This window comes from Micromonospora sp. NPDC049282, assembly GCF_043197045.1.
Classification (GTDB): domain Bacteria; phylum Actinomycetota; class Actinomycetes; order Mycobacteriales; family Micromonosporaceae; genus Micromonospora.
In genome coordinates this window covers 1-230,686 of the sequence record NZ_JBICSL010000007.1, presented here as the reverse complement: position 1 = coordinate 230,686, position 230,686 = coordinate 1, and the positions used below count along the sequence as shown (strand labels likewise).

Annotated in this window: 71 protein-coding genes, 2 pseudogenes and 1 riboswitch (1 of these 74 cut by a window edge); of the genes and pseudogenes, 37 read left to right on the top strand and 36 right to left on the bottom strand. The window is 74.1% G+C overall.

What is annotated here, in order from left to right; genetic code table 11:
• The 4 genes from ACGFI2_RS14480 to ACGFI2_RS14465 form a co-directional block, all read left to right on the top strand.
• Positions 1-320, top strand: the 3' portion of a protein-coding gene (locus tag ACGFI2_RS14480) for a hypothetical protein (RefSeq protein WP_393516060.1). The gene continues 136 nt to the left of window position 1, outside the view; the window shows 320 of its 456 coding nt (coding positions 137-456); the start codon falls outside the window, past its left edge; it ends in the stop codon at positions 318-320.
• A gap of 21 nt (positions 321-341) precedes the next feature.
• The gene (locus tag ACGFI2_RS14475; protein WP_393516057.1) at positions 342-587 is read left to right on the top strand and encodes a hypothetical protein; all 246 of its coding nucleotides are present in this window, start codon (positions 342-344) and stop codon (positions 585-587) included.
• Positions 588-606: 19 nt separating this feature from the next.
• Positions 607-1,176 (top strand): hypothetical protein, encoded by a 570-nt coding sequence (locus tag ACGFI2_RS14470; RefSeq protein ID WP_393516054.1) that lies wholly within the window; start codon positions 607-609, stop codon positions 1,174-1,176.
• 78 nt (positions 1,177-1,254) lie between these two features.
• The gene (locus tag ACGFI2_RS14465) at positions 1,255-1,698 is read left to right on the top strand and encodes an OsmC family protein (protein WP_393516051.1); all 444 of its coding nucleotides are present in this window, start codon (positions 1,255-1,257) and stop codon (positions 1,696-1,698) included.
• A 319-nt stretch (positions 1,699-2,017) separates the two neighbouring features.
• Here the strand turns inward: ACGFI2_RS14465 and ACGFI2_RS14460 are convergent, their stop codons facing one another.
• From ACGFI2_RS14460 to ACGFI2_RS14445, 4 genes are all read right to left on the bottom strand, one after another.
• Positions 2,018-2,887 carry a hypothetical protein gene (locus tag ACGFI2_RS14460; protein ID WP_393516048.1) on the bottom strand — a complete coding sequence of 290 codons (870 nt, stop codon included), beginning with the start codon at positions 2,885-2,887 and terminating at the stop codon, positions 2,018-2,020.
• Positions 2,888-3,018: 131 nt separating this feature from the next.
• Complete coding sequence (locus tag ACGFI2_RS14455; RefSeq protein ID WP_393516045.1) at positions 3,019-4,965, bottom strand: GTP-binding protein; 1,947 nt, start codon at positions 4,963-4,965, stop codon at positions 3,019-3,021.
• Between the two features lie 210 nt (positions 4,966-5,175).
• Positions 5,176-6,306, bottom strand: a complete 1,131-nt coding sequence (locus ACGFI2_RS14450; protein WP_393516042.1) for an arabinogalactan endo-beta-1,4-galactanase — start codon at positions 6,304-6,306, stop codon at positions 5,176-5,178.
• 23 nt (positions 6,307-6,329) lie between these two features.
• Positions 6,330-7,520: a cellulose binding domain-containing protein gene (locus tag ACGFI2_RS14445; protein ID WP_393516039.1), complete on the bottom strand. Its 1,191-nt coding sequence runs from the start codon at positions 7,518-7,520 to the stop codon at positions 6,330-6,332.
• 150 nt (positions 7,521-7,670) lie between these two features.
• Between ACGFI2_RS14445 and ACGFI2_RS14440 the strand changes: the two genes are divergently transcribed.
• The 3 genes from ACGFI2_RS14440 to ACGFI2_RS14430 all read left to right on the top strand — a co-directional run bounded on the left by ACGFI2_RS14440 (position 7,671) and on the right by ACGFI2_RS14430 (position 9,700).
• On the top strand, positions 7,671-7,895 hold the full coding sequence (locus ACGFI2_RS14440; RefSeq protein ID WP_393516036.1) for a hypothetical protein: 225 nt from the start codon (positions 7,671-7,673) through the stop codon (positions 7,893-7,895).
• Positions 7,892-8,500 carry a DedA family protein gene (locus ACGFI2_RS14435; protein ID WP_393516033.1) on the top strand — a complete coding sequence of 203 codons (609 nt, stop codon included), beginning with the start codon at positions 7,892-7,894 and terminating at the stop codon, positions 8,498-8,500. The genes ACGFI2_RS14440 and ACGFI2_RS14435 overlap by 4 nt, the downstream gene beginning before the upstream one ends.
• A 486-nt stretch (positions 8,501-8,986) precedes the next feature.
• Complete coding sequence (locus ACGFI2_RS14430) at positions 8,987-9,700, top strand: 4'-phosphopantetheinyl transferase (protein ID WP_393516030.1); 714 nt, start codon at positions 8,987-8,989, stop codon at positions 9,698-9,700.
• A 61-nt stretch (positions 9,701-9,761) separates the two neighbouring features.
• Here the strand turns inward: ACGFI2_RS14430 and ACGFI2_RS14425 are convergent, their stop codons facing one another.
• From ACGFI2_RS14425 to ACGFI2_RS14415, 3 genes are all read right to left on the bottom strand, one after another.
• Positions 9,762-12,545 (bottom strand): AAA family ATPase, encoded by a 2,784-nt coding sequence (locus ACGFI2_RS14425; protein ID WP_393516027.1) that lies wholly within the window; start codon positions 12,543-12,545, stop codon positions 9,762-9,764.
• 219 nt (positions 12,546-12,764) lie between these two features.
• Entirely contained in the window at positions 12,765-14,489 is a 1,725-nt protein-coding gene (locus ACGFI2_RS14420) for a 2-isopropylmalate synthase (protein WP_393516024.1), read from the bottom strand.
• Between the two features lie 29 nt (positions 14,490-14,518).
• A complete protein-coding gene (locus ACGFI2_RS14415; protein WP_393516021.1) occupies positions 14,519-14,857 on the bottom strand; it encodes a hydroxyisourate hydrolase in 339 nt (112 codons plus the stop codon).
• Positions 14,858-15,080: 223 nt separating this feature from the next.
• Here ACGFI2_RS14415 and ACGFI2_RS14410 point away from each other — a divergent pair, with 223 nt between their 5' ends.
• Positions 15,081-15,254: a hypothetical protein gene (locus ACGFI2_RS14410; RefSeq protein ID WP_393516018.1), complete on the top strand. Its 174-nt coding sequence runs from the start codon at positions 15,081-15,083 to the stop codon at positions 15,252-15,254.
• A 99-nt stretch (positions 15,255-15,353) separates the two neighbouring features.
• On the opposite strand, the gene ACGFI2_RS14405 is transcribed toward ACGFI2_RS14410, so the two are convergent.
• The 5 genes from ACGFI2_RS14405 to ACGFI2_RS14385 all read right to left on the bottom strand — a co-directional run bounded on the left by ACGFI2_RS14405 (position 15,354) and on the right by ACGFI2_RS14385 (position 24,163).
• The gene (locus ACGFI2_RS14405; protein WP_393516015.1) at positions 15,354-18,467 is read right to left on the bottom strand and encodes a BTAD domain-containing putative transcriptional regulator; all 3,114 of its coding nucleotides are present in this window, start codon (positions 18,465-18,467) and stop codon (positions 15,354-15,356) included.
• 387 nt (positions 18,468-18,854) lie between these two features.
• The gene (locus tag ACGFI2_RS14400) at positions 18,855-20,624 is read right to left on the bottom strand and encodes a biotin carboxylase N-terminal domain-containing protein (RefSeq protein ID WP_393516012.1); all 1,770 of its coding nucleotides are present in this window, start codon (positions 20,622-20,624) and stop codon (positions 18,855-18,857) included.
• A gap of 26 nt (positions 20,625-20,650) precedes the next feature.
• Complete coding sequence (locus ACGFI2_RS14395) at positions 20,651-21,622, bottom strand: beta-ketoacyl-ACP synthase III (RefSeq protein WP_393516009.1); 972 nt, start codon at positions 21,620-21,622, stop codon at positions 20,651-20,653.
• The gene (locus ACGFI2_RS14390) at positions 21,619-23,358 is read right to left on the bottom strand and encodes a fatty acyl-AMP ligase (RefSeq protein WP_393516006.1); all 1,740 of its coding nucleotides are present in this window, start codon (positions 23,356-23,358) and stop codon (positions 21,619-21,621) included. Before ACGFI2_RS14390 ends, ACGFI2_RS14395 begins: the two co-directional genes overlap by 4 nt.
• 34 nt (positions 23,359-23,392) lie before the next feature.
• On the bottom strand, positions 23,393-24,163 hold the full coding sequence (locus ACGFI2_RS14385) for a thioesterase II family protein (protein ID WP_393516003.1): 771 nt from the start codon (positions 24,161-24,163) through the stop codon (positions 23,393-23,395).
• Positions 24,164-24,378: 215 nt separating this feature from the next.
• On the opposite strand from ACGFI2_RS14385, the gene ACGFI2_RS14380 reads away from it, so the two are divergent.
• Positions 24,379-25,332, top strand: coding sequence for an ATP-binding cassette domain-containing protein (locus ACGFI2_RS14380; protein WP_393516000.1), 954 nt, complete (start codon positions 24,379-24,381; stop codon positions 25,330-25,332).
• A 16-nt stretch (positions 25,333-25,348) separates the two neighbouring features.
• The gene (locus ACGFI2_RS14375) at positions 25,349-26,104 is read left to right on the top strand and encodes an ABC transporter permease (RefSeq protein ID WP_393515997.1); all 756 of its coding nucleotides are present in this window, start codon (positions 25,349-25,351) and stop codon (positions 26,102-26,104) included.
• Between the two features lie 62 nt (positions 26,105-26,166).
• On the opposite strand, the gene ACGFI2_RS14370 is transcribed toward ACGFI2_RS14375, so the two are convergent.
• From ACGFI2_RS14370 to ACGFI2_RS14355, 4 genes and pseudogenes are all read right to left on the bottom strand, one after another.
• Complete coding sequence (locus ACGFI2_RS14370; protein WP_393515994.1) at positions 26,167-27,753, bottom strand: acyl-CoA carboxylase subunit beta; 1,587 nt, start codon at positions 27,751-27,753, stop codon at positions 26,167-26,169.
• A gap of 13 nt (positions 27,754-27,766) precedes the next feature.
• A complete protein-coding gene (locus ACGFI2_RS14365; protein WP_393516223.1) occupies positions 27,767-38,326 on the bottom strand; it encodes an SDR family NAD(P)-dependent oxidoreductase in 10,560 nt (3,519 codons plus the stop codon).
• Positions 38,327-38,381: 55 nt separating this feature from the next.
• Positions 38,382-43,127 (bottom strand): annotated as a pseudogene (locus tag ACGFI2_RS14360) (type I polyketide synthase); the annotation flags it as partial.
• An 18-nt stretch (positions 43,128-43,145) separates the two neighbouring features.
• Positions 43,146-59,273: a type I polyketide synthase gene (locus ACGFI2_RS14355; RefSeq protein ID WP_393515991.1), complete on the bottom strand. Its 16,128-nt coding sequence runs from the start codon at positions 59,271-59,273 to the stop codon at positions 43,146-43,148.
• A gap of 217 nt (positions 59,274-59,490) precedes the next feature.
• On the opposite strand from ACGFI2_RS14355, the gene ACGFI2_RS14350 reads away from it, so the two are divergent.
• Positions 59,491-60,711, top strand: coding sequence for a cytochrome P450 (locus ACGFI2_RS14350; protein WP_393515988.1), 1,221 nt, complete (start codon positions 59,491-59,493; stop codon positions 60,709-60,711).
• A 51-nt stretch (positions 60,712-60,762) separates the two neighbouring features.
• Here ACGFI2_RS14350 and ACGFI2_RS14345 read toward each other — a convergent pair whose 3' ends face one another.
• The 10 genes from ACGFI2_RS14345 to ACGFI2_RS14300 all read right to left on the bottom strand — a co-directional run bounded on the left by ACGFI2_RS14345 (position 60,763) and on the right by ACGFI2_RS14300 (position 183,542).
• The gene (locus ACGFI2_RS14345) at positions 60,763-70,614 is read right to left on the bottom strand and encodes a type I polyketide synthase (protein WP_393515985.1); all 9,852 of its coding nucleotides are present in this window, start codon (positions 70,612-70,614) and stop codon (positions 60,763-60,765) included.
• A 25-nt stretch (positions 70,615-70,639) separates the two neighbouring features.
• Positions 70,640-79,108: a type I polyketide synthase gene (locus ACGFI2_RS14340; RefSeq protein ID WP_393515982.1), complete on the bottom strand. Its 8,469-nt coding sequence runs from the start codon at positions 79,106-79,108 to the stop codon at positions 70,640-70,642.
• A 17-nt stretch (positions 79,109-79,125) separates the two neighbouring features.
• On the bottom strand, positions 79,126-112,818 hold the full coding sequence (locus ACGFI2_RS14335; RefSeq protein ID WP_393515979.1) for a type I polyketide synthase: 33,693 nt from the start codon (positions 112,816-112,818) through the stop codon (positions 79,126-79,128).
• 192 nt (positions 112,819-113,010) lie between these two features.
• Complete coding sequence (locus ACGFI2_RS14330) at positions 113,011-136,407, bottom strand: type I polyketide synthase (RefSeq protein ID WP_393515975.1); 23,397 nt, start codon at positions 136,405-136,407, stop codon at positions 113,011-113,013.
• A gap of 34 nt (positions 136,408-136,441) precedes the next feature.
• Positions 136,442-161,713 carry a type I polyketide synthase gene (locus ACGFI2_RS14325; protein ID WP_393515972.1) on the bottom strand — a complete coding sequence of 8,424 codons (25,272 nt, stop codon included), beginning with the start codon at positions 161,711-161,713 and terminating at the stop codon, positions 136,442-136,444.
• Positions 161,714-161,752: 39 nt separating this feature from the next.
• The gene (locus tag ACGFI2_RS14320) at positions 161,753-178,429 is read right to left on the bottom strand and encodes a type I polyketide synthase (RefSeq protein WP_393515969.1); all 16,677 of its coding nucleotides are present in this window, start codon (positions 178,427-178,429) and stop codon (positions 161,753-161,755) included.
• Positions 178,430-178,613: 184 nt separating this feature from the next.
• The gene (locus ACGFI2_RS14315; RefSeq protein ID WP_393515966.1) at positions 178,614-180,482 is read right to left on the bottom strand and encodes a hypothetical protein; all 1,869 of its coding nucleotides are present in this window, start codon (positions 180,480-180,482) and stop codon (positions 178,614-178,616) included.
• Positions 180,467-181,276, bottom strand: coding sequence for an ABC transporter ATP-binding protein (locus ACGFI2_RS14310; protein WP_393515964.1), 810 nt, complete (start codon positions 181,274-181,276; stop codon positions 180,467-180,469). Before ACGFI2_RS14310 ends, ACGFI2_RS14315 begins: the two co-directional genes overlap by 16 nt.
• A gap of 91 nt (positions 181,277-181,367) precedes the next feature.
• Positions 181,368-182,612, bottom strand: coding sequence for a cytochrome P450 (locus tag ACGFI2_RS14305; protein WP_393515961.1), 1,245 nt, complete (start codon positions 182,610-182,612; stop codon positions 181,368-181,370).
• Positions 182,613-182,768: 156 nt separating this feature from the next.
• Positions 182,769-183,542: a hypothetical protein gene (locus ACGFI2_RS14300; protein WP_393515959.1), complete on the bottom strand. Its 774-nt coding sequence runs from the start codon at positions 183,540-183,542 to the stop codon at positions 182,769-182,771.
• 210 nt (positions 183,543-183,752) lie between these two features.
• Here ACGFI2_RS14300 and ACGFI2_RS14295 point away from each other — a divergent pair, with 210 nt between their 5' ends.
• Both ACGFI2_RS14295 and ACGFI2_RS14290 read left to right on the top strand, forming a co-directional pair.
• Entirely contained in the window at positions 183,753-184,178 is a 426-nt protein-coding gene (locus ACGFI2_RS14295) for a hypothetical protein (protein ID WP_393515956.1), read from the top strand.
• 171 nt (positions 184,179-184,349) lie between these two features.
• Complete coding sequence (locus tag ACGFI2_RS14290) at positions 184,350-186,731, top strand: HelD family protein (RefSeq protein WP_393515953.1); 2,382 nt, start codon at positions 184,350-184,352, stop codon at positions 186,729-186,731.
• Positions 186,732-186,844: 113 nt separating this feature from the next.
• On the opposite strand, the gene ACGFI2_RS14285 is transcribed toward ACGFI2_RS14290, so the two are convergent.
• From ACGFI2_RS14285 to ACGFI2_RS14275, 3 genes are all read right to left on the bottom strand, one after another.
• Complete coding sequence (locus ACGFI2_RS14285) at positions 186,845-187,585, bottom strand: alpha/beta hydrolase (protein WP_393515950.1); 741 nt, start codon at positions 187,583-187,585, stop codon at positions 186,845-186,847.
• A 232-nt stretch (positions 187,586-187,817) separates the two neighbouring features.
• Positions 187,818-188,666: a DUF4240 domain-containing protein gene (locus ACGFI2_RS14280; RefSeq protein WP_393515947.1), complete on the bottom strand. Its 849-nt coding sequence runs from the start codon at positions 188,664-188,666 to the stop codon at positions 187,818-187,820.
• Positions 188,667-189,132: 466 nt separating this feature from the next.
• Complete coding sequence (locus tag ACGFI2_RS14275) at positions 189,133-189,678, bottom strand: DinB family protein (protein ID WP_393515944.1); 546 nt, start codon at positions 189,676-189,678, stop codon at positions 189,133-189,135.
• A 199-nt stretch (positions 189,679-189,877) separates the two neighbouring features.
• Between ACGFI2_RS14275 and ACGFI2_RS14270 the strand changes: the two genes are divergently transcribed.
• Positions 189,878-190,270 (top strand): hypothetical protein, encoded by a 393-nt coding sequence (locus tag ACGFI2_RS14270; RefSeq protein ID WP_393515941.1) that lies wholly within the window; start codon positions 189,878-189,880, stop codon positions 190,268-190,270.
• A gap of 1 nt (position 190,271) precedes the next feature.
• Positions 190,272-192,704, top strand: a complete 2,433-nt coding sequence (locus ACGFI2_RS14265; protein WP_393515938.1) for a DUF4132 domain-containing protein — start codon at positions 190,272-190,274, stop codon at positions 192,702-192,704.
• A gap of 113 nt (positions 192,705-192,817) precedes the next feature.
• On the opposite strand, the gene ACGFI2_RS14260 is transcribed toward ACGFI2_RS14265, so the two are convergent.
• The 3 genes from ACGFI2_RS14260 to ACGFI2_RS14250 form a co-directional block, all read right to left on the bottom strand.
• The gene (locus ACGFI2_RS14260) at positions 192,818-194,623 is read right to left on the bottom strand and encodes a hypothetical protein (protein ID WP_393515934.1); all 1,806 of its coding nucleotides are present in this window, start codon (positions 194,621-194,623) and stop codon (positions 192,818-192,820) included.
• A 343-nt stretch (positions 194,624-194,966) separates the two neighbouring features.
• Positions 194,967-196,145, bottom strand: a complete 1,179-nt coding sequence (locus ACGFI2_RS14255) for a carbohydrate-binding protein (RefSeq protein WP_393515931.1) — start codon at positions 196,143-196,145, stop codon at positions 194,967-194,969.
• Positions 196,146-196,164: 19 nt separating this feature from the next.
• On the bottom strand, positions 196,165-197,421 hold the full coding sequence (locus ACGFI2_RS14250; protein ID WP_393515928.1) for a chitinase: 1,257 nt from the start codon (positions 197,419-197,421) through the stop codon (positions 196,165-196,167).
• A 177-nt stretch (positions 197,422-197,598) separates the two neighbouring features.
• On the opposite strand from ACGFI2_RS14250, the gene ACGFI2_RS14245 reads away from it, so the two are divergent.
• The 10 genes from ACGFI2_RS14245 to ACGFI2_RS14200 all read left to right on the top strand — a co-directional run bounded on the left by ACGFI2_RS14245 (position 197,599) and on the right by ACGFI2_RS14200 (position 209,332).
• The gene (locus ACGFI2_RS14245; protein ID WP_393515925.1) at positions 197,599-197,952 is read left to right on the top strand and encodes a hypothetical protein; all 354 of its coding nucleotides are present in this window, start codon (positions 197,599-197,601) and stop codon (positions 197,950-197,952) included.
• Positions 197,925-198,488, top strand: a complete 564-nt coding sequence (locus ACGFI2_RS14240) for a TetR/AcrR family transcriptional regulator (protein WP_393515922.1) — start codon at positions 197,925-197,927, stop codon at positions 198,486-198,488. The genes ACGFI2_RS14245 and ACGFI2_RS14240 overlap by 28 nt, the downstream gene beginning before the upstream one ends.
• A 156-nt stretch (positions 198,489-198,644) precedes the next feature.
• The gene (locus ACGFI2_RS14235; protein ID WP_393515919.1) at positions 198,645-200,246 is read left to right on the top strand and encodes an AMP-binding protein; all 1,602 of its coding nucleotides are present in this window, start codon (positions 198,645-198,647) and stop codon (positions 200,244-200,246) included.
• A 158-nt stretch (positions 200,247-200,404) separates the two neighbouring features.
• A complete protein-coding gene (locus tag ACGFI2_RS14230; RefSeq protein ID WP_393515916.1) occupies positions 200,405-201,241 on the top strand; it encodes a TauD/TfdA family dioxygenase in 837 nt (278 codons plus the stop codon).
• The gene (locus ACGFI2_RS14225) at positions 201,238-201,756 is read left to right on the top strand and encodes a GNAT family N-acetyltransferase (RefSeq protein WP_393515913.1); all 519 of its coding nucleotides are present in this window, start codon (positions 201,238-201,240) and stop codon (positions 201,754-201,756) included. Before ACGFI2_RS14230 ends, ACGFI2_RS14225 begins: the two co-directional genes overlap by 4 nt.
• Positions 201,753-203,105: a cytochrome P450 gene (locus tag ACGFI2_RS14220; RefSeq protein WP_393515910.1), complete on the top strand. Its 1,353-nt coding sequence runs from the start codon at positions 201,753-201,755 to the stop codon at positions 203,103-203,105. Before ACGFI2_RS14225 ends, ACGFI2_RS14220 begins: the two co-directional genes overlap by 4 nt.
• Positions 203,106-203,226: 121 nt before the next feature.
• Complete coding sequence (locus ACGFI2_RS14215; protein ID WP_393515907.1) at positions 203,227-204,903, top strand: AMP-binding protein; 1,677 nt, start codon at positions 203,227-203,229, stop codon at positions 204,901-204,903.
• A 19-nt stretch (positions 204,904-204,922) separates the two neighbouring features.
• Positions 204,923-206,125 carry an acyl-CoA dehydrogenase family protein gene (locus ACGFI2_RS14210; protein WP_393515904.1) on the top strand — a complete coding sequence of 401 codons (1,203 nt, stop codon included), beginning with the start codon at positions 204,923-204,925 and terminating at the stop codon, positions 206,123-206,125.
• A 49-nt stretch (positions 206,126-206,174) separates the two neighbouring features.
• Complete coding sequence (locus ACGFI2_RS14205; RefSeq protein WP_393516220.1) at positions 206,175-206,495, top strand: phosphopantetheine-binding protein; 321 nt, start codon at positions 206,175-206,177, stop codon at positions 206,493-206,495.
• Between the two features lie 605 nt (positions 206,496-207,100).
• Positions 207,101-209,332 (top strand): ATP-binding protein, encoded by a 2,232-nt coding sequence (locus ACGFI2_RS14200; protein ID WP_393515901.1) that lies wholly within the window; start codon positions 207,101-207,103, stop codon positions 209,330-209,332.
• Positions 209,333-209,345: 13 nt separating this feature from the next.
• Here ACGFI2_RS14200 and ACGFI2_RS14195 read toward each other — a convergent pair whose 3' ends face one another.
• Positions 209,346-211,037: a SagB family peptide dehydrogenase gene (locus ACGFI2_RS14195; RefSeq protein WP_393515898.1), complete on the bottom strand. Its 1,692-nt coding sequence runs from the start codon at positions 211,035-211,037 to the stop codon at positions 209,346-209,348.
• Between the two features lie 281 nt (positions 211,038-211,318).
• Here ACGFI2_RS14195 and ACGFI2_RS14190 point away from each other — a divergent pair, with 281 nt between their 5' ends.
• The 10 genes from ACGFI2_RS14190 (at position 211,319) to ACGFI2_RS14145 (ending at position 223,955) form a co-directional block, all read left to right on the top strand.
• Positions 211,319-212,692 carry a glycosyltransferase family 2 protein gene (locus ACGFI2_RS14190; RefSeq protein WP_393515895.1) on the top strand — a complete coding sequence of 458 codons (1,374 nt, stop codon included), beginning with the start codon at positions 211,319-211,321 and terminating at the stop codon, positions 212,690-212,692.
• An 88-nt stretch (positions 212,693-212,780) separates the two neighbouring features.
• Positions 212,781-214,175 (top strand): aspartate aminotransferase family protein, encoded by a 1,395-nt coding sequence (locus ACGFI2_RS14185; RefSeq protein ID WP_393515892.1) that lies wholly within the window; start codon positions 212,781-212,783, stop codon positions 214,173-214,175.
• 70 nt (positions 214,176-214,245) lie between these two features.
• Positions 214,246-216,183 (top strand): TOMM precursor leader peptide-binding protein, encoded by a 1,938-nt coding sequence (locus tag ACGFI2_RS14180; RefSeq protein WP_393515889.1) that lies wholly within the window; start codon positions 214,246-214,248, stop codon positions 216,181-216,183.
• Positions 216,177-218,117: a TOMM precursor leader peptide-binding protein gene (locus tag ACGFI2_RS14175; protein WP_393515886.1), complete on the top strand. Its 1,941-nt coding sequence runs from the start codon at positions 216,177-216,179 to the stop codon at positions 218,115-218,117. The genes ACGFI2_RS14180 and ACGFI2_RS14175 overlap by 7 nt, the downstream gene beginning before the upstream one ends.
• A gap of 49 nt (positions 218,118-218,166) precedes the next feature.
• Positions 218,167-218,895 carry an SDR family NAD(P)-dependent oxidoreductase gene (locus ACGFI2_RS14170; protein WP_393515883.1) on the top strand — a complete coding sequence of 243 codons (729 nt, stop codon included), beginning with the start codon at positions 218,167-218,169 and terminating at the stop codon, positions 218,893-218,895.
• Positions 218,885-220,519: a hypothetical protein gene (locus ACGFI2_RS14165; protein WP_393515880.1), complete on the top strand. Its 1,635-nt coding sequence runs from the start codon at positions 218,885-218,887 to the stop codon at positions 220,517-220,519. Before ACGFI2_RS14170 ends, ACGFI2_RS14165 begins: the two co-directional genes overlap by 11 nt.
• A complete protein-coding gene (locus ACGFI2_RS14160; protein WP_393515877.1) occupies positions 220,516-221,289 on the top strand; it encodes a PIG-L family deacetylase in 774 nt (257 codons plus the stop codon). Before ACGFI2_RS14165 ends, ACGFI2_RS14160 begins: the two co-directional genes overlap by 4 nt.
• On the top strand, positions 221,286-222,620 hold the full coding sequence (locus tag ACGFI2_RS14155; RefSeq protein ID WP_393515874.1) for a glycosyltransferase: 1,335 nt from the start codon (positions 221,286-221,288) through the stop codon (positions 222,618-222,620). The genes ACGFI2_RS14160 and ACGFI2_RS14155 overlap by 4 nt, the downstream gene beginning before the upstream one ends.
• Complete coding sequence (locus ACGFI2_RS14150; RefSeq protein WP_393515872.1) at positions 222,620-223,546, top strand: TauD/TfdA family dioxygenase; 927 nt, start codon at positions 222,620-222,622, stop codon at positions 223,544-223,546. The genes ACGFI2_RS14155 and ACGFI2_RS14150 overlap by 1 nt, the downstream gene beginning before the upstream one ends.
• 178 nt (positions 223,547-223,724) lie before the next feature.
• Complete coding sequence (locus tag ACGFI2_RS14145; RefSeq protein ID WP_393515870.1) at positions 223,725-223,955, top strand: hypothetical protein; 231 nt, start codon at positions 223,725-223,727, stop codon at positions 223,953-223,955.
• Positions 223,956-224,223: 268 nt separating this feature from the next.
• Here the strand turns inward: ACGFI2_RS14145 and ACGFI2_RS14140 are convergent.
• Positions 224,224-224,555 (bottom strand): annotated as a pseudogene (locus ACGFI2_RS14140) (acyl-CoA dehydrogenase); the annotation flags it as partial.
• A gap of 125 nt (positions 224,556-224,680) precedes the next feature.
• Between ACGFI2_RS14140 and ACGFI2_RS14135 the strand changes: the two are divergent.
• Both ACGFI2_RS14135 and ACGFI2_RS14130 read left to right on the top strand, forming a co-directional pair.
• Complete coding sequence (locus ACGFI2_RS14135) at positions 224,681-225,091, top strand: peptidase inhibitor family I36 protein (RefSeq protein ID WP_393515868.1); 411 nt, start codon at positions 224,681-224,683, stop codon at positions 225,089-225,091.
• 656 nt (positions 225,092-225,747) lie between these two features.
• A riboswitch (SAM riboswitch) is annotated at positions 225,748-225,863 on the top strand.
• A 12-nt stretch (positions 225,864-225,875) separates the two neighbouring features.
• A complete protein-coding gene (locus ACGFI2_RS14130; protein WP_393515866.1) occupies positions 225,876-226,508 on the top strand; it encodes a GNAT family N-acetyltransferase in 633 nt (210 codons plus the stop codon).
• 393 nt (positions 226,509-226,901) lie between these two features.
• Here ACGFI2_RS14130 and ACGFI2_RS14125 read toward each other — a convergent pair whose 3' ends face one another.
• Entirely contained in the window at positions 226,902-227,948 is a 1,047-nt protein-coding gene (locus tag ACGFI2_RS14125) for a LacI family DNA-binding transcriptional regulator (RefSeq protein ID WP_393515864.1), read from the bottom strand.
• 117 nt (positions 227,949-228,065) lie between these two features.
• Positions 228,066-230,549, bottom strand: coding sequence for an alpha/beta hydrolase-fold protein (locus ACGFI2_RS14120; protein WP_393515861.1), 2,484 nt, complete (start codon positions 230,547-230,549; stop codon positions 228,066-228,068).
• Positions 230,550-230,686 lie beyond the last annotated feature (137 nt).

Below are 230,686 nucleotides of genomic sequence, written 5' to 3'. Positions count from 1 at the left end.
CCTGGCCGGTCAGCGCGAACGTCATGGTCATCGCCCGGGCGAACGTCAACGTCACCGCGGTCACCAGGCAGCTACGCCAGGGCCGGGTTCGCGACGGACAGTCGGCCCGGTGCCGGGCCGGCAAGGGATGCGGCTACCCGGTGAAGGGCTCCAAGGCCGGCGCGGACAAGATGCGGGCGGAGGCCGACCGGCTCGCGAACAAGCGCAACCCGCGGCAGTGCCGGATGGGCACCGTCGCCGTCGCGAAGGTCGCGCAGAAGAGCGGTGGCGGCACCAGGACGATCGTCGCGACCGAAGCTCAGTCCAAGCCCAACGAGTGAACCGATGCCGACCTGCGGGGCATGGAGTTCGCGTCGTACCCGGGCCACGCCGAGGCGTCGATCATCCAGTGGCTGAAGCACAACGCCAACTGGTACATAGTCGAGGGCGCGGCACAGCGTAACGTCTGCCAGCCCGATGAGGCTCCCAACTGCGACGTATCGTGCATGGAACAGCTGGAGAACGTCGAGGGACTCACGCTCGGACCGAAGGAGTTCCGGCGCGGCAGCCGGTACAAGTCACAGATCCGAACGTTCTGGACCGCATGAGCACAGCAAGGACCGTGGAGTGACCGAGTACAGCGAGCTGACCCAGCGCCTGGCGGCGCTTCCACGATCGGCGAGGGCGGTCCACGGGGCCTGCTGCGCCCTCCGCTACGTGCCGGTGCTGACCACGATCGCTCCGCACCTGGAGACGGCCGCCACCGAGTCCATCGACCTGCTCGTGGACCATCTCGGTTCGGTCGACGAGGATCGGCTCGCCACGGCCTCCGATCGCGTCGAGGCACTCGTGCCCGATGTCGGCGACGCCCAGGATCCGCTCTACTGGGTGGCCGACGCCCTGTCCCTGGTGAGTTACGCCCTCCAGTGCGCGCGTTCCGACGCCTCACCCGAGCCGGTCAACTGGGCGTGCGCGGGCGCACTCAACATCGCCTCCGAAATTGACGTCTACGTGCGGAAGGAGGGCGTGCCCGCTCGACTGAAGCAGCTCGACATCGCGGCGCAGGAGTCCAGCATCCGCCAGTTGCAACGCGACGTCGCCCCGTCGACGGTCGCCCACCTGAGATCGGAAGCGGCGGTCGTGGCCGCGGAGGTGGAGCGACTGCTGCCGGTTTTCCTACCCGCCCTGCGCCGGTGATCATCCCGGGTGCGGCCCTGCCCCGTCCCGATCCGTACCGGGCCGCCGCGCCCGGCGCGCCTGGGTAGGTTCACTGTCATGAGTGACGACACCTTCCGCTCGGTGGAGATCGAGCGCACCGGCCTGGCGAGCTACACCGTCCGCAACGCCCGCGGCGGTTCGATCTCCATGGGCTCGGGCCAGGGCGACAGCTTCACGCCTGTGGAACTGCTGCTGGCCGCCATCGGCGGGTGCACCGCCGTCGACGTCGACCACATCACCAGCCGCCGCGCCGAGCCGAGCAGCTTCTCCGTCGAGGTCAGCGGCGACAAGATCCGGGACGAGTCCGGCGGCAACCGGATGCGGAACCTCCGGGTGGAGTTCACCGTGACCTTCCCGGACGGACCGGACGGCGACCGGGCGCGCGAGGCGCTGCCCCGTTCGCTGCGGCAGTCGCACGACCGGCTCTGCACCGTCTCCCGTACGGTCCAGCTCGGCACCCCGGTCACGATCGTCGACGTCACCGGCCATCCTGCGGACTGAAGTCGGCGTGAAGCGGTACCAGGACGTCGGCGACCCGCTCGACGGCGCCGACGTCGTGCTCATCGGGCTGTTCTCGGCCAAGGACAGGCAGTACGAGGTTCGACTCGACGAGCTCGCCGCCCTGGCCGAGGGCCGCGGCAGCCAGGTGGTGGGTCGGTACGTCCAGCGCCGGGGCGCCTCCGACCGGCGGCGCGGGCGTCCTGGTGGGGCGGCCCGGATGTCCGAGCCCTTCTCCCGCCGGACGCTGCTGACGCACGTTGCGGCTTCCGCCGGTCGAGGCGATCGGCGGTCGCGAGTGAAGCGGGCCCGCCCGTCCTCCTCAGCGCCGGGCGCCGTCCGGTCGGCCTCGGCCGCTACCGGAGGACTGGTGACCGGGGCGCGTGGCCCGTACCGCCGGGGCGTTGCCCGACCCGGGGCGAAACTCACGCGCGATGCCGGCGACCATCTCGTCGGAATCGCGACCGAGCGCCTGCCGGATGTGCGGTGGAACCATTTCCGACCTCGCCATCGCCGTCCGGACCTGCACCGACCGGTCGTCGAGCAGGCGCCGCAGATCCGCCTCGTCCAGCTCGGCCGCGAGCACCAGCGCGACCCGGACGTCCACCACCGGGTCCCGGGCAAGTTCGCTGCGCTGAGCGGGAGTGGTCCGCGGGTTACGGGCGAGCCCCTTGCGTACGCGTGCGGTGCGATCGGCCATCAGGGCCGTGATCACCTCGGGGTCGTGGGTGTGGGTGGCGAGCCGTTCCCGTACCTCCGGCGAGACGTCGTCGACCAGCCGCGCGGCCAGCTCGGGCTCCAGCTCGCGCGTCTCCGCGAGGAGACCGCGCAGCTCCTTGTCGGGGGCCTCCGCCATCACCCGGCGAACCGACTCGTCGCAGGCCGGGTTGCCGGCGACCGCCCAGCGGACCCACCGGTCGGCGTCCCGGACGAGTCGCAGGAGGTTGCCGACCGAGGTCGAGGGGTTTCTCGCCACGGCTTCCCGGACGTCACGGTCGTGGTCCCGGGTCAGCGGTCGCAGCGCCTGCGCCGGCGCGTCGGTGCGGGTCGCGACCGCCTTGCGGACCAGGGCCGACGGATCGGACGCCAGATCGATGAGGGTCATCTGCGGCGTGGTGGGATCCTGCGCGAGGGCGAGCCGCGCATCGGCGCCGTCACTTGTCGCGTCGCCGACGTGCTTCTGCTTTCCCATGGGCGCCATCATGTCACGCCCCGGTCCGGGCGCCCGCGAGCCCCTGACCAGCACGTTTTTCCTGGTGGGGCAGGGCGGGGGCGACGTCCCCCCCGGAGGTCGGCCAGCGCGGCGCGTCGCGGCCGACCCGGCTAGCGCGGCACGGCACGGAACCACGCCTCGCGATCGCCCGGATCGGGCCCGCGCCGGGGCAACGTCGGCGGCTCCTCCCCCGTGACCGGCGCGTAGTGGTCGAAGGTGGTGGTCAGGACGGCCTCGCCGCCGGTGAGGTCGGGAAGCGCGGCGACGACCTGCGGGATCCGCGCCGACGGCAGGGTGCCGCTCACCTCGAGGTACCCGCCGGCCAGGGCGGTGTCGTGGACGATCGCTCCCCGCCGGCCGAGCAACGCCATCACCGCCTCCACCGCGTGCTGCGGAAGGTTGACGTCGAACCGCTCGATCGGTTGGCACACCCGGGTGCCGGCCGCGCGCAGTGCCGCGGCCACCACGACCGGGGCGAGATTGCGGAAGTCCGCCGCGACGGTCGAGATGGACTTGTCGAACTTCTGGTGCGGCCTGCTCTGTCGCGGCCAGTACTCCGAAGCCGTCATGGTGACCGTGCAGTCGGTCACCGGCCAGCCGTGCCGGCCCTGCCGGAACGCGGCCCGCACGCCCTCCTCGGTGGCGGCGACGAAGGCCGGCGGAAGCCGACCGGGCTCGACACCGGGACGGAACTCGATGCCGTGCCCGACCGGCGCGGCCTCGATGCGCAACCCCAACCCCGCCAGGTACGGGTTGCCGCGCTCGCGCACCCGCTCCTCGGCGGAGCCGGCGCCGAGGACCCGCTCGACGCAGGCCGTCAACGTGCCGGAGAACCGCACCCGGACGCCGTACCGGTCCGCCATGAGGGCGGCCAGCACCTCCTTCTGCACCTCGCCGTGCAGGCGGATCACCGCCTCCGCCCCGTGCTCGTCGAGCCGCAGGTCCACCAGCGGGTCCTCGTCGGCCAGTTCGGCCAGACCGGCGAACATCGCCAGGCGCTGGTCCGGGTCGACCGGCTCGACGACCGCCTGCCTGGTCGGCGGCGGGAACCGGTACGCGTGCCGCCGGGGCGGGTCCCCGATGTGCTGGCCGATCCGGGCCGACACGCCGCGCACCGCGGCGATCTGCCCGGCGGACACCGAGGGGCGCACCAGGACGCCCTCGGGCTCGATGACGGCGATCTGGGTCACCGTCTGGGGGCGGGCTCCGGCGAGCCGCACCCGATCCCGTACGCGCAGCCGCCCGGACCACAACCGCAGCCAGGCCCGCCGGCCCTGTCCGTCGCGGTCGACGGCGAAGACGGTGCCGACCGGCGGGCCGTCCCGCTCCTCGCCGCGCGGCAGCAGGTCGGCAAGGAGGCGACACAGTTGCCGTACCCCGGCGCCGGTGATCGCCGAGCCGCACGCCACCGGGCTGATCTCGCCGTGACGCACCGCGTTCCGGATGGCGCGCCGGACGTCGCGCACGCGCACCGGCTCGTCCGTCAGCCACCGCGCCGCCACCGTGTCGTCGATCTCCGCCACGGCCTCCACCACCGGTTCGGCGTCGAGGCCGACGGTCCGCACCCGGGCGTCGTACGCGCCCTGACCGACGACCGTGGTGAGCACGACCGGACGCGTCCCGAGCCGCCGGCGTACCTGGGCCGTCACCCGGTCGACGTCGGCGCCGCGGCGGTCCACCTTGTTGAGGAAGAACACCGTCGGTACGCCGATGCGGCGCAGCGCCCGCCAGATGGCGACGGTCTGCGGCTGGACCCCCTCCACGCTCGACACCACGAGCACGGCGGCGTCCAGCACGGCCAGCGACCGCTCGACCTCGGCGATGAAGTCGGGGTGGCCCGGGGTGTCCAGCAGGTTGACCCGCAGATCACCGATCGTGATCGACGTGACGGCGGCCCGGATGGTGATGCCGCGCCGACGCTCCAACTCCATCGAGTCGGTCCGCGTCGTGCCGGCGTCGACGCTGCCCAACCGGGCGACGGCGCCGGCCTCGTAGAGCAGGCGCTCGGTCAGGCTGGTCTTTCCGGCGTCAACATGGGCGACGATTCCGAGGTTCAACAACGCCAAGGCAGAACTCCACGGTAGGACGGTTCAGGGTCCGGGGCGTGGAATCTGCTCGCATCGTCACTCCTCGTCGTGGTCGTCGCGGCGGTCAGCCGTGCCCAGGCTCACACGCCCGGGGCGGCCGCCGCCACCGATTTCGGTCCCGGACGGCGCGCCGCCAGGGCAGTTCGGGCTGGTCCGCGGCCAGCGGCTGACCGGCGACGGTCAGGGTGTCCAGCGCACCCCCGGGTTCACCCGCCCGGACCAGTCGAAGACCGCCATGTTGTCCCACTGGTTCCCGGTGCCGTTGATGTCGGCCGGGTCCCAACCGTTGCCGTTGACGGCGTACCAGGTCGGTTCCCAGTAGAAGACACCGACGGCGCCCGCGTTGCGGGCGGTGTTCTGCACCCAGTCGAACTCCTGGGCCTGCCCGGACCAGGTCGCGCTGATGCCGTCGCAGGTCGCGTCGCCGATGGCGTTCGGCTCGCTGTCCGCGTTGTTCCGGGTGAAGGGGTACGCGGTCTCCGCGATCACCACCGGCTTGCCGTAGCGACCACGCAGGTCGACGATGTTGTTGTAGAGGTTCGCCAGGCTGCCGTGCCACATGCAGTAGTAGGACAGCGCGGTGATGTCCCACTGCACGCCCTGGGCGCGGATGCCGTCGTAGAACCAGCGGGCGTTGGCGTTGCTGTCGGCGTCCGCGGTGTGGATCATCACCTGGATGCCGCTGCCGCACGCCTTGGTCGCGTTGTAGCCCTGCTTCAGCAGGCCGGCCAGCGGGGCGAAGTCGTTGTTGACGACCTTGCCCTCGTTCCACAGCATCCCGACGTTGATCTCGTTGCCGATCTGCACACTGTCGGGTGGCGTGCCCTGCCCCCGGAGGCTGGTGCAGACGTCGTAGGTGAAGGCGTACACGTCGGTCCGCAGTTGGCTCAGGCTGTGGCCGGCCCAGGCGGCCGGCTTGTACTGCTTGCCCGGGTCGGCCCAGGTGTCGGAGTAGTGGAAGTCGACGAGCACCCTCAGGCCCTTCGCCTTGGCCGCCCGCGCCTGGGCCAACAACCTGCTCTTGTTGTTGTAGCCGCTGATCGGGTTGTTCCAGACGCGCAGTCGGACGTAGTTGACGCCGACGGACTTCAGGATGTCCAGCGGGTCACGGGCGACGCCGCCGGCGTCGTAGTACCTCGCGCCCACGTCCAGGCTGCGCTGCAACGAGGAGACGTCGGCGCCCCGCATGCTGAGCGTGTTCGCGGCGGAGACGGGCGCGGGCGTGCCACCGAGCGTGGCGCAGACGGCGAGGACGCCGGCCGTGACGGCCCCGATCAGGACTCTGGGGCGGCGGCGCGGTTGTGTGCTCACGGGACTCCTTCGTTCGGAAGCGCTCAGCCCACGACGCAGGGAGCGCCGTTGAGCGAGAAGGCGGTCGGCGGCACGTCGCTGGCGCTCCACCGCCCCTGGATACCGAAGGTCGTGGAGCCGTTCGGCGCGAGCACGCGGTTCCAGTCGACGTTTCGGGCGGTGACGGCGGCGCCGGTCTGGCCGACCGTGGCGTTCCACGCCGAGACGACCTGCTGGTCACCGGGGAAGCTGAAGGTGACGATCCAGCCGTCGATCGGCGCCGCCCCGGTGTTCTGGATCGTCATCGTGGCCACGAAACCGCCCCACCACTCGGACTGGTTCCGGTAGGTCACCCGGCAGGTCGAGGGCGGCGGGGGCGTCGGCGTGGACGTCGTCGGCAGGGCGACCGTGTTTGTCGCGATCGACACGTTGCCCACCGCGTCCCGGGCCCGGACGTAGTACAGGTTCTGCAGCGGCGTCGACGGGGGCAGCGACGCCGTGTACGTCGTGCCCGGCACGGTGGCGATCAGCGTGGAGGAGAACCAGCCGTCGAACCGGTAGACGTTGTACCCGAGCACGCCGACGTTGTCCGTCGACGGCGACCAGGACAGCGTGCCGGTCGAGGCGGTCACCTCGCCGACGGTCAGGTTCTGCGGGGCGCTCGGCGGGGTGGTGTCCGGGCCGGTGTCCGTCACCGGGGTGACCACCGTCAGGGCCTCCGACGAGGTCGAGCGGTGTCCGAGACTGTCCCGGGCGGCCACCCGGAACGAGTACTGCCGGCCCGGCCCGAGGTAGTTGGTGATCGTGGTGGTGGTGACGGCCCCGACGCTGGCGCTGTAGATGACGTCGTCGAACGCCTGGTAGTACGTGATGTCGTAGCCGACGACGGAGCAACAGCCGGGCCTGGCCGCCGTCCAGGTGAGGGTGACCGATCCGGTCCGGACCTCGCCGGCCGCCAGGTTCGTGGGCGCGCTCGGCGGGAAGGGCGAGGTGTTCGGCGTGCTGGGCGGCGTGGTCGGCGTCGGCGGCGCGGTTCCGGTCGGCTCCGCGGCGGCCACCGCGACCCCGCCGGGAGCGGGTGCGACCGCGGGGTACCCGGCGGGCGCCGCGACGCCCGCGCCGGCGGCCGGCGCGGCGATCAGAGCGGTCGCGAGCACCGCCGTCGACAGCGCGACGGCGGCCGGCGGACCGGGTCGCCGGCGGCGGAACAGCGAGGACGGGGAGACGCCTGTCATACCTTGACGATGCCGCCATGATATCGATGATCGCCAACGTATCTCACGCCTCGGTCGGGCGGGCCTCGGCGAGCAGGGCCCGGTCGCCGGCGGGCGGGCGGGCACGGAAATGCCGACGGCCCGCGGGGCGCGTCGGGCATGCTGCTCGTTGTGACGGGAAGTCAGCTGACCGTGCCGCTGGGGCACGGGCCCCGCCCCCACGCCACGCCGTCGGGCATCCGGACGCCGGCCGGCTTCGCCGTGGGCGCCGCGGTGACGCCGCCGGGCCACCTGATCGCCCGCCGGCCCCTCACCGCCGCCCCGGCCTGCCTGGACCACACGCCGCTGCGGCCCCGCCGGGCGAGGGCCGACGAGGTAAGCACGGCGGGCCGGTGAGCCCGTTCCACGTCCTCACCGATCTGGTCGGCCGCTACGGCTACCCGGGCGTCGCCCTGCTCGTCGGGGTGGAGGGCTTCGGCCTACCCACCCCCGGGCAGACCGCGATCGTCCTCGCCGCCGGATACGCCGCCCACGGCCGGCTCAGCGTCGCCGGCGTGGCGGCCACCGCGTTCCTGGCCGCGGTCACCGGCGACAGCATCGGCTACCTGATCGGCCGCTACGGAGGCCGTCGGCTCGTCCTGCGCCACGGCCGCCGACTGCGTCTCGACCCGGACCGGTTCGCCCGCCTGGAAGCCGTGATGAACCGCCACGGCCCGAAGCTCGTCGCCGCCGCCCGCTTCGTCGACGGCCTCCGGCAGCTCAACGGCGTCGTCGCCGGCACCACCGGCATGCCCTGGCGACGCTTCGTGGCCTACAACGCCCTCGGCGCCGCCGCCTGGGTGGGGCTGTGGACCACCGCCGGATACCTGGCCGGCGACCACCTGCGCGCCCTCGTCGTGGAGGTGCACCGGTTCCAGTGGTACCTGATCGCCGCCGCGATCGCCCTCGCGCTGACCTACACCGGATGGCGGCTGGCCCGCCGTTCGGACCGGGTCCCCTGATTCGGCCCGCCCCGCACCTGCCGTGCTAGGACGACAGGGACCTCCACCGCGGGTTCGACGACCGCGACAACGCCGCGCCGGCGGTCACGCGTCCGCACACTACCCGGGCGTCGACCAGGACCTGCTCCACCGGTGCCGCGCCGTGGACCGGGCCCTGTTCTCGGCCTGGCGCTGGCGCGAGGCCGACCGGATGCCCGACCGGGGTCACTGGCGAACCGAGGGACTCCGCCTCGTCCGAGCCTCGCTGGGCCGCGTCGAGCCCTGACCGGGGCCACCGCCGACGCGATTTCGGCCCCTAGCCGGCGGCACCACGCCCTTAGCCCGGCACGAGCGGCCCGTGAATGGCCCGCGCCGCGTGCCTCGGTGCCACCAGCGTCGATACTGTCGAGGCGTGACACCTGTCAGCAGGCCCCCGCAGCCGGCGCACCTCCGTGCCGGCCGGAGGGCCGCTGACCCCGGAACCGGTTCTCCGGCACGGAGGAAACCATGATCGAGTCCATTCTCCCGGCCGCGGTGACGGCCGTCGACACGTTCGTGGACCCCCCGGACGCCACCCTCTTCCGGGACGAGGAGGCCGCCGTCCGGATGGCGGTCGACAAGCGCCGCCGCGAGTTCACCACCGCCAGGTGGTGCGCCCGGCAGGCGATGAGCCGGCTGGGCCGGCCGCCCGCACCGATTCTGCCCGGCGCCCGGGGCGAGCCGCAGTGGCCGGAGGGCCTGGTCGGCAGCATCACGCACTGCGCCGGCTATCGCGCCGCCGTGGTCGCCGAGCGCGAGAGGGTCACCACGGTCGGCATCGACGCCGAGCCGGACGAGCCGCTCGCCAACGGCATCCTGGCCGCGGTCTCGCTGCCGGAGGAACGCGACCGCATCGCCGTCCTCCAGCGCGACCACCCCGCCGTGTCCTGGGATCGGATGCTGTTCAGCGCCAAGGAGTCGGTCTACAAGGCCTGGTTCCCCCTGACCGGGCGGTGGCTCGACTTCGAGGACGCCAAGGTGGTGCTCGACCCGCTCTCCGGCACGTTCACCGCCGGCCTCCTGGTGACCGCGCCGTGGGTGCAGGGCCGGAAACTGACCGGCTTCTCGGGCCGCTGGCTGGTGCGCAACGGCCTCATCGTCACCGCCATCACCGTGCTGGCTCCCGCTGTCCCGCGGATCCACCCCGCCGGCCGTCGGGTCGCCGCCCGCCGGTCCAACTGAGTCGCGCTCGGCGCACGACGACGGCCGTGCCCCGAGGGGCACGGCCGTCGTCGTGCGCGGTTCAGCCCGCGGTGGAGAAGTCGAGGTTGAGGTTGGCCGGGAGGTCGGTGCGGCGGGTCACGTTCAGCTTGCGATAGGTGCGGGTCAGGTGCTGCTCGACCGTGCTGATGGTGATGTAGAGCTTCATGGAGATCTCGCGGTTGGTGTACCCCTCCGCCGCAAGCGCCGCGACCCGGTGCTCGGCGTCGCTGAGCATGGCGGCGCCGGCGGCCGGGGTGAGCGGTTGGGCGACCGCCTCGGACTCGTCCCAACCCCCTCCCCGGGTGAGGATCTTGAGCAGCGGCTGGGCCTGTGCCTTCTCGGCCAGCGCGCGGGCCCGGCGGGCGATCATGCCGGCGCGGCGGGACTCGCCGAGCACGTGGTACGCCTCGGTGAGGTCGGCCAGGGCGCGGGCCAGCTCGTACTCGTCACCGCCGCCGCTCTGCAGATCGACGGCCTGGCGCAGGAACATCGGGCGGTGCCGCAGCTCACTGGTCGCGGCGAGCAGCCGCATCGCCATCCCGTGCACCCGGGGCGCGTCCTTGCCGCACCGGGCGAGTTGCTCGTCGACGAGCTTGCGGGCCGGACCGGGGCGGCCCATCCGCAGCAGCGCCTCGGCGGCGTCGGTACGCCACGGGATCAGGCCCGGGACGTCGAGCTTCCACCGGGCGGCCAGCTCACCGCACTGCTCGAAGTCGCGCAGCGCGAACGGTAGCTGGCCGATCGCCAGGCTGTAGCGGCCCCGGGCGTGCAGGTAGTGCATGCCGTACCGGGTCTGGAACATCTCCTCGGCGACCGGCTGGTCGAGCTGCTCGCGGACCAGGTCGTAGTCGCCCATCGCGGTGGCGGCGATGATCAGCGCCGCGAGCGGACCGCCGACCGCGACCCCCCAACTGCTCGGCGGCATGCTCTCCAGCGCCAGCCGGGCGTGCCGGACCGCGGCGGGCAGCTCGCCCAGGCGCAGCGAGATCTCGGCCCGGATCGCGGCCAGCCGGGCGAGCCGGCTGGGCGCCTGCCGGGCGCCGGCCTCCTCGACGAAGGTGTCGCACCAGGGCGCGGCCCGGTCCGCGTGACCGCTGTAGGTGAGCGCGAACAGCGCGCTCTCCACGGTGTCCAGGCTCATCTCGTCGAGCCGGGAGTTGTGCAGGATGCGCTCGACGCCGGCCGCGAGCGGCTCGGACGGTCCGCGGGTGAGTACGGTGGCCAGCGCGCTGGCGGCCTCCAGGCGATGCCCGGCGGCGACGGTCGGGATCGGGGTGGGGGCGAGTGGCGCCTGCGGGCGCAGCATCGGGAAGAACGACGGGTAGGTGGACCGCAGCAGTGGCCGGGCAATCGCCAACTCCGTCAGGGTTTCCTGGTCGTGCTCGTCGGCCGACGCGGTGAGCTGCTCGAAGACCGACCGGGCGTCGGCGAACTGGCCGTTCCAGAGCAGGGCCTTGGTGAGCACCAGCGCGTCGCCGCTGCGCAGGAAGCCGTTCTGCATCGCCGCGGTGAGCTCGGGCAGGTAGCCGGTGGACATGCTCGGGTTGATCCGCCAGCCGGCCCGCATCATGGTCGTCATGATCTTGGCACGGTGCCGGTCGTCCGCGCACGTCTGCCAGGCGAGCCGCAGGTAGTCGACCGCCGCGTCCACCCGTCCCGCGCGCAGGGCCTGCCGGGCCGCGTCCTCGAGGACCGGCACCACCCAGGGGTCGTCGGCCTGACCGGCGCGCAGCAGGTGCTCGGCGACCACCTGGCTGACGGCGCCCTCGTGATAGGCGATCTCCGCCGCACGCCGGTGCAGCGCCACCCGCTCGCCGTCGTCGATCTGGGCCAGCACCGCCTCGCGGGCCACCGGGTGCCGGTAGTCGCCCCGGTGCAGCAGGCCGGCCGCGGTCAGCGCGCGTACCACCTGGGCGACCTGGGCCGGCTCCAGACCGGTCAGCTTGTCCAGCGAGCCGGCGTCCGGCAGGATCGCCAGCGCCTGGGCCACCCGCTGCATGCGCTCCTCGGTGCGGCGCAGGCAGGAGAGCACGGCCTCGGCGTACTGGCCGCCCGGCACCGGCTCGTTGCTCGGCGCGACGCCGTCGGCGACCGCCTGCCGGTGGTCCTCGACCAGGCCGCCGACCAGCAGCGGATTGCCGCCGCTGAGCTGGTGCCAGCGGGCGGCGAGCCGCGCGGCGTCGTCCTCGCCGAGCCCCTCGGTCGCCATCTCCCGGACGCCGTCCGCGGAGAGGGTGACAAGCGCGATGTGGGCGCCGTGCGGCGGCCGGGCGAGGCCGTCCACGTCGAGGACCGGTGCGCCCGACCGCCGGTGCCCGGAGTGGCTGAACAGCGCCAGCATCGGCGCGAACCGCACCCGGCGGGCCAGGTACGACAGGCAGACCAGCGAGGCGTGGTCGGCCCGGTCCAGGTCGTCCACCACCACCACGAGCGGATAGCGCCGGGACAGCTCGAGCAGCACCGTGCAGAGCGAGTGGACGATCTGCGGGTCGAGGCGGTGGGTGCCGCCGTCACCGTGGGTGAGGGTCTGCGCACCCTCGTAGAGGAGGTTCATCGCCCGCCGCCGCTCGTCGTCGACAAGCGGGGCGTCCAGCAGCAGCTGGCTCATCACGCCGAGCGGCAGGTCCTGCTCGGACCGCGACCCGGTGGCGGTGATGGCCAGTCCGTTGAGGTCCACGACGCGGTCGGCGAACGTGTTCAGAAGCTCCGTCCTGCCGGTGGCCACCGGGCCCGTGACCACGGCGACCCGGCCTTTCCCGGCGACGGAGGCGGCCAACAGGCCGTCCAGTGTCTCGATCGCCTCGGTACGCTCCACCAAACTCATCTTCTTCACTTCCTTAGGTGCGAGGGGCGCCTTGTGCGGCGCGCTCCAGCGGCATCTCAGGAACCCCCGTACGGCGTCCAACCGGCCGCGCTGCGTGGTGGTGACGCTACGGTCGACCATTGTCGTTCCGTTATTCCCCGGCTATCGGTAGGGGCAGGCCGGACACGGCGACCGGGTCGCCGTCCGCGCGGACGGCGACCCGGAGGAAGATGTCGGCGCTCAGACCGCGCGGGCGAGGCGGGGCTGCCCGAGCGACAGGGGCTCCGGCGCGGGCGGGGCCGCCATCCGGTTCAACCGGGCGGCCGCGGACCGGACGGCGGCCGAGACGGCGGCCTCCAGGTCGGCGTCGACGCCCACACCCCACAGCACCCGGTCGGCGGCGCGCAGCTCGGCGTAGACGGCGAGCCCTCCGCCGCCGGTGAGCGCCGTACCGGTGCGGTGCACGGCGTGCACGTCGATGCCCCACGGCACCAGGCGATCGCGTACCTGCTCGACCTGGTCCGCCCGGGCCGCGCCCACCTCGAAGGCCGCGCCGTCGACGTGCAGATAGGCGGGTACCGCCGCGGGCAGTGGCAACGGCAGGGCGACCAGCGGACGCGAGATGTACTCGGCGCGGAACAGCGCGGCGATCCGTTCCGGACCGACCTCGCCGCCCTCCGCGTCGGCGTGCGCCTGCACCAGCGCGGCGAACTCGACCTGGAGGTCGCGGGGCAGGTTGAGGCCGAGCATCGAGCTGACCACGTAGGCGACGCCGCCCTTGCCCGACTGGCTGTTGATCCGCACCACGGTCTCGTAGGTGCGGCCGACGTCCGCCGGGTCGACCGGCAGGTACGGGATCTCCCAGCGCGTTTCGGCGACCGGCGCACCCGCCGCCGCGGCGACCCGCTTCTGCTCGTCGAAGCCCTTCTTGATGGCGTCCTGGTGCGATCCCGAGAAAGCGGTGTAGACGAGATCACCACCGTACGGGTGACGCGGGTGCACCGGCAGTTCGGTGCAGTGCTCCACGGTGCGCCGCACCCGGTTGATGTCGGAGAAGTCGATGCCCGGATCGACGCCCTGACTGAACATGTTGAGTCCGAGGGTGACCAGGTCGACGTTGCCGGCCCGCTCGCCGTTGCCGAACAGGCAGCCCTCGACCCGCTCGGCGCCGGCCAGCATCGCCATCTCGGCGGTGGCGACGCCGGTGCCCCGGTCGTTGTGCGGATGCACCGACAGGCAGAGGTGCTCGCGGCGGCTCAGCCGGCGGCCCATCCACTCGATCTGGTCGGCGAAGACGTTGGGCATGGCCCGCTCGACGGTGGTCGGGAAGTTCAGGATGATGGGCCGCCCCGCCTCGGGCTGCCAGACGTCCATCACCGCCTCGCACACCTCCAGCGAGAAGTCCAGCTCGGTGTCGTTGAACAGCTCCTGCGAGTACTGGAAGCCGAGGTCACAACCGGCCAGGGTGCGGTCGGCGTACTTCATGAACAGCCGGGCGCCCTGCACCGCGAGTTCCTTGCACTCGGCCCGGTCCATGCCGAACACCACCCGCCGGAACAGCGGGGAGGTGGCGTTGTAGAGGTGCACGGTGGCTCGGCGGGCGCCGGCGAGGCTCTCCACCGTCCGGCGGATCAGGTCGTCCCGGGCCTGCACGAGCACCGAGATGGTGACGTCGTCCGGCACCAGGTCCCGCTCGATGAGCGTCCGCAGGAAGTCGTGGTCGTCCTGGCTCGCCACCGGGAAGCCGACCTCGATCTCCCGGTAGCCCATCTCGGTGAGCAGCCGGAACATGATGAGCTTGCGCTCGGGGTTCATCGGGTTGACAAGTGACTGGTTGCCGTCACGCAGGTCGGTGGAGAGCCACCTCGGCGCCGAGGTGATGCTCCGGCCGGGCCACGCGCGCTCCGCCAGCGGGACCACGGCCGGTGACCGGTACCGCCGTACCGCACGTCGAAAGGGGTTCACCACGTTCCTCCTTTCTCCGGAGCACCGGTTCAGACCCGGGTGCCGAAGAACATCGAATAGGAATAGGGCGCGAGCAGGACCTGGATCTGGCAGGTGTCGGTCTCGTCCTGCACCCGGAACACGACGGCGACCTCCGGATAGGCGGCGCTGATCCCCAGGCTGGCGAAGTACGAGTCGCTGTCGAAGACGATGCGGTACGCGCCCCGCTCGAGTTCGTCGTCCAGCCAGTCCAGGATCTGGCCGTCGCTGTCGGTCTCCGCCTGCGAGACGACCCGCCAATTCTCCCCGCTCGGCCTTTCCAGCCGGGCACGGACACCGGCCGCCGAGCGTCCGTAGACGACATCCAACGCTTGCGCAGAGACACTCATTGACTACTCACCTAATGTTCGAACCCGCGACGCGGGCGCCTGTGGCGTCATCATCGCCACCGCCGTTATCGACCCGCATTCGAGACGCTATCGGCCGCCGCCGGAGCGGTCCGAGCGCCTCTTAAACACATCGATAATGAGTCGATGGCGCGGCTCCATAGCGTGGTTCTCATCGAAGCCGCGACCGGCGCAAGTCGGAAGCAAGCCTGAGGAGACAGGATCCATGCGATTCTTCAACATCCGCACCATCGCCCGCATCTTCGTCGCCGCCGTCGCCGGTGCCGGCTTCGCCCTCGGAGCCGTCAACCCGGCCAGCGCGGACGACACGGCGCCCAACCCGCCGGCCCCGCAGGTCCCCGTTGTCGTCGTGACGAACGGGAACTGGCCCTGGGGCTGAACCGTCAAAAGATCGATCTTCGCGCCGTCGCCGCTCCCCCGGTGACGGCGTTGCTGTTTCTTGAACCGCCGCACGCCGCCGGGGCGGAGCGCAGCCGGCCTACGAGGCCTTCGAGTTGATGATCACCTGATCCGAGCCGGACGCCGCGGAGTACGCCTCGGTGAGCATCGCCAGCACCCGCGACTCGAAGACCGGCGCCTTGATGCTGCGGAACAGGCCGAGCGCCCGGTGCAGATGCACCACCGCCTGCGGCGGTTTGTCGCAGGCCAGCGCCAGCTCACCGAGGCTGAACGCGATCCGCGCCTCGACCAGCCGTTCACCGTTGCTGCTGGCCAACGACTGGGCGCTGGCCAGCGCGGTGCCCGCCTCGGTGAAGTCGCCGCCACGCAGGTGCGCCAGACCGAGACCGTGCAGGGCGTACGCCTCACCGATCGGATCGCCGAGGTCGTGCACCGCGGCCAGCGCCTCCCCGAACGCCGCCACCGCCTCGGCCGGCTCCCCGGCCTGCAGGTGCGCGTCACCGAGGCGGTGCAGCACCTGCGCCTCGATGCGCCGGCTGCCGGCCTGGCGGCTGAGCTCCAGCGCCTGCGGCAGCATGCCCTTGGCGCTGTCGGCGTCACCCCGCTCCAGCTCGACCTGCGCCAGGCTGTGCAGCACGTACGCCGCGGCGGCCAGGTCACCGCCGTTGCGCAGCACCGCAAGCGCCCACTCGTAACGCCGGGCCGCCTCGGCGAGATTGCCGTCCATCCGTTCCAGGTAGGCGATGTTGCGGCTGACCAGTGCCGCCCCCTGGGCGTCGTGCACGCTCTGGAACAGCTCGGCAGCCTCGTCGAGGCTCTGCCGCGCGTCGGCGAACCGCTTCTCGACGATGGCCAGGGAGCCGATCGAGTAGAGGATCACCGCCTGCCCGCGGCGGTCGTCGGCCTGCCGGACGGCGTTGAGCGCCACCTGGTGGGTCTCCCGCCAGTCGTTGAGATAGACCCGCGACTCGAAGAGCGTGACGGCGGTAACGGCCAGGTCCCAGCACAGCTCGACGGCGCTGATCTTGGCGGCCTGGCGCACCGCGGCCACCAGCGACTGGCGCTCGCGCTCGAACCAGTTCAACGGCTCCCGGACCAGCCGGGCGGCGGTGCGCGGCGGGAGTTCCCAGCGCGTCGCCCTGCCGTGGACCTGCAGGTTGTCGTTGCCGTGCAGCTGCCGGTGCGCCACCTCGGCCAGGAACAGCAACGCGCCCAGGACCCGTTCCAGCGCCGCGTTGCGGTCGGCCACCGCCTCCTCCGCGGCCAGGCGCTCCCGGGCGAAGACTCTTATCAGGTCGTGGAAGCGGTATTGGCTGTGCAGGCCCGACTCGGTGCCGGTGATCTCCACGAGCTGGGCGTCGGCGAGGTCGTCGAGGAGGTCCTGCGCGTCCTCGAGTGACCGGTCGAGCAGCGCGGCGCCCATCCAGCCGGAGAAGGCCGGGCAGTCCAGGACGGCGAGCAGCCGGAACAGTCGACGGGCGTCCTCGCTGATGTTGTCGTACGTCATCGAGATGCTGGCCCGGATGCCCATCGCGCCGTGTTTGAGCTCGTCGAGGCGGCGCGACTCGTTCTCCAGGCGGCCGGCGAGCTGCTCCAGCGTCCAGTGCGGACGCGCCGACAGCCGGGCACCGGCGATCCGCAGGGCGAGTGGAAGCTGCCCGCACAGCTCGGCCAGGTCGGCGGCGGCCTCGGCCTCGGCGTGCACCCGGCTGTCGCCGGCGATCCGGGACAGCAGCTCGATGGAGTGCCGGGGGCCGAAGACGTCGATGTCCACGTGGGTGGCGCCGGGCAGCCCGCCGAGCCGGCTGCGACTGGTGATGATGACGGCGGTCCGCGGGTTGCCGGGCAGCAACGGCAGGACCTGGCTCTCGCTGCCGACGTTGTCGAGCACGACCAGGACCCGACGGTCGGAGAGCAGGCCACGGTACATCTCGGCGCGCTCCTCCACCCCGTCCGGGATGACGCCGCCGGGCACGCCGAGGGTCCGCAGGAACCGTTCCAGGATCTGCATCGGGCTGACCAGGCGCGACGCCCGGCCGTGCAGGTCGGCGAAGAGCTGCCCGTCCGGGTACTGCGACGCGAGCCGGTGCGAGACGTGGACGCCGAGGGTGGTCTTCCCGATGCCCGGCTTTCCGGCGATGACGATGACCGGCACCGCCAGGTGTCGCGGGTTCTCCACCGACAGGGCCAGCTGCGCCTCGATGTCGTTGATCTGCTGCGCCCGGCCGGTGAAGTCGGCGATGTCGGTGGGCAGCATGCAGGGTGTCGCCGTGGTCAGGGCGGGCGCCGACGGAGGGTCGTCCTCGGCGGCGAGGATCGGGAGGACGGGAGCGCCGGTGGCCGGCGGCGTCGGACCGGCGGCCTGGATCGGCACGACGACCGGCGGGTCGCTGTCGGCGATCGGCTCCGCGACGACGACCGCCGGCCCGTCCACGACGGGGTGGAGGACCAGGCCGGCCTCCGAGGTGTGGATCGACCGCTCCACCCGCTGCAGCCACTCGCTCGGCTCCAGGCCCAGCTCGTCGATCAGGGTCTGGCGGGCCAGCCGGTAGGAGTCGAGCGCCTCCGCCTGCCGGCCGGACCGGTAGAGCGCCAGCATGAGCTGGCCCCGCAGCCGCTCGCGCAGCGGATGGGCCAGCACCAGCCCGGTGAGTTCGGCGACCACGTCCCGGTGCCGGCCCAGATCCAGTTCCAGCTCGATGCAGTCCTCGACGACGGTCAGCCGACGCTCGGCGAACCGGTCGGCGGCCGAGCGCAGCACCTGGCTGTCGATGCCTTCCAGGGCCACGCCACGCCACAGCCGGAGCGCCTCGCGGTAGCGGGTGATGGCGTCGTCGCGGCGGCCCGCACCGGCCGCCGCCCGGGCCTCGGCGAGCAACCGCTCGTAGTCGTAGAGGTCGATGCGACTGTCGGTCGGGTCGAGCACGTAGCCCTGGTTGCGGGTGATGATGGCGTCGGCCCGGCCGGAGGACGCGAGCAGACGGCGCAACGCGGAGACGCAGATCTGCACCTGGACCCGGGCGCTGCTGGGCAGCTGCTCGCCGTAGATGGCGGTCATCAGCCGACCGACCGGGACCACGCGTCCCGCCTCCAGCACCAGGCTGGCCAGAACGATCTGCTGGCGGTGGCCGCCGAGGTCGAGGGGACGGCCGTCGACCAGGACCTCGAGCGGACCGAGCACGCGGTAGTCCACGCGCGCCCCCTACGCCCCGACGAGTGCGGGGCAGGCCACGGCCCAGGTGCCCGTTACCTTTCGTTCACCCCGCGATCGTGCGCCGGTAGAGTCGTAGAACAATAAACAACTCTGCCAATTCGTCCACATTGTTCTGGCCCCCAGGTGTCTCCACCGAGACTACGAAAGCATTCCCGCTGGTGCCAGCCGGCCTGACGATCGCCACCCTTCGGGTTGCGACAAATGGCCGTTCTCCCGATAGTCGCACCGATCGATGTGTTCGCTGCGTCGATTCAGCCCGACTCTTTCGTCCATTCCCTCCACTTTGATGCGGCGGAAGGAATTTTGCCGACGGGCACCCCGATACGCGGATCCGCGCACCTTCGTGGATTTGCCGGGCATCGCGGGTCAGCGGAGCAGGCAGACCGCCGTGCCGGCCGGGAGCGTCTGGCCGACCGTAACCGTCAGACCGGTCACCACACCCGGTTTGTGGGCGTGCAACGGCTGCTCCATCTTCATCGCCTCGATCACCGCGATCAGGTCGCCCGCGGCCACCGCGTCACCGTCCGTGACCGCCAGCTTCACCACGGTGCCCTGCATCGGGCTGGTCAGCGCGTCACCGTCGGCCGCGGCCGGCTGGGCCCGGCCGCCGCCGGCCCGCCGGCGCGGCCGGGCCACCGGCGCCGCCGTCCCGGCCGGCGCCGGCGCCGCGACGAGGCCGGCCAACCCGGCGGGCAGCGTGACCTCGTGCCGCCGGCCGTCGACCTCGATCACCAGGGTCGGGCGATCGGGCGCGGGCGCCGCCGTCGCGCCGCCGCCGCCGAACGGGGGTACGTCGTTGTGCCACTCCGTCTCGATCCAGCGGGTGTGCACGCGGAACGGCCCGTCGGTGAACGCGGGATCGCGGACCACCGCGCGGTGGAACGGCAGCACGGTCGCCAACCCGTCCACGACCATCTCGTCCAGCACCCGCCGGGAGCGTTCCAGCGCCTCGGCCCGGGTCTCGCCGGTGACGATCACCTTGGCCAGCAGCGAGTCGAAGTTCCCGCCGACGACGCTGCCCGCCCCGATGCCGGCGTCCACCCGTACGCCCGGCCCGTCCGGCCACGTCACCGCCGAGACCACACCGGGCGCCGGCAGGAAGCCGCGGCCCGGGTCCTCGCCGTTGATCCGGAACTCGATCGCGTGCCCGCGCGCCGGCGGGTCGGCGGCGAATCGCAACCTCTCGCCGTCGGCGATCCGGAACTGCTCGCGGACCAGGTCGATGCCGCTGGTCTCCTCGCTGACCGGATGCTCCACCTGGAGCCGGGTGTTCACCTCCAGGAACGAGATCGTGCCGTCGGCGCCGACCAGGTATTCCACCGTGCCGGCGCCGTGGTAGCCGGCGGCCCGGCAGATCGCCTTGGCCGAGGAGTGGATCCGGTCGCGCTGGGCCGTGGTCAGGAACGGCGCCGGCGCCTCCTCGACCAGTTTCTGGTGCCGCCGCTGCAGCGAGCAGTCGCGGGTGCCGACGACGACGACGCCGCCGTGCTGGTCGGCCAGGACCTGCGCCTCCACATGGCGCGGACGGTCGAGATAGCGCTCGGCGAAGCACTCGCCCCGGCCGAACGCCGCGACCGCCTCCCGGGTCGCCGACTCGAACAGCTCCGGGATCTCGGCCACGGTCCGGGCGACCTTCAGCCCCCGGCCACCGCCGCCGAAGGCGGCCTTGATGGCGACCGGCAGGCCGAAGCGTTCGGCGAACGCCACGATCTCGGCCGCGTCCCCCGCCGGCCCGGGGGTGCCCGGGACCAGTGGGGCGCCGACCCGCTCCGCGACGTTCCGCGCCGACACCTTGTCGCCGAGGACCCGGATCGCCGACGGTGACGGCCCGATCCAGGTCAGGCCGGCATCGATGACCGCCTGGGCGAAGTCGGCGTTCTCCGACAGGAAGCCGTACCCGGGGTGCACCGCGTCGGCGCCGGCGGTCGCCGCGACGGCGAGCAGCTTGTCGATGCGCAGGTAGGACTCGGCCGCGGTGTCGCCGTCGAGCGCGTACGCCTCGTCGGCCAGCTTGACGTGCCGGGCCTCCCGGTCGCTGTCGGCATAGACGGCGACGCTGCGCAGGCCCGCGTCGCGGCAGGCGCGGACGACCCGGACCGCTATCTCGCCGCGATTGGCGATGAGGACCTTCTGCACGTGGTCAGCTCCTTTCACCCCGGCCCTCAGGGCAGCCGGGCCACCAGCGAGGCATGGGTCAGGCCGGCGCCGAACCCGGACAGGAGCGCCAGGCCGCCGGACGGCACCCGGCCGGCGCTGATCAGCGCCTCCATGGCGAGCGGGATCGACGCGGCGGAGGTGTTGCCGGAGTGCTCCACGTCGCGCGAGACCACCACGCTCGCGGGCAGGCCCAGCGAGCCGGCGATCCGGTCGATGATCCGTACGTTGGCCTGGTGCGGCACGAACGCCGCGAGGTCGTCGACGGTCAGGCCGGCGGCCCGCACCGCCTCGCCGGCGACCGGCGCCACCTCGGAGATCGCCCAGCGGAAGACCTCCTGCCCGGCCATCCGCATCACCGGCCAGAAGCCCGGGGCGTCGCGCGTCTCGGCCCACGAGCCCTCGTGCCCGATGACGCCGCTGCGGGCCCCGTCCGCGCCCCAGACCACCTGGTGGATGCCGCGGCTGCCGGCCGACTCGACCACCACCGCGCCGGCGCCGTCGGCGAACAGGAAGGCGGTCGACCGGTCCTTGGGATCGATGATGTCGGTCATCCGCTCGGACCCGATGACCAGCACCCGGCCGGCCGAGCCGCTGCGGACGAGTCCGTCGGCCACGGCCAGCGCCGAGCAGAACCCGGCGCAGGCCGCGCCGAGGTCGAAGGCGGCGGCCCGGCGCGCGCCGAGCAGGTCCGCCACCTGCGGGCCGGCAGCAGGCGACTGGTACAGGTAGGACATCGTCGCCACGATGACGACGTCGATGCTCTCCGCGGTGACTCCGGCATGGCTCAGCGCGCCGTCGGCGGCCTCCGTCGCCATGCTGACCACGGAGTCGTCCGGACCGGCGAACCGGCGGCTGACGATGCCGGAGCGCTGCCGGATCCACTCGTCGGTCGAGTCGATCGGGCCGCAGATCTCGTCGTTGTGCACGACCCGGGCCGGGCGGTACGCGCCCACGCCGCGGATCCGGCTACCGGTCACGAGCCGGACCCGATCCGGGCCAGGGTGCCGTCGAGATAGGCGGCCCGACAGGCCCGCCGCTGCACCTTGCCGCTCGTCGTCCGGGGCAGCGTGCCGCGCCGGATGAGCACCACCTCGGCGACCGGGATGCCGTGCCGCGCCTCCACGGTCGTCCGTACGGCCTCGGTGAGCTGCTCGGCCGGGGTGTCCCGCAGGATCCGGCCGTTCACCTCCACCACCACCACGAGGTCCTCGGTGGCGCCGCCGTCGACCGCGAAGGCGGCCGAGCACGACGGTTGCAGCCCGGGGGCGCAGGTCTCGGTGGTCTGCTCGAGGTCCTGCGGATAGTAGTTGCGACCGAACCGGATGATGACGTCCTTCAGCCGCCCGGCGACGAAGAGCTCACCGTCGGAGACGAAGCCGAGGTCGCCCGTACGCAGGTAGCGCAGTGCCGGATCGCCGTCGGCGACCGTCGCCCCGAACGTCTCCGCGGTCTCGGCCGGGCGCTGCCAGTAGCCCTGCGCCACGCAGGGACCGGACAGCCAGATCTCGCCGATGGTCTCGTCCGCACAGCGGGTACGGCTGCCCGGGTCGACGACCGTCACCTCGGTCAGCCCGTCGGCCGGTCCGCAGCTGACCACCGCGGTCGCGTCCGGGTCGCCCGGGGCGACGCCCACGACCTTCCGGTCGGCCAGCGCCGCGGCGGAGAGCCACCGCGCCCGGGGCTGGTCGGTCGACCGGCTGCCGGAGACCTTCAACGTGTTCTCGGCCAGGCCGTATCCGGGGCTGATCGACCGCCGCTCCAGCCCGTACGGCGCGAACGCCGCGGCGAACCGCTCAACGGTGTCCCACCGCACCGGCTCCGACCCGCTGATCGTCGCCCGCAGGCAGGACAGGTCGAGGTCGGGCCGGGCGTCGGCGGCCGCCCGCGCGCACAGCTCGTAGGCCAGGTTCGGCGCGGCGGTGTGCGTGCCGCCCAGCTCCGCGATCGCCTCCAGCCAGCCCAACGGGCGGCGGACGAAGTCGTCCGGCGCCATCAGGTACGCCGGCGCCCCGGACCACAGCGGCATCACGATGCCGAACAGCAGTCCCATGTCGTGGAAGAGCGGGAGCCACGAGACCACCCGGCCACCGTCGCTGACCGGCCAGCGACGGGCCAGGTCCTCGGCGTTCGCGCAGAAGTTGCGGTGGCTGACCACGACGCCCTTGGGCATCCCGGTCGAGCCGGACGTGTACTGCAACATCGCGACGTCGTCCGGCACGATGATCCGCGGCGAGTAGGCCGCCGCGACCTCGTCCGCGACCGTGTCGGTGCACAGCCAGGACAGGCCGGACAGCTCCGGCGCGTCGCCGAACTGCGCGAGGAGCTGTTCCCGGACGGCCACCGTGGTGAGGATCGTGGTCGCCCCCGCGTCGTCCGCGACCGCCCGCACCCGCAGCAGGCCGCTGCGCCGGTTGGGCACCTTCACCGGAGCGGCGCGCACCCGGGCCAGTTGGGCGCCCAACAGCGCCCTGGGGAACTCGAGACCGGACGGGTAGAGCATCACCGCCGTACGTCCGCCCAGGTCGCGCTCGCACATGGCGGCCGCCCGGGCCCGGGCGGCGATCTCCAGATCGCCGTACGTGAGTTCGTCGTCCCGCGGGCGGCCGGTGGGCCGGACCATCGAGTACGCCACCGTGTCCGGCGTCTCCGCCGCCCGCCGGGCCAGCATCGTGGTCAGGTCGGGTGACGTGGTCGTCGTGATCGTGTCGGTCATGCTGATCCCTCTTCCGCTCCGCGGTGGTGCCGGGTCAGGCGGTGCGCGAACCGGCCCGCACGCAGGCGAGCTGCGTCCGGATGATGGTGAGCACCGCGGCCTGGTGCCGGTTGAGGAAGAAGTGGCCGCCGGAATAGGTGTGCAGGTCGAACGGCCCGGTGGTGTGGTCCTGCCAGGACCGCACCTCGTCGACCGTGGCCTTGGGGTCGCTCTCGCCGGTGAACGCGGTGATCGGCGCCGACAGCGGCGGGCCGTCCGCGTACCGGTAGGTCTCCGCGGCCGTGTAGTCGGCGCGGATGGCGGGCAGGATCATCCGCAGCACCTCGTCGTCGCCGAGCAGCCCGCCCTCGGTGCCGCTGAGCCGGCGCACGTCCGCGATGAGGCCCCGGTCGTCGAGCTGGTGCACCCGTTCGTCCCGGACCCGCGACGGCGCCCGCCGGCCGGAGGCGAACACCCACGCCGGGGTCACCCCGTCCTCCTGCTCCAACAGGCGTGCCACCTCGAAGGCGAGGCTCGCGCCCATGCTGTGCCCGAACAGCGCCAGCGGCCGGTCGGTCCGCGGGCGCAGCACCGCGCGCACCCGTCGGGCCAGTTCGGGCAGGTCCCGCACCAGCGGCTCGTGCCGGCGGTCCTGCCGGCCGGGGTACTGGATCGCCAGCACCTCGACCTCGGGCGCCAGGGCCCGCGACACCGGGAAGTAGTAGCTCGCCGAGCCGCCGGCGTGCGGCAGGCAGACGAGCTGGACACTGCCGGGCGTGGCCGGGTGATATTCCCGGATCCACAGGCCCGCGTCGTCGTCGGTCATGCTTGTCGCCCCTCACGTCGGCAGAGCTCCGGAGGCGGAACCCCCGATGTGAGATGAGGATCCTCACGGGCCGACGGCGGACGCAAGAGATCCGGAAGTGCCTCCCCGCAGTCTCGGGTCAGTAGGGGGCGGCCTACGGGTTACCGTGCCGCACGCACGCCCCGAGCATGGACAGGTGTGGCGCATCCGTGCCTTGCCACCGCTTGGGAGTAGACATGATCGAGGTCAACGATCTGCGCAAGTCGTATCGGATCCGCTTCGGGCGGAAGACCATCGACGTCGACGCCGTGCGTGGCGTCACCTTCGACGTCCAGAAAGGACAGGTGCTCGGCCTGCTCGGCTCGAACGGCGCGGGCAAGACCACGACCATCCGGATGCTCACCACCCTCATCCGGCCGGACAGCGGCAGCGCCGTCATCGCCGACGCCAACCTGGCCACCGAGGCGGCCGAGGTGCGACGTCGCATCGGGTACGTGTCGCAGGGCGGGTGCACCGCGGACAACTCGACCGCCCGCGAGGAGCTCATCCTGCAGGCCCGCATGTTCGGCATCGGCAAGGCCGAGGCCCGGGAGCGGGCCGCGCGGGCGCTGGACACCTTCAAGCTCAGCGAGTACGCCGACCGGCGGTGCAAGACCTACTCGGGCGGCCAACGGCGCCGGGTGGACATCGCCATGGGTCTCATCAACGAACCGAAGGTGCTGTTCCTGGACGAGCCGACCGCGGGCCTCGACCCGGCCGGCCGGGCCGACATCCGCGACGAGATCGAGCGCCTGCGCGCCGACGGCATGACCGTGCTCGTCACCACCCACTACCTCGAGGAGGCCGACGCGCTGTGCGACCGGGTGGCGATCGTCGAGAAGGGGCAGGTCGTCGCGGAGGGCACCCCGAACGAGCTGAAGCGCCAGGTCGCCGGCGACGTCGTCACGCTCGGGCTGAACGGCAGCACGCCGGACGCCGAGAAGATCATGACCGGGGCGGCCTACGTGACCCGGCTCGAATCCACCGACGAGGGCCTGCGGCTGTTCGTCGAGTCCGGCAACCGGGTGCTGCCGAAGATCCTGCACGACCTCGACGACGCCGGCATCGTGCCCGACACGATCGAGGTGCACCGGCCCTCGCTCGACGACGTGTTCCTGGCCAAAGCCGGCCGCTCGCTCACCGCAGCCTGAAAGGGGGCCTGCCGCCATGAACGTCGCCCGCGGCACCTGGCTGGTGTTCCACCGCCAGATCAGCCAGATCATCCGCAGCCCGATCTGGATCTTCCTCAGCATCCTGGATCCGCTGGTCTACCTGTTCCTGTTCGCACCGCTGCTCCAGCGGGCCCTGAACGCGCCGACGTCCGGCGCGGCGTACACCACGTTCGTGCCCGGCCTGCTGGTGCTGCTGGCCATCTTCGGCGGCATGTTCGCCGGCTTCAACATGCTCGTCGAGCTGCGCGCCGGCATGATCGAGCGGGCCCGGGTGACGCCGATGAGCACGGTGGCGCTGCTGCTCGGGCGCTCCCTGAAGGACGTCGCGAACCTCCTGTTCCAGGGCGCCATCGTGACGCTGACCGCGATGCTGTTCGGCCTGTCGGTGCGCCTGCCGGAGCTGCTGCTCGGGTTCCTGCTGGTCGGCATGATCGCGCTCGGCATGTCGGCGCTGTCCAACGGAGCGGCCCTGAAGCTGAAGACCGAGGGCATCCTGAGCCCGCTGATCAACACGGTGGGGCACCCGCTGCTGATGCTGTCCGGCATCCTGCTGCCGCTGGCGCTGGCGCCGGTGTGGCTGCAGAACGTGGCCAACCTCAACGTGTTCTCGTGGGTCGTCCGGGGGATGCGCGAGCTGTTCGCCGGGCACCCGGAGGCGCCGGTGGTCTGGCAGAGCTTCGCCGTGCTGACGGTCCTGACGGTGCTGTCGGTCTACTGGGCGTCCCGTCAGTTCGCCCGCAGCATCCGGTAGTTCACCGAACGGAGAGCGGCCGCCACGCCCGTCGGCGTGGCGGCCTCCGCACGTGCCGGTGATCAGAGCGGGATGTTGCCGTGCCGCTTCGCCGGCAGCTCGGCCCGCTTGTGCCGCAGCGCGCGCAGGGCGCGGGCCACCTCCAGGCGGGTCTGCGACGGGCGGATCACCCGGTCGACGTAGCCGCGCTCGGCGGCGATGTACGGCGAGTCGAACAGCTGCCGGTACTCCTCGGTGTACTTGGCCAGCAGGCGCTCGCGGTCGGCGCCCTCGGCCGCGGCCAGCGCCTTGCGGTAGAGCATCAGCACCGCCCCGTCGGCGCCCATCACCGCGATCTTCGCCGTCGGCCAGGCGAGGTTGACGTCGGCGCCCAGGTGCTTGGAGCCCATCACCGCGTAGCCGCCGCCGTACGCCTTGCCCACGACCACGGTCACCAGCGGGACGGTGGCCTCGGAGTACGCGTACAGCAGCTTGGCGCCGTGCCGGATGATGCCCCGGCGCTCCTGCTGGATGCCGGGCAGGTAGCCCGGCACGTCGACCAGGGTGAGGATGGGGATCCGGAACGCGTCACACATCCGCACGAAACGGGCCGCCTTGTCCGACGCGTCCAGGTCGATCGCGCCGGCCAGGTGGCCGGGCTGGTTGGCCACCACGCCGACCGAGCGCCCCTCGACCGAGGCCAGCGCGCAGATGATGTTCGGCGCGAACGACTCCTGGAACGGCAGCAGCGAGTCCTCGTCGACGATCCGCTCGATCAACTCGACCATGTCGTAGGTGCGGTTCGCCGAGTCCGGCATGATGCCGTCGAGGTGGCGGTCGCGCTCGGTGACCTCCGGCGCGCCGGTGTGCGCGAACACCGGCGCCTCCTCGCGGTTGTTGCTGGGCAGATAGCCCAGGAGGTCACGGACCCAGGCGATCGCGGCCGGCTCGTCGTCGGCCACGTGGTGCACGTTGCCGGCGATCTCGCTGTTGGTCTCCGCGCCGCCGAGCTCGTCGCGCGAGGTGCGCTCCCCCAGCACCGCGGCGACCACCTCGGGGCCGGTCACGAACATGTACGAGGTGTCGCGCACCATCACCGTGACGTCGGTCATCGCCGGCGAGTACACCGCGCCGCCGGCGCACGGCCCCATGATGAGCGAGATCTGCGGGATCACGCCCGAGGCGAGCACGTTGCGGCGTCCGATCTCGGCATAGTGGGCCAGCGAGACCACGCCCTCCTGGATCCGGGCGCCACCGGAGTCGTTGATGCCGACGACCGGGCAGCCGATCCTCATGGCCAGGTCCATCAGCTTCATGACCTTGCCGCCGCACGCCTCGCCCATGCTGCCGCCCAGGATCGTGAAGTCCTGGGAGAACGCGCAGACCTGCCGGCCGTCGACGGTGCCGTAGCCGGTGACCACCCCGTCCCCGTCCGGCCGGTCGCCGCCCATGCCGTACTCGGCGCACCGGTGCCGGACGAACTCGTCCAGCTCCACGAACGAGCCGGGGTCGAAGAGCAGGTCGAGCCGCTCCCGCGCGGTGAGCTTGCCCTTCTGGTGCTGCTTCTGCCGGGCCCGGTCCTCGGCCGTCTCCACCACCTGCCGGCGCCGCGCGTCCAGGGCGGCGAGGCGCTCGGCGGTCGTGGGCTCCGTGGCTGTCTGCTCAGGCATCAGGAGAGTCCTCTCAGGACGTTCCGAGTTCGCTGTCGATGAGGGCGAAGATGTCGTCCGCGGTGGCCGACTCCAGGTCGGCGTCGCCGAGCCCGGTCGCCACGCCGGGGCCCTCGTCGCCGAGGTCCCGCACCCGGTCCAGCAGCACCTCCAGGCGCATCCGCAGCCGGGAACGCTCGTTGGAGTCCAGCTCGGCGACCTCGCCCAGCGCCGTCTCCACGTCGTCCAGGCTGCGCCGCAGCACCGCCTCCGGGCTGCCCCGGTCCGGCAGCAGCAGCGCCCGGACCCGGGTGGCCAGGGCCAGCGGGGTCGGATGGTCGAAGATCAGGGTCGCCGGCAGCCGTACGCCCGTCTCGACGGTGAGCCGGTTGCGCAGCTCGACCGCGGTCAGCGAGTCGAACCCGAGGTCCTTGAACGCCCGTTCCGCGCCGACCGCGTCCGTGGTGGGGTGACCCAGCACGGCGGCGGCGTGCGCGATCACCAGGTCCAGCAGGAACGCGTCCTGCTCGGCCGGGGACCGCGGGGCCAGCCGCTCGGCCAGCGGAACCGCCCCGGCGGCGGCCGGGGCGACCCGGCGCACGGCCGGCCGCACCAGCCGGCGCAGCAGCGGGGGCACCTCCTCGCCGAAGCCGGAGCGGTCCAGCGCGGACAGCACCAGATGCGCGCCGGGCAGCGTGGCCGCCGCGTCGAACAACGCCAGACCGGTCTCGGAGTCCAGCGCCGCGCCGGCCCGGGTGGCCCGGCTCAGGTTCGTGCCGTCGAGGTGGGCGGTCATCCCGCTGGGCTGGGCCCACAGCCCCCAGCCGAGCGCGACCGCCGGCAGTCCGAGCCCGCGGCGGTGGGCGGCCAGCGCGTCGAGGAAGCTGTTGGCCGCCGCGTAGTTCGCCTGCCCGGGCGAGCCGAACGTGGCCGCGACCGACGAGTAGAGCACGAACATCGCCAGGTCGTGGTCGGCGGTCAGCTCGTGCAAATGCAGCGCCGCGTCGGCCTTGGGCCGGAAGACGGTGTCGATCCGGTCCGCCGTCATCGCGGCGAACGTCCCGTCGTCCAGCGCGCCGGCGCAGTGCACCACGCCGGTCAGCCGGCGTCCGTCGAGCAGCGCGGCGAGTTCGTCCCGCTCGGCCACGTCGCAGGCGACCACGTCGACCGTGGCGCCCCGGTCCCGCAACCGCGCGGTCAGCTCCGCGGCGCCCGGCGCCTCGGCGCCCTGGCGGCTGGTGAGCAGCAGGTTCCGGACCCCGTACGCGGTCACCAGATGCTCGGCCAGCAGGCCACCGAGCTGCCCGGTGCCGCCGGTCACCAGCACCGTGCCGTCCGGGTCCAGCGGCGCGGGCACGGTGAAGACGTTCTTGCCGACGTGCCGGGCCCGGCTGATGTGCCGGAACGCGGCCGGCGCGTCCCGGACGTCCCAGGCGGTGATCGGCAGCATCCGCAACCGGCCCTGGTCGAACAGGCGCAGCACCTCGCGCAGCAGCTCGCCGATGCGCGGGGCGCCCGCCTCGAACAGGTCGAACGCGTCGTACCGGATGCCGGGGTGGCGGTCGGCCACCTCGAGCGGATCGCGCTTGTCGGTCTTGCCCATGTCCATCAACCGGCCGCCCGGCGTCAGCAGGCGCAGCGACGCGTCGGTGAACTCGCCGGTCAGCGAGTGGAGCACCATGTCCACGCCCCGGCCGCCGGTCACGGTCCGGAACGCGTCGGCGAAGTCGAGCGTGCGCGAGGAGGCCAGGTGGTCGTCGGCCACGCCCAGCTCGCGCACCGTGTCCCACTTGGCCGGGCTCGCGGTGGCGAAGACCTCGACGCCCCACATCCGGGCCAGCTCGACCGCGGCCATCCCGACCCCACCGGCCGCGGCGTGCACCAGTAGGGTCTCCCCCGCCCGCAGGCCACCCCGGTCGCGCAGGCCGTACCAGGCGGTCAGGTAGACCGTGGTGACCGAGGCCGCCTCGGCGAAGCTCCAGCCGGCCGGCATCCGGGCCACCAGCGCGCGTTCGGCCACCACGACCGGCCCGAACGCGCCGCCGATCGCGCCGAAGACCCGGTCGCCGGGCGCCAGGTCGGTGACGTCCGCGCCGACCTCGGTGACCACGCCGGCCGCCTCGGTGCCCATGCCCTGCTGGTCGGTCAGGCCGAGCGAGATGGCGACGTCCCGGAAGTTGACGCCGGCCGCCCGCACCGCGATCCGGACCTGGCCGGCGTCCAGCGGCGCCGAGGCCGCCGGGGACGGGCGCAGTTCCAGACCGTCGAGGGTGCCGGCCGCACCGGCCTCCAGCCGCCACGGCCCGGCGGCCGGGGGCACCAGCGCCGCGGGCAGGGCCCGGCCGAGTCGCGGCACGAGCACGACTCCGGCGCGTACCGCGAGCTGCGGCTCCTCGTCGACCGGCAGCGGGCCGGCCAGCACCGCCCACGACTCCGGCAGCCCGTCCGTGTCCACCAGGACGATCCGGCCGGGGTACTCGTTCTGGGCCGACCGGAGCAGGCCCAGCACGGTCGCGGCGGACAGGTCGGTGACCGGCCCGCCGGCCGGGGTGGCGGCGCGGGTCAGCACCACCAGCCGGGAGTCGTCGTCGCCGGCCAGCCACCGCTGCACGACGTCGAGGGTGCGGCGGGTGAGGTCGGCGGGCGCACCGGGCGGGACCGCGGTGAGCAGGGGGAGGTCGGGCACGGTCAGGTCGCCGACGGCCAGGTAGGCCCGCCCGGCGGTGCTGCCCTCGGCCCGGCTCTCGTCCCACTCGATCCGGAACAGCGAGTCGTCCAGCCGCGGGGCACGGGTCAGGTTGTCACCGGCGACCGGACGGAACACCAGCCGGTCGACGGCGGCGACCGCGGCGCCCGACGGGTCGGCCAGGTGCACGGCGAGGCCGTCCTCGCCGACCGGGCGCAACCTCACCCGCAGCGCCCGCGCGCCGGCCGCGTACACGCTCACGCCGGTCCACGCGAACGGCAACCGCGCGCCCCCGTCACCACCCGCCAGCGCCGCCGCGTGCAGGGCGGCGTCGAAGAGCGCCGGGTGCAGCGCGTACGACTCGGCGTCCACGGCCTCGGGCAGCTCGATCTCGGCCAGCACGTCGTCGCCGTGCCGCCAGGCCGCGCGCAGTCCCCGGAAGTCCGGTCCGTAGTCCAGGCCCGCGTGGGCGGCCAGGTCGTAGGTGTCGTCCACTCCGACCGGCTCGGCCCCGGCGGGCGGCCAGGCCCGCAGGTCGAATCCGGGCTCGGCGGCGTCGTCGGCGAGCAGGCCGTCGGCGTGGCGCACCCACGGGGCGTCGTCCCCGGCGCGGGCGGCGATCCGCACCGTCCGGACGCCGTCGCTCTCCGGAGCGCCGACCCGCGCCTGGAGCAGCACGTCCCCGGCCGCGGGCAGCACCAACGGCGTGGCGATGGTCAGCTCACGCAGCACGCCCGCGCCGGCCAGCCGTCCGGCCTGCCCGGCCAGCTCGACGAACGCGGTGCCGGGGAAGACGATCCGGCCCATCACCCGGTGGTCGCCGAGCCACCGGTGGCTGCTGGCGGAGATCCGGGCGGTGAGCACGAGCCCGTCACCGTCGGCCAGCGTCACCGCCGCGCCGACCAGCGGGTGGTCGCCGGTGGCGAGCCCGGCGGCGGAGACGTCGCCAGCCGTCGCCCGCACCCGCGGCCAGAACCGCTCGTGCTGGAACCGGTAGGTCGGCAGGTCGGCGGCCGGGCCGGCCGGGGTGAGCACGGACCAGTCCACGGTCGCGCCGCGCACCCACAGCTCGGCCACCGCCCGGTGCAGCTGGGTCCAGCCGTCGTGGTCGCGGCGCAGCGTCCCGGTCACCAGGCCACCGGCGGCGTCGACCCGGTCCTGCAGCGCGGCGGCCAGCACGGGGTGAGGGCTCACCTCGACGAACGTGGTGTGCCCGGCCGCGATGAGCCCCTGCACGACCTCGTCGAACCGGACCGGGTTGCGGAGGTTGTCGTACCAGTAGTCGGAGTCGAGCGCGGTGGTGTCGAGCAGGCCACCGGTGACGGTCGAGTAGAACGGGATCCGGCCGGCCGTCGGGCGCACCGTGCCGAACGCGGCGCGCAGGTCGTCGCGGACGGCCTCCACCTGGCGGGAGTGGGAGGCGTAGTCGATCGCCACCCGGCGCGACCATAGGCCGCGCGCGGCACACCGTTCCTCGATGGTGGCCAGGCCGGCCGAGTCGGCCGACAGCACCACCAGGTGCGGGCCGTTCACCGCGCCGAGCACCGCGCCGTCGACGCCGTCCAGCAGCGCCCCGGCCCGGTCGACGCCGGCCCCGACGGCCAGCAGGCCACCCTGACCGGCCAGCCGGAGCAGGATCCGGGCCCGCTCGACCGAGATCCGCGCGCCGTCGGTGAGGCTCAGCGCCCCGGCGGCCACGGCGGCGGCCAGCTCGCCCTGGGAGTGCCCGACCACGCCGGCGACGTCGACGCCGAGCCACTCCCACACCGCGGCCAGCGACACCATCACCGCCCACAGCGCCGGTTGCAGCAGGTCGGACCGCTCCATCCAGGACTCGTCGCGGGCCCGCAACGCGGCGCCCACCGCCCAGTCCAGGTGCTCGGCCAGCGCCGCCTCGCACTCCGCGAACCGGTCGGCGAAGACCGGGCAGGTGTCGAGCAGGTCGGCCGCCATGCCGGCCCACTGGCCGCCCTGGCCGGGGAAGACCAGGATCACGCCGCCCTCGGCGGCGGCCGCCGACCGTACCCCGGTGACCAGGCTGTTGGCGGCGGCGCCGGCCGCGGCGGCGGCGAGGCCGGCGCGGTCCGCGCCCACGACCACCGCCCGGTGCTCCAGCGCCGCGCGCCCGGCCACCAGCGTCCGGGCGACCGCGGCCGGCTCGTCGTCGACGTCGCGCAGGGCGGCGGCCTGGGCGCGCAACGCCCCTTCGGTACGCCCGGAGATCGGCCAGGACGGGGTGGCGGGCGCCGGGGTGACCGCCTCGGCGGCGGCCTCGGGCGCCTCTTCGAGGATCACGTGGGCGTTGGTGCCGCTCATGCCGAAGGACGACACGCCGGCCCGCCGGGCGTGCCCGGCACGGGTCCACGGCACCGGCTCGGTGAGCAGCCGCACCGCCCCGGACGCCCAGTCGACCTGCGGCGTCGGCCGGTCCACGTGCAGCGTACGGGGCAGCCGGTCGTGCCGCATCGCCTGCACCATCTTGATCACGCCGGCGACGCCGGCGGCGGCCTGGGTGTGGCCGATGTTCGACTTGACCGAGCCCAGCCAGAGCGGCTCGTCGCGGTCCTGGCCGTAGGTGGCCAGCAACGCCTGCGCCTCGATCGGATCGCCGAGGCGGGTGCCGGTGCCGTGCCCCTCGACCACGTCCACGTCGGCCGGTCGCAGCCCGGCGGCGGCCAGCGCCGCCCGGATCACGCGTTGCTGCGCCGGCCCGTTCGGCGCGGTCAGCCCGTTGCTGGCGCCGTCGGAGTTGACCGCCGTGCCGCGCACCAGCGCCAGCACCCGGTGTCCGTTGCGCCGCGCGTCGGAGAGCCGTTCGAGCAGCAACACGCCGGCGCCCTCGCCCCACCCGGTGCCGTCGGCGGCGCCCGCGTACGGCTTGCACCGCCCGTCGGCGGCGAGGCCGAGCTGGCGGCGGAACTCGACGAACGCCGTCGGCGTCGACATCAGGGTCACCCCGCCGGCCAGCGCGGTCGCGCACTCGCCGTTGCGCAGCGCCTGGGCGGCCAGGTGCAGCGCCACCAGCGACGAGGAACAGGCGGTGTCCACGGTCAGCGCGGGACCTTCGAGCCCGTACGTGTAGGCCACCCGGCCGGACAGCACCGCGGCCGCGTTGCCGGTGCCCTGGTGCCCGTCGGTCTCCTCGCCGGCGACGGCCAGCAGGCCGAGATAGTCCTGGCCGCTGGTGCCCACGAACACGCCGGTGCGGGTGCCGGCGGTGGAGCGGGGGTCGATCCCCGCCCGTTCGAAGGTCTCCCAGACCACCTCCAGCAACATCCGTTGCTGCGGGTCCATGGCGAGCGCCTCGCGCGGGGAGACGGCGAACAGGTCGGCGTCGAACCCGGTCACGTCGCGCAGGAAGCCTCCCCGGGCGTCCGGGTCGTCGAGCGACGCCGGGTCCCAGCCCCGGTCGGCCGGGAACGGCGTGAGGCCGTCGCCGTCGCCGTCGACCAGCCGCCACAGCGCCTCGGGGCTGTCCGCGTCGCCCGGATAACGGCAGGCCATGCCGACGATGGCGATCGGCTCGTCCGGCTCGGTGCGGGCGGCCGGCTCGGCGGTCGGGGTGGCGGCGGAGTCGCCGGCCAGCAGCTCGCGCAGCCGGCCGGCAAGCGCCACCGGCGTCGGGTGGTCGAAGACGAGCGTGGCCGGCAGCGTCAGGCCGGTCTCGGCGCCGAGCCGGTTGCGCAGCTCGACCGCGGTCAGCGAGTCGAAGCCGAGCTTCTTGAACGGGATCCGCACGTCCACGCCGGCCACGTCGCGGTGCCCGAGGACCAAGGCCACCTGTTCGCGGACCAGGGTGCGCAGCGCCCGCTCCCGGTCGGCGGCGGGCAGCCCGCGCAGGGTGACCGCGAACGCCGGCGGGTCGCCACCGGGGCGCGCGACGGCGGCCGGCCCGGCCGCCTCCGGCAGGAGCGCGAGCAGCGGCTGCGGCCGGGACGCGGTGAACGCGGGGGCGAAGGTCTGCCAGTCGACGTCGGCGACGACCACGCATCCGTCGTCGCCGTCCAGCGCGGCGGCCAGGACGGCCACGGCACGCGCCGGGTCCATCGCCCGCAGCCCTCGGCGGCGCAGGTACTCCTGGGTGCTCGCGTCGCCGGCCATGCCCGCGCCGGCCCACGGACCCCAGGCGAGCGCCAGGCCCGGCCGGCCGGCGGCCCGTCGCTGCTCGACCAGGGCGTCGAGGAACGCGTTGGCGGCCGCGTAGGCGCCCTGCTGCCCGCTGCCCCAGACTCCGGCCACCGAGCTGAAGACGGCGAAGAAGTCGAGGTCGGCGGTGAGTTCGTCCAGGTGCCGGGCGCCGGCCACCTTGGCCCGCAGGGTGGCCGCGAACGCGTCCGGGCCGGTGTCCGCCAGCGCGCCGAACTCCCCCGAGCCGGCCGCGTGCACGACGCCCACCAGATCGGGGATGCCCGCGACCAGCTCCGCGACGGCGGCCCGGTCGCCGACGTCGCAGGCGACGACCGTGACGGTGGTGCCGCGTCCGGCCAGTTCCTCGACCAGTTCGGTCACGCCGGGGGCGTCGGCGCCGCGCCGGCCGGTCAGCACGACGCGTTCGGCGCCACGGCCGGCCAGCATCCGCGCGACGTGCGCGCCCAGCGCACCGGTGCCGCCGGTGACGAGCACGGCGCCGCCCTCGCCGAGGCGGCCGCCGGCCGCCGGTGGGGCGGCGCGGACGAGGCGGCGGGCGGTCACCCCGGTGGACCGGATCGCCACCTGGTCCTCGGCGCCGTCGTCCAGCACGGCGGCCAGGTGGCCCAGGGCCGTCCCGTCGGCGTCGGCGGGCAGGTCGATCAGGCCGCCCCACCGGTCCGGGTGCTCCAGCGCGGCCACCCGGCCGAGCCCCCACACCTGGGCGGCGAACGGATGCTCGGACACGCCCCGGGTGATCGTCCACAACCGGGCGTCGATGCCGGCGTCGCCGAGCGCCTGCAGCACGGTGAGGGTCAGCGCCGCGCCGAGCGCCACCACACCGTCCGGCATCGGCTCGTCGGCCAGCCCGGCCAGCGAGACGACCGTACCGAAGTCACGGCCCGTCGCGGCCAGGCGCGCGGCCAGGGCCGTCCGGTCGAGGTCGACCGCCGCCAGGACCAGGACCGTGACGTCGTCGCCGAGCGCGGCCACCACGTCGTCGGCCGCGACGCCCTCGGGCGCCAGGACCAGCCGGGGACCCGGGCGCGGGCCCGGCGCCGGGGTGACCGGCGTCCACACCACCCGGTAGCGCCAGTCGTCGGCGGCCGGGGCGCGGTGGGTCGGCCAGTAGCGGTCCCGCTGGAACGCGTACGTCGGCAGCTCGGCCGGCAACCCGGTGTCCGGCCCGACGACGGCCGCCCAGTCGACCGGGACGCCGACGGTGAACAGCGCCCCGACCGCCTCCAGCAGCGTCTCCGGCTCGGGCCGCTGGCTCCGCAGGGCGGCCACCCGCACCGGCGGGGCCAGGTCCTCCGGCTGGGCGGTCCCGGCCGCCCCGAGCTGGGCCATGCCGGTGAGCACGCCGTCCGGGCCGAGCTCCAGATAGCGGCGGACGCCGAGCTGGGCCAGCTCCTGCACGCCGTCGTGGAAGCGGACCGTGCGCCGGACGTGCCGTACCCAGGTGTCGGCGTCGTACCCGTCGACCACCGCGCCGGTCAGGTTCGAGACGATCGGGATCCGCGGCGCGGCGTGGGTCAGCCCGGCCGCCACCGCCCGGAACGCGTCAAGCATCGGCTCCATCCGGGCCGAGTGGAACGCGTGCGAGACGCGCAGCCGCCGGGTCTTCACCCCGTCCTGGGCGCAGCTCGCGGCGAACGCGGCGACGGCTTCCTCGTCACCCGAGACGACCACCGATTCCGGGCCGTTCACGGCCGCGACGTCGAGACCGTCCGGCAGCGCCGCGGCGACCTCCGCCTCGCCCAGGCGCACCGACAGCATGCCGCCGCCGGCCGGGAGCGCCTGCATCAGCCGGCCCCGGGCCGCCACCAGCGTGACCGCGTCGTCGAGCGAGAGCACCCCGGCGACGTACGCCGCGGTCAGCTCGCCGATCGAATGGCCGAGCAGCACGTCCGGCACGACGCCCCACGACTCGACCAGCCGGAACAGCGCGGCCTCGACCGTGAACAACCCGGCCTGGGTGTAGCCGGTCCGGTCGAGCAGGTCCGCGTCGTGCCACACCACGTCGCGCAGCGGACGGTCCAGGTGACGGTCGAAGCGCGCGCAGATGTCGTCGAACGCCTCGGCGAAGACCGGGTAGGTGGCGTGCAGCTCCCGGCCCATCCCCACCCGCTGGCCGCCCTGGCCGGTGAACAGGAACGCGAGCTTGCCCGCGCTGACCGTGCCCCGGACCACCCCGGGCGCGGCGTGCCCGTCCCGGACCGCGGCCAGCCCGGCCGCCCCCTGCGGACCGGCCAGCACGACGGCCCGGTGCTCCATGGCGGAGCGGGTGCCGGCCAGCGCCCGGGCGACCGCGTACCGGTCATGGTCCTCGCCGAGATGGACCCGCAGCCGTTCGGCCTGGGCGCGCAGGCCCGCGGCCGTACGCCCGGACACGACCCACGGAACCGGGCCGGCGAACGCCTCGACCGGGTCGCCGGCCGGCGACGCCGGCGCCTGCTCCAGGATCACGTGGGCGTTGGTGCCGCTCACCCCGAACGACGAGACGCCGGCCCGGCGCGGGCGGTCCCGGCACGGCCAGCTCACCGGCTCCTGCAGGACCGCGACGCCGCCGGCGCTCCAGTCGACGTACGGCGTCGGCTCGTCCACGTGCAGCGTGCGCGGCAGCCGGCCGCGCCGGATCGCCATCACCATCTTGATGACGCCCGCGACGCCGGCCGCGGCCTGGGTGTGCCCGATGTTCGACTTCACCGAGCCGATCCACAGCGGATCGCCCGCCGACCGGCCGTGGCCGTAGGTCGCCAGCAGCGCCTCGGCCTCGATCGGGTCGCCGAGCCGGGTGCCCGTGCCGTGCGCCTCGACCGCGTCGACGTCGGCGGGCGTCAGGTCGGCGCCGGCCAGCGCCGCCCGGATCACCCGGCGCTGGGCCGGACCGCTGGGCGCGGTCAGACCGTTGCTGGCGCCGTCGGAGTTGACCGCGCTGCCGCGCAGCACGGCGAGGACACGCCGGCCGAGCCGCTGGGCCTCGGAGAGGCGTTCCAGCACCAGGACGCCGACGCCTTCGGCCCAGCCGGTGCCGTCGGCGGCCGCCGCGAACGGCTTGCACCGCCCGTCCGAGGCCAGGCCGTCCTGCTTGGCGAACTCGCCGAACACCTCCGGCGACACGAGCACCGTGACGCCGGCCGCGAGCGCGGTGGCACAGTCCCCGCGGCGCAGCGCCTGCGCGGCCAGATGACACGCGACGAGCGCCGACGAGCAGGCGGTGTCGACGGTGACGGCCGGTCCCTCCAGCCCGAGGGTGTAGGCGACCCGGCCGGACAGCACGCTTGTGGCGCTGCCGGTGAGCGCGTGCCCCTCCGCGGCCGGCTCGTCGTGCAGCAGGTAGTTGTAGCCGGAGGTGGCCGCGCCCACGAACACGCCGGTCCGGCTGCCCCGCAGGTCGTCGGCGTCGATCCCGGCCCGCTCGATCGCCTCCCACGACGTCTCCAGCAGCAGCCGCTGCTGGGGATCCATGGCCAGCGCCTCGCGGGGTGAGATGTCGAAGAACTCGGCGTCGAAGTCGGCGCCGCCGGTGAGGAAGCCGCCCCGGGCCGCGTACGCCGGCCCGTCCGGGCGCACCGCCCAGCCCCGGTCGTCCGGGAAACCGGTGATCGCGTCGCCGCCGTCGTCGACCAGCCGCCACAGCGCCTCCGGCGAGTCGGCGCCGGGGAGCCGGCAGGCCATCCCGACGATCGCGATCGGTTCGGTGGCGGCCTCGGTCAGCGCCCGGTTCGCCGTGCGCAGTCGCTCGGTCTCCTTCAACGACGACCGCAGCGCGGCCACGTAGTCTTCGGTCGAAGCCATCTTGAACTCCAGCGGGGTCGTCGCGTCGGGTGGTTCAGGAGGCCCGTTCGCCGAGCGCCAGCCGCAGCAGGTCCTCGCCGTCCAGGTCGTCGATCTCGTCGGTGGTCAGCGGGAGCGGGTCGGCGCCCGGTTCCGGCTCGGCCAGGCTCAGCAGCGTGTCGAGCAGGCCGGCGCCGCGCAGCCGCGACAGCGGGATCAGTTGCAGCGCCCGCCGGATGCGGGTGTCGTCGTCGTCCTCGGCCTGGCCCCCGAACAGCAGCGTGCCCAGGTGCTCGGCGAGCGAGCGGACGCTCGGGTGGTCGAACGCGACGGTGGCGGCCAGCCGCTCGCCCACCGCCCGGCCGAGCCGGTCGCGCAGCTCCACCGCGGTCACCGAGTCCATGCCGAGGTCGCGCAGCGCGCGGTCGACCCGCAGGGTGGCCGGCTGGGCATAGCCGAGAACGGCCGCGGCGTGCCGCTGCACCAGTTCCAGGACGGCCGCCGGCCGCTCGGCGGCGGGCAGCGCGGTGAGCCGGTCCCGCTCGCTGTCCCTGCTGTCGGGCTCGGCCACTCCGCCGGTGGCGGCGTCGGCCAGCCCGGTCAGCAACGGTTGCGGCCGCAGCGCGGTGAACGCCGGGGCGAACCGGTCCCAGTCGACGTCGGCCACGACGACGCACCCGTCGTCGCCGCTGACCGCACCGGCCAGCGCCGCCACCGCGAGACCGGGGTCCATCGGGGGCAGGCCACGCCGCTGGAGGTACTCGTCGGCGCCCTCCCCGGCGGCCATGCCGGCGCCGGCCCACGGGCCCCAGCTCACCGAGGTGCCCGGCAGGCCGCGAGTCCGGCGTCGTCGGACGAGGCCGTCGAGGTGGGCGTTGGCCGCGGAGTACGCGCCCTGCCCGCCCGCGCCCCAGACGCCGGCGATCGAGCCGAACACGACGAACGCGTCCAGCGGCGTGTCGCCGAGCACGTCGTCAAGCACCTCGGCGCCGACCACCTTCGCGTGCGTCGCGTCGGCCAGCTCGCCCGGCGTGAGCTCGACGATCGGGCATACGGTGCCGCTGCCGGCCGCGTGCACGACCGCGGACAGCTGGTGCTCGTCCGGCACCGTGCCGAGCAGCGCGGTCACCGCGTCCCGGTCGGTGACGTCGCAGGCGGCGACGGTGACCCGGGCGCCGCGGGCCTCGAGGTCGCGGACCAGGTCCGGCACGCCGGGGGCGTCCGCGCCCCGGCGGCCGGCGAGCAGCAGGTGTGGCGTGCCCCGGTCGGCCAGCCAGCGGGCGACGTGCCCGCCGAGCGCGCCGGTGCCACCGGTCAGCAGCACGGTGCCGGTCGGCGCCCAGCCGGTCCCGGTGCGCGGCCGGGCCGGCGCCCGGACCAGCCGGCGCGCGGTCACCCCGGAGGCGCGGACCGCGACCTGGTCCTCGCGGCCGTCGGCGAGCACGCTCACCAGGTGCCGGGCGGCGAGCACGTCCAGCTCGAACGGAAGGTCGGCGAGGCCGCCCCACCACCGCGGGAACTCCAGGGCGGCGACCCGGCCGAGACCCCAGACCTGGTCGAGGTGGGGATCGGCGCCGGCCACCGCGTCCTGGGTCAGACACCACAGCGGGACGTTCCAGTCCAGGTCGTGCAGGGCCTGGGTGACGCTGAGCAGCCACGCCGCGCCCGCGGTCGCCGGCAGGCAGGCGACGCCGGCCAGCTCCGCCGACCGGTACGGCCGCAGGCCCTCCGCCGCCGCCACCCGGTCGCCGCCGACCATGACCACCCGGGACTCGGCGCCGCCGGCCTTCAACGCGCCGGCCACGTCGCTCACGATCTCGTCGTCGCCGCCCGGCGTCACCACCAGCCAGGTGCCGGTCAGCCGGGCCGGCGTCGGATGGGCCGGCCGCCACTCGACGCGGTAGCGCCAGGAGTCGGTGGCCGCCTGCTCGGCGGCCTGCCCGCGCCAGGCCGACAGCGCCGGGAGCAACTCGGTCACCCGGGTGTCCGGCGCGACGCCGAGCAGGCCGGTGAACCGCGCCACGTCGTCGTCGTCGACCGCCGCCCAGAACGCGCCGGCACCGGTGACCTCGGTCCGCGCCGGCGCGAGGACCGGCCAGTAGCGGTCCCGCGCGAACGGATAGGTGGGCAGGACGACGCTGGCGCCGCCCCACACCCGGTAGACCGCGGCCCAGTCGACGGGCTGACCCGCCACGTGCAGCTCGGCGAGCGCCGCGAGCAGGGTCGTGGTCTCGGAGTGGCCCTGCCGCAGCGCCGGCGCGATCACCGCCGGCGCGTCCGCGCGGTCGGTGAGCGAGTGCCGGGCCAGCGCGGTCAGCACCGGGTGCGGCCCGAGTTCGAGGAACCGCGTGACACCTGTCGCCTCCAGGCACGCCACCCCGTCGGCGAACCGGACGGCGCGGCGGGCGTGCCGGACCCAGTGGTCGGCGTCCAGCCGCTCGGCGACCTGACCGGTCACGTTGGACACGATCGGGATCCGCGGCGGGGCGTACGTCAGGCCCTCCGCCACCGCCCGGAACTCGTCGAGCATCGGATCCATCCGGACCGAGTGGAACGCGTGCGAGACGCGCAGCAGGTTGTTGCGCCGGCCCTGCGCGGTCCAGCGGGCGGCGAGTTCGAACACCGCGTCCTCGTCGCCGGAGACGACCACCTGGGCCCGCCCGTTGACCGCCGCCACGTCCAGGCGGCCGGCGAAGTCGGCCAGCTCGGCGGTGGCCTCGTCCTCGGTGGCGTCGACCGCGAGCATCGCGCCGCCGGGCGGCAACTGCTGCATCAGCCGTCCGCGCGCGGCCACCAGGGTGCAGGCGTCGTCGAGCGACAGCACCCCGGCCACGTGCGCGGCGGCCAGCTCGCCGATCGAGTGGCCGAGCAGCGCGTCCGGGGTGACGCCCCAGCTCTCCACCAGCCGGTACAGCGCCACCTCGAGGGCGAACAGGGCGGCCTGGGTGTGGACGGTCTGCTGCAGGGCGTCGGCGTCGGAGTCGACCACCTCACGCAACGGCCGGTCCAGCACCGCGTCGAAGCGGTCGCAGATCTCGTCGAACGCCGCCGCGAACACCGGGAACCCGGCGCGCAGCTCCGTTCCCATGCCGAGGCGCTGGGCGCCCTGGCCGGTGAAGAGCACGGCCAGCCGGCCCGGGCGGGCGGCTCCGCTGATCACCGCGGGGTCGGCCGTGCCCTGGGCGACGGCGGTCAGGCTCGCGGCCGCCCGGCAGTGGTCCCCGGCCAGCACGACCGCGCGCTCGTCCAGCAGGGTGCGGCCGGTGGCGAGCGAGTAGCCGATGTCGAGCAGCGCCACGTTGGGGTCGGCGGCGAGCCGGGCCCGCAGGCGTTCCGCCTGCTCGCGCAGGGCGGTGGCGGATCCGGCCGACAGCAGCAGCGGCACCGTCGCCGGAGGGCCGGCCGGCTCACGGGTCACCGTGGCGGGCGCCTCGGCGGGGGCCTCCTCGACGATGACGTGGGCGTTGGTGCCGCTGACCCCGAACGAGGAGATCCCGGCCCGCCGGGCGCTGCCGACGCGCGACCAGGGCACCGGCTCGGTCAGCAGGCGCATCTCCCCGGCCGACCAGTCGACGTGCGGCGTCGGCTCGTCCACGTGCAGGGTGCGCGGCAGCAGCCCGTGGCGCAGCGCCATGACCATCTTGATGATCCCGGCCACCCCCGCGGCCGCCTGGGTGTGCCCCAGGTTCGACTTCACCGACCCGAGCCACAGCGGGCGGTCCGGCGGCCGGTTGCGCCCGTACGTGGCCAGCAGCGCCTGCGCCTCGATCGGGTCGCCGAGCGTGGTGCCGGTGCCATGCGCCTCCACCACGTCCACGTCGCCCGGGCCGAGGTCGGCGCCGGCCAACGCCTGTGCGATCACCCGCTGCTGGGACGGGCCGTTGGGGGCGGTCAGCCCGCTCGACGCGCCGTCCTGGTTGACCGCGCTGCCGCGGACCAGGGCCAGCACCCGGTGCCCGTTGCGCCGGGCGTCGCTCAGCCGTTCCAGCACGAGGATCCCCGCGCCCTCCGACCAGGCGGTGCCGTCGGCCGACGCGGCGAACGACTTGCAGCGCGCGTCGGCGGCGAGGCCGCTGTCGACGGTGAACCCGGTCAGCACGGACGGCGTGGCCATCACGGTGACGCCGCCGGCCAGCGCGAGTGTGCACTCCCCCTGGCGCAGCGACTGCGCGGCGAGGTGGACCGCGACGAGCGAGGACGAGCACGCGGTGTCGACCGTGACGGCCGGCCCCTCGAACCCGAAGGTGTAGGAGACGCGGCCGGAGATGGCGCTGCCGGCGTTGCCGGTCGCCAGGTAGCTCTCCGCCTGGTCCCCGGCGGTGCCGACGAGCGCGCCGTAGTCGTGGTACATGGCGCCGACGAAGACGCCCGTACGGGTGCCCCGCAGCAGCGTGTGGTCGATGCCGGCGTGCTCCAGCGCCTCCCAGGCGACCTGGAGCATGAGCCGCTGCTGCGGGTCCATCACCAGCGCCTCGCGCGGCGAGACGCCGAAGAGTTGGGCGTCGAAGTCGCCGGCGCCGCTGAGGAAGCCGCCCTCGCGCGGCCCGCCGGCGGCGGCGGTGAGCGCGTCGACGTCCCAGCCCCGGTCGGACGGCAGGGCGCCGATCGCGTCGCCGTCGGCCGCCACCAGGTGCCACAGGTCCTCGGCGCTGGCGACCTCACCGGGATACCGACAGCCCATCGCCACGATGGCGATCGGCTCCCGGGCCCGGTCCTCGGCGGCCCGCAGCGCCTCCCGCGTGTCCCGAAGGTCGACGGTGGCCCGCTTCAAATATTCCAGGAGCTTGTTCTGGTCTGTCATGGCGCCTCTTTCCGTCGCTCACACCGCGCGGTCGAGGAACTCGAAGAGCTCCTCCGCCGTCGCCGACTCGAGGTTCTGCTCACCGTCCGTGTCCTCGGTCCCGCCGTTCAGGCGGGCGACGAGCGAGCGCAACCTCCGCTTGACACGTGCATGGGCGTCGTCACCGGGCTCGACCGCGTCCAGCACGGCCTCCAGCCGGTCCAGCTCCTCCAAGGCGACCTCGGCGGCCGGCTTGGCGGGTGGCACGAGCGCGAGCCGCAGATGCTGGGCCAGCGCCATCGGGGTCGGGTGGTCGAAGACCAGCGTCGCGGGCAACCGCAGGCCGGTGACGCCGGCGATCCGGTTGCGCAGCTCGATGCCGGTCAGGGAGTCCATGCCGAGGTCGAGGAAGCCCCGTTCGGAGCGCACCTCACCGCCGGACGGATAGCCGAGCACGACCGCGACGTGGGTCCGTACGAAGTCGAGCACGACGCGCTGCCGCTCCTCGTCGGGCAGCTCGACCAGCCGCTCGCGCAGCGGCGGGCCGTCACTCTCGGCCGGGCGGCCGGCCGCGGACCGCACCGGCGTACGCACCAGCGAGCGCAGCAGGTGCAGCAGCGGCCCGGTCGCCGCGCTCAGCGCGCCCTGCGCGAACAGCAGGGGCACCACCACCGGCGCGGGGTGGCGCACCGCCGCGTCGAACAGCGTCATCCCGTACGAGGTCTCCATCGGCCGCAGGCCGGTCCGCTCGACCCGGCGCACGTCGAGTTCGGTCAGCGCGCCGGTCATCCCGGTCGGCTGCGCCCACGGGCCCCACGGCAGCGACTTGGCCACCAGCCCGTCCGCCCGGCGCCGCTGGGCCAGCGCGTCGAGGAACGCGTTGGCGGCCGCGTAGTTGCCCTGCCCGGCCCCGCCGAACGTGCCGGCGGCCGAGGAGAACAGCACGAACGCGGTGAGGTCGAGATCGCGGGTGAGGTCGTGCAGGTTCGTCGCGCCCCGGGCCTTGCCGCGCATCACCAGGTCGACCCGGCCGGGGTCGAGCGCCGCGATCACCCCGTCGTCCAGGACGCCGACCGCGTGCACCACGCCGGTCAGCGGCCGGTCGGCCGGGATCCCGCCCAGGACTTCGGCCAGCCGGTCCCGGTCGGCCGCGTCGCAGGCCACCACCGTCGCCTCGGCGCCGAGGGCGGCGACGTCGGCGACCAGGTCGGCGGCGCCCGGCGCGTCGGCGCCGCTGCGGCTGGTGACCAGGAAGTTGCGTACGCCGTGGACGCCCGCCAGGTGCCGCACCAGCGCGCTGCCCAGCGTGCCGGTGCCGCCGGTGACCAGGACGGTGCCGTCCGGCCCGAAGGCCGGCGCGGTGTCGCCCTCGGCCGGCGCGGCACGCACCAGGCGGGCCGCGCGGACCCGGCCTCCCGCGGCGGCCAGCTGCGGCTCGCCGGAGCACACCGCCGCCGGCAGCAGCTCGAGGTCGGCGTCCGCGCCCAGGTCGAGCAGGACGAAGCGGTTCGGGTGCTCGGACTGGGCCGAACGCAGCAGCCCCCAGGCCGCCGCGGGGGCGAGCGCGGGCTTCGCGCCGTCCGTCGCCGCGACCGCGCCGTGCGAGACCACCAGCAGGCGCGCCGGTTCGAAGCGGTCGTCGCCGATCCACCCCTGGGCCAGCGCGAGGGCCTCATGCACGCAACCCGCCGCCCGGTCGACGACGTCGCCGTCGCCGTCGTCGGTCGCGGACAGCGCGACCACCACCACCGCCGGGTCGTCGGCGCCGTCGAAGTGACCGGCGACGTCGTCGAACGTGGCGCAGGTGGTGACCCGGCCGCCGGCCGCGCGCACCTCGTCGGCCAGCGGGGCGTCGCCGACGACCAGCCAGTGCCCCGGATCGGCCGGGGCGACGGTGAGGTCGCTCCAGTCCAGCTCGTACAGCGTGGTCGGTCGGGCCGGGCCGGACGCGCCGAACGAGGCCGGCAGCGGCCGGGCGGCGAGCGCGTCGACCGCGACCACCGGGGCGCCCGCGGCGTCGGCGATCCGCACCACGATGCCGTTCTGCTCGGAGAGGCCGAGCCGGACCCGGACCGTGTCCGCGCCGGTGGCCCAGAGGCGCACCCCGCTGAAGGAGAACGGCAGCTCGGCGCCCTGCGGCCCGGCGCCACCGGCGGCCGCGTGCAGCGACCGGAGCAGCCCGATGCCGTGCAGCGCGGCGTCCAGCAGCGCCGGGTGCACGCCGTACGCGGCCGCGTCGTCCCCGTCGTCGTCGGGGAGGGCGACCTCGGCAAAGACCTCGCCGTCGCGCTTCCACATGGCCCGCAGGCCCTGGAACGCGGGTCCGTAGCCGTAGCCGCGCTCGGTCAGGTCGTCGTAGAAGCCGGTCGTGTCGACCGCCTGCGCCCCGGCCGGCGGCCACTCTTGCAGGTCGAAGTCGGGCTCGGCCACGGCGGGAGCGAGGATGGCGCTGGCGTGGCGGGTCCACTCCACGCCGTCGCCGGATTCGGTGTCCGGGCGGGCATGGACGGCGACGGTGCGGCGGCCGGCCTCACCGGGCGGGCCGACCACGACCTGGATCCGGACCGCCTGCCGCTCGGTGAGCACCAGCGGCGCCTCCAGGGTCAGCTCGTCCAGCGCTGCGGCGCCGACCCGCAGGCCGGCCTGCAACGCCAGCTCGACGAACGCGGTACCGGGCAGCAGCACCGTCCCGAGCACCGCGTGGTCGCCCAGCCAACGCTGGTCGCCGGCGCTGAGCCGGCCGGTCAGCACCAGCCCGTCGCCGTCGGCCAGCGCCACGGCGGCGCCGAGCAACGGGTGGCCGGCGGCGGTCAGGCCGGCGCCGCTCAGGTCACCGGCCGGCGCCGTACGCGTCGGGGTGAGCCAGTAGCGGCTGCGCTGGAACGGGTACGTCGGCAGCGGCACGACCGGCGCGGCGTGCCCGGCGAGCGCGGCCGGCCAGTCGACCGGGCCGCCCTGGGCGTGCAGCTCGGCGGCCGAGCGCAGCACCCGGGCCAGGTCGCCCTCGTCGCGGCGCAGCGTGCCGACGATCGCGCCACGGCTGCCGGGGTCGGTCTCGTCGAGCGTCGCGCGGACCGCCATGGCGAGCACCGGGTGGGCGCTGACCTCGACGAAGAAGTGGTATCCGTCGGCGGCCAGGCCGCGGACGGCGGAGTCGAAGAGCACCGGCCGGCGCAGGTTGCGGAACCAGTAGCCGGCGTCCATCGTGGCGGTGTCCGTCCAGCCGTCGTCCACCGTGGACCACATCGGGATCCGGCCCGGGCCGGGGCGTACCGGGCCGAGCAGGGTGGTCAGCTCGTCGCGCAGCGCGTCCATCTGCGGGCTGTGCGAGGCGTAGTCGACCGCGATCCGCCGGACCCGTACGCCGTCCGCGGCGCAGGCCTCGACGAACCGGTCCAGGCTGTCGGCGGGGCCGGCCACCACCGTGGTCTCCGGGCCGTTGACGGCCGCGACCGACAGGTCGGGGTGGGCGGCGAGCCGCTCCCCGACCGGGCCGGCGCCCAGCCACACCGAGACCATGCCGCCGGTGCCGGCGACGGTGCCGACGAGCTTGCTCCGGACGGCGACGATCCGGGCGGCGTCGTCGAGGCTGAGGCCACCGGCCACGTGGGCGGCGACGATCTCGCCCTGCGAGTGGCCGACCACGGCGTCCGGCACCACGCCCCAGGACTCCCAGAGCCGGGTGAGCGCCACCATCACCGCGAACAGCACCGGCTGGACCACGTCGACCCGCTCCAGCGAGGCGGCGTCGGGCCGGTCGCGCAGGACGGCCTGCAACGACCAGTCGAGGTGCGGCGCGAGCGCCAGGGCGCACTCGTCGATGGCGTCGGCGAACACCGGCGCGGTGTCCATCAAGGTGGCGGCCATGCCGATCCACTGGCTGCCCTGCCCCGGATAGACGAAGACCGTCTCGCCGGTCGTCACCGTGCCGGTGATCACGTCGGCGGAGGGCCGGGCGGCGATCAGGTCGTCCAGGCGACCCAGCAGGTCGTCCCGGTCGGCGCCGAGCAGCACCGCCCGGTGTTCGAAGGCGGCCCGGGTGGTGGCCAGCGACCAGGCGACCGGGCCGGGCCCGGTGTCGGGAAGGCCGGCGAGGTGCCGGCGCAGCCGGTCGGCCTGCTCCCGCAGAGCCTCCTCGGTGCGGCCGGAGAGCAGCCAGGCCAGCGGGACCTCCGACGCCGGCGCGCCGGGGTCGGTCCCGGCGGGCTCCGGAGCCTGCTCGACGATGGCGTGCGCGTTGGTGCCGGTGCCGCCGAACGACGAGATGCCGGCCCGGCGCGGGCCGCCGGTGGACGGCCACGGCCGTCCCTCGGTCAGCAGCCGGACCGCGCCGCGCTCCCAGTCGACGTGCGGGGTGGGCTCGTCGACGTGCAGGCTCGGCGGCAGCACGCCGTGCCGGACGGCCATCACCGCCTTGATCACGCCGGCCACGCCGGCCGCGGACTGGGTGTGCCCGATGTTGGACTTGACCGAGCCGAGCCAGAGCGGCCGGTCGTCTGGCCGGTTCTGCCCGTACGTCGCGATGATCGCCTGGGCCTCGATCGGGTCGCCCAGCGTGGTGCCGGTGCCGTGCGCCTCGACCAGGTCGACGTCGGCCGGCGCCAGGCCGGCGTTCGCCAGCGTCTGCGCGATCACCCGCTGCTGGGACGGGCCGTTGGGGGCGGTCAGGCCGTTGGAGGCGCCGTCCTGGTTGGTCGCGGTGGCGGCGACCACCGCGAGCACCGGGTGCCCGTTGCGGATCGCGTCGGAGAGGCGCTCCAGCAGGACGACGCCCGCGCCCTCGCCCCAGCCGGTGCCGTCGGCGGCGGCCGCGAACGGCTTGCAGCGGCCGTCCGGGGCCAGGCCGCGCTGGCGGCTGAACTCGGTGAACGAGGTCGGCGTGGGCAGCACGGCGACGCCGCCCGCAAGCGCGAGGTCGCACTCGCCCTGCCGCAGCGCCTGGGCGCCGAGGTGCAGGGCCACCAGCGACGACGAGCAGGCGGTGTCGACGGTGACGGCCGGCCCTTCCAGCCCGAGCCCGTAGGCCACCCGGCCGGAGACGGCGGCGGTGCCGGTGCCGGCGAGGAAGAAGCCTTCGGTGGCGCCGAGACCCAGGTGCGCGCCCATCCCGTAGCCCTGGAACGAGGTGCCGACGAAGACCCCGGTCCGGCTGCGGGCCAGCGTCTGCGGGTTGATCCCGCCCCGCTCGATCGCCTCCCAGGACGTCTCCAGCAGGATCCGCTGCTGCGGGTCCATGGCGAGCGCCTCGCGCGGGCTGATGCTGAAGAACCCGGCGTCGAAGTCACCGGCGTCGTAGATGAACGCGCCCTCGCGGACGTAGGAGGCGCCCGACGCGTCCGGGTCCGGGTCGTAGAGGGCGTCGAGGTCCCAGCCGCGGTCGTCGGGGAACCGGTCGACCGCGTCGACGCCGTTGACCACCAGCTCCCACAGCTCCTCCGGGGTGCGCACGCCACCGGCGTACCGGCAGCTCATCCCCACAATGGCGATCGGCTCGTCGGCGCCGTTGGCGGCCGTCACGACGGTCTCGGCCGGCGCCTCGCCGAGCAGCTCGGCGCGCAGGTGCTCGGCGAGCAGCGTCGGGGTCGGGTAGTCGAAGATCAGCGTGGTGGGCAGTTGCAGGCCGGTGGCGGCGCGCAGCTTGTTGCGGACGTCGACCGCGGTGACCGAGTCGAAGCCCAGTTCCCGGAACGCGCGGTTGGGTGCGATCTCCTCCACCCCGGTGTGCCCGAGCGTGTCGGCGGCCAGGTTGCGCACCAGATCCTGCAGGAAGCGCTTGCGCTCGCCGGCCGGCAGCGCGGTCAGCCGGGCGGCGAACTCGCCCACCTCGCCCTCGGCGCCGGCCGGCCGGTCCGCCTCGCGTCCGACGCGGGCTTCCGGGATCTCGTCGAGCAGCCGTCGCGGGCGCGCGGCGGTGTAGCTGGGCGCGAACCGCTCCCAGTCGATGTCGGCGACGGTGAGGTGCGGCTCCGGCTCACCCATCGCCGCATCGAGCGCGGCCAGGGCGAGCTGCGGCGGCATCGGGCGCAGGCCGCGCCGGGCGAGCTGGGCGACCGCGTCGGCGGTGGCCATGCCGCTGCCCTCCCAGCCGCCCCAGGAGACCGCCAGCGCGGCCTGCCCGCGCTCGTGCCGCTGCCGGCACAGGGCGTCCAGGTAGGCGTTGCCGGCGGCGTACGCGGCCTGGCCGCCCCCGCCCCAGACGCTCGCGCCGGAGGAGAAGACGACGAACGCCTCCAGGTCGTCGCCGGCCAGCTCGTCGAGGTTGCGGGCGCCGGTGGCCTTGCCGCGCACGGTGGCGGCCAGCTCGGCCGGGTCGATGTCGGTGATCGGGGTGGACTGGGCGACCCCGGCGGCGTGGAAGACGGCGGTCAGCGGGGCGGTGTCGTCGACGGTGGCGAGCAGCCCGCTCAGCGCCTCGCGGTCGGCCACGTCGCAGGCGGCGATCCGGACCTGCGCGCCGAGTTCGGTGAGCTCCTCGGCCAGCTCCGCCGCGCCGGGCGCGTCGAGGCCACGGCGGCTGGTCAGGATCAGCCGTCGTGCGCCGGCCACGGCCAGCCGACGGGCGACGTGGGCGCCGATCGTGCCGGTGCCGCCGGTGATCAGCACCGTGCCGCGCAGGCTCGGCGCGGGCCTGCGGTTCGGGTTCGGCGCGGCGCGCACCATCCGCCGGGCGAGGACGCCGGAGGCCCGCACGGCCAGTTGGTCCTCGTCCCCGATCCCGGCCAGCACGGCCGCGATCCGGCCCGCCGCGCGGGCGTCGAGGTCCGGCGGAAGGTCGAGCAGGCCGCCGAACCGGCCGGGCTGTTCCAGGCTGGCCACCAGGCCCAGGCCCCAGCTCTGGGCCTGGGTCGCGCCGGTGGTCCGGTCGGCCGGGGAGACGCTGACGGCGCCCCGGGTGGCGAGCCAGAGCGGGGCGTCCCGGTCGGCGCGGGCGTGCTCCTGGACGAGGGCCAGGTTGCCGACGGTGCCGCGGGTGACGTCCGGCCAGTCCGGGTGCGGGGTCTCGTCCAGCGCCAGCAGGGACACGACGCCCGCGAGGTCCGTCGCGTCGGCGTCGGTGACCACCTCGGCGCCGTGCGCGGTGAGCAGCCGGCCGACCTCCGTCGCCGTCGGCTCACCGTCCGGGGCGACGAGCAGCCACCGGCCGGCGAGCGTGGCCGGTCCGCCGGTCGGCACCGGTCGCCACTCGACGCGGTAGCACCAGCCGTCGACGGTGCGGCGGCGCTGCTCCCGTGACCGCCAGGAGGCCAACATTGGCAGCACCGGGGCGATCCGGTCGGCGTCGTCGGCGCCGAACGCCTCGATCAGCGGGGTCAGGTCGGCGCGTTCGACCGCGTCCCAGAACCCGGCCTCGGCGGCGTCCTGCGCGGTGCCCGTGGAGGCCGGCGCGGGGTTCGGTTCGAGCCAGAACCGCTGGTGCTGGAACGCGTACGTGGGCAGCGGCACCGGCGGCGCGGCGCCGTCGGCCCGCGACGGCAGCGCGGCCCAGTCGAACCGGGCGCCGTGGGCGTACGCCTCGGCCACCGAGGCCCGGAAGCGGTCCAGGCCGCCCTCGTCGCGGCGCAGCGACCCGACCGCGACCGCCTCGACGTTCGCGTCCTCGGCGGCGTCCTGCACGGCGTGCACCAGCACCGGGTGGGTGCTCGCCTCGACGAAGACGGTGTGCCCGTCGCGCAGGAGCTGCCGTACCGCGTCGGCGAAGCGGACCGTCTGCCGGATGTTGCGGTACCAGTACGCCGCGTCGAGCCCGGCGGTGTCCACCGGTCCCCCGGCGACGGTCGAGTAGAACACCGGGCCGTCGCCGGTTCGGGGGGTGATGCCGGCCAGCTCGGCCAGCACGGGTTCGCGCAGCACGTCCATGTGCCAGGAGTGGGCCGCGCCGGGGATGCGGATCTTGCGGACGCGTACGCCCTCGGCGGACAGGTCGGCGAACAGGCGGTCGGCGGTCTCCGGGTCACCGGCCACCGAGACGGTACGGGGGCCGTTGACGGCGACCACGTCCAGGCCGGGGTAGTCGCCGAGCCGGGCCTCGACGTCGGCGGCGGGCAGCGACACCGCGACCATCGCGCCGGCGATCTGAGCGCCCCGCTCGGCCAGCAGGCGGCTGCGCACGGCGATCACCGTGGCGGCGTCGTCCAGGGTCAGGCCACCGGCCAGGTAGGCGGCGGCCACCTCACCCTGGGAGTGACCGACCACGGCGGCCGGCTCGACGCCCTCGGCGCGCCACAGCTCGGCCAGCGAGATCATGGTGGCGAACAACGCGGGCTGGACCACCGCGACGTCGTCGAGCGACCGCTCCGGGTCGGCGCCGCGCAGCACGTCGGTCACCGACCAGCCGAGCCGGGGCCGCAGCGCGGCGTCGCAGGCCTCGACCGAGGCGCGGAAGACCGGCGAGGACGCCAGCAGCCCTTCGGCCATGCCGAGCCACTGCGGGCCCTGGCCGGGGAAGACGAAGGCGACCTTCCCGCCGGCGCCGGCGACGCCGCGGACCAGGCCGGGCGCGCCGCTGTCGGCGGCGAGCGCGTCGAGCAGCCCGGTGAAGCCGTCCCGGTCGTCGGCGAACAGCACCGCGCGGTGCGGCAACCGGCCCCGGGCGGCGCTCAGCGCGTACGCCACGTCGTCCGGTCGCCAGCCGGGCTCGGTGTCGAGGTGGGCGCGCAGCCGCTCGGCCTGGGCACGCAGGGCCTTGGCGGTGCGGGCCGACAGCAGCCACGGGCCGCCGGTCTCGCCGGTCGCCGTGGTCCCGACCGCCGGCGGGGCCTCCTCGATGATCACGTGGGCGTTGGTGCCGCTCATGCCGAACGAGGACACGCCGGCCCGGCGGACCCGGTCGGCGGCGGCCCACGGCATCGGCTCGGTGAGCAGCCGGACGCCGCCGGCGGACCAGTCGACGTGCTCGGACGGGCGGTCGACGTGCAGGGTGGCGGGGAGCAGCCCGTGCCGCAGCGCCATCACCATCTTGATGATCCCGGCCACGCCGGCCGCCGACTGGGTGTGCCCGATGTTCGACTTGATCGAACCCAACCGGAGCGGGGCGTCGTCGGCGCGGTCCCGGCCGTACGTGGCCAGCAGCGCCTGCGCCTCGATCGGGTCGCCGAGCGCGGTGCCGGTGCCGTGCGCCTCGACCGCGTCCACGTCGGCGGCGGCGAGGCCGGCGTGCCGCAGCGCCGCGGCGATGACCCGCTGCTGCGACGGCCCGTTCGGGGCGGTGAGCCCGTTGCTGGCCCCGTCGTGGTTGACCGCCGAACCGGCGACCAGCGCGAGGACCGGGTGCCCGTGGCGGCGGGCGTCGCTGAGCCGCTCGATCAGCACCACGCCGGCGCCCTCGCCCCAGCCGGTGCCGTCGGCGCCGTCGGCGAACGCCTTGCACCGCCCGTCCGGGGCGAGCGCGCCGCCGCGACTGCTGTCCAGGAACATCCCGGGCGTGGTCATCACGGTGGCGCCGCCGGCGATGGCGAGGTCGCACTCGCCGTGCCGCAGCGCCTCGGCCGCCAGGTGCAGCGCCACCAGCGAGGACGAGCAGGCGGTGTCGACCGTGACGGCCGGGCCCTCCAGGCCGAACGTGTAGGAGATCCGGCCGGCGACCACGCTGGTCGCGGTGCCGGTGAGCAGGTGCGGTTCGGAGCCCTCGGGCAACCGCAGGTCGCCGACGCCGTAGCCGGTGGTGGCGGCGCCGACGTAGACGCCGGTACGGCTGCCGCGCAGCGTCTCCGGGTCGATGCCGGCCCGCTCGAACGCCTCCCAGGACGTCTCCAGCAGCAGCCGCTGCTGCGGGTCCATGGTGACCGCCTCGCGCGGGCTGATCGAGAAGAAGCCGGCGTCGAAGTCGGCCACGCCGTCGACGAAGCCACCCTCGAAGGTGTACGAGGTGCCGGGTTCGAAGAGGTGCTCGACGTTCCAGCCGCGGTCGTCCGGGAACGCGTCGACCGCGTCGACGCCGCCGGCGACGATGCGCCACAGCGCGTCCGGGGTGTCCGCCCCACCCGGGAACCGGCACCCCATGCCCACGATGGCGATCGGGTCGTCGGCCGGTCTCCCCCGATCGGCCGTCCCCGGGGCGGCGGGCGCCTCGGCGGCGGATCCGCCCAGTTCGGCGTCGAGGAAGGCGGCGACGGCCGCCGGGGTCGGGTGGTCGAACACGAGCGTGGCGGGTAGCCGCGTCCCGAGCGCCGCACGCAGGCGGTTGCGCAGTTCGATCGAGGTCAGCGAGTCGAAGCCGATCTCCTTGAACGGTCGGTCCGGCTCGACCGCCTGCGGGCCGGGCAGGCCGAGCACCGTGGCGGCGTCCGCGCGTACCTGGTCCAGCAGGGCTCGCAGCCGGTCGGCGCGGTCCAGGAAGGACCGGGCGGCGTCGCGTCCGGTCTCGGCCGTGCGGCGCTGCGGGGCGCGCGCCAGCTCGGTCAGCACGGCGGGCAGGTCGGCGGCGCGGGCGGACAACGCGGCCGGGTCGAACCCGGTCGGTACGAGGACCGGGGTGGCGGCGGCGAGCGCGGCGTCCAGCAGCGCGAGCCCGTCGGCCTCGGTCAGCGGTGGGAAGCCGGAGGCGGCCAGGCGCGCCCGGTCGCCGTCGGTGAGCTGTCCGACCATGCCGCCGCCGGACCACGGGCCCCAGGCGAGCGATTGGGCCGGCAGGCCGGCCGCGCGACGCCGGGCCACGAGCGCGTCGAGGAAGCTGTTGGCGGCCGCGTATCCGGCCTGTCCGGCGCTGCCCACCGTGCCGGCCAGCGCGGAGAAGACGACGAAGGCGGCGAGGTCGAGGCCACGGGTCAGCTCGTCCAGGTGCAGCGCGGCGTCGGCCTTGGGCCGCAGCACGGTGTCCAGCCGCTCCGGGGTCAGCGCGGAGACGACCCCGTCGTCGAGCACGCCGGCGATGTGGAAGACCCCGGTCAGCGGCCGGTCGGCGGGGATGGCGCCGATCAGCGCGGCGAGGGCGGACCGGTCACCGACGTCGCAGGCGACCACCTCGGCGCCCGCCACCGGGCCGTCGGCCGGGTCGGCGCGGTCCGGGCCGCGGCGGCTCGCCAGGATCAGGTGCCGGACGCCGTGCGCGGCGACCAGGTGCCGGGCGACCAGGGTGCCGAGCCGGCCGGTGCCGCCGGTGATCAGGACCGTGCCGGCCGGGTCGAGCGGCCGGGGCACGGTGAGCACCACCTTGCCGACGTGTCGCGCCTGGCTGACGTGCCGGAACGCCTCGGGCGCCCGGCGGACGTCCCAGGCGTGGATCGGCGACAGCTCCAGGCTGCCGTCCTCGAACAGCTCCCGCAGCCGGGCGAGGATCTCCTGGATGCGGGCGGGTCCGGCGTCGATCAGGTCGAACGCGCGGTAGGTGACGCCCGGGTGGGCGGCGGCCACCGCCTCCGGGTCGCGCAGATCGCTCTTGCCCATCTCGACGAACGTGCCGCCGCCCGAGAGCAGTCGCAGCGAGGCGTCCACGAACTCACCGGCCAGGCTGTTCAGCACCACGTCGACGCGGTCGAACGCGGTCGCGAAGCCGAGGTCCCGCGACGACGCGATGTGCGCGTCGTCCAGGCCCAGCCCGCGCAGCACGTCCCACTTGGCCGGGCTCGCGGTGGCGAAGACCTCGGCGCCGAGGTGCCGGGCGAGCTGCACGGCGGCCAGGCCGACGCCGCCGGTCGCGGCGTGGATCAGCACCGACCGGCCGGCGGTGAGCGCACCGAGGTCGTGCAGGCCGTACCGGGCGGTGCCGTAGACGATCGGCACGGACGCCGCCTCGGCGAACGTCCACCGCTCGGGCATCGGCGCGAGCACCCGGTGGTCGGCCACCGCGACCGGGCCGAACGACCCGGGGCAGAGGCCGAACACGCGGTCGCCGGGGCGCAGCGTGGCGACGTCCGGCGCGACCTCGAGGACGACGCCGGCGACCTCGGCGCCGAGGTCGACGCGGCCGGGGTACATGCCGAGCGCGGCCAGCACGTCGCGGAAGTTCAGGCCGGCGGCGCGGACCGAGAGGCGGACCTGGCCGGGCGCCAGCGGCGCGTCCGCGCCGGACGGCACGAGCGCGAGCTGGTCGAGCGTGCCGTTCTCGGGCAGCGCGAGCCGCCAGTGGTCGGTGCCGGCGGGCGGGGCGAGGTCGGCGGCCGGCTCCAGCCGGCGCAGCCGGGCCCGGTACAGGCCGGCGGTCCGGATCGCCAGCTGCGGTTCGCCGGTGGCCAACCCGGCCGCCAGGGCGGGCAGCGGGTCGGGCGCGACGAGCGGACCGCCGGGCAGGTCGACGAGCACGATGCTGCCCGGGTCCTCGACCTGGGCCGACCGGACGAGGCCCCAGACAGCCGCGCCGGCCAGGTCGGTGACCTGGTCGCCCGGCTCGGCCGCGACGGCGCCGCGGGTGACCACGACCAGGCGGCCGGCGTTCTTCCGCGGGCGGTTGAGCAGGTCGAGCGTGCGGACGGTGGCGGCGCGGACGCCCTCGGCGGTCGGCGCGTACCCGAACACCGGGACCAGCAGGACGTCGGCGTCGTCGCCGACCGGTACGCCGGCGCCGATCGGGTCGCCGTCGAGCTGCGCCCAGCGGGGCGCCGGGGCGTCGTCGGCGGCCAGCGGGGACCAGGCCAACCGAAGGAGCGCCGCCGGACCGGCGGCCCGGGTGGCGAACTGCGCCCCGGCGATCGGGCGCAGCAGCACCCGGTCGACCGTGAGCACGGGTGCGCCGGTGTCGTCGTACGCGTCCAGCCGGACCGCGTCCACGCCGTCCGGGACGAGCCGGACCCGCAACGTGGTCGCGCCGGCCGCCCGCAGGGTGACCCCGGTGAAGGAGAACGGGAGGCCGGTGAAGCCGTCCGCGGCGGTCACCCGGGCGGCCAGCGCCTGCAGGCCCGCGTCGAACAACGCCGGGTGCAGGCCGTAGCGGCGGGCGTCGGACTCCTCGCTCGCCGGCAGGCGCAGCTCGGCCAGGATCTCGTCGCCGGCCCGCCAGGCCGACCGGATGCCCCGGAAGACCGGGCCGTACGCCAGACCGGCGGCGTCGAAGCCCTGGTAGATCGCCGCCACGTCGATCCGCTCGGCGTCGGCCGGCGGCCAGGACGGCGCGGGCGGCGCCGGGGTGGCCGCCGCGGCCGGGGCGAGGACGCCTGTCGCGTGCCGGGTCCACGGCTCCTCCGGCCAGCCGTCGGCCGCCGCGTCCGCCACCCGCGAGTGGAAGGTGATGTCCCGGCGGCCCTCCGCGTCCGCCGCGCCCACCAGCACCTGCACCTGCACGGCGGCGTCGGCCGGCACGACCAGCGGCGTCTGGAGGACCAGCTCCTGCACGACGCCGCAGCCGACCTGGTCCCCGGCGCGCACGGCGGCCTCGGCCAGCGCGGCGCCGGGCAGCACGATCCGGCCGAGCACGACGTGGTCGGCGAGCGCCGGATGGGTGGCCACCGAGAGGCGGCCGGTGAACAGCGCCTCGTCGCCGCCGGCCAGCATGACGCCGGCGCCGAGCAGCGGGTGGTCGGTCACGCCGAGGCCGGCGGCCGCGACGTCGCCCCAGCCCGGCGCCGGCTTCGGCCAGAACCGCTGCCGCGCGAACGGATAGGTGGGCAGCGCGACGATCCGGCCGGCCGCGCCGTTCACGGCGGTCCAGTCGACCGGCACCCCGCCGGCGTACGCGGCGGCGAGCGCGGACCACAGCGCCGCGGCCTCGGGACGGTCACGGCGCTGGGTGGCGACGGCGGTGACGTCGGCCAGGTGCTCGGCGGCGAGCGCGGTGAGCGCGCCGTCCGGTCCGATCTCCACGTACGAGGTGGTTTCCCGCCCGTGCAGCCAGTCCAGCCCGTCGGCGAAGCGGACCGTGCCGCGCACGTGCCGGACCCAGTAGCCGGCGTCCATCCGGTCGACCGGCTCACCGGTCAGGTTGGACACCACCGGGACACGCGGCGCGGCGTAGGTGAGGCCCTCGGCCACCGCCCGGAAGTCGTCGAGCATGGCGTCCATGCGCGGCGAGTGGAAGGCGTGCGAGACGCGCAACCGCTTGGTCTGCCAACCCCGCTCGCGCCAGCGGGCGTCGAGCTCGTCGATCGCGTCGGCGTCGCCGGAGACCACCACCGCGGCCGGCCCGTTGACCGCGGCGACGTCCACGCCGTCGACCAGCTCGGCGCGGATCTCCGCCTCCGTGGCGGCCACGGCCAGCATCGCGCCACCGGCCGGGAGCGCCTGCATGAGCCGGCCGCGGGCGGCGACAAGCGTGCAGGCGTCGTCCAGGTCGAGCACGCCGGCCACGTGGGCGGCGGCGATCTCGCCGACCGAGTGGCCGAGCAACCGGTCCGGCACGACGCCCCAGTGCTCCAACTGGCGGGCCAGCGCGACCTCGAAGGCGAAGAGCGCGGCCTGGGTGTGGACGGTCTGGTGGATCTCCTCGGACCCGAGCGCCTCCCGCAGTCCGTCGAAGCGGGCGCAGATCGCGTCGAAGTTCGCCGCGAAGACCGGGAACTCCTCAGCCAGGCCCGAGCCCATCCCGATCCGCTGCGAGCCCTGGCCGGTGAACAGGAAGGCGAGCTTGCCGTCGCGGGTGGAGCCCCGGACGACGCCGTCGCGCTCCGCACCGGACTCGATCGCGGCCAGCCCGGCCAGCAGCTCGTCCCGGTCGGCAGCCCGGACGGCGGCCCGGTGCGGCATCGCGGCCCGGGCGGTGGCCATCGTGCGGGCGACGTCGGCGGGCCGGATCGCCGGGTCGGCGTCCACCGCGGCGCGCAGCTGGGCGGCCTGGCGGCGCAGCGCCTCGCCGGTACGCGCCGAGACGGGCACCGTCACCTGCTCACCGAGGTCCTCGCCCGCTTCCGGGGCGGCCGGCGCCGGGGACTGTTCGAGGATGATGTGCGCGTTGGTGCCGCTCACCCCGAACGACGAGACGCCGGCCCGGCGGGGGCGGCCGGTCTCCGGCCAGTCGCGCTTCTCGGCCAGCAGGCTGACCCGGCCGGCCGCCCAGTCGACGTTCGAGGTGGGCTCGTCGAGGTGCAGGGTGCCGGGCAGCACGCCGTGACGCAACGCCATGACCATCTTGATGAGGCCGGCCACGCCGGCCGCGGCCTGCGGGTGACCGATGTTCGACTTGACCGAGCCCAGCCACAGCGGCTCGCCGGTGCGGTCCTGGCCGTACGTGGCGAGCAGCGCCTGCGCCTCGATCGGGTCGCCGAGGGTGGTGCCGGTGCCGTGGCCCTCGACCGCGTCGACGTCGGCGGGGGCGAGGCCGGCGTTGGTGAGCGCCTCCAGGATCACCCGCTGCTGGGCCGGGCCGTTCGGGGCGGTCAACCCGTTGGACGCGCCGTCGGAGTTGACCGCGCTGCCCCGGACCACCGCCAGGATCGGGTGGCCGAGGCGCTGCGCGTCGGAGAGCCGCTCGACGAGCAGCACGCCGACGCCCTCGGACCAGCCGGTGCCGTCGGCGGCCTCGGCGAACGACTTGCAGCGACCGTCGCCGGCCAGGCCGCGCTGGCGGCTGAACTCGGTGAACACGCCAGGTGTGGCCATCACGGTGACGCCACCGGCGATCGCCAGCGAGCATTCGTTCTGCCGCAGCGACTGGCACGCCAGGTGCAACGCGACGAGCGACGACGAGCACGCGGTGTCCACGGTGAGCGCCGGACCCTCCAGGCCCAGCACGTACGAGATCCGGCCGGACACGACCGCGGTGGCGCCGCCGGTGAGGAGGTAGCCCTCGCTGTCCGAGCCGGCGTTGCCGAACAGCGCGAGGTAGTTCTGGTCGTTGGTGCCGGCGAAGACCCCGGTGCGGCTGCCGCGCAGCGACGTCGGGTCGATGCCAGCCCGCTCGATCGCCTCCCACGTGGACTGGAGCAGGATCCGCTGCTGCGGGTCCATGGCGACCGCCTCGCGCGGCGAGATGCCGAAGAACGCCGGGTCGAAGTCCCCGGCGCCGTCGATGAAACCGCCCTCGCGCACGTAGCTGCTGGCCGGGCGGTCGGGATCGGCGTCGAAGAGCCGGCTCAGGTCCCAGCCCCGGTCGGTCGGGAACGGACCGATGCCGTCCCGCCCCTCGGCCACCAGGTCCCACAGCTCGTCGGGCGAGCCGGCACCACCGGGGTAGCGGCAACTCATCCCGATGATGGCGATGGGTTCCCGGCCGCCGTCCTCGACCTCCCGCAGGCGCTGGCGTGCCCGGTGCAGGTCAGTGGTGACCAGCTTCAGATAGTCGCGAAGCGTGTCGTTGTCAGCCATCAGTGAGGACCTCATTTTGCGACGAAGTGCGCCTGGCGGGGCCATGACCAGGCCGGATCGGCCATGGCTGACGCTAACGGCGGCCTGAGGCGCCGGACACCCCTAGCCGGGCCGTGCGGCACCCTTCAACCAGCGGTGACGTCGGTGAGGTCAGGGGTTGCGCGTCGGGTGCGGCGCTGGCGACAGTGACCGCACATCGGATAGATCGGCGACCACCATGACGACTGCTGGGACGAGGCTCCTCTTCGACCTGCGCGACCCCGCGCTGCAGGACGATCGCTACGGCTACTACCGGCGGGTCCGCGAGCGCGAGCCGGTGCACCGGTCGCCCCTGGGCTACTGGGTGGTCACCGGCTACGACGAGTGCGACGCGGTGCTCCGCTCACCGGGGGTCAGCACCGACTTCACCGACGATCCACAGTGGGCGCGGGTGCGCGGCGGGCCGGACAGCCCGGTCGTCGCCAGCGCGCGCCGGTGGATGCTCACCCGCGGCGGCGGCGACCACCGGCGGCTGCGCCGGATGGTGTCCCGGGCGCTGTCGCCGGCCGCCATGGCCCGGCTCCGCCCGCGGATCCGCGCCCTGGTCAACGAGATGATCGACGAGATGGGCGAGGGCGAGGCGGACCTGATCGCCGGGCTGGCGCTGCCGCTGCCGGTCGTCGTCGTGTGCGAGCTGGTGGGCATCCCGCTCGAGGACGCCGACCGGTGCCGGCAGTGGACCAACACCATCGCCGACGTGGTCGACCCGATGGTCACGCCACGGATGCGCCGGCGGATGAACGAGGCGGTCCCGGAGTTCAGCGCGTACATCGCCGGGAAGCTCGCGGAGCGCCGGGCCGAGCCGCGCGACGACCTGCTGTCGATCCTGCTGGAGCCGGACGCGAAGGGCGACCGGCTCAGCGACGAGGACATCGCGGCCCAGATCCTGGTGCTGTTCAACGCCGGGCACGAGACGTCGGTCAACGTGATCGGCAACGGCATGGTGTCGCTGTTGCAGAACCCGGACCAGTTGCGGCTGCTCCGGGAGCAGCCGGAGCTGATCGAGCGCAGCTTCGACGAGCTGTCCCGGTACAACTCCGCCGTGCAGATCATGGCCCGGCAGGCCATCGCGCCGGTCCAGGTCGGGGACGTCACGATCCCGGCCGGGGCGTCCGTCTTCATCGTGCTCGGCGCGGCCCACCACGACCCGCGGAGGTATCCGGACCCGGAGCGGCTCGACGTCACCCGGACCGGCACGTCCCCGCTGATCTTCGGCTCCGGGCCGCACTACTGCATCGCCGCGACGCTCGGCAGGATGGAGGTGGTGATCGCCTTCGAGGAGCTGCTGCGGCGATACTCCTCGATCGAGCTGGCCACCACCGAGCTGCCCTGGTACTCGCACTTCACGTTTTTGCTCGGCCTGCGCAGCCTGCCGCTGCGCCTCACGTACGCCGACTGACCGGCAGCGCGACGGGGCCCAGGCATCCGCCCGGGCCCCGTCGCCGTGCGCTCAGCGCAGCCCGGCCAGCCACCCGGTGACCGCGGCGGCCGTCTCGCCGGCGTGCTCGGCCATGATCGAGAAGTGGTTGCCGGTCACGTCGACGGCGGTGTGCGGCAGCTCCCAGCCGGCCCGCCAGTCGTCGTCGCGGTCCCACGGGCCCAGCGGCTCGGTGGCCCGCACCACGAGCGTCGGCGTCTCGATCTCGCGGGCCTCGAAGCCGCCGCTCATCACGCCGTAGTGCCCCTGCGCGGTGAGCCGGATGTCGTCCATCGGCACGTACTGGTGCTGCCGCTCGATGACGCCGGTGGACAGCTCGTTCTGCCAGACCTCGTGCATCGGCCGGGACAACGGGTACGTGTCGACGAGCACCAGGCCGGCCGGCACCACGTCCTCCTCCTCCAGGTAGCGGGTCAGCGCGTGCGCCAGGATCCCGCCGCCGGAGTGCCCGACCAGCACGAACGGATCGTCCCCGACCAGCTCGCGCAGGCACCGGGCCTGCCAGGCGAGCATCACGTACGCGTCGGCCGGCAGCAGCTCACCACGACCGAAGCCGGGCACCGGCAGCACCGACACCTCACGGTCGCCACGGAACGCCGCGGCGAACCGGGCGAACTCGTGCGGGCCGCCCGCCGCCGTGGTGCCGGTGTGGCACACCAGCCGCGGCGTACGGTCGCCGCGCACCAGCGTCACCGGGTGCGGACCGTCGGCCATCTGCGCCGGATCGGTGAAGACCGGCCGGAACTGCGAGGCCTCGTACGCCATCTTCATGAAGTCGACGACCCGGTTCGTCCGGATCGCCTCGCGGTAGAGCGAGTTGAGCAGGCCGACCGGGTTCTCGTCGTCCGGCGCGATGCCCAGCAGCGGCGCCGCCGGGTCACCGGTCACCCCGGCCGAGGAGAGCAGCGCCTGCTCCACGTGCGCGGCCAGCAGCACCGCCGACGGGTGGTCGAACGCCGCCGTGGGGCTCAGCGCCAGGCCGGTGGCCGCCTGCAACCGGGTCCGCAGCTCGATCGAGGTGAGCGAGTCGAAGCCCAGTTCGAGGAACTTGTCGTCGGCGCCCACCGCCTCCGCCGACGGGTGGCCGAGGACGCGGGCGGCATGGTCGCGGACCAGGTCGAGCAGGACCGGCCGGCGCTCGTGCGGCGGCGCCGCGAGCAGCGTCTCGCGCAGCTCCCGCGCGCCGGGCGCCGGCGACTGCGGCCGGGCGGCCAGGCCGCGTACCTCGGGCACGCCGTCGAAGAACGGCCGTGGCCCGCTCGCGGTCATCGTCTCGACGAACGGTTGCCAGCGCACGTCGGCGACGACGAGCGTGGTGTCGTCGTGCTCCACCGCCTGGCCGAGCGCGGCCAGCGCCGCGTCCGGCTCCATCGCCGGCAGCCCGAGGCGCTCCAGCCGGTCGCGGATCTCCGGCGCGCCGGAGACACCGTCGGGGTCGTCCCACGGCCCCCAGGCGACGGACGTGGCCGGCAGGCCGTCCGCCCGCCGGTGCTCGGCGAGGGCGTCGAGGTAGGCGCCGGCGGCGGCCGTGGTGGCCTGCCGGCTGCCGCCCCAGACGCCGGCGGCCGAGGAGAACAGCACGAAGGCCGACAGCGGCAGGTCCCGGGTGAGCTCGTGCAGGTGCCGGGCGCCGGTCACCTTGGCGGCCAGCGCGGCCGCGACGGAGTCCGGCGTCAGGGCCGCCAGCGCGGTGTCGTCCCGGACCCCGGCGGCGTGGAAGACCGCGGTGAGCGGCTCGTCGGCGCCGATCCGGTCGAGCAGCCCGGCGAGGGCGGTACGGTCGGCGACGTCGCAGGCCACCACCGTGACCCGGGTGCCCGACTCGGTCAGCTCGGCCAGTTCCGGGATGCTCGTGCCGTCGCGGCCAACCAGCACGACGTGCGGGGCGCCGCGACCGGCCAGCCAGCGGGCCAGGCGCCGGCCGAGCGCGCCGGTGCCACCGGTGACCAGGACGGTGCCCTCCGGCTTCCACGGCGCGGGCGCGGCGGTCAGCGGCGCGCGGACGAGCCGCCGCCCGAACGTGCCGGCCGGCCGCACCGCCACCTGGTCGTCGGCGCCGGACCCGAGGACCCGGACGAGTTCCGCCGCCACCCGGTCGTCGACGACCGCCGGCAGGTCGATCAGGCCGCCCCAGCGCTCCGGATGCTCCAGCGAGAGCACCCGGCCCAGGCCCCAGACGGCGGCCTGGTCGGGGTCCACCGGGGCGTCCGAGCGGCCCTGGGCCACGGCGCCCCGGGTCACCGTCCACAGCGGCGCGTCGATCCGGTTCACCAGGTCGACGGTGGCGTCGAGGGTCGGCGAGAGCGACACCACGCCGGCCGGGGACGCGCCGGGCCGGATCTCGGCCGCGGTGAGCACGGTGGGCACCGCGCCCCGGGTACGCATCGCCGCGCCGATCAGGCCGGCCAGCTCGCGGGCCGCGGGGTCCTCGGGCGCGACGACCAGCCAGTCGCCGGCCAGCGCGCCGGGGGTGGCGTCCGGCAGCGCCGCCCAGGCGACCCGGTACCGCCACGGCGTGGCCTCGACGGTGTCCACGGCCGGCTCGGGCGTCAACCAGTAGCGCTGGTGCTGGAACGCGTACGTCGGCACCGGCACCCGCCGGCCGCCGGAGCCGGCGAGGACCGCCGCCCAGTCCGGGGAGACGCCGGCCACGTGCAGGCGGGCCAGCGCCTCCAGGACGGACCCGGTCTCGTCCCGGCCGTCGCGCAGCGTCGGCACCACGAGCGGCGCCTCGTCCTCGGCCAGCGAGAGCCGGGCCATGCCGGTCAGCACGCCGGCCGGGCCGACCTCGACGAACCGCGTGACGCCGGTCGTGGCGAGGTGGCCGATGCCGTCGGCGAAGCGCACCGGCTCGCGCACCTGGCGCAGCCAGTACCCGGCGGAGAACCCCTCGACCGGCTCGCCGGTGAGGTTGGAGACGACGGGGATCCGCGGCCGCCGGTAGGTCAGGCCGGCGAGCACGCCGGCGAACTCGGCAAGCATCGGCTCCATCCGCGCGGAGTGGAACGCGTGCGAGACGCGCAGCCGGTTGGTGCGGCGGCCGAGCCGGGCGAAGTGCCCGGCGACCGCGTCGACCGCGTCCTCGTCGCCGGAGACGACGACGGCCCGCGGCGCGTTGACCGCGGCGATCTCGACGCCCGGGCGCAGGGCGGCGCGGACCTCGTCCTCGCCGGCCTGGACCGCGAGCATCGCGCCACCGGCGGGCAGTGCGTCCATCAGGCGGCCACGGGCGGCGACGAGCGTGCAGGCGTCGTCGAGCGACAGCACGCCCGCCACGTGCGCGGCGACGATCTCGCCGACCGAGTGGCCGATCACCGCGTGCGGGCGGATCCCCCACGACTCCAGCAGGCGGTGCAGGGCGACCTCGACCGCGAACAGCGCGGCCTGGGCGTAGCCGGTGCGGTCGAGGGCTTCGGCGTCGGAGTCCAGCACGTCCCGCAGCGGGCGGTCCAGCAGGGCGTCGAAGCGGGCGCAGGCGGCGTCGAAGGCGTCCGCGTACGCGGGGAAGCGGTCGTGGAGGTCGCGGCCCATCCCGAGCCGCTGGGCCCCCTGGCCGGTGAACATCATCGCCAGCCGGCCCTCGGCGGCACGGCCGTGCGGCACTCCCCCGGCCTCGGGGTCGCCGGTCGCCAGCGCGTCCAGCCCCGCGATCAGCCCGGCGCGGTCGGCGGCGAGCACGACCGCGCGGTGGTCGAGCGCGGCCCGCCCGGTCGCCAGCGTGACGCCGATGTCGGCGGGCGTGTCCCCGGACTCGGCGACGAAGGCGCGCAGGCGCGCGGCCTGGGCCCGCAGCCCGTCGGCGGTGCGCGCGGCCAGCGGTACGGGCACCGGGCCCGGCGCTCCGGCCGGCTCGGGCACGACCACCGGCGTCGGCGGCGCCTCCTCCACGATGACGTGGGCGTTGGTGCCGCTGATGCCGAACGCCGAGATGCCGGCCCGGCGCGGGCGTCCGTCGGGCGTCCACGGCACCGGCTCGGTGAGCAGCTCGACCGAGCCGGCCGCCCAGTCGACGTGCGGGGTGGGCGCGTCGACGTGCAACGAGCGGGGCAGTTCGTGGTGGCGCAACGCGAGCACCATCTTGATCAGCCCGGCCGCGCCGGCCGCGAACTGGGTGTGCCCGAGGTTCGACTTGACCGAGCCCAGCCGCAGCGGACGGTCCGCGGGGCGGTCCTGCCCGTACGTGGCGATCAGCGCCTGGGCCTCGATCGGGTCGCCGAGCGTGGTGCCGGTGCCGTGCGCCTCGACCGCGTCCACGTCGGACGGAGCGAGCCCGGCGTCGGCCAGGGCCTGCCGGATCACCCGCTGCTGGGACGGGCCGTTCGGCGCGGTGAGCCCGTTGGACGCGCCGTCGGAGTTGACCGCCGTCCCACGCACCACGGCGAGCACCTGGTGGCCGTGCCGTCGGGCGTCGGAGAGCCGTTCCAGCAGCACCAGCCCGGCGCCCTCGGACCAGCCGGTGCCGTCCGCCGCCGCCGCGAACGGCTTGCACCGGCCGTCGGCGGCGAGCCCGCCCTGCTTGCCGAACTCGGCGAACACCGCCGGGGTCGGCATCACGGTCACGCCGCCGACGAGCGCCATCGCGCACTCGCCCCGGCGCAGCGCCTGCGCGGCCAGGTGCAGGGCGACAAGCGCCGAGGAGCACGCCGTGTCGATGGTGACGGCCGGCCCCTCCAGACCGAACGTGTAGGAGATCCGGCCGGACATCACGCTGCCGGCGTTGCCGGTCATGTAGTGGCCCTCGGCGTCCGGCGGCAGCGCGACCCCGACGCCGTAGCCGGTCGAGGCACCGCCGACGAACACGCCGGTGGCGCTGCCCCGCAGCGAGCGCGGGTCGAGCCCGGCCCGCTCGAACGTCTCCCAGGCGGTCTCCAGCAGCTGCCGCTGCTGCGGGTCCATGGCGACCGCCTCGCGCGGCGAGATCCCGAACAGGCCGGGGTCGAACAGCGCGGCGTCGTACAGGAAGCCGCCCTCGGGCGCGAAGCCCGCGTCCCGGATCTCGGGCCAGCCCCGGTCGGTGGGGAACCCGGAGACACCGTCGCCGCCGTCCGCCAGCAGCCGCCACAGCTCCTCGGGCGACCGGACGCCGCCGGGGAACCGGCAGCCCATCCCGATGATCGCCAGCGGCTCGGCGCTGGGCGCGGCGGCCGGGTCCGGCGCGGCGGCCGGGTCCCCGCCGGCCACCAGCTCGCCGAGCAGGTGCCCGGCGAGGTCGTGCGGGGTCGGGTAGTCGAAGACCAGCGTGGCCGGCAACCGCAGCCCGGTGACGTTGGCGAGCAGGTTGCGCAGGTCGAGCGCGGTCAGCGAGTCGAATCCGAGGTCGCGGAACGCCTTCGCCGGTTCGATCGCGTCGCCGGACGGGTGGCCGAGCACCAGCGCGGCGTGCCCGCGGACGAGTTCCAGCAGGACGGCCGGGCGCTCGGCCGCGTCGGCCGCGGCGAGGCGCGCGGCGAGCGACCCGGCCGGGCCCTCGTCGGTGGTGCCCGGTTCGGGGGTGACCGCCCGTACCTCGGGCAGGTCGGCGAGGAGCGGGCTGGGCCGGGTGGCGGTGAACCCGGCGGCGAACCGCGGCCAGTCGATGTCCACCACGGCGAGGTCGGTCTCGTCCTGGTCGACGGCGGCGGCCAGGGCCGACATCGCGGTCGCCGGATCCATCGGCGGGACCCCGGCGGTCCGCAGCCGGCGCTGCACCACCTCGTCGGTGGCCAGGCCGGCGCCGGCCCACGCGCCCCACGCGATGGACGTCGCCACCTGTCCCCGGTCGCGGCGGCGCCGGGCCAGCGCGTCGAGGGCGGCGTTGGCGGCGGCGTAGTTGGCCTGACCGGCCGCGCCGATCGTGCCGGCGATCGAACTGAACATGACGAACATCGAGAGCTGCCGGTCGGCGGTCAGGTCGTCCAGCGCCTCGGCCGCGGCCGCCTTGGCGCGCAGCACGGTGTCGAGCCGGGCCGGGTCGAGCGTGTCGATCACCCCGTCGTCGACGACGGCGGCGGCGTGCACGACCCCGGTCAGCGGGCGGTCGGCGGGGATCGCGGCCAGCACCCCGGCCAGCGCGCCCCGGTCGGCGACGTCGCAGGCCGCGACCGTCACCGCGGCGCCCCGCCCGGTCAGCTCGGCCACCAGGTCGGCCGCGCCGGGCGCGTCCGGTCCGCGCCGGCTGACCAGCAGCACGTGCGGGACGCCGCGATCGGCCAGCCAGCGGGCGATCGTGGCGCCCAGCGCGCCGGTCCCGCCGGTGACGAGCACGGTTCCCGCCGTACCCCAGCGGGCCGGCCCGGCCGGAGCCGGCGCCGCGCGGACGAGACGGCGGGCGAGGACGCCGGAGCCGCGGACGGCGAGTTGGTCCTCGCCGTGGCCGCCGCCCAGCACGCTCGCCAGCCGCCGGCCGTCCCGCTCGGACAGCTCCGCCGGCAGGTCGACCAGGCCGCCCCAGCGGTCCGGCAGCTCCAGCGCGGCGACCCGGCCGAAGCCCCACGACTGCGCCTGCGCGACGCTGCCCTGCCGGTCGGACCGGCCGGTCGAGACGGCGCCGCGGGTCAGGCACCACAGCGGCGCCGGCGTGCCCGCGTCACCCAGCGCCTGCACCAGCGCGACGGTGGCGGCGAGCCCGGCCGGGGTGGCGGCCGACCCGGCCGCCGGCGTCTCCACGGTGGCCAGCAGCGAGACGACGCCGGCCGGATCGGCCTCGGCGAGCGCGTCCAGCAGCAGCTCGGTCAGCTCGGCCCGGTCGGTGGCCGACGCGTCGGCGGCGAGGGCGAGCACCTCGGCGCCGGCCCGGCGCAGCGCGGCGGTCACCTCGGCCGCCCCGGCGGCGTCGCCGGTGTCGTGCACCAGCAGCCAGGTGCCGCCGAGTGCCCCGGCCGGCAGGTCGGCCACCGGCTTCCACGAGGTGCGGTAGCGCCAGGAGTCCACCGTGCACTCGGTGCGGCGGCGGCGGCGCCAGGCGGAGAGGGCCGGCAGCACGTCCCGGAGTCCGTCGGCGGGGTCGAGCCCGAGCGTGCCGGCGACACCGTCGAGGTCGCGGCGCTCGACCGCCTCCCAGAACAGCGTCTCCGCCGGATCGGCCGGGACGCCCGGGTCGGTGTGCGGGGCGGTCTCCCCGGCCGGCGTGTCGATCCAGTAGCGCTGCCGCAGGAACGCGGTGGTCGGCAGCGCGTGGAGCCGGGGTCGGGTGGCGGCGAAGAACGCGGTCCAGTCGACCTCGACCCCGTGGGCGTGGAGCTGGGCCAGCGCGCGTACCGCGGCCTCGGGTTCCGGCCGGTCCGCGCGCAGCGCGGTCGCCAACGCGGGCGCACCGCCGTCCGGGGCGCCGGCGTCCGGGGCCTCGTCGAGGGCGAGCCGGACCAGGCCGGTGAGGGTACCGTCCGGGCCGAGTTCGAGGAAGCGGGTGACGCCCTCGCGGCGCAGCCACTCGACGCCGTCGGCGAAGCGGACCGCCGAACGGGCGTGCCGCGCCCAGTAGTCGCCGGAGCGCATCTCCGGCCCGGCCGGCGCGCCGGTCACGTCCGAGACGATCGGGATGGTGGGCTCGGCGTACGCCAGTCGCGCGCCCACCGCGCCAAGTTCGGCCAGGATCGGGTCCATCCGGGCCGAGTGGAACGCGTACGAGCCGCGCAGCATCGTGGTCTTGCGGCCGGCGGCCCGCCAGTGGGCGGCGAGTTCCTCCACCGCGTCCCGGTCGCCGGAGACCACCACCGAGGACGGGCCGTTGATCGCCGCCAGGTCGGCCCGGCCCGGGTAGCCGGCCAGCGCCTCGCGTGCCTCGTCGGCGCTGGCCCGGACCGCCATCATCACGCCACCGGGCGGCAGCTCGTCCATCAGCCGGCCGCGCGCGGCGACCAGCTCGCAGGCGTCCGCGAGCGTGAGCACGCCGCCGACGTGCGCGGCCACCACCTCGCCGAACGAGTGCCCGAGCAGGTAGTCGGGTCGGACCCCCCAGGACCCGAAGAGCCGGAAGAGCGCCACCTCGACGGCGAACGTGGCCGGCTGGGTCCAGGTGGTGCGGTCGAGCAGCGCGGCGTCGCCGGAGGTGAACACCAGGTCCCGCAGCGGCCGGTCGAGCAGCGGCGCGAAGGCCGCGCACACCTCGTCGAACGCCGCCGCGAAGGCCGGGTACGCCGCGTACAGCGCACGCCCCATGCCGGCGCGCTGGACGCCCTGGCCGGGGAAGAGGAACGCGAGCCGGCCGGAGCCGGCCGTCCCGGTCAGCGCGTACGGTGAGGGCTCGCCCGCCTCGATCGCGGCCAGCCCGGCGGCGGCGGTCCGGGTGTCCGCGGCCACCACCACCGCCCGGTGCTCGTGCCGCCCCCGGGAGGCGACAAGCGACCACGCCACGTCGGCCGGGTCGAGGTCGTCGGCGCCGCCGACGAACTCCCGCAGCCGTCCCGCCTGGGCCCGGAGCCCCTCGGGCGTGCGGCCGGTGACGACCCAGGGCAGCGGCCCGGTCTCCGGTCGCGGGTCCCGCTCGGGCGCGGGCTCGGCCGCCGGGGCCTGCTCGACGATGGTGTGCACGTTGGTGCCGCTGATCCCGAACGAGGAGACCGCCGCCCGCCTCGGCGCGCCGGTCTCCGGCCACGGCCTGGCCTCGGTCAGCAGGCTGACCTCGCCCGCGCTCCAGTCGACGTGCGGCGTCGCGGTGTCGGCGTGCAGGGTGCGGGGCAGCAGGCCGTGCCGCATGGCCAGCACCATCTTGATCACTCCGGCGATGCCGGCGCCCTGCTGGATGTGGCCGATGTTGGACTTCAGCGATCCGAGGTGCAGGGGGCGGCCCGGCGGCCGCTGCCGGCCGTACGTGGCGATCAGGGACCGGGCCTCGATCGGGTCGCCGAGCGGGGTGCCGGTGCCGTGTGCCTCGACGGTGTCGATCTGCTCGGGCGAGAGCCGGGCGTCGGCCAGCGCCGCCCGGATGACGCGTTGCTGGGCGGGCCCGCTCGGCGCGGTCAGGCCGTTGGAGGCGCCGTCGGAGTTGACCGCCGAGCCGCGGATCACCGCGAGCACCTCGTGGCCGTTGCGGCGCGCGTCGTCGAGCCGTTCCAGCAGCAGCACCGCGGCGCCCTCGGCGAAGCCCATGCCGTCGGCGCCGGCGCCGAACGCCTTGCACCGGCCGTCGGCGGCGAGCACCCGCTGGCGGCTGAGCTCCAGCACGCTGATCGGGTTGGGAATGACCGTCACGCCGCCGGCGATCGCCAGCGTGCACTCCTGCCGGCGCAGCGCCTGGGTGGCCAGGTGCAGGCTCACGCTCGACGACGAGCAGGCGGTGTCCACGGTCAGCGACGGGCCCTCGGTGCCGAGGACGTACGCGACGCGGCCGGACACCACCGACAGCGCGCTGCCGGTGACCAGGTAGCCCTCGGACCCGGTGGTCGCGCCGACCGCCCCGGCGCTGTAGCCGAGCGAGCTGGCGCCGAGGAAGACGCCGGTGGGGGTGCCGCGCAGCGCGGTCGGCGCGATGCCGGCCCGCTCGACGGTCTCCCAGCACACCTCCAGGATCATCCGCTGCTGCGGGTCCATCGCGATGGCCTCGCGCGGGCTGATGCCGAAGAAGCCGGGGTCGAACATGGTCGCGTCGGCCACGTAACCGCCGGCGGCGGAGTACGTCGTGCCGGCGTGGTCCGGGTCCGGGTCGTAGTAGTCGGCCAGGTCGAAGCCGCGGTCGGCGGGAATCGGGCCGACCGCGTCGACCTCGCCGGCGACCAGGCGCCACAGGTCGTCGGGCCCGGTGACGCCACCGGGCAGCCGGCAGCCCATCGCGACGATCGCGACCGGTTCCTGGTCGCCCGACTCGGCGGTACGCAGCCGCTGCCGGGTGTCGTGCAACTCGGCGATGACCCGCGCCAGATAGCCGCGCAGTTTCTCCTCGTTGTCCATGTGAACATCGATCCTTCCGGGAAGGTCAGGCGAGGCCGAGGTCCTGGTCCACGAGGGCGAATAGCTCTTCGCTGGAGGCCGAACCGAGCTTGTCGATGAGGTCGGGGTCGAGGGCCGGCGCGGCCGGGGTGGCGCCGCGGGCGTGCCGGTCGAGCAGGGCTTCGAGCCGGAGCACGATGCGGATCCGGTCGATGTCGTCGCCGGGCAGGCCGGCCAGCGCGGTGTCGAGGCGGTCCAGCTCGGCCTCCGACGGCAGCGCGTTCGCCGCCTCCGAAGGGCCGAGTTCGGCGGCGATCCAGGCGGCCAGCACCGCCGGGGTCGGGTGGTCGAACACCAGCGTCGCCGGCAGGGTCAGGCCGGTGGCCTCGCCCAGCCGGTCCCGCAGCTCGACCGAGGTGAGGGAGTCCAGACCGAGTTCACGGAACGCCCGGCCGGGTTCGATGGCGCCGCTGGAGACGTGCCCGAGCACCGCCGCGGCGTGCGACCGGACGAGGTCGAGCAGCGCCCGTTCCCGGTCGGCCGGGGCGAGCGCCGCCAGTTCGCGGCGGGTGGTGTCCTGGTCCGGGTCGACGCCGGGCTCCGGCGCCGCGTCGCGCCGGCCGGCGACGTCCGGGAGGTCGGCGATCAGCGGGCTGGGCCGGGGCACGGTGAACGCCCGCGCGAACCGCGCCCAGTTCACGTCGGCCACGGTGACGGTGGTGTCGTCGTGCTCCAGCGCCTGTTCGAGGGCGGCGACGGCGTCGTCCGGGTCGAGCAACGGCAGGCCGATGCGGCGCATCCCGCTCTCCGCGTCCGGGTGCACCATGCCCCCGCCGCGCCACGGCCCCCAGGCGACCGAGAGCACCCGGGCGCCCGGGGCCCGGCGGCGCCGGGCGAGCGCGTCCAGGTAGGCGTTGGCCGCGGCGTACGCGCCGTGCCGTCCGCCGCCCCAGGTCGCCGCGATCGAGGAGAAGTAGACGACGGTGTCGAGCTGCTCCGGGTCGAGCAGTTCTTCGAGGTGCCGGGCGCCGGCCACCTTGCCGGACGCGATCGCGGCCAGCTCGCCCGGCCCGGTGTCGGCCACGTCGACCAGGGTGTTGACGCCGGCGACGTGGAACACTCCACGGACCGGGTCACCGGCCGCCGCCAGCCCGTCGAGCAGGTCGCGCACCTGGTCGCGGTCGGTGAGGTCGCAGGCCGCGACGGTCACCCGGCTGCCGGTCGCGGCCAGGTCGTCCGCCAGCCCCGGCTCGGCGCGGCCACCGCGGCTCACCAGCACCAGGTGCTCGGCGCCCCGGCCGGCCAGCCAGCGTGCGACCCGCTCGCCGAGCGCGCCGGTGCCGCCGGTGACCAGCACGGTGCCGCGCGGCGCCCACGGCCGGGCGGCCTTCGGCCCGACCGGCGCCCGCTCGATCCGGCGCAGGAACTCACCTGCGGTCCGCAGCGCGATCTGGTCCTCGCCGTCGGCGCCGGCCAGCACGGCGACGAGCCGGTCCGCGGCGCGGCCGTCCGGGGTGGGCGGCAGGTCGATCAGGCCGCCCCAGCGGGCCGGGGTCTCCAGCGCCGCGACCCGGCCGAGACCCCAGATCGCGGCCTGCTCGGGGCGGTCCACCGGCTCGGCGCCGACGGCGACCGCGCCGCGCGTGACGCACCACAGCCGGCCCTGGTCCATGGCGCGCAGCAGGGCGACCGTCGCGGCGAGCCCGGCGGTGACCACGGGGTGGTCCCGGTGCGGGGTCTCGTCCAGGGCGAGGAACGACAGGACACCGGCCGCGCCGTCGAGCTGTTCCGGCTCGGCGGCGTCACCTGTCACCACCGTCGGCTCGGCGCCCGCCGCGGCGAGGGCGGCGACGGAGGCGAGGACGTCCGGGTCGGCGGCGTACCCGGGCGGGACCACGACCACCCACCGTCCGGTCAGCGGCGTGGGCGGCCGGTCGGCGGCGGCCTTCCAGCCGGCGACGTACCGCAGGCTGTCGAGCCGGCTCGACCGCAGGCCGCGGCGGTGCCAGGAGGACAGCGCGGGCAGCAGGTCGCGTACCGCGTCGGCCTGGTCCACGGCCAGCGTGTCGGCCAGCGACTCGGCGTCGGACCGGTCGACCGCGTCCCAGAAGGACGCCTCGAAGCCGGTGGCAGTGCCGGGTGCGGGGGCCGGCGTGGCGGAGGGCAGCGGCCAGAAACGCCGGCGCTGGAACGCGTACGTGGGCAGGTCCGCGGCCGTCCCGGTCGGCGGCAGCACGGTGGACCAGTCCACCGGGACGCCCCGCACGTACGCCTCGGCGAGGCTGGTCAGCAGCCGCTGCGGGCCGCCGTCGTCGCGTCGCAGGGTGCCGACCACGTCGGACCGGCGGCCGGCGTCGGTGAGCAGCTCGGCGAGCGGCACGGCGAGCACCGGGTGCGGGCTGACCTCCAGGAACACGGCGCCGTCCGGCATGGCGAGGACCGCCTGGTCGAAGCGGACCGTCTCGCGCAGGTTGCGGAACCAGTACGCGCCGTCCATGGCCGTGGTGTCCAGGCGCTCGCCGGTGACCGACGAGTAGAGCGGCACCGTCGACGGGCGGCCGGTCACGTCGGCCAGCAGCCGCCGCATCGGCTCCCGCAGCGGCTCGACGTGCGCGGTGTGCGACGCGTAGACGACCGGGACCCGCTTGACCCGTACGCGGGCGGTCTCGCCCGCCGCGAGCAGTTCGGTCAGGGCCTCCTCGTCGCCGCCGACCACGACGGCGGTCGGGCCGTTGACCACGGCGACCGCCAGCCGGTCGCCCCACGGTGCGATCCAGGCGGTGGCCTCGTCCAGTGGCAGCGCGACCGACACCAGGCCACCGCGGCCGGCGATCAGGCGCAGCTCGCGGGAGCGCAACGCGACCACGGTGGCGGCGTCCGCCAGGCTGAGCGCGCCGGCCACGCAGGCCGCCGCGATCTCGCCCTGGCTGTGCCCGACCACCGCGGACGGTCGTACGCCGTGCGAGCGCCACACCTCGGCCAGCGCCACCATCACGGCGAACAGCATCGGCTGGACGACGTCGTCGCGGTCCAGCGCGGGGGCGCCCTCGACGCCGAGCAGCACGTCGTGGGCGGACCAGTCGAGGTGCGGGGTGAGGGCGTGCGCGCAGGCGTCGAAGCGTGCGGCGAAGGCGGGGTGGCGCTGGTAGAGCTCGCGGGCCATGCCGGCCCACTGGGATCCCTGGCCGGGGAAGACGAAGACCGCCTCGGCCGGGCCACGGGCGACGCCGGCCACCACGCCGGGCGCCGGGTCGCCGTTCGCCAGCGCGGCCAGGCCGCCGGTGAGTTCGGCCGGGTCGTGGCCGACGACGACGGCGCGGTGCGCGAACCGGGACCGCCGGGCGAGGGCCGCGGCGACGCCGGCCGCCGGCTGGTCGGTACGGTCCGACAGGTACGCGCGCAGGCGCTGGGCCTGGGCCCGGACCGCCTCGGTGGAGCGCCCGGAGAGGACCCACGGGACCGGCCCGCCGTCGGCCGGCTGCTCGGACGCGATGTCGGGACCCGGCTCGGCCGGCGCGTCGGCGGGGGCCTGTTCGATGATGAGGTGGGCGTTGGTGCCGCTCGCGCCGAAGGACGAGACCGCGGCCCGGCGGGGGCGGCCGGTCTCCGGCCAGGGCCGGGCCTCGGTGACCAGCTCGACCGCCCCGGCGCTCCAGTCGACGTGCGGGGTGGGCGCGTCGACGTGCAGGGTGCGGGGCAGCACGCCGTGCCGCATCGCGAGCAGGATCTTGATGATCCCGGCCATGCCGGCGGCGGCCTGGGTGTGGCCGATGTTGGACTTCACCGAGCCGAGCCAGAGCGGCTGGTCGGCGGGCCGCTCCTGCCCGTACGTGGCGAGCAGCGCCTGCGCCTCGATCGGGTCGCCAAGCGTCGTGGCGGTGCCGTGCGCCTCGACCAGGTCCACCTCCCAGGAGTGCAGGCCGGCGTCGGCCAGGGCCGCCCGGATGACGCGTTGCTGGGCCGGGCCGTTGGGGGCGGTGAAGCCGTTGCTGGCCCCGTCGGAGTTGAGCGCCCCGCCACGGACCAGCCCGAGGACGGGATGGCCGTTACGGCGCGCGTCGCTCAGTCGCTCGACCAGCACCACGCCGGCGCCCTCGCTCCACCCGGTGCCGTCGGCGGCGGCGGCGAACGGCCGGCACCGGCCGTCGGAGGCGAGCCCGCCGAGCCGGCCGAACTCGGAGAACGGTCCCGGGGTGGCCATCACGGTGACGCCGCCGGCCAGCGCCATCGTGCACTCGCCGCGGCGCACCGCGGCCGCCGCGAGCTGGAGCGCGACCAGCGACGAGGAGCACGCGGTGTCGACCGAGAGGGCCGGCCCCTGCAACCCGAACGTGTAGGCCAGGCGGCCGGAGATGACGGCGGCGCTGACGCCGGTGATCAGGTGGCCGCCGGCGCCGGTGTCGGTGTTGGTGAGCACCACGCCGTAGTCCTGGGTGTTGGTGCCGACGAACACGCCGGTGTCGCTGCCGCGCAGGCTGTGCGGGTCGATCCCGGCCCGCTCGACGGTCTCCCAGACGGTCTCCAGCAGGACGCGCTGCTGCGGGTCCATGGCCAGCGCCTCACGGGGGCTGATGTCGAAGAACGCCGCGTCGAAGTCGCCCGCGTCGTAGAGGAAGCCGCCGGCGCGCGGGTAGTCGACCGGGTCGGCGTCGGGGTCCCATCCCCGGTCGGCCGGGAACTCGCCGATGGCGTCGCCGCCGGACTCCAGCAGCCGCCAGAACTCCTCCGGCGACCGGACCCCGCCCGGGTAGCGGCATCCGACGGCGACGATCGCGATCGGGTCGTCGTCCGTGCCCGGCCAGGCCACCGGCGCCACCGGCTCGGGCTCGTCGGCCGGCGCGGCGTCGAGCTGCCCCTCGATGTGCGCCGCGAGCACGGCCGGGGTCGGGTAGTCGAAGATCAGGGTGGCCGGCAGCCGGATCCCGGTGCGGGCCTTCAGCCGGCTGCTCAGCTCGACCGCGGTCACCGAGTCGAAGCCGAGGTCGTCGAAGGCGCGGTCGACCTCGACGGCGTCCGCGCCGGCGTGGCCGAGCACCCCGGCGGCCTCGGTCAGCACGGTCGCCAGGACGAGACGCGCGCGCTCCCCCGGTTCGGCGGCGGCGAGTTCGGCGAGCAGCGTCGGCCGGGCGGAGGCGGCGTCGGGTTCGGCGGTCGCGGCGGCCTCGGGCAGGTCGGCGAGGAGCGCGCTGCGCCGCGCCGACTGGAAGCCGGGCGCGAAGCGCGGCCAGTCCACGTCGGCCACCACCAGGTCGGCGTCGCCCGCGTCGACCGCGGCGGCGAGCGCCTCGATCGCCGGCGCCGGCTCCATCGGCACCAGGCCGCGCCGGATCAGGTACGCGGCGGAGTCGTCCCCGGCGGCCATCCCGCCGCTGGCCCAGGCGCCCCAGGCGATCGCGGTGGCGGCCAGCCCGTCGGACCGGCGGCGCTCGGCGAGCGCGTCGAGGTAGGCGTTGCCGGCGCTGTACGCGCCCTGCCCGCCGCCGCCCCACACCCCGGCGACCGAGGAGATCAGGATGAACCGCTCCAGCGGCTGGTCCGCGGTGAGCGCGTGCAGGTGGGCCGCGCCGGCGACCTTGGCCCGGACGGTGGCGGCGAACCCGGCCGGGTCCACCTCGGCCAGGGCGGCGGAGTCGGCGGCGCCGGCGGCGTGCACGACGGCGGTGAGCGGCCGGTCGCCGGGGATGCCGGCGAGCACCTCGGCCAGCGCCGCCCGGTCCGCGACGTCGCACGCGGCCACGGTGACCGTGGTGGTGTCCGAGGACAGCTCGGCGACGAGGTCCCGGGCGCCGGGCGCGTCGGGGCCGCCGCGGCTGAGCAGGAGGACGTGCGGGGCGCCGCGTCCGGCCAGCCAGCGCGCGACGTGCCCGCCGATCGCACCGGTGCCGCCGGTGACCAGCACCGTCCCGCTCGGGCGCCAGGGGTCGGCGGCGTCGGCGGCGGCCGCGCGCACCAGTCGCCGGCCGAACACCCCGGAGGCCCGCACCGCCACCTGGTCCTCGACCGGGTCCCCGTCGGCGGCCTCGCTCGTGCCGGCCGCGGCCAGCAGCGCGGCGAGGCGGCGGCCGTCGCGGGCGGTCATCGCCGGCGGCAGGTCGACCAGGCCGCCCCAGCGCCGGGGGATCTCCAGCGCGGCGGCCCGGCCCAGCCCCCAGACCTGGGCCTGGTCCGGGTCGCGCAGCGGATCCGACCGGCCGGTGGAGACCGCGCCGCGGGTCACGCACCACAGCGGCGCGTCCACCCCCACCGTCTCCAGTGCCTTGACCAGCGCGAGTGCCGCCGCCGCGCCGGCCGACGGCCCGGCCGGCGCGGCGGGCAGGTCGGTGAGGGCCACCACGCCGGCGATGTCGTCCGCTTCGAGGATCGCGTCGAACAGCTCGTCGGTCAGGGTCTCGACGTCGGTCGCCGCCGGGCAGCGCACGGTCCGGGCCCCCGCCGCGTGCAGGGCCTCGACCACGTCGTCGCCGTCGCCGACGACCAGCCAGGTGCCGCTGAGCCGGCCGGCGGGCGGCTCGGGCAGCGGACGCCAGGTCACTCGGTAGCGCCAGGAGTCGACGACCGCCTCGGTCCGGCGGCGTTCGTGCCAGGAGGCGAGCGCGGGCAGCAGCGCGGTCAGCGACGCCTGCTCGGCCTCGGAGTCGAGGCGCAGCGCCCGGGCCAGGCCGTCGCGGTCGCGGCGGGCCACCGACTCCCAGAAGGCGCCGTCGGTGGTGCCGGACAGCGCCCGGGCCGCCGGGGCGGAGAGCCAGTAGCGCTCCCGCTGGAACGCGTACGTGGGCAGCGGATGGGGCACCCCCGGGCGCTCGCCGGCGAGCACGTCGACCCGCTCCCCGGCGGCCCAGCGCGCGGCCAGCGCGACCGTCTCCGCCGGCGCGCCGTCCACGACGAGGACCGGTCCGTCCTGCTCCCCGGCCGCCAGGGCGGCGAACGCCCGCGCGAAGTCGCCCGGCTCACGGCCGAACACCACGGCGCGGTACTCGAACGCGGTCCGGGTGCCGGCCAGCGCGTACGCCACCGCGGCCGGGTCGGTGACGGCGCCGGCGAGGTCGGCCAGCGCGGCGGCCTGGGCCCGCAGCGCCGGGGCCGACCGGGCCGACACCAGCCACGGGACGACGACCGGGGCCTCGGCGGGCGTCGCGGGCGGAGCGTCGTACGGCGGCGGCTCCTCGACGATGACGTGCGCGTTGGTGCCGCTGATCCCGAACGAGGAGACCCCGGCGCGGCGCACCCGGTCCCCGGCCGGCCAGTCGCGCGCCTCGGTGAGCAGGCGGACGCTGCCGGCGGACCAGTCGACCTCCCGGGTGGGCTCGGCGGCGTGCAGGGTGCGGGGCAGCACCCCGGCCCGCAGGGCCAGCACCATCTTGATCACCCCGGCCACACCGGCGGCGGCCTGGGTGTGGCCCACGTTGGACTTGACGGTGCCCAGCCACAGCGGGTCGGCGCCGGCCGGCCGGCCCTGCCCGTAGGTCGACAGCAGGGCCTGGGCCTCGATCGGGTCGCCGAGGCGGGTGCCGGTGCCGTGCGCCTCGACCGCGTCCACGTCGGCCGCCTCGATCCCGGCGTCGCGCAGCGCGTCCTCGATCACGCGCTGCTGCGACGGGCCGTTGGGGGTGGTGAGCCCGCTGGAGGCGCCGTCCTGATTGACCGCGGTGCCGCGGACCACGGCCAGCACCGGGTGCCCGTGGCGGCGGGCGTCGCTCAACCGTTCCAGCAGCAGCACGCCGGCGCCCTCGGACCAGCCGGTGCCGTCGGCGCCGTCGGCGAAGGACTTGCACCGGCCGTCGCCGGCCAGGCCGCCCTGCCGGGCGAAGTCGAGGAAGGTGTCCGGGTTGACCATCACGGTGACGCCGCCGGCGACCGCCAGGCTGGTCTCCCGCGAGCGCAGCGACCGGGCCGCGAGGTGCAGGGCGACGAGTGACGACGAGCACGCGGTGTCGATCGTCAACGCCGGCCCCTCCAGGCCGAGCGTGAACGCCACCCGCCCGGAGAAGACGCTGCCGGTGTTGCCGGTGCCGAGGAACGTCTCGACCCCGTCCGGGATGTCGAGGATCCGCTTCGCGTAGTCCTGGTACATCAGCCCGGCGAAGACGCCGGTCCGGCTGCCGCGCAACGTGGACGGGTCGATGCCGGCCCGCTCGATCGCCTCCCAGGTGGTCTCCAGCAGCAGCCGCTGCTGGGGATCCATGGCCAGGGCCTCGCGGGGCGAGATGCCGAAGAAGCCGGCGTCGAACCGGGCGGCGTCGGGCAGGAAGCCGCCCACCGGTTCGAGCCCGGCCGGTATCGCCCCGAGGTCCCAGCCACGGTCGGACGGGAAGGCCGACATCGCGTCCACGCCGTCGCGGATCAGCCCCCAGAACCGCTCCGGGGTGTCGGCCTCGCCCGGGTAGCGGCAACTCATCCCGATGATGGCGATCGGCTCGGAGTCCGCCTCCTCGACCGCGCGCAGCCGCTGCCGGACCTGGGCCAGGTCGGCGGTGACGCGCTTGAGGTATTCGCGGAGCTTCTCTTCGTTGGTCATCGCAGTCCTCCGCAGGCTCAGGAAGCGCCGAGCTCGTTGTCGATGAAGGCGAAAATCTCGTCGTCGGTGGCCGCGTCGAGGCCGTCGGTCGCCGGTTCCGCGGCGCCGTCCGCGCCGCCGAACCTGGCCGCCAGGGCCAGCAGCCGGGCCACCGCCCGGCGGCGTACCGACTCGTCCAGCCCGTCGAGGGCGAGACCGCCGGCGACCCGGTCGAGGTCGTCGAGCAGGCCCGGGTCGGCGGGACCGGCCGCCGCCAGCCGCCGGTCGAGTTCCGCGGCCAGCCGTACCGCGCTGGGATGGTCGAAGACCAGCGTGGAGGGCAGCCGCAGCCCGGTCGCGGCGGCCAGCCGGTTGCGCAGCTCCACCGCGGTCAGCGAGTCCAGACCCTGGTCGGTGAGGCCACGCTCCGGCTCGATCGCGACGGCGTCGGGATAGCCGAGGGCGGCGGCGGCCTGACCGCGTACGAGGTCGAGCATCGCCTCCGCCCGCTGGGTCGGGTCGAGGCCGGCGAGACGCCGGGTCAGCTCGCGTCCGTCCGGTGCGGACTCCCCCGCCCGGCGCGGCGCCGCCGGCACCAGCGTGCGCAGCAGCGGTGGCAGTTCCGCTCCCGCCAGGGCGCGCAGGTCCAGCGGGTTCAGCACGGCGTGCGGCAGGCCGGCGGCCAGCGCCTGGTCGAACAGGGCGAGCCCGTCGGCCGTCGCCATGCCGCCGCCGATCCGGGCGACGTCGCGGTCGTCGAGCTGTCCGGTCATCCCGGACGAGACCGCCCACAGGCCCCAGGCCATCGACTGGGCGGGCAGGCCGAGTCCGCGCCGGTGCGACGCGAGGCCGTCGAGGAACCCGTTGGCCGCCGCGTAGTTGGCCTGCCCGGGCGCGCCGAACGTGGCCGCGACGGACGAGAACAGCAGGAACCAGCGCAGGTCGAGATGCGCGGTCAGCTCGTGCAGGTGCCGGGCGGCGTCCGCCTTGGGACGCAGCACCCGTTCGACCCGCTCGGTGCTGAGGCTGCCGAGCACGCCGTCGTCGAGCACGCCGGCGCAGTGGATCACGCCGGTGAGCGGCGTCGCGGCCGGGACCGCGGCGATGATCCGGCGCAGGTCGTCCCGGTCGCGGGCGTCGCCGGCGGCGACCGTCGCCCGGGCGCCGAGCGCTTCGAGCGAGGCCACCAGGTCGCCGGCGCCGGGCGCGTCCGCGCCCTGCCGGCTGACCAGCACGAGATCGCGTACGCCGTGGGTCCGCACCACGTGCTCGGCGACGAGCGCGCCCAGCGCGCCGGTGCCGCCGGTGATCAGGACGGTGCCCGGGAACGGCTCCGGCCCGGTCGGCGCCGGCGCTTCCGCGCGTACCAGCCGGGGCACGCTGACCGTGCCGGCGCGTACCGCGATCTGCGGCTCGTGGCCGGCTGCCGCCGCGACGACGGTGGCCCACGACGCGGGGTCGTCGTCGGTGTCGGCGAGCACGATGCGGCCGGGGTGCTCGCTCTGGGCGCTGCGGATCAGGCCCCAGACCGCCGCGCCGTCCGGGTCGGCCACCGCGCCGCCGGCGGGCACCGCCAGCCGGGTGAGCAGCACCAGTCGGGACGGCCGGGCCGGCTCGTCGGCCAGCCATCGCTGGGTGAGACCGAGGACCTCGGTGACCGACGTCGCCGGGACCACCACGAGGTCCGCCACGGCGGCCGGCTCGTCGACCAGGGGCAGGCCGAGCCGGTCGGCGGTCGCCGGGTCGCCCGCGACGACCGCGGTCGGCGTCGAGCCGTCCGGGCTGGCCGGGGCGGCGATCCAGTCCACGGCGAAGAACGCGTTCGCCGGCCCGGCCGCGTCGGCCGACAGTGCGGCCGGGCGCAGGGCCAGGGCGTCCACGGTCGCGACCGGCTGACCGGCGTCGTCGGCCACCCGCACCGCGACGGTGTCGGTGCCGGCCGGGGAGAGCCGGATCCGGGCCGAGGTGGCGCCGATCGCGTGCAGGGTGACTCCGGACCAGCTGAACGGCAGCCACGGCCGATCGGCGTCGGCGACGAAGGCCCCGAGTCCGATGCCGTGCAGCGCGGCGTCGAGCAGCGGCGGGAAGAGCGCGTAGCGGCCGGCTTCCGGGTCGGTCGTCTCGACCTCGGCGTAGACGTCGGCGCCGAGCCGCCAGGCCCGCCGCAGGCCCTGGAAGACCGGCCCGTAGTCGAGGCCGTTGGCGCCGGCCGCGGCGTACAGCCCGCCGACGTCGACCGGCTCCGCGCCGGCCGGCGGCCAGGCGGTGAGGTCGAACGCCGGTGGCGCGCCCTCGCCGGGGCTGACGACGCCGCTCGCGTGCGTGGTCCAGTCCGTCGTGCCGTCGGCCTTCGCCGCGATCACGATACGACGGTCGCCCGTCTCGTCCGGCTCGGCCGCCCGGACCTGCAGGTCCACCGCGCCGCCGGTCGGCACCACGAGCGGGGCCGCGAGGGTCAGCTCGCGGACCGCGCCACCGCCGGCGTGCACCGCCAGCTCGACGAACGCGGTGCCCGGAACGACGATCCGACCGAGCACGACGTGGTCCGCCAGCCACGGGTGGGTGTCGACCGACAGGCGACCGGTGTAGACGTCGCCGTCGCCGCCGGTCAGCCGGACGGAGGCGGCGAGCATCCGGTGGCCGCCACCGGTCAGACCGGCGGAGGTGACGTCGCCGGCCCCGGCGGACGCCGGCCAGAACCGCTCACGCTGGAACGCGTAGGTCGGCAGCGGCACCGTACGGCCGCCCCGGCCGTCGAGCACCGCGGCCCAGTCGACGGTGGCGCCGGAGACGAAGAGCCGGCCGACGGCGTCCAGGGCGGTCGCGGCCCCGTCGCGGTTGCGCCGCATCCCGGGCGCGTAGAGCAGATCGGGGGCGGTCTGCGGGGCCATCGTGGTGAGGACGCCGTGCGGGCCGACCTCCAGGCACCGCACCACGCCGTGCGCGGCGAGCCAGGCGACGCCGTCGGCGAACCGAACCGCCTCCCGGACGTGCCGCACCCAGTAGCCGGCCGTGTACTCCTCGACCGGCTCGCCGGTCAGGTTGGACACGACCGGGATCCGCGGCGCCCGGTAGGTGAGGTGCTCGATCGCGGCGGCGAACTCGGCCAGCATCGGCTCCATCAGCGACGAGTGGAACGCGTGCGACACGGTCAACCGGGTCGCGCGGGGGAACCGCGGTTCCAGCGCGTCGATCGCGCCGCTGGGGCCGGAGAGGACCACCGCGTTCGGCCCGTTGACCGCGGCGATGTCCACAGCGGTCGGCAGCGCGGCCCGGACCTCGGCCTCCGACGCGCGGACCGCCAGCATCGCCCCGCCGGCCGGGAGCGCCTGCATGAGCCGGCCGCGGGCGGCCACCAGGGTCACCGCGTCGTCCAGGTCGAGCACGCCGGCGACGTGCGCGGCGGCGATCTCGCCGATCGAGTGGCCGAGCAGGTAGTCGGGGCTCACGCCCCACGACTCGAACAGCCGGTAGAGCGCCACCTCGACCGCGAACAGCCCGGCCTGGGTGTGCACGGTCTGGTGGATCGCGTCGGACTCCAGCGCCTCGCGCAGCCCGTCGAAGCGTCCCACGATGGTGTCGAACGCCTCGGCGAAGACCGGGAACCGGGCCGCCAGGCCGGCGCCCATGCCCGGCCACTGCGCGCCCTGCCCGGTGAACAGGACGGCGGTCCGGCCGGTGCCGGCGGCGGCGCCGGCCGCGTCACCGGCGGCGATGCGGGCCAGGGTGTCCGCCGCGACGGCGGGCACCACGGCGCGGTGTTCGAGGACCGCGCGGGCGCTCGCCAGGGTGTGCCCCACGTCGACCGGGCGCAGGTCGGGGTGGGCGAGCAGGTGCTTGTGCAACCGGCCGGCCTGGGCCCGCAACGCTTCCGCCGTACGGGCGGAGAGCACCCACGGCACGACGCTCGGGTCCGGTTCGGCCGGGGCCGGGGCCGGGGTGCGCTGCGGCGCCTCCTCGAGCACGACGTGGGCGTTGGTCCCGCTGATGCCGAAGGACGACACGGCCGCCCGGCGCGGGCGCCCGGGGCCGGCGGTCCAGGACACCGGCTCGGTCAGCAGGCGCAGGGCGTTGCCGGTCCAGTCGATGTGCGGCGAGGGCTGGTCGGCGTGCAGCGTCCGGGGCAGCACCCCGTGCCGCATGGCCAGCACCATCTTGATGATGCCGGCGACGCCCGCGGCGCACTGGGTGTGGCCGATGTTCGACTTGATCGAGCCGAGCCACAGCGGCTGGCCGTCGCGGTCGCCGCCGTACGCGGCCAGCAGCGCCTGCGCCTCGATCGGGTCGCCGAGGACGGTGCCGGTGCCGTGCGCCTCCACCACGTCCACGTCGGCCGGGGTGAGCCGGGCGTCGGCGAGCGCCTGCCCGATGACCCGCTGCTGGGACGGGCCGTTGGGGGCGGTGAGCCCGTTGCTGGCCCCGTCGGAGTTGACCGCGGTGCCGCGGACGACGGCGAGCACCTGGTGGCCGTGGCGCTGGGCGTCGGAGAGTTTCTCGACGAGCAGCACGCCGACGCCCTCGGACCAGCCGGTGCCGTCGGCGTCGGCCGAGAACGGCTTGCACCGCCCGTCGCCGGCCAGGCCGCCCTGGCTGTCGAAGCTCGGGAAGATGCCGGCGCTCGCCATCACCGTGACGCCGCCGGCGATCGCCATCGTGCACTCGCCGCGGCGCAGCGCCTGCGCCGCCAGGTGCAGCGTGACCGAGGACGACGAGCAGGCCGTGTCCACGGTCAGCGCCGGCCCTTCCAGCCCGAACGTGTACGCCACGCGCCCGGAGATGATGCTCGGGGCGGTGCCGGTGAGCAGGTGGCCCTCGCTGCCGGCGGGCATCCCGCCGGTCATGCCGTAGCCGAACGTGGAGGCGCCGATGAAGACGCCGACCGGCTCGCCGCGCAGCGACCCGGGGTCCATGCCCGAGCGTTCGAAGACCTCCCAGCAGGCTTCGAGCAGCACCCGCTGCTGCGGGTCCATGGCGACCGCCTCACGGGGCGAGATGCCGAACAGCCGGGCGTCGAAGTCGGTGGCGGCGTCGAGGAAGCCGCCCTGTCGCGCGTACCCGGCCGGGTCGGCCGGCCAGCCACGGTCGGTCGGGAACGGGCCGATCGCGTCGGCGCCGTCGCTGAGCAGCCGCCAGAGGTCCTCAGGGCTGTTGGCCCCGCCGGGGAACCGGCAGCTCATGCCGACGATGGCGATCGGGTCGTCGTCGGTCGCGACCCGGGCGCGCCGCGCCTGGGCGGGGACCGGGGCGCCGAGCAGTTCGGTGCGCAGGAAGCCGGCGAGCGCGTCCGGGGTGGGGTAGTCGAACACCAGCGTGGCGGGCAGCCGCAGCCCGGTGGCCGCGTTCAGCCGGTTGCGCAGCTCGACCGAGGTGAGCGAGTCGAAGCCGAGGTCCTTGAAGGCCCGGCCCGGCAGCACCGCGTCGCCCGATTCGTGGCCGAGCACGCCGGCGGCGGCCGTGCACACCACGTCGGTCAGCAGCCGGTCCCGGTCGGCGTCGGCGAGCGCCGCCAGCCGTCCGGCCAGGCCGGTGCCGGTGGCGCCGCCGTCGTCGGCCCTGCGGACCGCCGTGGTGACCAGCCTGCGCAGCAGCGGCGGCACCGCACCCGAGGCCCGCACCGCGTCGAGGTCGAGCCGCGCCGGGACCACGTGCGCGTCGGGCAGCCGGCGGGCCGCGTCGAACAGGGCCAGCCCCAGCTCGTCGGACATGCCGCCACCCAGTCGCGCGGCCAGCTCACCGCCCATGCCGGCGGCGTTGGCCCACAACCCCCAGCCCAGCGACTGACCCACCAGACCGAGCCCACGACGGTACGAGACGAAACCGTCCAGGAACGCGTTCGCCGCCGCGTACCCCGCCTGACCCGCCGACCCGAACACCGCCGAGATCGACGAGAACACGGTGAACATGGCCAGGTCCCGGCCCCGCGTCAACTCGTGCAGATGCATCACCGCGTCGACCTTGGGCGCCATCACCCCGGCCACCCGCTCGGCGGTCAGGCCGGTGAACACACCGTCGTCGAGGACCCCCGCGCAGTGCACCACACCGGCGAGATCGTCGATGCCGTCGATCACCGCGGCGAGCGCGGCCCGGTCGGTGACGTCGGCCGCGACGACCCGCACCCGGGCGTCCAACGCGGGTGCCGGCCCGCCGGAGCGGCTGACCAGCACCAGGTCCCGCACCCCGTGGGTCTCGACCAGGTGCGCCGCGAGCAGCGCGCCCAGGCCACCGGTGCCACCGGTGATGAGCACGGTCCCGTCGATCGGGGCGGGCGTCTCGGTCCCGGGGGTGGCGCGCACCAGGCGCGGGACGAGGAACTCGCCGTCGCGTACCGCGACCTCGGGCTCGCCGAGCGAGACCGCCGCGGTGACGTCCGGCGCGGCGGGATCGTCGTGGTCCACGTCGACAAGCACGATCCGGTCGGGGTTCTCGGTCTGGGCCGACCGCAGCAGGCCCCACACCGCGGCGCCCGGCAGGTCGGAGACCGGGCCGCCGGCCGGGACGGCGCCCCGGGTGACGACGGCCAGCGTGCCGGCCGGGTCGTCCGCGGCGAGCCAGGTCTGCACGGCCTGGAGAGCCTGGTCGACGTCCCGGGCCGGCAGCACCACGACACCCTCGACCGGCTCGCCGGACGGGGCGGGCAGCGGCGTCCACTCCACGGTGAACAGCGCGTCCCGTACGGCGGCGGTGGCGCCGGTGGACAGGTGCTCCGCCGAGGCGCCGCGCAGCATCAGCCGCCGCACCGTGGCCACCGGCTCGCCGATGGCGTCGGCGACCCGTACGGTCACCGCGTCCGGGCCGGCCGGGCTCAGCTCGACGCGCAGTCGGGTGGCGCCGGTGGCGTGCAGGGTGACGCCGGACCAGGCGAACGGCAGGCGCGCGGTGCCGTCGGCCGGGAACAGCAGGGCGGAGCCGTGCAGGGCGGCGTCCAGCAGGGCCGGATGCAGGTCGAACCGGGCCGCGTCGGCGTGCGCCTCGGCCGGCACGGCCACCTCGGCGTAGACCGCGTCGGCGGTGCGCCACGCGGACCGCAGGCCCCGGAACACCGGTCCGTAGTCGAGGCCGGCGTCGGTGGCGAGGCGGTCGTAGAAGCCGTCCAGGTCGACCGGTCGCGCGTCGGCCGGCGGCCACTGCGCCAGGGTGAACGTCTCCTCCGGGGCGGTGTCGGTGAGCGTGCCGGAGGCGTGCAGCGTCCACGGGCCGTCGGCGTCGTGCGCCGGGCGGGCGTGGATCCGCAGGTCGCGGACGCCGTACCCGTCCGGTGCGGTGACCCGCACCTGCACCTCGGCGCCGCCGGCCGCCAGGATCAGCGGCGCCTCGACGGTCAGCTCGTCGATCCGGCCGCCGCCGACCTGTCGGGCGGCCCGCAGGGCCAGGTCGACGAAGGCGGTGCCGGGGACGACGACGCGGCCCCACACGGTGTGGTCGGCCAGCCAGGGTTGGGCGGACGCGGCCAGGCGGCCGGTCAGCAGCACCTCGTCGGCGCCGGCCACCGGCACCGCGAGGCCGACCAGCGGGTGGTCGGTGGCGGTCAGGCCGGGCACGGTGACGGCGCCGCCGGGGGCGGCCCCGGGCCAGAAGCGGCGGCCCTGGAAGGCGTACGTGGGCAGTTCCAGTCGAGCCCGCGCGGGCAGGATGGCCGTCCAGTCGACCGGAACGCCGTCGGTCCACAGTCGGGCGGCGGCGTGCAGCAGGCTGTCGGTCTCGTCGCGGTCCCTGCGCAGCGCCGGGACGTAGGTGAGGTCCGGTGCGGCCGTCGCGGAGAGCACGCCCGCCGGGCCGACCTCCAGGCAGCGGGTCACCCCGTTGGTCGCGAGCCAGGTCATGCCGTCGTCGAAGCGCACCGCCTCGCGTACGTGCCGCACCCAGTAGTCGGCGGTGAACTCCTCGACCGGCTCGCCGGTCAGGTTCGACACGATCGGAATCCGCGGCGCCCCGAACGGGATGTGCGCGATCGCCGCCGCGAACCCGGCGAGCATCGGCTCCATCAGCGACGAGTGGAACGCGTGCGACACCGTCAGCCGGGTGGCCTTGGCGAACCGCGGCGCGAGCTCGTCGATCTTCTCTTCCGGCCCGGAGACGACGATCGAGGTCGGTCCGTTGACCGCCGCGACGTCCACCCCGTCGACCAGCCTGTCGCGGACCTCGGCCTCGGACGCCTGCACGGCGAGCATCGCCCCACCGGCCGGCAACGCCTGCATCAACCGACCCCGCGCCGCCACCAGCGTCACCGCGTCGTCGAGCGACATGACACCCGCCACGTGCGCGGCGGCGATCTCCCCGATCGAGTGACCCAGCAGGAAGTCCGGGGTGATCCCCCACGACTCGAGCAGCCGGAACAGGGCTACCTCGACCGCGAACAGGCCGGCCTGCGTGTAGACCGTCCGGTGGACGGCGTCGGAGTCGATCGCGTCGCGCAACGGCACGTCCAGGAGCTGGTCGAAGCGGGCGCAGATCGCGTCGAACGCCTCGGCGAACACCGGGAACCGGGCGTACAGGCCGGCACCCATGCCGACGCGCTGCGCGCCCTGACCGGTGAACAACGCCGCAAGGCCGCCCTCGCCCGCCACACCCGACACCACGGCCGCCCGCGGACCGGCGACGTCGGGCGCCACGGACGCCTGCAGACCGGCGACGAAGTCCTCGCGGGTGGCGCCCAGCAGCACCGCGCGGTGCTCCAGCGCGGCCCGGCCGGTCGCCAGCGACCACGCCACCGCCGCCAGGTCCAGCTCCGGCTCGGCGGCCACGACGTCGCGCAACCGCGCCACCTGACCGGCCAGCGCCTGCGGCGACCGCGCCGAGACCAGCCACGGCTGACGGCCCTGGACCGGCGGGACACCGAGCTGCGGGTCGGTGACCGCGGCCGGCTCCTCGATGATCACGTGCGCGTTGGTGCCGCTGATCCCGAACGAGGACACCGCGCCCCGTCGGGGGTGGCCGTTCGGCTTCCACGGCCGGGCCTCGGTGAGCAGCTCGACCGCGCCGGCGCTCCAGTCGACGTGCGGGGTGCGCTCCTGGGCGTACAGCGTGGGCGGCATCGTGTCGTGCCGCATCGCCATGATCAGCTTGATGATCCCGGCGACGCCGGCGGCGGCCTGGGTGTGGCCGAGGTTGGACTTGATCGAGCCGAGCCACAGCGGCCGCTCCGCGCTCCGGTCCTGCCCGTACGTCGCCAGCAGCGCCTGGGCCTCGATCGGGTCGCCGAGCCTGGTGCCGGTGCCGTGCGCCTCCACCAGGTCGACGTCGCCGGTGGTGAGGCCGGAGTTCGCGAGCGCCTGCCGGATCACCCGCTGCTGCGCGCCGCCGTTCGGCGCGGTGAGCCCGTTGGAGGCGCCGTCGGAGTTCACCGCGCTGCCGCGTACCACCGCGAGGACCCGGTGGCCGTTGCGACGGGCGTCGCTGAGCCGCTCGACCACAAGCATGCCCACGCCCTCGGACCAGCCGGTGCCGTCCGCGCCGGCGCCGAAGGACTTGCACCGGCCGTCGAACGACAGGCCCTGCTGACGGCTGAACTCCACGAACGTGTACGGGGTGGTCATCACGGTCACGCCGCCGACCAGCGCGAGATCGCACTCGCCCTGCCGCAGCGCCTGCCCGGCCAGGTGCAGCGCGACGAGCGACGACGAGCAGGCCGTGTCGACGGTGACGGCGGGGCCTTCGAGGCCGAACGCGTACGACAGTCGCCCGGACATCACGCTGGCGATCGTGCCGGTCGCGACGTAGCCCTCGGACTCGGCGGCGGACGCCGACAGGGTGGTGTAGTCCTGGCCGTTGGTGCCGACGAAGACTCCGGTGGGTGTGCCGCTGAGCGACGTCGGGTCGACGCCCGCCCGCTCCAGCGCCTCCCAGGTCGTCTCCAGCAGCAGCCGCTGCTGCGGGTCCATCGCCAGCGCCTCGCGCGGCGAGATGCCGAACATGTCGGCGTCGAACGTGGAGGCGTCACGCAGGAAGCCGCCCTCCCGCACGTACGAGCTGCCGGCCCGGCTGCCGTCCGGGTCGAACAGCGCGTCCAGGTCCCAGCCCCGGTCGGTCGGGAACGGCCCGACCGCGTCGGCGCCGTCGGCGACCAGCCGCCACAGGTCCTCGGGACCGGTCACCTCGCCGGGGTAGCGGCACGCCATGCTCACGATGACGATCGGGTCGGTGCTGACGGCGGTGGCCGTCACCGCCGGCGCGGCCGCGCCGGCGCCGCTGACGTGGGACTGGAGGAGGTCGGTGACCGCGGTGGCGGTGGGGTGGTCGAAGGCGAGGCTGGCCGGCAGCGCGAGCCCGGTCAGGGTCTGCAGCCGGTCGCGCAGCTCGACCGCGGTGAGCGAGTCGATGCCGAGGTCCTTGAACGCCCGGCCCGCCGGCACCCGGTCCACGTCGGCGTACCCGAGCACCTCGGCCACCGTCCGGCGGACCTGGCCGAGGACCGTACGGGAGCGTTCCGCCGGGCTGAGCGCGGCCAGTTGCCCGGCCCACTGGCTGGTGTCGGGCCCCGACGCGGCCGGGGCCTCGTCGACGGGAAGCAGGTCGTGCAGCAGCGGGCTGGGTCGGGAGGCGGTGAACGCCGGTCCGAAGCGCGCCCAGTCGACGTCGGCGACGGTCACGCAGCCGCTGTCGGCGTCGACCGCCTCGGCCAACGCCCGGATCGCCAGCGCCGGCGGCATCGGCCGCAGCCCACGACGGCGCAGGTAGTCCTCGGCGCCCTCCTCGCTGACGAGCATCCCGGCCTCGGCCCACGGTCCCCAGGCCACCGCCGTGCCCGCCTTGCCCTTCGCGCGACGCGACTGCACCAACGCGTCCAAAAACGCGTTGCCTGCCGAATAGGCCGGCTGGCCGCCGCTGCCCCACACCCCGGAGATCGACGAGAAGACCACGAACAGGTCGAGGTCGCCGGTCAGCGCGTCCAGGTTGACCGCGCCCGCGACCTTGCCCCGGACGATCTCCGCGAACTCGTCGACGGTGGTCTGCGACAGCAGGCCCATGCCGGCGACCCCGGCGGCGTGCACCACGCCGCGCAGGTCCGCAATCCCGGCCAGCAGCTCCGCCGCCAGCGTACGGTCCGCGACGTCACAGGCCACCACGTCCACCCGCGCCGGCGACAGCTCCGCCACCAGCTCGGCGGCGCCCGGCGCGTCCATCCCCCGCCGCGACGTCAACACCAACCGTGACACCCCACGCCCGACCAGCCAACGCGCCACCTGCGCGCCGAGCGCGCCGGTGCCGCCGGTGACCAGGACCGTGCCGTCCCAGGTGCGCGGGGCCGGCGGTCGGGCCGGCGACAGCGCGGGCCGCAGCCGCCGGACGAAGACCCCCGAGGCCCGGACGGCGACCTGGTCCTCGCCGCCGCCGAGGACGCCGGCCAACCGGCCGGCCGCACGCTCGCCGAGGCCGGCCGGGACGTCGACGAGGCCGCCCCACAGCTCCGGCGACTCCAGCGCGGCGACCCGGCCCGCGCCCCACACGAGGGCGGCGGTCACGTCGTGCAGCGGGTCGGAGCGGCCGACCGAGACCGCGCCCTGGGTGACGCACCACAGCCGGGCGGCGACGCCGCTGTCGCCGAGGGCCTGCACCACGGTCAGGAAGCGGTGCGGCACCACCGCGTCGGCGGGCTCGGCCAGCGACAGCAGGGACAGCACGCCGGCCGGGCCGGCCAGTCCCGCGCCCATGGCGGCCAGCTCCTCGGCCAGGACGGCACGGTCCAGGTCCTCGGGCATGACGGGGAGTTCGATGATGTCCAGACCGGCGTCGCTCAGCGCGGACACCAGCGGGTCGGCGACGCCGTCGTGCGGGGTCAGCACGATCCAGGAGCCCGCGGCGGGCCGGGCCGGGTCGGTGACCGGCTGCCAGGTCACGTCGTAGCGCCAGGACGCGACCGCGCCGGTCGCCATCCGGTCTCGCCGCCACTCGGCGAGCGCGGCGCCCAGCGAGGCCGGGACGTCGGTGTGCAGCAGGTCGTGCAGGCTCTGGCCCTCGACGGCCTGCCAGAACGCCGAGTCGACCGGGTCCGCGGTGGTCGTGGCCGGCAGTTCGATCGGGGTCAGCCAGTACCGGTCCCGCTGGAACGCGTACGTGGGCAGGTCGGCGCGGGGCGCGGCCGGCAGGATCGCCGTCCAGTCGACCGGCACGCCGACGGTCCACGCCTGGGCGACCGCGTGCAGGAGGCTCTCGGCCTCGTCGCGGTCCTTGCGCAGCGCGGGCGCGTAGGTGAGTTCCGGCGCGGTCAGGCGCGCCATCGCGGACAGCACACCCGCCGGGCCGACCTCGATCGCCCGGGTCACGCCCTGCGCTCGCAGCCACGCCACGCCGTCGGCGAAGCGGACCGCCTCGCGCACGTGCCGCACCCAGTAGCCGGCGGTGAACTCCCGCACCGGCTCACCGGTCAGGTTCGACACCACCGGAATGCGCGCCGGGGCGTAGTCGATCTCCGCGGCCACGGACGCGAACTCGGCCAGCATCGGCTCCATCAACGACGAGTGGAACGCGTGCGACACCGTCAGCCGGGTCGCCTTGGCGAACCGCGGCGCCAGCTCGTCGATCGCGTGCGCCGGACCGGAGATGACCACCGAGGTCGGGCCGTTGACCGCGGCGATGTCCACGCCGCCGGCCAGCATCGACCGGGCCTCGGCCTCGGACGCCTGCACCGCCAGCATCGCGCCACCGGCCGGCAACGCCTGCATGAGCCGACCGCGCGCCGCCACCAGCGTCACCGCGTCGTCCAACGACATGACACCCGCCACGTGCGCGGCGGCGATCTCACCGATCGAATGCCCCAGCAGGTAGTCCGGGGTGATCCCCCACGACTCGACGAGCCGGAACAGCGCGACCTCGACCGCGAACAGGCCGGCCTGCGTGTAGACCGTCCGGTGGATCGCGTCGGAGTCGACCGCGTCGCGCAACGGCATGTCCAGCACCATGTCGAAGCGGGCGCAGATCGCGTCGAACGCCGCGGCGAACACCGGGAACCGTTCGGCCAGCCGCAGGCCCATGCCGACGCGCTGCGCGCCCTGCCCGGTGAACAGCACCGCGAGGCTTCCCTCGGTGACCACCCCCGACACCGCGGGCGCCCGCAGTCCGGCCAGAAGGCCCTCACGGGTATCGGCCAGCACCGCCGCGCGATGCTCCAGCGCCGCCCGCCCGGTGGCCAGCGAACGCGCCACCGCGGTCGGGTCCAGGTCCGCCACGGTGTCCCGCAGCCGGACGAGCTGCGCGGCCAGCGCCTCCGCCGAGCGGGCGGAGACCAGCCACGGCAGCGGACCATCCATCTCGGGCGCCTCGACCACCGCCGGCTGCTCGACCGAGGGCTGGTCGGGCGCCTGCTCGATGATCACGTGGGCGTTGGTGCCGCTGATCCCGAACGCCGACACCGCGCCCCGCCGGGGGTGGCCGTTGGCCTGCCACGGCTGGGCGGTGGTGAGCAGCTCGACCGCGCCGGCGGTCCAGTCCACGTGCGGGGTCGGCTCGTCGACGTGCAACGTCGCCGGCAGGACGCCGTGGCGCATCGCCATGACCGTCTTGATGATCCCGGCGACACCGGCGGCGGCCTGGGTGTGGCCGATGTTCGATTTGATCGAACCGAGCCACAGCGGCTTTTCGCGGTCCTGGCCGTAGGTGGCCAGCAGCGCCTGCGCCTCGATCGGGTCGCCGAGCTTCGTGCCGGTGCCGTGCGCCTCCACGACGTCCACGTCGCCGGTGGTGAGGCCGGCGTTGGCGAGGGCCTGGCGGATCACCCGCTGCTGCGCCGGACCGTTCGGCGCGGTCAGACCGTTCGACGCGCCGTCCTGGTTGATCGCGGAACCGACGACCACGGCCAGGACCCGATGCCCGAGCCGTTCCGCGTCGCTTCGGCGTTCGACAAGCAGCATCCCGGCGCCTTCGGCCCAGCCGGTGCCGTCCGCGCCACCGGCGAAGGACTTGCACCGGCCGTCGGAGGCCAAGCCGTCCTGGCGGGCGAACTCCGCGAACACCTCCGGACCGGTGATCACGGTGACTCCACCGGCCAGCGCCAGATCACACTCACCACTGCGTAGGGCCTGGGCCGCCAGGTGCAACGCCACCAACGACGACGAACACGCCGTGTCGACGGTCATCGCGGGGCCTTCGAACCCGAACGAGTACGACACCCGACCCGAGATCACACTGTTCGCCGTACCGGTCAACACATGCCCGTCACCGGTCTCGGCGAACAACCCACCCGTGCCGTAACCCGAGTTCGAGGCCCCGACGAACACCCCGACCGGACGGCCGCGCAGCGACCGCGGGTCCACCCCGGAGCGCTCCAGGGTCTCCCACGACACCTCCAACAACATGCGCTGCTGCGGATCCATCGCCACCGCCTCACGCGGCGAGATCCCGAACAGACCCGCGTCGAAACCGGTCGCGCTGTCGACGAAGCCGCCCAGCGCCGCGTAACCGGCGCCGTCCGGCACCACCCAACCCCGATCCGACGGGAACGCCGACATGCCGTCGGTGCCGCCCGCGACCAGCCGCCACAGGTCCTCCGGCGACTGCACACCACCCGGATACCGACAGGCCATCCCGACGATGACAATGTCGTCGCCGTCGACCCGCGCCGGCAGCGCCACCGCCGGCCCGTCGAGCGCGGCCAGGCCCAGCGTTTCGAGCAGGTGGTCGGCGAGGGCCTGGGGGGTCGGGTAGTCGAACACCAGCGACGACCCCAACTGCAAACCGGTCGCCGCGTTGATCCGACTCTTCACCTCCACCGCGGTCACCGAGTCGATACCCAGATCCCGGAACGCGGTCGCGGCCTCCACCTGAGCCGCCCCGGCGTAACCGAGCGCCTTCGCGGTCTGCGCCCGCACCAACGCCAACAACTCCCGACGCCGCTCCGCCTCCGACAGACCCGCCAGACGAACCGCCAACCCGCCATCGGTGACCGCCTCCGCCGGGACGACGGCCAGCTCACCGAGAAACGGCGCCGGACGCTGCGCCGCGAACGTCGACACGAACCTCGACCAGTCCACATCAGCCACCGTCGTGGTCACGTCACCGGCGTCCACCGCCAACGCCAACGCCTGCATCGCCAGGTCCGGGTCCATCGCGGTCAGGCCACGACGCGCCAGGTAATCCGCTGCGTCGGCCTCACCGGCCATCCCGCCCTGCGCCCAGGGACCCCACGCGACCGCCGTGCCCACCTTCCCCGCCGCGCGACGCGACTCCACCAACGCGTCCAACACCGCGTTACCGGCCGCGTACGCGGCCTGACCCCCGCTACCCCACACCCCAGCGATCGACGAGAACACCACGAACAACTCAAGATCCAGACCGGCGGTCGCCTCGTCCAGGTGCAACGCACCGGACACCTTCCCCGACACCACCGCCCCGAACGACTCCACCGACACGTCCAGCAGGCTCTCCATACCGGAGACACCCGCGGCGTGCACCACACCGGTCAAACCCTCGACACCGGCCACCACCGCGCGCACCGCGTCACGATCAGCCACATCACACGCCACCACCGACACCTCGGCGCCCAGACCGGTCAACTCGGCGACGAGATCAACCACACCCGGGGCCCGCTCACCACGACGCGACAACAACACCACCCGCGACGCACCACGCCGCACCACCCAGCGCGCCACCCGCGAACCCAGCGCACCCGTCCCACCCGTGACCAACACGGTGCCCGACAACGACACCGGAGCCACCGATCCCACCGGCGCGGCCGGCCGCAACCTGCGGACGAAAACCCCCGACGGGCGAACGGCAACCTGATCCTCACCACCCTCGGCGAGCACCGCCGCGAACCGGCGACCCTCCCGCTCGCCCAGCACCGCCGGGACATCGACCAGACCACCCCAGGTCTGCGGCAACTCCAACGCCGCGACCCGGCCCACACCCCACACCATCGACGCGGCCACCTCGGTCACCGCCTCGGAACGACCCACCGCGACCGCACCACGCGTCACCGCCCACACCGGCGCGGTGATCCCGGCGGCAGCGACATCCTTGAGCACGGACACCAACGGCCAGCCCTCGCCGCCGACCCACACCACACCCCGCATGCCCTCGACAGCCGTCACGGAAGTGGCCTGCACGACCTCGGCACCGGCCGATTCCAGCGCGGACACCACGTCGTCAGCCGGGGTGTCCGACAGCACCAGCCAGGTGCCCGACAGCGCCGCCGGGGCCGGCTCCGCCATCGGCGCCCAGCCGACCCGGTACCGCCAGCCCTCCACCGCGCTCTGCGAACGACGCCGGCGACGCCACGCGGACAACGCCGGCAGCATGTTCGCCAGCGCTCGCGCGTCCACGCCGTCGAGTTCGCCGGCCAGGCCCTCGTGGTCGCCGCGTTCCACCGCCGACCAGAACGCCCCGTCCTCGACGCCCGCGGTCCCGGTCGTCTCGGCGGGCATCAGCCAGTAGCGGTCACGCTGGAACGCGTACGTCGGCAGGTCGACCCGCGGCGCGGCGGGCAGGATCGCCGCCCAGTCGACCGGTACGCCCGCGGTCCACAGCCGTCCGGCCGCCTCCAGGGCGGTGGTCGCCTCGTCGCGGTCCTTGCGCAGCGCGGCGACGTAGGTGAGTTCCGGAGCCGCCGTCGCCGACAGCACGCCCGCCGGTCCGACCTCCAGGCAGCGGGTCACACCGTGCGCGGCCAGCCAGGTCATGCCGTCGTGGAAGCGCACCGCTTCCCGCACGTGGCGCACCCAGTAGTCGCCGGTGAACTCCTCGACCGGCTCGCCGGTCAGGTTCGACACCACCGGGATCCGCGGCGGCGCATACGTGATGTCCTCGATCGCCGACGCGAACGCCGCCAGCATCGGCTCCATCAGCGACGAGTGGAACGCGTGCGACACGGTGAGCCGGGTGGTCCTCGGGAAGCGCGCCGCGAACTTGCCGACGGCGGCGGCCTTGCCGGAGACGACCACGGAGTTCGGTCCGTTGACCGCGGCCACGTCGATCTTCCGGCGGCCGATCGCCGCGCGCACGTCGGCCTCGGACGCCTGCACCGCGAGCATCGCGCCGCCGTCGGGCAGCGCCTGCATGAGCCGGCCTCGCGCCGCCACAAGCGTGACCGCGTCGTCAAGCGACAGCACCCCGGCGACGTGCGCGGCGGCGATCTCACCGATCGAGTGGCCCAGCAGGTAGTCCGGGGTGACGCCCCAGGACTCGAACAGCCGGTACAACGCCACCTCGACCGCGAACAGGCCGGCCTGGGTGTGCACGGTCCGGTGGATCGCGTCGGACTCCAGGGCCTCCCGCAGTCCGTCGAAGCGGCCGACGATGCCGTCGAACGCCTCGGCGAAGACCGGGAACCGCGCGGCCAGGCCGGCGCCCATCCCGATCCGCTGCGCGCCCTGACCGGTGAACAGGAACGCGGTCCGGCCCGTACCGGTGCCGCCGGGACCGGTTTCGAGGTCCGCCAGCGCCGCCGCGAACGACTCCAGGTCCGATCCGACGACGACCGCACGATGATCGAGTACGGCTCGCGTCGACGCGAGCGCCGAGCCGACATCCGCCGGCCGCGACTCCGGTCGCGCCAGCGCGTACTCCCGCAGCCGCTCGGCCTGGGCCCGCAGCGCCCCGGGGGTCCGGGCGGACAGCACCCATGGCACCGGCCCGGTGACCGGCTCGACCGGAACCGGAGTGGAGACCGGGGTGGGTGCTTCCTCGAGCACCACGTGGGCGTTGGTCCCGCTGATGCCGAAGGACGACACCGCCGCCCGGCGCGGTCGGTGGCCCGCCGGCCAGGAGGCCGGTTCGGTCAGCAGGTGCAGGGCGCCGCTGGTCCAGTCGATGTGCTCGGACGGGGTCCGCGCGTGCAGCGTGCGCGGCACCTCGCCGTGCCGCATCGCCAGCACCATCTTGATGATGCCGGCGACGCCGGCCGCGGCCTGGGTGTGGCCGATGTTGGACTTGATCGAGCCGAGTCGCAGCGGCTGGTCGGCGGGGCGCTCCCGGCCGTACGTGGCGAGCAGCGCCTGCGCCTCGATCGGGTCGCCGAGCGCGGTGCCGGTGCCGTGCGCCTCGACCACGTCGATGTCGGCGGGGGTGAGCCGCGCGTTCGCGAGGGCCTGCGTGATGACCCGCTGCTGGGACGGCCCGTTGGGGGCGGTCAGCCCGTTGGACGCGCCGTCGGAGTTCACCGCGCTGCCACGGACGACGGCCAGCACCTGGTGGCCGAGGCGCTGGGCGTCGGAGAGCTTCTCGACGAGCAGCACGCCGACGCCCTCGGACCAGCCGGTGCCGTCGGCGTCGGCCGAGAACGGCTTGCACCGCCCGTCGCCGGCCAGGCCGCCCTGGCTGTCGAAGCTCGGGAAGATGTCGGCGCCGGCCAGCACGGTGACGCCGCCGGTGAGGGCCATCGTGCACTCCCCCGACCGCAGCGCCTGGGCGGCGAGGTGCAGGGCGACGAGCGACGAGGAGCAGGCCGTGTCGACCGTGACCGCGGGACCCTCGATGCCGAAGGTGTACGCGACCCGTCCGCTGATCACGCTCGGCGCGGTGCCGGTGAGCGCGTGGGCCTCGGCGCCGTCCGGCAGCGGGCCGGCGGTGCCGTAGCCGGACGAGGACGAGCCGATGAAGACGCCGACCGGCTCGCCGCGCAGCGACTCGGGGTCGAACCCGGCCCGTTCGAAGACCTCCCAGCAGGCTTCGAGGAGCACCCGCTGCTGCGGGTCCATGGTCAGCGCCTCGCGCGGCGAGATGCCGAAGAGGCGGGAGTCGAACGCGGTCGCGTCGTCGATGAAGCCGCCCTGGCGTACGTAGTCGGCGGCGTCGGCGGCCCAGCCGCGGTCGGTCGGGAACGGGCCGATCGCGTCGGTGCCGTCGGTGACGAGCCGCCAGAGGTCCTCGGGGCTGTTGGCGCCGCCCGGGTAGCGGCAGGCCATGCCGACGATTGCGATCGCGTCGTCGTCGGTCGCGGTCCGGACGATCCGTGACTGTCGCGCGGCCGGCGCGCCGAGCAGCTCGGCGCGCAGGTAGCCGGCCAGGAGGACCGGGGTGGGGTAGTCGAACACCAGGGTGGCGGGCAGCCGCAGCCCGGTCGCGGCGTTGAGCCGGTTGCGCAGTTCGACCGAGGTGAGCGAGTCGAAGCCGAGGTCCTTGAACGCCCGGCCGGGCACCACCGCGTCGGCGGAGCTGTGGCCGAGCACCCCGGCGGCGGCCGTGCACACCACGTCGGTCAGCAGCCGGTCCTGGTCCGCGTCCGCCAACCCGGTCAGTCGTCGTGCCAGGCCGGGACCCGCCACGCCGCCGTCGTCGGCCTTGCGGACCACGGTGGTGACCAGCCTGCGCAGCAGCGGCGGCACCGCACCCGAGGCCCGCACCGCGTCGAGGTCGAGCCGCGCCGGGACCACGTGCGCGTCGGGCAGCCGGTGGGCCGCGTCGAACAGGGCCAGCCCCAGTTCGTCGGACATGCCGCCGCCCACCCGCGCGGCCACCGCACCGCCCATGCCGGCGGCGTTGGCCCACAGTCCCCAGCCCAGCGACTGACCGGTCCGGCCGAGGCTGCGCCGGTAGGAGATGAAGCCGTCGAGGAACGCGTTGGCGGCGGAGTATCCGGCCTGGCCGGCGGTGCCGAAGACCGCCGAGATCGAGGAGAACACGGTGAACATCGCCAGATCCCGGCCGCGCGTCAACTCGTGCAGATGCACCACCGCGTCGACCTTGGGCGCCATCACCCCGGCCACCCGCTCGGCGGTCAGGCCGGTGAACACACCGTCGTCGAGGACCCCCGCGCAGTGCACCACACCGGCGAGACCGTCGATGCCGTCGATCACCGCCGCCAGCGCGGCCCGGTCGGTGACGTCCACCGCGACCACCCGCACCCGCGCATCCAACTCCGGCGCCGGCCCGCCCGAGCGGCTGACCAACACCAGATCCCGCACCCCGTGCGCCTCGACCAGATGCGCCGCCACCAACGCACCCAACCCACCGGTACCACCGGTGATCAACACCGGCCCATCGACCGCACGCGGCACCAGCACCACGTTCTTCCCGACGTGCGCCCCACGACTCATCGTGCCCAGCACACCCGGCAACTCCCGCACATCCGCCACCGTCGGGTCGAGCAGCCGCAGATCCCCCGACTCGAACAGAGCGACCAGCTCGGCCAACATCACCGCCGTGCGCTCCGCACCCGCCTCCGACAGATCGAACGCCCTGTACCAGACACCCAGCTCACGCTCGACCTCGGCAGCGTCGCGGATGTCCGCCTTACCCATCTCCACGAACCGGCCACCCGGGCGCAACATGTGGAGCGAGGCGTCCACGAACTCACCGGCAAGCGAGTCCAACACCACATCCACACCACCGAACACACCCGCGAACCCGAGATCCCGCGACGACGCGATCCGCTCAGGGTCGACGCCGAGCGCTTCGACGGCCGCCCACTTCGCCGGCGACGCCGTCGCGAACACCTCCGCACCCCACAACCGCGCCAACTGCACCGCCGCCGAACCCACACCACCGGCAGCGGCATGCACCAACACCCGCTCACCGGCCCGCAACCCACCAAGGTCCCGCAGCCCGTACCAGGCCGTCAGGAACGCCATCGGCACCGCCGCGCCCTGCGCGAACGACCAACCCCGCGGCATCCGCGCGACCACCCGATGATCCACCACCACCCGCGGCGCGAACCCACCGTGGAACAGCCCGAACACCCGATCACCGACCACCAGGCCCGACACGCCGGCGCCGACCTCGACCACCACACCCGCACCCTCGGAACCCATCACCGCATCCGGATCCGGATACACACCCAGACCCAACAGCACGTCACGGAAGTTCACCCCCACCGCGCGAACCGAGACCCGCACCTCACCCACGCCCAACTCCACATCCGGAGTTGCGACGACATCGAGGCTCGACAACGCACCGTCACCACCCGGGGCCACCCGCCACGACTCCGCAGCCGGCGGCAGGGTGAGCCGGGTGGGCGCGGTGATCAGCCGCGGCGCCAGGATCGTCCCGGCCCGCAGGGCGAGTTCCGGCTCGTCCCCTCGCACGGCCGCGCCGAGCAGCGACCACGAGCGGTCGTCGCCGTCGATGTCGACAAGCACGATCCGGCCCGGGTTCTCACTCTGCGCCGAGCGCAGCAGGCCCCAGACCGCGGTCGCCGCCGGGTCGGTGACCGGACCGGTCGCGGGCACGGCGCCGCTGGTCAGGACCGCCAGCCGGGTGTCGGTGAAGCGTTCGTCGGCCAGCCACGCCCGGGCGGTGTCCAGGGCCTCGGTGGTCAGCGTGTGGGCGGCGGCCGCGAGGCCGTCGCGGGCCGGGTCGGCGATCTGCCACAGGACCAGATCCGGAAGTTCCGCGGCGTCGGGCAGATCGGCGAAACCGGCGTACGTGACGGCGGCGCCGGCCCGCTCGTCGGCGCCGATCGCGGCGAAGGGGGCCGAGCCACCCTGCGGGGCGGGCACGGCGGTCCAGTCCACCGTGTAGAGGGAGCTGTCGGTGACCGGCGCCGGCCGATCCAGCGCGTCGGCGGTGACGGCGCGCATCGCCAGCCGGCCGACCCGGGCCACGGGCGCGCCCGTGCCGTCGGCCACGTCGATGGCGATGCCGGACGATCCGGTGGCGGACAGCCGCACCCGCAGGACACCGGCGCCGGTCGCGAGCAGGCGCACGTCCGTCCAGGCGAACGGCAGCCGGGTGGCGCCCTCGCCGGCCAGGTCGCTGAGGCCGATGGCGTGCAGCGCGGCGTCCAGCAGGGCCGGGTGCACGCCGTACGAGGCCGCCTCGGGCCGGGTGTCCTCGGGCAGCGCCACCTCGGCGTAGACCGCGTCGGCGGAGCGCCAGGCGGCCCGCAGGCCCCGGAACACCGGGCCGTAGGCGAGGCCGGCCCGGTCGGCGAGCTGGTCGTAGAACCCGTCGAGGTCGATGGCGGTGGCGCCGGCCGGGGGCCACGTTGACAGGTCGGCGACGGACCGGTCCGGTGATTCCGCGACCAGGCTGCCGACGGCGTGTCGCTGCCAGGGGGCGTCCGACCCGGGCCGGGACCAGATGCTGACCGGGACGTGTCCGGCGCCGTCGTCGACGCCGACGCCGACCTGAAGCTGGACCCCGTCGGCGGGCAGCACCAGCGGGGCTTCGATGGTGAGTTCCTCGAGCACCGGCCGCCCGGTCCGGCGTCCGGCCGAGGTGGCGAGTTCGACGAAGGCGGTGCCGGGCAGCACGGTACGGCCGAGGACGACGTGGTCGGCGAGCCACGGCTGCCGCTGCGCGGACAGCCGCCCGGTCAGCAGCAGCCCGTCGCCGCCGGCGACGGACACCGTCGCCCCGAGCAGCGGGTGGTCGGCGCGGCCCAGGCCGGCCGCCTCCACGTCGCCGGTGAGGGCCCGGTCCAGGCGCGGCCAGAACCGGCGGCCCTGGAACGCGTACGTGGGCAGGTCGACGCGCGGCGCGGCGGGCAGGATCGCCGTCCAGTCCACCGGCACGCCGACGGTCCACAGCTTCGCGACCGCGTCGAGCACCGTGGCCGCCTCGTCACGGTCCCTGCGCAACGCCGCCGCGTAGGTGAGATCCGGCGCGGCAAGCGCGGACAACACACCCGCCGGCCCGACCTCCAGACAGTGGGTCACCCCGTGCGACGCCAGCCACTGCATGCCGTCGGCGAAACGCACCGCCTCCCGCACGTGCCGCACCCAGTACCCGGCGGTGAACTCCTCCACCGGCTCACCGGTCAGGTTCGACACCACCGGAATACGCGGCGGCGCAAAGGTGATGGTCTCGATGGCCGCCGCGAACTCGGCGAGCATCGGCTCCATCAACGACGAGTGGAACGCATGCGACACCGTCAACCGCGTCGCCTTCGCGAACCGCGGCGCCACCTCGTCGATCGCCTCGGCCGGGCCGGACACGACGACAGAGGTCGGACCGTTGACCGCCGCGATGTCCACACCCGTGCCGGCAATGGTCTCCCGCACCGACTCCTCGGACGCCTGCACCGCCAACATCGCCCCACCGGCCGGCAACGCCTGCATCAACCGACCCCGCGCCGCCACCAGCGTCACCGCGTCATCAAGCGACATCACGTCCGCGACGTGCGCGGCGGCGATCTCACCGATCGAATGCCCCAGCAGGTAGTCCGGGGTGATCCCCCACGACTCGACGAGCCGGAACAACGCCACCTCGACCGCGAACAGACCGGCCTGCGTGTAGACCGTCCGGTGGATCGCCTCGGAGTCGACCGCCGCCCGCAGCGGCATGTCGAGGAGCTGGTCGAAGCGGGCACAGATCGCGTCGAACGCCGCCCCGAACACCGGGAACCGCGCCGCCAGCCCGACACCCATCCCGACGCGCTGCGCGCCCTGCCCGGTGAACAGCACCGCCAGACCGCCCTCGGCCACCACACCCGACAGCGCGGGCGCCTGAAGAACGTTCAGCACGTCGTCGCGGTCAGCGGCCAGCACCACCGCCCGGTGCTCCAGCGCCGCCCGACCCGTCGCCAGCGACCACGCCACCCCCGCCACGTCCAGCTCCGGCTCAGCGGCCACGAAGTCACGCAACCGCCGCACCTGAGCCGTCAACGCCGGCGCCGAGCGCGCCGACACCAGCCACGGCAACGACCCGTCGACCTCGGGCTGCTCGGCCGGCGCCTGCGCCGACCGACCCTCGACCTCGGGCGCCGCGACCGCCGCCGGCAGCGCGACCGGGTCGGGCGCCTCCTCGATGATCACGTGGGCGTTGGTGCCGCTGACGCCGAAGGACGAGACGCCGACGCGACGCGGACGGTCGCCCGGCTGCCAGTCGCGCGCTTCGGTGAGCAGCTCGACGGCGCCGCCGGCCCAGTCGACGTGCGTGGTCGGCTCGTCGACGTGCAACGTCGGCGGCAGCACGCCCGCCTGCAACGCCATCACCATCTTGACGATGCCGGCCACCCCGGCCGCGGCCTGGGTGTGGCCGATGTTCGACTTGACCGAGCCCAGCCAGAGCGGCCGGTCCCGGTGCTGGCCGTAGGTGGCCAGCAGCGCCTGCGCCTCGATCGGGTCACCGAGCCGGGTGCCGGTGCCGTGCGCCTCGACCGCGTCCACGTCCGCCGGGTCCAGCCGGGCGCTGGCCAGCGCCTGCTGGATGACCCGTTGCTGCGCGGGCCCGTTCGGCGCGGTCAGGCCGTTCGACGCGCCGTCCTGGTTGACCGCGGAGCCTCGGACGACGGCGAGCACGCGGTGGTGGTGGCGCCGCGCGTCGGCCAGCCGCTCGACGAGCAGGATGCCGACGCCCTCACCCCAGCCGGTGCCGTCGGCCGCCTGCGCGAACGGCTTGCAGCGGCCGTCGGCGGCCAGGCCGTCCTGCCGGCCGAACTCGGCGAACGCGCCGGGGGTCGCCATGACGGTGACGCCGCCGGCCAGGGCGAGGTCACACTCGCCGTTGCGGAGCGCCTGCATCGCCAGGTGCAGGGCCACCAGCGACGAGGAGCAGGCGGTGTCGACGGTGACCGCGGGGCCTTCCAGCCCGAACGCGTACGAGGTGCGACCGGACAGTACCGCGGCGGCGTTGCCGGTGCTGACGTAGCTGTCGACCGTGCTGTGCAGCAGCAGGGCCGCGTAGTCCTGGCCGTTGGTGCCGGCGAAGACACCGGTGCGGCTGCCGGCGAGCCCGAGCGGGTCGAGGCCGGCCCGCTCGAACGCCTCCCAGCTCGCCTGGAGGAAGAGCCGCTGTTGCGGGTCCATCGCCAGCGCCTCACGCGGGGCGATGCCGAACAGGTCGGCGTCGAAGTCGCCGGCGTCGTGGACGAAGGCGCCGAGCGGTGAGTACAGGCCGGAGGTGTCGGTGGTCCAGCCCCGATCGGTCGGGAAGTCGGCCACGGCGTCGCCGCCGTCGAGCACGAACTCCCAGAGCTCCTCCGGGGTGCGAACGCCGCCGGGGAAACGGCAACTCATCGCGATGATGGCGATCGGCTCGTCGTCCGCGACGGTGGTCGGGGGTGCGATCACGGCGGGAGCGGCGGCCCCGCCCAGGAGTTCGTCGAGGTGCTGGGCGAGCAGCGTCGCGCTGGGATAGTCGAACACCAGGCCGGCCGGCAGCGTCAGGCCGGTGAGCGTCTGCAGCCGGTCGCGGAGTTCGACCGCGGTGAGCGAGTCGATGCCGAGGTCCTTGAACGCCTTGCCGGGCGCGATCCGCTCGACGGTGTCGTAGCCGAGCACCCCGGCGACGGCGGCCCGCACCTCGCCGATCAGGACGGTGCTCCGCTCGGCCGCGGTCATGGCCGCGAACCGGGACTCGGGCCGGCCGGACGGGGAAGCCGGCTCCTCGGCCGCGACGACGTCGGCGAGGAACGGGCTGGGCCGACCGGCGGTGAAGAGCGCGGTGAACTGCGGCCAGTCGACGTCGGCGACGGTCAGGCAGCCGGTGTCGGCGTCGACCGCCTCGGCCAGCGCCTGGATCGCCAGGGCGGGCGGCATCGGCCGCAGCCCGCGACGGCGCAGGTAGTCCTCGGCGCCCTCCTCGGCGGCCAGCATGCCGGCCTCGGCCCAGGGACCCCAGGCCACCGCCGTGCCCGCCTTGCCCGCGGCCCGACGCGCCTGCACCAGGCCGTCCAGGAACGCGTTGCCGGCAGAGTAGGCGGCCTGGCCGCCGCTGCCCCAGACGCCGGAGATCGACGAGAACACCACGAACAGGTCGAGGTCACCGGTCAGGGCGTCCAGGTGGACGGCGCCGGCGACCTTGCCCCGGACGATCTCGGCGAAGTCCGCCGCGTCGGTCTCGGTGAGCAGGCCCACGCCGGAGACGCCGGCCGCGTGCACCACGCCGGACAGGTCCGGGATTCCGGCCAGCAGGTCGGCCACCTGGGCGCGGTCGGAGACGTCGCAGGCCACCACCGACACCTGCGCCGGCGACAGCTCCGCCACCAGTTCGGCGGCGCCGGGCGCGTCCGTTCCCCGGCGGGAGGTCAGCACGAGGCGCCGCACGCCCCGACCGACCAGCCAGCGGGCCACGTGCCCGCCGAGCGCGCCGGTGCCGCCGGTGACCAGGATCGTGCCGTCCCACGTGTGCGGGGCCGGTGGCCGTGGCGGGGTCACCGCGGGCCGCAGCCGGCGGACGAAGACGCCCGAGGACCGCACGGCGGCCTGGTCCTCGACTCCGCCGAGGAGGTCGGCCAGCCGCCGGCGGGTCCGCTCGTCGGTCTCGACCGGCACGTCGACGAGGCCGCCCCACAGCTCCGGCAGCTCCAGCGCCGCGACCCGGCCGGCGCCCCAGACCAGCGAACCCGCGACGTCCGTCAGTGGATCGGATCGGCCGATCGACACCGCGCCCCGGGTGACCCACCAGAGGCGGGCCGGCACGCCGCTGTCGGCCAGGGCCTGCACCGTGGTCAGGAGTCCGTAGTGGGCGTCGGCCGGATTTCCGGCCGGGAGCAGCGACACCACGCCGGCCAGGTCGCCGACGTCGCGGGTGTGCCCGGCGATCGCGGCGGCCAGTGCCTGCCGTTCCAGGTCCTCGGCCGTGACGACCAGCTCGACGAGGTCGAGGCCGGTCCGACCCAGGAACGCCTCGGCCGTTCCGGCCGCCGGGGCCAGGACGAGCCAGGTCCCGGAGGCCGGCTGCGAGGAGTCGGCGACCGGGCGCCAGGTGACGTCGTAGCGCCAGGAGGCCACCTCGGTGGCGGCCACCCGGTCGCGGCGCCACTCGGCGAGCGCGGCGCTGAGCGAGGCCGGGACGTCGGTGTGCAGCAGGTCGTGCAGGCTCTCGCCCTCGACGGCCTGCCAGAACGCCGCCTCCACCGGGTCCGCGGTGGTCGTCGCCGGCAGTTCGAGCGGGGTCAGCCAGTAGTGGTCCCGCTGGAAGGCGTACGTGGGCAGGTCGACGCGGGGCGCGGCCGGCAGGATCGCCGTCCAGTCGACCGGCACGCCGACGGTCCACAGCTTCGCGACCGCGTCGAGCACTGTGGCCGCCTCGTCGCGGTCCCTGCGCAACGCCGCCGCGTAGGTGAGATCCGGCGCGGCAAGCGCGGACAGCACACCCGCCGGCCCGACCTCCAGGCACCGGGTGACCCCGTGGGTCGCCAGCCAGGCCATGCCGTCGTCGAAGCGGACCGCCTCCCGCACGTGCCGCACCCAGTACCCGGCGGTGAACTCCTCGACCGGCTCACCGGTCAGGTTCGACACGATCGGAATGCGCGGCACCCCGAACTCGATGTGCCCGATCGCCGCCGCGAACTCGGCCAGCATCGGCTCCATCAACGACGAGTGGAACGCATGCGACACCGTCAACCGCGTCGCCTTGGCGAACCGCGGCGCCAGCTCGTCGATCGCCTCGACCGGACCGGACACGACGACAGAGGCCGGACCGTTGACCGCCGCGATGTCCACCCCGTCGATCAACGTGCCGCGGACCTCAGCCTCGGACGCCTGCACCGCGAGCATCGCCCCACCGGCCGGCAACGCCTGCATCAACCGACCCCGCGCCGCCACCAGCGTCACCGCGTCGTCCAACGACAAGACACCCGCCACGTGCGCGGCGGCGATCTCACCGATCGAATGCCCCAACAGGTAGTCCGGGGTGATCCCCCACGACTCGACGAGCCGGAACAACGCGACCTCGACCGCGAACAGACCGGCCTGCGTGTACACCGTCCGGTGGATCGCGTCGGAGTCGATCGCGTCGCGCAACGGCATGTCCAGCACCATGTCGAAGCGGGCACAGATCGCGTCGAACGCCGCCGCGAACACCGGGAACCGCGCCGCCAGCCCGACACCCATCCCGACGCGCTGCGCGCCCTGCCCGGTGAACAGGAACGCCAGACCGCCCTCGGCCACCACACCCGACACCGCGGGCGCCCGCAGACCGGCCAGGAAGTCGGCACGGGCTCCGGCCAGCACCACCGCCCGGTGCTCCAGCGCCGCCCGACCCGTCGCCAGCGACCACGCCACCGCCGCCGCATCCAGCTCCGGCTCAGCGGCCACGACGTCGTGCAACCGCCGCACCTGCCCGGCCAGCGCCTCCGCCGACCGCGCCGACACCAGCCACGGCAGCGGACCCTCGACCACGGGCTGCTCGGCCAGCCCCTGCGCCGACACCGGCGGACCCCCGGTCTCGGGCGCCTCGACCACGGCCGGCTCCGCCAGGATCAGGTGCGCGTTGGTGCCACTGATCCCGAACGCCGACACCGCCGCCCGCCGGGGGTTGCCGTTCGGCTCCCACGGCCGGGCGGTGGTGAGCAGCTCCACCGCGCCGGCACTCCAGTCCACGTGCGGGGACGGCTCGTCAACGTGCAACGTCGCCGGCAACACACCATGGCGCATCGCCATGACCATCTTGATGATCCCCGCCACACCCGCAGCCGCCTGAGTGTGACCGATGTTCGACTTGATCGAACCCAACCACAACGGCCGCTCACGATCCTGCCCATAGGTCGCCAGCAACGCCTGCGCCTCGATCGGATCACCCAACCGGGTCCCGGTACCGTGCGCCTCCACCACGTCCACGTCGGCACTCGTCAGACCAGCACTCGCCAGGGCCTGACGGATCACCCGCTGCTGCGCCGGACCATTCGGCGCGGTCAGACCGTTCGACGCGCCGTCCTGGTTGACGGCGCTGCCGGAGATCACGGCCAGGATCTCGTGCCCGTTACGCCGCGCGTCCGACAGCCGCTCCACCAGCAGCATTCCCGCGCCTTCGGCCCAACCCGTGCCGTCCGCCCCGCCGGCGAAGGACTTGCACCGGCCGTCGGAGGCCAGGCCGTCCTGGCGGGCGAACTCCGCGAACACCTCCGGACCCGTGATCACGGTGACTCCACCGGCCAGCGCCAGATCACACTCACCACTGCGTAGGGCCTGGGCCGCCAGGTGCAGCGCCACCAACGACGACGAACACGCCGTGTCCACAGTCATCGCCGGCCCCTCGAACCCGAACGAGTACGACACCCGACCCGAGATCACACTGTTCGCCGTACCGGTCAACACATGCCCGTCACCGGTCTCGGCGAACAACCCACCCGTGCCGTAACCCGAGTTCGACGCACCCACGAACACCCCGACCGGACGGCCGCGCAACGACCGCGGGTCCACCCCGGAGCGCTCCAGGGTCTCCCACGACACCTCCAACAACATGCGCTGCTGCGGATCCATCGCCACCGCCTCACGCGGCGAGATCCCGAACAGACCCGCGTCGAACTGCGCGGCGGTCGGCACGAAGCCGCCGACCGGGGTGTACGACGCACCGGCGGGAACAGCCCATCCCCGGTCGTCGGGGAACGCCGACATGCCATCGACGCCACCCGCGACCAGCCGCCACAGGTCCTCCGGCGACTCGACCGAGCCGGGATACCGACAGGCCATCCCCACGATGACGATGTCGTCACCCTCGACCCGCGCCGGCAGCGCCACCGCCGTGACATCGGCCGTCCCGGCGAGGCCCAGCGCTTCGAGGAGGTGATCGGCCAGGGCCTGCGGGGTCGGGTAGTCGAAGACCAGCGACGATCCCAGGTGCAAACCGGTCGCCGCGTTGATCCGGCTCTTCACCTCCACCGCCGTCACCGAGTCGATGCCGAGATCCCGGAACGCGGTCGCGGCCTCGACCTGGGCCGCCCCGGCGTAACCGAGCGCCTTCGCGGTCTGCGCCCGCACCAACGCCAGCAACTCCCGACGCCGCTCCGCCTCCGACAAACCCGCCAGACGAACCGTCAACCCGCCATCGGTGACCGCCTCCGCCGGGACGACGGCCAGCTCACCGAAGAACGGCGCCGGACGCTGCGCCGCGAACGTCGGCACGAACCGCGCCCAATCCACATCAGCCACCGTCGTGGCCACGTCACCCGCGTCCACCGCCAACGCCAGCGCCTGCATCGCCAGGTCCGGGTCCATCGCGGTCAGGCCACGGCGGGCCAGATAGTCGGCGGCACCGGCCTCACCGGCCATCCCACCCTCGGCCCACGGGCCCCACGCGACCGCCGTGCCCGCCTTGCCCCCCGCGCGGCGCGACTCCACCAACGCGTCCAACACCGCGTTACCGGCCGCGTACGCGGCCTGACCGCCGCTGCCCCACACCCCGGCGATCGACGAGAACACCACGAACAACTCAAGATCATGGTCGGCGGTCGCCTCGTCCAGGTGCAACGCACCGGACACCTTGCCCGACACCACCGCCCCGAACGACTCCGCCGTCACATCGGCCAGTTTCTCCATGCCGGACATCCCGGCCGCATGCACCACGCCCGTCAGACCGTCGATACCGGCCACCACACGCTGGACCGCGTCACGATCCGCGACATCGCACGCCACCACCGACGCCTCGGCGCCCAGGCCGGTCAGCTCGGCGACGAGGTGGTCGGCACCCGGCGCCTGGTCGCCCCGGCGTGACACCAGGACCACTCGGGACGCGCCGCGCCGCGCCGCCCACCGCGCCACCCGCGAACCCAACGCACCCGTGCCGCCGGTGATCAACACCGTGCCCGACAACGACACCGGAGCCACCGAACCCACCGGAGAGGCGGGCCGCAACCTGCGGACGAACACCCCCGACGGACGAACGGCAACCTGGTCCTCACCGCCACCGGCGAGCACCGCCGCGAAGCGGCGACCCTCCCGCTCGCCCAGGACCGCCGGAACGTCGACCAGGCCGCCCCACGTCTGCGGCAACTCGAGCCCGGCGACCCGACCGACACCCCAGACCATCGAGGCGGCAACGTCGGTCACCGACTCCGAACGACCCACCGCGACCGCACCACGCGTGACCGCCCACACCGGCGCGGTGATCCCGGCAGCAGCGAGGTCCTTGAGCGCCGCCACCAGCGGCCAACCCTCGCCGCCGACCCAGACGACACCCCGCACACCGTCGACGACCGGAACGGAACTCGCCCGCACCACCTCGGCACCCGCCGACGCCAGCGCCGACACCACGTCATCCGCCGACGTGTCCGACACCACCAGCCACGTACCCGACAGCACCGCCGGGGCCGGCTCCGGCATCGGCGCCCAACCGACCCGGTACCGCCAGCCCTCCACCACGCTCTGCGAACGACGCCGGCGACGCCACGCGGACAGGGACGGCAACAGGCCGTCCAACGCCGCCGCGTCGTCGGCGGTCAGGCCCAGCTCGGCGACGAGCCCGTCCCGGTCGGCGCTCTCCACCGCCGACCAGAAGCCGCTGTCGTCGCCGCCCGGCGCCGGCGCCGGCTCGGACGGGGTGAGCCAGTAGCGGTCCCGCTGGAAGGCGTAGGTCGGCAGGTCGGCCGGCACGCCACCCCACTCGACGTAGATGGCCGGCCAGTCCACGTTCACTCCGGCGGTGTGCAGGCGGCCGAGCGCGCCGAGCAGCGCTTCGGTCTCGTCCCGGTCCTTCCGGAGCATCGCGACGCAGAGGCCGTCGGCGATCGCGTCCTGGGCGAGGCCGCTGAGCACGGCGGCCGGCCCTACCTCCACACAGCGGGTCACGCCGTGGTCGACGAGCCAGGTCATGCCGTCGTGGAAGCGCACCGCCTCCCGCACGTGCCGCACCCAGTAGTCGGCGGTGAACTCCTCCACCGGCTCACCGGTCAGGTTCGACACCACCGGGATTCGCGGCGACGCATACCTGATGTCCTCGATCGCCGCCGCGAACTCGGCCAGCATCGGCTCCATCGACGACGAATGGAACGCGTGCGAAACAGAAAGCCGCGTCGCCTTGACGAACCGCGGCGCCAACTCCTCGACCGCCTCCACCGGCCCCGACACCACCACCGAGGTCGGACCGTTCACCGCAGCGACGTCCACCCCCGCCGGCAGCACCGCACGCACCTCGGACTCCGACGCCCGCACCGCCAGCATCGCCCCACCGGCCGGCAACGCCTGCATCAACCGACCCCGAGCCGCCACCAACGCCACCGCGTCGTCCAACGACATGACACCCGCCACATGCGCCGCGGCGATCTCACCAATCGAATGACCCAACAGATAATCCGGCGCGACACCCCACGACTCCACCAGCCGGAACAACGCCACCTCGAACGCGAACAAACCCGCCTGCGCGTGCACGGTCCGATGGATCGCATCCGACCCCAACGCCTCCCGCAACCCGTCGAAGCGTTCGACGATCCCGTCGAACACCTCCGCGAACACCGGGAACCGCGCCGCCAACCCGGCACCCATCCCGACCCGCTGCGCACCCTGACCGGTGAACAGGAACGCGGTCCGGCCCGCGACCAGGCCGCCCTCGGCCTCGCCGAGCGCCGCCGCGAAGGACGCGAGATCCGACCCGACGACGACCGCGCGGTGCTCCAGCGACGCGCGCGACGACACAAGTGCCGCGCCCACGTCCACCGGCCGCAGCCCGGGCCGCGCCAGCACGTACTCGCGCAGCCGCTCGGCCTGGGCCCGCAACGCCTCCGGCGTCCGCGCGGACAGCACCCACGGGAGCACGGCCGGGGCCTCGACGACCGGGCGCGCCTCGGCCACCGACGGCGCGGGCTCGCCGTCCTCGTCGCCGAACTCGTCCTCGACCGGGGCGGTGGCGGACGGCGCCTCCTCCAGGATGACGTGCGCGTTGGTGCCGCTGACGCCGAAGGACGAGATGCCGGCCCGGCGCGGGGACTCGCCGGGAGCCCACGGGCGGGCCTCGGTGAGCAGCTCGACCGCGCCTGCGGTCCAGTCCACGTGACTGCTCGGCGCGTCCACGTGCAGGGTGCGCGGCATGGTGTCGTGCCGCATCGCCATGACCATCTTGATCAGGCCGGCGGCGCCCGCCGCGGCCTGCGTGTGCCCGATGTTCGACTTGATCGAGCCGAGCCGGACTGGGCGGTCGTCGGGGCGGTCCTGCCCGTACGTCGCCAGCAGCGCCTGCGCCTCGATCGGGTCGCCGAGCCGGGTGCCGGTGCCGTGCGCCTCGACCAGGTCGACGTCGGCGGGGCTGAGCCGCGCGTTGGCGAGGGCCTGGAGGATGACGCGTTCCTGGGAGGGGCCGTTCGGCGCGGTCAGCCCGTTGCTGGCACCGTCGGAGTTGACGGCGCTCCCCCGGACCACGGCGAGGATCGGGTGGCCCTTGCGGCGGGCGTCCGACAGCCGCTCCACGAGCAGCACGCCGACGCCCTCGGACCAGCCGGTGCCGTCGGCAGCGTCGGCGAACGGCTTGCAGCGGCCGTCGCCGGCCAGGCCGCCCTGGTTGTCGAACTCGGCGAAGATGCCGGGGCTGGTGATCACGGTGACGCCGCCGGCGAGGGCCATCGAGCACTCGCCCTGGCGCAGCGCCTGGGCGGCCAGGTGCAGCGCGACGAGCGACGAGGAGCAGGCGGTGTCGATGGTGACGGCGGGGCCTTCGAGGCCGAGCGCGTAGGCCACCCGGCCGGACACGACACTGCCGGCGGTGCCGGTCAGCAGGTGTCCGTCGGACCCGGCCGGCAGCTCGGCGGCGCCGAGGCCGTAGCCGGACACCGGCGCGCCCATGAACACGCCGACCTGGTCGCCGTGCAGGCTCTGCGGGTTGATGCCGGCCCGCTCGACCGCCTCCCAGCAGGCCTCCAGCGTCAGCCGCTGCTGGGGGTCCATGGTGAGCGCCTCGCGCGGCGAGATGCCGAAGAGCCGGGCGTCGAAGTCGCCCGCGTCGAGGACGAAGCCGCCCTCGCGCCGGTAGTCGCCGGGGCCGGTGGCCCAGCCGCGGTCGGCCGGGAACCCGCCGATGCCGTCCCGGCCGTCGGCGACGAGCTGCCACAGCTCCTCCGGCGAGGTGACGCCGCCGGGGTACCGGCAGCTCATCCCGACGATCGCGATCGGTTCGCGCTCGCGGGACTCGGCGACACGCAGCCGGCGACGCGCGTGCCGCAGATCCGTCGTGACCCGCTTGAGATAGCCGAGATACTTCTCTTCGTCCGCCACTCGTTTCACCCGTCCAGGCAAGCGTTTTCCGGGCAGCATGAGCCGTTCCGGCGACCGCGGAATTGACGATGGAGAACCGGGTGAACACTGGCCGCCCGGCACGACACTGCTGTTTGACCGGAGCCTATGGGCGGGTTCGGAAGGCCAACAACCCCTACCGGAGGCCGGGAGCCCGAGGGCCCCCGACCTCCGTCACGCCTGGTCGAGCTGCTGCTTGATGAAGTCGATCAGCTCGTCGTCGCTGGCCGACATCAGCTCGTCGGGGGTCGTCTCCACCGTTTCCACCGGGCGTCCGGTGTTCCACCGCGACAGGAACGCGTTGAGCCGCATGGCGATCCGGGCGCGGGCGACGCCGTCGAGTTCGACGCCGGCGGCCTCCAGGTGGTCGAGCTGGGCGAGGAACGGCTCCACGGCCGACTCCGGCGCCCCGACGACGAGGTCGTGCAGCAGCGTGGCCACCGCGGCCGGGCTGGGGTGGTCGAACACCAGGCTGGCCGGCAGCTCGGCGCCGGTGGCGGCCTTGAGCCGGTTACGCAGCTCGACGGCGGTCAGGGAGTCGAAGCCGAGTTCCTTGAACGCGCGGCCGCCCGGTACGGTGGCGATCGTGGCGTGCCCGAGGACGGCGGCCACCTCCCGGCGTACCAGCGTCAGCAGTTCTTCCGCCTGCTCGCCGCGCGGCAGCGGCAGCAACCGCTCGCGGAGGCCGGCGTTCGCCCGGGGCGCGTCGACCGGCCGCTCCCCGGCCAGCAGGTCGGCGAAGAGCGCGGACGGCCGCCCGGCCGTGAAGGTCTCGGCGAACCGCTCCCAGCTGACGTCGGCGACGGTGACCTCGACGTCGCCGCCGTCGACCGCCCGTTCCAGCGCGGCCATGGCGGCCGTCGGGTCCAGCGCGGCCAGGCCGCGACCGCGCAGGTACTCCTCGGCCTCCGGGTCGGCCGCCATGCCGGAACCGGCCCAGGGGCCCCACGCGATCGCGGTGCCCTTCTGCCCGCGGTCGCGCCGGGACCGGACGAGCGCGTCGAGGAACGCGTTGCCGGCCGCGTACGCGCCCTGCCCGCCGCTGCCCCACACCCCGGAGATCGACGAGAACACCAGGAACAGGTCCAGGTCACGGGTCTGCGCGTCGAGGTTGACCGCGCCGGCCACCTTGCCGTGCAGCACCTCGGCGAACTCGGCCGGCGTGACGTCGGCCAGCCCGGTGAGCCCGTTGACCCCGGCGGCGTGCACGACGCCGGTCAGGTCCGACACGGTCGCGAGCAGCTCGGCCAGTGCGGCCGGGTCGGCCACGTCGCACGCCGAGACGGTCGCCCGCGCGCCGAGCCCGGCCAACTCGGCGACCAGGTCGGCGGCTCCCGGCGCGTCCGGTCCGCGGCGGGACACCAGCAGCAGGTGCTCGGCGCCCCGGGCGGCCAGCCAGCGGGCGGTTTGCGCGCCGAGCGCGCCGGTTCCGCCGGTGACGAGGATCGTGCCGCGCGGCTGGTAGGGGGTCGCCGCGACCGGCGCCGCGGCGGGGCGCAGGCGGCGGACGAGGACCCCGGCGGGACGTACGGCGATCTGGTCCTCCCCGGCCACGGTCAGCGCCGCGGCCAGCCGGTCGGCGTCCCGGGCGGTCAGCGCCGCGGGCACGTCGACCAGGCCACCCCAGCGGCGCGGGAACTCCAGCGCCGCCACCCGGCCGAGCCCCCAGAGCTGGGCCTGGGCCGGGTCGCCGAGCGGCTCGACCGCGGCGACCGACACCGCGCCGCGGGTCAGGCACCACAGCGGGGTGAGCACGTCGGCGTCGTCGAGCGCCTGCAACAGCGTGGTCAGCCGGGTGGCGGCGTCCGGGCCGTCGAACACGCACAGCATCCCGGCCGGTTCCGGCCGGTCGGCGAGCTGTTCCGCCAACTCGCGCCGGTCGACGTCGGCGTCGAGCACCAGCTCGGCCGGGTCCGCGCCGGCCGCTCCCAGCGCCGCGACGACGTCCTCGGCGTCGCCGCCCGCGGTGACGACCAGCCAGTTCCCGGCGAGCCGTGGCGTGGCCGGCGGGTCGATCCGCTGCCAGGCCGGGGCGTAACGCCAGGCGTCGGTGGGGGACGCCGCGGCCGGGCGGGCCGCGGGGCTGACCTCGGGCCAGAACCGCTGCCGCTGGAACGGGTACGTGGGCAGGTCGGCCAGCCGGCCGCGGTGACCACCGAAGACCGCGGCCCAGTCCACGTCGACGCCGGCCACGTGCAGCGCGGCGGTCGCCTGGAGCACCGCGGTCGCCTCGTCCCGGTCCCCGCGCAGCATCGGGGCGAGCGTGAAGGCGCCGTCCCGGTCGGCCAGGCACGACTGCACCATCCCGGCCAGCACGCCGGACGGGCCCACCTCGGCGAACCGGGTGACGCCGGCGCCGGCCAGGTGGCCCACGCCGTCGGCGAACCGGACCGCCTCCCGGACGTGGCGCACCCAGTACCCGGTCGAGAAGCTCTCGACCGGTTCGTTTGTCAGGTTGGACAGCACCGGGATGCGCGGCGCCTGGTACGCGACGTCCGCGATCGCCGACGCGAACTCGGCCAGCATCGGCTCCATCAGCGGGGAGTGGAACGCGTGCGAGACGTTGAGCCGGGTGGTCTTCGCGAACCGCGGCGCCAACTCGTCGATCGCCTCGGCCGAGCCGGAGACGACGACGGCCGTGGGGCCGTTGATCGCGGCGATGCCCACCCGGTCGGCGTACCGGGTCAGCACGTCGCGTACCTCGGCCTCGGTGGCCTGCACCGCCAGCATCGCCCCGCCCGCCGGCAGCGCCTGCATCAGCCGGCCGCGCGCGGCGACCACTGTCACCGCGTCGTCGAGGGACAGCGCGCCGGCCACGTGCGCGGCCACGATCTCGCCGATCGAGTGGCCCAGCAGGTGGTCCGGGGTGACGCCCCACGACTCCAGCAGGCGGAAGAGCGCCACCTCGACCGCGAAGAGCCCGGCCTGGGTGTGGTCGGTGCGGTGGATCAGCTCGGATCCGCCGAGGACGACCTCGCGCAGCGGGGTGTCGAGCAGGCCGTCGAACCGGGCGCAGACGGCGTCGAACGCGGCGGCGTAGACCGGGTGCCGCTCGTACAGTCCGCGTCCCATGTGCGGACGCTGTGAGCCCTGCCCGGAGAACAGGAAGGCGAGCCCGCCGCGGGTCGCCGCGCCCCGGACCAGGTTGCCGGCCGGCTCGTCCCGTTCGAGCGCGCCGAGGCCGGCCCGGAAGTCGTCCGGGTGCGTACCGATCACCACGGCCCGGTGCTCCAGCGCGCGACGGCCCAGCGCGAGGTCGTGTCCGACGCGGAAGACGTCCTGGTCCGGCTGGGCGCCGAGGCGGGCGGCCTGATCGCGTACGCCGGCCGGGGTCTTCGCGGACAGCAGCCAGGCCACCGGGCCGGCCGGGATCTCGACGTCGGCCGGCTCCTCCTCGTACGCCTCCAGGATGGTGTGCGCGTTGGTGCCGCTGAGGCCGAACGACGAGACGCCCGCGCGGCGCGGACGGTCCCCGGCCGGCCAGTCCCGCGCCTCGGTGAGCAGCTCGACCGAGCCGGCCGACCAGTCCACGTGCGGGGTCGGCGCGTCCACGTGCAGCGTCGGGGGCAGCACGCCGTGGCGCAGCGCCAGCACCATCTTGATGACGCCGGCCACGCCCGCGGCGGCCTGGGTGTGCCCGATGTTGGACTTGATCGAGCCGAGCCAGAGCGGGTGGTCCCGGTCCTGGCCGTACGCGGCGATCAGCGCCTGGGCCTCGATCGGGTCGCCGAGCTTCGTGCCGGTGCCGTGCGCCTCCACCGCGTCCACGTCGGACGGAGTGAGGCCGGCCGAGACGAGCGCCTGCCGGATGACCCGCTGCTGCGACGGCCCGTTCGGGGCGGTCAGACCGTTGCTGGCGCCGTCCTGGTTGATCGCGGAGCCACGCACGACGGCGAGGATCTGGTGGCCCTGCCGCCGGGCGTCGGAGAGCCGCTCGACGACGAGGACGCCGGCGCCCTCCGCCCAGCCGGTGCCGTCGGCGGCCGCGGCGAAGGCCTTGCACCGGCCCTCGGCGGCGAGCCCGTCCTGCCGGGCGAACTCCACGAACGCGCCCGGGGTGGACATCACCGTCACGCCGCCGACGACCGCCAGCGAGCACTCCCCGGCCCGCAGGGCCTGCATCGCCAGGTGCAGCGCGACGAGCGAGGAGGAGCAGGCGGTGTCGACGGTCATCGCCGGGCCCTCGAGCCCGAACGTGTAGGCGATCCGGCCGGACAGGACCGCGGCGGCGTTGCCGGTGCTCACGAAGCCGTCGACGAGCGGGTCGCCGGAGCCGAGCACGACTCCGGTGTAGTCCTGGCCGTTGGTGCCGGCGAAGACCCCGGTGCGGCTGCCGCGCAGCGACCCCGGATCGATGCCTGCTCGTTCGAACGCCTCCCACACCGATTCCAGCAGCACCCGCTGCTGCGGGTCCATCGCCAGCGCCTCGCGGGGCGACACCCCGAACAGTTCCGCGTCGAACGCGGTGGCGTCCTCGACGAAGCCGCCGACGCCGACCGGCAGGCCGGCGCCCCAGCCGCGGTCGGTCGGGAAGCCGGACAGCCCGTCGCCGCCCGCGAGCAGCAGTTGCCACAGCTCGTCGGGGTTGGTGACGCCGCCGGGGAACCGGCAGGACATGCCGACGATGACGATCGGGTCGTCGCCGTCGCGTTCCGGACCGCCCGCCGGTTCCGCCGGCGCGCCGGCCGTGCCGGTCAGCTGCTCACGCAGGTGGTCGGCGAGCGCGGCCGGGGTGGGGTGGTCGAAGACCAGCGTCGCGGGCAGCGGCATCGCGGTCGCCCGGGTGAGCAGGTTGCGCAGCTCGACCCCGGTCAGCGAGTCCAGGCCCAGGTCGCGGAACGCGCGGTCCGGGTCGATGTCGGCGGCGGAACCGTGGCCGAGCACCAGCGCCGTGCTCTCGCAGACCACCCGCCGCAGCTCCGCCGGCGAGATGCCGGCGGCCACCGCCGTGCCGGCGGCATCCTGCCGGGAGACGGGTGCGAGCACGTCGAGCAGCCGGTCGGTGCGGCCGGTGGCCATCACCGGCCAGTCGGCGTCGGCGACCAGGACCGCCGGCGTGCCCTCGGCGACGGCCGACGCGAACGCCGCCATCGCGCGCGCCGGGTCCATCGGCGCGAGGCCGCCCCGGCTCAGCCGCCGGCCGACCGCGTCTCCGCCGGCCATGCCGCCGTCGGCCCAGGGTCCCCAGGCGATCGACGTGGCGGGGAGACCGCGGGCCTGCCGGTCCCGGGCGAGCGCGTCCAGACCGGCGTTCGCCGCCGCGTAGTTGGCCTGCCCCGGGCTGCCGATCGTGCCGGCCACCGAGGAGAACAGCACGAACATCGAGAGGTCGCCGGTCAGCTCGTCCAGGAGGCGGGCGGTTCCCACCTTCACCCGGGCGACCTCGGTGATCCGTTCCGGGGTGAGGGATTCCAGGACGCCGTCGTCGAGGATGCCGGCCGCGTGCACGACGCCCCGCCAGGGCTGGGCGGCGACCAGTTCCCGCAGCGCCGCCTCGTCGGTGACGTCGCAGGCCGCCACGGTCGCCTCGGCGCCGAGGGCGGTGAGTTCCGCGAGCAGGTCGGCGGCGCCGGGCGCGTCGAGGCCGCGTCGGCTGCTCAGCACCAGCCGGCCGACTCCGGCCTCGGCGAGCCAGCGGGCGACGTGCGCGCCGAGCGCGCCGGTCCCGCCGGTGATCAGCACCGGGCCGTCCGGCGGTACGAAGTCGGCGCCGGTGCCGGGCGCCCGGTCGAGCCGGCGGGCGAACGCCCCGGCGGGGCGGATCGCGACCTGACTCTCGTCGCGCCGGGCCAGTGTCGCGACGAGCCGGTCGGCGGCCCGCTCGTCGAGCGCCGGCGGCAGGTCGACGAGGCCGCCCCAGCGGTGCGGCAGTTCCAGCGCGGCCACCTGGCCGAGCCCCCAGACCTGGGCGGCGGCGACGTCGGTCAGCGGCTCGGACGCCGCGACGCTCACCGCGCCGCGGGTCAGGCACCACAGCGGGGCGTCCGATTCCACGTCGCCGAGCGCCTGCAGCAGGGCGGTGGTGACGAGGACGCTGTCGTCGCCGGGGCCGGGCAGCACGACGACCCCGTCGAACGCCTCGTCGAGCAGCCGGTCGGCGATGGAGTAGCGGTCGTCGCCGGACGTGAGGGGCAGCCGGGCCGGTTCGGCGCCGGCGCGGGTGAGCGCGGCGGTGACGTCCGCCGGGTCGGTCCCGTCGGCGGTGACCACGAGCCAGCGTCCGGCGAGTGCCGTCCGGGCGAGGTCGATCGGCTGCCAGGTGACGTGGTGGTGCCAGGTGTCGTTCTCGGCCGGCCGGTCGCCGTGGTGGCGGCAGGCGGTGACCGGTTCGGCCCAGTAGTGCTTGTGGTGGAAGGCGTACGTGGGCAGGTCGACGCGGGGCGCGGCCGGCAGGATCGCCGTCCAGTCGACCGGCACGCCGACGGTCCACAGCTTCGCGACCGCGTCGAGCACCGTGGCCGCCTCGTCACGGTCCCTGCGCAACGCCGCCGCGTAGGTGAGATCCGGCGCGGCCAGCGCGGACAACACACCCGCCGGCCCGACCTCCAGGCACCGGGTCACCCCGTGGCCGGCGAGCCACTGCATGCCGTCGCCGAAGCGCACCGCCTCCCGCACGTGCCGCACCCAATACTCGGAAGTGAACTCCTCCACCGGCTCACCGGTCAGGTTCGACACCACCGGAATCCGCGGCCGGGCGTAGTCGATCTCCGCGGCCACGGACGCGAACTCGGCCAGCATCGGCTCCATCAACGACGAGTGGAACGCGTGCGACACCGTCAACCGGGTCGCCTTCGCGAACCGCGAGGCCAGCTCGTCGATCGCGTGCGCCGGGCCGGAGATGACGATCGAGGTCGGGCCGTTGACCGCCGCGATGTCGACACCGGCGCCGGCGATGATCTCCCGTACCGACTCCTCGGTCCCCTGCACCGCGAGCATCGCCCCGCCGGCGGGCAGGCCCTGCATGAGCACGCCCCGCAGCGCCACCAGGGAGACGGCGTCGTCCAGGTCGATGACGTCGGCGACGTGCGCGGCGGCGATCTCCCCGATCGAATGGCCCAGCAGGTAGTCCGGGGTGATCCCCCACGACTCGACGAGCCGGAACAACGCCACCTCGACCGCGAACAGACCGGCCTGCGTGTACACCGTCCGGTGGATCGCCTCGGAGTCGATCGCGTCGCGCAACGGCACGTCCAGCACCATGTCGAAGCGGGCACAGATCGCGTCGAACGCCGCCGCGAACACCGGGAACCGCGCCGCCAGCCCGACACCCATCCCGACGCGCTGCGCGCCCTGCCCGGTGAACAGGAACGCCAAACCGCCTTCGGACACCACACCCGACACCGCGGGCGCCCGCAGACCGGCCAGGAAGTCGGCACGGGCTCCGGCCAGCACCACCGCCCGGTGCTCCAGCGCCGCCCGACCCGTCGCCAGCGACCACGCCACCGCCGCCGCATCCAGCTCCGGCTCAGCGGCCACGACGTCGTGCAACCGCCGCACCTGCCCGGCCAGCGCCTCCGCCGACCGCGCCGACACCAGCCACGGCAGCGGACCCTCGACCACGGGCTGCTCGGCCAGCCCCTGCGCCGACACCGCCGACACCGGCGGCCCCTCGGCCTCGGCCGCCTCGACCACGGCCGGCTCCGCCAGGATCAGGTGCGCGTTGGTGCCACTGATCCCGAACGCGGACACCGCCGCCCGCCGCGCCCGCTCCCGCGCCCGCCACGGCTGAGCCGCCGTGAGCAGCTCCACCGCGCCTGCGGACCAGTCCACGTGCGGGGACGGCTCGTCGACGTGCAACGTCGCCGGCAACACACCATGGCGCATCGCCATGACCATCTTGATGATCCCCGCCACACCCGCCGCCGCCTGGGTGTGACCGATGTTCGACTTGATCGAACCCAACCACAACGGCCGCTCACGATCCTGCCCATAGGTCGCCAGCAACGCCTGCGCCTCAATCGGATCACCGAGCTTCGTGCCCGTACCGTGTGCCTCCACCACGTCCACGTCGGCACTCGTCAGACCAGCACTCGCCAGGGCCTGACGGATCACCCGCTGCTGCGCCGGACCATTCGGCGCCGTCAGACCGTTCGACGCGCCGTCCTGGTTGATCGCGGAACCGGCGATCACGGCCAGGACCCGGTGCCCGAGCCGCTCCGCGTCACCACGACGCTCCACCAGCAGCATCCCGACGCCCTCGCCCCAACCCGTGCCGTCGGCGCCACCGGCGAACGACCTGCACCGCCCGTCCGACGACAGGCCGTCCTGACGGGCGAACTCCGCGAACACCTCCGGACCCGTGATCACCGTGACCCCACCCGCCAACGCCAGATCACACTCACCACTACGCAACGCCTGCGCCGCCAGATGCAACGCCACCAACGACGACGAACACGCCGTGTCCACAGTCATCGCCGGCCCCTCGAACCCGAACGAGTACGACACCCGACCCGAGATCACACTGTTCGCCGTACCGGTGAGCGCATGACCATCCGCACCGTCAGCGGTGTAACCCGAGTGCGACGCGCCGACGAACACCCCGACCGGGCGACCCCGCAGCGACCGCGGATCCAGCCCGCACCGTTCCAGCGTCTCCCACGACACCTCCAGCAGCAGCCGCTGCTGCGGATCCATCGCCACCGCCTCACGCGGCGAGATCCCGAACAGGCCCGCGTCGAACTGCGCGGCGGTGTGCACGAAACCACCGGTCTGGGCGTACGGCGTCCGGGCCGGCACCTGCCATCCCCGGTCGATCGGGAACCCGGAGGTGCCGTCCACGCCGTCCGCGACGAGCCGCCACAGGTCCTCCGGTGACTCGACGCCACCGGGATAGCGGCAGGCCATCCCGACGATGACGATGTCGTCGCCCGCCACCGGCGCCGACACCGGCACGATCACCTCCGACGGGACGCCGCCGAGCAGGTCGTGCAGGTGCCGGGCCAGGGCCTCCGGCGAGGGATGGTCGAACACCAGCGACGACGGCAGGGGCAGGGACAGCTCGCGCTGGAGGGCGTTGCGCAGGTCGACCGCGGTCAGCGAGTCGAAACCGAGGTCGTGGAACGCCGTCGCCGGGGTGATCTCGGTGGCGTCGGCGAAGCCGAGCACCGCGGCGGCCCGCATCCGTACCAGGTCGAGGAGCGCGGGCAGCTCGCGCCGTGCGCCCGGTTCGGACGCCGCCGGCGTCGCGGCGTGCGGGGCGACCAGGCCGTCGAAGAGTCGGCTCGGGCGGCCGGCGGTGAACGCGTCGGTGAACCGCGGCCAGTCGACGTCGGCGACGACGAGTTCGGTGTCGCCGTGGTCGACGGCCCGCGCGAACGCGGTCATCGCCAGCGCCGGTCGCATCGCCCTGAGGCCCCGGCGGCGCAGGTGGTCGGCGGCCACGTCGTCCGAGGCGAGGCCGATCTCGGCCCACGGACCCCAGGCCACGGCGGTGGCCGGGGCGCCCCGGGCGGCGCGCGCGGCGGCCAGCGCGTCGAGGTGGGCGTTGGCGGCGGCGTACGCGGCCTGGCCGCCGCTGCCCCAGATGCCGGCGATCGAGGAGAAGACGACGAACCGGTCCAGGTCGGCCTCGGTGAGCAGGGCGTCGAGGTGGACCGCGCCGAGCACCTTTCCGGTGACGACGTCGGCGTACCCGGCGGTGTCGGTGTGCGCCAGGTCGAGCGAGGGTGCGACGCCCGCGGCGTGCACCACGGCGTGCACCGGCACGTCGGGGGCGATGCCGTCGAGGACCGCGACGAGCGCGTCCCGGTCGGCGACGTCGACCGCCGCGACGGTGACCCGGCTGCCCAGCGTGACCAGCTCGGTCTGGAGGGCCCGCGCCCCGGGGGCGTCGATTCCCCGGCGGCTGGTGAGCAGCAGGTGGGGCGCGCCCCGGGCGGCCAGCAGGCGGGCCACCTCGGCGCCGAGCGCCCCGGTGCCGCCGGTGATGACGGTCGTGCCGCGGGGCTGCCACGGCGTCGCCGGCCGGCTCACCGGCGCCGCGGTGATGCGACGCCCGAAGACCCCGGAGGCGCGTACGGCGATCTGGTCCTCGGTCCGCTGGGCGAGCGCCGCGGCGAGCCGCTCTCCGGCCTTGGCGTCGAGGGTGTCGGGCAGGTCGATCAGGCCGCCCCAGCGCTGCGGCAGTTCCAGCGCGGCGACCCGGCCGAGGCCCCAGAACTGGGCCTGGGCGGGCCGTCGCAGCGGGTCGGAGCGGCCGACCGACACCGCGCCACGGGTGACGCACCACAGCGGGGCGGCGATGTCCGCGTCGGCCAGGGCACGGATCAGGTCGAGGGTGACGCCGATCCCGGCCGGAACCGCCGGGTGGCGGGGGTCGGGCGCGTCGGCCGGCCCGGTGAGGGCGAGGACGCCGGTCAGCTCCGGGTGGTTGCCGAGCCGGTCGGGGCCGGTCGCCAGCCGGACCGTGGCGCCGGCCGTCTCCAGCGCGTCCCGCACGCCGGACGGATCGACGTCTTCCGGGGCGACGAGCAGCCAGACGCCGGTCAGGTGGCCGGCCGGCAACGCGTCGAAGGGCTGCCAGCCGGCCCGCATCCGCCAGCCGTCGGCGGTGGTCGCCGCCCGGCTGCGGCGCCGCCAGGACGACAGCACCGGGACCACCGGGCGCAGCAGGTCGTCGGTGGCGTCGAGCACGCCGGCGAGGCCGGTGAGGTCTTCGCGCTCGACGGCGTCCCAGAAGCCGGCGTCGCCGGACTCGGCGTCGAGCGCGGACGCGGGCCGCCGGCCGGGGTCGAGCCAGAACCGCTCGTGCTGGAAGGCGTACGTGGGCAGGTCGACCACGGTGCCGCCGGGGTGTGCGGTCACCGCCGCCCAGTCCACGTCGTGCCCGGCGACGTGCAGGTCGGCCAGCGCCTGGAGCACCGTCCGGTCCTCCTCGGCGTCCTTACGCAGGGCCGGGGTGCTCGTCAGCGTCGGGGCGACGTCGCGGGCCATGGTGGTGAGGACGGCGGCCGGCCCGATCTCCACGCACCGGCTCACGCCGTGCGCCGCGAGCCATTCCACCCCGTCGGCGAACCGCACCGTCTCCCGCACGTGTCGCACCCAGTAGTCGGCGGTGAACTCCTCGATGGGCTGGCCGGTCAGGTTCGACACCACCGGAAGGCGCGGCGTCCCGAACGTGACGGGCTCGATCGCCGCCGCGAACTCGGCCAGCATCGGCTCCATCAACGACGAGTGGAACGCGTGCGACACGGTGAGCCGGGTGGTCTTGGCGAAGCGCGGCGCCAGCTCGTCGATCGCCTCGACCGGGCCGGAGACGACCACCGACGTCGGCCCGTTGACCGCGGCGATGTCGACGCCCGTGCCGGTGATGGTCTCCCGCACCGACTCCTCGGACGCCTGCACCGCGAGCATCGCCCCGCCGGCCGGCAGCGCCTGCATCAACCGACCCCGGGCCGCCACCAACGTCACCGCGTCAGGCAGCGACAGCACACCCGCGACGTGGGCCGCGGCGATCTCGCCGATCGAGTGGCCCAGCAGGAAGTCGGGGGTCGTCCCCCACGACTCCAGCAGCCGGAACAGGGCGACCTCGACCGCGAACAGCCCTGCCTGGGTGTGCACCGTCTGATGGATCGCGTCGGAGTCGAGGGCCTCCCGCAACCCGTCGAACCGGGCCACGATCCCGTCGAACGCCGCCGCGAAGACCGGGAACCGCTCGGCCAGCCCGGCACCCATCCCGACCCGCTGCGCGCCCTGACCGGTGAACAGGAACGCGGTCTTCCCGGCCGTGGCGGCGCCACCGGCCCGGCCGGACTCGATGTCGGCGAGGCCGGTCAGGAAGCCCGGTACGTCGGACGCGACGACCGCGGCACGATGGGCGAGCCGGGCCCGCGTCGTGGCCAGCGAGACCGCGACGTCGGCCGGCGCCGGGCCGTCGGCGAGCAGCTCCCGCAGGTTGGCGGCCTGCGCCCGCAGCGCCGCCTCGGTACGGCCGTGCACCGTCCAGACCACGGGACGGTCCACCGGCTCCGGCGCGGACGGTACGGCTTCCACCGGCGGCGCTTCGAGGATCGCGTGCGCGTTGGTGCCGCTGATGCCGAACGACGACACGGCGAACCGCCGGGGCCGGTCGTCGGCGCCGTCCCACGGTCGCGCCTCGGTCAGCAGTCGCACGGAGCCGGTGGACCAGTCGACCTGAGGGGTCGGCTGGTCGACGTGCAGGGAGGCCGGCAACGTGTGGTGCCGCAGCGCCATCACCATCTTGATGATCCCGGCGACGCCGGCGGCGGCCTGGGTGTGGCCGATGTTGGACTTCACCGAGCCGAGCCACAACGGCCGGTCCCGGTCCTGGCCGTAGGTGGCCAGCAGCGCCTGCGCCTCGATCGGGTCGCCGAGCGCGGTGCCGGTGCCGTGCGCCTCGACCACGTCGACGTCGGTCGGGGCGAGGTCCGCGTTCGCCAGCGCCTGAGTGATGACCCGCTGTTGGGCGGGGCCGTTGGGGGCGGTGAGGCCGTTGGAGGCGCCGTCGGAGTTGACCGCGCTGCCGCGCACCACCGCGAGGATCCGGTGGCCGAGGCGCTGCGCGTCGGACAGCCGCTCGACCACCAGCACCCCGGCGCCCTCGGCCATGCTCGTGCCGTCGGCGGCGGCCGCGAACGGCTTGCACCGGCCATCGGCGGCCAGCCCGCGCTGCCGGGCGAACAGCGTGAAGATGCCCGGATTGGTGAGCACGGTGACGCCGCCGGCCAGGGCGAGATCGCACTCGCCGGCGCGCAGCGCCTGTACGGCCAGGTGCAGCGCGACCAGCGAGGAGGAGCAGGCGGTGTCGATGGTCACGGCCGGGCCTTCGAGGCCGAACTGGTAGGCGACCCGGCCGGACATGATGCTTGTCGCCGCGCCGGTCAGCAGGTGTCCTTCCACCTCGTCGGGCAGCTCGACGCCGACGCCGTAGTTGGAGGACGCCGCGCCGACGAACACGCCTGTGGGTGAGCCGCGTAGCGAGTCCGGGGAGATTCCGGCGCGCTCCAGCGCCTCCCACGACACCTCCAGCAGCAGCCGCTGCTGGGGGTCCATCGCCAGGGCCTCACGCGGGGAGATACCGAACAGGCGGGCGTCGAAGTCGGCGGCGGCGTCGACGAATCCGCCTTCGCGCACGTAGGTGGTGCCGGGGCGGTCCGGGTCCGGGTCGTACAGGTTCGCCAGGTCCCAACCCCGATCCTGCGGGAACCCGGTAATCGCGTCGCGGCCGCCGGCCACCACGTCCCAGAGCTGCTCCGGCGACGACACGCCACCCGGCAGCCGGCACCCCATGCCCACCACCACGATCGGGTCGTTCCCGACCCCCACCGCGGGCGTGCGGAGACGCGCGACCGGGCCGCCGGCACCGGTCAGCCGCTCGCGCAGGAACCCGGCCAGCGCGGCCGGCGAGGGGTAGTCGAAGACCAGCGTCGCGGGCAGCAGCACACCGGTCGTCGCGCGCAGCCGGTTGCGCAGCTCGACCGAGGTCAGCGAGTCGAAGCCGAGCGCCTTGAACGCCTGGTCGGCTCCCATGGTGTCGGCGGTGCCGTAGCCGAGCACCGCGGCCGCGTTGGTGGTCACCAGGTCGAGCAGGAGGCCGTGCTGTGCGGCCGGCGTCATCCCGGCGAGCTTCGCGGGCAGCGAGCCCGCCTCGGCGCGGGCCGTGTTCGCCTGACGCAGGGCGGGCCGAACGAGTTTCCGGAGCAGGGCCGGCACCTCGACGTCCCCGGCGCGGTAGCCGGACAGGTCCAGACTGATCGGCACCACATGCGGCGACGGTAGGCGCAACGCCTCGTCGAACAACGCCACACCCAACCCCGACGACAACACCCCACCGATACGCGCCACCGCACGCCCACTCAAATGCGACGTCATCTCCGACAACGCCGCCCACAACCCCCACCCCAACGACAACCCCGGCAAACCCTCAGCCCGCCGCCGCGCAACAAGACCATCAAGGAACGCATTCGCCGACGCGTACGCCGCCTGACCCGCCGTGCCGAACGTCGCCGAGGCTGACGAGAACACCACGAACCACGCCAGATCCCGGTCCCGCGTCAACTCGTCCAGATGAGCCGCCGCCACCGCCTTCCCCGCCCACACCGACGCCACCCGCTCCGCCGACAGGCCCTCGAACGCGCCGTCATCGAGCACACCCGCCAGATGCACCACACCCGACAAGTCCTCGATCCCGTCGAGCACCTCCGCCAACGCCGCCCGATCGGCCACGTCCACCGCGACCACCCGTACCTCGGCCCCGGTCTCCCGCAACCGTGCGACGAGATCCTCGGCCCCGGGCGCGGCCGGACCACGACGCGACAGCAGCACCAGATCCCGTACGCCGTGCGCGGCCACCAGGTGCTCCGCGAACAGGCCACCCAGCACGCCCGTGCCACCGGTCAACAGGACCGTGCCCGACGGCGCCGACGGGATCGTCAACACGATCTTGCCGACGTGCCGGCCCTGCGACATGAACCGGAACGCCTCCGCCGCGTCCCGCACGTCCCACGCCCGCAACGGCAGCAGGGCGACCGCGTCGCGTTCGACCAGTTCCACCACCTCGGCCTGGATCGCGGCGATCCGGTCGACGCCGATCCGGGTCAGGTCGAAGACGGAGTACGCGACGCCGCGCGCGGCCGGCTCGTCGGCGTCGCGGATGTCGGCCTTGCCCATCTCCACGAAGCGGCCACCGGCGCCGAGCATCCGCAACGACGCGTCGATGAACTCACCCGCGAGCGAGTTCAACACCACATCCACCGCGCCGAACTTCGCCTCGAAACCGGTGTCCCGCGACGACGCGATGTGCGCGTCGTCCAGACCCAGACCCCGCAACACCTCCCACTTGGCCGGCGACGCGGTCGCGAACACCTCCACCCCCCACGCCCGCGCCAACCGCACCGCCGCCATACCGACGCCACCGGCGCCGGCGTGCACCAACAGCCGCTCCCCCGCCCGCAGGCCGGCCACGTCCCGCAACCCGAAGAACGCCGTCACGAACGCCGTCGACACCGACGCCGCCTGCGCGAACGACCAGCCGGCCGGCATCGGCGACAGCAACCGGTGATCGGTCACCGCCACCGGACCGAAGGCGCCCACGAACGAGCCGAAGACGCGGTCCCCGGCGGCGATGCCGGTGACGTCCGGGGCGACCTCCAGCACGACGCCGGCGCCTTCGGAGCCCATCCGGGCCGGCTCCGGGTAGAGGCCCAGGGCCATCAACACGTCGCGGAAGTTGACGCCGGCGGCGCGCATCGACACCCGCACCTGACCCGCCGCCAACGGCGCCAGCGCGTCCCCGTCCGGCACCAACGCCAGACAGTCCAACGAGGACCCGCCGACCACGTCCAGCCGCCATGCCGGCGCGTCCGGCACCACAAGCGACGACGACGGCAACGCCCGCACCAGGCGCGGCACCCACAGCTCCGACCCGCGCACCGCCACCTGCGGCTCACCCAGGCCGGCCAGCCCGCGCAGGAACCCGTCCTCGCCGTCACCGTCGACGAGCACGATCCGGCCCGGATTCTCCGACTGCGCCGACCGGAGCAGACCCCACACCCCCGCCGCGTACGGGTCGACGACCGTCCCACCGGCCGGCACCGCACCGGGCAGCACGACGACGAGCACGCCGTCGACGCTCGACGCCAGCCAGCCCTGCGCCCGCGTCAACGCCACCGCGGGGTCCGGCGCGTCCACCCGCCACACCTCGGCCGGCACGTCCACGGCCACCGCGTCCCGCAGCGGCGACCAGTCGACCCGCAGCAACGCCGCACGGGTGCCGGCGTCGGCGGCCGGTGTCCCGTCCCAGGCGCGCAGGACGAGGCGGTCGATCGAGGCCACCGGCGCGCCGGTCGCGTCGGCCAGCCGCACCGCCACGCCGCCGCCGTCGGCGGGCGTCAACCGCACCCGCAGCATCGACGCGCCCCGGGCGAACAGTCGGACCCCGGACCACGAGAACGGCAGCATCGGGCCGGACCCGGCGCCGGTCGGCGCGCCGAGCCCGATCCCGTGCAGCGCCGCGTCGAGCAGGGCCGGGTGCACGCCGTACGCCCCGGGCGTCACCGACTCGGGCAGCTCGACCTCGGCGTACACATCGTCGCCGGCCCGCCAGGCCCGCCGCAGCCCACGGAAGGCGGGACCGTAGCCGTACCCCGCCTCGACGCCGGCCCGGTAGAACCCGTCCACGTCGACGGCGACCGCCCCCGACGGCGGCCAGGTCTCCGGCTCCTCGGTGGCAGCGTGGCCCGCCGCACCGAGCACGCCGGACGCGTGGCAGACCCAGTCGTCCCCGTCGTCCAGCGGGTTGTCGCCGCCGGCGCGGGAGAACACCCGGACCGTCCGGTCGCCGTCCGCCTCGGGCGCGCCGACCCGGACCTGCACCGACACCCCGCCGTCCGCGGTCAGCGCCAGCGGCGCGTGCAGCGAGAGATCCCGCACGGCCGCCGCGCCGACGGCGAGACACGCCTGCCAGGCCAGCTCGACGAACGCGGTGCCGGGCACGACGATCCGGCCGGCGACCGCGTGGTCGGCGAACCACGGCAGCGTCGCGAGCGTCCAGCGCCCGGAGAGCACGAGACCGTCCCCGTCGGCCAGCACGACGCCGGCGCCGAGCAGCGGGTGGCGGACCTCGGTGAGGCCGATCGCGGCCGCGTCGCCGCTCCGCACGGTCACCGCGGGCCAGAACCGCTGCCGGTCGAACGCGTACGTCGGCAGCTCGCCGGCGGGACCGTCGCCGGTCAGCGCCGGCCAGTCGACGCGACCGCCCCGCTGCCAGAGGTCACCGGCCGAACGGATCAGCTGGGCCATGCCGCCGGCGTCCCGGCGTAGTGAGCCGGTCGCCGCGCCGCCGCGCTCGTCGATGCCCGCGGTGAGCACCGGGTGCGGGCTGGCCTCGACGAACAGCCGGTGCCCGGCCTCGATCAGCCCGGTCACGACCTCGTCGAAGCGCACCGGGCGGCGCAGGTTCTCGAACCAGTACGCCGCGTCCAGCTCGGCGCCCTCGACCGGGCCGCCGGTGACCGTGGAGTGGAACGGCACCGTGCCCGCCCGCGGGGCCAACCCGTCGAACGCGGCCAGCAACTCCGCCCGCAGGCTGTCCACGTGCGCGCTGTGCGAGGCGTAGTCGACCGGCACCCGCCGGCACCACACGCCCCGGTCCGCACACCGCGCGGCGACCTCCTCGATGCCGGCCGAGTCGCCCGACAGCACCACCGACGCGGGGCCGTTCGTCGCCGCCACGGAGACCCCGGCCACGTCCTCGGTCAACGTGGCCGCGGTGTCCGGGTCGGCCGCGACCGCGAGCATCCCGCCGGTGCCGGCGATCGCCCGCAGGGCCTGCGAGCGCACCGCCACCACCCGCGCGCCGTCCGGCAGGGTGAGGATCCCGGCCACCACGGCCGCCGCGATCTCGCCCTGCGAGTGACCGACCACGCCGGCGGTCGCGACCCCCAGGGACTGCCACACCGCGGCCAGCGACACCATCACCGCCCAGAGCACCGGCTGCACGACGTCGACCCGCGACATCCAGCCGTCGTCGTCGGACCGCAGGACGTCGAGGAGGTTCCAGTCCACGTACGGGTGCAGCGCCGCCGCGCACTCGGCGATCCGCGCGGCGAACACCGGCGACTCGTCCAGCAGCGCCGCGGCCATGCCGAGCCACTGGCTGCCCTGCCCCGGGAACACCAGCACCACGGCGCCGTCGCCGTCCGCCGCCGGGGGACCCGCCGGCACGGTCGCCAGTTCGGCGACCAGTTCGTCCGCCGTGCCGCCGACGACGACGGCCCGGTGGGCCAGGCTCGCCCGCGTGGTGGCGAGCGCCCGGGCGACGGCCGCCACGTCCAGGTCCGGTCGACCGGCCGCGAACTCGGCCAGCTTGCCGGCCTGCCCGGCGAGCGCCGCCGTGGAGCGGGCGGACAGGATCCACGGCACGGTCGCCGGGCCCGCCGCCGTCGTCGCCGCCGCCGCGGGGGCGGGGGCGGGGGCGGGCGCGGGGGCCTCCTCGACGATGACGTGGGCGTTGGTGCCGCTCATCCCGAACGAGGACACGCCGGCCCGCCGGACCCGGCCGGCCTCGGCGGGCCACTGCCGGGGCTCGGTCACCAGGCGCACCGCGCCGGTGGACCAGTCCACCTTCGACGACGGGGCGTCGACGTGCAGCGTGGCCGGCAGGGTGTGATGGCGCAGGGCCATCACCATCTTGATGATGCCGGCGACGCCCGACGCGGCCTGGGTGTGCCCGATGTTCGACTTGATCGAGCCCAGCCAGAGCGGCTCGTCGCGGTCCTGGCCGTAGGTGGCCAGCAGCGCCTGCGCCTCGATCGGGTCACCCAGCCTCGTGCCGGTGCCGTGCGCCTCGACCACGTCCACGTCGGCCGGCTGGAGCCGCGCGTTGGCCAGGGCCTGCCGGATCACCCGCTGCTGCGACGGGCCGTTCGGGGCGGTCAGGCCGTTCGAGGCGCCGTCGGAGTTGATCGCGCTGCTGCGCAGCACGGCCAGCACCTCGTGGCCGGCGCGCTCGGCGTCGGACAGCCGTTCGAGCAGGAGCAGGCCGACGCCCTCGCCCCAGCCGGTGCCGTCCGCCGCGTCCGCGAACGCCTTGCACCGGCCGTCCGCCGCCAGCCCGCGCTGGCGGGAGAACTCGGTGAAGATCGTCGGCGTCGACATCAGCGCGACGCCGCCGGTGAGCGCCAGCGTGCACTCCCCGCTCCGCAGCGCCTGCGCGGCCAGGTGGATCGCGACGAGCGACGACGAGCAGGCGGTGTCGACGGTGACCGCGGGACCTTCGAGGCCGAACGCGTACGCGACCCGGCCGGAGACGACGCTCGCCGCGCTGCCGGTGGCGAGGTAGCCCTCGGCGTCGCCGTCCCCGGCGACGAGCAGCGCCAGGTAGTCCTGGCTGTTCGAGCCGATGAACACGCCCGTCCGGCTGCCGTGCAGCGAGGTCGGGTCGATCCGGGCCCGCTCGAACGCCTCCCAGCTGGTCTCCAGCAGCAACCGCTGCTGCGGGTCCATGGCCAGCGCCTCGCGCGGCGAGATGCCGAACATGCCGGCGTCGAAGTCGGCGATGTCGCCGATGAAGCCGCCGTGCCGGGTGTACGAGGTGCCACTGTGGTCGGGGTCCGGGTGGTAGAGCCCGGCGAGGTCCCAACCGCGGTCGGCCGGGAACTCGGACATCCCGTCGCCGCCGGCGGCCACCAGGCGCCACAGGTCCTCCGGGGTCCGGATGTCACCGGCGTACCGGCAGCTGATGCCCACGATGGCGATCGGGTCGTCGGAGCCGGCCGTCTGCTCGACGACAGTGACGGCGGGGCCACCGGCCGCGCCGAGGATCTCCGCGGTGAGGTGGGCGGCCAGCGTGGCCGGGCTCGGGTAGTCGTAGACGAGGCTGGCCGGCAGTGTCAGCCCGGTCGCCGTGTTCAACCTGTCGCGCAGCTCGACCGCGGTCAGCGAGTCGAAGCCGAGCGCCTTGAACGGGCGGTTCGGCTCGACCGCCGCCGGGTCCGCGTACCCGAGCACGGTGGCGACCTCGGTACGGACGAGCACCAGGACCAGCCGGAGGCGCTCGGCCTCGTCGGCGGCCCGCAGCCGGCGTCGCAGCGCGTCGTCGGCGGACGCCCGGGGTGCGGTGTCCGGGGCGGCCGGGCGGTGCGGGAACAGCGCCGACGGGCGGCCGGCGACGAACGCCGGCTGGAACCGGTCCCAGTCGACGTCGGCGACCACGATCTGACAGTCGTCGTGGTCGACCGCGTGGGCCAGCGCCGCGATCGCCCGGCGCGGCGCCAGCGGCCGGAGGCCACGTCGGCGCAGGTAGCTCTCCGCGTCGTCGGCGGTGATCATGCCGTCGCCGGCCCACGGTCCCCAGGCCACCGCGGTCGCGGCCCGGCCCTGGTGGCGGCGGCGGGCGGCGAGGGCGTCCAGGTAGGCGTTGGCGGCGCTGTAGGCGGCCTGGCCGCCACTGCCCCAGATCCCGGAGATGCTGGAGAACAGGACGAAGACGTCGAGGTCGGCGTCGGCGAGCAGCCGGTCGAGGTGCGCCGCGCCGTCCACCTTGGCCCGCAGCACCGCGGCGTACCCGGCCGGGGTGACCTGGTCCAGGGCGGTGGCGTCGATCGCGCCGGCGGTGTGGATCACGCCGGTGACCGGGAGGTCCGCGGGCACCTCGGCGAGGGCGGCGGCGAGGGCGTCGCCGTCGGCGACGTCGCACGCCACGACCGAGACCCGGCTGCCGTACGCGGTCAGCGCGGCCACCCGCTCGGCGACGCCAGGAGCGTCCGCGCCGCGCCGGGACAGCAGCATGATGTGCGGGGTGCCGCGCTCGGCCAGCCAGCGGGCGACGTGCCCGCCGAGGCCGCCGGTGCCGCCGGTGACCAGCACGGTGCCGCGTGGCTGCCAGGCGGCGCCCGGGCCGGGCTCGCCGGCCGGGACCAGGCGCCGGCCGAGCGGCCCGCAGGCCCGCAGCGCGACCTGGTCCTCGCCGTTCTGGGCCAGCACGCCGGCGAGCCGGTCGGTGGCGTCACCGTCCAGGTCGACGAGGCCGCCCCACCGGTCCGGGGCCTCCAGGGCGGCGACCCGGCCGAGACCCCAGAGCCGCGCCGCGTCGGGGTCGGCGACGGCGTCGTCCGGGCCGGCCGCGACGGCGCCGCGGGTCACGCACCAGAGCCGGCCGGTGACCTCGGCGTCGCGCGCCGCGGCGAGCAGCGCGATCACCGAGGTGTCCGGCGCGCCCGCGACGACGATGCCCGCGATGTCGCCGAGCGCGCGCAGGCGGGCGGCGAGTTCGGTACGGTCCGGCTCGTCGCCGACGGCGAAGGGGGACACCGTGGCCCCGCCGAGCCGCAGCGCGGCGGCGATCTCCTCGTCCTCGCCCGCCAGCAGCCAGGTGCCGTCGAGCGTGCCGGGGCCGAGGTCGACCGGTGCCCAGGTGACGCGATGGCGGAGGTCCGCCACGCCGGCCGGGGCGGCGCCGAGCCAGTAGTGCTCCCGCTGGAACGGATAGGTGGGCAGCTCGATCGGGGTGCCGCCCCAGTCGGCGAACATGGCCCGCCAGTCCAGGGCCGCGCCGTGCGCGTGCAGGCGGCCGGCGGCGCCCAGCAGGGTGTGCACCTCGTCGTGGTCGCGCCGGGCGGCCGGGGTGACCACCGTCGGGGCGCCGTCGAGGCAGAGCCGGGTCATCGCGGTGAGCACCGCGTCCGGGCCGGCCTCCAGGAACCGGGTGGTGCCCTGGGCGCGCAGCCACCCGATGCCGTCGGCGAAACGCACCGCCTCCCGTACGTGCCGCACCCAGTGGTCGGCGGTGAACTCCGCCACCGGTTCACCGGTCAGGTTCGACACGACCGGGATCCGCGGGGCGGCGTACGAGATCCCCTGGATCTCGGCGGTGAAGGCGGCCAGCATCGGCTCCATCAGGGCCGAGTGGAAGGCGTGCGACACCGTCAGCCGGGTGGCCTTGGCGAACCGGGGCGCCAGCTCGTCGATCGCCTCGACCGGGCCGGAGAGGACCACCGACGTCGGGCCGTTGACCGCGGCGACGTCCACCCCGGTGCCGGCGATGGCCTCCCGGACGGACTCCTCGGACGCCCGTACCGCGAGCATCGCCCCGCCGGCCGGCAACGCCTGCATGAGGCGACCGCGCGCGGCGACCAGGGTGACCGCGTCGTCCAGGTCCAGCACGCCGGCGACGTGGGCCGCGACGATCTCACCGATCGAGTGACCGAGCAGGAAGTCGGGGCTGATCCCCCAACTCGCCAGGAGCCGGTGGAGCGCGACCTCGAAGGCGAACAGGCCGGCCTGGGAGTGGACGGTCTGGTGGATCTCGTCGGAGTCCAGCGCGGCCCGCAGCCCGTCGAAGCGTTCGACGATCCCGTCGAACGCGTCCGCGAACACCGGGAACGCCTCGGCCAGCGCGCGGCCCATCCCGGGCCGTTGGGCGCCCTGCCCGGTGAACAGGATCGCGGTGCGGCCGGTGTGCACGGCCTCGCGGACCAGGTTCGCGTCCGGGCGCCCGTCGGCCAGGGCGTCGAGCGCGTCCAGCGCGGCGGCACGGTCCCCGGCCAGCACGACCGCCCGGTGCTCCAACGCGGCCCGGGTGGTGGCGGTGGCGAGGCCCAGCGAGACCAGATCGACGGACGGCTCGGCGGTGAGCAGGCCGCGCAGCCGGCCGGCCTGGGCGCGCAGCGCCGCGTCGGAGCCGGCCGCCAGCGGGATCGGCACGATCCGGGGCGTGGTGACGGCCTCGGCGACCGGCCGCTCGACCGGCGGCGCCTCCTCGATGACGGCGTGCGCGTTGGTGCCGCTGATCCCGAACGAGGAGACCGCGGCGCGGCGCGGCTGACCGGTGACCGGCCACGGCCGGGCCTCGGTGAGCAGCTCGACGCCGCCGGGGGCCCAGCCGATGTTCGGGTCCGGGACGCCCGCGTGCAGGGTGCGGGGCAGCTCGCCGTGCCGGATCGCCATGACCATCTTGATGACGCCGGCGATGCCCGAGGCGGCCTGGGTGTGCCCGATGTTCGACTTCAGCGAGCCCAGCCACAGCGAGCGGCCGGTGGCCCGCCCCCGGCCGTAGGTCAGGTGCAGGGCGTGCGCCTCGATCGGGTCGCCCAGCGTGGTGCCGGTGCCGTGGCCCTCGACCACGTCGATGTCGTCGGGGACCAGGCGGGCGGCGGCCAGCGCCTGCCGGATCACCCGTTCCTGCGCGGGCCCGTTGGGGGCGGTGAGCCCGTTCGACGCGCCGTCCTGGTTGACCGCGCTGCCGCGCACCACCGCGAGCACCTCGTGCCCGAGCCGGCGGGCGTCGCTGAGCCGCTCCACCACCAGCACGGCGGCGCCTTCGGACCAGCCGGTCCCGTCGGCGCCGGCGGCGAACGACTTGCACCGGCCGTCGCCGGCCAGGCCACCCTGGCGGGCGAACTCGGCGAACACGGCCGGGCCCGGGATGACGGTGACCCCGCCGACCACGGCCAGCGTGCACTCGCCCTGCCGCAGGGCCTGGGCGGCCAGGTGCAGCGCGACGAGCGACGACGAGCAGGCCGTGTCGATGGTGACGGCCGGGCCCTCCAGTCCGAGCGTGTAGGCGATCCGGCCGGAGATGACGCTGTTGGCGGTGCCGGTGAGCAGGTGTCCCTCGGTCTCCTTGGCCGCGGCGCCGGCCCCGTACCAGGAGGCGGAGGCGCCCACGAAGACGCCGGTGCGGCTGCCGCGCAGCGCCAGCGGGTCGATGCCGGCGCGTTCCACCGTCTCCCACGCCGATTCGAGGATCAGCCGCTGCTGCGGGTCCATCGCGACGGCCTCGCGGGGGCTGATGCCGAACAGGCCCGCGTCGAACGCGTCGGCGTCGTGGACGAAGCCACCCTGCCTGGCGTACGCCGGCGTGTCCGGGGCGTCCGGGATCTCGTCCCAGCCGCGGTTGACCGGGAAGCCCCCGATCGCGTCCCGCCCCTCGACGACGAGCTGCCAGAGCCCGGCCGGGTCGGTCACGCCGCCCGGCAGCCGGCAGCCCATGCCGACGATCGCGATCGGCTCACGTGCCGCGCTCACCAGGTCCCGGTTCTGCTGACGCAGACGTTCGATCTCCTTCAACGAAGCGCGAAGCGCTTCGACCGTCTTCTCGGCGCGGTCGCTCATCGGGATCTCCCACCGTTACCCATGGTCAGCAACATCAGTCGTTGTCGTTCTCGAGCGCGATCTGGATCAGCGCGTCCACGTCGAGGTTGTCGATCTCCTCGGCCGCCGGACCGGACCCGTCCGGTTCGTCGTCCTCGGCCAGCCCGGCGACGCGCAGCAGCACGTCGAGGACGCCGGCGTCGCGGAGGCGGGCGATCGGCACGGTCGCCAGCGCGGCCCGCAGCGCGATCCCCTGGTCGTCCGGGTCGCCGGTCCGCCCGGCGCACAGCTCGCGCTCCAGGTAGGCCGCGGCGGCGGCCGGGGTCGGGTGGTCGAACACCAGGGAGATGGGCAGGGTGAGTGCCGTCGCCGCGTTCAGCTGGTTGCGGAACTCGACCGCGGTCAGCGAGTCGAAGCCGAGTTCCTTGAAGCTGCGGTTCTCCTCGACGGCGGCGCCGCCGGTGTAGCCGAGGGTGTCGGCGGCGGTGCGGCAGACCAGATCGGCCAGCACCCGGTAGCGGTCGGCCGCCGGGAGTCCGGCGAGCCGCGTGCGCAGCTCCCCGGTGGCCTCCGCCGCCGGCTCCGGAACGTCCGTGCCGTCGGGCGAGGGCGCCACCGTACGCATCAGCGGGCTGGGCCGCATGGCGGTGAAGGCGCCCAGGAACGGCGTCCAGTCCACGTCGGCGACCGTCACGCAGGTCTCGTCGTGGTCGACCGCGTGGCCCAGCGCGGTCAGCGCCGACCGCACCGGCATCGGCCGCAGCCCGCGGCGGCGCAGGAACGCGGCGGCTTCCTCGGTGGCCGCCATGCCGGTGCCGGCCCACGGTCCCCAGGCGACCGCGGTCGCGGTGCGGCCCCGCAGGCGGCGCTGCTCGGCGAGCGCGTCGAGGGCGGCGTTGGCCGCGCTGTACGCCGCCTGGTGCCCGCTGCCCCAGATCCCGGCGATCGACGAGAACAGCACGAACGCGTCCAGTGGCGCGTCGGCGAGCAGTTCGTCGAGGTGGCGGGCGCCGTCCACCTTGGCGCGCAGCACGCTCGCCACGTGCTCCTCGGTGGCGGTGTCCAGCGTCTGGCCGGTGTCGACGCCGGCGGTGTGCACGACGCCGGTGACCGGCCGGTCCGCCGGGACGGTGGCGAGCACCGCCGCGAGCGCGGCCCGGTCGGCGACGTCGCAGGCCGCGACCGTCACCTGGGTTCCGGTGGCGAGCAGGCCGGCGGTCAGTTCGGCGGCCCCGGGCGCGTCCGGCCCGCGCCGGCTGAGCAGGAGCAGGTGCTCCGCGCCCCGCTCGGCGAGCCACGTCGCGACCTCGGCGCCCAGCGCGCCGGTGCCGCCGGTGACGACCACGGTGCCGGCCGGGCGCCAGGGCGACCGGGCGGCGGGCAGCGTGGCGGCCCGGGTGATCCGGCGGCCCGACGCGCCGCCGTCGCGCAGGGCGACCTGGTCCTCGTCGCCGCCGAGCACCCGCGTCAGGTCGGCCCGGGTGCGGGCGGTCCAGCGGGCCGGGCCGTCGATCAGCCCGCCCCAGGTCTGCGGCCAGTCCAGCGCGGCGGCCCGGCCGAAGCCCCAGATCTGCGCGTGCGCGACGTCCACGTCCGGGTCGGCGCCGGTCTGCACGGCGGCGCGGGTCAGGCACCACAGCGGTACGCCGATGCCGGAGTCGTCCAGGGCCTGGACGACCGTGAGGGTCCGGGCGGCCGCCTCGGCCAGTCCGGCGGGCGGCACCCACAGCACCCCGGCGGGGGTGCTCCCGTCGGCGGCGGCGCGCAGGGCGACGGCCAGGTCGGTACGGGTCGCCGCGTCGCGCACCGGCACGACGTCGTCCAGCGGCGGCTCGTCGCCCGGCGCGGCGATCACCAGCCACGGCCCGGACGCCGGCGGGGCGGCCGGGTGGTCCAGCGGCTCCCACCGCACGGCGTGCCGCAGGTCGAGCACGGCCGCCTGGTCCCGCTGCCGGCGGTGCCAGGTCGACAGCGCGGGTAGCACGCTACCGAGCGCCGCCCGGGACGGGGCGTCGGCGTCGAGATCCAGGTCGGCGGCGATCGCGTCCAGGTCGCCACCGGCCACCGCCTCCCAGAAGTGCCGCTCGGCGACGCCGTCCCCGGCCGTGCGGGCGGCCCGGTCGGCGAGCCAGAACCGCTCGCGCTGGAAGGCGTACGTCGGCAGGTCGATCCGGCCGGCGGTGCCCGGATACCAGTTGTCCCAGCGCACCGGGGCACCCTCGGCGGACAACCGGCCGACGGCCTGGGTCAACGTCTCGGCCTCGTCGCGGTTGCGCCGCTGGGTGGCGACGACGACCGGGGCAAGCTCGCCGCCGGCCGGTTCCCGCAGGCACGCCGGCAGCATGGCGGCGAGCACGCCGTCCGGCCCGACCTCGACGAACGCGGAAACGCCGTGGTCCTGCAGCCAGCCGACGCCGTCGGCGAAGCGGACCGTCTCCCGCGCGTGCCGCACCCAGTAGCCGGCCGAGTAGTCGTCGACCGGTTCCCCGGTCAGGCCGGACACGATCGGGATCAGCGGACGCCGGTACGTCAGGCCGCCGGCCACCTCGGCGAACTCGGCCAGCATCGGGGCCATCAGCGACGAGTGGAACGCGTGCGACACGGTCAACCGGGTCGTCTTCGCGAACCGGGGCGCCAGCTCGTCGATCGTCTCGGCCGGGCCGGCGACGACGACCGAGGTCGGGCCGTTGACCGCGGCGATGTCCACCCCGTCCGGAAGCAGCGCCCGGACCTCGGCCTCGGTGGCCTGCACCGCGAGCATCGCGCCGCCGGCCGGCAGCGCCTGCATGAGCCGGCCGCGCGCGGCGACCAGGGTGACCGCGTCGTCCAGGCCGAGCACCCCGGCGACGTGCGCCGCGGCGATCTCCCCGATCGAGTGCCCGAGCAGCAGGTCGGGGTGCACGCCGCACGACTCGAGCAGCCGGAACAGCGCCACCTCGACCGCGAACAGGGCGGCCTGGGCGTGCACGGTCCGGTGGATCTCGTCCGAGGCGAGCGCCTCCCGCAGTCCGTCGAACCGCCCGCAGATCTCGTCGAACACCTCGCCGAACACCGGGAACCGGTCGGCCAGCCCGGCGCCCATGCCGATCCGCTGGGCGCCCTGGCCGGTGAACAGGAACGCGGTCCGGCGGTCCTGGGCGGCGCCGGTGACCACCGCGGGGGTCGTCGCGTCGGTCGCGAGCGCGTCGAGCGCGGCGGCGTACCCGTCGCGGCCGGTGGCGGTCAGGACGGCGCGGTGGCCGAGGGTGGCCCGGGTCGCGGCGAGCGCGGCCCCGACGTCGGCCGGGTCGAGCTGCGGTTCCCGGTCGAGCAGGTCGCGCAGCCGGGTGGCCTGCGCCCGCAACGCGTCGGGGCTCTGGGCGGACACCGTCCACGGGAGCGGTCCGCCGGCGCGCGGCGCGACTGCCGGCGCGCTGTCCGCGGGCGGTGCCTCGAAGATGGCGTGCGCGTTGGTGCCGCTGATGCCGAACGACGACACGGCGAACCGCCGGGGCCGGTCGTCGGCGCCGTCCCACGGCCGCGCCTCGGTCAGCAGCCGGACCGACCCGGTGGACCAGTCCACCTCGGGCGTCGGTTCGTCGACGTGCAGGGAGGCCGGCAGCGCCTCGTGCCGCAGGGCCATCACCATCTTGATGATCCCGGCGACGCCGGCCGCCGCCTGGGTGTGCCCGATGTTGGACTTCACCGAGCCCAACCACAACGGCCGGTCCCGGTCCTGGCCGTAGGTGGCCAGCAGCGCCTGCGCCTCGATCGGGTCACCCAGCTTCGTGCCGGTGCCGTGCGCCTCGACCACGTCCACGTCGGCGGCGTTCAGCCCGGCGCCGGCCAGCGCCTGCCGGATCACCTTCTGCTGCGCCGGGCCGTTCGGGGCGGTGAGGCCGTTGGAAGCGCCGTCCTGGTTGACCGCGCTGCCGCGCACCACCGCGAGGATCCGGTGGCCGTGCCGGCGGGCGTCGGACAGCCGTTCCACCACCAGCACCCCGGCGCCCTCGGCCATGCTCGTGCCGTCGGCGGACGCCGCGAACGGCTTGCACCGGGCGTCCGCGGCGAGGCCACGCTGGCGGGCGAACGAGGTGAAGATGCCCGGATTGGTGAGCACGGTGACACCGCCGGCCAGCGCCAGGTCGCACTCGCCGGCGCGCAGCGCCTGCGCGGCCAGGTGCAGCGCGACCAGCGACGACGAGCAGGCGGTGTCGATCGTCACCGCCGGACCTTCGAGGCCGAACTGGTAGGCGACCCGGCCGGACATGACACTGGTGACCGAGCCGGTCAGCAGGTGTCCTTCCACGCCGTCGGGCAACTCCACGCCGAGCCCGTACGTCGAGGACGCGCCGCCGACGAACACGCCTGTGGACGAGCCGCGTAGCGAGTCCGGGGAGATCCCGGCGCGCTCCAGCGCCTCCCACGACACCTCCAGCAACAGCCGCTGCTGGGGGTCCATCGCCAGGGCCTCCCGCGGGGAGATACCGAACAGGCGGGCATCGAAGTCGGCGGCGGCGTCGACGAATCCGCCTTCGCGCACGTAGGTGGTGCCGGGACGGTCCGGGTCCGGGTCGTACAGGTTCGCCAGGTCCCAACCCCGATCCTGCGGGAACCCGGTGATCGCGTCTCGGCCGCCGGCCACCACGTCCCAGAGCTGCTCCGGCGACGACACGCCACCCGGCAGCCGGCACCCCATGCCCACCACCACGACCGGGTCGTCGTCCACGACCTCGACGGACGGCCGGGCGACGGGCGCGGCCGGGCCGCTGTCGCCGGTCAGCCGCTCCAGGAGGAACGCGGCAAGCGCCGCCGGTGACGGGTAGTCGAAGACCAGCGTCGCGGGCAGCAGCACACCGGTCGCCGCGCGCAGCCGGTTGCGCAGCTCGACCGAGGTCAGCGAGTCGAAGCCGAGCGCCTTGAACGCCTGGTTCGGGCTCATCGCCTCGGTGGGTTCGTGGCCGAGCACGGCGGCCGCGTGGCTGACGACGGTGTCGAGCACGAACCGGTGCCGGGCGGCTTCGGGCAGGGCGGCGAGCCGGCCGGCGAAGCTGTCGGTGTCCGGTGCGGCGTCGCCGGCCCGGCGCAGGGCGGGCCGGACGAGTTTCCGGAGCAGGGCCGGCACCTCGACGTCCCCGGCGCGGTAGCCGGACAGGTCGAGGCTGATCGGCACCACATGCGACGACGACAGGCGCAACGCCTCGTCGAACAACGCCACACCCAACCCCGACGACAACACCCCACCGATACGCGCCACCGCACGCCCACTCAAATGCGACGTCATCTCCGACAACGCCGCCCACAACCCCCACCCCAACGACAACCCCGGCAAACCCTGCACCCGACGCCGCGCAACAAGACCATCAAGGAACGCATTCGCCGACGCGTACGCCGCCTGACCCGCCGTACCGAACGTCGCCGACGCCGACGAGAACACCACGAACCACGCCAGATCCCGACCCCGCGTCAACTCATCCAGATGAGCCGCCGCCACCGCCTTCCCCGCCCACACCGACGCCACCCGCTCCACCGACAAACCCTCGAACGCGCCGTCATCCAACACACCCGCCAGATGCACCACCCCGGACAAGTCCTCGATCCCGTCGAGCACCTCCGCCAACGCCGCCCGATCCGCCACGTCCACCGCCAGCACCCGCACCTCGGCACCGGCCCCCCGCAACCGTGCGACGAGATCCTCCGCACCCGGCGCGGCCGGACCACGCCGCGACAGCAACACCAGATCCCGCACCCCGTGCGCGGCCACCAGATGCTCCGCGAACAACCCACCCAACACGCCCGTCCCACCGGTCAACAGCACCGTGCCCGACGGCGCCGACGGGATCGTCAACACGATCTTGCCGACGTGCCGACCCTGCGACATGAACCGGAACGCCTCCGCCGCGTCCCGCACGTCCCACACCCGGAACGGCAGGAGCGACACCTCACCGCGGTCGAACATCGCGAGCACGTCCCGCTGGATCGGGGCGGTGCGTTCCCAGCCCTCGCTGGCGAGGTCGAACGTCGCGTAGCGCACGCCGCGCTCGGCGATTGCGGTGGGATCGCGGTAGTCGGCCTTGCCCATCTCCACGAAGCGGCCACCGGCGCCGAGCATCCGCAACGACGCGTCGATGAACTCACCCGCGAGCGAGTTCAACACCACATCCACCTGGCCGAACTTCGCCTCGAAACCGGTGTCCCGCGACGACGCGATGTGCGCGTCGTCCAGACCCAGACCGCGCAACACGTCCCACTTCGCCGGCGACGCGGTAGCGAACACCTCGACGCCCCACGCCCGCGCCAACTGGACGGCGGCCATGCCGACACCGCTGGCGCCGGCGTGCACCAGGAGCCGCTCCCCCGCCCGCAGGTCGGCCACGTCCCGCAACCCGAAGAACGCGGTCACGTACGCCGTCGACACCGACGCCGCCTGCGCGAACGACCAGCCGGCCGGCATCGGCGAGACGAGCCGCCGGTCGGTCACCGCCACCGGGCCGAAGGCGCCCACGTACGAGCCGAAGACGCGGTCGCCGGGCTTCAGGTCGGTGACGTCCGGCGCCACCTCGAGGACGACTCCGGCGCCTTCGGAGCCCATGATGCTTGTCGCGGTGTGCACGCCGAGCGCGACCAGGACGTCGCGGAAGTTGACGCCGGCGGCGCGCATCGACACCCGCACCTGACCCGCCGCCAACGGCGCCAGCGCGTCCCCGGCCGGCACCAACGCCAGACAGTCCAACGAGGATCCACCGACCATGTCCAGCCGCCACGCCGGGGCGTCCGGCGCCACGAGTGACGACGACGGCAACGCCCGCACCAGGCGCGGCACCCACACCGCCGACCCGCGCACCGCCACCTGCGGCTCACCCAGGCCGGCCAACCCGCGCAGGAACCCGTCCTCGCCGCCCCCGTCGCTGTCGACGAGCACGATCCGGCCCGGATTCTCCGACTGCGCCGACCGCAACAATCCCCACACCCCAGCCGCGTACGGGTCGACCACCGCGCCACCGATCGGCACCGCGGCGTCGACCACCACAACCAGGACGCCATCGATCGCCGACCCGAGCCACCCCTGAACCCGCTCCAACACCACTGCGGCGTTCGGCGAGTCGACCCGCCACACCTCGGCCGGCACGTCCACGGCGACCGCGTCCCGCAGCGGCGACCAGTCGATCCGCAGCAACGCCTCACGGGTGCCGGCGCCGGTGGAGAGCCCGCCCGCGCCCAGCGCCCGGAAGTCGAGTCGTTCGACGGTCGCGACCGGCGCGCCGGCCGGGTCGGTCACGGTGACGCTGACGGCGTCCGGGCCGGCGGCGCTGATCCGTACCCGGAGCGCGGCCGCGCCCACGGCGGACAGCTGCACACCGGTCCAGGCGAAGGGCAGCGCGATGCCGTCCGTCGTGATGAAGCCGCCCAGCCCGGCGGCCTGCAACGCCGCGTCGAGCAGCGCCGGGTGCAGGCCGTAGCCGGCGCCCTCGGCGGCGATGTCGGCGGGCAGCTCGACCTCGGCGTACACGTCGTCGCCGGCCCGCCAGGCCCGCCGCAGCCCGCGGAAGGCGTCTCCGTAGCCGTAACCGGCCGCGGTCGCGGCCGCGTAGAACGCCGGCACGTCCAGGACCGTGCCGTCCGCCGGCGGCCAGGTGCCGAGACCGGCCGGTGCGGCCGGGCCGGCCGGCTCCAGCGTGCCCGAGGCGTGACGGGTCCAGGGCGCGTCGGCGTCGTGCTCGGGCCGGCCGTAGATCTGCAGGGCGCGTCGCCCGTGCTCGTCGGCCTCGGCCACCCGGACCTGGAGCTGGGCCGCGCCGTCGAGCACGAGTGGCGTCGCCACGGTCAGCTCACCGACGCGGCGGTCGCCGGTCCGCTGGGCGGCCTGCAGGGCGAGTTCCACGAAGGCGGTGCCGGGCAGGACCACCCGGTCGGACACCCGGTGGTCGGCGAGCCAGCCGGGCGAGGTCGGCGCGACCCGGCCGGACAGCAGCACGCCGTCGGTGTCGGCGAGCACCGTGGTGGCGCCGAGCAGCGGGTGGGTCAGCCCGGACAGGCCGATCGCCGCCGCGTCGCCGCCGCCCGCGGTGGGCGCCGGCCAGTAGCGGCGCCGGTGGAACGCGTACGTGGGCAGGTCCCGCACCGTGCCGGCGCCGGTCACCACCGACCAGTCGACGTGACCGCCCAGGGCCCAGAGGTCGCCGGCCGAGCGCAGGATCCGCGCCAGCCCGCCCTCGTCCCGGCGCAGCGAACCGGTCACCAGACCGCCGCGCTCCGCCACCCCGGCGACCAGCACCGGGTGCGGGCTGGCCTCGACGAACAGCCGGTGCCCGGCCTCGATCAGCCCGGTCACCACGTCGTCGAAGCGCACCGGGCGGCGCAGGTTCTCGAACCAGTACGCCGCGTCCAGCTCGGCCGCGTCGACCAGGCCGCCGGTCACCGTGGAGTGGAACGGCACCGCCCCCGCCCGCGGGGTCAACCCGTCGAACGCGGCCAGCAACTCCGCCCGCAGGACGTCGACCTGGGCGCTGTGCGAGGCGTAGTCGACCGGCACCCGCCGGCACCACACGCCCCGCTCCGCGCACCGCACCAGCACCGCCTCGATGCCGGCGACGTCGCCGGACAGCACCACCGACGCCGGCCCGTTGACGGCCGCGAGCGACACGCCGGGCAGCTCGTCCAGCAGTGCGGCGGCGGCGTCGGCGCCGATCGCGACCGCGATCATCCCGCCGGTGCCGGCGATCGCCCGCAGCGCCCGCGACCGGACGGCCACCACCATCGCCGCGTCGGCGAGCGACAGGATCCCGGCGACGGCCGCCGCGGCGATCTCGCCCTGCGAGTGACCGACCACCCCGGCGACCTGGACGCCGAGCGACTGCCAGAGCGCGGCCAGCGACACCATCACCGCCCACAGCACCGGCTGCACGACGTCGACCCGCGACATCCAGCCGTCGTCCGCCGACCGCAGGACGTCGAGCAGGGACCAGTCCACGTACGCGTCCAGCGCCGCGGCGCACTCGACGATCCGCGCGGCGAAGACCGGCGACTCGTCCAGCAGCGTCGCGGCCATCCCGAGCCACTGGGCGCCCTGCCCCGGGAACACCAGGACGACGCTGCCGTCGGTGTCCGTCACCGGCTCACCCGGCTGGATCGCGGTCAGGGCGGCGAGCAGGTCGTCCCCGGTCGACCCGACGGCGACGGCCCGGTGCTCCAGCACGGCCCGGGTGGACCGCAGCGCCCCGGCCACGGCGGCCACGTCGAGGTCGGGCCGGCCGGTCACGAAGTCGGCGAGCTTGCGCGCCTGGCCGGTCAGCGCCTCCGCCGACCGGGCCGACAGCAGCCACGGCACCACCGGCCGGGCCGGCTGCGGCGCGGGCACGACGGCCGGGGCGGCCGGGGGCTCCGCCAGGATCACGTGCGCGTTCGTGCCGCTCATCCCGAACGACGACACCCCGGCCCGCCGGGCCCGGTCGCCGGCGGTCCAGTCCCGGGCCTCGGTCAGCAGCCGTACCGCGCCCGACGACCAGTCCACCTTCGTCGACGGCTCGTCGACGTGCAGCGTCGCCGGCAGCAGTTCGTGCCGCATCGCCAGCACCATCTTGATGACCCCGGCGACGCCGGACGCGGCCTGGGTGTGGCCGATGTTCGACTTCACCGACCCGAGCCACAGCGGCTCGTCGCGGTCCTGGCCGTAGGTGGCCAGCAACGCCTGGGCCTCGATCGGGTCGCCCAGCTTCGTGCCGGTGCCGTGCGCCTCGACGACGCTCACCTCGGCGGGGCTCAGCCCGGCGTTGGCGAGGGCCTGCCGGATCACCCGTTGCTGTGCCGGTCCGTTCGGCGCGGTCAGGCCGTTCGACGCGCCGTCGGAGTTGATCGCGGAACCGGCGACCACGGCCAGGACCTCGTGCCCGTTGCGGCGGGCGTCGGACAGCCGCTCCAGCAGCAGGACGCCGGCGCCCTCGCCCCAGCCGGTGCCGTCCGCGCCCTCGGCGAACGCCTTGCAGCGACCGTCGGGCGCCATCCCACCCTGGCGGGAGAACTCGGTGAAGATGCCGGGCGTCGAGACGACCGCCACGCCGCCGGCCACGGCGAGGTCGCACTCCCCGGCCCGCAGCGCCTGCGCGGCCAGGTGCAACGCGACGAGCGACGACGAACAGGCGGTGTCGACGGTGACCGCCGGGCCTTCCAGGCCGAAGACGTACGACAGCCGCCCGGAGACGACGCTCGCCGAGGTGCCGGTGGCCAGGTAGCCGTCGTGGCCGGCGCCGGCGGCGAGCACGCCGGAGTAGTCCTGGGTGTTCGACCCCACGAAGACCCCGGTCGCCGTGCCCGCCAGGGAGGTCGGCGCGATGCCCGCCTTCTCGAACAGCTCCCAGGTGGTCTCCAGCAGCAGCCGCTGCTGCGGGTCCATCGCCAGCGCCTCCCGGGCCGACACCCCGAACAGCCCGGCGTCGAAGTCGGCCACCCCGGCCAGGAAGCCGCCCGTCGAGGTGTCCGAGCCGCCCGCCGCGAGCCGGTCGAGGTCCCAGCCCCGGTCCCCGGGGAACGGCGTCAGCACGTCGGCGGCGCCCTCGACCACCGCCCAGAGAGCCTCGGTCGAGTCCACCCCGCCCGGGTACCGGCACGCCATGCTCACGATCACCACCGGGTCGCCGGTCACCGCGGCGACCGGGGCGGCGGAGGCCGTGGCCGGCGCTTCGGTGACGCGCTCCACAAGCATCCGGACGATCGCGGCCGGGCTGGGGTGGTCGAAGGCGAGGCTGGCCGGCAGCGCGAGCCCGGTCAGGGTCTGCAGCCGGTCGCGCAGCTCGACCGCGGTGAGCGAGTCGATGCCGAGGTCCTTGAACGCCCGGCCCGCCGGCACCCGGTCCACGTCGGCGTACCCGAGCACCTCGGCCACCGTCCGGCGGACCTGCCCGAGCACCGACCGGCTACGTTCGGCCGCCGGCATCGCGGCGACCTCTGTCGCCCAGCGGCTCGCGGCCGGGACCGTCACCGGTTCGGTGGCGAGCAGGTGCTGGAGCAGCGGGCTGGGCCGGGAGGCGGTGAACGCCGGCCCGAACCGCGCCCAGTCGACGTCGGCCACGGTCAGGCAACCGGCGTCGGCGTCGACCGCCTCGGCCAGCGCCCGGATCGCCAGCGCCGGCGGCATCGGCCGCAGCCCACGACGGCGCAGGTAGTCCTCGGCGCCCTCCTCGCTGACGAGCATCCCGGCCTCGGCCCACGGTCCCCAGGCCACCGCCGTGCCCGCCTTGCCCTTCGCGCGACGCGACTGCACCAACGCGTCCAAAAACGCGTTGCCTGCCGAATAGGCCGCCTGACCGCCGCTGCCCCACACACCGGAGATCGACGAGAACACCACGAACAGGTCCAGGCCATCGGTAAGCGCGTCCAGGTTCACCGCGCCCGCCACCTTGCCCCGGACGATCTCGGTGAACTCCTCCGGAGTCGACTCGGTCAGCAGACCCACCCCGGACACCCCGGCGGCGTGCACCACGCCACGCAGGTCCGCAATCCCGGCCAGCAGCTCCGCCACCAGCGTACGGTCCGCGACGTCACAGGCCACCACGTCCACCCGCGCCGGCGACAGCTCCGCCACCAGCTCGGCGGCGCCCGGCGCGTCCATCCCCCGCCGCGACGTCAACACCAACCGTGACACCCCACGCCCGACCAGCCAACGGGCCACCTGCGCGCCGAGCGCGCCGGTGCCGCCGGTGACCAGGACCGTGCCGTCCCACGTCCGGTGCTCGGCCGGCGTGCTCGCGGCGGCCGGACGCAACCGGCGTACGTAGACCCCGTCGCCCCGCACCGCGACCTGGTCCTCGACGCCGCCGAGAACTGCGGCCAGGCGACCGCGCTCGTGCTCGTCCGGTTCGACCGGGACGTCGATCAGGCCGCCCCACAGCTCCGGCAGTTCCAGGGCGGCCACCCGGCCCGCGCCCCAGACCATCGACGCGGCGACGTCGGTCAGCGGGTCGGACCGGCCCACCGACACCGCACCGGTCGTGATCCACCAGAGGCGGGTGCCGTGCAGGACGCGCACCGTCGTCAGCAGTTCGTGGGCGGTCGCCGGCAGCAGCGACACCACACCGGCGACGTCCGCGTCGAGGCCGGCGAGGTTCTCGTCGTCGACGAGCATCTCGGTGAAGTCCAGACCGGTGCCGCCGAACATCGCGTCGGCCATGCCCGGCCGGGGCACGACCACGACCCACCGTCCGGCGGCCGGCGCGGGCGGCTCGGCGGCCGGTTCCCAGGTGACCTCGTAGCGCCAGGAGCCGGTGGCGCCAGCGGCCAGCCGGTCACGTCGCCACTCGGCGAGCGCGGCGCCGAGCGAGGCCGGTACGTCTGTGTGCAGCAGGTCGGGCAGCCTCTCGTCCTCGACCGCCTGCCAGAACGCCGACTCCACCGGGTCCGCCGTGCGCGGGGCCCGCCAGTACCGGTCCCGCTGGAACGCGTAGGTGGGCAGGTCGACGCGGGGCGCGGCGGGCAGGATCGCGGTCCAGTCCACGGGCACGCCGACGGTCCACAGCTTCGCGACCGCGTGCAGCAGGCACTCGGCCTCGTCGCGGTCCTTGCGCAACGCCGGCGCGCAGCTCAGCTCCGGGGCGGCCAACGCGGACAACACGCCCGCCGGGCCGATCTCCAGGCAGCGGGTCACGCCGTTGGCGGCGAGCCACCGCATGCCGTCGTCGAAGCGCACCGCCTCGCGCACGTGGCGCACCCAGTAGCCGGCGGTGAACTCCTGGACCGGCTCACCGGTCAGGTTCGACACCACCGGGATCCGCGGCGTCCCGAAGGCGATGTGCCCGATCGCGGACGCGAAGTCGGCGAGCATCGGCTCCATCAGCCCGGAGTGGAACGCGTGCGACACCGTCAGTCGGGTGGCCTTCGCGAACCGCGGCGCCACCTCGTCGACAGCCTCGGCCGGGCCGGAGACCACGACCGACGTGGGACCGTTCACCGCCGCGATGTCGACACCCGTGCCGGCGATGGCCTCGCGCACCGACTCCTCGGTGCCCTGCACGGCCAGCATCGCCCCGCCGGCCGGCAGCGCCTGCATCAACCGACCACGCGCCGCCACCAACGTGACCGCGTCGTCGAGCGACAGGACACCCGCCACGTGCGCGGCTGCGATCTCACCGATCGAATGACCCAGCAGGAAGTCCGGCGTCACACCCCAGGACTCCAGCAGCCGGAACAGGGCCACCTCGACCGCGAACAACCCCGCCTGGGTGTGCACCGTCTGGTGGATCGCGTCGGAGTCGATCGCGTCGCGCAACGGCACGTCCAGGAGCTGGTCGAAGCGGGCACAGACCCCGTCGAACGCCTCCGCGAAAACCGGGAACCGATCCGCCAACCGCAGGCCCATGCCGACGCGCTGCGCGCCCTGACCGGTGAACAGGAACGCCAGAGCACCCTCGGACACCACACCCGACACCACAGCCGCGTGCGCACGGACGGCGTCAGGCGCCAAGGAGTCCTGCGGACCGACGGCGTCAGGTACCAAGAAGGGCTTCGGACCGGCGACGTCCAGCCCGGTGGGTGCCGGCCGACCGGCCGGGAAGTTCTCACGGGTAGCCGCCAGCAGGACCGCACGGTGCTCCAGTCCGGCCCGGCCGGTGGCCAGCGACCACGCCACCGCCGCCGGGTCCAGCTCCGCCACGGCGTCCCGCAGCCGGACGAGCTGCCCGGTCAACGCCTCCGGCGATCGCGCCGACACCAGCCACGGCAGCGGGCCGTCGACCTCGGGCGTCTCGACCACGGCCGGCTGCGCGGCCGGTTCCTCCAGGATCAGGTGCGCGTTGGTGCCGCTGATACCGAACGCCGACACGCCGGCACGTCGCCCGCGTCCCCGGGGCTGCCAGGGCTGGGCGGTGGTGAGCAGCTCCACCGCCCCGGCCGACCAGTCCACGTGCGGCGACGGCTCGTCGACGTGCAACGTCGCCGGCAACACGCCGTGCCGCATCGCCATGATCACCTTGATGATCCCGGCGACACCGGCGGCGGCCTGCGTGTGGCCGATGTTCGACTTGATCGAACCCAACCACAGCGGCTGCTCACGATCCTGCCCGTAGGTGGCCAGCAACGCCTGCGCCTCGATCGGGTCACCCAACCGGGTGCCGGTGCCGTGCGCCTCCACCACGTCCACATCGGCGGTGGTCAGGCCCGCGTTGGCCAGGGCCTGCCGGATGACCCGCTGCTGCGCCGGACCGTTCGGCGCGGTCAAGCCGTTCGACGCGCCGTCGGAATTGACGGCGGAGCCTCGGACGACGGCGAGCACGCGGTGGTGGTGACGCCGCGCATCGGACAGCCGCTCCACCAGCAGCATCCCGACGCCCTCGGCCCACCCGGTGCCGTCCGCTCCCCCGGCGAAGGACTTGCACCGGCCGTCCGACGACAGGCCGTCCTGACGGGCGAACTCCGCGAACACCTCCGGACCCGTGATCACCGTGACCCCACCCGCCAGCGCCAGATCACACTCACCCGACCGCAACGCCTGCGCCGCCAGATGCAACGCCACCAACGACGACGAACACGCCGTGTCCACAGTCATCGCCGGCCCCTCGAACCCGAACGAGTACGACACCCGACCCGAGATCACACTGTTCGCCGTACCGGTCAACACATGACCGTCACCACCGTCAGCGGAGTAACCCGAGTTCGACGCCCCCACGAACACACCCACCGGGCGGCCCCGCAACGAGCGCGGGTCCACCCCGGAACGTTCGAGGGTCTCCCACGACACCTCCAACAACAACCGCTGCTGCGGATCCATCGCGACGGCCTCACGCGGGGAGATCCCGAACAGACCGGCGTCGAAGCCGGTGGCGGTGTCCACGAACCCGCCGACCGCGGCGTAGCCCGCGCCGTCCGGCACCGTCCAACCCCGATCGGACGGAAACACCGACATGCCGTCCGCGCCGCCGGCGACCAGCCGCCACAGGTCCTCCGGCGACTCGACCCCACCCGGATAGCGGCACGCCATCCCCACGATGACGATGGCGTCACCGGTCAGCGACTGCGGCACGGCCACGGCCGGCACGTCGGTCGCGCCGGCGAGGCCCAGCGCCTCCAGCAGATGGTCGGCGAGGACCTGCGGGGTGGGGTAGTCGAACACCAGCGACGACCCCAGGTGCAGCCCGGTGGCCGCGTTGATCCGGCTCTTCACCTCTACCGCGGTCACCGAGTCGATGCCCAGGTCCCGGAACGCGGTCCCGGCCTCCACCTGCGCCGCCCCGGAATAGCCCAGGGCCCTCGCGGTCTGCGCCCGCACCAACGCCAACAGCTCGCGTCGCCGCTCGGCGTCCGACAGACCCGCCAGGCGAGCCGTCAGCCCGCCACCGTCAGTGACCTGCTCCGCCGCGACGACGAGCTCACCGAACAGCGGCGCCGGCCGCTGCGCGGCAAACGTCGGCACGAACCGCGACCAGTCCACGTCGGCGACAGTCGTGGTCACGTCACCGGCGTCCACCGCCGACGCCAGCGCCTGCATCGCCAGGTCCGGATCCATCGCCGCCAGGCCACGACGCGCCAGGTATTCGGCGGCGCCCACCTCGCCGGCCATCCCACCCTCGGCCCAAGGGCCCCACGCGACGGCCGTACCCGCCTTGCCGGCGGCGCGGCGCGACTCCACGAGCGCGTCCAGCAGCGCGTTGCCCGCGGCGTACGGGGCCTGACCGCCGCTGCCCCAGACACCCGCGATCGACGAGAACACCAGGAACAGCTGAAGATCGAGGTCGGCGGTCGCCTCGTCCAGATGCAACGCACCGGACACCTTGCCCGACACCACCGCTCCGTAGGAGTCCGCCGACACGTCCAGCAGGGGCTCCGTGCCGGACACCCCAGCCGCGTGCACCACGCCGGTCAGACCCTCGACACCTGCGACCACGCGCCGGACCGCGTCCCGGTCGGCGACGTCGCAGGCCACCACCGACACCTCGGCGCCCTCGGCGCTCAACTCGGCGACGAGCTCGCCGGCACCGGGCGCCCGGTCACCCCGACGCGACAGCAGCACCACCCGCTCCGCGCCACGGCGCACCACCCACCGCGCCACCCGCGAACCCAACGCACCCGTGCCACCCGTGACCAACACGGTGCCCGACAGCGACACCGGGTTCGCCGATCCGGCCGGGGCAGCACGTCGCAGGCGCCGGGCGAAGACCCCGGACGCGCGTACGGCAACCTGATCCTCACCACCCTCGGCGAGCACCGCCGTGAACCGACGAGCCTCCCGCTCGCCCAGGACCGCCGGAACGTCGACCAGACCACCCCAGGTCTGCGGCAACTCCAACGCCGCGACCCGGCCCACACCCCACACCGTCGCGGCGGCCACCTCGGTCACCGCCTCGGAACGACCCACCGCGACCGCGCCACGCGTCACCGCCCACACCCGGGCAGTGATCCCGGCATCCGCGACCGCCTGGAGCAGCACGGTCAACGAAAGGCCCGCGCTTCCGGCCCAGACCACGCCGCGGATGTCGGTGGCCACGGTCAGCAGGCCGGTCAGCACGCCACGGTCGGCCGGCCCCTGCACCCGTACCACCTCGGCGCCCGCCGCCGTCAGCGCGGCGGTCACGTCGGCGGCGTCGGTCGCGTCGTCCGACACCACCAGCCACGCCCCCGACAGGACCGCCGGGGCCGGCTCCGCGATCGGCGCCCAGCCGATCCGGTACCGCCAGCCCGCCACGACGCTCTGCGCGCGACGCCGGCGACGCCAGGCCGACAGCGACGGCAGCAGGCCGTCCAGCGCGGCCGCCCCGTCGGCGGCCAGACCCAGCTCCGCGGCCAACCCGTCCCGGTCCGCCCGCTCCACCGCCGACCAGAAGCCGCCGTCCTCGCCGCCGGCCACCGGTGCCGGCTCGGAGGGGGTCAGCCAGTACCGCTCCCGCTGGAACGCGTACGTCGGCAGGTCCACCCGGGCGGGCGACCGCCAGCCGCCGACCGCCGGCCAGTCGACCGGGACACCGGCCGCGAACAGGTCGGCCAGCGCCCGCAGGGCGGCCCGCTCCTCGTCCTGGTCCTTGCGGAGCAGGGCCACGCCGATGCCGTCGCCCACCAGCCCGGTCAGCACCGCCGCCGGGCCGACCTCGACGAAGCGGGTGGTGCCCTGCGCGGTCAGCCACCGCAGCCCGTCGGCGAAGCGCACCGCCTCGCGGACGTGCCGCACCCAGTAGCCGGCGGTGAACTCCCGCACCGGCTCACCGGTCAGGTTCGACACCACCGGAATCCGCGGCGACGCATAGGAGAGCCCCGCCGCCACCGACGCGAACTCGGCGAGCATCGGCTCCATCAACGACGAGTGGAACGCGTGCGACACCGTGAGCCGAGTGGTCTTGGCGAACCGCGGCGCCAGCGCGTCGATCGCCCCGACCGGCCCGGAGACCACCACCGACGTGGGGCCGTTGACCGCCGCGACGTCCACCCCGTCCGGCAGCACCGCACGCACCTCGGCCTCGGAAGCCCGCACCGCGAGCATCGCCCCACCGGCCGGCAACGCCTGCATGAGCCGACCCCGCGCCGCCACCAACGCCACCGCGTCGTCGAGCGACATGACACCCGCCACGTGGGCCGCCGCGATCTCACCGATCGAGTGCCCGAGCAGGTAGTCCGGGGTCACACCCCACGACTCCAGCAGCCGGTACAGCGCCACCTCGACCGCGAACAAGCCCGCCTGCGCGTGCACCGTCCGATGGATCGCCTCGGACTCCAGCGCCTCCCGCAACCCGTCGAACCGGGCCACGATTCCGTCGAACACCTCCGCGAACACCGGGAACCGCGCCGACAGCCCGGCACCCATCCCGACCCGCTGCGCACCCTGACCGGTGAACAGGAACGCGGTCCGGCCGAGCTGCTCGGTGCCGGGCGTCAGGTTGCCGTCGCGTACGGCTTCCAGGCCGGCGAGGATCTCGTCGAGGTCGGCGCCGACCACCACGGCCCGGTGCTTCAGCGCCTTGCGCCCGGTCGCCAGGGTGTGGCCGACGGCGGCCAGGTCGAGCGGCGGCGCCGCCGCCGCGGCGAAGTCGAGCAGCCGGCCGGCCTGGGCCCGCGCCGCGTCGGCGGTGTGGCCGGTGACCACCCACGGCACCGGACCGGGTGCCGGCTGCGGTGCGACGGCCGACGCCGGGGGCGCCTGTTCGAGCACCACGTGCGCGTTCGTGCCGCTGATGCCGAACGAGGAGACGGCCGCCCGGCGGGCCCGGCCGGTCGCGGGCCAGACCGCGGGCTCGTCGAGGAGGCTCAGCGCCCCGCTGGTCCAGTCCACGTGGGACGAGGGGTGCGCGGCGTGCAGCGTGCGGGGAAGCTGGCCGTGCCGCATCGCGAGCACCATCTTGATGACCCCGGCGACGCCGGCCGCCGCCTGGGTGTGGCCGATGTTCGACTTCACCGATCCGAGCAGCAGCGGGCGCTCCGGGTCCCGGTCCTGCCCGTACGTGGCGAGCAGCGCCTGCGCCTCGATCGGGTCACCGAGGGCCGTGCCGGTGCCGTGCGCCTCGACCGCGTCCACGTCGACGCCGCGGAGCCCCGCTCCGGCCAGCGCCCGGTCGATCACCCGTTGCTGCGACGGACCGTTGGGCGCGGTCAGGCCGTTGGAGGCGCCGTCCTGGTTGATCGCGGACCCGCGTACCAGGGCAAGGATCCGGTGGTTGTTCCGCTGTGCGTCGGAGAGCCGTTCGACGAGCAGGACGCCGGCGCCCTCGCCCCAGCCGGTGCCGTCGGCCTCGGCGGAGAACGCCTTGCACCGCCCGTCGGCGGCCAGTCCGCGCTGCCGGTTGAACTCGACGAAGATGTCCGGCCCGGCCATCACCGTGACGCCACCGGCCAACGCCATGTCGCATTCGCCCTGCCGGAGCGCCTGTACGGCCAGGTGCAGCGCGACGAGCGACGACGAGCAGGCGGTGTCGATGGTGACCGCGGGGCCTTCGAGGCCGAACGAGTAGGCGACCCGGCCGGAGATCACGCTGGTCGCGATGCCGGTCAGGACGTGCCCCTCGGCCTCGGGCGGCAGGTCCGCGCCCTGGCCGTAGCGGGAGGCCGCCGCGCCGACGAAGACCCCGGTCTGGCTGCCGTGCAGCGTCGCCGGGTCGATGCCGGCCGACTCGAAGGCCTCCCAGGAGGTCTCCAGCAGCACCCGCTGCTGCGGGTCCATGGCGAGCGCCTCGCGCGGTGAGATGCCGAACAGCCGCGCGTCGAAGTCGGCGGCGTGGTCGATGAAGCCGCCGACCCGGGTGTAGCCGTCGTGGTCGCCGGCCCAGCCTCGGTCGGCCGGGAACGTCGAGATGGCGTCGGTGCCGGCGGTCAGCAGGTCCCACAGGTCGGCCGGGTTCTCGACGCCGCCCGGGAAGCGGCAGCCCATGCCGACGATGGCGATCGGTTCGTCGGCGTCGAAGGTGGCGACGGCGGCCGGCTTCGCCGCGTCGGTCGTGCCGGCGAGTTGCCGGCCGAGGTAGGTGGCGAGGAGGGTCGGGTTCGGGTAGTCGAAGACGACGGTGGCGGGCAGCCGGATCCCGGCCGCCGCGTTCAGCCGGTTGCGCAGCTCGACGGAGGTGAGCGAGTCGAAGCCGAGGTCCTTGAAGGCGTGCCGGGCGTCGACGGCGTCGGCGCCGCTGTGGCCCAGGACCGCCGCGACCTGGTCGCGGACGAGGTCGACGAGGGTCCGCTCCCGCTCGGCCTCGGGCAGCGCCAGCAGGCGACGCGCCAGGCCGGAGCCGCCGCCGGAGTGCTGGGCGGCACGCCGGCTCGTACCGCGCACCAGGCCGCGCAGCAGCGCGGGCACGGTGCCGGCGCGGCGGAACGCGGCGAGGTCGAGGGTGGCCGGGACGAGGTGCGCGGCGGGCAGGTGCCGGGCCGCGTCGAACAGGGCGAGGCCCAGTTCGTCGGAGAGGGCGTCGCCGGCCCGGGTGACCCGGTCGGCGTCGGTGCCGGTCAGGCGGCCGCCCATGCCGGCGGCGTTGGCCCACAACCCCCAGCCCAGCGACTGACCCACCAGACCGAGCCCACGACGGTACGAGACGAAGCCGTCCAGGAACGCGTTCGCCGCCGCGTACCCCGCCTGACCCGCCGACCCGAACACCGCCGAGATCGACGAGAACACGGTGAACATGGCCAGGTCCCGGTCGCGCGTCAACTCGTCCAGGTGCACCACGGCGTCGACCTTGGGCGCCATCACCCCGGCCACCCGCTCGGCGGTCAAACCGGTGAACACACCGTCGTCGAGGACCCCCGCGCAGTGCACCACACCGGCCAGGTCGTCGATGCCGTCGATCACCGCCGCCAGCGCGGCCCGGTCGGTGACATCCGCCGCGACCACCCGCACCCGCGCGTCCACCTCGGGCGCCGGCCCACCGGAGCGGCTGACCAACACCAGATCCCGCACCCCGTGCGTCTCGACCAGATGCGCCGCGACCAACGCGCCCAACCCACCGGTACCACCGGTGATCAACACCGGCCCGTCGACCGGACGGGGAACCAGCACCACGTTCTTCCCGACGTGCGCCCCACGACTCATCGTGCCCAGCACACCCGGCAACTCCCGCACATCCGCGACCGTCGGCGGCAGCAGGCGCAGATCCCCGGACTCGAACAAGACGACGAGGTCGGCCAACATCACCGCCGTGCGGTCCGCACCCGCCTCCGACAAGTCGAACGCCTTGTACCAGACCCCCAACTCACGCTCGACCTCGACGGCGTCACGGATGTCCGCCTTACCCATCTCCACGAACCGGCCACCCGGGCGCAACATGTGGAGCGAGGCGTCCACGAACTCACCGGCAAGCGAGTCCAACACCACATCCACACCACCGAACACACCCGCGAAACCCAGATCCCGCGACGACGCGATATGACCCGGCTCGACACCCAGATCCTCGACCGCCGCCCACTTCGCCGGCGACGCCGTCGCGAACACCTCCGCACCCCACAACCGCGCCAACTGCACCGCCGCCGAACCCACCCCGCCGGCAGCGGCATGGACCAGCACCCGCTCACCGGCCTGAAGCCGCCCGAGGTCCGCCAGCCCGTACCAGGCCGTCAGGAACGCCATCGGCACCGCCGCCGCCTGCGCGAACGACCAACCATCGGGCATCCGCGCGACCACCCGATGATCCGCCACCACCCGCGGCGCGAACCCACCGTGGAACAGCCCGAACACCCGATCACCGACCGCCAGGCCCGACACGCCGGGGCCGACCTCGACCACCACACCCGCGCCCTCGGAACCCATCACCGCGTCCGGATCCGGATACACACCCAGACCCAACAGCACGTCACGGAAGTTCACCCCCACCGCGCGAACCGCGATCCGCACCTCACCCGCGCCCAACTCCACATCCGGAGTCGCGACGACATCGAGGCTCGACAACGCACCGTCACCACCCGGGGCCACCCGCCACGACTCGGCAGCCGGCGGCAGGGTGAGCGTGGTCGCGGGGAGCGCCCGGGTCAGCCGTGGGGCGAACACCTCGGCGCCGCGTACCGCCAGCTCCGGCTCGTCCCGGGCGAGCAGGTCGGCCAGCAGCGCCTCGGACGGCTCCGCGTGGTCCAGGTCGGCGAGCACGATCCGGCCCGGGTTCTCGGTCTGCGCCGAGCGCAGCAGACCCCGTACCGCCGCGCCGGCCAGGTCGGTCACCGCGCCGCCGACCGGCACCGCACCGCGGGTCACGACCACCAGGCGGCCGTCGGCGAATCGGTCGTCGGCCAGCCATTCCTGCACGCCGGTGAGGGTCTCGGCGACGGCCGTGCGCACGTCGTCGGAGCGGACCGGCAGCACGACGACGTCGGCAACGGGCGCCTCGGCGCGCGACGGCGGGAGCGCGGCCCACGTCACGGCGTACATCGCGTCGCGTACCGCGCTGCCGGCGACGGAGTCGAGCTGGTCGCGGGAGGCCGAGCGCAGGACCAGGCGGCCGACGGTGGCGACCGGGGCGCCGTCCACGTCGGCGACCTGGAGGGAGACGGCCTCCGGGCCGTCGGGGCGCAGGCGGACCCGCAACGTCGGGGCGCCGGAGGCGTGCAGCCGCACCTCGGACCAGGCGAACGGCAGGCGGGCGGCGCCATCGTCCGGCAGCAGCCCGCCGAGCGCGGCGGCGTGCAGCGCGCCGTCGAACAGCGCCGGGTGCAGCGCGAACCGGGTCGCGTCGGCGTGCGCCTCGGTGGGCAGCGCGACCTCCGCGTAGACGTCGCCGTCGCGCAGCCAGGCCTCACGCAGTCCCCGGAACACCGGCCCGTAGCGCAGCCCGGTGCGTGCGGCGGCGTCGCCGTAGAAGTCGCCGAGGTCGATCGGTTCGGCGCCGGCCGGCGGCCAGACCGCGAGGTCGAACGATGCGGCGGTGGGGGTGGTGGCGAGCACGCCGGAGGCGTGGCGGGTCCACTCCGGTTCCGCGCCGGCGTCCGGCTCGGGGCGGGCGTACACCTGGACCGAGCGTTCGCCCGCGTCGTCGGTGACCCGCACCTGGAGCTGGACGCCGCCGGTGGCGGGCAGCACCAGCGGGGTCTCGATGGTGAGATCCGCGATGTCGAGTCCGCCGGCCTGCTGGGCGGCGCGCAGCACCAGCTCGACGAAGGCGGTGCCGGGCAGCACGACGCGGTCCAGCACGACGTGGTCGGCCAGCCACGGGTGGCTGTGGACGGAGAGGCGGCCGGTGAGGAGGATCCCGTCGTGGTCGGCGAGCGTCACCGCGGCGGTGAGCAGCGGGTGTTCGGCGGCGGACAGTCCGGCGGCGGCGATGTTGCCGTGGCCGGCGCGTGCCGGCGGCCAGTAGGACTGCCGCTGGAACGGGTAGGTGGGCAGGTCGACGTGCCCGGCCGCCGGCAGGATGGCGCTCCAGTCCACCGGCACGCCGACGGTCCAGAGCCGTCCGGCGGCGGCCAGCAGCGTGGCGACCTCGTCGCGGTCCTTGCGCAGCGCGGGAACGCAGGCCAGTTCCGGCGCGGCCAGCGCGGACAGCACACCCGCCGGCCCGATCTCCAGGCACCGGGTCACCCCGTGCTCGGCGAGCCAGGTCATGCCGTCGGCGAAGCGCACCGCCTCCCGCACGTGCCGCACCCAGTAGTCGGCGCTGAACTCCTCGACCGGCGCACCGGTCAGGTTCGACACCACCGGAATCCGCGGCGGCGTGTAGGAAAGCCCGCCGGCCACCGACGCGAACGACGCCAGCATCGGCTCCATCAACGACGAGTGGAACGCGTGCGACACCGTCAACCGGGTGGCCTTCGCGAAGCGCGGCGCCAGCTCGTCAATGGCATCAGCCGGACCGGAGACCACCACCGACGTCGGGCCGTTCACCGCCGCGACGTCCACACCGGTGCCGGCGATGATCTCCCGCACCTCCCCCTCGGACCCCTGCACCGCCAGCATCGCGCCACCGGCCGGCAACGCCTGCATCAACCGACCCCGCGCCGCCACCAGCGTCACCGCGTCATCAAGCGACATCACACCCGCCACATGCGCGGCGGCGATCTCACCGATCGAATGCCCCAGCAGGTGGTCCGGGGTGACCCCCCACGACTCCAGCAACCGGAACAACGCCACCTCGACCGCGAACAAACCGGCCTGGGTGTGCACGGTCTGATGGATCGCGTCGGAGTCGAGGGCCTCCCGCAGCCCGTCGAACCGGGCCACGATGCCGTCGAACGCCGCCGCGAACACCGGGAACCGCCCGGCCAGCCCGGCGCCCATCCCGACCCGCTGCGCACCCTGACCGGTGAACAGGAATGCCAGGGCACCCGGCTCGACCACCCCGCCGGCGAGCGGACCGGCGAGCGCGGCCGACAGGTCGTCCAGACCGTCGGCGACGATCACGGCTCGGCTGTCGAGGGCCGCCCGCGTCACGGCGAGGGCCGATCCGAGGGCCGCCGGGGTCGGCGTCGCGCCCGACGACAGCCGGGCACGGAGCCGGTCCGCCTGCTCGCGCAGGCCCGGCTCGGTCCGGGCGGACAGCACGAACGGCATCGGCCCGGGCTGCTCGGCGGCCGGCTCGTCCTCGACCGGGCCGGCTGCCTCCAGCACCACGTGGGCGTTCGTCCCGCTGATCCCGAACGAGGAGACACCGGCCCGCCGCGGCCGGCCGGTCTCCGGCCACGGGCGCGCCTCGCGCAGCAGCGCGACCGCGCCGGCCGACCAGTCCACGTGGGGGGTCGGCTCGTCGACGTGCAGCGTCGCCGGCAACACCCCGGACCGCATCGCCATGACCATCTTGATGATCCCGGCGACACCGGCCGCCGCCTGGCTGTGCCCGATGTTCGACTTCACCGAGCCCAGCCACAACGGCCGGTCCTCGGGCCGGTCCTGCCCGTACGTGGCCAGCAGGGCCTGCGCCTCGATCGGGTCACCCAGCTTCGTGCCGGTGCCGTGCGCCTCGACCGCGTCCACCTCGGCCGGGGACAGTCCGGCGCCGGCCAGCGCCTCCCGGATCACCCGCTGCTGCGAGGGGCCGTTCGGCGCGGTCAGTCCGTTGGAGGCGCCGTCGGAGTTGACCGCGGTGCCGCGCACCACCGCCAGTACCCGGTGCCCGTTGCGCTGGGCGTCGGAGAGCCGCTCCAGCAGCAGCAGCCCGGCGCCCTCGCCCCAGCCGGTGCCGTCGGCGGCCGCCGCGAACGGCTTGCAGCGCCCGTCGGCGGCGAGCCCGCGCTGGCGGCTGAACTCGACGAACGCGGTCGGCGTGCTCATCACCGTGATGCCGCCGGCCAGCGCGAGGGTGCACTCCCCGCGACGCAGCGACTCCGCCGCCAGGTGCAGGGCCACCAGGGCGGACGAGCACGCGGTGTCGACGGTGACGGCCGGGCCCTCGAGGCCGAACGCGTAGGCGAGCCGGCCGGAGATGACGCTCGCCGCCGTGCCGGTGGCCAGGTAACCCTCGGTGGTCTCGTCGTCGCCGGCGATCAGGGAGCCGTAGTCCTGGCCGTTGGTGCCGGCGAACACGCCGATCCGCTGCTGCCGGAGCGAACGCGGGTCGAGGCCGGCGCGCTCGAACGCCTCCCACGCGGTCTCCAGCAGGATGCGCTGCTGGGGGTCCATGGCGGTGGCCTCACGGGGGGCGATGCCGAACAGGCCGGCGTCGAACCGGTCGACCCCGGTCAGGAAGCCGCCCTCCCGGACGTACGACGTGCCGTGCCGCTCGGTGTCCGGGTCGTAGAGCGCGTCGACGTCCCAGCCCCGGTCGCCGGGGAACGGCGCGACCGCGTCGTGCCCGCCGGCGACCAGCTGCCACAGCTCCTCCGGGCTCTCCACCCCGCCGGGGAACCGGCAGCTCATGGCGACGATGGCGATCGGCTCGCGGGCGCCCTCCTCGGCCTCGCGGAGGCGCCGGTTGGCCTGGCGCAGCTCGCCGGTCATCCACTTCAGATGGTCGAGAAGCTTCTGTTCATTCGCCATGGCTGTCCCCTAGTACGCGGTGTTGATTCCGGTGGGTGGTCATGTGGGGCTGCCGAACTCGCGCTGGATCAGCTCGAGCATCTCGTCGGCGGTCGCCAGGTCGAGCCCGGTGTCGAGGTCGTCGTCGGGTTCGGGTCCGGCGTTCGTACGACTCCACTTGTCGAGCAGGGCGCGCAGTCGCGCGGTGATGCCGTCCCGCTCGTCCTCGTCCGGGGCGACGCCGAACAGGACGGCTTCGAGTCGGTCGATCTCGCTCGCCACGGTGGGGCGCTCCGGATCGCCGGCAACCTGCGGTGCCAGGTGCGCGGCGAGCGCGGCCGGCGTGGGGTGGTCGAACACCAGCGTCGCCGGGAGCGGGAGTCCGGCGGCGGCGCCGAGACGGTTGCGCAGCTCGACCGCGAGCAGCGAGTCGAAGCCGAGGTCCCGGAAGGACGACGCCGGGTCGATCCGGTCCCGGTCGCTGTGCCGCAGGACCGCGGCCGTCTCGGCGCGGACCAGGTCGAGGATCACCTTGTCGCGGTCGGCGGCCGTGGCGAGGCGGGTGCGGAGCTGCTCGGCCGGGGAGGCCGCGCCGGCGTCGCCGGTCGACGGCTGGTCGGTGAGTTCGGCGAGCAGCCGGTTGGGCCGGCCCGGCCCGGTGGCCGCCGCGAACGCCGTCCAGTCGACGTCGCCCACGACGATCGCCGGTCGGTCGCCGGCGACGGCGACGCCGAAGGCCGCCATCGCCGGTCCGGCGGCCAGCGGCCGCAGGCCGAGAGCGCGGTGCCGGCCGGTGAGCGCGGCGCCGGCGGCGAGCCCGCCGTCCGCCCACGGTCCCCAGGCCAGCGCCGTGGCGGGCAGGCCGCGGGCGTGCCGGTCGCCGGCCAGCGCGTCCAGGTAGCTGTTGGCGGCCGCGTAGTTCGCCTGGCCCGGGTTGCCGACCGCGCCGGCCATCGAGGAGTAGAGCACGAACATCCGCAGCGGCCGGCCGGCGGTGAGGGCGTCGAGGTGCGCCGCCGGGAGAGTCTTGGCGTGCAGCACCGCGGCCAGCTGGTCGAGGGTGAGCGTCTCCAGCGGGCTGTCGGCGGTCACCCCGGCGGTGTGCACGACGCCGTCGAGGGGGTGCTCGGCGGGGATGGCGTCGATGGCGGCGGCGAGGTCGGTGCGCGAGGCCACGTCGCAGGCGCGCACGGTGACGGCGGCGCCGGCCGCGGTGAGCTCGCGGACGAGGTCGGCGGCGCCGGGCGCGTCCGGGCCGCGCCGGGAGAGCAGGAGCAGATGGGGTACGCCCCGGGCGGCGAGCCAGCGGGCGGCGTGGCCGCCGAGCGCGCCGGTGCCGCCGGTGATCAGCACGGTGCCGGTCGGGATCACCGGTTCGGCCGCGCCGGTCGGCGGGTCGGTCCGGCGCAACCGCCGGGCGAGGATGCCGGCGGGCCGGAGCGCGAGCTGGTCCTCGTCCGCGCCGGCGAGCGCGGCGGCCAGCCGACGCCGGTCGGTCTCGTCGAGGTTCTGCGGCACGTCGACGAGGCCACCCCAGTGCTGGGGCAGTTCCATCGCGGCGACCCGGCCCAGGCCCCAAAGGTGGGCCTGGACGGCGTTCACCGGGCCGTCGGCGGCGCAGGTGGCCACCGCGTTGCGGGTCAGACACCAGAGTTTCGTCGGCCTGGGCAGGTCGGTGACGGCGTGGGCGAGCGCCACGGTCGAGGCGAGACCGGCCGGCACGTCCGGCTGGCCCGGGTGGGGCGTGGTGTCCAGCCCCAGCAGTGACAGCACGCGCAGCGGCCCGGTGCCGGCGGCCGTGGCGAGCAGGGCCGAGAACTCGGCGCGGCCGGCGGCGTCGTCGACGGTCACGGTCCGCGCCGAGGGGAAGGCGGCGACGATGTCGGCGCAGTCGACGCCGTCGGGCAGCACCAGCAGCCAGGTTTCGACCGGCGCGGCGGCGGGCTCGGCCACCGGCACCCAGGTCTCGGCGTGGAACCGCGGGGTTTCCTCGCCGTGGGGTGGGGTCGCCGGCCAGAACCGGGTGCGGTCGAACGCGTACGTGGGCAGGTCCAGCGTCCGTTCGGGGCGGCCGACGACGGCGGTCCAGTCGACGGGCACGCCCGTGGTCCACAGCCGGCCGACCGCCTCCAGCAGGGTGGCCACCTCGTCGCGGTCCCTGCGCAGCGCCGCGACGCAGGTCAGCTCCGGCGCGGCCAGCGCGGACAGCACACCCGCCGGCCCGACCTCCAGGCAGCGGGTCACCCCGTTGGCCGCCAGCCAGGCCATGCCGTCGGCGAAACGCACCGCCTCCCGCACGTGCCGCACCCAATACCCGGAAGTGAACTCCTCCACCGGCTCACCGGTCAGGTTCGACACGACCGGAATCCGCGGCACCCCGAACTCGATGTGCCCGATCGCCGCCGCGAACTCGGCCAGCATCGGCTCCATCAACGACGAGTGGAACGCATGCGACACCGTCAACCGCGTCGCCTTCGCGAACCGCGGCGCCAACACCTCGATCGCCTCAGCGGGACCGGAGACGACGATCGACGTCGGGCCGTTGACGGCGGCGATGTCCACCCCGGCCGGCAGCATCGCACGAACCTCGGACTCGGACGCCCGCACCGCGAGCATCGCCCCACCGGCCGGCAACGCCTGCATCAGACGCCCGCGCGCCGCCACCAACGTCACCGCGTCGTCAAGCGACATGACACCCGCCACGTGCGCGGCGGCGATCTCACCGATCGAATGCCCCAGCAGGTAGTCCGGAGCGACACCCCACGACTCCAGCAGCCGGAACAACGCCACCTCGACCGCGAACAGACCGGCCTGCGTGTACACCGTCCGGTGGATCGCCTCGGAGTCGACCGCCTCCCCCAGCGGCATGTCGAGGAGCTGGTCGAAGCGGGCACAGACCGCGTCGAACGCCGCCGCGAACACCGGGAACCGCGCCGACAGCCCGGCGCCCATCCCGACGCGCTGCGCGCCCTGACCGGTGAACAGGAACGCCAACCCGCCCGGCGACGCGACACCGGAGATCGGCGACGACGGTTCGGCGAGCTCGGCGGCGAGACGCTCCGCCGTGTCCGCGACGACGACCGCGCGATGCTCCAGGGTCGCCCGGGCGCCGGCGAGCGCCCGCGCGACGTCCGACGGGTCGGCCGACGTCGCGTACCCGGCCAGTCGCCGAGCCTGCCCGCGCAGGCCGCCGTCGGTCTTCGCGGAGAACGCCCACGCGACCGGGCCGGCCGGCGCGGACGCCGACGCGACCGGCGCCGCCGTCGCCTGTTCCAGGATCACGTGCGCGTTGGTGCCGCTGAGCCCGAACGAGGACACCCCGGCCCGCCTCACCCGCCCGGAGCTGTCCCAATCCCGGGTCTCGGTCAGCACCCGCACCGCGCCGGCCGACCAGTCGACCCGTGCCGACGGCGCGTCCACGTGCAAGGTGGCCGGCAGGACGCCGTGCCGCATCGCCAGCACCATCTTGATCGCCCCGGCGACGCCGGCCGCCGCCTGGGTGTGCCCGATGTTCGACTTCACCGAGCCCAGCCACAACGGCCGGTCCTCCGGCCGGTCCTGCCCGTAGGTCGCCAGCAACGCCTGGGCCTCGATCGGGTCACCCAGCTTCGTGCCGGTGCCGTGCGCCTCGACCGCGTCGACGTCGGCCGGCGTCAGGCCGGCGTTCGCCAGGGCCTGCCGGATGACCCGCTGCTGCGAGGGGCCGTTCGGGGCGGTGAGCCCGTTCGACGCGCCGTCCTGATTGACCGCGCTGCCCTTCAGCACGGCCAGCGGCTCACGGCCGTGCTCCCGTGCCGCCGACAGGCGCTCCAGCAGCAGGACCCCGATGCCCTCGCCCCAGCCGGTGCCGTCGGCCGCGTCGGCGAACGCCTTGCAGCGGCCGTCCGGGGCCAGGCCGCCCTGCCGGTCGAACTCGTCGAACGCGCCCGGGGTGGACATCACGGTGACCCCGGCGGCCAGTGCCGCGTGGCATTCCCCGGCCCGGATGGCCTGCGCCGCCAGGTGCATCGCGACGAGCGACGACGAGCACGCGGTGTCCACCGTGACCGCCGGGCCCTCCAGGCCGAACGCGTACGAGACCCGGCCGGAGAGGATGGCGGCGGCGTTCCCGGTGGCGGTGTGCGACTCGACGTCGGCTCCGCCCGCGGCGGCCAGCACGGCCGGATAGTCCTGGCCGTTGGTGCCGGCGAACACGCCGATCCGTTCGCCGTGCACCGATCGCGGGTCGATGCCGGCCCGCTCGAAGGTCTCCCAGACCGATTCGAGCAGCAGTCGCTGCTGCGGGTCCATGGCGAGCGCCTCGCGCGGGGACACGCCGAACAGGGCGGCGTCGAAGTCGGCGGCGTCGGGCAGGAACCCGCCCACGAAACCCGCCCCGGGCCGCCAGCCCCGGTCGGCCGGCGGCTCGGTGAGCCCGTCGACGCCGTCCCGGACGAGCGCCCAGAGGTCCTCCGGCGTGCTCACGCCCCCGGGGAAGCGGCACGCCATCGCCGTGATGACGATCGGGTCGCCGTGCTCCGCGACCGGCTGCGCGGCCTCGGCCGGTTCGTCGGTTCCGCCGCCGAGCAGCGCGGTCAGCTGGTCGGCCAGGGCGGCTGGCGTGGGATGGTCGAAGACGAGCGTGAGCGGCAGCCGCAGGCCGGTGTCGGTGACGAGCGCGTTGCGCAGCTCGATCGCGGTCAGGGAGTCGAACCCCATGTCGTGGAAGGCACGGCCGGGGTCGATCGCGTCGGGCATCGGGTGCCGGAGCACGGCGGCCGTCCGGGCGCGGACCAGGTCGAGCAGGGCGCGTCGCCGGTCGGCGGCCGTCAGCGCCGTGAGATCGGCCGGCGCGGCGGTCACGGTGGGCGGCTCGGCCAGCAGGCTCGTCGACGCGCTCGGCCGGGTCGGGGCGAACCGGGTCCAGTCGACGTCCGCGACCACGATCGCGGTGTCCTGGCACCGGACGGCCGTGTCGAGCGCGTCCAGGGCGACCGGCACCGGCACCGGCGACAGCCCGAGCCGGCGCAGCCGCTCCCCCACCTCCCCGGCGGCCATGCCCGCGGCGGCGCCCGGGGCGTCGGTGGCCCACGGGCCCCAGGCGACGGCCGTGGCCGGGAGGCCGGCGGCGCGCCGCCGTGCGGCGATCGCGTCGAGACGGGCGTTCGCCGCCGCGTACCCGGCCTGGCCGGCGTTGCCGACGCTGCCCGCGAACGAGGAGAACAGCACGAACATGGTGAGCGGCAGGTCACGGGTCAGCTCGTCGAGGTGGTCCGCCGCCACGGCCTTCGCCCGCAGGGCGGCGTCGAGCTGCGCCACGGTGAGCGACAGGAAGGTGGCGTCGTCGACCACTCCGGCGGCGTGCACGACGCCGGTCAGCGGTCGCTCGGCCGGGATCGCCGCCAGCACGGCCGCCAGCGCGTCGCGGTCGCCGACGTCGCAGGCGACGACTGTGGCGTCGCTGCCCAGGTCCGCCAGCTCCGCGACCAGTTCGGCGGCGCCGGGCGCGTCCGGGCCACGCCGGGACAGCAGCAGCAGACGCGGTACGCCCTGACCGGCGAGCCGGCGGGCGACGTGCGCGCCCAACGCGCCGGTGCCGCCGGTGACCAGGACCGTGCCGGTCGCGGCGGGAGGCGCCGGCGCACCGGCCGGGGCGGGGGCGTGTACCAGCCGGCGACCGAAGACGCCGGAGCCCCGGACGGCGGCCTGGTCCTCGGAGCCCGCGGCGAGCACCGAGGCGAGGCGTTGCCCGGCCCGCTCGTCCACGACCTCCGGCAGGTCCACGACGCCGCCGAAGGTGACGGGTTGTTCGATGGCCGCGACCCGGGCCAGCCCCCACACCGCGGCCTGCGCGTCGGCGCGCAGCGGGTCGGAGCGCCCGACCGAGACCGCGCCCCGGGTCAGGCACCATACCGGCGCGTCGATCCCGGCCGCCGCGAGCGCCTGGATGCCCGTCACGGTCAACGCCAGCCCGGACGGTACGGCGGTGAGGTCCGGCAGGCGGTCCTCGGCGAGCCCGGTGAGCAGCAGGACGCCGTCGAGGGTGGCGGGGTCGAGTTCGCGGAGGCGCTCGGTCAGGTCGTCCGGCGTCGACACGACGACGTCCAGCACGTCGGCGCCCTGGTCACGCAGCGCGTCGAGGACGTCCCCGGCCGGCGCGGGCGCGGCGGCGACCGCGAGCCAGCGGCCGGTGAGCCGGGTCGGGGGCAGGCTGAGCGGTGCCCAGCTCTCCCGGTAGCGCAGGGCGTCGACGACCGTGGTGGTCCGCTGGTCCCGGCGCCAGGCGGCGAGCGCGGGCAGCACCGTGCCGAGCGTGTCCGAGGTGACGTTCAGGTCACCGGCGAGCTGGGCGAGGTCCCCGCGGTCGACCGCGTCCCAGAACCGCGCCTCGCCGGGGGCGTTCCGCGTCGCCGGGGCGGCCGTCGACGGCGCCGGCCAGTACGACTGTCGCTGGAACGGGTAGGTGGGCAGGTCGACGTGCCCGGCCGCCGGCAGGATGGCGCTCCAGTCCACCGGCACGCCGACGGTCCACAGCCGCCCGGCGGCGGCCAGCAGCGTGGCGACCTCGTCGCGGTCCCTGCGCAACGCGGGCACACAGGTCAGCTCCGGGGCGGCCGTCGCGGACAGCACACCCGCCGGCCCGACCTCCAGACAGCGGGTGACCCCATGGTCGGCCAGCCAGGTCATGCCGTCGTTGAAGCGCACCGCCTCGCGTACGTGCCGCACCCAGTAGCCGGCGGTGAACTCCTCGATGGGCTCGCCGGTCAGGTTCGACACGATCGGGATGCGCGGGGCCCCGAACTCGATGTGCCCGATCGCGGCCGCGAAGGAAGCCAGCATCGGCTCCATCAACGACGAGTGGAACGCGTGCGACACCGTCAACCGGGTCGCCTTGGCGAACCGCGGCGCCAGCGCGTCGATCACTTCGGCGGGGCCGGACACGACCACCGACGTCGGACCGTTCACCGCCGCGACGTCCACCCCGTCGACCAGCTTGTCGCGAACCTCAGCCTCCGACGCGTGCACCGCGAGCATCGCGCCACCCGCCGGCAACGCCTGCATGAGCCGCCCGCGCGCCGCCACCACCGTCACCGCGTCGTCAAGCGACATGACACCCGCCACGTGCGCGGCGGCGATCTCACCGATCGAGTGACCCAGCAGGTGGTCCGGGGTGACACCCCACGACTCCAGCAACCGGAACAACGCCACCTCGACCGCGAACAAACCGGCCTGCGTGTGCACGGTCCGGTGGATCGCCTCGGACTCCAGGGCCTCCCGAAGTCCGTCGAAGCGGGCGACGATCCCGTCGAACACGTCCGCGAACACCGGGAACCGCGCCGCCAGCCCGGCGCCCATCCCGACCCGCTGCGCACCCTGACCGGTGAACAGGAACGCCAGGGCGCCCGGCTCGACGACCCCGGTCTCGGCCATGTCGTCGATCAGCACGGCCCGGTGGTCGAAGACGACCCGGGAGCCGACCAGCGCCGCGCCCGCCCGCGCGGGGTCCAGCTCCGGCCGTTCGGCCAGGAAACCCCGGATCCGCTCGACCTGAGCCCGCAACGCGGCGGCGCCGGGCGCCGAGAGCACCAGCGGCACCGGCCCGCCGGGAAGCGCCGGATCGGCCGCGACGGTGGCCGGCGGCGCCTCCAGCACGACGTGCGCGTTGGTCCCGCTGATCCCGAACGAGGACACCCCGGCCCGCCGCGCCCGGCCGGTCTCCGGCCATTCACACGCCTGGCGCAGCAGCTCCACCGCGCCGCCGGCCCAGTCGACGTGCGGCGTCGGCTCGTCGACGTGCAGCGTCCGGGGCAGGACCCCGTGCCGCATGGCCAGCACCATCTTGATGATCCCGCCGACGCCGGCGGCCGCCTGGCTGTGGCCGATGTTCGACTTCAGCGAGCCGAGCCGCAGCGGACGGTCGGCGGGACGGTTCCGCCCGTACGCCGCGATGATCGCCTCGGCCTCGATCGGGTCGCCGAGCGTCGTCCCGGTGCCGTGCGCCTCGACGGCGTCCACGTCCCCGGGCTCCAGTCCGGCCGCCTCCAGCGCCGCGGCGATGAGGCGTTGCTGGGAGAGGCCGTTCGGGGCGGTCAGCCCGTTCGAGGCGCCGTCCTGGTTGACCGCGCTGCCGCGCACCACCGCCAGGATCGGGTGCTGGTTGCGCTGCGCGTCGGAGAGCCGCTCCAGCACCAGCAGACCGGCCCCCTCCGACCAGCCGGTGCCGTCGGCGGCCGCCGCGAACGACTTGCACCGGCCGTCCGGGGCGAGGCCGCGCTGCCGGCTGAAGTCGACGAACGTGCCGGGCGTGGCCATCACCGTGACGCCGCCGGCCAGCGCCATCGTGCACTCGCCGCGGCGCAGCGCCTCCGCGGCCAGGTGCACGGCCACCAGGGACGACGAGCAGGCGGTGTCCACCGTGACGGCCGGGCCCTCGAGGCCGAACGTGTAGGCGACGCGGCCGGAGACCACCCCGCCGGCGACGCCGATCGCGGCGTACCCGTCGAGGTCCGGCGTGTCCGAGCCGGCGAGCAGCGTCTGGTAGTCGTGGTACATGACGCCGGTGAACACGCCACCCCGGGTGCCGCGGACGGTACGCGCGTCGATCCCGGCCGACTCGAACGCCTCCCAGGCCGTCTCCAGCAGGATCCGCTGCTGCGGGTCCATCGCCAGGGCCTCGCGCGGCGAGATGCCGAAGAACTCCGCGTCGAACGCGTCGGCGTCGTGCAGGAAGCCGCCCTCGGTGGCGTACGTGGTGCCCGGCCGGTCGGGGTCGGGGTCGTAGAGCGCGTCGGTGGCCCAGTTCCGGTTGGCCGGGAACGGGCCGACCGCGTCCCCGCCCTCGGCGACCAGCCGCCACAGCTCGTCCGGCCCGGTCACGCCGCCCGGGTAGCGGCAGCTCATCCCGATGATCGCGATCGGCTCGCCGGCCGCCGCCACGGGCGGGGCCGCCGCCCGGGCCGGCGAAGCGGCCGGCGCGCCCAGGCGCTCGGCGAGGTAGTCGGCGACGGCGTTCGGGGTGGGATACGTGAACACCAGGGTGGCGGGGAGGCTGAGGCCGGTCGCCCGGGCCAGCCGGTTGCGCAGCTCGACCGCGGTGAGCGACTCGAAGCCGAGGTCGACGTGCACCCGGTCGGGGTCGACGGCCGCCGGCGACGCGTGCCCGAGGACCGCGGCCGCCTCGGCGCGTACCAGGTCGAGCAGGCGACGGCGGCGCTCGGCCGGGTCGTCCGCGGTGAACGCCGGGGACGACGCCCCGGTCGCGGCGGCCCGGCGGGCCGGCTGCCGGACCAGGCCGCGCAGCAGGGCCGGGACCGGTTCGCCGGGCGTGCCGATCCGGGCCGCCACCGCGTGCGCCGGGGCGGACCGCAGGACGGCGTCGAAGAGCGTCATGCCGTCCTCGGTGGACAGCTCGCCGCCGAGCCGGGTGACGTCGCGGCCGGTGAGCTGCCCGGTCATCGCGGACGTCTCGGCCCACAACCCCCAGCCCACCGAGGTGCCGGCCAGCCCCTGGCCGCGGCGCAGCGAGGCGAGACCGTCGAGGAAGCCGTTGGCGGCCGCGTAGTTGGCCTGACCCGCGGTGCCCAGGGTCGCCGCGACGGACGAGAACATCACGAAGAAGTCCAGGTCCGTCCCGGCGGTCAGCTCGTGCAGGTGCAGCGCGGCGTCGGCCTTGGGGGCGAGTACCCGGTCCAGGCGGTCGGCGGTCATCGCGGTCAGCACGCCGTCGTCGAGCGTGCCGGCGCAGTGCACCACGCCGGTGAGGTCCGTCCCGGCGATCACGGCGGCCAGCGCGGCCCGGTCGGCCGCGTCGCAGGCGACCACGGTGGCCTCGGCCCCGAGGGCGGTCAGCCGTTCGACAAGCCCGGCCGCGTCCGGCGCCGCCGGGCCGCGGCGGCTGGTCAGCACCAGCCGCCGTACGCCGTGGGCAGTGACCAACCGCTCGGCGACGAGCGCACCCAGCACGCCGGTGCCGCCGGTGACGAGCACCGTGCCGCTGGTCGCGGGCGTGTCCTCGGCGGCGGTGGCGGTCGCCCGGGCCAGCCGCGGCACGTGGGCGACGCCGTCGCGCAGGGCGATCTGCGGCTCGTCCACGGGCAGCGGCTGCCCGCCGAGGTCGTCGTCGGTGTCGACGAGCAGCAGGCGACCGGGGTGTTCGGTCTGCGCCGACCGCACCAGGCCCCAGACCGCCGCGCCCGCCAGGTCGGTGACCGGGCCGCCGACCGGCACGGCGCCGGTGGTCACGATCACCAGCGGCTCGTCGCGGTCACCGCCGACGTGGTCCTGGATCGCCGTGAGGACCTCGCCGAGCCGGTCCCGCAGCGGGCCGTCGGCCCGCAGCACCGTTCCGGTCGTCACGGCGGCCGGTGCGCTCGACGGCGTCCAGCGCACCTCGAACAGCGCGTCGCGCACCGCGGTGGTGAGCGCCGCCGAGGACACCGGGCGGAACGTGAGCCCGTCGATCTCGGCCACCGGCGCGCCGCCGGCGTCGGCGAGCGACACCGCCACGGTGTCGGCGCCGGCCGGGCTGATCCGCGCCCGCAGCCGGGTGGCACCGGTCGCGTGGAGCCGCACACCGGACCAGGCGAAGGGCAGCACGGCGCCGTCGAAGGCGAGCAGCGCGCCGTGCAGGGCGGCGTCGAGCAGGGCCGGGTGCAGCCCGAACCGGTCGAGTCCGGCCGCGGCCTCGGCCGGCAGCTCGACCTCGGCGTACGTGTCGTCGCCCGCGCGCCAGGCCCGGCGCAGGCCGCGGAACGCGGGGCCGTAACCGTAACCGGCGGCGGCCCGCTCGTCGTAGAAGTCGCTCAGGTCGAGCTCGTCCGCGCCGGCCGGCGGCCACTCGGAAAGCCCGGCGTCGCCCGGCTCGGCCGGTTCGGTCACGGTTCCGGTGGCGTGCACGGTCCAGTCCGTGCCGTCCGGGTCCCGCGAGGCGATCCGGAACGCGCCGTCCTCGACGATCACCTGGATCGCGACGTCACCGGTGGCCGGCAGGACCAGCGGGGTCTGCAGGGTCAGCTCGCCGAGACCGGGTGCGGCCTGCAACGCGATCTCGGCGAAGGCCGCGCCGGGCAGCAGCGTCTGGCCGAGCACCGCGTGGTCGGCGAGCCAGGGCAGGGCCGCCGTCGACAGGGTGCCGTTCCACAGGGCGCCGGCGCCGGCCAGGCTGATCGGGTCGCCGAGCAGCGGACCGTGCGGTTCGAGCCAGAAGCGCCGCCGCTGGAACGGGTAGGTGGGCAGTTGGCTGACCGCGCCGTCGCCGGTCGCCACCCGCCAGTCGACGTGACCGCCGAGGGTCCACAGGTCCCCGGCCGAGCGCAGCATCCGCGCCAGCCCGCCTTCGCCCCGGCGCAGCGACCCGGCCGTCGCGCCGCCCCGCTCGCCGATTCCCGCGGTCAGCACCGGGTGCGGGCTGACCTCGACGAACGTACGGTGCCCGGCGGCGATCAGCCCGGTCACCACGTCGTCGAAGCGCACCGGGCGACGCAGGTTCTCGAACCAGTACGCCGCGTCCAGCTCGGCCGGATCGATCCGCTCACCGGTCACCGTGGAGTGGAACGGCAGCGTGCCCGCCCGCGGGGTCAACCCGTCGAACGCGGCCAGCAACTCCGCCCGCAGGCTGTCCGCGTGCGCGCTGTGCGAGGCGTAGTCGACAGGCACCCGCCGGCACCACACCCCCTGCTCCGCGCACCGGGCCTCGACGGCGTCCACGCCGGCCACGTCGCCGGAGAGCACCACCGACGCCGGGCCGTTCATCGCCGCCACGGACACCCCCGCGACGCCCTCGACCAGGGTGGCCGCCGCGTGCGGATCGGCGGCGACCGCGATCATCCCGCCGGTACCGGCGATCGCCCGCAGGGCCTGCGAGCGCACCGCCACCACCCGCGCGCCGTCCGGCAGGGTGAGGATCCCGGCCACCACGGCCGCCGCGATCTCGCCCTGCGAATGCCCGACCACGCCGGCGATGTCGACGCCGAACGTCTGCCAGAGCGCGGCCAGCGACACCATCACGGCCCACAGGGCCGGCTGCACGATGTCCACGCGCAGCAGCCAGTCGTCGTCGGCCGACTCCAGGACGTCGAGCAGGGACCAGTCCACGTACGGCGCCAGGGCCGCCGCGCACTCGGCGATCCGGGCGGCGAAGACCGGCGACTCGGCAAGCAGGTCGGCGGCCATGCCGAGCCACTGGGCGCCCTGACCCGGGAAGACCAGGACGACACCACCGTCGGCGGCGCCCGCCGCGCCGGTCGGCTCCACCCCGGCCAGGCCCGCCAGGAGCTCCTCCCGATCGGCGCCGACCACCACGGCCCGGTGCTCCAGCGCCGCCCGCGTCGACACCAGCGCCCGCGCCACCGCGGCCACGTCGATCTCCGGCCGCCCGGCGACGAACCCGGCCAGCGCGCGGGCCTGCGCGGTCAGGGCCTCCGCCGACCGGCCCGACAGCACCCACGGCAGCGCCGGCCCGGCCGCCGGGGACGGTGCGGTCCCGGGCGCGGCCGGCGCCTCCTCCACGATCACGTGCGCGTTCGTGCCGCTGATGCCGAACGAGGACACCCCCGCCCGGCGGACCCGGCCCTCCTCGGCGGTCCAGTCCTGGGTCCCGGTCAGCAGCCGTACCGCGCCTGACGACCAGTCGACGTGCGCGGACGGCGCGTCCACGTGCAGCGTCGCCGGCAGCACGCCGTGTCGCATCGCCAGCACCATCTTGATGACGCCCGCGACGCCGGCGGCGGCCTGGGTGTGCCCGATGTTCGACTTCACCGAGCCGAGCAGCAGCGGCCGGTCGGACGGGCGGTCCTGCCCGTACGTCGCCAGCAACGCCTGCGCCTCGATCGGGTCGCCCAGCCGGGTCCCGGTGCCGTGCGCCTCCACCGCGTCCACGTCGGCCGGCCGCAGCCCCGCGTTGGCCAGGGCCTGGCGGATCACCCGCTGCTGCGACGGCCCGTTCGGCGCGGTCAGGCCGTTCGACGCGCCGTCGGAGTTGACCGCCGTGCCGCGCAGCACCGCGAGGACCTCGTGCCCGTTGCGGTGGGCGTCGGCGAGACGTTCCAGCACCAGCACCCCGGCGCCCTCGCCCCAGCCGGTGCCGTCCGCGGCGTCCGCGAACGCCTTGCACCGCCCGTCCGGCGCCAGGCCGCCCTGGCGGGAGAACTCGGTGAAGATGCCCGGCGTCGACATCACCGTCACCCCGCCGGCCAGGGCCAGATCGCACTCCCCGGACCGCAGCGCCTGCCCGGCCAGGTGCAGCGCGACGAGCGACGAGGAGCAGGCCGTGTCGACGGTCATCGCCGGGCCCTCCAGCCCGAGCGTGTACGCGATCCGGCCGGACGCGACGCTGATCGTGGTGCCGGTCAGCACCTGACCCTCGACCGCGCCGGACGCCTCGTGCAGCCGCGGCCCGTACTCCTGGGCCATCGCGCCGACGAACACGCCGGTCGGGGTGCCGCGCAGCGAGCGGGGGTCCAGCCGGGCGTGCTCCAGCGCCTCCCACGCGGTCTCCAGCAGCACCCGCTGCTGCGGGTCCATCGCCAGCGCCTCGCGCGGCGAGATGCCGAAGAACGCGGCGTCGAAGTCGGCGGCGCCGGCCAGGAACGCGCCGGCCGCACCGGACGGCAGGTCGACCGTCCAGCCGCGGTCGGTCGGCAGGCCGGTGACCGCGTCGACGCCGCCGGCCACCAGCCGCCAGAACTCGGCCGGTCCGTGGACGTCGCCGGCGTACCGGCAGCCGATGCCGACGACGGCGATCGGCTCGCTGCCGGCGGCCACGCCGGCGGTGACCGGGCGGGCGGCGTCGCCCCCGCCGGCGGCCCGGCTGCTCAGGTGCTCGGCCAGCCGGCGCGGCGTCGGATGGTCGTAGAGGGCCGTGGTGTCCAGCTCGACGCCGGTGGCGCCGACCAGCTGGTTGCGCAGCTCGACCGCGGTCAGCGAGTCGAAGCCGAGGCCGCGGAACGTCCGGTCGGCGTCGACGGCGTCCGGCCCGGCATGGCCGAGGATGGCCGCCGCGTGCGCGCGGACCAGCACGAGCGGGTCGGCCGACAGCGGCGTCGCCACGGTCGGGCCGGCCTGCCGGGCGGGCAGGGTGGCCGGGTCGTCGGTGATCCAGAACCGGTTGCGCTGGAACGCGTAGGTGGGCAGCGCGACCCGCGGCCCGGCCGGCGCGCCCAGCACGCTCTCCCAGTCCGGCTCGGCGCCCGCCGCCGCGAGGGTGGCGACCGAGGTGACGAAGCGGTCCAGGCCGCCGTCGTCGCGGCGCAGGGTCGGCACCGCGACCAGGTCGAGGCCGGCGTCGGCGGCGGTGTCCCGGACGCTGTGCACCAGCACCGGGTGCGGGCTCACCTCGACGAAGAACCGGAAGCCGTCGGCGGCCAGGCCGCGCACGGCGGCCTCCAGCTCGACGGTACGGCGGACGTTGTCGTACCAGTAGTTCGCGTCCAGCTCCGCGGTGTCGACCCAACGGTCGAGCGCGGTGGACCAGAACGGCACCGTGCCGGTCCGTGGCCGCAGGTCGGCCAGCGCGTCGAGCAGTTCGTCGCGGCACTCGTCGACCTGCGCGGTGTGCGAGGCGAAGCCGGCCCGGACCCGGGTGGCCTGGATGTCGTGCGCGACGCAGTGCTCGACCAGCTCGTCCAGGGCGTCGTCGGCGCCGCCCACCACCACCGCGCGCGATCCGTTGACGGCGGCGATCTCGATCCGGCCGTCCCAGCCGTCGATCAGCTCGCGTACCTCGTCGCGGGTCAGCATCAGCGCGACCATGCCGCCGCGGCCGACGAGCCGGGTGTAGATCAGGCTGCGCAGCGCGATGACCCGGCACGCGTCGTCCAGGGTGAGCCCACCGGCCACGTACGCCGCGGTCACCTCGCCCTGGGAGCTGCCGAAGGTCGCCGCCGGCTCGACGCCGTGCGCCCGCCACATCGCGGCCAGCCCCGCACGGACCGCGAACAGGTACGGCTGGAGCACGTCGAGGCGGTCCGCCGGGGGCGCGCCCTCGACGCCGAGCGCGACGTCCCGCAGGGACCAGTCGACGTACCGGCGCAGCGCCCGGTCGCACGCCTCGAACTCGCGGGCGAACACCGGCGACCGGTCGAGCAGCGCCCGGGCCATCCCGGTCCACTGCGAGCCCTCGCCGGAGAACACGAACACGATCCGCCCGGGTCGGGCCGTACCGGTGACGACGCCGGTCGCGGGCAGCCCGGTGGCCAGCGCGGTGAGCCCGTCGAGCAGCTCGGCGCGGTCCCGCCCGAGGACCGCCGCGCGGTGCTCGAAGCCGGTGCGGGTGCGCACCAGCGCACGGGCGATCGCGACGTCGGTGTCCTCCGGGTCGGCTTCGGCGGCCAGCCGGGCGGCCTGCTCGCGCAGCGCCTCCGGCGTGCGGGCCGACACCATCCACGGCACCAGGGCCGGCGTCGCGCCGCCGGCCGCCGGGTCCGCGGTCGCGTCCGTGCCCGGGCCGCCGGCCGCCGGGTCCGCGGTCGGCGCCGGGCTCGTGGCCGGCGCCGGGCTCTCGGCGAGGACGACGTGGCAGTTGGCGCCGCCCATGCCGAACGAGCTGACGCCGGCGACGAGCGGCCCGGTGCCGGGCCACCCGCCGCGCTCGGTCTGGACCCGCAGGCCGAGCCGCTCCAGCGGGATGCCCGCCGGGGGCGCGGTGAAGTGCAGGCTGGGCGGCAGCTCGCGGTGGCTGATGGCGAGGACGGTCTTCAGCAGGCCGGCGATCCCGGCGGCGGCCTCCAGGTGGCCGATGTTGGTCTTGACCGAGCCGACCCGCAGCGGCTCGCCGGCGCGGCCGGCGCCGCCGAGCACCGTGCCGAGCGCGGCCGCCTCGATCGGGTCGCCCAGGGCGGTCCCGGTGCCGTGCAGCTCGACGTACCGCGCCTGCTCCGGAGCGAGCCCGCTGCGCCGGTACGCCGCCCGCAGCACCCGTGCCTGCGCCTCCTCGACCGGGGTGACCAGGCTGTCGCCACCGCCGTCGTGGTTCACCGCGCTGCCGCGGATCACGCAGTGCACGGTGTCGCCGTCGGCCAGCGCCGCCGTCAGCGGCTTGAGCACGAGCACCACGGCGCCCTCGCCGCGCACGATGCCGTTGGCGGACTCGTCGAACACGGCACACCGTTGGTCGGGCGAGAGCGCGCCGAACGCGGAGAGCGCGAGGGTGCTCTCCGGGGCGAGGTTGAGCTGGACGCCGGCCGCCAGGGCCAGGGTGGCCTCACCGGAGCGCAGGCTCTGCACGGCGAGGTGGACGGCCACCAGCGAGGACGCCTGCCCGGCGTCGACGGTCACGCTCGGACCGGTGAGGCGGAACGCGTAGGACACCCGGTTGGCGATCACGCCCCGGTTCAGGCCGGTCGTGGTGTGCTGGCCGATCGGGGTGCCGTTGCCGCGCTGGGCGATGGTCGCGTAGTCGCCACTGGTCGCCCCGGCGAACACCGCGGTGGCGCTGCCGCGCAGGTCGGTGGCGGCGATCCCGGCCCGCTCCAGCGCCTCCCAGCTCAGTTCGAGCACCAGGCGCTGCTGCGGATCCATGGCCGCGGCCTCGCGCGGGGCGATGTCGAAGAACCCGGCGTCGAACCGGTCCACCTCGTCGAGCCAGCCGCCCCGGGGACGGTCCGGGCCGGCCGGCCAGCGGTCCGGCGGCGCCTCGCGGACGGCGTCGACGCCGTCGCGCAGCAGGTGCCAGAACGCGTCGGGGGTGGCCGCGCCGGGCAACCGGCACGCCAGCCCTACGACGGCGATGGGATCGTTGTCGGGGCTGCGGTTCTCGGACATCGGCGCCTCGAATTCGGTCCGGCGGGCGGCAACCGTCACGGCGACGGGCGATATCCCGAACACTATGAATGCCCTGCTCACGGACCAACCCCTAGGCGAGGTGGGAGCCCCTCACCGAACCGGGAAAGGGGGCGGGGCAGGCATCGTGGTGATGCCCGCCCCGCCCCCTTTCGGCGGTCGCCGGTCAGACCGTTTCGAGTTCGCGACCCTCGGCCGGCGTCGGAGCACCGGCGCGTCCGGCCCGGTTGTTGACCTTGGTCATGATGGCCCGGGCGTACAGGGCGACGCCGGCCAGGATGCTGACCACGGCGATCGGCACGCCGAACAGCGGCCGCACGTACATCGCCAGGAACCAGGACTTGACGTGGATGTCGGACAGGATGAAGACCAGCGGGATGATTCCCTGCGGGACCAGCAGGATCGAGCCGAGACCCCAGCTCAGTCCCTCGACCGTGCCGCCCTTCTTGGCCGCCTCGGCGCCGCCGGCGCTCCGGACCACGGTGGGCCGGCCGGTGCGCATGGTGTGCAGCAGATCGGAGCCGTCCGCGCTGAGCTTGCGGACCGCCAGGCCGCCCAGCACCAGGGCGACGGCGACGCCGGTCAGCACGCCGACCGGCACCCCGGCCCAGGTCAGCCACGGCTGGTCGAACCGGGTGCCGAGGTAGACCAGGGCGAGCGCGGGCGCCGGCGGCAGCAGCCCCACCCAGAACAGCACATTGGACTGGCCGGTGGTGTCGGCGCGCTCGAGCGGGTTGCTCGGCCGCTTGTGCGCGTCCGGGCCCGGGACCATGCCGAACACCGACGAATAGATGATCAAACCGGCGCCGCCGCCGAGCAGGGCGGGCACCGCCGCGGCGACCCACGGCCAGGTCCAGGTCAGACCGCTCCACCAGACGAAGGCGATGCTCAGGACGACGGCCGGCGGCGTGAAGACGATCAGGTACGCCAACTGCCGGCCCCGCACGTCGGCGCGCTGGGTGCCGGTCGTCATCGTCTGCCAGAGCGCGGTGCCGTCCTGGCTGTAGAGGTTGCAGGCCGAGGTGATCGCGAAGAGCGCGAGCGCCGGACCGGCCCAGGGCAGCAGGAGCCGGGCGTCGAAGGTCAGCGGCAGCAGCACGGTGCCCAGCGCCCAGACGACCGGCACCACCGCGGTGGTGGTCCGCAGCGGGTCACGCCACCAGGTGCGCAGCTCCTTGCGGACGACCGCGCCGGTCGTACCGCCCAGCGGGCCGCCGCTCACCGGGGCGCGGCCGGCGCTGCCCCGGATGGTGACCCGGGCCCGGCGCGGATTGCCCAGCTCGACCGACCAGACGAGCAGCAGCAGCACGCAGAGCACGGCCAGGCCGGCCGGCGCGGCGAGCGCGAGCGCCCAGTCCCCGCGGCCCGCGGCGTCCACCGCCACCACGCCCCAGCTCGACGGGATCGCCCGCAGCGTGGTCGTGGTGGTGTGGGAGAACCCGGTCTCCAGGATGTCGGAGTACATCACGGCCACGACGATCATCCAGCCGGACTGGGTGAGCACGAGCATCGCCGCGAACAGCACTCCGGTGATCGCCGCGCCCACCCGCGACGACGCGACGACGCCGAAGAGCGCGTAGACCACCCGGGACAGCAGCACCACGAAGACCAGTTGCAGCGCCGCGACCGGCGCCGCCAGCAACGCCGGGACGAGGCCCTGCCGGGCCCCGTACGTGATCAGGGCGAGGAAGCCCAGCGCGGTGACCGCGGTGGTGATCCCGACGAACGCCGCCCCGAGCAGTCCCACCGCGAGCCGGCGGCGCGGCACCGGCAGCAGTGTGAAGTGGTCGGCGCGCAGCACCGCCGAGCCGCCCCACAGCGGACCGATCAGCCAGCCGAGCGTCCACATCAGGAAGACGCCGGCCATCAGGTCGCCCAGCACCTCGGTGTTGGGCAGGTCGACCAGGGAGAGCCAGATGGTGGCAGCCGCGAAGAGCAGGCCGAAGACCGCGCCCACCAGCATCCACGCGGCCCGGCCGCCGGTCATCGAGTTCTTGATGATCGACAGCTTCATCCGGATCAGGACGCCAGCCACGACAGCCCCTTCCGGGTGTGCTCGTCGCCGCCGACCAGCCGGACGAACGTCTGCTCCAGCGTGGTGTCGCCGCGCACCTCGGCCAGCGGACCGGCCGCCACGACCTTTCCTGCGGCCATGATGGCCACCGTGTCGCACAGCTGCTCGACCAGCGGCATCACGTGGCTGGAGAGCACCACCGAGCCACCGGCGGCCACGAACCCGATGAGGATCGCCTTGAGGGCCGCCGCGGACACCGGGTCGACCGCCTCGAACGGCTCGTCGAGCACCAGCAGCCGGGGTCCGTGCAGCAGCGCGGTCGCCAGCCCGATCTTCTTGCGCATGCCGGTCGAGTAGTCGACCACCAGGGTGCGCTCGGCCCCGCCGAGCTCCATCACGTCGAGCAGCTCCTGGACCCGGCCGGCCAGCACGCCGGCCTCGATGCCGCGCAACTGCCCGACGTACGTCAGCAGCTCACGTCCGGTCAGCCGCTCGGGCATGGACAGCCCGTCGGGCAGCACACCCATCAGCGTCTTCGCCTCGACCGGGTCGGACCACACGTCCACCCCGAACACCTGCGAGTCGCCCTCGTCGGGGCGTAGCAGGCCGACCGCCATGGACAACGACGTCGTCTTGCCCGCCCCGTTCGGGCCGACCAGTCCGAAGAAGGAGCCCTGCGGCACGACGAGATCGACGTGGTCGACCGCGGTGTTCGAGCCGAACTGCTTGTGCAGGCCGGACAGACGCAACGCCGCCGGCCGGCCATCCACACCAGGACTTTCCGCTGCGGCGTACTGAGTGGTCGATGGCTCCATGATTCCCCTCGAAGTCGCTAGGTGGCGGGCCCAGTTTGCCCGACTTGCGCTGCATATGGAAGCGCCTACATACAGAGTGGATCCACTGCGCTCACCCGGCGGAGAGGGGGAAGTGCAGCATGCCGTGGATGATGAACGAGTCGCGACGCCGGGGCTCACCGGACACGCGCAGGTCGGGCAGGCGGGTCGCGATCGCCCGGAACGCCGCCTCGGCCTCGACCCGGGCCAGTGGCGCGCCGAGGCAGTAGTGGATGCCGGCCGAGAAGGACAGCGTGTCGGCGGCGCTCCGGCGGGTGATGTCGTAGCGGTGCGGGTCCTCGAAGACGTCCGGATCGCGGTTCGCGGCGGCGGCCAGGATGGCGAGTTCGCCGTCGACCGGCAGGACCTCCCCGGCGAGTTCGATCTCCTGGTGGGCGACGCGGCGATACTGCTGCACCGGCGGGTCGAACCGCAGCGTCTCCTCGACCACGCCCGCCGCCAGGCCGTCCGGATCGGCGCGGAGCATGTCCCACTGGTCCGGGTTGTCCAGCAGCGCCCGCACGCCGTTCCCGATCAGGTTGACCGTGGTCTCCGACCCGGCCAGCGGCAGGAACATGCACAGCGGTTCCAGCTCGTCCATGGTCAGCCGGCCGTCGTCGATCGCGGGCAGCATCTGGCTGATCAGATCGTCACCGGGGCTCTCCTGCCGCAGCTTGATGATGCCGCGGAACATGTCGGTCAGCTCGCCGATCGCCAGGTCGACGCCGCGTACCTTGTGGAACGAGACCACGCCGTCGAGCAGGGGCGCGATCCGCCGGCTCAGCCGCGAGAAGCGCGGCCGCAGGTCGTCCGGGATGCCGACGAGATCGGCGATCACGGTGACCGGCAGCTTCTGCGCGAACTCGGTCATCAGGTCGAACGCGGAGCCGTCGGTGGGCAGCTCGTCGATGAACCGGGCGCAGAGCTCGTCCGCCCGGTCCCGCCACCTGCCGGCCATCCGCGGATTGAGCGCGGGGATGGTGAGCTTGCGCAGGCGGGCGTGGTTCGGCGGGTCCAGCCCGAGCATCGAGTTGTCGAAGTTCATGAACTCCGGCACCTTCTGCCCGTCGGCCAGCCGCACCCCGAACCGGCGGTCCCGCAGCACCTTGTTGGCGATCTGGTGATCGGTCGTCACCCACGTCCCGAGCGCGCTTCGCGGCAGCGGCCCGAGCGCCCGGATCTGCTCGTACACCGGATAGGGATCGGCCGGCCCCCGGAGCAGCCGGGCATAGAGGTCCCCCTGTTCGGCGGCCTTCTCCAGGATGTCGTAGTAACCCGCCATCCGAGCGCGCAGCCCGGCGTCCGGAAGTGTCGTCATCACCAACCTCCAGGGGGCGACTCGGTCCGAAAGCCACCATAAGGACCAACCCACCCCTACCAGGAACCCCAGAAATCCCGACCACTCCACGGCGGCCGTACGCAGAAGGAGGGCACATCCATCGAACGGGACGCGCCCTCCTCCGGGGACCTCGGGTCAGCAGCCGAGCCGCTTGCCGGAGAGGGCGATGTCGTCGATCCAGAGGTCGAACTCGCCCGGCGTCGTGCCGCCCTGGTAGAGCTGCCAGCCGATCTTCACCGTGTCGACCGTCGGCAGGACGAAGGGAACGTCGTTGCCCCCGTGCTCGGTCGTGGAGGCGGTCAGCTCCGGGTTCGCCACGCCGTCGAACCACACGGCGACGCGGTTGTCCGTCGCGTCGATCCGCCACTCGACGCACTGCCAGGTGTCCTCGGCGACCGGGGCCGACTCCCGCCAGTTGGTCCAGTCGCCGGTCGGCCCGCCGTCGGCGCCGACGCCCCAGAAGGTCCCGGGGACCGTGGGCGCGTACTGGCCGCCGACCGGGCGCACGACCTCCGCGCTGCCGGCGCCGGTCGCCTCCACCAGCGTGAAGTGCGCCCAGTCCGGGGCGGTGGGGAAGGCGTCGACGCGCAGACGCATCCGGCCGTAGAAGCGGTTGCCCGGCGCGGCGAAGTCGTCGACACGCAGGAAGGCACGCCCGTTGTCGACGGTGTGCACGTGCAGCACCTGGTTGCCGCGGCGGGCACGCTCGACGGTGAGCGTGCCGTGGCGGGTGTCGACGCCCCATCTCACCGTGCTGGGCCCTCCGACCGGCAGCCGCTCGAAGTCCTCACAGAAGAGCAGGCCACGGGGGCACGAGCGCGAGGAGGCACCCGACGCGCCGGCCGGAACGCTGCCGGCCGCGGTGCCGAGGAGCAGGGCGGCGGTGAACACCGCGAGGAAACTACGCATGGTCATCCTCCATGACGGCTGGCCCCGCCACCCGGGCGGGCCAGCGGGAACACTCCGGCCAGCCGGCACGGCGAGGCTCCCGTTCGCACCGCTCCAGCGCGGTCAAACCCCGCGCCGCGGCGACCCGAGCCATTCCAGCACGGCCACCTCTATTCAGCAACATCGATGGTTGCATCGGTTCGGCTCAGAAGCTGCGTCTACGCGCGGGCCATGGAGAATGCGGTGGTGCGCCACGAGCATCACGTGTTCCACAACCCGCCGCCGTCGACGCCGGCCGAGGTGAACGCCGCCCTGGACCGCGGCGACCTGTCCGCCGCGCTGGACGCCATGGTCGGCACCGCGCTGTACGGCGACGGTGACCTGGGCGAGTTGCAGGAGTTGCATCTCCGGTTGCTCGCACACGATGACCACCAGGTCAGCGCCCTCGCCGCCACCTGCCTGGGACATCTCGCGAGGGTCTATCGCCGGTTGGACGAACGCCGCGTGGTCACCGCCCTCCGCCAGGCCCGGTCGCTACCGCACCTCAGGGGCACCGCCGACAACGCGTTGGGTGACATCCGCATCTTCCTGCACCCTCGGCGGACGCGGTGGCGCGGACGGCTCCGGACGGCTGTCCGCCCCTGGACGTGGTGGTGACCGGAACACCGCAGTGCGGTGATCCGGTCCGAACCGCGCGCAGTCGTCCAGGCTGAACCGCGGCGAGAACGAGACAGGCGGCGTCGTTCGGACCGTTGTCTGCGATTACTTCCGACGCCTCGCCCGCAGATCAGATAGCGGGCCGACGGTCAATGAGCGAATCAGGATCGGGTGCGGCCACAAGCGACAAGGAATCGCAAGGCATTGAGATTCCCGTCTCTGCCCGCGCAGTTCCTGGTCGACGAGGGAAACCAGCTCTATGCTTGCCGCCGCATGCACTGCTGCCCATCCGGGCCGAGGGCACACCAATTCAAGGATCTGCGAATGCGCCGGAATTCCGCTCCGCACAACGACACTGCCAGCGCCGGCGAAGTAGAACCGGACGGCGAATCGCCGAGCGCTACCGCAGAGGGCAGCGCCCGCCGATCCGCGATCGCCGAGGAACAGGCGTTTCTCGACCTGGCCACGGCCCGGCGCGACAGGCTCGCCGAACACCTGGCGGTCGAGCTTTCGTCCGAGGCTCGGGACGCGTTGGAGCGGGCCCGACAGCGCATGCTCCGCCGGCAGTACGAAGAGCTGCGGCGAGCACGGGACGGGCTGGTCTTCGGCCGCCTCGACGGCCTCGACGGCACCGTGCGACACGTAGGGCGGGTCGGTCTCCGCGACGACCGCGAGGACACTGAGCCACTGCTCGTGGACTGGCGCGCTCCCGCGGCCCGGCCGTTCTACACCGCCACCGCGGTCGACCCACAGGGTCAGGCACGGCGCCGTCACATTCGCACGACCGGATCGTCCGTCGTCGGCGTGGACGACGAGCCACTGGACGGGACCATGACGGCGGAACTCGTCGGTGAGGGCGCCCTACTGGCCGCCCTCGACCAGCGGCGCACCGGCCGCATGTCGACGGCGATCTCCACCCTGCAACGCGAACAGGACGACATCATCCGGGCCGAGGCGACCGGCCCGCTGATCGTTCAGGGTGGTCCCGGCACCGGCAAGACCGTGGTTGCTCTGCACCGCGTCGCCTACCTGCTGTTCGCCCACCCGAAAGTGGCCGACCAAGCGGTCCTGGTTCTCGGCCCCTCGTCGCGGTTCCTCGAGTACATCGCCCAGGTGCTGCCCGCGCTCGGTGAGACCGCCGTCGTCTCGGCGACCTGCGACACCCTGCTGAGCGAGGTTCGCGTGGGCCGCGACGAGAGCCGGCTTCTCGCCGAGATCAAGGGCCGCGCCCTCTGGCAGCTCGCGCTCGAAAGCTACGTCACGTCGCGGCTCCCCCGGCCCCGCGAGCTGAAGCTGCGCTGGGAGGGCGAGTTCCACGTCATCCCCGCGGCAACGGTGGCGCAGGCGCTCGCCTCGGCGGTGCAGGGACGCCCGTACCACCGCGCCCGCGCGGCGTTCGCCGAGCAGTTGCACCATCTCCTTGCCGAGGTCGTCGTCGAGCATCGCGAGACGCTGATGAACGAGATCGAGGAGGGCTTCGAGGACATCCTCGCCCGGGTCGACAGGAGCATGCGGCACGACCACCACTCCGGCCGGACGTCCACCGGCAGCGACATCGACGGATTGCTTTCCGAGGAGGAGATCGACCAGCTCCGTGACCGGATCGCCGGGAACGCCACCATCGCCCGGTTCATCGAGGCGTGGTGGCCCACCCTCGACGCCGAGACCCTGCTGGGTGATCTCCTGACCGACCGCACCCTGCTGGCCCGGTTCGCCCCGCAGCTGTCGCCGGCGGAGATCACCGCCGTCTCGGCCGAGCCCGCCGGTTGGGCATCGAGCGACATCCCCCTGCTCGACGCCCTCGCCGACCTGATCGGCGAGGTCGACGCCCCGCATCCACAGGGCGAGTTCGTCGCCGACCGCGCTCGCCGGCAGCGCGACTGGGTGTACGGCCACGTCGTCGTCGACGAGGCGCAGGAGCTGTCCGAGATGCAGTGGCAGATGGTCCTGCGGCGCTGTCCCAGTCGATCCGTCACCGCCGTCGGTGACATCGACCAGGCGGAGGCAGCGCACCGGCACACCAGTTGGGCGCAAGCGGTGCAGGCCGTCTTCGGAGATCGCTGGACCGCCGCGGAACTGACCATCTGCTACCGGACCCCACGCGAGGTCATGGACCTCACCGGACCGGTCCTGAAGAAGGCCGGCAGCCACAACACGCCGCCACGGGCGGTACGCTCCTCCGGCATCGCCCCCTGGGAGCTCACGATCACACCCGCCGAGCTCGCCGACGCCGCCGCCCAGGCCGTGCGACAACTGCGGCAGCGGTGGCACGGTGGCACGGTCGGCGTCATCGCCCCGGCGGACCGGATCGCCGCACTCCTGAGCCTGCCGGGTGACGTGCCAGTGCTCACCGCTAGCCAGGCCAAGGGGCTGGAGTGGGACGCGACGCTACTCGTCGACCCCCAGGGCATCGCCGCCGAGCCGCGCGGCTGGAACGGCCTCTACGTCGCGCTCACCCGATGCACCCAGGAACTCGGGCAGCTGATGCTCACGCCGCAATCGCCACACCCCGGGGCAACGTCTCCGGATGCTGGGCGTGCCCCCGGAACGTGAAGGCAGGTACGGGCGCCGGCCGGCCATCGCCGTCGAGGAGGGCTGAGGGCCGTCCTCGATGAGCGGCGTGCCGGCCGGTGCCGCCTACCGCCTGCTGCTGGCCCGGCCCGCGGCTAGCGCAGATGCCGGGCGAAGAACCCGGCCGCGTCCTCCCCCGCGAACTGCGGGACACCGGTGTGTCCGCCCATGTTCGCGTGCAGCGACTTCTCGGTGGAGCCGAAGGCGTCGAACAGGTCCAGGGCCGCCTGCCGGTCGTTTCCCTCGTCGTCCCACTGGAGCAGGACGTGCAGCGGAATGGTGACCTGTCGGGCCTCCTCGATCATGACGCGAGGCACGAAACTCCCGGCGAAGAGACCGGCGGCCACGATGCGCGGCTCGACCACCGCGAGTCGGATGCCGATGGAGATCACTCCCCCCGAGTACCCGACCGGGCCGCCGATCTCGGGCAGCGACAGGAGGGCGTCCAGGGCGGCCCGCGTTTCCGGCACCGCCCTGTCGACGAGCGGGAGGATGAGGGCGTCGATGATCTCGTCGGTGACCGGCTCGCCGGCCTCCATGGCCCGGCGCAGGTCGGCGCGGGCCTGCTCGGCGGCGGCCCAACGGGGCCGGTCACCGCTGCCCGGTAGCTCGATGCCGGCCGCGGCGAAGCCCTCCGCCGCGGCGTGGCGGGCGCGAGCCACCAGACGGGGGTACATCCTGCGCAGTCCGAGCGGAGGGTGGCCGAGCAGGATCAGCGGGACCGGCGCGGACGCGGATGCGGACGGGGGCGTCCACAGGATGCCGGGGATCTCGCCGAGGGCGAACTCGCGTTCGAGGACGCCGTCGTCGAGGCGCTGCTCAGTGGTGAACTCCATGGTCGTGCCTTTCGGGAGTGCTCGCGAACGGCGCTCCCGGACGACCTATCGCCCGACCGTGACCCCGGAGGGGAGCACCCATGTCGAAACGTTCACGGGTACCACCTCCTCGGTCTCTCGCACGGCCTTCCGAAAACTAGCAGCGGCCGCCGTGATCCACCAAACGCTTTTTCAGCGATGGCTCCGTGGTCGAATTGGTCCGAGCGGCGCGGATCCAACTCCGCACCGCCGATCAGACCCACATAGCCGGCAGGGGCGGCAGGTCCGGCAGTCCGAGTCTCGACCGCGCGTACCCGAGCATCGCCCACTGATGCTCGGCCGCGAGGCGTGGCAGATCCTGACCGGGTGTGCTGTGCAGGACCGCGGCGTCGAAGCCGAAGTGGACTCGTACCTTCTTCCGGCCTCTACTCAGCCGCGGTTTCGGGACGGCGTCCCAGGTGTAGAACGGGTACGTCTCCAGACCGGGCACGCCGGAGGCGTCCCACCACGACCGCCAGGCGGGGTCGGCGTCGATCGCCGCTTCCAGCGCATACGACGCGTCGTCGAATTCATCACGTTCGGCCTTGACGTCGTACATGTGGCCGCACATGTACCAGTCCCACCACGTGTCGTCGTCGCCATCGGCACCGGCCTCGGCGCGGACGCCGTCGCCGGCGAGCGGCATGTCGAAGACGAGGTCGTCGTCCCAGTCCAGCCCGGTGGCGCGCCGGTACGCCGCCGGCACCACGTCCAACAGCTCCTCGGCATCCGCCACCCGCCAGCGGCCCGACATGGCATCGGGATCGGCCAGGACCGCCTGCCATGGTGACCGGCCCGCGGCGACAACGGCGAGCCGGGCGTAGAGGAAGACATCGTCGGACATGGGAAGCGCCGGCGCGGCGACCGGTTCGGACACGTCCCAGACCGCTTGCGACTGGTGTCGGGGGGTGAAGGCGCGCACCGCTTCCACGAGATCGTCGGCGAACTGCCGCACGTCGGCCTCGCCGGCCGAACCCAGCGACTCGACGAGACGTCCGCATCCCTCAGGAGACGCCGCACCATCGAGCAGGTCGATGTACGACCAGAACTTCTCCGAGATCACCGGAGCTCCTTCGCACGCTGGACGCTCTGGAGCCTAATCGGCACCGGAAGGGTCGTGCCGCTCCTGGCCGACCCGGCGCGCCGAGGACGAACAGGGATGCGGTCGCAGGCACCTCGGAGCCTCCACATCGCGGTCCGGGACGACAGCATGTGACGCACGCTCATCGACAGTCCGGATGCCGACGCTAGCCCGTTTCGGCTACGGTCCGTGATGCGCTTCGGCAGTGGGCGGCACTGGCGCCACCACACGTTCGCGCCTCTCTCGCTGCCGGACAAGGAGCCCTTCGACCGACTGATCATCGACGGGGACGCCCATTCGATCTCGGTACGCACGGAGCAGGGAACCCTGTACCTCGACGCCGCTTACCGTTACGAGCTTCGCTCACGCACCGGTCGAGATTCCTAGGCCTTCTGCTGCCAGCCGCGGGTCCACCAGTCACAAGCCCTGCGGCAGCTCGGCGATAGCCTCATCGATCCTGCCAGCGGTAGAGGTCGCGCAGCAGGGAAATCTCGGCGCCGTGATGGATCAGCTCCCTGTTGACGTGCAGGACGATGCCCTCCATGGGAAACCGCTCGGGACCCGCCACGGGTGGATTGTCCAGGTCGGCGTCCGAGAGCTTGCGGACCCCCGCGATCCATCTCCCGTACATTTCATCGAGCTGTTCCAGCGCCTCGCCGGCGGTCCCCGCGTAGGCGAATGTCCGGGAGTCGACGTCCTGGCCGCCGAAGTGCCATCCGACCCGATAGCCCAGGCAGGAGACGATGATGTGCGCCAGCCGCCAGGCAATCGTGGTCACCGGCGCCGGCACCGGGTCAGTGGACGCGACGTCCATCGTCCATTCCCCCGAACCTGCCGACATCGGCGCGGCCGACGTGCCACGTGGGCGGATGTTCCAGCAGCCGCGCACCGGCTCCCAGAAGTACTCCTCGTCGACAAGACCGTGCAGCCTCGGCCGCAGACTCTTGTGCCAGTGCCGGTCCAACTGGTCCGCGAGTCGCTCGCTTCTTGTCACTTGCGCACACTACATACCACGCAAGCCTGGCTCCGGCCGGGACCTCGCCCCGGTGCCGGCAGCGACGACGCCCGGCCCGCCGGGGCACTGCGTGGAACACAGCGGCGGTGACACCCGCTGTCCGGGCGGCTGACCGGAGCGGTTCCGTCGGACTGCCGTGCCATGATGCCGCTCACCTCACAGCAAGGAGCACGGCGCGATGGCCACGGTGACGGTTCGGGACGAGACAGCGACGGGCAGGGCGATCGATCAGTGGCCGCTGACAGGCCTGCCCGAGCGCATCTCCGCGCGGGAGCTGGTCCGGTTGCGGGTACGCGAGGAGGTGGCGCGGTTCAACGCCGACCATGCTGAGGTCTTCCAGGGTCTGGTCCGGCCGACCGACGCGGAGGCGACGTTGAACGGCTGTCGGGTCGGTCGGGGCCGGCGGCTGGACTGGGAACGTCAGGCGGACGCGGCGTGTGCCGCCTTCGCCCGCAACGGCTTCGTGCTGCTGGTGGGTGACCGCCAGGTCGAGGATCTGGACGAGGAGGTCGACCTGCGCGCCGATCCCGAGGTGGCCTTCGTACGACTCGTTCCCCTGGTCGGTGGCTGACGTGGGTGACTGGACGCGCCTGCTTCCCGCGCTGAGCGCCGCGGATCGCCGGCGGGTGGAAACTGAGATCGCCGAAGCAAATGCCCAGGTTCGGCCGCTGCTCGGGAAAACAACCACCTACTTCTGGGCGTCGTCGGTGACCCGGATGCCGGAGTGGGCCACCATCCGGTCGTGGCCGGGTGAGCTTCGCCGCCACGCCGCGCTGGCCGTGCACCTGGAGGCGACGGCCAGTTCGAGGCCGTCCGCGCTGAACGACGTCGTGCGGAGTCTTGCCGACGGCGAGCGCGACTGGACCCGGGCGGATCTCCTGTGGAGTCTCGACGTCGCCGGACGGGGGTGGATCTACCATGACGGCGCCCACCTGGAGTTGCCGGCGATGATCGCCGTTTGTCTTGCTCCCGCGGACCTGGCGGATCTGGCGCCCGCGCTCTCGGCCCTGTTCGACGAGATCGCCGAGGACTACTTCATGGCGGCCGGGCCGCGTCGGCGGGTCGCCATGCTGATCGGGGCGGCGCTCGACCGCGCGACCGGTCGCCGTGTGCCGTCCTGGTTGCTGCACCACGGCGACGAGTTCGGTCCCCTCGTGCGGGCCGGCCTGGGTGGGGTCCTCGCCGCGCCGGGTGTACCCGAACTGCTGGCGCACTGCGCCTCGCTCGACAAGCCGGCGGCACCGGCGAGGTGGCTGCGCGTCCTCGACGAGCGACTCACGGCCGCGACCGATGGGCAGGAAGCGGTCCGCGCGATCCTGGAGGCGTTCGCCGCCCACCAGCACTCCGTGCACGAGGACTCGGACCGCCTCCTGCGTGGCCTGGTGTGGGCGCTGTCGCGGGAGCCGGACGAGCCGGCGACGGACCTGCTGGCCAGGGTCACCGCCGCCGCCTCGGCCGCGCCCCGCCAGGCGTCCGGTTTCCCCCATGCCCAGCGCACCGCGATCGCGGCCGTGCAACTACTCGCAGGGCGCGACGGCGAGGTGCCGGTGCGGACCCTGGCGCGGCTCGCGGTCACCGTGAAGAACAAGGCGGTGCGCAGTCGGGTGCAGTCCGCGCTGGCCCGCCTCGGCGCCCTGCGGGGGTGGTCGGTCAGCGAGATGATGGAACTCGCCGTCGACGACCACGGGCTCGACTCCACCGGAAGCCGGCGGGCCCCGGTGGGCCCCTACGAGGCGACCGTGCGGGTCGTGGACGAGAAGGCGCGCCTGACCTTCACTCGCGGCGGCGTCGGGCTCAAGGGCGTGCCGGCCGCGCTCAAGGAGACGCACGCCGACGAGCTGAAGCAGCTTCGTGCCCTGGTGAAGGGCATCAACGCGACGCTGACCGCCGAGCGCCAACGGTTGGAGGCGCTGCTGTCCGAGGAGCGCACCTGGGCGTACCCGGAGTGGGTGTCCCGCTTCCTCGACCACCCGATCACCGGGACGTACGGTCGGCGGCTGCTCTGGCAGACCAGCACCGACGGGCGCGACTGGTCAACCGGCCTGCCCCGCGCCGATGGCGACGGCTGGACGCTCGCCGGTCTCGACGGGCGGCCGGCGTGCGGTGAGCGGGTCCGACTGTGGCACCCGATCCGCGCCGCGGTGGACGAGACCCTCGCCTGGCGTGAACGGGTGCTCGCCGCCGGCCTGACGCAGCCGTTCAAGCAGGCTTTCCGCGAGGTTTACCTGCTCACGCCGGCCGAGGAACGGACCGAGTCCTACTCGAACCGGTTCGCCGCGCACATCCTGCGCTACCGCCAGGCGAACGCGCTCATGCGCGCCCGCGGCTGGCAGGCCGGCTACCTCGGCACGTGGGACGGCGGGTACGACAGCGAAGCCACCAAGCTCTTCGGCGGTGGCGCGTGGCGGGCATCCTTCCACCACCAACTGGTCGACACCGACGACCCACACGACTACGACGTCCACCACTGCGCCACCGACCGGGTGCGCTTCGCCCGATCCGACGGCGCCACCTGGCAACCCGCACCGGTCGCGGACGTACCGCCGCTGGTGTTCACCGAGGCGATGCGGGACGTCGACCTGTTCGTCGGCGTCACCTCGATCGCCACCGACCCGCAGTGGGCCGACCGCGGCGAGGACCGGTTCCGGGACTACTGGCACCGCACCGCGGTCGGGGCGCTGACCCCGTCGGCTCAGGTACGCCGCGACGCCCTGGCCCGGCTGCTCCCCCGCATGGCCATCGCCGACCGGGTCACCGTCGCGGACCGATACCTGCACGTACGCGGGAACCTGCGCGGCTACCGGATCCACCTCGGCTCGGGCAACATCATGATGGAGCCCAACGACGCCTACCTGTGCATCGTCCCCGCGCGCGGGGGCACCGGGCGGCTGCACCTGCCGTTCGAGGACGACCCCATGCTGTCGACGATCCTGTCCAAGGCGATCATGCTCGCCGCCGACGACACGATCAGCGATCCCACGGTGCTGCGGCAGCTCACGTCATGACCGACTGGGCGCGGCCGCGCCTGAAGCAGGACCGGTGGGCCGGTCAGCACAAGCCCCACGCGGCCGGGATCGCCGAGGGCCGGGGCGGCCGAAGCCACCCCGGCCCCGAGTCGCTAGGCCACGACCACGCAGGCGGAGAATTCGGATGTCGCGTCGACGGCCGCCGCGCCGGTCAGCAGGGTGGCGGTCGCGACGACAAGTTGACCGACGGCGGCCGGTACCGCCGTCGGGGTGTTGCCGCTGATGTTTCCGGCCGCGTTGGTGGTGACGACGGTGTCGCCGAGGAAGACCCGTCCCTCGCCGTGTCCGGAGCCGTCACACGCGCCACTGGCGAAGAACTCGACGCGGAACTGGCTGGACCGCAGGCTGTTGAGCCTCCAGTTGACGGTCGTGACCCCGGCGACCGTGGTGGCCGAGTTGACCATCGGATAGTTCTGCCCGCCGTTGGCACCGGCGTCGACGTCCAAGGCGTCGTTCGCCGTCACGCCGTTCGGGTTCAGGTCGATGCCCAGCCCGGTGTTGGCGTAGATGGCGTTGCGCGCCAACGCGTTCGAGGAGAAGCCGGCGGGGACCTGGACGGTGACGCCGTCGCCGTTGTTGTACGCGATGACGTTCGGCGGCGCGTTCGGGTCGGTGGAGCCGATGATGTTTCCGCTGCCGTCGGCGAGCACGCCGCTGGCCCCGTTGCCACGGTTGGCGGTCAGCGTGGTGTCGAGGCCGATGGCGTTGCCCAGCACCTGGATCTCGTCGGCATTGGTCTCCAGGAACACGCCGGCACCGCCGTTGGTCGAGATGACGTTGCGGGATTCCTCGGCGAGACCGCCGATCACGTGGGCGTCGCCGTGCACCCGGACGCCGTGGCCGGCGTTGCCGAGCGCGGTGAAGCCGTCGGCGCCGAGGCCGATGTAGTTGCCTTCGACGCGGTGGCCGTTGCTGTCCAGCCGGACGCCGTCGCCGCCGTTGGCCGAGATGACGTTGCCGGCGCCGGTGGTGGAACCACCCACCCTGTTGTCGCTACCGCTGTCGATGTCGACGCCGTCGCCGCCGTTGCCGATCGGTACCAGGCCCGTGATGTCGGTGCCGATCGAGTTGCCCTCAAGGACGTTGGTGCTGCCCAGATTGTCCACCTCCACGCCGTCGAAGCGGTTGCCGGAGATGACGTTGGCGGCCACCGTGTTGCCGTCGCCGGTGATTTCCACGCCCGTGTCGTTGCCGAGCCGAGCCGTGCCGACACTGTTGGTACCGACCAGGTTTCCCTGCACGAGGTTGTGCGCGCCGCTGATGGCGATGCCGCTGTCCAGGTTGGCGGAGATGACGTTGCGGTCCTCGGGGGCGGGCCCGCCGATGGTGTTCCCGTCGCCCTCGACCTCGATGCCGCCGCCGTTGTTGCCGAGCGGGTTCATCCCGGCGTAGCCCACGCCGATGTAGTTGCCCCTGATCACATTGTTGGCGCCGGCCACGCAGAGCCCGTCGTTGGCGCAGGGCGCGCCCGCGATCGGGCCGGCCGCGCCGCGGATGACGAGGCCGGCGATCAGGCTGTCGTCGGCCCGCAGGTCGAGGCCGAAGGCGACGTTGCTCGCGTTGAGCACGATCCGGAGCGCGGCCGGCGTACCGGGGCCCGCCTGCGCCGCACCGGGCTGGGTGTACCCCCGGATCTTCACCGGGTCGGTGATCGACGGCAGGTTGGCGGCCAGCGTGATCACCTGCACCCCGCCGCCCGGGATTCTGAACTCGATGGTGTCCGGACCCGGGTTCGCGTTCGCCTGGACGATCGCGTCGCGGAGGGAGCCGGCACCGGCGTCGGCGGCGGTCACCACGACGAACGGCAGTACCACGAGAGCCGACGCGGGCACCGCCACGGCCGAGACGACGAGCGTCGAGGCCAGCGCGGTGATCACGACGGTGAGCATGCGTCTCACGGTGTTCTCCTCTGGGTTGTGGTCGATGCCCAGAAGGATCAGCCGGACAGGTGCTCAGCCTCCAGGTCAGTTGGTGGTCATTCGCTGTCCAGTCGGGGCGCGGGCCGGAGCCGACAAGGGTCGACCCGGCCCGCCTCGGCCACGGCTGCAGCACTGCCCCACTGCACTACTAACCATCGGTCCGGTCGAACCGCCGCGTCACCGCCAGGGTTCCACGAGGTCTCCGGTTTCAGGTTCTGCTTCGTCGCCGAACCATCCACCGGAGACCTCGCCCGGTCCCGACCTCCGACACCCGAAGACCCTCGGGCCAGCTCAAGCCCTGGTCGGGCCTTCGACGCAGGCCCTAGAAGCCAGCGGAGATCCGGCTGAATTGCCAGTCGCTCTGGGCGATGCCGCTGCAGTTGGAAACCACGCCGCCGCCGGCACAGCCGCGATCCCGGTTCACCGCCCAGAAGGTGAACCGGGCGAGCCCACTGCTCCTGGCGTAGTCACGGATCCGCGTCCAGGTCTCCGGCGTGGTGACCTCCTGCTGGTCGGACAGACCGTTCATGCCGGAGATGCCCATGTGGGCGTACGCCGTCTGGTCGTTCCAGCCGAACGTGGACTTCAGCTGGTTCTTCAGGCCTTCCGCGGCGTTGCGGGTGCTGGTGTACATGTCACTGCCGCCGCCGAAGTCGAACGGCATGATGGTGAAGACATCCACGTTGGCGTTCAACGCCCGGGCCTGGTTGATGAGCCGGACGCCGTGCACGTTGGGTCCACTCGTGGTCGTACCGAAGGTCAGGATCGTGGTGACCCCGGGGTTGTTGCGCTTGATGATGCCCAGGGCGCTCACGATGCGGTCGGCGACCGTGTAGTTCTCGAACTCGTCGTAGTTCTCGATGTCGATGTCGATGGCCTTCAGGCCGAAGGTGTTGATGACCTTCTGGTACGCGCCGGCGAGGGCCTCCGGGGTGGAGCAGTTCGGGCCGAGCTTGTTGCCCTGCCAGCCGCCGATCGACGGGACGATTGTCGCGCCGGCCGCCTTGGCCTGGTTGATCCAGGACTCGTGGACGCCGCCGGTCAGGCCACCCTCACCGTCCCAGACCGGGTTGCAGCCGTTCGCCAGCACGAACGCGATGGTGAACGCGCGGACGCCCTGGCCGGTGATCGTCGAGGGCGCCGGCGGGTTGCCCCAGCCGGGATAGACGTACGGCGCCGCCGCCATCCTGCCGGCCGGCGGCGGGTTGGTCGGGCCGGTGGGCGGCGGGGTGGTCGGGGTGGTGCCGCCGCAGGCGCCCTGGTTGGCCCAGACATCCCACTGGCCGCTGTGCGTGGCCGGGTTCTCGTTCTGGGTCCACCACTTGGCCTGATAGTTGACGCCCTGGTACGACGCCTGACCGCCGCCGACGTAGACCTGGGACGCGGACCAGGCCGGGTAGCAGGCCACGGCCGCGCTCGACGTGGACATCGGGACGATCGCGATCGCGGTGGCGGTGACCGTGACGGCGGCCAGGGCCAGGATCTTCTGCCTGAGTTTCATGACACGCTCCTGCGGGGGTTCAGGGAAGGGTGCTGAGATGGGGGTGGATGGTGTTGGCGAATCCGTTGCCGTTGGTGACGTCCCAGTTGATCGACCACGTCATGGCGCCACGGATTCCGGGGTAGGTGCGCGGCGGCTTGAAGGAGCCGCAACTGGTGCCCCTGGCGAGGCAGTCGAGGGCCTGGTTGACCACCGAGGGGTTGACGTAGCCGCCACCTGCGGCGCTCGGTGCGGCCGGCAGTCCGAGGGACACCTGGTCCGGCCGGAGCCCGTTCTCGAGCTGGATGCAGGCGAGCGCCACGAGGAAGTTGACCGATCCCTGGCTGTACGCGGCGTTGTTGTCGCAGCCGAGCATCGATCCGGAGTTGTAGAACTGCGTGTGGACGACGGTGAGGATGTCCTTGATGTTCAGTGCCAGCTGGAAGTACTGGCCGCCGGTGCTCTGCATGTCGATGGTCTGCGGTGCCATCGTGATGATCAGGTTCGGGCTCGTCCGGTTCCGGATGTCGCGCAGCGCCTGACCCATGTACGTCGCGTTGACGCCGTTTTCCAGGTCGATGTCGACGCCGTCGAACCCGTAGGCTCCGATAAGGTTGATGATCGAGTTGGCGAAGTTCGTGGCGGCACCGGAACTTGCGACCGAGATGGTGCCGCGCTCACCGCCGACCGAGATGACGACCTTCTTGCCACGCGAGTGCAGGGTGGCGACGTCGTTCCTGAAGTCCGCGTTGGTGTAGCCGCCGAGCGAGGCGCTCAGGCCCGCGTCGATGTTGAAGGACACCGTGCCGGGCGTGCTCGTCGCATCGGCGAACGCGACTGCGATCAGGTCGTAGTTGGCCGGTACGTCACGGAGTCGGATCTCCTGGGCCGGGTTGTCGAAGTTCTGCCAGTAGCCGGTGAGGAAGTGCTTCGGCAGCTGACCGTTGCCCGTCGGCGGGGGTGTGGTGGGCGGCGGGGTGGTCGGGGGCGGCGGGGTGGTAGGGGGTCGCGTCGTGGTCGGGGGTGGGGTGGTCGGCGGGGTGGTGCCGCCGCAGGCGCCCTGGTTGGCCCAGACATCCCACTGGCCGCTGTGCGTGGCGGGATTCTCGTTCTGCGTCCACCATTTGGCCTGGTAGTTGACGCCCTGGTAGGAAGCCTGACCGCCGCCGACGTACACGGCGGACGACGACCAGGTGGGGTAGCAGGCGGCGGCCGCGGAGGCGGACGACGCCAGATAGACGGTGGTGGCACCGGCGGCCAGCACGGCGGCCAGGGCAAGGATGGCGGGGCGGCGCATGGGGGTGAGCCTTCCGGATCGGATCGGAACCGAGAGTCTTATTATTAGGACTGTTAACAGTAAAGGTCCAGAGTTAGACCACCTTCAATTTTTTTCGCCGCGGGATGCCAGCGTCGGCGCCGAGCCCACCGGTGGGCTGACCTACTTCAAGCCCCGGACCCGCAGATGGTCGGCGCGATGCTGGACGGCTGGCGAACGCTCCGCAAGACGGCCAACATCCTGATCGCCCTGGACACGTCCGGGTCCATGCAGGCGATGGTCGGCGCCCGTACCGGACGGGGTCCCCTCGGCGAGTTCGACCAGAAGCGGATCAACGCGATCGTCGTGCTGACCGACGGCAAGAACGAGTACCGCAAGGCCAACGACCAACCACGTTCGCGGACCACACTCCTGCCGCATGGGCAGCCACACCCGAGACGACTCGGCTCGGCCTGTATGGGGGGAGCCGTTCGGGCGGCCGGTTGGCCTCCTGTCCACACCGTTCCCATGTCTACGGTGTATACATGGGAACGACGGCCGACCGTCTGGTAGGCATTGCCCGCGACCTCGTCATCGCCGAGGGGCCCGCCGCGGTGACCATGCGCCGGGTGGCCGCAGCGGCCGGAATCACCCCGATGGCGATCTACCGCCACTATGCCAACCGTGAGGCGCTGCTGCGGCGTGTCGCCGACGAGACGTTCGGCGATATCGCGAAGCGGTGGGCCGACCGCCAACCGGGTCCCGGCAATCTCATTGCCGACCATCTTGACGATCACCTCGACTTCGCCCTCGGCCAGCCGAAGCTGTACGACTTCGTCTTCACCGATACGCGCGAGGGCGCACGTCGGTTCCCCGACGACTTCCGCGACGGCGGCTCGCCGTCGCTGTCCCTGGTCAGCGACGCGCTGCGGAACCAGGGCTTCGGCGACGGCGACGGCGACGATCTCCTGGAGCTGGCACTGGCCTTCGGGGCCCTGATACACGGCCTCGTGCGGCTGTACCACGGCGGCCGGATCGCCATGTCCCCGGCCGGGTTCCGCGCGCTCTGCCACCGACTAGTAGGGAGGATGCTCGATGTCCACAACTGAGCCCGCGTCGGCACGGATGCGGGTGCCGGACACACCGGTCGGACGAAACAGATCCCACCTGATCGCGGACGGACGCGACCGCACCCGGGCCGACGCCGGTACGCCGCTTGCGCCGACGCCGGATCTCGACCGCGGCGGCGACGCGGCAGGTGACCGATGAACGCGGCGCGCTATGTGACGAGCATGATCGACGCGTTCGACCGGTACGGCGACCGGACCGCGTTGGTGTCGGCGGACCGGGGCATCGGATATCGCGAGCTGCTGGCCGTCACCTACCGGCTGGCCCGGGCGCTGCGGACACAGGGAGTAGAGCGCGGCAGCGGCGTCGTCTGCCTCGTCACCAACACCCCGGAGGCGCTGTACCTACGGTTCGCGTGCCATCTGCTGGGCGCCCGGTACGTCGCCGTACAGCTCAATGCCCTGACCGAGGATCTCGAACACATTCTCGCCGACGCCGACCCGGCCGTCGTCGTGTTCGACCCCCGGGGCACCCCGCCGGACCAGCCCGTTCCGCTGGTCGCGGAACGCGCCGGCGTACGGCTCGTTCTCGCGCTCGGTCCGGCGGCGGCGGCGACCGACCTCCTGGCGCTGGCGGCGACGCAGCCGGCAACGCCGATCGCCGTCGCGGCCGAGGACGGCGACGTCGCCGGCATCTGCTACACCAGCGGAACGACCGGCACCCCCAAGGGGGTGGCGTGCACCTTCGCAGCCCTCGCGGCGGCGTCCGAGGCCAGCGCCCGGACGGCGGCCGGCCTCCCGCTGCCGGACGGACTCCGGTTCGTCGCCACCACCTCCATCGCCTACGCGGTCGGTGATCTCGCCGTGCAGATGCTCGTCCTCGGCATTGCGGTGGAGTTGCACGAGGTGTTCGACGCGGGCGCGTTCTGGGCAGCCGTACGGCGTTCGAGTCCGGTCGCCACCTTCCTGTACCCGCCGCAGCTCTACCAGTTGCTCGACCATCCCGCCGCGCCCACCGGGCCCGGCAGTAACCTCGCCCTGGTCGTGTATGGCAGCTCACCCATCGCGCCGCGCCGACTGCGCCAGGCGATCGAGCTGCTCGGCCCGATCTTCCTGCAGGGCTACGCGCAGACCGAGGTCACCTCGGTCACCATCCTGACGCCCGAGGATCACCTGGCGGCGGTGACCGACCGGCCACAGCTGCTGGCGTCGGTCGGCCGCCCGGTGCCCGGCTGCACGATCTCCATCGTGGACCCGGAGGGGCGCGACCGGGCGCCGGGAGAGGTGGGGGAGGTCTGCGTACGCTCGGCGTCGGTGATGACCGGGTACTGGCGCCAGCCGGAGCTTACCGCCCAGGTCGTCCGGGATGGCCGACTGCACACCGGTGACCTCGGCTATCTCGACGACGACGGTTACCTCTACCTGGTCGGCCGGCTCCGGGACATGATCATTGTCAATGGCCGGAACTGCCACGCGGCGCCTGTCGAGGCCGTCCTGACCGGTCATCCGCAGGTGCGGCAGGCGGCCGTGGTCGGCGTGCCCAGTGACGAGACGGGTGAGGCGGTCCACGCGTTCGTCGTACGCGCACCGGGCCGTCCGACGGGCGCGACGGGACCAGGCAGCCAGGCGGAGCTCGTCGACGCGGAGCAACTGCGAGCCCTCGTCACGGACCAACTCGGCGTGCTACGTGCACCGGCAGCGGTCACATTCGTCGACGACATCCCGCTCACCGCCGCTGGCAAGCCTGACAAGAAGGCTCTGCGGGCCAGCCTGGACGCGACGCCGGCGGGTGCGCGGTGAACACCTCATCGGTAGTCGAAACCCCGGCGGTACGGCGGCTCCAGCTGACGGAGGTGGAGCGCGACGCGCTCGGCCGGCTCGTCGACGCGTTCACCGCCACCGACCGGTCGGCGGATCCGCTCAGCTTCGCCGAGCGGGCGCCCGCGTACGCCGTACGGATGCCGGAGCGGGTGCGGGAATTCCTGGGGCAGGTTCGCGCGGACGAGGCGCCCGTGTCCGTGATATCCGGACTTCCGCTCCAGACCCTTCCGCCGACGCCGCTCGACTGGACGGCGGCCGCGGCCGGCGTCGGTCGACGGGAAGAGCTGTTGCTGGTGCTGTGCGGTCTGCCGCTCGGCGAGCCGTTCGGCTGGGCGGCGCAGCAGGGCGGGCGGCTCGTACACGATGTCTGTCCGTCCCCGGCGATGGAACGGTCGCTGACGAGCGCGTGTAGTGCGTTGCCGCTGTCGCTGCACACCGAGGACGGGTTCCATCCGTGCCGCGGCGACTACGTCTCACTGCTGTGCCTGCGCAACCCCGACGCCGTACGGACGACGTTCGTCCGGCTCGGGTCCCTCGGTCTTCCCGAGAAACTCCAGAAGATCCTCCAGGATTCCAGGTTCCGGTTCCTGCCGGACGACGCACACGTGGGCGGCGCCTGCGCCGAACGTCTTCGCGCCGGCCCGGACGGTACGGGGCTCGACCCGATCATCTTCGGCCCCCCGGAGCACCCGTATCTGAGGTTCGACGCGGACTTCACCGCGGTCGAGGACGGCGACGACGAGGCGGCCGCGGCGATGGCGGAGCTGGACGAGCAGCTGAGCGCGGCGACCGAGTCCATCGCGCTGGCCCCCGGCGACCTGCTGTTCATCGACAACTACCAGGTCGTGCACGGCCGGGCGCCGTTCCGGGCCCGTTATGACGGAACCGACCGCTGGCTCAAGCGGCTGAATCTGATTCGGGACCTCCGCCGGATCTACGCCACCGCTGACACCCGTTCCCGGATCATCCGATGACCGCCTATCGATCGATGAGCGACGTGACCGCCATGGAACTGCGCGCCGTAGCCTACGACCATCCGGACGCCGTCGTGCTGGTGTCCTTGCTGCAACGCCACTACCTGGCGGTCTACGGTGAGGAGGACCCCCGGCACGGGGATCCCGGTGAGTACCGGCCGCCGCGCGGTCTCTTCCTGGTCGGCTACCTCGACGGCCGTCCCGTGGCCTGTGGTGGTTGGCGCGCGAAGGACGCCGGCGAATGGGGCTTCCAGGACGGCGACGCCGAGCTCAAGCGCGCATACGTCGTCGAGGAACTGGCCGGCCTGCAGATGCTGGGCGCTGCCCACAGCATCCTCACGGCGGTGGAGAGCGCGGCGATTCGCGCGCGACGCCGGCGCGCGATACTGGACGTCGGCGTCAAACAGGTCACCGCGATGAGGTTCTTCGAGCGGGCCGGATACACCCGGATCCCGAACTACGGGGTCTACCGCGACGACCCGCAGACCATCTGCTACGCCAAGGCTCTGCGGTGAGCACCCCGGTGGGCGCCCCCGGCCCGAGTGTCGCCGCCGCGCCGGCAACGGTGACCGGACTCGTCTTCCGGCCGCTGGCGACGTTGCGGTCGTTGGCCAGGTACGGCGATGCCGTGGAGCTGCCCCTCTATCCGGGGCACCGGCTCTTCATCATGAGCAGCCCCCGACACGCCGAACACGTCCTGGCTCGCCATCAGGACAACTACCTCAAGGCCTTCACCTACCGGTCGATGCGGGCAGTGCTCGGCACCGGGCTGCTGTCGAGCGAAGGCGAGACCTGGCGCCGCCATCGCCGACTGCTGCAACCGGTGTTCACCCGCCGCAATGTCGCGGGCTTCGCACCACAGATCGTCGACGCGACCCGGCGGATGCTGGACTCCTGGGACCGGCATCGCGACGGCACGCAGATCGAGGTGTCCGGAGAGGTCAACGGGCTGGCCCTGGACATCGTCGGCCGAGTTCTGTTCAGCACCGACATGACCGGCCACACCGGCCGGATCGCCCACGCCCTCAAGTTCCTGCTGCCCGCCGTCGCGATCGGCACCTACCTGCCGTTCCTCTGGGGGCCGCGCAGCACCCGGGCGATCCAGGCGGCCAGCGGACGCTTCGGCGGACCGCTCGCCGCGATCGACCGCCCGGTGCGCCAGCTCATCGCCGAGCGGCGGGCGACGCCCACCGTTGACGGACCGGCCGACCTGCTGGACCACCTGCTCACCGCGCGTGACGAGGGCCAGACGCGACTGACCGACGCGGAGATCCGCGATGAGGTGACCACGTTCATGCTCGCCGGGCATGAGACGACGGCGACGACTCTCAGCTGGTGCCTGGCGCTGCTGTCGGCCCACCCGGCCGTTCGGGACCGCCTGGAACATGAGGTCGACGCGGTCCTTGCCGGCCGCGAGCCACAGGCCGCCGACGTGGAGAAGCTCAGTTGGACCACCGCCGTCGTCAACGAGGCGTGGCGGTTGTACCCACCGGTGTGGACCACCGAGCGCGAAGCCGTGCGGTCCGACGTCGTCGAGGGGATACCGATCCCCGCGGGCAGCACCGTCGCGGTGCCCGCGTACCTGGTGCACCGCAACCCCGCCGTCTGGCCCGACCCCGAGCGCTACGACCCCACCCGCTTCCTGTCCGACGCCGACCGCGACCGCTACGCCCACATCCCGTTCGGCGGCGGCAGGCGCGCCTGCATCGGCGCCGGCTTCGCGCAGCTGGAGGCGGTGCTGGTGCTCGCGATGATGACCCAACGCTACCGGCTGGAGCTGACCGCCGGGCTGCCCCGCCCAAGGGCCAGCGCCACCCTTCGCCCCGGACGACGGCTGCCGATGCGATTGACGTGTCGGTCATGAACCCCGACACCGGCCCGACCGCCGGAAAGGACGAACCTAGATGAGCAGCCTTGCCGTCAGCCGGGAACTGCTTCTCGGTTGGCTTGACGCTCCGTCGACAGAGCGTGGCGTACGGTTCCACGTGGATGGACGGGAATGGTCGCGCCATACCTACGAGGATCTGGCGGAGCGCGCGTTGCGCGCCGGCGCTGCCCTGGCCGACGCCGGGGTACGCCGCGACGAGGTGGTGCCGCTGGTGCTGCCCTCCGGCCCGGACTTCGTCGCCTGCTTCTTCGGACTCCTCGCCATTGGCGCCACCCCGTCGGTGCTGCCACTGCCCGCTGCGCTGCAGGACGCGGCGGGCTACGAGACGCAAATACGGGCGATCGCCGCTGCGGTGCGACCGCGGTTCGCGATCGCGTCGGACGACCACCGCGACGCGTTGCTGGCCGGCGTCCACCAGGCCGGCCAGCAGACCACCGTCCTGGCGCCGAGCTACGGCGACGCCGGGACGGTACCGCGTGCGCACGGGGAACTGGCCGTCCTGCAGTTCACCTCGGGCTCGCTGGGACGCCCGCAAGGCGTGCGGATCACCGTCGACAACCTGGCCGCGAATCTCCGGATGATCCAGCGCTGGCTGGGCATCACGGAGCGTGGCGGGGTTTCCTGGCTACCGCTCTATCACGACATGGGTCTCATCGGTGGGCTGCTGACACTGGTGACCCTGCAGACGGAACACGCGATGATGCGGCCCGAGCAGTTCGTCCGCGACACGCGGGGCTGGCTCGCCGAGTACGGCCACGGCCGGTACGCCCAGATCTTCATGCCGAACTTCGGCTTCGAGCGTGTCGTCGACCGGGTCACCCCGGACGATCTGGTCGGGCTCGACTTCTCCGGCGTCACGTCGGTGGTCAGCGGGGCCGAACGGATCAACCCGGCGGCGCTGGCGCGATTCGCCGCGCTGCTGCAACCTCACGGCTTCGACAGCGGCGCGCTGACCCCCGCGTACGGGCTCGCCGAAGGAACCCTCGCGGTCACCGGCGTACCCCGACACGAACGGGTGCGGATGGTCCGCACCAACGCTCCGGGTCGGAGCCTGGACGACAAGGTCGAGGTGACCGACAAGGCGGTCCTCACCACCGACCTGGTGTCCGAGCCGTGGGCCTGGCAGGTGAGCTGCGGTCGCCCGCTCGAAGGCCTGCGGGTGGAAGTGGTCGGCGAGGACGGGCAGCCCCGGCCGGACGGTGTGTTCGGGGAGATCTCCGTACAGGGCCCTTCGGTAACCGCCGGCTACGCCGGCGCCACGTCGGCGGACGGCACCCGACTGGTCGGCGGATGGCTGCGCACGGGCGACGCCGGCTTCTTCCACGACGGCGACCTGTACGTGGTCGGCCGCCTCGGGGACAGTGTCAAACTCCGAGGGCGCAGCATCTTCGTCGAGGACGTGGAGCTGGATCTGCGCGCCCGTACCGGAATCGCGCCCCGCAACCTCGCCGTGGCCGGCGGCATCGTCGACGGCCGGCCGACGTTGCTGGTGGTGGTGGAGCGGGAGCTGGGTAACCAGCCCGACGTGGTCGTCGAGGCGGTCCGTACCTTCACCGGGTCCGCCGTCCGGGTGCTGATCCTGCGGGCCAGGCGCGGCACCATCCCCTTGACCTCCAGCGGCAAACCCCGCCGGCGCCTGCTGTGGCGCCGCCACCTCGCCGGGCAGTTGACCGGAGAGTGGCTCGGCGACCCTCCGCCGCCGAGCCGCACCGACACCGACACCGACACCGACCAGCAGAACCGGGAGGCAGGCCGTGAGCCCGTCGCGCGCTAGCGCCCCCACCGCCATCTCCTTGACCGGCGAGGCGACGGACCGGCCGCTGTTCGCGGATGGTCCCTTCGGCCCTCGCGTGGACGCCGCCCGGGCACGAGCAGCGGAGTCGATCGGCGCCGCTTTCGCCCCGCACGCGGTGGCCGACGAGCGCGGCGTGTTTCCGCGCGAGGTGCTTGCCGACCTCGGGCGCAGTCGGTTGTTGCGGCAACGCTGGCACCCGGGCCCTTTCGGTGACGCCGGCCTCGGTGTGATCATTGCGGAGGAGAGCGGCCGGTACGGTCACGCGGGCCTGTCGGTCGGAGTGAGTCTCTGCCTGGAGACGGTCGGTTCGATCCTCGTGCGCTACGGCGACTCACCACTGCTGCAGGAATATCTCGACGGGCTCCTCGACGGGAGGCTGGTCGGTTGCTTCGGGGCCTCCGAGCCGACCGGCGGTTCCGACCTCAACGGCATCCGCACCGCCGCCCGGCGGGTGCCCGGCGGCTGGCGGGTGACGGGTGAGAAGAGGTACCTGTCGCTGGGCCTGGTATGCGACTTCGCGTTGCTGCTGTGCCGGATCGAGGACGATGGTGGCGAAGCCGACGGCGGCCTCGGCGTGTTCGCCGTACCCGCCTCGGCGTTGTCGATCCGCAAACGGCTGCGCAAGGTCGGTACCGCGGCACTGGACACCACCTGGATGACGATCGACGCCAGGGTGCCGGACGAGGCACTCGTCGGTCGACCCGGCGCGGGTCTCCTCGTGGCGACCTGGGGGCTGAGCCACGAGCGGCTGTCCATCGCCGGGCAGACCGTCGGCGGGGTGGCCGCGGCCACCGGCCTCGCCACCGCACATCTGCACAGGCGGGAACAGTTCGGCCGGCCGTTGCTCCAGCACCAGGCGCTCCGGTTGCGGCTGGCCGACCTGTCCGCACGGCTGCTGTCGTTGCGGTTCGCCGTCTACTCGGCGGCGCAGGGCATACCTGTCACCGGCGCCTGTGGACCTCGGGAGACCGCCGCGCTCAAAGTCACCGCCACGCGTTTCGCGGAAGAGGCGATGAGCGAGTGCATGCACCTGTTCGGCGGTGCCGGTTACCTCGAGGACGAAACCCCCCTCGGCCGGATGTGGCGGGACACCAGGCTGGGCCGAATCGGTGCCGGTACCGACGAGATGATGTGGGAGTTGGTGGCCAGCGGCATGATTCCCGATTTCGTCGGCTACGACGAACTGGTGGACCTCGGATGAGGAGGTACGCCTTCCGCGCCCAACCATCAACCTCCGAAAGGTGAAGGACATGACCACACATGCCGTCCCGGTGACCGAGGCCGACGTCATGTCGGCACTCGATGCGATCTTCCTGGAGATCAAGCGGATCCGCCGGGAACTGCGACCGGAGGACCACCTGGTACAGGACCTGGACATCGACTCGCTGGCCGCGCTGGAACTGTTGATCGCGCTGGAGGCCCGCTTCAGCGTCAACCTCTTGAACGACCCCCGCGCATCCACTGTGGCCACGGTCGCCGAACTGGTCGACGTCATCCGTCGCCAGGTCGCGTCACGAGAGCCCGTGGAACACGGTACTTCCACGATCCCCACGATTTCCCGTCCGGCTTAACGGCCAAGAAGACAGGTCAGCCGGGTTGGTCCGGGTATGAGGCGGATATCCGTGATCATGTAAGCCGATACAACCCCCAGACGTGTCCGGCATCCTCGAACGGCTCGGCAGCGACCCGATCAGCCGACGATCATCTCGATGGCGCGCTTGGTTGCCGCACCGCGTAAACGGGGGTTATCGGGGGGCGGTTCAAATCTGCATAGAAGAAAGTCAAAGCCCTGACCAGCGTTCCCGCTGGTCAGGGCTTTACTTTGTCGGGACGGCCGGATTCGAACCGACGACCCCTTGACCCCCAGGCAACCGACACAGGGCCCTGACCTGCCGTTCCATGTGTCTTGGCCTGCTGGAACGGTCCACCAACGTCCCTGCTCGTCCGCTGGCGTCGGACCGGCGCCCTGGTGGCGGACCAGGCGGGGTGAACCGGTGGGTGAGCGCGGTCAGGGCGTCGAGGTTCGGGCATCGCCGTACTGTTCATGGGAGCGCGCCCAGGACCACGTCGCTGCGATAGGGTCGCCGTGCGCCGTGGGCGGACAGGCAGTCTGCCCGGATCCGTGGCAACGGGGGGGCCATCCGTTCGCGTGCCTTCTGTTGGGGAGGGAAAGACCATGGCGGATTCAGCGCCGGAAGTCGGGGCGGGTCTCGCCGCGTTCGGTGCATGGGTCCGCGCAGGACGGTTGGAGCTGGGCTGGACCCAGGAAGGGTTCGCCGAACGGTCCGGGCTCAGCATCCGTACGGTCCGCAACCTCGAGGCCGGTCGGGGCGGAACTCCTCGACCAGACACGCGTCGACTGGCCATCGCAGCCCTGTCGCCGACCGACCACGATCGGAACACGCCGGTGCCCCCGGCGCGGCCGGCGCAGCTTCCGGCCGACGTTCCCGGCTTCACCGGCCGGGCCGAGCAGATGCGCCGGCTGGACGCCCTGCTCGACGCCGACCCGGGCGACTCGGCGGGGGCCGTGCCGATCTCGCTGGTCACCGGGACGGCGGGGGTGGGCAAGAGTGCGTTGGCGGTGCACTGGGGACACCGGGTCGCGGACCGCTTTCCCGACGGGCAGCTCTACGTCAACCTGCGCGGATACAACCCGAGCGGTCCCGCGCTCCGCTTCGGCGAGGTGGTCCGCGCCTTTCTCGACGCGCTCCAGGTGCCGCCGGAGCGGCTTCCCCACAGCATCGACGCGCAGGCGGGCCTGTACCGGAGCCTCCTCGCGGGCAAACGCGTACTGGTGGTGTTGGACAACGCCCGGGACCCGGAGCAGGTCCGTGCGCTGCTGCCCGGCACGGCAGGTTGTCTGGTGGTGGTTACCAGCCGCGACCAACTCACCGGCCTGGTTGCATCCGAGGCGGCGGTTCCACTACGCCTGGACCAGCTCTCCGAAGGCGAGGCGCGGTCGTTGCTGGTTCAGCGGCTGAGTCGGAGCCGCGTCGCCGCAGAATCGGCCGCGGTCGACCAGATCGTCGCGCTCAGCGCCCGGCTGCCGCTCGCGCTGGCCATCGTGGCCGGTCGGGCCGCTATGGCCTCGGCGCTCCCCCTCGCCACGCTGGCCGACGAGATGCAGCGGACCCGGGGCCGCCTGGACGCGTTCGTCAGCGAAGATTCGAGTGCGGACGTGCGGGCCGTCTTCTCCTGGTCCTACCACCGGCTCAGCCAGGGGGCGGCCCGGCTGTTCCGGCTGTTGGGTCTGCACCCGGGACCGCACATCTGCGTGCCCGCCGCGGCCAGCCTGGCCGGTGTCGCCATCTCGGAGGCGCGACGCCTCCTGACCGAGCTGACCTGCCGGCACATCCTCACCGAGTACCCGCCCGGCCGGTACACGACCCACGAACTGCTCCAGGCCTACGCCGCGGAACTGGTGAGGGACGACGAACAGGACAGCGATCGCGACGAGGCCATGCAGCGCATGCTCGACCACTACCTGCACACCGCGCACCGGGCCGCGACGCTCCTCTTTCCCGAGACGATCAAACTGGCGGATCCGCAGATGGGTGTCGTGCCGGAGGACATCGTGGACGACCGCGCCGCCCTCGAATGGTTCGCGGCCGAGCACCACGTACTGCTCGCGATCGTCGACCGGGCGGAGGCGGCCGGCTCGGACACGCACGTCTGGCAGTTGGCCTGGTCCCTGGAGACCTACTTCGACTTCCGGGGTTACTGGCACGATCTGGCCGCGACCCAGACGCAGGCACTGGCCGCCGCCTCCCGGTTGGCTGATCCGGCCGCACAGGCCCATGCGCACCGAGGTCTCGGTGGCGCCCATCTCCGGTTGGGCCAACACGATGCGGCCGACCGTCACCACCGGTCGGCCCTCGACCTGTTCACCCGACTCGCCGACTTCAGCGGACAGGCCCGGAGCTACCGTGGCCTGGCATGGCTGTGTTCCCAGCGGGGCCGCAATGCCGAAGCGTTGGAACACAACCGGCAGGCGTTGAACCGCTACGAGGAGGCTGGCAACCGGGTCGGCCACGCGAGCACCCTCAACTCGGTCGGCTACAGCCTGGCCCTGACCGGTGATTACCGGCAGGCGGTCGACCACTGTCGACGTGCGCTCGCGATGCTTCGTGAGATCGGCGATCAGCACAGCGAGGCGGCCACCTGGGACAGTCTCGGTTACGCCTACCACCACCTCGGCGAAAGTCGGGAGGCGATCGAGTGCTACCAGCGCGCCCTGGGCCTGCACCGGAGGTTCGGCGAGCGCTACTTCGAGGCGATCGTCCTGACCCACCTGAACGAGGCGTATGACGCGTCCGGAGAAACCGAAGCGGCCGGGCAGGTGCTGCGGCAGGCGCGGGACGTCCTCGCCAGTCTGGGCCGCACGGCCGACGGCGGGTTCCGCGACTGAACCACGACAGGGGTCAGGCGCCCCGACCGTCCCCCTGACCGGACAGACCGATGTCGACGACACCGGCTCGCGGGGCGGCCGGCCCGACCAGGAGTTGGACGACGTCGGCCTGCCCGCGCGGCACCCCGAACATCCCACGCAGCCCGCCGGGGTCGTAGTCGGAAATCGGCCGGCACGCGAGGCCCATCGCGGTGCTGGCGAGGCGACACCGCTGTATCGCGATGCCGGCTAGCACGTTCTGCATCCGGTACCAGCGGTCACCGTACATACGCAGTCCCGTGTCGAGCTCCGCGAAGAGGTACAGCCGGGCGGTGGCCGGACGCAGGCCACCCAGGGCACCGATCGGGGTGGACGCGTCCCCGTCCCCGGCGGCGTCGGTGGCGGCGGGCCGGAGGCTGTGCGTCGCCGGATCGTAGGCGTAGTGTCCCGGAGCCAGCCCGGTCACCCGGTGGGGAAGGCAATAGACGGCCAGCCGCGCCGACCCGGCCAGGGTGCCGGCGACGTCGCAGCGGTATCCCGTCAGCAGCCACGCCAGCAGCGTACCGAGTTGCCGGACCGTCATCGCACCGCTGGTGAACCGGACGGCCGACCGGAGGGCCGCGTCCGCCCTCGCGGGGACGAGTGGCTCGGGCAGCACGAGTGGCTCGGGCAGGTCGATCTCCCGACCGGAGGCGGCCGGGCGCCGTGGCCGGCGGACGGTGGTCGGGCCGCCCCGCTCCGGCGATCGGCGAGAGGCGTCCGGGGTAGGGACATCCCGGGCGCGGTCAACAGCACCGCTCCGCAGACTCGCGTGATGCAACCGCACCGCGGTGGGATGCGCGGTGGCGCGCAGCTCGAGATCGGACTCCACACCCTGGACCGCGATGGTGCGCGGCGCCGACCAACGCTGTGGCGGCGCCGCAGCGGGCGCGTCGGCGTGCGGTGCCGGGGCAGAGGCGTCCGGCGTACGGCCCGGGGCGTGTGGCGCCGGGGCAGCTGGCACGGCGGGTGACGGGCCGGCGAGGACGACGGCGTAGACCGACTCGATGTCGGGATCCAGCCCGAGCAGGGCGGCGAAGGCCTCGTCGTCGAAGGTGAGGCGCAGCTCGGTTCCGTCGGGCGCCCGGTGCAGGAGCTGGCCGGCCAGGGCGCCCGTGTCCAGACAGGCGAGGCGGTAACCAAACGCTCCGTAGGTCGACGCGTTCTTCCACATCCGGCAGGAGACGAGCAGTGTGTACGGCGTGGGCGCGCGGCCGAGTGCGGCCCGCAGCGACGCCTGCGGATCGTCGGTGGCCAGCGTCTCCAGGGTGTGGTGCGTCGCGTCGTAGTGGTAGACGCCGGGCCCTGGCGCGACCCCGCCGGTCACCGCCAGGTACAGCTCGGCGGGATAGTAGGCACCGCCGGACGGCACCGCCCGCCGGACGCCGCCGCGCACGGTCGGGGAGGCGTTCGTGGGCGGGAAGCCGCCGAGCGTGGCCATGGCGGCCGTCGTGTAGAACTGCAGGCGCGTGGGCGCGTACGCCGAGGCCAGCGACCCGATCAGCGCCAGTGGCTCGTCGGACTGGCCCGCATGGGGTGCCGGCCAGGGCAGGGGGATCCTGACACTTCCCGGGTACTGCTTGAAAAGGTGTGATCGGCGAGGCCCACGGGGGGTGTCGCGGTGCACCCGGAGATAGTCGACGGTCGCCGTGTCGGACGGTGCTCCGGTCGGCCACGGTGACGTCATGGACTCCATCCCTCCCGACGCCGATCGGCGTCGCAGTACGGTAGCTCGTCGCGCCCGTGGCCGCCGGTCCGGTGCCCGCCAGTGCCGCGAGCAGCCTGTGCCGGCCGTGCCCGGAGTAACCGATCTTGCCGTTCCTTTACCTGTCTGGTGCCTGGTCCCCCGCCGACCCGGATTCCTACCGTTGACCGAATCGATCAACCACGCCGCGCTGGGTGTTGGCCGCGCCGGCCTCCCGCGCGGACCGAACCGAGGCGGCGCATGCGTCCAGGAATAGGAGATAGATGCCTTCCAGCCAGGAGGTCGACGAGCCCACGTCCGACTGTCCGTTCCTGAGCGTCGTGATCCCCACCTTCCACGACTCGCAGTGCCTTGCCCTCACCCTCGATTCGCTGACCCGGCAACGCCTGGACGCCGGACTGTTCGAGGTGATCGTGGTGGGTGACGGCGGCGCGGTCGACGATCAGGTCGTCAAGGCGATCGCCGCCCGGGGTTTCCGATACCTCGGCCTGCCGGAGCACGTCGGACGCGCCGCAGCCCGCAATCAGGGCGTAGCGGCCGCACATGGGCGGGTGGTCGTCTTCCTGGACAGTGACTCGTTCGCGGACCCGGACCTGCTGGCCCGACACTACGAGTTCCACCGGACCGCCGAGACGCCGCAGGTGCTGATCGGGAAGCGCTGGGAGATCGACTGGCCGGTCCTCGACCGGATCCTGCGGGCCGGTGCGATGGACCTGGCGACCCTGCCGGCGGAGAGTGCAGACATGCGGTTCCCCGAGCCGACGCCGCCGGAGCGGATTGCGGAACTGATGCAGACCCCCTGGCTGTTCGCCTACACCAACAACGTCTCGGTCCCGCGGGACGTGGTGGTGTCCGCCGGAATGTTCGACGAGGCGTTCGGCACCAGGTGGGGATTCGAGGACCTGGAGCTGTTCTACCGGGTCTACCTGGAACTGGGACGCCGCTCGGCCGCGTTCCGCTACGACGACCTGGCCACCTGCTACCACCTGCCGCACTACCGACCCAACATCGGGATGTTCCAGGACTACTACGCGAACATGGCGGTGGCCAAACAGAAGTACCCCTGCTACGAGTGGGAGTTCACCGGGCTCGTCCAGCCGGCGCAGGCGGCCGACCGGATCCGGCGGTACCGGGCGAGCTTCGCCGCGACCGGGCGGGATCCGGCGTGGCGGGCCGCCCGAGCCTGGCGACGGTCCGGCCTGGACGATCTCGCCGCCGATATCGACCGTTCCGCGCCACCGCATCCCTCACCGCGGATTCTGGTGATCGGTCTCGGCACCGAGGAGCTCGATCTGTCGGATCACGCGGAGACGTTCGACCTCGGACGGCCTGGTTCCCCGACCAACTCGCACCTGCTGGGCTTCGCCACGAGCTACCCGGACCGGGCCTTCGACACCGTCGTCAACGTCAACCTCTGGCGCTGGCTCGGGGTGCACGACCTCAGCCGGTACCTGGGCGAGTCGCTACGGATCGCCGGCACGAGCGTGCTCGTCCACTCCTCCGACGCGCGGCTGCCGGCGGATGTCCCCGGCGTGGACGACGTCGAGTACGTCGTACGGATGCTGTCGCAGCACCTGGACACGTCGGTGGAATACCGGGGTCTCGACTGCGTCATCACGGTACGGGCGGCGGCGTGAGCAGCCCCGTGTCAGGCCACTGCTTGTCGATCTCGAGTCACCGGTGCACCCGGACCCGTGATGGATCGAGCGAGGCCAGGGTGGAGCGGTGAGCGAGTCCGTTCGGAGTCGCGACCATGTGTTGTCGACCGCGCCGCGACGATTTCTGCCCCAGGTGCCGGTCGTCGGCGCCGAGGGCTCCTGGCTGTGGTTGGCCGACGGCGGACGGTTGCTCGACTTCCACGGACAGCACATGTGCATCGGAATCGGTCACCGCCACCCGAAACTGACGGCTGCGCTGCACGATGCCATCGACCGGTTGGACTACGTTGCCGACTTCTTTCCGTCCGAGGAGAAGGATCGGGTGGCACGGCTGATCGTCGAGGAGACCATGGCCGGATCCCCGTGGGCCGGTGCGGTGCGCTTCGTCTCGTCGGGATCGGAGGCGACCGAAATGGCGATCATGATCGCGCGGCTCTTCCAGAACCGTCCGCTGATCGTCACCCGCGACCTTGCGTACCATGGCTGGACCGCTGGTGCCGCCGCCGTGACGGGCGTCGGCATGCTGCGCAACGGCTTCACGCCGGAGGGTGGCGCCAGCCGCCCGGTGCCCGGCAGCCATCCGCAGCCCTCGGCGCCGGCACCGATCTGCGTCTCCTGCCCGCTCGGCCGGACCTACCCAGGATGCAAGGACGCCGATGGAACGCTGGCGTGCGTCAATGCGACCGAGCGGGTCATCAGATCGGCCGGAGTGGACCGAGTCGCCGCGTTCATCACGGAGATCTGGCACGGGGCCGGTGCCTTCCTGGTGCCCGACGAGTATGTGCGGCAGATCCGCGACCTCACCCGACGGCTCGGGGTGTTGTGGATCGACGACGAGGCGATCTCCGGAATGGGCCGGACCGGACGGTGGTGGGCGTTCCAGCACCACGACGTGCAGCCCGACATCATGACCGCGGCAAAGGGGTTGGGCAGCTCGGCCGTACCAGTCGGCGCCTGCGTGGTGAGCCGGGAGATCGCGGACTACTTCGCCACTGGCTTCTGGGGCCACAGCTCGACATTCGCCGGGCATCCGCTCGCGATGGCCGCCGTCGCAGCGACCTTGGACATCATGATCGAGGAAAACGTCATCGCCCGCGTCGCGTCCCTCGGCGACGTCGTCCGGGACCGGCTGGCCGACATGGTCGCCCGGCACCCGTCCGCCGCCAGCGTCGGCGGCCGAGGGCTGGTCTGGGGGATCGAACTGGTCCGTGACCCGGAAACCGGGCGGCGGTGGGTGCCGGAGGACAGGTGGCGCAGTCCCGGCCTCGATCCGGTCGGCGGGTTCCAGCCCGCGGGTTTCGTCGTCGGCGAATGCGCGCGCAGGGGGGTCCTCCTGCTGAGCTACGCGCCGAACACCATCACGATCGCGCCGCCGCTGCGGATCAGCGACGAGGAGCTGGAGATCGGGCTGGGCGCGATCGACGCCGCCCTCTACCAGCTCGACGAGTTGGCAGCGGCGTGAGCGGATCGACCGGCGGCGTCGATCCGGAAATGATCGAGCGGATTCCGTCGAGTGGCAGGAAGGACGGCAAGTGAGGCCCAAGTTGCGGGAGGACTGCGTCTACGTCGCGGTCGAGGACGGCGTCTACCTGGAGACGGCGACCGGGCAGCTGCTGCTGCCGGGTGAGGTGACCTTCCATCTGCTGGACCGGATCGCACCGTACCTGGACGGCGAACGCACCCTGGCCTCGCTCACCGAACCGCTGCCCGGCCCGGCGCGCACCGCGGTGGTCACCCTGATCGAGGCGCTCTCCGCAGGGGGCATGGTGCGGGACGTCGACTTGGACCTGCCGCACCAGCTCACCCCGCCCGAGCTGGAACGGTACGCCGAAGAGATCGCCTTCGTGGAGGTGGACGACGGGTCCGGTGCCCACCGTTTCGAGCGGTTCCGGGCCGGGCGGGTCCTGGTTGTCGGCGAGGGTCCCCTGCTGGTCGCCGTACTGGACACGCTCTGGCGGATCGGGCTGCGGACAGTCAGCGTCGCGGTGAGCGATCCAGCCGGTGCCGCCGAGGTGGAGGCGGCGCTGCGCGAGACGCTGGCCCAGGACCCGACGCGCGGGGTCGACGTGGTCGACGCGAGCCTCTGGTCCGCCGCAGGGGCACCGGCACCGGAGGCGTTGTCCGGGTACGACGGCGTGATCCACTGTGCCTCCTCGCCGATGCTCGGCCGGGCGGCGCTGGTCAGCCGGGCCGCCGGGCTGGCAAAAGTTCCGGTACTGCATGCGGTCGTCACCGCAGGCACGGCGTGGATCGGCCCGATCGGCCCTGACCCGGTCCGGGAGTGCTGGGAGTGCGGTTGGCTACGCATGCTCGGGTCGATGGACGCCGCCGACGCCACCTGGTCGGCGCATCAGCTCGTCGACCGGCCGGATGCGCCGGCGGAGCGTTACCTGTCGCGGCCACTGATCGGCCTGATCGCCGCGATGACGGCGTTCGGCCACTTCCGCACCGCTACCGGGACGGGGCTGGACGGGGAGCGCGCCGAGCTGGTCCGGTTGGACCTGCGGACGGCCGAGTCGGACGTGCATCGGTTTCTGCCGCACCCGCTGTGCCCGAGCCACCGGCTCGTGCCTCCGGTGTGGACCGCGCCGCTCGACGCCGCTGCCGGGCACCGCGACACCCCGGGCTCCGAGGCGTTGTCCCAGGCCGTGGTCGAGGTGGCCGACGATCGCCTCGGCCCGTTGCTCGGGCTCACCGAGGGCTCGTACCCGCAGTTGCCGCTCCGGGTGGTCGAGGCGACCTTCGCCGACGCCTGCGCGGCGGGTGCCGGCCCGATCCGGGTCGTCGGCGCTGCCGACACCGACGAGGATGCGCGGCGGAGGGCGGTCGTGCTCGCCTGCGAATTGGCCACGGATCGGCTCGCGGCGCATCCGTCCGTCGCGGCGGGTAGGCCCGCGGCCGGTGGAGCCGGCACGCGGGTCGCCGTCGGTGCCGGGTCGAGCTGGCCGGAGGCGGTCGGCCGGGCGTTGCTGCGGCATTGCCACCAGCTCACCGTAGCCTCTCCCGAGCGGCCGATGTCCGCCGATCCGCCGCTGCGGACAGCGATCCCGCTCGTGGCGTCGACTGCCCTTCCGCTCGCATCTGCGGCGCTGTTGCTCGACAACTCGCTGGCCACCGTCGACCTGTCGTCGGCGTCCAGGGTGAGCACGGTCGGCGTCTTGCGCCGAGGGAAGCTTCTGGCCAGCGCATCCGCGCTGATCGAGCCGGTGGCGTCGCGCACCGCCCTGGAGACCGCCGTGCTCCGCCTTCAGGGCGTCAACGCCGCCGCCGCCGACATCCCGCCAGATCTCGACCCGGCCGGCGAAGGCGACGCCGTCTGGGCGCGGGCGCTGCCGGACCTGGTGGCCTACCTCGCCGAGCGGGGATGGCGGGCCACCGTCGCCAGGATCGATGTCGACCCGGCGCTGACCCGCCTGGTGCCCTACCTCGTCGCAGCCGACCTTGCACCCCTCGAAGAGACCCCGTGCTGACCGGTCGGTTCGCCGGTCCCGTGCTGGTCACCGGCTCGGGCGCCCTCGCGGCCGAGATCCGCGCCGCGCTGCGCCGGTCGGTGCCGGACCGCGACGAACACCAGACCGCGGACGTGACCGTCCAGGTGGCCGTCGGAGTTGACCTCGCCGACCCGGACCTCAACCATCGCGCGGCGCGCCAAGGTCCGCCACTGCTCGCCGTCCGGGTCGTCGCGGACGCCGTCGAGATCGGCCCACTGGTCGTACCGGGTGAGCCGGGCTGTCTGGAGTGCGTACGGCAGCGGGCTGACGGAGCACGGAGGGCTGCCACGGCGACGGCGCGGAAAGTCTCGTCGGCCCGCGACCAACTTCGCCGGCCCGGGCTCCCGTCCTGGGTGCTGGCCGGGGTCGGCGCGCTCGTCGCAGACGAGGTGGGCACGCTAGCGGTGCCCGCCGCCGACCAGCCACGCAGTCGACGGACACTGCTACGGGTCGCCACCGCGTCGTTGAGAACAAGTCGGCACCGCTTCCTGCCGGTGGCCACGTGCCCGACCTGCGGCGGTCTACCCGAGGACACTGCGACGGCGGTGGTGTTCCCCACCCGGCCGAACCCGAAAGCCGACCCCCTCGGGTTCCGGGTCGGGCCGATCTGTGACGCCGAGTTGCTCGACCGCTTCGTCGACGAACGCACGGGCCTGGTGGCCGGCGTCGAGCTGCATCTCGGCGGCGAGACGCCGGTGAGCGCGGCCCGGGTCAGCCCGGTGTGTGATGCCGACACCGCCGGCTACGGGCGCACCCTGAACCGGACGACGAGCGTAACGGTGTCGATCCTGGAAGGGCTGGAACGGCGAGCCGGTCTGCAACCCGGCGGAAAGCGCACGGTCACGCGGTCCAGTTTCTCGGATCTCGCCCCCGGCACCGCGGTCGACCCGGTCTCGCTCGGCCTGCCGACCTGGCCGCCGCCGGAACGAAACGGCTACGTCGACTACACCCCGGACACGCCGATGAACTGGGTGTACGGGTACTCGTTCGAGCGCCGGGCGCCGGTGCTGCTGCCCGAGTCCTACGCCTACTACGGAGTCCACGGGGAACGGCGATTCGCGTTCGAGTGCTCCAACGGGTGCGCGCTGGGTGGCAGCCTGGAAGAGGCGGTGCTGCACGGCATCTTCGAAATCGCCGAACGGGACGCGTTCCTGGCGACCTGGTACGCCCGGCTGCCGGCACCCCGGGTCGACCCACGTACCGCCACCGACGTGACCGTACGGCTGCTGGTGGACCGGATGGAGCGGGTCGGCCTGGCCGTGCACGTCTTCGACACCACCATGCCGGAGGGTGTCCCTGCGTGGTGGGTGATGCTGGTGAACGAGGACGGCCACCCGGAGCATCCGATGGTCTACTGCGGGGCGGGGGCGGGCCTCGACCCTGAGGCGGCGCTCCGCTCCGCGCTGTTCGAGGCCGTCAACGGCATCGGTTTCATGCGGCGTCAGCTTCATACCCCGGAGGCGGTCGAGCGGGCGCACGCGATGCTCGCCGCCCCTGACCTGGTGGAGTCGATGGAGGACCACGCCCTGCTCTACGCCCTCCCCGAGGCATGGCCACGGTTCGAGTTCCTCTACCGCGATGCCGAGATCCGCAGTGTCGCGGAGGCGTTCCCGCCGGCTGAGCGGTACGTCCCCAGCTCCGACCTGACCGACGACCTCCGCCACCTGGTCGACCGCTACCTGCGGTCGGGCCTCGACGTCGTCGGGGTGGACACCACCCCGACGGAGCTTCGCTCCGCTGGTCTGCACGCGGCGAAGGTCGTCATCCCCGGCACCTTTCCGATGACCTTCGGGCACCGGCACCGGCGTGCCGAGACACTGCCCCGGCTGCGCACCGCACCGGTGCGGCTCGGGCACCGCGCCGAGCCGCTGCCCGACGAGGAGGTGAATCCCCATCCACACCCGTTCCCATGAGCATGTTCACGATCCAGGAAATGGCCACGATGCGAGGTCCGGCCGTCCGGTGCTGGTCACCGGGGCGTCGCGGGGCATCGGTGCGGCCATCGCGCGCAGGTTCGCCGCCGCCGGTGACCGGGTGGCCGTCCACCACAGCGGTACCGACGGACGGGCCGCGAAGCTCCGCGCCGACCTGCCGGGTGCCGGGCACGTGTTGGTCGAGGCCGACCTGCGCGACGCCGACGCGACGCTGCGCATGGTGGACGAGGCGGCCGACGCGCTGGGCGGTCTCGCTGTGCTGGTGAACAATGCCGGCGTCTTCGGTCCCCATCCGATCCACGAGACCGGCTATCACGACTGGCGACATGCCTGGCGGGAGACGCTCGACGTCAACCTGCTGGGGCCGGTCAACGTGACCTGGGCGGCCGTACGGCACCTGCCGGTGGGTGGCCGGATCGTCAACGTCACGTCGGTGAGCGCGTTCCGGGGTGAGTGGTCCGCGTCCGCGTACGCGGCAAGCAAGGCGGGGTTGAACTCGTTCACCCAGTCGATGGCGGTGGCGCTGGGTCTCCGGGGGATAGCAGTGGCGGCGGTGGCCCCAGGATGGGTGGAGACGGACATGACCCGCGACGTCCTCGACTCGCCGGCGGGCCCGGTCATGCGTTCCCGCAGCCCGTTCGACCGGGTCGGACGGCCGACGGAGATCGCCGATGCGGTGCACTACCTGGCCTCGCCCGCTGCCGAGTGGTGCAGCGGCGCCGTACTCGATCTCAACGGTGCCTCCCATGCCCGATGACCTCCTGGGGCTCCGGGTGCAGGACGGGACCGGGGCGGTGGACGGCCGGGACGGCGGCGTGCCGGTGCGCGGTGCCGCCGCCCGCGCCTACGTCACGCTGCCACGCACCGGCACCTCCGGGCTCGCCCGCGACCGGCGGCACAAGCAGCATCCGGACGGCGCCGTCGTCGAGTTGCCCTGGCCCGCAACCGTGCCAGGGCCGCGCGGGGGCGATCCCGACTCCATGTCGGTGGTCGCCTCGGTCGCCGCGTCCTACGCGCCCACCCGCTACCACTACTTCACGGGCCGGTCCTGCGCCGTGCTGGACGGTCGGCCCGTCGCTGGGGGCCAGGGATATCCACCGGTCAGCGGCGTCGCCCGAGCGGTGCCGTCCGGCGGCGGCTTCCACCCGACCGAGCTGTACGCGGCGGTCGCCGGAGACGACTCGCTGCCCGGCGGGCTGTACCACTACGACGCGACACATCACCTGCTGGAGATCCTGGCCACCGGTGATCCGCGCGGCCTGCTCGGGTCGGCCCTCGGCCACGAGCCCGCTGGCGTGGTGTTCCTGATCTCCTGCCGGCTGTGGAAGAACAGCGCGAAGTACGGCAGCTTCGGCTACCGGCTCGGTGTCATCGACAGCGGCGTACTGCTCGGGATGGTACTGAGGGCAATCCCTGCTCCGGTCCCGGCGGCGGTCCGGTTCACCTTCGACAGCGACCTGCTGGACACGGCATTCGGCCTCGATCCCGAGCTCGAATCGAGCTATGCGCTGGTCGAGGCCGAGGTCGCCGCCGTACCGGCGGTGGCCGGCTGTCCGCCGCCGGCCGTCACCCGGTCGACCGGCCTGGCAGCCGACCGCGACCTGCTCCGGCTCGCGCATCCGGCGGTGCTGCGGCTGCACAGGGTGAGCCGGCCCGCCGCCGGGAACGCCCGGGTGCCGTCCGAGGCCACCCCGCCGTCGGTCGTCCCGATGGCGTCCGGGGTCACCCTGCCATCGGTCGTCCCCTTGCCCGGGCCGCTCCCGGTGGACCTCCGGCAGGGCGTCGCGGTCCGGCGGTCCGCCGTACGGCTCATCCCGGCGCCGCTGTCCCAGGCCGAGTTCGGCACCCTGCTGTGGCATCTGTTCACCGGATACGACAGCGACCTGGGCGGCACCGCCGGGCGGTGCGGACATCTCAGTGCGTACTGCGCGGTGGAACGGGTCGAAGATGTCGAGCCAGGCATCTACGCATACGACCCGTACGCCCACCGTCTCGTCTCCGGCGATCGTCGCGGCGACATCCGCGAATCGATCGGCGCGGTCCGGGTGGAAGGGGAGAGCAGCAGTCTCCGGCCGGCCGCGGCGAGCATCTTCCTCTACGGCGACCTCGGCGCCGGTCTCGACGCGGTCGGCGACGTCTGGTACCGCATCCAGGGCATGATGGCTGGCATCGCGGTGCAGCAGGCCGCCCTCGCGGCGTCCGCGACCGGGCTGGCATGCCGGCCGTCCTTCGGATACCGCAAGGAGCCGGCGGCGCGGTTGCTCGGCGTGCCCGCCGACCACCACGACCTGATGCACATCGTGGTGGGGCGGGGCGCACCGCTGGGCGGCGTGGTCGACATCAGACTCGGCCCTGGCACCGGACCCGGAGGTGCGCCATGACCTCCCGCGTACTCGGCCCGGCCGACATCGTCGCCCTGACCGACCTGCTCGGTCCCGACGGCGTGCTCGTGGTGTCGCCTCATCTCGATGACGCCATGCTCTCCACCACCGGACTGCTCACCAGGTTGGGTCGGCCCACCGTCGTCGCGACGGTTTTCGCCGGGTCGCCGGACCAGGCGCGATCGGTGAGTGACTGGGACCGGTACTGCGGCTTCGACGACGCCTCGGGTGCGGCCCGGGTCCGGGCCGAGGAGGACCGGATCGCCTGCGCCGTGCTGGGCGCGACGGCGCTGCACCTGACCGGCGTGGACGGCGCGTACGGCGGAGGTGGGGGGGGTCTCGACGAACTGCGCGCGGTGCTGGCCGGGCTCCCAGACGGCACGACGGTGCTGCTGCCCGCCGGCATCGGAGGCCACCAGGACCATGTCCGGGTACGGAACGACGGGCTGCGCTGGCTGACCGGGCGTACCCGGGTCGGTGTCCAGCTCTACGCCGATCTGCCGTACGCCGCCGCTCTGTGGCACTGGGGGGCCGAGGGCAGCGAGCGGGTGCTGGGCGATCGGCACGCGCTGCGGACGATCGCGATGCTCGACGATCCGCCGGCCGAGGCGGTGCTGCGGTGGGTCCGGCTCAGCGGTGCCGAGTGGGCGGTCAAGCGGCGCGCCGTCTGGGCGTACGCGTCGCAGCTCGCGCCGTTGAGCGTGACCGCGCGAGGCTTGATGAGCTGCCCCGGGCCGTTGCAGACCGAGGCCGTCTGGCGGATCCGATGAGATCTGCCGGCGAGAATCTGGGCACCGGGGATGACATCCGCGCCCTGTGCCACCGGTATCCCGGCCGGCTGGCCGCCGCTGTCGCGGACACCCTGGTCGTCGCGGCGGACCCGCGGGCGCGCTCGGCCAGCCCGACCTACTGGGACCAGGCGCAACGGTGGCGGGCCGAGGTCACGGCGGAGGTCCGGGCCCTGGCCGGTGGGCCAGCCCGGACGCTGGCCGAGCAACTGATCGAGGCGCCCGACTCGGCGCGGACGTACTTCCGCCTGCGCGACGCGCTCACCCGGCTGGCCGCCCGGCCCGACGCCGACGCCGGCGCCGGGTCGCTCTTCCGGGCGGCCTGGCGGGCCGAGGGCATGTCGCGAATCGGCTACCACGTCGGACGGCGCTACCGGGACACCGGTGGCGAGGTGGCTTGGGAGGCGCTGTTGCCGGCGCCACAGGACGCGCGTCCGCCGGCCTCCGCGCAGCCGGACGACACGGCCCCGCCGGTCCACCCGATCGCCGCCCGGTCGCCGAGCCCGCCCACCGTGCTGGTTGTGGTGCCGTTCCGGGACGGCCGCGCCGAGGCGGTCCGGCTCCGCAACGCGCTGGCCTGCCTGCGAGGGCTGGCCGACCAGGCGCTGCCCCGGCACCGCTACCACGTGACGGTCGTCGAGTCGGACAGCCAACCTCGTTGGCGCGAGGCGGTGAGCCCGCTCGCGGACACCTACCTCTTCGCGCACAAGGACGGCCCGTTCAACAAGGCGTGGGCCGTGAACGTCGGCGTGCACAACAGCCCCGTTCGGAGCGACCTGGTCTGTGTCCTGGACGCAGACATCCTCGTGGACCGCCAGTTCCTGCCACGCAACGCCGCGCGGTTTCTGCACGCCGGAGTCGGTGCGCTGCTTCCGTACCGAGATGCCCTTTATCTTGATCCAGCAGCAAGCGGGCACGCCATCGCGCGGCGCTGCCTGCACGCGACGCCCTCGGCCGAACGGGAGTCGCTGCGGGGCTTCTTGCTCCGGTCCCCCTCCGGCGGCTGTGTCTGGCTGCGTACCGAACTGTTCCGCCGGGTTGGTGGCCTGGACGAACGTTTCGAAGGGTGGGGCGGCGAGGACGACGACTTTGCGATCAGGCTCGGGTTATGGGCCGCGCTGGAGCGGTACTCCGACACGCTGCTGCACCTGTACCACCCGCCCGCCAGGGCCGAGATCCGCGACGGCGTGCCGACGAACGGGCCGTCACGTGGGCAGTACTGGCCGACCCTGGAGGTCGGTGTCATCGATCGGTACGCGCCCGGAGCCGACGCCGCCCGACCAGACGCCCCGAATATCGAGGAGCACGGCTGATGGAAATCGTGACCGACCTTCGCGAGCCGGATCAGGTGCTGGGGCGGGTCGCCGACCACGGGGCGGTGCTACTGCGGCCGGCCGGCCGCTTCTCCCGCGCCGAGTTCGTCGCACTCGGCGACGCGCTGATGCGGCCACGCTCGCACGGCGCCGCGTTGGCGGAAGCCCGGGAGTTCGTGGCCGGTGACGCGACGACGACCACCGTGACGACGGGCCGGCAGGGGATCCCCCTGCACCGCGAGGCGTCATATGTGCCCGGGTCTCCCTCGCTGCTCATGTTCTACTGCGAACGCCCTGCGGCCGAGGGCGGCGAGACGACGGTCTGTGACGGCGTCCAGCTCCTGGCGGCCCTGCCTCAGGCGATCCGGGAGTTCGTCACCAGAGCCGAGATCCGCTGGCAACTCGACATGCCGGACGGTAGTTGGCAGGAGATGTGCGGTGCGGACGACCCGGCGGCGGCGATCGCCGCGATCGCCGGATACGCGCCGTTTCTGATGCCCTGGGAGTCGGTGACCGCCGATGCGGTGGGACGGACCGTGCGGGTGCGTCTGTCGACCCGGTGCGTCACGCCGGCGCTCTTCGACAATCTTCCGGCGTTCTGCAATTCCGTCCTCGTCCAGACCGGCCGCCGGAGCAGCGCCGCCGATCACGGGCGGCGGCTGGAGCTGCGGATGGCCGACGGCGCACCGTTCCCCGTCGAGGTGCTCAGCGCCGTCGCGTTGGTCGCCGAGGAACTCACCGTGCCGGTGCCGTGGCAGCCGGGAGACGTCGTCATCGTGAACAACACGCGCGTGATGCACGGCCGACGCGGCTTCGCTGATCCGGCCCGGCGGATCCTGGTCCGGATGGGCTACCTCACGCCCGGGTCGGTCGACCGATGGTGGCGCGAGCCGGCCGCCCTGGACCGCGTGCCGCCGGTCCGCTGATCGAGCAGGATGCCGGGGGTGCGAGAGCCGATGCCGGTATCTTACCCGTCCGTTGCCTGGCTGGGCCGATCATGTGATCAATACGGTTGAGGCAGCCGCGCGGCGGATCCGCCACCCAGATCGTAGTCGACAACGGCGGTTCACATTGGACGCGGACCCACCTCACGAAGGGGCCAGAATGAAGGTACGGGAAGACTTTGAGGCGGTCGTCCGGGATCTGTCCGGGCTGGACCTGAATGGGTTCCAGATCGATCCGCAGCGGCCGGAGCTGACGCTGACCACGCTCTCCATGTCGCCGGGAGTAAGCCTCGTGGATCCATCGCTGACCACGAAGAGCTGCACGCTGGCTTGTGGCGGTCAGGGCTGCAACTGCGTCTGTGACTCCGTCTGTCATGTGCACGAAGGCTGATCTCACCTGGCGGGTTCGCTGGGCGACCGTTCGCCCGGCCGGTCCTGAGGGCTGCCTGCGCGGCCGGGGCGCGGCGAGGACACCGGACCCCGACCTGGCAGTCCACCTCACCGCCTGACATACGGGGGGTTGTCCGGTCTGCCCGAACGGCGGGTCAGCCGTCCGGGCGCGGGCAGCGCGCCGGCCTCCGGGGGTGTGGTGTGATGCGCCCTGCCCCGGAGGCCGGCGTCCACAAGGCAGACGTTGCGGTGGCCAGTGGTCGTGCCGATGCCGGAACTGCCTGCGGGTCACCGGTGGCGTCATGGGCTGCCATGGTCTCCTGCCGGCGGGGTTCCTCGCGCAGGATGGCGCAGTGCAGCCACTCCTCCGGGATGGCGAAACCGGCCACGAGCGTCCGCATGTGCGGGCGCAGCTCCTCGAGCAGACCGTTCACCACGGCGGTTATCACGTTCGAGCGGGCCGGCGTGAGCGTCCGTGCTCCAGGAACCACCCCTTGTGGGCCTCGAGAACGCCGAGCGCGGACAAGTCGCAGACCCGGGAGAGCAGCGCCCGGACCGCCGGGTCGGCGGTGTCCCCGATGCCGGCGACGAACGCCTCCAGGGGTCGAAGGGACGGTCCTTCTTCGTGATCGCCTGACTTTCCGAAGTCCGAACACCGTTCGCTCATCGACCCGCGAACGACCCACCCAGGCCAGGACCACCGGCCGCACCCTCAAGGAGAAAGCCATGTCCCGCTCGACCGGCTCCACTGTCCCCCGACGCCGCAGGTGGTCTGCACTGTTCGCCGTCGGCGCCGCTACGGCGGCCATCGTCGGCACCGCCGCACCCGCGGCAGCCGGCCCGGTGAACAGCGCTGCCGCCGCCCCGTGTCCGTTCAGCGCGACGCTGTGCCTGTTCGACCAGACGTCGTTCGGCGGTGCGCGGTTCGCCGTCAAGTCGTTGGTCCCCGGAGGCATGTGTGTCAGCCTGAACGACAGCGGTTGGGGAAACCGGGCACGCTCGGCGATCAACACCGCCGGCCGCAGCGCGGCCCTGTTCTCCAACGACGATTGCCTCGGCGACCCGTTCCAGGTAGCGCCGAACGCCAGTCTGTCGGACCTGGGTAGCTTCAGGCCGCAGAGCGTCTGGGTGTCGTAGCCATTCCCGTGACCCGGCCCCTGCGGTCGCGGTGCGCGCCGCCAACGCCGTGATCCCTGGCCGATGTTCCTGGTCACGCCCTCAGTGTTGCTATGCCGGTAGCGGCGCGGGATCTCGCGCCGCTACCGGCCTGTTCCGGCGCCTCGTCGCGGCGGCCCGACCTGGACCCACTTCCTGAGCGCGCCGAAAGCCCATCAGCACAGCCTCGACCGGCACGCCCGCAGCGCCCGCTGGTCCGCCCGCGACCGCCCTGGCGGACGCGCAATCCTCTACCACCGCCACGTCGGCTCCGTCCTCGCCCGCGACTGGTCAAGCCGGATGGACCAAATGTTCATCGGCGCCGTCGCCGTCAGCGCCGAGGCGACCACTCTCCGCCGCCCTGACCCTGCGGCTACTACTACCGACGGCACGAAACCCGTAGTCGTCAACTACACGGGACCGCCTGCGGTCAAATCCGACTATCTGGGCGCCGCAGTCAACCCGGTGCCTTGGCCGCCACGCACCTCAGTTCCAGCACCGAGGGAAGGCCGTCCCTTGCTTGGCCGTGAGCGCGAAGCCTGATTCGCAGCTCACGAAGTTGCCCGTCCACACCGGCCCGGCGCAGGACCGCAGCGGGGAAGTAACGACGTCGGCCGTGGTGCTACGGTCACCTGCAAGGTCATGAGCGCCAGCGCAGAGCCCCGGCTTGCTGGCCGGCAACCCTCCGTTCGCGGGCGGGGTGCTCCGGGTGAAGACCAGGCTCGGCACGAGCGATGTCGAGCAAGCCGCGAAATAGGAGGTCCATATGGCGGCTGTCCCTTCCTCCCACCAGCACACGGCAGCCGAACAGCTCGGGCCGGGTGGTCCACTGAGACTGCACCTCGCCGACGTTGACGTCGCTGGGCAGATCGCACTGCTGCACGCCGAAAGCTGGCGCCGACACTACCGAGGCGCCTACGCCGATTGCTTCCTCGACGGTGACGTCGCCGCCGACCGTCGCGCCGTCTGGACTGCCCGCTTGGCCACCCCGACCAACTGCCAAACCGTGGTGGCCGAGGACAACGACCGGCTGGTCGGCTTCATCCACGTCGTGTTCGATCACGACCAGCAATGGGGCAGCCTCGTCGATAACCTGCACGTTGCCAACGACCGCCACCGGACCGGCGTCGGAACCGCCCTCCTGGCGCACGCCGCCCGAGCCGTCATCGAACACGCGAGAGCCGCCGGAATGTATCTGTGGGTCCTTGAGCAGAACACGGCGGCGCAACAGTTCTACCGCGCCCGCGGAGCTCGCCACGTCGAAACGGCAGCAGTATCGCCGCCAGGCGCAGACCCATCCCGGCTCAACGGCAGCCCTCGCAAGCTCCGCATGGCATGGCCAGACGCCGCCGCAAGCGATCTCGACGCCGAACTCAAACATCGACCTCAGGCACGCTGAATCCAAAATCCGAAAGGTAGGTCTGGACGGTATCCGCAGCGATCGTCCAGACCTACCTTTCGGAGCGCTGGTCAGCGGCCCGCCGTCCGCAGTCCGCAGCTGGACAGGACAACGGCCGTCGAGGTAGTGCGAGAGCACCGCGAAGTTCGGGTAGTTCATGTTCGGGTACCGGCCGGGCGAATCGCCGCCGGGCGAGGCGTCGATGCTGATCGGCCGGGTGCCGTCGTTGCCGTTCATCGCCGAGTGGAGGGCCTGCTCGAAACTCTCGGAGTCATCGGTGAAGTTCGGCTCGTTGATCTGGCTCCACCGGACGACCGCCGGGGTGTGCCAGTCACAGCAGTACGCCGACGGGCGCCACCGTAGCAATTGCGCAACCGGTGTGGCAGGACGGCCTCAGCGCAGCGTCGACTGCCTCGGGATCAGTTCGAAGTCGACGACTATCCTCCGGGGCGCCGGCTGTTCCTCTCGCGGCACACCGTCGAACTGGAGTTGGATCCGCTCTTCCAGCAGGGCGACTGCCTGGTGTGCGATCACGTCGCGTCCGGGGTCGATGGTGCTCAGCGGAGGTCGGGAGTAGTTCGCTTCGTCGATGTTGTCGAAGCCGATCAGCAGGACGTCCTCGGGAACCCGTAGGCCGCGGTCCTGAAAGGCGGCGAGCGCACCCAGCGCGAGTGTGTCGGCGAACGCCACGACCGCGTCGGGCTTGACGCCGCTGTCAAGGATGCGAGCGATCGTCGTGGCGCCGGTGGAGTGGAAATAGTCGGGTACACCGATGATCGCGCGTGGGTCGACGTCGAACCCTCGTGACTGGAGGGCGTCCCGGAAGCCCTGGAACCGCAGCGTTCCGCTGCTCGGCGATGGGTCGTCCTTAACTCCCAGGGGAACTACCGTGGTCGCACCCCGGCCCAGGACGTGCTCGGTCGCCGCACGTGCTCCCTCGACGTTGCTCATCGTGACGTGGTCGAGGCCGCCATCGAACACCCGCTCGCCCAGGAGCACGAGGGGGAAGTCGACGTCGAACAGCGGGAGGTCTTTCTGGCCCAGCGCGAGCGGGGAGTACAGCACGCCGTCGAAGCGTGACCGGTAGCTGCCGTCCAGTACCCGCAACTCGCGGTCGCGCTCAGCGTCGGTCTGCTCGATGAAGACGGTCAGGCCTCGCCTGGATGCCTCTCGCATGACGGCGTCCGCAAGTTCGGCGAAGTACACAACGCGCAGCGACGGCAGCACCAAAGCGATCGCCCCGGTCCGGCCTCTGCTCAGGTTCCGCGCCGACACATTCACGTGGTAGCCCAGCTCACGGATCGCGTCGTCCACCCGCTCGCGGGTTTCCGGACGCACGTACTGATAGCCGTTGAGGATGTTGGACACCGTCTTGATCGACACCCCGGCGAGTCGGGCGACGTCGCGCATCGTCGCCGACCTGTTGGTCTTGCGTGCCACAGCCCCTCCCGCCGCTCGTCGATTCGTCGGCCAGGGTATAAGACTGCACCATTCACAACCCCAGGACGCAGCGGCCGGCCCGCCCGATCCGGGGCGCGCCGGCCGCGTGACGCGAGGTCAGTTGATGGTCAGGGCGATGGCGTGAACGGAGCCGCGGACCGGGTCGATCTGCAACTCGTAGGCACCTGGGGCTAGCCCGGTGGTGTCCCAGTGGAAGATGTACTCGTTTCTTGCGGCGCTGTAGCGTGCGGTGTTGTCCGCCCTCTTCTGCACAGGTGTGGCCGGAACGCGGTTGCCGGCCACACCGTCGGTCTTCTTCACGAGGTAGAGGCGCGGCCGCGCGTCGGTGACCGTCTCGCCGTCTGCGTCGGTCACGGTGAACTTGACCGGCACGGGGTGTCCGGCTTTGACGATGTCGGAGCCGTCGCCGGCCAGCGGTGGCCGCACCCCGCCGAACCGGTACTCGGGCGCGAAAATCCGCGGCACGAAGTCGATCAGATTCGCCATCCAGATGTCGAAGCCATGCGGTCCGACCCAGGTGCCGGCGTACTCGTATTCGATGCCCTGGGAGGTCAGCCACTGCATCGTGTTCTGGGTGAACGTGTACGTGAAGTCGACGTCACCGGAGTACAGCCTTGCCAGCTTGGTGCTTTCGTTGACCGCCTGGACGTCGACGGTGGGGTAGGAGAGCAGGCCCCCCGAGAAGGCACCGATGTAGGCGAACTCGCTCGGGTGGCTGAGCCAGGCGCCGAGGGTGTTCATGGCTCCCCACGACAGACCGGCGAGCGCCTGCTCATCCGGATCAGTCGAGATGTTGTACTTCTCCGCCGCGGTTGGCCTCACGTGCCGGCTGAGGTCGGTCCAGAAGTCGACGCCGTTCTGGTCGGGCATGACCACAACCATCGGCACCATTGTCCCGTTGAGGTAGCTGTTGTCGAGAATCTGCTTGGCACGCCCGGTTTCGAGCCAGCTGCCGTAGTTCTGGCCCCCGCCGTGGTACAGGTACAGCACGGGGTAGGCAGCTTCGCGGTCAGCATCGTAGCCTGGCGGCGTCCAGACGTACGCGTAGCGCTCTGCGCCCTGGCCTCCGTCGTAGGTCATCAGCGAGACCGTGCCGCCCCTGCCTTCGGGGACATCGGCCAGCATCGCATCGGACTTACCCGGCACGAAAAGCTGCGACTCCATCACGTGGGTGTTGACGGTGTCGGCCGGGTCCTTCATGTCGACGCCGTCGACCACGTACCGGTAGTAGTAGTAGCCGTCGAGCGGTCCGATCGTCATTCGCCAGCGGCCGTCGGGCTGCTTGTTCATCGGGATCCGGAACCATTGGCCATTCGGAGCCCAGTTGCCCCAGATCGTGACGTCCTTGGCGCCAGCCCACTGGGTGCCGGTCTCGAACGTGACGATCCCGTGCGGGTCGATGTGCGGGGTCGTGATCGACCCGGCCCCAGGGGGCTCGTACGGCCGGGTCAGCGCGCGGTGTCCCTTGCTGGCGCCGTGGCGGACGACCTTCTGTCCGAAGAGCCGAGCGGCGAAGTCTCGCAGGTTCTCCCGCCACGCGTCCCAGGTGGCGCCGTCGTCGGGGTTGACGCCGTCGAACTCGAACTTCACTCCGGACTTTTTCAGGTCCACCAGCAGGTCGTAGTTGTCGTTGTAGGACGGATCGAGCGTGTTGCCGACGTATACCCGGAGCAGTTTGGTGCCCTTGTTGATCGCCTTGGCCTCCGCCCTGGTGATCGGGCCGTCGACAGAGCCGGAGAAGGAGCCGACGTAGGCGAATGCGCCGGGATCGCTGCGGAGGATGCTAATCGCCTGATCGGCACCCGTGGCGACACCGGCCAGCGCCTGACTCTTGGGCCTCGACGAGATGTTGTAGCCGGCCCGTGCTGCGGGGACGATGGCGTTGAGCAGCTCGGCGCGGGGGTCGGCGGAATTGACGTCAGCCATTACGACCACCATCGGCTTGGCGTCCCCGCCTGCGACCAGGTTGTCGAGGATCTGCTTCGCCCGGCCGAGTTCAAGCCACTCACGAGCGGTCTGACCCTCGCTGCTCAGCAGGTACAGGACCGGGTACGCCTCGGCCCGGGCGGAGTCGTAGCCGGGCGGCGTCCACACCAAGGCGGTGCGGCCCTCCGCCGCCGCTGCGCTCGGGTAGGACAGTTCCTCCACCGTCCCGCCCGCAGCGATGTCGTCCATCCACGCGACCGACTCACCCGGCACGAAGAAGGTGTTCCAGTTTGGCTTCGACGTCACCGCCACCGGGCTGCCAGGCTGGCGGAAGGACACCTTCGACCTGTCCTGCATGGTCGCGGTGTACTGGTAGTAGTACAGCCCGGGCTCGAGCGGACCGACGTTCGCGGCGTAGTCCGAGCCGCTCGGGTCGAGCGCGAGCGCCGACCAGGTGCCGCTCGGGCCGATGTTCGCCTCCAGTTCGAGCGTTGCCGGCGTTCCGCCGACGATGCTGCTGGCCTGCGACTGCGGCACCTTGAAGTAGTGATAGACGTCGTCGCTCGAATGCCACGTGTCGGTCGCGGCAGCCGCCGGGGCGGCCGCGATGACTGACGCCACCACCAAAGCCGCGGCTGCGACAAGGCTGGTCATTCGGGGGCCACTGCTGTGTGACATCGCGTTGCTGCTCCTCTCAGAGGGCGGTTCGGAGTGTTAGGTCCGTTTCTGGGTGAGGGTGAATACTCCGGGTTCGTCTTCGGTGAGGACGTGGCGGTTGACCATGCGTTTCA

Coding starts and splice junctions, on each gene's coding strand:
- ACGFI2_RS14145 (WP_393515870.1), top strand. CDS start 223,725: ATGAAGGTACGGGAAGACTTTGAGGCGGTCGTCCGGGATCTGTCCGGG.
- ACGFI2_RS14200 (WP_393515901.1), top strand. CDS start 207,101: ATGGCGGATTCAGCGCCGGAAGTCGGGGCGGGTCTCGCCGCGTTCGGT.
- ACGFI2_RS14475 (WP_393516057.1), top strand. CDS start 342: ATGGAGTTCGCGTCGTACCCGGGCCACGCCGAGGCGTCGATCATCCAG.
- ACGFI2_RS14380 (WP_393516000.1), top strand. CDS start 24,379: ATGATCGAGGTCAACGATCTGCGCAAGTCGTATCGGATCCGCTTCGGG.
- ACGFI2_RS14430 (WP_393516030.1), top strand. CDS start 8,987: ATGATCGAGTCCATTCTCCCGGCCGCGGTGACGGCCGTCGACACGTTC.
- ACGFI2_RS14165 (WP_393515880.1), top strand. CDS start 218,885: ATGCCCGATGACCTCCTGGGGCTCCGGGTGCAGGACGGGACCGGGGCG.
- ACGFI2_RS14410 (WP_393516018.1), top strand. CDS start 15,081: ATGCGATTCTTCAACATCCGCACCATCGCCCGCATCTTCGTCGCCGCC.
- ACGFI2_RS14135 (WP_393515868.1), top strand. CDS start 224,681: ATGTCCCGCTCGACCGGCTCCACTGTCCCCCGACGCCGCAGGTGGTCT.
- ACGFI2_RS14330 (WP_393515975.1), bottom strand. CDS start 136,407: ATGAGCGACCGCGCCGAGAAGACGGTCGAAGCGCTTCGCGCTTCGTTG.
- ACGFI2_RS14340 (WP_393515982.1), bottom strand. CDS start 79,108: ATGACCAACGAAGAGAAGCTCCGCGAATACCTCAAGCGCGTCACCGCC.
- ACGFI2_RS14425 (WP_393516027.1), bottom strand. CDS start 12,545: ATGAGTTTGGTGGAGCGTACCGAGGCGATCGAGACACTGGACGGCCTG.
- ACGFI2_RS14120 (WP_393515861.1), bottom strand. CDS start 230,549: ATGACCAGCCTTGTCGCAGCCGCGGCTTTGGTGGTGGCGTCAGTCATC.
- ACGFI2_RS14285 (WP_393515950.1), bottom strand. CDS start 187,585: ATGGAGTTCACCACTGAGCAGCGCCTCGACGACGGCGTCCTCGAACGC.
- ACGFI2_RS14370 (WP_393515994.1), bottom strand. CDS start 27,753: ATGCCTGAGCAGACAGCCACGGAGCCCACGACCGCCGAGCGCCTCGCC.
- ACGFI2_RS14195 (WP_393515898.1), bottom strand. CDS start 211,037: ATGACGTCACCGTGGCCGACCGGAGCACCGTCCGACACGGCGACCGTC.
- ACGFI2_RS14305 (WP_393515961.1), bottom strand. CDS start 182,612: ATGACGACACTTCCGGACGCCGGGCTGCGCGCTCGGATGGCGGGTTAC.
- ACGFI2_RS14445 (WP_393516039.1), bottom strand. CDS start 7,520: ATGACAGGCGTCTCCCCGTCCTCGCTGTTCCGCCGCCGGCGACCCGGT.
- ACGFI2_RS14300 (WP_393515959.1), bottom strand. CDS start 183,542: ATGCGTAGTTTCCTCGCGGTGTTCACCGCCGCCCTGCTCCTCGGCACC.
- ACGFI2_RS14355 (WP_393515991.1), bottom strand. CDS start 59,273: ATGGCTGACAACGACACGCTTCGCGACTATCTGAAGCTGGTCACCACT.
- ACGFI2_RS14320 (WP_393515969.1), bottom strand. CDS start 178,429: ATGTCCGAGAACCGCAGCCCCGACAACGATCCCATCGCCGTCGTAGGG.
- ACGFI2_RS14345 (WP_393515985.1), bottom strand. CDS start 70,614: ATGGACAACGAGGAGAAACTGCGCGGCTATCTGGCGCGGGTCATCGCC.
- ACGFI2_RS14150 (WP_393515872.1), top strand. CDS start 222,620: ATGGAAATCGTGACCGACCTTCGCGAGCCGGATCAGGTGCTGGGGCGG.
- ACGFI2_RS14235 (WP_393515919.1), top strand. CDS start 198,645: ATGAACGCGGCGCGCTATGTGACGAGCATGATCGACGCGTTCGACCGG.
- ACGFI2_RS14225 (WP_393515913.1), top strand. CDS start 201,238: ATGACCGCCTATCGATCGATGAGCGACGTGACCGCCATGGAACTGCGC.
- ACGFI2_RS14350 (WP_393515988.1), top strand. CDS start 59,491: ATGACGACTGCTGGGACGAGGCTCCTCTTCGACCTGCGCGACCCCGCG.
- ACGFI2_RS14190 (WP_393515895.1), top strand. CDS start 211,319: ATGCCTTCCAGCCAGGAGGTCGACGAGCCCACGTCCGACTGTCCGTTC.
- ACGFI2_RS14240 (WP_393515922.1), top strand. CDS start 197,925: ATGGGAACGACGGCCGACCGTCTGGTAGGCATTGCCCGCGACCTCGTC.
- ACGFI2_RS14465 (WP_393516051.1), top strand. CDS start 1,255: ATGAGTGACGACACCTTCCGCTCGGTGGAGATCGAGCGCACCGGCCTG.
- ACGFI2_RS14205 (WP_393516220.1), top strand. CDS start 206,175: ATGACCACACATGCCGTCCCGGTGACCGAGGCCGACGTCATGTCGGCA.
- ACGFI2_RS14255 (WP_393515931.1), bottom strand. CDS start 196,145: ATGAAACTCAGGCAGAAGATCCTGGCCCTGGCCGCCGTCACGGTCACC.
- ACGFI2_RS14130 (WP_393515866.1), top strand. CDS start 225,876: ATGGCGGCTGTCCCTTCCTCCCACCAGCACACGGCAGCCGAACAGCTC.
- ACGFI2_RS14230 (WP_393515916.1), top strand. CDS start 200,405: ATGCCGGAGCGGGTGCGGGAATTCCTGGGGCAGGTTCGCGCGGACGAG.
- ACGFI2_RS14250 (WP_393515928.1), bottom strand. CDS start 197,421: ATGCGCCGCCCCGCCATCCTTGCCCTGGCCGCCGTGCTGGCCGCCGGT.
- ACGFI2_RS14295 (WP_393515956.1), top strand. CDS start 183,753: ATGGAGAATGCGGTGGTGCGCCACGAGCATCACGTGTTCCACAACCCG.
- ACGFI2_RS14270 (WP_393515941.1), top strand. CDS start 189,878: ATGGCCACGGTGACGGTTCGGGACGAGACAGCGACGGGCAGGGCGATC.
- ACGFI2_RS14415 (WP_393516021.1), bottom strand. CDS start 14,857: ATGAGTGTCTCTGCGCAAGCGTTGGATGTCGTCTACGGACGCTCGGCG.
- ACGFI2_RS14385 (WP_393516003.1), bottom strand. CDS start 24,163: ATGACCGACGACGACGCGGGCCTGTGGATCCGGGAATATCACCCGGCC.
- ACGFI2_RS14155 (WP_393515874.1), top strand. CDS start 221,286: ATGAGATCTGCCGGCGAGAATCTGGGCACCGGGGATGACATCCGCGCC.
- ACGFI2_RS14325 (WP_393515972.1), bottom strand. CDS start 161,713: ATGGCGAATGAACAGAAGCTTCTCGACCATCTGAAGTGGATGACCGGC.
- ACGFI2_RS14310 (WP_393515964.1), bottom strand. CDS start 181,276: ATGGAGCCATCGACCACTCAGTACGCCGCAGCGGAAAGTCCTGGTGTG.
- ACGFI2_RS14245 (WP_393515925.1), top strand. CDS start 197,599: ATGCTGGACGGCTGGCGAACGCTCCGCAAGACGGCCAACATCCTGATC.
- ACGFI2_RS14390 (WP_393516006.1), bottom strand. CDS start 23,358: ATGACCGACACGATCACGACGACCACGTCACCCGACCTGACCACGATG.
- ACGFI2_RS14160 (WP_393515877.1), top strand. CDS start 220,516: ATGACCTCCCGCGTACTCGGCCCGGCCGACATCGTCGCCCTGACCGAC.
- ACGFI2_RS14375 (WP_393515997.1), top strand. CDS start 25,349: ATGAACGTCGCCCGCGGCACCTGGCTGGTGTTCCACCGCCAGATCAGC.
- ACGFI2_RS14460 (WP_393516048.1), bottom strand. CDS start 2,887: ATGGGAAAGCAGAAGCACGTCGGCGACGCGACAAGTGACGGCGCCGAT.